Source organism: Lachnospiraceae bacterium KGMB03038, from assembly GCA_007361935.1.
Taxonomy (GTDB): domain Bacteria; phylum Bacillota; class Clostridia; order Lachnospirales; family Lachnospiraceae; genus Massilistercora.
Map to the genome: position 1 here is coordinate 2,984,480 of CP041667.1, position 230,686 is coordinate 3,215,165.

The 230,686-nt window shown below is 48.4% G+C and carries 215 protein-coding genes, 5 tRNA genes and 2 pseudogenes (2 of these 222 cut by a window edge); 43 read left to right on the plus strand and 179 right to left on the minus strand.

From position 1 onward, the window contains the following. The 5 genes from FND36_14720 to FND36_14740 all read right to left on the minus strand — a co-directional run. Window positions 1-716: the 5' portion of an energy-coupling factor transporter transmembrane protein EcfT gene (locus tag FND36_14720; protein QDW75179.1), read on the minus strand. The gene continues 79 nt to the left of window position 1, outside the view; 716 of the gene's 795 nt are visible here — the first part of the coding sequence; the start codon lies at window positions 714-716; the stop codon falls past the left edge of the window. A 63-nt stretch (window positions 717-779) separates the two neighbouring features. After that, window positions 780-1,370, minus strand: a complete 591-nt coding sequence (locus FND36_14725; protein QDW75180.1) for a hypothetical protein — start codon at window positions 1,368-1,370, stop codon at window positions 780-782. A gap of 310 nt (window positions 1,371-1,680) precedes the next feature. Then, window positions 1,681-3,765: a heavy metal translocating P-type ATPase gene (locus FND36_14730; GenBank protein ID QDW75181.1), complete on the minus strand. Its 2,085-nt coding sequence runs from the start codon at window positions 3,763-3,765 to the stop codon at window positions 1,681-1,683. Beyond that, window positions 3,766-4,029 carry a hypothetical protein gene (locus FND36_14735; protein QDW75182.1) on the minus strand — a complete coding sequence of 88 codons (264 nt, stop codon included), beginning with the start codon at window positions 4,027-4,029 and terminating at the stop codon, window positions 3,766-3,768. Between the two features lie 147 nt (window positions 4,030-4,176). Beyond that, the gene (locus tag FND36_14740) at window positions 4,177-4,998 is read right to left on the minus strand and encodes a protein-ADP-ribose hydrolase (GenBank protein QDW75183.1); all 822 of its coding nucleotides are present in this window, start codon (window positions 4,996-4,998) and stop codon (window positions 4,177-4,179) included. A gap of 309 nt (window positions 4,999-5,307) precedes the next feature. Between FND36_14740 and hydE the strand changes: the two genes are divergently transcribed. From hydE to FND36_14760, 4 genes are all read left to right on the plus strand, one after another. Then, a complete protein-coding gene (gene hydE / locus FND36_14745; protein ID QDW75184.1) occupies window positions 5,308-6,411 on the plus strand; it encodes a [FeFe] hydrogenase H-cluster radical SAM maturase HydE in 1,104 nt (367 codons plus the stop codon). A gap of 18 nt (window positions 6,412-6,429) precedes the next feature. Then, window positions 6,430-7,851: a [FeFe] hydrogenase H-cluster radical SAM maturase HydG gene (gene hydG, locus FND36_14750; protein ID QDW75185.1), complete on the plus strand. Its 1,422-nt coding sequence runs from the start codon at window positions 6,430-6,432 to the stop codon at window positions 7,849-7,851. Window positions 7,852-7,941: 90 nt separating this feature from the next. Continuing rightward, entirely contained in the window at window positions 7,942-9,156 is a 1,215-nt protein-coding gene (hydF, locus tag FND36_14755) for a [FeFe] hydrogenase H-cluster maturation GTPase HydF (GenBank protein QDW75186.1), read from the plus strand. A 155-nt stretch (window positions 9,157-9,311) separates the two neighbouring features. Next, complete coding sequence (locus FND36_14760; GenBank protein ID QDW75187.1) at window positions 9,312-9,911, plus strand: putative ABC transporter permease; 600 nt, start codon at window positions 9,312-9,314, stop codon at window positions 9,909-9,911. A 4-nt stretch (window positions 9,912-9,915) separates the two neighbouring features. Here FND36_14760 and FND36_14765 read toward each other — a convergent pair whose 3' ends face one another. Then, window positions 9,916-10,623, minus strand: a complete 708-nt coding sequence (locus FND36_14765; protein ID QDW75188.1) for a GntR family transcriptional regulator — start codon at window positions 10,621-10,623, stop codon at window positions 9,916-9,918. A 224-nt stretch (window positions 10,624-10,847) separates the two neighbouring features. Between FND36_14765 and FND36_14770 the strand changes: the two genes are divergently transcribed. Genes FND36_14770 through FND36_14780 form a run of 3 tightly spaced genes read left to right on the plus strand, consistent with a single transcriptional unit; the run spans window position 10,848 to window position 13,685 of the window. After that, window positions 10,848-11,951 (plus strand): beta-carotene 15,15'-monooxygenase, encoded by a 1,104-nt coding sequence (locus FND36_14770; GenBank protein QDW75189.1) that lies wholly within the window; start codon window positions 10,848-10,850, stop codon window positions 11,949-11,951. A gap of 2 nt (window positions 11,952-11,953) precedes the next feature. After that, a complete protein-coding gene (locus FND36_14775) occupies window positions 11,954-12,262 on the plus strand; it encodes a 2-amino-4-ketopentanoate thiolase (GenBank protein QDW75190.1) in 309 nt (102 codons plus the stop codon). 1 nt (window position 12,263) lies between these two features. Next, on the plus strand, window positions 12,264-13,685 hold the full coding sequence (locus tag FND36_14780) for a PLP-dependent lyase/thiolase (GenBank protein QDW75191.1): 1,422 nt from the start codon (window positions 12,264-12,266) through the stop codon (window positions 13,683-13,685). Window positions 13,686-13,748: 63 nt separating this feature from the next. Here the strand turns inward: FND36_14780 and FND36_14785 are convergent, their stop codons facing one another. The 18 genes from FND36_14785 to sdaAB all read right to left on the minus strand — a co-directional run bounded on the left by FND36_14785 (window position 13,749) and on the right by sdaAB (window position 31,674). Further along, window positions 13,749-14,474 (minus strand): NAD-dependent protein deacylase, encoded by a 726-nt coding sequence (locus tag FND36_14785; protein QDW75192.1) that lies wholly within the window; start codon window positions 14,472-14,474, stop codon window positions 13,749-13,751. A gap of 17 nt (window positions 14,475-14,491) precedes the next feature. Beyond that, entirely contained in the window at window positions 14,492-14,950 is a 459-nt protein-coding gene (locus FND36_14790) for a MarR family transcriptional regulator (GenBank protein ID QDW75193.1), read from the minus strand. A 44-nt stretch (window positions 14,951-14,994) separates the two neighbouring features. Then, a complete protein-coding gene (locus tag FND36_14795; GenBank protein ID QDW75194.1) occupies window positions 14,995-16,068 on the minus strand; it encodes a nitronate monooxygenase in 1,074 nt (357 codons plus the stop codon). A 14-nt stretch (window positions 16,069-16,082) separates the two neighbouring features. Beyond that, window positions 16,083-17,843, minus strand: a complete 1,761-nt coding sequence (locus FND36_14800; protein QDW75195.1) for an acetyl-CoA carboxylase carboxyltransferase subunit beta — start codon at window positions 17,841-17,843, stop codon at window positions 16,083-16,085. Between the two features lie 13 nt (window positions 17,844-17,856). Further along, window positions 17,857-19,191, minus strand: a complete 1,335-nt coding sequence (locus FND36_14805) for an acetyl-CoA carboxylase biotin carboxylase subunit (GenBank protein ID QDW75196.1) — start codon at window positions 19,189-19,191, stop codon at window positions 17,857-17,859. 9 nt (window positions 19,192-19,200) lie between these two features. Continuing rightward, entirely contained in the window at window positions 19,201-19,629 is a 429-nt protein-coding gene (gene fabZ, locus FND36_14810) for a 3-hydroxyacyl-ACP dehydratase FabZ (GenBank protein ID QDW75197.1), read from the minus strand. Window positions 19,630-19,732: 103 nt separating this feature from the next. Beyond that, window positions 19,733-20,218, minus strand: a complete 486-nt coding sequence (accB, locus tag FND36_14815; GenBank protein QDW75198.1) for an acetyl-CoA carboxylase biotin carboxyl carrier protein — start codon at window positions 20,216-20,218, stop codon at window positions 19,733-19,735. A 32-nt stretch (window positions 20,219-20,250) separates the two neighbouring features. Then, window positions 20,251-21,489: a beta-ketoacyl-ACP synthase II gene (gene fabF / locus FND36_14820; GenBank protein QDW75199.1), complete on the minus strand. Its 1,239-nt coding sequence runs from the start codon at window positions 21,487-21,489 to the stop codon at window positions 20,251-20,253. 76 nt (window positions 21,490-21,565) lie between these two features. Next, window positions 21,566-22,306: a 3-oxoacyl-[acyl-carrier-protein] reductase gene (gene fabG / locus FND36_14825; protein ID QDW75200.1), complete on the minus strand. Its 741-nt coding sequence runs from the start codon at window positions 22,304-22,306 to the stop codon at window positions 21,566-21,568. 66 nt (window positions 22,307-22,372) lie between these two features. Further along, complete coding sequence (gene fabD, locus FND36_14830; protein ID QDW75201.1) at window positions 22,373-23,299, minus strand: ACP S-malonyltransferase; 927 nt, start codon at window positions 23,297-23,299, stop codon at window positions 22,373-22,375. After that, window positions 23,292-24,230: an enoyl-[acyl-carrier-protein] reductase FabK gene (gene fabK, locus FND36_14835; GenBank protein ID QDW75202.1), complete on the minus strand. Its 939-nt coding sequence runs from the start codon at window positions 24,228-24,230 to the stop codon at window positions 23,292-23,294. The genes fabD and fabK overlap by 8 nt, the downstream gene beginning before the upstream one ends. Before the next feature lie 21 nt (window positions 24,231-24,251). Further along, window positions 24,252-24,479 (minus strand): acyl carrier protein, encoded by a 228-nt coding sequence (acpP, locus tag FND36_14840; GenBank protein ID QDW75203.1) that lies wholly within the window; start codon window positions 24,477-24,479, stop codon window positions 24,252-24,254. Window positions 24,480-24,573: 94 nt separating this feature from the next. Continuing rightward, window positions 24,574-25,572, minus strand: a complete 999-nt coding sequence (locus tag FND36_14845) for a ketoacyl-ACP synthase III (GenBank protein ID QDW75204.1) — start codon at window positions 25,570-25,572, stop codon at window positions 24,574-24,576. A 119-nt stretch (window positions 25,573-25,691) separates the two neighbouring features. After that, complete coding sequence (locus tag FND36_14850; protein ID QDW75205.1) at window positions 25,692-27,422, minus strand: ABC transporter ATP-binding protein; 1,731 nt, start codon at window positions 27,420-27,422, stop codon at window positions 25,692-25,694. Next, window positions 27,419-29,206 (minus strand): ABC transporter ATP-binding protein, encoded by a 1,788-nt coding sequence (locus tag FND36_14855; protein ID QDW75206.1) that lies wholly within the window; start codon window positions 29,204-29,206, stop codon window positions 27,419-27,421. The genes FND36_14850 and FND36_14855 overlap by 4 nt, the downstream gene beginning before the upstream one ends. 127 nt (window positions 29,207-29,333) lie before the next feature. Next, window positions 29,334-29,951 carry a TetR/AcrR family transcriptional regulator gene (locus FND36_14860; GenBank protein ID QDW75207.1) on the minus strand — a complete coding sequence of 206 codons (618 nt, stop codon included), beginning with the start codon at window positions 29,949-29,951 and terminating at the stop codon, window positions 29,334-29,336. Between the two features lie 156 nt (window positions 29,952-30,107). After that, on the minus strand, window positions 30,108-30,977 hold the full coding sequence (gene sdaAA, locus FND36_14865; protein QDW75208.1) for an L-serine ammonia-lyase, iron-sulfur-dependent, subunit alpha: 870 nt from the start codon (window positions 30,975-30,977) through the stop codon (window positions 30,108-30,110). A 31-nt stretch (window positions 30,978-31,008) separates the two neighbouring features. Beyond that, window positions 31,009-31,674 carry an L-serine ammonia-lyase, iron-sulfur-dependent, subunit beta gene (gene sdaAB / locus FND36_14870; GenBank protein QDW75209.1) on the minus strand — a complete coding sequence of 222 codons (666 nt, stop codon included), beginning with the start codon at window positions 31,672-31,674 and terminating at the stop codon, window positions 31,009-31,011. Between the two features lie 245 nt (window positions 31,675-31,919). Between sdaAB and FND36_14875 the strand changes: the two genes are divergently transcribed. From FND36_14875 to FND36_14890, 4 genes are all read left to right on the plus strand, one after another. Next, window positions 31,920-33,041 (plus strand): DUF4317 domain-containing protein, encoded by a 1,122-nt coding sequence (locus tag FND36_14875; protein QDW75210.1) that lies wholly within the window; start codon window positions 31,920-31,922, stop codon window positions 33,039-33,041. Window positions 33,042-33,140: 99 nt separating this feature from the next. Then, a tRNA-Leu gene (locus tag FND36_14880) sits at window positions 33,141-33,223 on the plus strand. Window positions 33,224-33,337: 114 nt separating this feature from the next. Beyond that, entirely contained in the window at window positions 33,338-34,663 is a 1,326-nt protein-coding gene (locus FND36_14885; GenBank protein QDW75211.1) for an MATE family efflux transporter, read from the plus strand. A gap of 126 nt (window positions 34,664-34,789) precedes the next feature. After that, window positions 34,790-35,182: a hypothetical protein gene (locus FND36_14890; GenBank protein ID QDW75212.1), complete on the plus strand. Its 393-nt coding sequence runs from the start codon at window positions 34,790-34,792 to the stop codon at window positions 35,180-35,182. Here the strand turns inward: FND36_14890 and FND36_14895 are convergent. The 5 genes from FND36_14895 to FND36_14915 all read right to left on the minus strand — a co-directional run bounded on the left by FND36_14895 (window position 35,179) and on the right by FND36_14915 (window position 39,398). Further along, the gene (locus tag FND36_14895) at window positions 35,179-36,054 is read right to left on the minus strand and encodes a hypothetical protein (protein QDW75653.1); all 876 of its coding nucleotides are present in this window, start codon (window positions 36,052-36,054) and stop codon (window positions 35,179-35,181) included. The two genes, FND36_14890 and FND36_14895, sit on opposite strands and share 4 nt — an antisense overlap. 40 nt (window positions 36,055-36,094) lie before the next feature. Further along, on the minus strand, window positions 36,095-37,021 hold the full coding sequence (locus FND36_14900) for a SufD family Fe-S cluster assembly protein (GenBank protein ID QDW75213.1): 927 nt from the start codon (window positions 37,019-37,021) through the stop codon (window positions 36,095-36,097). A gap of 42 nt (window positions 37,022-37,063) precedes the next feature. Beyond that, window positions 37,064-37,789, minus strand: coding sequence for an ATP-binding cassette domain-containing protein (locus tag FND36_14905; GenBank protein QDW75214.1), 726 nt, complete (start codon window positions 37,787-37,789; stop codon window positions 37,064-37,066). An 87-nt stretch (window positions 37,790-37,876) separates the two neighbouring features. Further along, entirely contained in the window at window positions 37,877-39,217 is a 1,341-nt protein-coding gene (locus FND36_14910; protein QDW75215.1) for a sodium-dependent transporter, read from the minus strand. A 101-nt stretch (window positions 39,218-39,318) separates the two neighbouring features. Next, a tRNA-Leu gene (locus FND36_14915) sits at window positions 39,319-39,398 on the minus strand. 205 nt (window positions 39,399-39,603) lie between these two features. Here FND36_14915 and FND36_14920 point away from each other — a divergent pair. Next, the gene (locus FND36_14920) at window positions 39,604-39,879 is read left to right on the plus strand and encodes a metal-sensing transcriptional repressor (protein ID QDW75216.1); all 276 of its coding nucleotides are present in this window, start codon (window positions 39,604-39,606) and stop codon (window positions 39,877-39,879) included. Between the two features lie 56 nt (window positions 39,880-39,935). Here FND36_14920 and FND36_14925 read toward each other — a convergent pair whose 3' ends face one another. Then, complete coding sequence (locus FND36_14925) at window positions 39,936-41,819, minus strand: cation-translocating P-type ATPase (protein ID QDW75217.1); 1,884 nt, start codon at window positions 41,817-41,819, stop codon at window positions 39,936-39,938. A gap of 210 nt (window positions 41,820-42,029) precedes the next feature. Between FND36_14925 and FND36_14930 the strand changes: the two genes are divergently transcribed. Continuing rightward, a complete protein-coding gene (locus tag FND36_14930) occupies window positions 42,030-44,258 on the plus strand; it encodes an alpha-galactosidase (GenBank protein QDW75218.1) in 2,229 nt (742 codons plus the stop codon). A 51-nt stretch (window positions 44,259-44,309) separates the two neighbouring features. Further along, complete coding sequence (locus tag FND36_14935; GenBank protein ID QDW75219.1) at window positions 44,310-46,115, plus strand: aminopeptidase P family protein; 1,806 nt, start codon at window positions 44,310-44,312, stop codon at window positions 46,113-46,115. Window positions 46,116-46,193: 78 nt separating this feature from the next. Here FND36_14935 and FND36_14940 read toward each other — a convergent pair whose 3' ends face one another. The 15 genes from FND36_14940 to FND36_15010 form a co-directional block, all read right to left on the minus strand. Beyond that, complete coding sequence (locus tag FND36_14940; GenBank protein ID QDW75220.1) at window positions 46,194-49,295, minus strand: mechanosensitive ion channel; 3,102 nt, start codon at window positions 49,293-49,295, stop codon at window positions 46,194-46,196. A 14-nt stretch (window positions 49,296-49,309) separates the two neighbouring features. After that, window positions 49,310-50,161, minus strand: a complete 852-nt coding sequence (locus FND36_14945) for a transporter substrate-binding domain-containing protein (protein QDW75221.1) — start codon at window positions 50,159-50,161, stop codon at window positions 49,310-49,312. 94 nt (window positions 50,162-50,255) lie between these two features. Next, the gene (gene xylB, locus FND36_14950; GenBank protein QDW75222.1) at window positions 50,256-51,725 is read right to left on the minus strand and encodes a xylulokinase; all 1,470 of its coding nucleotides are present in this window, start codon (window positions 51,723-51,725) and stop codon (window positions 50,256-50,258) included. Window positions 51,726-51,739: 14 nt separating this feature from the next. Further along, complete coding sequence (locus FND36_14955; GenBank protein ID QDW75223.1) at window positions 51,740-53,224, minus strand: fucose isomerase; 1,485 nt, start codon at window positions 53,222-53,224, stop codon at window positions 51,740-51,742. A gap of 50 nt (window positions 53,225-53,274) precedes the next feature. Next, on the minus strand, window positions 53,275-53,892 hold the full coding sequence (locus tag FND36_14960) for a DUF4867 family protein (protein QDW75224.1): 618 nt from the start codon (window positions 53,890-53,892) through the stop codon (window positions 53,275-53,277). A 142-nt stretch (window positions 53,893-54,034) separates the two neighbouring features. After that, the gene (locus tag FND36_14965) at window positions 54,035-54,871 is read right to left on the minus strand and encodes a helix-turn-helix domain-containing protein (GenBank protein ID QDW75225.1); all 837 of its coding nucleotides are present in this window, start codon (window positions 54,869-54,871) and stop codon (window positions 54,035-54,037) included. Window positions 54,872-54,888: 17 nt separating this feature from the next. Then, window positions 54,889-55,764, minus strand: coding sequence for a YitT family protein (locus FND36_14970; protein ID QDW75226.1), 876 nt, complete (start codon window positions 55,762-55,764; stop codon window positions 54,889-54,891). A 114-nt stretch (window positions 55,765-55,878) separates the two neighbouring features. Further along, complete coding sequence (locus FND36_14975) at window positions 55,879-56,772, minus strand: sugar kinase (protein ID QDW75227.1); 894 nt, start codon at window positions 56,770-56,772, stop codon at window positions 55,879-55,881. Window positions 56,773-56,848: 76 nt separating this feature from the next. Further along, window positions 56,849-57,661, minus strand: coding sequence for an HAD family phosphatase (locus tag FND36_14980; GenBank protein QDW75228.1), 813 nt, complete (start codon window positions 57,659-57,661; stop codon window positions 56,849-56,851). 84 nt (window positions 57,662-57,745) lie between these two features. Continuing rightward, window positions 57,746-58,939: an elongation factor Tu gene (gene tuf, locus FND36_14985; GenBank protein QDW75229.1), complete on the minus strand. Its 1,194-nt coding sequence runs from the start codon at window positions 58,937-58,939 to the stop codon at window positions 57,746-57,748. A 121-nt stretch (window positions 58,940-59,060) separates the two neighbouring features. Next, window positions 59,061-61,178 carry an elongation factor G gene (gene fusA / locus FND36_14990; GenBank protein ID QDW75230.1) on the minus strand — a complete coding sequence of 706 codons (2,118 nt, stop codon included), beginning with the start codon at window positions 61,176-61,178 and terminating at the stop codon, window positions 59,061-59,063. 9 nt (window positions 61,179-61,187) lie between these two features. Then, window positions 61,188-61,679 (minus strand): 30S ribosomal protein S7, encoded by a 492-nt coding sequence (gene rpsG, locus FND36_14995; GenBank protein QDW75231.1) that lies wholly within the window; start codon window positions 61,677-61,679, stop codon window positions 61,188-61,190. Between the two features lie 469 nt (window positions 61,680-62,148). Further along, entirely contained in the window at window positions 62,149-62,571 is a 423-nt protein-coding gene (locus FND36_15000) for a 30S ribosomal protein S12 (GenBank protein QDW75232.1), read from the minus strand. Window positions 62,572-62,713: 142 nt separating this feature from the next. Beyond that, window positions 62,714-63,277, minus strand: coding sequence for an HD domain-containing protein (locus tag FND36_15005; GenBank protein QDW75233.1), 564 nt, complete (start codon window positions 63,275-63,277; stop codon window positions 62,714-62,716). A 34-nt stretch (window positions 63,278-63,311) separates the two neighbouring features. Next, on the minus strand, window positions 63,312-64,517 hold the full coding sequence (locus FND36_15010; protein QDW75234.1) for a substrate-binding domain-containing protein: 1,206 nt from the start codon (window positions 64,515-64,517) through the stop codon (window positions 63,312-63,314). A gap of 97 nt (window positions 64,518-64,614) precedes the next feature. Here FND36_15010 and FND36_15015 point away from each other — a divergent pair, with 97 nt between their 5' ends. Next, window positions 64,615-64,911 (plus strand): 4Fe-4S dicluster domain-containing protein, encoded by a 297-nt coding sequence (locus FND36_15015; GenBank protein QDW75654.1) that lies wholly within the window; start codon window positions 64,615-64,617, stop codon window positions 64,909-64,911. 93 nt (window positions 64,912-65,004) lie between these two features. Here the strand turns inward: FND36_15015 and FND36_15020 are convergent, their stop codons facing one another. Beyond that, on the minus strand, window positions 65,005-65,874 hold the full coding sequence (locus tag FND36_15020; protein QDW75235.1) for an N-acetylmuramoyl-L-alanine amidase: 870 nt from the start codon (window positions 65,872-65,874) through the stop codon (window positions 65,005-65,007). Window positions 65,875-66,060: 186 nt separating this feature from the next. Between FND36_15020 and FND36_15025 the strand changes: the two genes are divergently transcribed. After that, window positions 66,061-66,417, plus strand: a complete 357-nt coding sequence (locus tag FND36_15025; protein QDW75236.1) for a hypothetical protein — start codon at window positions 66,061-66,063, stop codon at window positions 66,415-66,417. Here the strand turns inward: FND36_15025 and dnaB are convergent. The 9 genes from dnaB to FND36_15070 all read right to left on the minus strand — a co-directional run bounded on the left by dnaB (window position 66,400) and on the right by FND36_15070 (window position 76,751). Beyond that, a complete protein-coding gene (dnaB, locus tag FND36_15030) occupies window positions 66,400-67,740 on the minus strand; it encodes a replicative DNA helicase (GenBank protein ID QDW75237.1) in 1,341 nt (446 codons plus the stop codon). The genes FND36_15025 and dnaB overlap by 18 nt on opposite strands. 12 nt (window positions 67,741-67,752) lie before the next feature. After that, a complete protein-coding gene (locus FND36_15035) occupies window positions 67,753-68,202 on the minus strand; it encodes a 50S ribosomal protein L9 (protein ID QDW75238.1) in 450 nt (149 codons plus the stop codon). After that, the gene (locus tag FND36_15040; protein ID QDW75239.1) at window positions 68,202-70,268 is read right to left on the minus strand and encodes a DHH family phosphoesterase; all 2,067 of its coding nucleotides are present in this window, start codon (window positions 70,266-70,268) and stop codon (window positions 68,202-68,204) included. The genes FND36_15035 and FND36_15040 overlap by 1 nt, the downstream gene beginning before the upstream one ends. 163 nt (window positions 70,269-70,431) lie before the next feature. After that, entirely contained in the window at window positions 70,432-71,451 is a 1,020-nt protein-coding gene (galE, locus tag FND36_15045; GenBank protein QDW75240.1) for a UDP-glucose 4-epimerase GalE, read from the minus strand. A 13-nt stretch (window positions 71,452-71,464) separates the two neighbouring features. Continuing rightward, the gene (locus FND36_15050; GenBank protein QDW75241.1) at window positions 71,465-72,583 is read right to left on the minus strand and encodes an aminoglycoside phosphotransferase family protein; all 1,119 of its coding nucleotides are present in this window, start codon (window positions 72,581-72,583) and stop codon (window positions 71,465-71,467) included. Further along, a complete protein-coding gene (locus tag FND36_15055; GenBank protein ID QDW75242.1) occupies window positions 72,583-73,509 on the minus strand; it encodes a nucleotidyltransferase in 927 nt (308 codons plus the stop codon). The genes FND36_15050 and FND36_15055 overlap by 1 nt, the downstream gene beginning before the upstream one ends. A 42-nt stretch (window positions 73,510-73,551) precedes the next feature. Continuing rightward, on the minus strand, window positions 73,552-74,430 hold the full coding sequence (locus tag FND36_15060; GenBank protein QDW75243.1) for a carbohydrate ABC transporter permease: 879 nt from the start codon (window positions 74,428-74,430) through the stop codon (window positions 73,552-73,554). A gap of 15 nt (window positions 74,431-74,445) precedes the next feature. Beyond that, the gene (locus tag FND36_15065; GenBank protein ID QDW75244.1) at window positions 74,446-75,351 is read right to left on the minus strand and encodes a sugar ABC transporter permease; all 906 of its coding nucleotides are present in this window, start codon (window positions 75,349-75,351) and stop codon (window positions 74,446-74,448) included. A 98-nt stretch (window positions 75,352-75,449) separates the two neighbouring features. Further along, the gene (locus FND36_15070; protein QDW75245.1) at window positions 75,450-76,751 is read right to left on the minus strand and encodes a carbohydrate ABC transporter substrate-binding protein; all 1,302 of its coding nucleotides are present in this window, start codon (window positions 76,749-76,751) and stop codon (window positions 75,450-75,452) included. Between the two features lie 189 nt (window positions 76,752-76,940). Here FND36_15070 and FND36_15075 point away from each other — a divergent pair, with 189 nt between their 5' ends. Further along, complete coding sequence (locus tag FND36_15075) at window positions 76,941-77,858, plus strand: AraC family transcriptional regulator (GenBank protein ID QDW75246.1); 918 nt, start codon at window positions 76,941-76,943, stop codon at window positions 77,856-77,858. An 8-nt stretch (window positions 77,859-77,866) separates the two neighbouring features. On the opposite strand, the gene FND36_15080 is transcribed toward FND36_15075, so the two are convergent. After that, window positions 77,867-78,466, minus strand: a complete 600-nt coding sequence (locus FND36_15080; GenBank protein QDW75655.1) for a hypothetical protein — start codon at window positions 78,464-78,466, stop codon at window positions 77,867-77,869. A gap of 248 nt (window positions 78,467-78,714) precedes the next feature. On the opposite strand from FND36_15080, the gene gnpA reads away from it, so the two are divergent. Continuing rightward, window positions 78,715-80,871, plus strand: coding sequence for a 1,3-beta-galactosyl-N-acetylhexosamine phosphorylase (gene gnpA / locus FND36_15085; protein ID QDW75247.1), 2,157 nt, complete (start codon window positions 78,715-78,717; stop codon window positions 80,869-80,871). A 51-nt stretch (window positions 80,872-80,922) separates the two neighbouring features. Here gnpA and FND36_15090 read toward each other — a convergent pair whose 3' ends face one another. The 7 genes from FND36_15090 to FND36_15120 all read right to left on the minus strand — a co-directional run bounded on the left by FND36_15090 (window position 80,923) and on the right by FND36_15120 (window position 85,378). Continuing rightward, window positions 80,923-81,729 carry an MBL fold metallo-hydrolase gene (locus FND36_15090; GenBank protein ID QDW75248.1) on the minus strand — a complete coding sequence of 269 codons (807 nt, stop codon included), beginning with the start codon at window positions 81,727-81,729 and terminating at the stop codon, window positions 80,923-80,925. 177 nt (window positions 81,730-81,906) lie between these two features. Continuing rightward, a complete protein-coding gene (rpsR, locus tag FND36_15095) occupies window positions 81,907-82,173 on the minus strand; it encodes a 30S ribosomal protein S18 (GenBank protein QDW75249.1) in 267 nt (88 codons plus the stop codon). A 14-nt stretch (window positions 82,174-82,187) separates the two neighbouring features. Then, window positions 82,188-82,634: a single-stranded DNA-binding protein gene (locus tag FND36_15100; GenBank protein QDW75250.1), complete on the minus strand. Its 447-nt coding sequence runs from the start codon at window positions 82,632-82,634 to the stop codon at window positions 82,188-82,190. Between the two features lie 21 nt (window positions 82,635-82,655). Then, window positions 82,656-82,943: a 30S ribosomal protein S6 gene (locus FND36_15105; protein ID QDW75251.1), complete on the minus strand. Its 288-nt coding sequence runs from the start codon at window positions 82,941-82,943 to the stop codon at window positions 82,656-82,658. A 108-nt stretch (window positions 82,944-83,051) separates the two neighbouring features. Further along, window positions 83,052-83,240, minus strand: a complete 189-nt coding sequence (locus tag FND36_15110) for a DUF951 domain-containing protein (GenBank protein ID QDW75252.1) — start codon at window positions 83,238-83,240, stop codon at window positions 83,052-83,054. A 4-nt stretch (window positions 83,241-83,244) separates the two neighbouring features. Next, the gene (gene srtB, locus FND36_15115) at window positions 83,245-84,042 is read right to left on the minus strand and encodes a class B sortase (protein ID QDW75253.1); all 798 of its coding nucleotides are present in this window, start codon (window positions 84,040-84,042) and stop codon (window positions 83,245-83,247) included. 43 nt (window positions 84,043-84,085) lie between these two features. After that, a complete protein-coding gene (locus FND36_15120) occupies window positions 84,086-85,378 on the minus strand; it encodes a serine dehydratase subunit alpha family protein (protein QDW75254.1) in 1,293 nt (430 codons plus the stop codon). A 178-nt stretch (window positions 85,379-85,556) separates the two neighbouring features. Here FND36_15120 and FND36_15125 point away from each other — a divergent pair, with 178 nt between their 5' ends. From FND36_15125 to FND36_15140, 4 genes are read left to right on the plus strand one after another with little or no spacing between them, the layout of a single operon-like run. Then, on the plus strand, window positions 85,557-85,952 hold the full coding sequence (locus FND36_15125) for a hypothetical protein (protein QDW75255.1): 396 nt from the start codon (window positions 85,557-85,559) through the stop codon (window positions 85,950-85,952). A 17-nt stretch (window positions 85,953-85,969) separates the two neighbouring features. After that, entirely contained in the window at window positions 85,970-86,854 is an 885-nt protein-coding gene (locus FND36_15130; GenBank protein ID QDW75256.1) for a hypothetical protein, read from the plus strand. Next, window positions 86,847-87,554: a J domain-containing protein gene (locus tag FND36_15135; GenBank protein ID QDW75257.1), complete on the plus strand. Its 708-nt coding sequence runs from the start codon at window positions 86,847-86,849 to the stop codon at window positions 87,552-87,554. The genes FND36_15130 and FND36_15135 overlap by 8 nt, the downstream gene beginning before the upstream one ends. Next, on the plus strand, window positions 87,512-88,135 hold the full coding sequence (locus FND36_15140; GenBank protein QDW75258.1) for a flavodoxin: 624 nt from the start codon (window positions 87,512-87,514) through the stop codon (window positions 88,133-88,135). Before FND36_15135 ends, FND36_15140 begins: the two co-directional genes overlap by 43 nt. A gap of 38 nt (window positions 88,136-88,173) precedes the next feature. Here FND36_15140 and FND36_15145 read toward each other — a convergent pair whose 3' ends face one another. The 3 genes from FND36_15145 to FND36_15155 form a co-directional block, all read right to left on the minus strand. Continuing rightward, complete coding sequence (locus FND36_15145) at window positions 88,174-89,055, minus strand: DMT family transporter (GenBank protein QDW75259.1); 882 nt, start codon at window positions 89,053-89,055, stop codon at window positions 88,174-88,176. Between the two features lie 231 nt (window positions 89,056-89,286). Then, entirely contained in the window at window positions 89,287-89,970 is a 684-nt protein-coding gene (locus tag FND36_15150) for a carboxymuconolactone decarboxylase (protein QDW75260.1), read from the minus strand. Window positions 89,971-90,033: 63 nt separating this feature from the next. Next, window positions 90,034-90,456, minus strand: coding sequence for a cupin domain-containing protein (locus tag FND36_15155; protein QDW75261.1), 423 nt, complete (start codon window positions 90,454-90,456; stop codon window positions 90,034-90,036). Window positions 90,457-90,727: 271 nt separating this feature from the next. Here FND36_15155 and FND36_15160 point away from each other — a divergent pair, with 271 nt between their 5' ends. Further along, window positions 90,728-91,495, plus strand: coding sequence for a DUF134 domain-containing protein (locus FND36_15160; protein ID QDW75262.1), 768 nt, complete (start codon window positions 90,728-90,730; stop codon window positions 91,493-91,495). A gap of 208 nt (window positions 91,496-91,703) precedes the next feature. On the opposite strand, the gene FND36_15165 is transcribed toward FND36_15160, so the two are convergent. From FND36_15165 to FND36_15185, 5 genes are all read right to left on the minus strand, one after another. Next, window positions 91,704-92,012, minus strand: coding sequence for a hypothetical protein (locus tag FND36_15165; protein QDW75263.1), 309 nt, complete (start codon window positions 92,010-92,012; stop codon window positions 91,704-91,706). A gap of 66 nt (window positions 92,013-92,078) precedes the next feature. Then, window positions 92,079-93,143 (minus strand): NAD-dependent epimerase/dehydratase family protein, encoded by a 1,065-nt coding sequence (locus FND36_15170; GenBank protein QDW75264.1) that lies wholly within the window; start codon window positions 93,141-93,143, stop codon window positions 92,079-92,081. Between the two features lie 166 nt (window positions 93,144-93,309). Continuing rightward, the gene (locus FND36_15175; protein QDW75265.1) at window positions 93,310-93,678 is read right to left on the minus strand and encodes a hypothetical protein; all 369 of its coding nucleotides are present in this window, start codon (window positions 93,676-93,678) and stop codon (window positions 93,310-93,312) included. 3 nt (window positions 93,679-93,681) lie between these two features. Then, window positions 93,682-93,942 carry a hypothetical protein gene (locus tag FND36_15180; protein QDW75266.1) on the minus strand — a complete coding sequence of 87 codons (261 nt, stop codon included), beginning with the start codon at window positions 93,940-93,942 and terminating at the stop codon, window positions 93,682-93,684. Window positions 93,943-94,113: 171 nt separating this feature from the next. After that, complete coding sequence (locus FND36_15185; GenBank protein QDW75267.1) at window positions 94,114-95,013, minus strand: hypothetical protein; 900 nt, start codon at window positions 95,011-95,013, stop codon at window positions 94,114-94,116. Window positions 95,014-95,214: 201 nt separating this feature from the next. Between FND36_15185 and FND36_15190 the strand changes: the two genes are divergently transcribed. The 3 genes from FND36_15190 to FND36_15200 are packed head-to-tail and all read left to right on the plus strand — an operon-like array spanning window position 95,215 to window position 97,449. Then, window positions 95,215-95,763, plus strand: coding sequence for a flavin reductase family protein (locus FND36_15190; GenBank protein ID QDW75268.1), 549 nt, complete (start codon window positions 95,215-95,217; stop codon window positions 95,761-95,763). 32 nt (window positions 95,764-95,795) lie between these two features. Then, window positions 95,796-96,389 carry a TetR/AcrR family transcriptional regulator gene (locus FND36_15195; protein QDW75269.1) on the plus strand — a complete coding sequence of 198 codons (594 nt, stop codon included), beginning with the start codon at window positions 95,796-95,798 and terminating at the stop codon, window positions 96,387-96,389. A 55-nt stretch (window positions 96,390-96,444) separates the two neighbouring features. Continuing rightward, window positions 96,445-97,449: an aldo/keto reductase gene (locus FND36_15200; GenBank protein ID QDW75270.1), complete on the plus strand. Its 1,005-nt coding sequence runs from the start codon at window positions 96,445-96,447 to the stop codon at window positions 97,447-97,449. A 47-nt stretch (window positions 97,450-97,496) separates the two neighbouring features. Here the strand turns inward: FND36_15200 and FND36_15205 are convergent, their stop codons facing one another. From FND36_15205 to FND36_15265, 13 genes and pseudogenes are all read right to left on the minus strand, one after another. Next, on the minus strand, window positions 97,497-98,030 hold the full coding sequence (locus FND36_15205) for a hypothetical protein (protein QDW75271.1): 534 nt from the start codon (window positions 98,028-98,030) through the stop codon (window positions 97,497-97,499). A gap of 106 nt (window positions 98,031-98,136) precedes the next feature. After that, window positions 98,137-98,367, minus strand: a complete 231-nt coding sequence (locus tag FND36_15210) for a hypothetical protein (GenBank protein QDW75272.1) — start codon at window positions 98,365-98,367, stop codon at window positions 98,137-98,139. Next, on the minus strand, window positions 98,367-98,948 hold the full coding sequence (locus FND36_15215) for a hypothetical protein (protein QDW75273.1): 582 nt from the start codon (window positions 98,946-98,948) through the stop codon (window positions 98,367-98,369). The genes FND36_15210 and FND36_15215 overlap by 1 nt, the downstream gene beginning before the upstream one ends. Window positions 98,949-99,149: 201 nt before the next feature. Beyond that, complete coding sequence (locus FND36_15220; protein QDW75274.1) at window positions 99,150-99,518, minus strand: hypothetical protein; 369 nt, start codon at window positions 99,516-99,518, stop codon at window positions 99,150-99,152. A 97-nt stretch (window positions 99,519-99,615) separates the two neighbouring features. After that, window positions 99,616-100,078 (minus strand): annotated as a pseudogene (locus tag FND36_15225) (hypothetical protein). A gap of 322 nt (window positions 100,079-100,400) precedes the next feature. Continuing rightward, the gene (locus tag FND36_15230; protein ID QDW75275.1) at window positions 100,401-101,168 is read right to left on the minus strand and encodes a hypothetical protein; all 768 of its coding nucleotides are present in this window, start codon (window positions 101,166-101,168) and stop codon (window positions 100,401-100,403) included. A gap of 311 nt (window positions 101,169-101,479) precedes the next feature. Further along, window positions 101,480-101,701: a hypothetical protein gene (locus FND36_15235; protein QDW75276.1), complete on the minus strand. Its 222-nt coding sequence runs from the start codon at window positions 101,699-101,701 to the stop codon at window positions 101,480-101,482. 1 nt (window position 101,702) lies between these two features. Next, complete coding sequence (locus FND36_15240; GenBank protein QDW75277.1) at window positions 101,703-102,944, minus strand: MFS transporter; 1,242 nt, start codon at window positions 102,942-102,944, stop codon at window positions 101,703-101,705. Between the two features lie 107 nt (window positions 102,945-103,051). Continuing rightward, entirely contained in the window at window positions 103,052-103,690 is a 639-nt protein-coding gene (locus FND36_15245) for a TetR/AcrR family transcriptional regulator (protein QDW75278.1), read from the minus strand. A gap of 134 nt (window positions 103,691-103,824) precedes the next feature. Next, window positions 103,825-103,895: transfer RNA gene (locus tag FND36_15250), tRNA-Cys, on the minus strand. Window positions 103,896-103,945: 50 nt separating this feature from the next. Next, window positions 103,946-104,584, minus strand: coding sequence for a lactate utilization protein (locus FND36_15255; GenBank protein ID QDW75279.1), 639 nt, complete (start codon window positions 104,582-104,584; stop codon window positions 103,946-103,948). 106 nt (window positions 104,585-104,690) lie between these two features. Then, window positions 104,691-106,187, minus strand: a complete 1,497-nt coding sequence (locus FND36_15260) for an IS1182 family transposase (protein ID QDW75280.1) — start codon at window positions 106,185-106,187, stop codon at window positions 104,691-104,693. Between the two features lie 227 nt (window positions 106,188-106,414). Then, on the minus strand, window positions 106,415-106,969 hold the full coding sequence (locus tag FND36_15265; protein ID QDW75281.1) for a M48 family metallopeptidase: 555 nt from the start codon (window positions 106,967-106,969) through the stop codon (window positions 106,415-106,417). A gap of 237 nt (window positions 106,970-107,206) precedes the next feature. Here FND36_15265 and FND36_15270 point away from each other — a divergent pair, with 237 nt between their 5' ends. Then, window positions 107,207-108,787: an asparagine synthase B gene (locus FND36_15270; GenBank protein QDW75282.1), complete on the plus strand. Its 1,581-nt coding sequence runs from the start codon at window positions 107,207-107,209 to the stop codon at window positions 108,785-108,787. 56 nt (window positions 108,788-108,843) lie between these two features. Here FND36_15270 and FND36_15275 read toward each other — a convergent pair whose 3' ends face one another. Beyond that, complete coding sequence (locus tag FND36_15275) at window positions 108,844-109,428, minus strand: 50S ribosomal protein L25 (GenBank protein QDW75283.1); 585 nt, start codon at window positions 109,426-109,428, stop codon at window positions 108,844-108,846. Window positions 109,429-109,679: 251 nt separating this feature from the next. On the opposite strand from FND36_15275, the gene FND36_15280 reads away from it, so the two are divergent. The 4 genes from FND36_15280 to FND36_15295 all read left to right on the plus strand — a co-directional run bounded on the left by FND36_15280 (window position 109,680) and on the right by FND36_15295 (window position 112,584). After that, a complete protein-coding gene (locus FND36_15280) occupies window positions 109,680-110,057 on the plus strand; it encodes a TIGR03987 family protein (GenBank protein ID QDW75284.1) in 378 nt (125 codons plus the stop codon). A 33-nt stretch (window positions 110,058-110,090) separates the two neighbouring features. After that, window positions 110,091-111,059, plus strand: coding sequence for a hypothetical protein (locus tag FND36_15285; GenBank protein ID QDW75285.1), 969 nt, complete (start codon window positions 110,091-110,093; stop codon window positions 111,057-111,059). Window positions 111,060-111,147: 88 nt separating this feature from the next. Continuing rightward, window positions 111,148-111,837, plus strand: coding sequence for a noncanonical pyrimidine nucleotidase, YjjG family (locus tag FND36_15290; GenBank protein QDW75286.1), 690 nt, complete (start codon window positions 111,148-111,150; stop codon window positions 111,835-111,837). Between the two features lie 168 nt (window positions 111,838-112,005). Further along, window positions 112,006-112,584, plus strand: coding sequence for a DMT family transporter (locus tag FND36_15295; protein QDW75287.1), 579 nt, complete (start codon window positions 112,006-112,008; stop codon window positions 112,582-112,584). Here FND36_15295 and FND36_15300 read toward each other — a convergent pair. The 5 genes from FND36_15300 to purF form a co-directional block, all read right to left on the minus strand. Next, window positions 112,569-113,123: an ANTAR domain-containing protein gene (locus FND36_15300; GenBank protein QDW75288.1), complete on the minus strand. Its 555-nt coding sequence runs from the start codon at window positions 113,121-113,123 to the stop codon at window positions 112,569-112,571. The genes FND36_15295 and FND36_15300 overlap by 16 nt on opposite strands. 54 nt (window positions 113,124-113,177) lie before the next feature. After that, the gene (locus FND36_15305) at window positions 113,178-114,467 is read right to left on the minus strand and encodes a glutamine synthetase (GenBank protein QDW75289.1); all 1,290 of its coding nucleotides are present in this window, start codon (window positions 114,465-114,467) and stop codon (window positions 113,178-113,180) included. Between the two features lie 130 nt (window positions 114,468-114,597). Further along, window positions 114,598-116,079, minus strand: coding sequence for a glutamate synthase subunit beta (locus FND36_15310; GenBank protein QDW75290.1), 1,482 nt, complete (start codon window positions 116,077-116,079; stop codon window positions 114,598-114,600). Between the two features lie 3 nt (window positions 116,080-116,082). After that, entirely contained in the window at window positions 116,083-120,618 is a 4,536-nt protein-coding gene (gltB, locus tag FND36_15315; GenBank protein QDW75291.1) for a glutamate synthase large subunit, read from the minus strand. A 258-nt stretch (window positions 120,619-120,876) separates the two neighbouring features. Continuing rightward, window positions 120,877-122,292: an amidophosphoribosyltransferase gene (purF, locus tag FND36_15320; protein QDW75292.1), complete on the minus strand. Its 1,416-nt coding sequence runs from the start codon at window positions 122,290-122,292 to the stop codon at window positions 120,877-120,879. A gap of 353 nt (window positions 122,293-122,645) precedes the next feature. Here purF and FND36_15325 point away from each other — a divergent pair, with 353 nt between their 5' ends. After that, window positions 122,646-124,757: a glutamine synthetase type III gene (locus tag FND36_15325; protein ID QDW75293.1), complete on the plus strand. Its 2,112-nt coding sequence runs from the start codon at window positions 122,646-122,648 to the stop codon at window positions 124,755-124,757. An 82-nt stretch (window positions 124,758-124,839) separates the two neighbouring features. On the opposite strand, the pseudogene FND36_15330 reads toward FND36_15325, so the two are convergent. From FND36_15330 to FND36_15375, 10 genes and pseudogenes are all read right to left on the minus strand, one after another. Continuing rightward, a pseudogene (locus FND36_15330) lies at window positions 124,840-125,346 on the minus strand (hypothetical protein). A gap of 556 nt (window positions 125,347-125,902) precedes the next feature. Continuing rightward, a complete protein-coding gene (locus FND36_15335; GenBank protein QDW75294.1) occupies window positions 125,903-126,739 on the minus strand; it encodes a tyrosine-type recombinase/integrase in 837 nt (278 codons plus the stop codon). Window positions 126,740-126,839: 100 nt separating this feature from the next. Continuing rightward, the gene (locus tag FND36_15340; protein ID QDW75295.1) at window positions 126,840-127,865 is read right to left on the minus strand and encodes a hypothetical protein; all 1,026 of its coding nucleotides are present in this window, start codon (window positions 127,863-127,865) and stop codon (window positions 126,840-126,842) included. Window positions 127,866-127,961: 96 nt separating this feature from the next. Continuing rightward, a complete protein-coding gene (locus FND36_15345) occupies window positions 127,962-128,996 on the minus strand; it encodes a galactose ABC transporter substrate-binding protein (protein ID QDW75296.1) in 1,035 nt (344 codons plus the stop codon). A 31-nt stretch (window positions 128,997-129,027) separates the two neighbouring features. Next, window positions 129,028-129,999 (minus strand): sugar ABC transporter substrate-binding protein, encoded by a 972-nt coding sequence (locus FND36_15350; GenBank protein ID QDW75656.1) that lies wholly within the window; start codon window positions 129,997-129,999, stop codon window positions 129,028-129,030. After that, window positions 129,986-131,854 (minus strand): sensor histidine kinase, encoded by a 1,869-nt coding sequence (locus tag FND36_15355; protein ID QDW75297.1) that lies wholly within the window; start codon window positions 131,852-131,854, stop codon window positions 129,986-129,988. The genes FND36_15350 and FND36_15355 overlap by 14 nt, the downstream gene beginning before the upstream one ends. Further along, window positions 131,844-133,454 (minus strand): response regulator, encoded by a 1,611-nt coding sequence (locus tag FND36_15360; GenBank protein QDW75657.1) that lies wholly within the window; start codon window positions 133,452-133,454, stop codon window positions 131,844-131,846. Before FND36_15360 ends, FND36_15355 begins: the two co-directional genes overlap by 11 nt. 180 nt (window positions 133,455-133,634) lie before the next feature. Next, window positions 133,635-135,290 (minus strand): galactoside ABC transporter permease, encoded by a 1,656-nt coding sequence (locus tag FND36_15365; GenBank protein QDW75298.1) that lies wholly within the window; start codon window positions 135,288-135,290, stop codon window positions 133,635-133,637. Window positions 135,291-135,308: 18 nt separating this feature from the next. Then, a complete protein-coding gene (locus FND36_15370) occupies window positions 135,309-136,817 on the minus strand; it encodes a sugar ABC transporter ATP-binding protein (GenBank protein ID QDW75299.1) in 1,509 nt (502 codons plus the stop codon). Between the two features lie 114 nt (window positions 136,818-136,931). Then, a complete protein-coding gene (locus FND36_15375) occupies window positions 136,932-138,221 on the minus strand; it encodes a substrate-binding domain-containing protein (GenBank protein ID QDW75300.1) in 1,290 nt (429 codons plus the stop codon). A gap of 191 nt (window positions 138,222-138,412) precedes the next feature. Between FND36_15375 and FND36_15380 the strand changes: the two genes are divergently transcribed. Further along, a complete protein-coding gene (locus tag FND36_15380; protein ID QDW75301.1) occupies window positions 138,413-138,859 on the plus strand; it encodes a MarR family transcriptional regulator in 447 nt (148 codons plus the stop codon). Window positions 138,860-138,906: 47 nt separating this feature from the next. On the opposite strand, the gene FND36_15385 is transcribed toward FND36_15380, so the two are convergent. The 5 genes from FND36_15385 to FND36_15405 form a co-directional block, all read right to left on the minus strand. Next, window positions 138,907-141,408, minus strand: a complete 2,502-nt coding sequence (locus tag FND36_15385) for an ATP-dependent Clp protease ATP-binding subunit (protein ID QDW75302.1) — start codon at window positions 141,406-141,408, stop codon at window positions 138,907-138,909. Next, window positions 141,398-141,766 carry a hypothetical protein gene (locus FND36_15390; GenBank protein ID QDW75303.1) on the minus strand — a complete coding sequence of 123 codons (369 nt, stop codon included), beginning with the start codon at window positions 141,764-141,766 and terminating at the stop codon, window positions 141,398-141,400. Before FND36_15390 ends, FND36_15385 begins: the two co-directional genes overlap by 11 nt. A 232-nt stretch (window positions 141,767-141,998) precedes the next feature. Continuing rightward, entirely contained in the window at window positions 141,999-142,451 is a 453-nt protein-coding gene (locus FND36_15395; protein ID QDW75304.1) for a GNAT family N-acetyltransferase, read from the minus strand. A 68-nt stretch (window positions 142,452-142,519) separates the two neighbouring features. After that, window positions 142,520-142,590: transfer RNA gene (locus tag FND36_15400), tRNA-Cys, on the minus strand. Beyond that, window positions 142,591-142,665 (minus strand) — tRNA-Glu (locus FND36_15405). A gap of 178 nt (window positions 142,666-142,843) precedes the next feature. On the opposite strand from FND36_15405, the gene FND36_15410 reads away from it, so the two are divergent. After that, window positions 142,844-145,045 carry a DNA topoisomerase III gene (locus FND36_15410; GenBank protein ID QDW75305.1) on the plus strand — a complete coding sequence of 734 codons (2,202 nt, stop codon included), beginning with the start codon at window positions 142,844-142,846 and terminating at the stop codon, window positions 145,043-145,045. On the opposite strand, the gene ytvI is transcribed toward FND36_15410, so the two are convergent. Further along, window positions 145,029-146,111: a sporulation integral membrane protein YtvI gene (gene ytvI, locus FND36_15415; protein QDW75658.1), complete on the minus strand. Its 1,083-nt coding sequence runs from the start codon at window positions 146,109-146,111 to the stop codon at window positions 145,029-145,031. The genes FND36_15410 and ytvI overlap by 17 nt on opposite strands. A gap of 212 nt (window positions 146,112-146,323) precedes the next feature. Here ytvI and FND36_15420 point away from each other — a divergent pair, with 212 nt between their 5' ends. Further along, window positions 146,324-146,695: a regulator gene (locus FND36_15420; protein QDW75306.1), complete on the plus strand. Its 372-nt coding sequence runs from the start codon at window positions 146,324-146,326 to the stop codon at window positions 146,693-146,695. A gap of 55 nt (window positions 146,696-146,750) precedes the next feature. On the opposite strand, the gene FND36_15425 is transcribed toward FND36_15420, so the two are convergent. The 15 genes from FND36_15425 to FND36_15495 form a co-directional block, all read right to left on the minus strand. Next, on the minus strand, window positions 146,751-147,683 hold the full coding sequence (locus FND36_15425) for a phosphoglycerate dehydrogenase (GenBank protein QDW75307.1): 933 nt from the start codon (window positions 147,681-147,683) through the stop codon (window positions 146,751-146,753). Window positions 147,684-147,686: 3 nt separating this feature from the next. Next, window positions 147,687-148,643: a sugar phosphate isomerase/epimerase gene (locus FND36_15430; protein QDW75308.1), complete on the minus strand. Its 957-nt coding sequence runs from the start codon at window positions 148,641-148,643 to the stop codon at window positions 147,687-147,689. 28 nt (window positions 148,644-148,671) lie between these two features. Further along, complete coding sequence (locus FND36_15435; protein ID QDW75309.1) at window positions 148,672-149,406, minus strand: HAD family hydrolase; 735 nt, start codon at window positions 149,404-149,406, stop codon at window positions 148,672-148,674. Continuing rightward, entirely contained in the window at window positions 149,403-150,542 is a 1,140-nt protein-coding gene (locus FND36_15440; GenBank protein ID QDW75310.1) for an alkaline phosphatase family protein, read from the minus strand. Before FND36_15440 ends, FND36_15435 begins: the two co-directional genes overlap by 4 nt. A gap of 3 nt (window positions 150,543-150,545) precedes the next feature. Beyond that, window positions 150,546-151,862, minus strand: coding sequence for an ABC transporter substrate-binding protein (locus FND36_15445; GenBank protein QDW75311.1), 1,317 nt, complete (start codon window positions 151,860-151,862; stop codon window positions 150,546-150,548). Between the two features lie 166 nt (window positions 151,863-152,028). Then, window positions 152,029-152,886, minus strand: a complete 858-nt coding sequence (locus FND36_15450; GenBank protein QDW75312.1) for a MurR/RpiR family transcriptional regulator — start codon at window positions 152,884-152,886, stop codon at window positions 152,029-152,031. Window positions 152,887-153,124: 238 nt separating this feature from the next. After that, entirely contained in the window at window positions 153,125-154,210 is a 1,086-nt protein-coding gene (ugpC, locus tag FND36_15455; protein ID QDW75313.1) for a sn-glycerol-3-phosphate ABC transporter ATP-binding protein UgpC, read from the minus strand. Between the two features lie 12 nt (window positions 154,211-154,222). Further along, window positions 154,223-155,059 carry a carbohydrate ABC transporter permease gene (locus tag FND36_15460; protein QDW75314.1) on the minus strand — a complete coding sequence of 279 codons (837 nt, stop codon included), beginning with the start codon at window positions 155,057-155,059 and terminating at the stop codon, window positions 154,223-154,225. Window positions 155,060-155,073: 14 nt separating this feature from the next. Beyond that, entirely contained in the window at window positions 155,074-155,955 is an 882-nt protein-coding gene (locus FND36_15465; protein QDW75315.1) for a sugar ABC transporter permease, read from the minus strand. A gap of 351 nt (window positions 155,956-156,306) precedes the next feature. Further along, the gene (locus FND36_15470; GenBank protein ID QDW75316.1) at window positions 156,307-156,939 is read right to left on the minus strand and encodes a DUF1847 domain-containing protein; all 633 of its coding nucleotides are present in this window, start codon (window positions 156,937-156,939) and stop codon (window positions 156,307-156,309) included. A 9-nt stretch (window positions 156,940-156,948) separates the two neighbouring features. Next, window positions 156,949-157,440: a proline reductase gene (locus FND36_15475; GenBank protein ID QDW75317.1), complete on the minus strand. Its 492-nt coding sequence runs from the start codon at window positions 157,438-157,440 to the stop codon at window positions 156,949-156,951. 46 nt (window positions 157,441-157,486) lie between these two features. Next, entirely contained in the window at window positions 157,487-158,242 is a 756-nt protein-coding gene (gene prdD / locus FND36_15480; protein ID QDW75318.1) for a proline reductase cluster protein PrdD, read from the minus strand. 56 nt (window positions 158,243-158,298) lie between these two features. Next, window positions 158,299-159,399 carry a DUF3810 domain-containing protein gene (locus FND36_15485; protein QDW75319.1) on the minus strand — a complete coding sequence of 367 codons (1,101 nt, stop codon included), beginning with the start codon at window positions 159,397-159,399 and terminating at the stop codon, window positions 158,299-158,301. A gap of 65 nt (window positions 159,400-159,464) precedes the next feature. Continuing rightward, entirely contained in the window at window positions 159,465-160,373 is a 909-nt protein-coding gene (locus FND36_15490; protein QDW75320.1) for an LD-carboxypeptidase, read from the minus strand. A gap of 53 nt (window positions 160,374-160,426) precedes the next feature. Next, complete coding sequence (locus tag FND36_15495; GenBank protein ID QDW75321.1) at window positions 160,427-160,792, minus strand: hypothetical protein; 366 nt, start codon at window positions 160,790-160,792, stop codon at window positions 160,427-160,429. Window positions 160,793-160,904: 112 nt separating this feature from the next. On the opposite strand from FND36_15495, the gene FND36_15500 reads away from it, so the two are divergent. From FND36_15500 to FND36_15515, 4 genes are all read left to right on the plus strand, one after another. Then, entirely contained in the window at window positions 160,905-161,132 is a 228-nt protein-coding gene (locus FND36_15500; GenBank protein ID QDW75322.1) for a helix-turn-helix transcriptional regulator, read from the plus strand. A gap of 149 nt (window positions 161,133-161,281) precedes the next feature. Then, window positions 161,282-162,295, plus strand: coding sequence for a 3-deoxy-7-phosphoheptulonate synthase (gene aroF / locus FND36_15505; GenBank protein QDW75323.1), 1,014 nt, complete (start codon window positions 161,282-161,284; stop codon window positions 162,293-162,295). Window positions 162,296-162,318: 23 nt separating this feature from the next. Continuing rightward, window positions 162,319-163,380: a 3-dehydroquinate synthase gene (gene aroB / locus FND36_15510; GenBank protein ID QDW75324.1), complete on the plus strand. Its 1,062-nt coding sequence runs from the start codon at window positions 162,319-162,321 to the stop codon at window positions 163,378-163,380. A 50-nt stretch (window positions 163,381-163,430) separates the two neighbouring features. Beyond that, a complete protein-coding gene (locus FND36_15515; GenBank protein ID QDW75325.1) occupies window positions 163,431-164,201 on the plus strand; it encodes an SDR family oxidoreductase in 771 nt (256 codons plus the stop codon). A gap of 50 nt (window positions 164,202-164,251) precedes the next feature. Here the strand turns inward: FND36_15515 and FND36_15520 are convergent, their stop codons facing one another. The 20 genes from FND36_15520 to FND36_15615 all read right to left on the minus strand — a co-directional run bounded on the left by FND36_15520 (window position 164,252) and on the right by FND36_15615 (window position 184,739). After that, window positions 164,252-165,346 (minus strand): M24 family metallopeptidase, encoded by a 1,095-nt coding sequence (locus tag FND36_15520; GenBank protein ID QDW75326.1) that lies wholly within the window; start codon window positions 165,344-165,346, stop codon window positions 164,252-164,254. A 41-nt stretch (window positions 165,347-165,387) separates the two neighbouring features. Then, complete coding sequence (locus tag FND36_15525; protein ID QDW75327.1) at window positions 165,388-166,806, minus strand: fucose isomerase; 1,419 nt, start codon at window positions 166,804-166,806, stop codon at window positions 165,388-165,390. 2 nt (window positions 166,807-166,808) lie between these two features. Then, window positions 166,809-167,942, minus strand: coding sequence for an iron-containing alcohol dehydrogenase (locus FND36_15530; protein QDW75328.1), 1,134 nt, complete (start codon window positions 167,940-167,942; stop codon window positions 166,809-166,811). Further along, the gene (locus FND36_15535) at window positions 167,921-168,220 is read right to left on the minus strand and encodes an ethanolamine utilization protein EutN (GenBank protein ID QDW75329.1); all 300 of its coding nucleotides are present in this window, start codon (window positions 168,218-168,220) and stop codon (window positions 167,921-167,923) included. The genes FND36_15530 and FND36_15535 overlap by 22 nt, the downstream gene beginning before the upstream one ends. Window positions 168,221-168,233: 13 nt before the next feature. Further along, window positions 168,234-168,503 (minus strand): ethanolamine utilization protein EutN, encoded by a 270-nt coding sequence (locus FND36_15540; GenBank protein ID QDW75330.1) that lies wholly within the window; start codon window positions 168,501-168,503, stop codon window positions 168,234-168,236. Between the two features lie 15 nt (window positions 168,504-168,518). After that, window positions 168,519-169,118 carry a hypothetical protein gene (locus FND36_15545; GenBank protein ID QDW75331.1) on the minus strand — a complete coding sequence of 200 codons (600 nt, stop codon included), beginning with the start codon at window positions 169,116-169,118 and terminating at the stop codon, window positions 168,519-168,521. Window positions 169,119-169,123: 5 nt separating this feature from the next. Beyond that, entirely contained in the window at window positions 169,124-169,408 is a 285-nt protein-coding gene (locus FND36_15550; protein ID QDW75332.1) for a BMC domain-containing protein, read from the minus strand. Between the two features lie 12 nt (window positions 169,409-169,420). Beyond that, window positions 169,421-170,959, minus strand: a complete 1,539-nt coding sequence (locus FND36_15555) for a carbohydrate kinase (protein QDW75333.1) — start codon at window positions 170,957-170,959, stop codon at window positions 169,421-169,423. A gap of 3 nt (window positions 170,960-170,962) precedes the next feature. Further along, on the minus strand, window positions 170,963-171,610 hold the full coding sequence (locus FND36_15560; GenBank protein ID QDW75334.1) for a phosphate propanoyltransferase: 648 nt from the start codon (window positions 171,608-171,610) through the stop codon (window positions 170,963-170,965). Window positions 171,611-171,619: 9 nt separating this feature from the next. Further along, window positions 171,620-173,026: an aldehyde dehydrogenase EutE gene (locus FND36_15565; GenBank protein QDW75335.1), complete on the minus strand. Its 1,407-nt coding sequence runs from the start codon at window positions 173,024-173,026 to the stop codon at window positions 171,620-171,622. Beyond that, entirely contained in the window at window positions 173,023-173,328 is a 306-nt protein-coding gene (locus FND36_15570; protein QDW75336.1) for an ethanolamine utilization protein EutN, read from the minus strand. The genes FND36_15565 and FND36_15570 overlap by 4 nt, the downstream gene beginning before the upstream one ends. Window positions 173,329-173,331: 3 nt before the next feature. Then, the gene (locus FND36_15575; protein QDW75337.1) at window positions 173,332-174,117 is read right to left on the minus strand and encodes a class II aldolase/adducin family protein; all 786 of its coding nucleotides are present in this window, start codon (window positions 174,115-174,117) and stop codon (window positions 173,332-173,334) included. 165 nt (window positions 174,118-174,282) lie between these two features. Next, window positions 174,283-175,167: a MurR/RpiR family transcriptional regulator gene (locus tag FND36_15580; protein QDW75338.1), complete on the minus strand. Its 885-nt coding sequence runs from the start codon at window positions 175,165-175,167 to the stop codon at window positions 174,283-174,285. A gap of 4 nt (window positions 175,168-175,171) precedes the next feature. After that, window positions 175,172-176,752 carry a hypothetical protein gene (locus FND36_15585; GenBank protein QDW75339.1) on the minus strand — a complete coding sequence of 527 codons (1,581 nt, stop codon included), beginning with the start codon at window positions 176,750-176,752 and terminating at the stop codon, window positions 175,172-175,174. Then, entirely contained in the window at window positions 176,709-178,121 is a 1,413-nt protein-coding gene (locus FND36_15590; GenBank protein QDW75340.1) for a fucose isomerase, read from the minus strand. The genes FND36_15585 and FND36_15590 overlap by 44 nt, the downstream gene beginning before the upstream one ends. Window positions 178,122-178,160: 39 nt before the next feature. Then, the gene (locus FND36_15595; GenBank protein ID QDW75341.1) at window positions 178,161-179,459 is read right to left on the minus strand and encodes an NAD(P)-dependent oxidoreductase; all 1,299 of its coding nucleotides are present in this window, start codon (window positions 179,457-179,459) and stop codon (window positions 178,161-178,163) included. Between the two features lie 30 nt (window positions 179,460-179,489). Beyond that, the gene (locus FND36_15600; GenBank protein QDW75342.1) at window positions 179,490-180,539 is read right to left on the minus strand and encodes a zinc-binding dehydrogenase; all 1,050 of its coding nucleotides are present in this window, start codon (window positions 180,537-180,539) and stop codon (window positions 179,490-179,492) included. Window positions 180,540-180,541: 2 nt separating this feature from the next. Beyond that, window positions 180,542-181,150 carry an SIS domain-containing protein gene (locus FND36_15605; GenBank protein ID QDW75343.1) on the minus strand — a complete coding sequence of 203 codons (609 nt, stop codon included), beginning with the start codon at window positions 181,148-181,150 and terminating at the stop codon, window positions 180,542-180,544. 153 nt (window positions 181,151-181,303) lie between these two features. Continuing rightward, entirely contained in the window at window positions 181,304-182,920 is a 1,617-nt protein-coding gene (locus tag FND36_15610; protein ID QDW75344.1) for a response regulator, read from the minus strand. 10 nt (window positions 182,921-182,930) lie between these two features. Continuing rightward, window positions 182,931-184,739: a sensor histidine kinase gene (locus tag FND36_15615; GenBank protein ID QDW75345.1), complete on the minus strand. Its 1,809-nt coding sequence runs from the start codon at window positions 184,737-184,739 to the stop codon at window positions 182,931-182,933. Between the two features lie 115 nt (window positions 184,740-184,854). Between FND36_15615 and FND36_15620 the strand changes: the two genes are divergently transcribed. Continuing rightward, entirely contained in the window at window positions 184,855-186,102 is a 1,248-nt protein-coding gene (locus FND36_15620) for an extracellular solute-binding protein (GenBank protein ID QDW75346.1), read from the plus strand. Window positions 186,103-186,116: 14 nt separating this feature from the next. Further along, a complete protein-coding gene (locus FND36_15625) occupies window positions 186,117-187,130 on the plus strand; it encodes a sugar ABC transporter substrate-binding protein (protein QDW75347.1) in 1,014 nt (337 codons plus the stop codon). Window positions 187,131-187,196: 66 nt separating this feature from the next. On the opposite strand, the gene FND36_15630 is transcribed toward FND36_15625, so the two are convergent. The 5 genes from FND36_15630 to FND36_15650 form a co-directional block, all read right to left on the minus strand. Then, window positions 187,197-188,255, minus strand: a complete 1,059-nt coding sequence (locus FND36_15630; GenBank protein QDW75348.1) for an ABC transporter permease — start codon at window positions 188,253-188,255, stop codon at window positions 187,197-187,199. After that, the gene (locus FND36_15635; protein QDW75659.1) at window positions 188,191-189,729 is read right to left on the minus strand and encodes a sugar ABC transporter ATP-binding protein; all 1,539 of its coding nucleotides are present in this window, start codon (window positions 189,727-189,729) and stop codon (window positions 188,191-188,193) included. Before FND36_15635 ends, FND36_15630 begins: the two co-directional genes overlap by 65 nt. After that, window positions 189,713-190,813, minus strand: a complete 1,101-nt coding sequence (locus tag FND36_15640; protein ID QDW75349.1) for an ABC transporter permease — start codon at window positions 190,811-190,813, stop codon at window positions 189,713-189,715. Before FND36_15640 ends, FND36_15635 begins: the two co-directional genes overlap by 17 nt. Window positions 190,814-190,878: 65 nt before the next feature. Continuing rightward, on the minus strand, window positions 190,879-191,913 hold the full coding sequence (locus FND36_15645) for a sugar ABC transporter substrate-binding protein (GenBank protein QDW75350.1): 1,035 nt from the start codon (window positions 191,911-191,913) through the stop codon (window positions 190,879-190,881). A 173-nt stretch (window positions 191,914-192,086) separates the two neighbouring features. Continuing rightward, a complete protein-coding gene (locus tag FND36_15650) occupies window positions 192,087-193,118 on the minus strand; it encodes a YeiH family putative sulfate export transporter (protein QDW75351.1) in 1,032 nt (343 codons plus the stop codon). Window positions 193,119-193,299: 181 nt separating this feature from the next. Here FND36_15650 and FND36_15655 point away from each other — a divergent pair, with 181 nt between their 5' ends. Beyond that, on the plus strand, window positions 193,300-194,196 hold the full coding sequence (locus FND36_15655) for a LysR family transcriptional regulator (GenBank protein QDW75352.1): 897 nt from the start codon (window positions 193,300-193,302) through the stop codon (window positions 194,194-194,196). Window positions 194,197-194,434: 238 nt separating this feature from the next. Here the strand turns inward: FND36_15655 and FND36_15660 are convergent, their stop codons facing one another. The 25 genes from FND36_15660 to FND36_15780 all read right to left on the minus strand — a co-directional run bounded on the left by FND36_15660 (window position 194,435) and on the right by FND36_15780 (window position 221,827). After that, window positions 194,435-195,139, minus strand: coding sequence for an HAD family hydrolase (locus FND36_15660; protein ID QDW75353.1), 705 nt, complete (start codon window positions 195,137-195,139; stop codon window positions 194,435-194,437). 102 nt (window positions 195,140-195,241) lie between these two features. Beyond that, a complete protein-coding gene (locus FND36_15665) occupies window positions 195,242-196,231 on the minus strand; it encodes an asparaginase (GenBank protein ID QDW75354.1) in 990 nt (329 codons plus the stop codon). Window positions 196,232-196,347: 116 nt separating this feature from the next. Next, window positions 196,348-197,535 carry an MFS transporter gene (locus FND36_15670; protein QDW75355.1) on the minus strand — a complete coding sequence of 396 codons (1,188 nt, stop codon included), beginning with the start codon at window positions 197,533-197,535 and terminating at the stop codon, window positions 196,348-196,350. A gap of 16 nt (window positions 197,536-197,551) precedes the next feature. After that, complete coding sequence (locus tag FND36_15675) at window positions 197,552-199,552, minus strand: FAD-dependent oxidoreductase (protein QDW75356.1); 2,001 nt, start codon at window positions 199,550-199,552, stop codon at window positions 197,552-197,554. A gap of 48 nt (window positions 199,553-199,600) precedes the next feature. Then, window positions 199,601-200,101 (minus strand): PaaI family thioesterase, encoded by a 501-nt coding sequence (locus FND36_15680; protein ID QDW75357.1) that lies wholly within the window; start codon window positions 200,099-200,101, stop codon window positions 199,601-199,603. 48 nt (window positions 200,102-200,149) lie between these two features. Beyond that, on the minus strand, window positions 200,150-201,163 hold the full coding sequence (locus FND36_15685) for a GGGtGRT protein (protein QDW75358.1): 1,014 nt from the start codon (window positions 201,161-201,163) through the stop codon (window positions 200,150-200,152). 12 nt (window positions 201,164-201,175) lie between these two features. Next, on the minus strand, window positions 201,176-201,868 hold the full coding sequence (locus FND36_15690; GenBank protein ID QDW75359.1) for a hypothetical protein: 693 nt from the start codon (window positions 201,866-201,868) through the stop codon (window positions 201,176-201,178). After that, the gene (locus FND36_15695) at window positions 201,865-202,377 is read right to left on the minus strand and encodes a 3-isopropylmalate dehydratase (protein ID QDW75360.1); all 513 of its coding nucleotides are present in this window, start codon (window positions 202,375-202,377) and stop codon (window positions 201,865-201,867) included. Before FND36_15695 ends, FND36_15690 begins: the two co-directional genes overlap by 4 nt. After that, a complete protein-coding gene (locus FND36_15700; GenBank protein QDW75361.1) occupies window positions 202,374-203,633 on the minus strand; it encodes a 3-isopropylmalate dehydratase large subunit in 1,260 nt (419 codons plus the stop codon). Before FND36_15700 ends, FND36_15695 begins: the two co-directional genes overlap by 4 nt. 19 nt (window positions 203,634-203,652) lie before the next feature. Further along, window positions 203,653-204,816: a 3-methylitaconate isomerase gene (locus tag FND36_15705; GenBank protein QDW75362.1), complete on the minus strand. Its 1,164-nt coding sequence runs from the start codon at window positions 204,814-204,816 to the stop codon at window positions 203,653-203,655. A 48-nt stretch (window positions 204,817-204,864) separates the two neighbouring features. Continuing rightward, a complete protein-coding gene (locus FND36_15710; GenBank protein QDW75363.1) occupies window positions 204,865-206,259 on the minus strand; it encodes an aldehyde dehydrogenase family protein in 1,395 nt (464 codons plus the stop codon). A 16-nt stretch (window positions 206,260-206,275) separates the two neighbouring features. Next, window positions 206,276-207,178, minus strand: a complete 903-nt coding sequence (locus FND36_15715) for a hydroxymethylglutaryl-CoA lyase (GenBank protein ID QDW75364.1) — start codon at window positions 207,176-207,178, stop codon at window positions 206,276-206,278. Window positions 207,179-207,195: 17 nt separating this feature from the next. Then, entirely contained in the window at window positions 207,196-208,386 is a 1,191-nt protein-coding gene (locus FND36_15720) for a CoA transferase (GenBank protein ID QDW75365.1), read from the minus strand. Between the two features lie 19 nt (window positions 208,387-208,405). Then, window positions 208,406-209,518: a creatininase family protein gene (locus tag FND36_15725; protein ID QDW75366.1), complete on the minus strand. Its 1,113-nt coding sequence runs from the start codon at window positions 209,516-209,518 to the stop codon at window positions 208,406-208,408. A gap of 13 nt (window positions 209,519-209,531) precedes the next feature. After that, on the minus strand, window positions 209,532-210,599 hold the full coding sequence (locus tag FND36_15730) for a zinc-binding dehydrogenase (protein ID QDW75367.1): 1,068 nt from the start codon (window positions 210,597-210,599) through the stop codon (window positions 209,532-209,534). A gap of 25 nt (window positions 210,600-210,624) precedes the next feature. Beyond that, entirely contained in the window at window positions 210,625-211,575 is a 951-nt protein-coding gene (locus FND36_15735) for a transketolase family protein (GenBank protein ID QDW75368.1), read from the minus strand. A gap of 1 nt (window position 211,576) precedes the next feature. Further along, complete coding sequence (locus tag FND36_15740; GenBank protein QDW75369.1) at window positions 211,577-212,512, minus strand: transketolase; 936 nt, start codon at window positions 212,510-212,512, stop codon at window positions 211,577-211,579. A gap of 272 nt (window positions 212,513-212,784) precedes the next feature. Continuing rightward, on the minus strand, window positions 212,785-213,657 hold the full coding sequence (locus FND36_15745) for a hypothetical protein (GenBank protein ID QDW75370.1): 873 nt from the start codon (window positions 213,655-213,657) through the stop codon (window positions 212,785-212,787). A 615-nt stretch (window positions 213,658-214,272) separates the two neighbouring features. Further along, the gene (locus tag FND36_15750) at window positions 214,273-215,250 is read right to left on the minus strand and encodes a sugar phosphate isomerase/epimerase (GenBank protein QDW75371.1); all 978 of its coding nucleotides are present in this window, start codon (window positions 215,248-215,250) and stop codon (window positions 214,273-214,275) included. Window positions 215,251-215,269: 19 nt separating this feature from the next. Then, window positions 215,270-216,052 carry an SDR family oxidoreductase gene (locus tag FND36_15755; protein ID QDW75372.1) on the minus strand — a complete coding sequence of 261 codons (783 nt, stop codon included), beginning with the start codon at window positions 216,050-216,052 and terminating at the stop codon, window positions 215,270-215,272. Between the two features lie 162 nt (window positions 216,053-216,214). Beyond that, window positions 216,215-217,231: a sugar ABC transporter substrate-binding protein gene (locus tag FND36_15760; protein QDW75373.1), complete on the minus strand. Its 1,017-nt coding sequence runs from the start codon at window positions 217,229-217,231 to the stop codon at window positions 216,215-216,217. Between the two features lie 59 nt (window positions 217,232-217,290). Further along, window positions 217,291-218,286: an ABC transporter permease gene (locus FND36_15765; GenBank protein ID QDW75374.1), complete on the minus strand. Its 996-nt coding sequence runs from the start codon at window positions 218,284-218,286 to the stop codon at window positions 217,291-217,293. Next, complete coding sequence (locus tag FND36_15770; protein QDW75375.1) at window positions 218,261-219,772, minus strand: sugar ABC transporter ATP-binding protein; 1,512 nt, start codon at window positions 219,770-219,772, stop codon at window positions 218,261-218,263. The genes FND36_15765 and FND36_15770 overlap by 26 nt, the downstream gene beginning before the upstream one ends. Before the next feature lie 16 nt (window positions 219,773-219,788). After that, window positions 219,789-220,625 carry a sugar phosphate isomerase/epimerase gene (locus FND36_15775; protein QDW75376.1) on the minus strand — a complete coding sequence of 279 codons (837 nt, stop codon included), beginning with the start codon at window positions 220,623-220,625 and terminating at the stop codon, window positions 219,789-219,791. Between the two features lie 26 nt (window positions 220,626-220,651). Next, window positions 220,652-221,827: a zinc-binding dehydrogenase gene (locus tag FND36_15780; GenBank protein ID QDW75377.1), complete on the minus strand. Its 1,176-nt coding sequence runs from the start codon at window positions 221,825-221,827 to the stop codon at window positions 220,652-220,654. Between the two features lie 261 nt (window positions 221,828-222,088). On the opposite strand from FND36_15780, the gene FND36_15785 reads away from it, so the two are divergent. Further along, the gene (locus FND36_15785; protein QDW75378.1) at window positions 222,089-223,003 is read left to right on the plus strand and encodes an AraC family transcriptional regulator; all 915 of its coding nucleotides are present in this window, start codon (window positions 222,089-222,091) and stop codon (window positions 223,001-223,003) included. A gap of 135 nt (window positions 223,004-223,138) precedes the next feature. Here the strand turns inward: FND36_15785 and FND36_15790 are convergent, their stop codons facing one another. The 8 genes from FND36_15790 to nrdD form a co-directional block, all read right to left on the minus strand. Next, the gene (locus FND36_15790; protein QDW75379.1) at window positions 223,139-224,200 is read right to left on the minus strand and encodes a transposase; all 1,062 of its coding nucleotides are present in this window, start codon (window positions 224,198-224,200) and stop codon (window positions 223,139-223,141) included. Window positions 224,201-224,505: 305 nt separating this feature from the next. Then, entirely contained in the window at window positions 224,506-225,252 is a 747-nt protein-coding gene (locus FND36_15795) for a hypothetical protein (protein QDW75380.1), read from the minus strand. A gap of 70 nt (window positions 225,253-225,322) precedes the next feature. Beyond that, window positions 225,323-226,129 (minus strand): energy-coupling factor transporter transmembrane protein EcfT, encoded by an 807-nt coding sequence (locus FND36_15800; GenBank protein QDW75381.1) that lies wholly within the window; start codon window positions 226,127-226,129, stop codon window positions 225,323-225,325. Window positions 226,130-226,132: 3 nt separating this feature from the next. Further along, on the minus strand, window positions 226,133-227,677 hold the full coding sequence (locus tag FND36_15805) for an energy-coupling factor ABC transporter ATP-binding protein (protein ID QDW75382.1): 1,545 nt from the start codon (window positions 227,675-227,677) through the stop codon (window positions 226,133-226,135). Then, entirely contained in the window at window positions 227,662-228,225 is a 564-nt protein-coding gene (locus tag FND36_15810; GenBank protein ID QDW75383.1) for a hypothetical protein, read from the minus strand. Before FND36_15810 ends, FND36_15805 begins: the two co-directional genes overlap by 16 nt. A gap of 139 nt (window positions 228,226-228,364) precedes the next feature. Then, window positions 228,365-229,054 (minus strand): thiaminase II, encoded by a 690-nt coding sequence (gene tenA / locus FND36_15815; protein QDW75384.1) that lies wholly within the window; start codon window positions 229,052-229,054, stop codon window positions 228,365-228,367. A gap of 78 nt (window positions 229,055-229,132) precedes the next feature. After that, window positions 229,133-229,654 carry an anaerobic ribonucleoside-triphosphate reductase activating protein gene (gene nrdG, locus FND36_15820; protein QDW75385.1) on the minus strand — a complete coding sequence of 174 codons (522 nt, stop codon included), beginning with the start codon at window positions 229,652-229,654 and terminating at the stop codon, window positions 229,133-229,135. A gap of 10 nt (window positions 229,655-229,664) precedes the next feature. Beyond that, window positions 229,665-230,686, minus strand: partial view of an anaerobic ribonucleoside-triphosphate reductase gene (nrdD, locus tag FND36_15825; GenBank protein ID QDW75386.1) — the final stretch only. It continues 1,168 nt past the right edge of the window; only the last 1,022 of its 2,190 coding nucleotides appear in the window; its start codon lies beyond the right edge, outside the window — the gene reads right to left on this strand; the stop codon is at window positions 229,665-229,667.

Below are 230,686 nucleotides of genomic sequence, written 5' to 3' on the forward strand. Positions count from 1 at the left end.
TTCCCACTCACCTTAGGAAGCTCAGACAGAAATGTATGTTCCACTGGTGCGGAGAACGCTCTCGCATCCATGGCGATAGACTTTTCCTCCGTGCTGGAAATCGCATTTAAGACCAAAGGCCCCATCACCGGAATATACGCCTTGGCTCTCTGGAATACATTTCCTTCTGTCTCGATTCCTCTCGCCTTCTGTGATTCCATAATAATTTTCGCATTCTGTCCCAGATCTGTGATAGTCTGGAAAGAAGAAAGGATCACGAAGGAAACCATATGAGAAACCCCTTTTTGTTCCAGCATATAAGTTAGATCCTCCATCGGCGTCATCTTTACGAACAAAATGAAGGCGCCGCTGAATGCCAGTACCAAAGCAACGATATTTAAACCAGACTGGATACTTTCTGTAGTTATACAGATCCCCCAAATCTGATAGAGTACGTGTTCTCCCGGCGAGAACGCCGCTTTTACCAGGAACAGAAATACGCCAAACAGGAGCAGTACCTTCCAGTACAGGGAAAAGAAGGAACGGAAACAGCCTGCTGCCGCTGAAATCAATATGAAGATAATAACCATGGCAAATCCGTAGATAAAATTCTGTACAATAAATGGAGATAATCCCAAGACCAAAAGCAGATTCGCCTTACTCAAAGGATTCAGATCCCGGATAGGATTACCGGTTCTTTTAGGCTCCATATATTTTTTCGCAAAATCGTAATTCATAAAGTACCTCCCGCTTTAAAGAATTTGCAGCCATGCCGCTGTATCAGCATGACTGCCCCCTTCCTAGTCCTCTTTAATAAAATATTTTCCATTCGGAAGTTTTACAACAAATCTTGCCGGCATTGCCTTTAATACAAAGAAAATAATGATCAGGCAAATAATCTTGTCGGTTAATTCAGAAGTCAGTTCGCTGACAAATGTAGCCGGAACCACGTCCCATCCAGCAGCCATCAGAGTTGTCACGATCACACTGGCTCCCGTCCCTACAAATCCACCATAAAGGGTAGCCGTGATCGGCACTGCGATACAGGTACTGATGATTCCAATCATGATACCGTTCAAAGGCGCTTTCCAAAATGCAGAGAACATGCCTTTCTTAGCCATCAGATTAGCCAGAACACCAAACAGCATTCCAATCACGGTGTAAGGCAGCAATGTTGGCAGAGAAATTGCATTAATCAATCCGCAGCCAAGTCCTACTAATAGACCTGGTCCCCATCCGCAAAGAGCGCCGACCACAAAAGTTCCAATACTATCTAAGAATACCGGAAGTTTTAAAAGTACAGCCAGCTGGCCTCCTACTACATTTACCGCAATTCCGATTGGGATCAAAAAGATTGCCAGTTTATTCAGTTTTTGTTTCTGTGTACTCATTTTGTTTTCCTCCTTTTCTCTCTCGCGCGGTCTCACAACGCATTTTCGTTTGGTAAACCGTTTTTCCTTTTATCTATGTACAGATTATAACTTGATTTTTTATTGTTTTCAACTGGGAAAATTCACCGATTTGGTAGATTTATTTTATCCTATTTACACAAATAAAAGTTTTTTTATTGTAATTTTATACAAATTATTTCCTCGTTTTTGTTTATATTTACTTTTTGATAAATCGTTTTACTCATCTAACAAAAAAGACAGCCAAAAATACTTTGCTTTTTTGACTGTCATCTCTTTCTTTTATAAAATTTTATGCCTCTTCTTCCAGCAGATTGGTCATACTCTTCAGACCAATCCCGATTGTAGAAGCGTTATGCAGAAGCGCCGCCGTATTGGGCATAATTCCCCCTGCCGCTCCAAGTCCCAGGATTCCTGTGTTGATCCCTACGATCGAACGGTAGTTGGAATGAATCCGGTTCATCAGCTCCATGCTCAGCTTTCTGAGCCTGACCAGACTATAGAGGTCCTCTCCGGAAATGGTCACATCCGCGATCTCCCTGGCAATCTGAGCCCCCTCATTCATGGCGATACCCGCATCTGCCGCTGACAATGCCGGGGAATCGTTGATACCGTCTCCCACCATGATCACCTTTCGTCCCGCTTCCTTTTCCTTCTCCACAAATCTCGCTTTGTCTTCTGGGAGCACTTCCGCGTAGTATTGATCCACCCCAGTTTTTGCCGCAATGGAACGGGCCGTCTTCTCACTGTCCCCGGTCATCATCACAACTTTTTTGAGACCGCGGTCCTTTAGCTGGCGCACCACATCTGCCGCCTCTTCCCGCAGAGGGTCCGCAATCGTAATAACTGCCGCCAGCTCCCCTCCTTTCGCCAGATAAAGGTAGGAATATTCCTCTGGGAGATGCTCCAGCATTTCACGGTGTTCTTCTGGAAGGCGGACCTTCTCATCTTCAAAGATGAAATGAGCGCTTCCGATCAGGACTCTCTCCTCTCCTACATTGGTGGCAATACCATGAGCCACCACATATTCCACCCTACTATGAAGTTCATCGTGGCCCAGTCCCCTTTCTACCGCCTTTGCTACTACAGCGTTTGCGATAGAATGAGGAAAATGTTCCTCCAGGCAGGCTGCCAGACGCAGAAGCTCATCCGCGTTTTCCTGACAGGTGGATACCACATCGACCACGGTAGGCTGCGCCTTCGTCATGGTTCCTGTCTTATCAAACACGATGGTATCTGCCTCTGCCACCGCCTCCAGAAATTTCCCGCCTTTCACTACAATGCCATGATCGGAGCACTCCCGCATAGCGGAAAGCACAGACACCGGCATGGCCAGCTTCAAAGCGCAGGAGTAATCTACCATCAGCACAGACAGCGCCTTCGTCACATTACGAGTCAGAAAATAAGTAAGAAATGTTCCGGCAAATGTATAAGGCACCAGCTTGTCCGCCATATGCTCAGCCTTTGCCTCCACTGTTGATTTCAGCTTTTCGGATTCTTCGATCATATGGACAATCCGCTCATAACGGGTATTCCCTTTGGCTCCCTGCACGCTTAAGACCAGCTCTCCTTCTTCTACCACCGTTCCGGCATAGACTTGGCGTCCTTCCTTTTTCGCTACCGGTACCGACTCTCCGGTGAGAGAGGCTTGATTTACCATTGCCTCACCAGAAACTACTACCCCGTCCGCCGGAATGGTCTCGCTGACCCGTACCAGAAGCTCATCGCCATTTTTTATAGAGTCAAACGGGACTAAAATCTCATCCTCTCCCCGTTTCAGCCATACCTTATCCACCTTTAAAGCCATACTCCTTGCCAGATCATCCACAGACTTCTTATGCGTCCACTCTTCCAGCAGTTCCCCCAGGTTCAGCATGAACATAACAGAGCTTGCCGTATCAAAATCTCCCCGCAGGATAGACACCAGGATTGCCGTCCCATCCAGCACCGCCACTTTGATCTGCCCCTTCAGAAGACAGCGGATCCCGGCCGTCACATACCGCCAGGATCGGAAGATAGTCAGTATCACCCGCACAGGGCAGGGCAGAAATAGCCGTTCTATCCCTTTCCGCACCGCGCAGGCCATTATCTTCTCTTTATAATATTGGTTCAGCTCCCTCCCCGTATTTTCCGGCACAAGACTTTTGGCAGTTTCCTTCTCCAGATCCAGCTCCCCTATCGCCCGGATCAATGCCAGCCGGTCACTTTCATATGTTACCGCCACACTTCCAGTGCGTTCATAAACCTTCACATCCGCCACACCGGGGACCTGCGTTAAATAGCAGTACACGGCTTCCGCCTCATGTATGGCAAAAGAACCCGATTCGGCAACGAAACGGATTCTTCCCTGAATCTCATGAGCAATTCTGCATTTCATTTACTCAACCTCTCCCTGCTTCTGCTCTTCTTCCCTCTGGCGATTGATCTCTTTCGCCTCAGCCAGTACATCCTCCGCATTCTCCTGTACCCTGACAGTCGCTTTCATCACGCACTCCCTTCCTCTCAGTCCTGCGGCGACCACATTTGTGTAGACCTTCTTGGCATCCTGGCTGCCCAGAATCTTAAGTCCGGCAGTTCCAAATAGAACTCCCGCTCCAAATAATCCAAGGCCTTTCGTACATTTCATACAATCTTTCCACATATTCCATCATCCTTTCTCATATGTATCTTTCATATTCCCTATACTTTAGCACAGGAAATAGAGATTGGCATGCAAAAAATGCATTGTTGAGAAAAATTGATCGCATTAATTGGGGCCGGGGGATTTTTAAAAATCCCCCGGCCCCAATTAAAAATGCCCTGTCCCTTTTTGAATGATTTTCTGATATATATGAAAATCTTCTTCTTTAAAGACGTCAATGATTACTTTTTCCAATCGCAGATGGGTTAACGTCCGGTCTATCGTATCCAGAGCAATCTGAGCGGCTAATTTATTTGGAAAGTGAAATTCACCGGTAGAAATGCAGCAAAACGCTACTGTAGCAAGATTCTTTTTATCAGCCAGGCGCAAACAGCTTTGATAGCAATTTTTCAATTCTTCCTTCTGCTTCTCAGTTACATCCACGCCAACCATCGGCCCCACCGTATGGATCACATACCTGGCCGGCAGATTATAACCCGATGTGATCTTGGCTTTTCCGGGCTTTTCTTCCTGTCCCTGTTCCTCCATCAGTCTGGCACACTCGTTGCGAAGCTGAATTCCTGCGGCGGAATGAATCGTATTGTCAATACACCCATGGCAAGGGACAAAACAGCCCAGCATCTGGCTATTGGCCGCATTCACGATCGCGTCGGCCGCCAGGGTGGTAATGTCTCCTTTCCAGAGCGCGATCCGATTGGCGTTCCGCAATTCTGTCTGTGGATATATTTCTGCCGCCGTTGGTATATCTTCGGGATAGACAATTCCCTTCTCTTCCGCCTCTTCTTGCAGCAGTTCGTCCTGCAGCCGCAGGTATTCTTCTCCTGCCTCCCCCGGCCAGCGCACATTCATCAAGCTTCGCAGGAGTCTTCGCTTTTCCTGACAATTTCCCGGCTCCTGGATCACTCCATAGCCTGGGCACTCCTTTTTTAATAACCGGATCAATTTATCCACTTTTTCTTCTCTGGTCATAGAACTCTCCTTTTTTCTATTTCTCTTATTATAACACAGGATATTCCTGATCTTTCCGTGTTTTCTTTCTATTCCATTTACATTTTCAGTTGTGAAGCTAATTTTCTTATGTTATAATTTTTTAAATACGTACTGATCACAAAGGGTAACACCTGCGGGAAAAGGCGGCTGGATTCAACCATTTTAGGACAGGGAGATTCTCTGTTCTTTTCGGACCCGATGCCTAAGTGCGCGGGTCCTTTTTCTATGATCGCCGCCCATTTCCGCAAGGGAAAACCTGGGCTTTATTCTGACTGCGAGGTGATATATGTGGATGATCTGCGCTCCCTTCTCTATCGGCTGAAGGACCAGCGTTCTCTTACAAAAGAAGAATGGACGGCTCTCATCGCCGGACGGACTCCGGAATTGGCGGAAGAGCTCTTTTCCCTGGCACGCCAAGAGCGGCACACCTGGTACGGCCATGACATTTACATCCGGGGACTGATCGAATTTACCAATTACTGCAAAAACGACTGTTTCTACTGCGGCATACGCAGAAACAATAGAAACGCTTCCCGCTATCGGCTCTCCAAAGAAGACATCCTCTCCTGCTGCCAGCTCGGATATGAACTTGGCTTCCGCACTTTCGTCCTGCAGGGCGGGGAAGACGGATATTTCACAGACATCCGGATGACAGACTTGATTGAATCCATTAAGAAGCAGTATCCTGACTGCGCGCTGACTTTATCTATCGGCGAAAAATCTTACGAGTCCTATCAGGCTTATTACAACGCAGGCGCAGACCGCTATCTGCTGCGCCACGAAACCTTTGATTCCAAACATTATGCCAAACTGCACCCTCCATCTCTGACAGCCGGGAACCGGCAGGAATGTCTTTGGAACCTGAAACGCATCGGGTATCAGGTAGGAACAGGATTCATGGTGGGTTCTCCTTTTCAGACCCCGGAACTGCTGGCGGAAGATATGCTTTTTATCCAAAAACTGCAGCCTCAGATGGTAGGAATCGGCCCTTTCATCCCACACCACGACACTCCCTTTGCGAAAGAACCGGCAGGAACTCTGGAATTGACTCTTTTTCTGCTGGGGCTTCTTAGGCTTATGCTTCCCAAAGTGCTTCTTCCGGCTACCACCGCTCTTGGAACCATCCATCCCAAAGGCCGGGAACTGGGAATCCTGGCCGGGGCCAATGTAGTCATGCCCAATCTGTCGCCCGCCAAAGTACGGGGCGATTATCTTCTGTACGATAACAAAATCTGCACCAATGAAGAAGCCGCGGAATGCCGCGCCCTTTTGGAAAAGCAAATGGCAGCGATCGGCTACCAGGTAGTCACAGCGCGAGGCGATTCCAAAATGCAGACACATGTACTGACGTTTGAAGAAACAACGTCCGTCAATATATCACATCATTTTTAAAAAGGAGGAAACCACCCTATGTATGACGTAAACTCAAAACACGCGGATGATTTTATCAACCACGAGGAAATTCTGGAAACTTTGGCCTATGCTGACGCAAACAAAAACAATAAAGAACTGATCGAATCCCTGATCGAGAAAGCTTCTCTGCGCAAAGGTCTTTCCCACCGGGAGGCTTCTGTTCTTCTGGTCTGTCAAGATGAAGATCTAAACCAGAAGATCTACAAGCTGGCGGAACAGATCAAGAAAGATTTCTATGGGAACCGAATCGTGTTATTTGCGCCCCTTTATCTCTCTAACTACTGCATTAACGGCTGTACTTACTGCCCCTATCATATGAAAAATAAGCACATTGCCCGCAAGAAACTGTCCCAGGAGGAAATCCGCCGGGAAGTGATCGCTTTGCAGGATATGGGCCACAAACGGCTGGCGTTGGAGGCCGGTGAGGACCCGGTACATAACACCATGGAGTACTACCTGGATTCTATCAACACGATCTACAGCATCAAACATAAAAATGGAGCAATCCGCCGGGTAAATATTAATATCGCCGCAACCACCGTGGATAATTATCGGCTGCTCAAAGAGGCAGGCATCGGAACCTATATCTTATTCCAGGAGACCTATCACAAAGAAAGCTACCTGGAACTTCATCCTACCGGACCAAAGCATGACTATGATTACCATACAGAGGCAATGGACCGGGCAATGGAAGGCGGCATTGACGACGTAGGCATCGGCGTGCTCTTTGGTCTTGACAAATACCGCTATGAATTTGCCGGACTACTGATGCATGCGGAGCACCTGGAGGCCGCATTCGGCGTGGGACCTCATACCATCAGCGTTCCCCGTCTTCGAAACGCGGATGATATTGACGCCAGCACATTTACAAACGGCATCGATGACGATACCTTCGCCAAGCTGGTAGCCTGCATCCGCATCGCTGTACCTTACACTGGAATGATCATTTCCACAAGAGAGAGCCAGAAAGTCCGAGAGCGTGTCCTTCATCTTGGCATCTCCCAGATCAGCGGCGGCTCCCGTACCAGCGTGGGCGGATATGTGGATCCAGAGCCGGAAGAAGAAAATTCCGCTCAGTTTGATGTGATTGATAACCGGACCTTAGACGAAGTAGTCCGCTGGCTTATGGAAATGGACTACATTCCCAGCTTCTGCACCGCCTGCTATCGGGCCGGACGGACCGGCGACCGTTTCATGTCCCTGTGCAAGAGCGGGCAGATTCAGAACTGCTGCCATCCAAACGCACTTATGACGCTGGAAGAGTACCTGATGGATTACGCCTCCCCGGCGACAAAAGCCATTGGCGATAAACTAATCGATAAGGAAGTTCTCAACGTGCCGAACGAAAAAGTGCGGGCAACCGTAGAAGAAAATCTCCGGTTGATCCGGGAAAATAACCGGCGGGATTTCCGGTTTTAATCAATTGGGGACGTAGTAAACTTCAATTTTACTACGTCCCCAATTGACAAATGCCCTGTACCTTTTTGACAAAATGAAAGGAGTTTTCTTATGAGTTTAAATACCACACCTTCAGCGGAACGCACTCATATCGGGATTTTTGGCCGGCGCAATGCCGGTAAATCCAGTCTGATCAATGCTCTCACTGGTCAGAGTTTGGCTATCGTCTCGGAAGTTAAAGGCACCACCACCGATCCAGTCCTAAAGGCTATGGAGCTTCTGCCTCTTGGCCCTGTCGTTATGATCGATACCCCTGGTTTGGACGATGAGGGTAATCTAGGCGCCCTGCGTATACAAAAAGCCTATCAAATTTTAAACAAAACCGATATTGCCATTCTGGTGATCGACGGCACGTCCGCCCCCTCCCCAGAAGATCTGGATATCCTCTCCCTCATTCAAAAGAAGGGGATTCCATTTCTTGTGGTCTTAAATAAGGCGGATCTGATTTCCTCCTCAGAAACAACAGTCAAAAAGGCGGCGGATATTCTTCAGGTTCAGCCGGAAAAATTATTTTGGGCCAGCGCTTCCAGCGGTTCTCACATTCAGGAATTAAAGGAAGCTATTGCCTGTCTTGTCCCAGAAGAAGACCAAACCCGCAGGATTGCCGCCGACCTTGTACAACCTTTGGACTTTGTCATTCTTGTGGTTCCTATTGACAGCGCGGCTCCAAAAGGCCGGCTGATCCTGCCCCAGCAGCAGACTATCCGGGACCTTCTTGAAGCCGGCGCCGTCTCCATTGTTGTCCGTGAAAGCGAGCTTGCAAAAACTCTTGCGAAACTTGACCGCAGGCCAGACTTGGTCATTACTGATAGTCAGGCCTTCCAGGAAGTAGCTTCCATCGTTCCAAACGATATCCCACTGACTTCATTTTCCATTCTATTTGCCCGATATAAAGGGAATCTGGAACTTCTGGCCGCTGGCGCAAAAACCCTTGATTCTCTGGAAGACGGCGACCATATTTTGATTTCCGAGGGCTGTACCCACCACCGCCAGTGCGAAGACATTGGGACAGTCAAACTCCCTCGCTGGATCCGTACACATACCGGAAAGGAGCTAAGCTTTGATTTTACCAGCGGCACCGAATTCCCGCAGGATCTCCAGCGCTACCGCCTCATCATCCACTGCGGCGGCTGCACCCTTAATGAACGGGAGATGAAATACCGCTTGAAATGCGCGGAAGATGCCGGCATTCCTATAACCAACTACGGAACAGCCATTGCGTATATGAAAGGAATCCTGGCACGAAGTCTGGAAATCTTCTCCTGATTGTTCAAAAAGGTACAGGGCAAAAGTTAATTTGGGACGTAGTAAAATTAAAGTTTACTACGTCCCAAATTAAAGAATTCTTCAGATTTACTAAAAATCTTTTTCAGTTTTCTCCCCTATAATCGAATTATCAAATGATTCGAGGGGGATTTCTCATGAAAATGTACGCCAATGAAAAAAGCAGCGCTGTCCTTTCTATCTACCCATTCTCTGAGATTGGCTTTGAACGCGCTTACAGTCTTTCATCGTTATGTTTTATCTTTTTTTCTTTTTCTATGGCCGGATGGCTATGGGAAGTGTTTTTACATATCATCATCGATGGCAAATTTATCAACCGGGGCGTTTTATTCGGCCCTTGGCTGCCAATCTATGGATGCGGCAGTGTTCTGATCCTTTTAGTCCTGAAACGCTGGCGCGGCCAGCCCTTACGCACATTTGGCCTGATCCTTTTATTATGCGGCACTTTAGAATATTTCTCCGGACTATTTTTAGAGACGTTCTTCCATGCGAAATGGTGGGATTACTCAGACATGATCTTGAATCTCCACGGGCGTGTCTGCCTGGAAGGACTTATTATTTTTGGCATTGGCGGCTTGGTCTTGATCTATTTCGCCGCGCCCAGAATGGATAATTGGTTTCAGCGGCTCGCGCCAAGGGCAAGGCTTTGGTTTTGTTGTATCCTGACGTTCCTGTTTCTCTGTGACCTGGCCAGATCCATTCTGGCTCCAAATATGGGCTTTGGAATCACTGCCTGAAATCTCAGTTCAGTTCATCCCATACCATAAACGCCCCTACCATACTCCTGGCGTCTGCCTCCATCGCAGCCTTGGCCATCTCCGCAAATCCAAGCCGGAGCGCGTGATAAGTAGCCATATGCTGCCGCACCGCCCCTGTCAGGATCCTCTGCAGATCCTCATGTTTTAACGCATGATACAGCGAATTCCGATAATAGAAAATTCTTCCCTCGATTTTCTGATACATTTCCTGAATCAGCCGATTCCGGCTTGCCTGGATGATAAGAGCGTGGAAATGATGGTCGCAGATGGAGTGTTCCAAGATATCTGAAGTCTTCTTTCCCCGGCTGGCCTTCTGATATCTGGTAATCCAATGTTTCAATTCTTCCAATTCCTGGTCTGTGATCAGAGAGGCCGCCAGGTACGCAGCATGTCCTTCTATCGCCAGCCTGGCGTCCATGATCTGATAACATTCGTCTTTGGTCAATCTGGCCACGACCGATACCCTGTTGGCAGCCTTATAGATCAATCCTTCCTCCACCAGCCGGGCAAGCCCGTTCCGTACCGGAGTCCGGCTGACTCCCAGATCTTCCGCGATCTTGCTTTCATTCAGTTTTGAGCCAGGGGCGATACGAAGGCCAATGATCTCCATCCGCAAAGCCTGATAAATTATATCCTCCAAATGCAGGAACGGATTTTCTTTCATCTGTGTCTGCAGGCTCTTTTTATCCATACGCTCCCCTCGCTTTTTCCATTTTGCCTTAATCTTAAATCAAAAAGAAACATGTGTCTATCCAAAAACATTTCTTTCTCTATACCTCCTTTTTGTACATTTTCAAAAACAAAGTTTCCTTGCTGCAATCATAAATCGTCTGAAAATTGACACTATTTATGTATTTATGGTAAATTTTTCTAAATTTAATCGTTGTATTTATTATTTAGAAAGGAGATTACAGCATGGAAAATCAAACAAAAAGTAATGCCGGTATCTCAATCCTGCGCTATGCGGGAACTTATATCGGCGCCGTTATCGGTTCCGGCTTCGCCAGCGGGCAGGAGCCTCTTCAGTTCTTCGCCTCCTATGGATACTGGGGAATCCTGGGCGCGATCCTGGTGATCGTTCTTTTCGCCTGGTACGGCTATCTCTTCATGGCGGCAGGGTATAAGCTTCAGACATCCACTCACCAGCCTGTCCTCAATTATCTATGCGGAAATGTGGTCGGCCGAATTTTCGACTGGATCCTGACCTTCTTCCTCTTCGGAGTTCTGGCAATCATGATCTCCGGCGGGGGAGCGGCCTTGAATCAGTATTTTGGTCTTGACCTGATGATCGGAAAAGTAATCATTACCATTCTGGCAGTTGGAACCATCCTTTTCGGATTCCGTTCCGCCTTAAGCGCCCTTGGTTTTCTCTCCACAGTCATCATTGTTGTAACGCTTGCCATTTCTCTTGGAACGGTCTGCGCCAATATGCCTGGGATCGCCAAGGCCGGTGAGGCCATCCAGGGTCTGGAGCTTTCCCAGGCAACGCCATTTTGGCTTCTGTCTGTATTTACATACGTTTCTTACTGTGTCCTTCCCGTCTTATCCGCCTGCGCCACCATCGGCCACGGTGAGAAAGACCCGAAAATCATTAAGAAATCCGCCTTCATCGGAGGCGCGGCTCTGGGTGTGGCAGTGCTCTTCATGGTACTGGCGCTCCTCTCAAGGATTCAGGATGTGGCCGGATATGAGATTCCTTTCCTGGAAATCGCAAGACAGATGCATCCTGCCATTGGATTCCTCTTCACTTTAATCCTTCTGGCCGCCATTTACACCACCACCGTTCCGATCCTGTACGGATTCTCCATCCGGTTTGCCGAAGAAGGAACCACACGTTTTACCATTGTTACGGTAGTTGCTTCCGTCATTGCCTTCATTGCCGGAATGTTCCCCTTCAGCACTCTGGTGGGAACGGTCTATCCGCTTCTTGGATACATTGGCATGATCGTTATGATCGCCGGAGCTTATAAAATGTTTATCAAAAAAGATCTAAAGCTGACAAAAAAGGAGGAGGATTAATCATGAGCAATACTGCACACAAAGGCGACTGGGTACGCATTGAACAGATCATACTTACCCCTGACCAAAGGCTTGAGACCCTTCCAGAGGCAACCCGCAAAGTGCCGCTGAAATGCTGGACCAATGGGTTCCTGGAAGATGACGAGGCAAAGATTGGCGATACCGTCCAGATCAAGACCAATATCGGAAGGGTCATTACCGGTACTTTGTATGAACTCTGGCCCAAATACGATCATAGTTTTGGCCGTCAGCAGCCCACTCTGATCCACGTAGGGGAAGAATTGGAAGACATTTTGAAGGAGGAGGATTAACATGGGAAAACAACAGGCAGTTTCTGAAACCGTTGGAAGAAACAAAGAAATTTTATTTAAATCTGTTAACCTGAACTACGATGAATTCAAGAAGGAACGATTGGCCTGGGACTATGAAAAGCTGATGGATTCTGTAGGCTACAGCCTGGACGAGATCCGCAAGATCCAGCAGGAGGTCTATGTAGGAAACACTCCCCTTCTGGAACTGAAAAATATGACCCGGCTGATCCGTAAAATTTCAGAACCAGGCAAAGGCGCCCGCATCTTTTTGAAAGATGAAGCCAACAATCCTACCGGCAGTTTCAAGGACCGCCGGGCAGTCCTCCCTGTTTATGAGGCCAAGAAAAATGGATATCCGGGCGTGATCGTTTCCTCCAGCGGAAACTATGGCGCGGCCGTGGCTTCTCAGGCTGCCCGCCGGGGCATCAAATCCATCGTTGCTCAGGAAGTCTATGACGACGCCGGAAACGGCCAGCCTGAATCTCTGGAAAAAGGCCGTGCCTGCGAAGCGTACGGTTCCGAGATCCAGCAGTATACAGTAGGGCCTGAAGTATTTACATATGTCATCTTAAACTTGTTGGATGAGACCGGATATTTTAGTTCCTCCCTTTATCTGCCCCACAGCATCGCCGGCATTGAGACCATCGGCGCAGAGATTATGGAACAGACCCTTGCCCAGACCGGGCGGCAGCCGGACGTAGTCATGGTCACCCACGCAGGCGGCGGAAACTTTACCGGAACCGCCAGAGGCATGTTAAAATCCGGCTACACCGGGAAACTCTGCGGCGTATCCGTAGATCTGCGGGATCTGGATTCCCACGATGACAGCCAGTTTGCTAGGAAATCCTTCTCCACCGGACATACCGGCTATGGCTACACTTCCTTAAGGAATCCGGAAAGCGTGGACGTACCTCTGAACGCGGCCCGGCCATTAAGATACATGGACGCTTACTATACCGTGACCCAGGGAGATGTTTACTACATCACGGAGCTGCTGGACCGTATGGAAGGACTGCAGAGAGGCCCTGCCGGAAACACATCCCTGGCCGGAGCATTTGCCCTGGCCCGCCAGATGGACGAAGACCAGATCATCGTTGTTCAGGAATCCGAGTACACAGGCGCCGGAAAATCCCACACCGCCCAGCTTACCTTCGCGGAAGACCACGGTGTAAAAGTCTACCGGGGCGATACCAATGAGGAGCGGCCGGGAGAATCCATCGTCATTCCAGAATCGCCACAGGATATCCGCATCCGCGATATCGATCTGGATAAGATCCGCCAGCAGTATCTTGAGATCAACGTAAAAGAAAAAGGCTTCGATAATATTACGCCGGAAGAACTGGCCTTCCTGGCAGCCGAGACTCATCAAAGCGAAGAAAAGACAAAAGAAGAATTGACCGCAATGGGAATTCATATCGTATAATTCATCGGGGCCGGGGGATTTTTAAAAATCCCCCGGCCCAAATTAAAAATGCCCTGTCCCTTTTTACACTTTTATCTGTTCCATCACTTCCCCAATAGGCGCCGCGATAGTCAATTCTGCTCCCACTTCTCTTGCCGTAGCGCTCTTATTGATCACCACCAGGTGTTTTCCGCGGAAATAATCGATAAATCCCGCCGCGGGATAGACGACCAGGGAGGTGCCGCCGATGATCAATGTGTCCGCCTGGCTGATAGCTTCTATACTTTTGCGGATCAGCCCGGAATCCAAACTTTCTTCATAGAGCACCACATCTGGCTTGATCAAGCCTCCACATTCACAGTGCGGAACTCCTTCCGAATTCTTTACATAAGCCGCATCGTAGAATTTCCCGCATCTTTGACAATAATTTCGATGGATACTTCCGTGTATCTCATAGACTTTTTTACTTCCCGCCGCCTGATGGAGTCCATCGATATTCTGGGTGATGACTGCCAGAAGCTTCCCTGCCTGTTCGAGCTGGGCCAGCTTCATATGGGCCGGATTGGGCTTTGCGTCCAGAAACATCATTTTTGTTTTGTAGAATTCATAGAAGGCTTCTGTATCCCGCACAAAAAAGCTGTGGCTGACAATCTGCTCCGGAGAATACCTGTATTTCTGCCGATAGATCCCATCGGCGCTGCGAAAATCTGGAATCCCGCTTTCTGTGGAAACTCCCGCCCCGCCAAAAAACACGATCCGTTCACTGTCGTCCGCGATCTCCTGTAATCTTGCCGCTTCTTCCTCATACATGAGACATCCCTCCTATCTTACCCGCGATGGTCCTGTTTGCTGTAACCGGTGAAAAATTCCGTCAATGCATCCAGCGTTTTTACCAAAACGGGGAGTTCCTCTTTATCCAATTTCTCCAGGATTGCCTGGGTCATTTGCCGATGATAATCCTCATGATGCCGGTAAGCCCGTATCCCTTTTTCAGTCAGGCTGACGAAGACGACCCTGCGGTCTTCCTCGCTCCTATGGCGCTGCGCGTATTTCTTATTGACCAGACTGTTGACCGCTGTTGTAAGCGTCCCTACCGTAATATTTAATTTTTTCGCGATCGCAGACATGTTCCGCCCTTCTCCCAGTCCAATAGCCTCGATCACATGCATGTCATTATTGGTCAGATCCTTGAATTCTTCTGTGATAATGGCTTTTTCTTCCAGTTCCCAGATTTCATTGATCAGATTTACCAGTACGCCGTTGATCACCTTATACGCCTCGTCCATCCTTTGCCATCCTTCCAAATTGCCCGTCTTGGTCTACAGTTTCATTATACGCTTTCCGGTATCAGAGAAGCAATGACTTCTTTCACCGTTTCCAGCCGTTTTGCTCGCCAGGCGTCTGCCCCGCAGAATAGAAGCCCGTTTTCCACATCTCCCTCTGCCGCGTGGATCAGCGCGTCGGTGATACAATAAGGAATCCTCGCCGGATCGCATGTATGGAGACAGCCGTGGCATGGAGTATGAGGAATCTGCTCTCCGGCTCCGACCCGCTCCATCAGCGGATTTCGAATTGCCCTTCCCGGCATTCCCACTGGACTTTTTACAATCAAGATATCTTCTTTGTCCGCGGCCAAATACGCCTCCTTGTAACGAATATCCGCATCGCACTCAAAGGTGGTCACAAACCGGGTGGCTGCCTGGATCGCGTCCACCCCCAGAGAAAACGCGTGAGCCGCCGCTTCTTTGGTGGAAATCCCGCCAGCCAAAGCCACCGGGATCTTCTGCCCGGCTTCCGCCTCATATTCCCTGACCGACCGAAAAATCCGTTCTACTTCCCTATCGTAAACCGCGGTTCCATATCCATAAAGGGCAAGCTGTTCCTCTGCAAATCCTAAGTGCCCGCCTGCCGCCGGGCCTTCGATCACCAGAAGATCCGGGACTTTGCGGTATTTCCTCCACCAATATTTCAGGATCAAACGGGCCGATTTCTCTGTAGAAATGATCGGCGCCAGTTTTACTTCAGATCCCGCCGCGATCTTCGGCAGATCTGTGGGCACGCCCGCTCCGGAAACAATGAGATCCGCCCCTGCCTGGATCGCGGCTTTTACATATTCTTCATAATGCCGCATTGCCACCATGATATTAAATCCGATAATGCCTTTCGGAGCAAGAGCCCTGGCCTTTTCGTATTCTGTCCGGATCGCTCTTAGGTTTGCCCCTTTTGGATCTAAGTCAAAGTCCGGTTCCCGATAACCGATCTGGGCGGCAGAGATAATCCCTATGCCGCCCTCCTTCGCAACTGCCCCGGCCAAATTGCCGAGGCTGATCCCAACACCCATGCCCCCCTGGATGAGCGGGACTTTTGCCTCCATATTCCCAATTTTCAATGGTCTTATTTCCATATTCTTCTCCTATCTTACATCCTGCGGAACCTTTCATACCTTCTAGAAACCAGTTCTTCCGCCGAAACCTGCCTGGCCGCCTCCAAAAATCGCCCGATCTCCCGTTCCATAGGTCCGGTCACCTCCCGCAGATTCTGCACGGTATAATGGGCCGGCTCTGAAAATACGCGTTCCACGATCCCCATTTCATACAGATCCCGGGCCGTCAGACGCATGACCTCTGCCGCTTCTTTTGCCTTCCCGCTGTCCTTCCACAGAATACTGGCAAATCCTTCCGGTGACAGAATAGAATAGATAGAGTTTTCCAGCATCCAGACTTGATCTGCTGTCGCCATGGCAAGAGCGCCGCCACTTCCTCCTTCTCCAATGATGATAGATAGGATCGGGACGGTAAGCCCAGACATCTCGTAAATATTTCTTGCGATCGCCTCACCCTGTCCCCGCTCTTCCGCTTCCAGCCCGCAGAACGCTCCCGGTGTATCTACAAAACAGATCACCGGACGGCCAAATTTCTCCGCCTGTTTCATCAGGCGCAGGGCCTTGCGGTATCCGTCCGGAGAAGGCATTCCAAAATTACGCTCGATATTTTCCTTTGTATTGGTTCCTTTCGCCTGAGCGATCACTGTCACCGGCTTTCCGTGAAAGCGGGCAATTCCGCCTATGACAGCCTTATCATCGGCAAAATACCGGTCTCCGTGGAATTCTATAAAATCCGTAAACAGAGCGCCAATATAGTCGCTTCCCACCGGCCGGTCTTTCATCCGAGAGATCTGCACCCGGTCCCAGGCAGCCGCTTGATTATGGGTATGGGAATCTTCCATATTTGCCATACTGTCCCCGGATATCTCGCCCTCCTGGCTCTCCCTGTCAGATCCGCCGCTTTCCTCTGTTACGTCTTGCTTTCTTACATGCCCTTCCGTTTCATGAAGTTTCAAAATCTGGGAAAGCGTTTCTTTTAGCTGGGGACGCTCCACAATCCCGTCAATGAATCCGTGTTCCAGCAGAAATTCAGAGCGCTGGAATCCCTTAGGCAGCTTCTGTCCGATCGTCTGCTCAATCACCCTTGGCCCCGCAAATCCGATCAAAGCCTTTGGTTCTGCCAGGATCACATCGCCCAGCATGGCAAAGCTTGCCGTTACCCCGCCGGTGGTAGGATCTGTCAGCACACTGATATAAAGAAGCCCCGCATCACTGTGGCGTTTCAAGGCCGCTGAAGTCTTGGCCATCTGCATAAGAGAAGTGATTCCTTCCTGCATCCGGGCGCCGCCGGAGCAGGCAAATAAGATCACCGGAAGTTTTTCCTTGGTGGCCCGCCCTGCTGCCCGGGCAATCTTTTCGCCTACCACCTGACCCATACTTGCCATCAGGAAACGGCCGTCACATACGCCAATGACCACAGGAGTCCCATTGATACGGGCTTTCCCAGTAATGACCGCCTCATCCAGTTTTGTCTTTTCCCGGATAGTCTTAAGTTTTTCCTCATATCCCTTATAATGGAGAGGATTCCGGGTGGCCAATCCCTGGTCCCATTCTTCAAATGTCCCTTCATCCGCCACCATCTCAATGCGCCGATACGCATGGACGCGGAAATATCCGCCGCATTTAGGGCAGATATAATACCCCTGCTTCACATCTTCCGCAATGATCGCTCCCCCACATTTATTACATTTCCGAAGCAGTCCTTCCGGCACCTCAGGTCTTTTCCCGCCAATGGAGATATATGCCTTTCTAGCAGAAGAAAGTCTTGTTTTTTTGAACACATTATCTAATTTCATTTACCCGTCACCTTTACATTTTCTCAATGAATTCAATGTCAATGTCTCCAGAAATGAAGTCTGGATGGCTGACGATCTCATACTGATAGTCCACGTTCGTGTCGATTCCCTCGATAATGACCTCGCCCAAGGCGCTCTGCATTTTACGGATCGCTTCCTTTCGATTCTTTGCCCATACGATCAGCTTCGCCACCATAGAGTCATAATAGGGCGGAATTGTATAGCCGCTGTAAATCGCGGAATCGATGCGGATTCCCTTGCCCCCCGGAAGATACATATCCTGGATCGTTCCCGGCGAAGGACGAAACCCTTTCTTAGGATTCTCCGCATTGATCCGGCACTCGATGGCGTGGCCGCTCAGGTGAACTTCGTTCTGAGTATAGGAAAGCTTTTTCCCGGATGCGATACGGATCTGTTCTTTTACAAGATCAATTCCCGTTACCCACTCAGTTACCGGATGCTCCACCTGGATCCGAGTGTTCATTTCCATAAAATAGAAGTTCCCGTTTTTCTCCAAAAGAAATTCTATGGTCCCCGCGTTTTCATAGCCGGCCGCTTTGGCCGCCCGCACCGCCGCCTCGCCCATTTTCTCGCGCAATTCATCTGTCAGGGCGATGGAGGGCGCTTCCTCTATCATTTTCTGATGATTTCTCTGGACGGAGCAGTCCCGCTCCCCCAGATGGATCACATTTCCGTAGGAATCCGCCAGGATCTGGAACTCAATATGTCTGGGATGCTGCACAAAATGTTCGATATACATGGTATTGTCGCCAAACGCCATTTGTGTTTCCTTCTGGGCCGTCTGAAAACTGTTCTCGAATTCCTCCGGCCTCTGTGCCACTCTCATTCCTTTTCCGCCGCCTCCGAGAGCCGCCTTGATGATCACCGGATAACCAATCTCTTCCGCGATCTTTGCGCCTTCTTTGGCATCATAGACCGCCTCCCTGCTTCCCGGAATCACTGGAACGCCGGCGGCCATCATGGTATTTCTGGCCTCCTGCTTATTGCCAAGCTTAGCGATCACGCGGGACTTTGGTCCGATAAATGTAATATTGCACTGCTCACACAGCTCTGCAAATTTATTGTTTTCCGAAAGAAATCCAAATCCCGGATGGATGGCATCCGCCCCAGTAATAATAGTGGCGCTGATGATCCGGTCCATGCTCAGATAACTTTCGCTGGACGGCGCGGGGCCTATGCACACCGCCTCGTCCGCAAGTTTGGTATGGAGGGCTTCCCGGTCCGCCTCTGAGTAGACCGCTACCGTCTCGATGCCCATTTCCCGGCAGGCGCGGATGATCCGGACCGCGATTTCTCCCCGGTTAGCGATTAAAACTTTCTTGATCATGCCTCTCACCTATCCGATCATAAAGGTCAATTCCGCGCTGACCACCGTCTTTCCATCTACGCTGGCAATGGCTTCCCCCACGCCGACCGGTCCTTTCTGCTTGATGATCTTCGTCTCCAGCCGTACCTTGTCGCCAGGGACAATCTTTCCCTTGAACTTGCACTTATTAATGCCGCCAAAATAAGCAATCTTCCCCTTATTTTCTTCTACGCTTAAGATCGCCACCGCTCCCACTTGGGCCAGCGCCTCCACCGTCAGCACGCCCGGCATCACCGGTTCCTGAGGGAAATGTCCGGCAAAGAAATCCTCACGGAACGTCACACACTTGTAACCTACCGCAAACTGCCCCGGCTCATAATCTTCGATATAATCTACCAACAAAAACGGGTGCCGGTGCGGAATGATTTCCTTAATCTGGTTGATATCTAAATGCTTCATAAAATTTCCTCCTTTTCAATTTGGGACGTAGCCTTTTTGCAAAGGGCTACGTCCCAAATTAACTTTCAGGGTGTACCTTTTTGACGTTTGCCCTGTACCCAAACTAATTGATCCGAAATAATGGCTGGCCATATTCTACTGGCTGGCCATTTTCTACCAGGATCTCCGCTATGGTTCCATCGTAATCGCTTTCGATCTCGTTCATCAGTTTCATAGCTTCTACGATCGCAAGTGTCTGGCCTTTTTTTACCCGGCTTCCTACGGTCACGAAGGCTTCCGCGTCTTCTGCCGGCGCCGCGTAGAAAGTTCCTACCAGTGGTGATTCTACAATCTTTCCTGTTTTTTCTCCCTTCACGCTTTCGGTCCTGGAACTCGGCGCTTCCTCAGAAGGATTCCCTGCCGTCGGCGCTGCAAATGGAGCTGGCGGAACTGCCGGCGCAGCGGGGATGACCGCCGGGGCAGATACCACCTTCACCTCTCCATCCTGTTTGCTCATCTGTAGTTTCAAGCCCTTTTCTTCATATTTGAATCCGGTTAATTCTGACTCGGACACGGTCTTGATCAATGTGATCAGATTTTCAAATTCCATACATTCCATCCTCTCCGCAGGTTCCCTTTTTCCTAACCTTCATATTTCTTCAACAGTAATGTTGCGTTATGTCCGCCAAATCCCAGAGAATTCGTCAAAGCATAACGGATTTCTTTTTCTACTGGAGCGCCGATGGCATAATTCAGATCGCACTCCTCATCCGCTTCTCTGGTCCCCATAGTCTGATGGATAAATCCATCCTGGATGGCCTTGACGCAGGTAATGAATTCCACACCTCCGGCCGCTCCCAACAGATGGCCGACTATAGACTTGGTGGAATTGATGACGACTTTCTTGGCAGCTTCCCCTAAGGCTGCCTTGATAGCCCTGGTCTCATAAAGATCGTTATGGTGAGTGCTGGTCCCATGGGCATTGATATAATCTATTTCTTCCGGAGAGACGCCGCCTTCTTCCATGGCAAGAGTCATGGCTTTCGCCGCTCCGCTCCCATCTTCTGCCGGAGAAGTGATATGATAAGCATCGCCGGTCGCTCCATAACCCGCCAATTCCGCATAAATCTTAGCTCCCCGTTTCCTTGCGTGCTCCAGCTCTTCCAGGACAACGATGCCCGCTCCTTCTCCCAGAACAAAGCCATTCCGGTCCTTATCAAATGGAATAGACGCGCGCAGAGGGTCCGTACTGACAGACAGCGCCGTCAGACTGGTAAATCCCGCCACCCCTGTTGGACAGATGCAGCTTTCCGTCCCGCCGGCCAGCATGATATCCGCATCTCCATACTGGATTGCCCGCAGCGCATCTCCAATACAGTTGGTCCCAGAAGCGCAGGCTGTCACTACGCTGGTACATTTCCCTTTGAATCCAAGCTGGATGGAAATATTTCCGGCCGCCATATTGGAGATCATCAGAGGCACCATCAAAGGATTTACCCTGGAGGGACCTTTCGTTGTAATCTTTTCATACTCCCGCTCTACTTCCTGGAGGCTTCCGATACCTGACCCTACGATCACACCTGCCCGGAAAGGATCTTCCTTCTCAATCTCAATCCCAGCATCCTCGCAGGCTTCTATAGCCGCCGCCACCGCGTATTGGGAAAATGGCTCCATCCGGCGGGCCGCCTTAAAATCCATCCGCTCTTTTGCCTCGAACCCTTTTACTTCGGCCGCTAATTTTACTTTATAATCTGCAGTATCAAATTTGGTAATTTCTCCAATACCGACCTTTCCTTCCCGGATGCCGGTCCAGAACTCTTCCACCGTATTTCCGATCGGGGTCACTGCCCCAAGTCCTGTTACTACGACCCTTCTTTTCATATTCTCTGTCTCCTTATCCTCAAACTCACCTGAGTATTCCACCGCTTACACCATGTTTCCCATTTGCGCCGGCCGCTTACATCACCATACCGCCGTCCACATGCAATACCTGACCGGTAATATATCTTCCCTCTTCCGATGCAAGAAACGCCACAGCCGCCGCCACATCTTCCGGCTGTCCAAACGTTCCGAGCGGAATCTGAGCTGCCGCCCCTTCCTTCACCTTGTCGGATAAAACACTTGTCATATCTGTGTCGATAAATCCCGGCGCCACCGCGTTTACGGTAATCCCGCGGGAAGCAAGTTCTTTTGCCGCAGACTTAGTCAGACCAATGACTCCAGCCTTTGAAGCGGCATAGTTCGCCTGCCCGGCATTCCCCGCCACTCCTACTACAGAAGATAAATTGACGATCCTGCCGCTTTTTTGCCGAAGCATCTGGCGGGCCGCAAAACGGATCGTATGGAAAGTTCCTTTTAAGTTGGTTTCGATCACCTGATCAAAATCTGTTTCCGTCATCTTCATCAAAAGGCCGTCTCTTGTAACTCCCGCATTGTTTACCAGAATATCCAGCCGTCCATAGTCCTTGACCACCTTCTGGATAAACGCTTCGCACTGATCATAATCCGCCACATTGCACTGGTACACTGCCGCCTGTCCGCCGGCCGCCTCAATCTCTTTCTTTACCTCTTCCGCTTTTTCTTTGGATCCATTATAATTGATGATTACCGTCGCTCCCTCACTGGCCAGACGGATGGCGATCGCTCTGCCGATCCCTCTGGAAGCTCCTGTCACAACCGCGATCTTTTCTGCCGCCATAATACTCCTTTCCGAAATCTTCGCCTGTCAGGCTGATCCCCTTGCGCGCTTCTCTCTTAAGCGCTTCTATTTTAACTTTAGCACTTCTTTTACTTTTTCCACATCTTCCCATGCGCTGATGTTGCAGACCGTCACGTCCCGGCTGATCTTCTTCAGAAATCCCGCCAAAGTCCGACCCGGCCCGATCTCTATAAAAGTATCCGCGCCATCGGCGATCATAGTTTCCATACTCTGCATCCAGCGCACAGAAGAGCTGACCTGTTCCGCCAGCAGTTCTTTGGTCCGGGAAATATCTTCCACTTTTTCCGCCGTCACGTTCGTCACGTAAGGCACCTGGAGAGGATAGAGCTTCACGGTCTTCAGTTCCTGCGCCAGTTCTTCCCCAGCCCTTTTCAGCAAAGGGGAGTGAAATGGGCCGCTGACGTTCAGCATGATCGTCCTTTTTGCTCCCGCCTCTTTCAGCTTCTTCGCCGCCGATTCTACACACTCTGTCTTCCCAGTGATCACAATCTGCCCCGGACAATTGTAATTCGCGATGGACACATCCTCTAGTCCTTCTAAGACTTCCTCGATCTTCTGGGCATCCAGGGCCATTACCGCGCACATGGCTCCCACTCCCGCGGGAACCGTGTTCTGCATCAGAATCCCGCGTTTTCGCACCAAACGGATGGCATCCAAGGTATCCATCCCGCCAGCCGCCGCGATCGCCGCATATTCTCCCAGGCTCAAGCCTGCTGTGATATCCGGGCTGATTCCCTGTTCTTTCACCACTTCTGTCATAGCCAGACAGGTGGTGACCAGCGCCGCCTGTGTATATTCAGTAAGGTCGAGCTTATCATTTTCCGCGAAGCACAGCTCCTTCATATCCAAATCCAGCTTTTTCCCCGCCTCGTCATAGATCTTTCGCGCCAGAGGACTGTTCTCATAGAAATCCTGTCCCATGCCTGCCTTCTGGGCTCCCTGACCTGGATAGATAAAAGCAATCTTACTCATAGAATCCTGCCCCTCCTATCAACCCGTCAGTCTCTTTCACCAGCTTCTGGATCAGGTCTTTACAAGACATTCTCTCTTTCACCATGCCCGCGATCTGGCCAGCCATAACGCTTCCGGTCTTTACATCTCCATCGACCACAGCTCTCCTTAGGCCGCCCAGAGTCAGCTGTTCCAGTTCTTCAAAGCTCGCGCCGCTATTTTCCAATTCCAAGTATCTTTTGGTCATCTCATTGCGAAGCGCGCGCACCGGATGTCCGGTGGTCCTTCCCGTCACGCGGGAGTCGATATCCTTCGCTTTGATGATCCGTTCCTTATAATTCTCATGTACCTGTGACTCGTCTGTCACCACAAAATGAGTCCCCATCTGAACTCCTTTTGCTCCCAGCATAAATGCCGCCGCGATTCCTCTTCCGTCCGCGATCCCTCCAGCCGCGATGACTGGGATCTTTACCGCGTCCGCGATCTGAGGAACCAGCACCATCGTTGTATTCTCTCCAATATGGCCTCCGGCTTCACACCCTTCTGCCACAACTGCGTCCGCGCCGCAGCGCTCCATCCGTTTTGCGAGGGCGACAGAAGCGACCACCGGGATCACTTTGACACCGGCCTCTTTCCACATACTCATATATTTCTCTGGATTCCCCGCGCCCGTGGTCACAACCTTTACGCCTTCTTCCGCTACAACCTTCGCCACCTCATCCGCGTACGGACTCATCAACATGATATTGACGCCAAACGGTTTATCGGTAAGCTTCTTTGCTTCCCGGATCTGTTCTCTTACCCATTCTGCCGGCGCGCTGGCCGCTCCGATCAATCCAAGACCGCCGGCATTGGATACCCCTGCCGCCAGATGGTACTCTGCCACCCATGCCATTCCTCCCTGGATGATCGGATATTCGATTCCTAATAATCTGGTCACTTCTGTCTGCATATCTAAACCCCGCTTCTCTTCTTATTCTTTGTGTTCGTTGATATAGTTGATCACATCGCCCACCGTGACGATCTGTTCCAGGTCATCAGTAGGGATTTCGATACCAAATTCATCTTCCAACGCCATCACCAGCTCAAACAAGTCCAGAGAATCCGCTCCCAAATCCTCTTTAAAGGAAGACTCCTCTGTAATACTCTCCGCATCCACGCCAAGATTTTCTGCTGCTAATTCTTTGATCTTCTCTAACATTTTTTCTCTCCTTTGATCTTACTTCTTTTTTCATTATATATAAACCGGGAAAACGCTTGCTTAGCCCCGCCGGTTTATTCCTTCTTTTCCGCCGTTACACATCCGTCTGCCGCCAGTCGATGATGTTCGCTCCCCAGGTGAGACCGGCGCCAAATCCGGCCAGGACCAGTCTCTGCCCTTTTTGCAGACGGCCCTCCCGGTTTAGTTCATCCAAAAGGATTGGAATACTTGCGGAAGAAGTATTCCCATATTCCTGCAGATTCATCGGAAACTTTTCGATCGGCTCACCCAGCCGTTTTGCCACCGCCTCCACGATCCGTCTGTTTGCCTGGTGGACAATGTAGTAATCTACCTCTTTTTCTTCCAGGCCGTTTCGCTCCAGTACCTCCCGGATCACTTCCGGCACCCGTTTTACCGCAAACTTAAAGACTGCCTGCCCGTCCATCTGCATAAAATGTTCCTCGTCCAGCATGATCTTTGGATCCATCTCTCTCGTCAGTCCGTTGGCCTCATACCTGCTCCGGCAGGTTAACGCCCCTCCCTTCGCCCCATCTGTATGGGTCACCGGGAAATAGGTCTGCCCCTCTCCCCTGCGTACCAGGGCCGCGCCGGCCCCATCGCCAAATAAGATACAAGTGCCTCGGTCCTTCCAGTTAGTGAGGCAAGAAAGGGTCTCGCTTCCGATGATCAGCGCGGTATGATACATCCCGCTTTCCAGATAAGCCTCCGCTGTATTATATGCCAGCACAAATCCTGTACAGGCTGCTCCTCCAACGTCAAAACAAGTAGCATTTACAGCCCCCAGCTCTTTCTGTACCTGGCAGGCGGTTCCAGGCAGAATCACATTAGAAGAAATAGTCGCCACCAGCAGAAGGTCTACTTCTTCCGGGGAGGTCCCGGCGTTTTCCAAGGCCCGCCGCCCCGCCTCACATGCCATAGAAACGGTGGTCTCATCCCGGACAATGTGGCGTCTTGCGACACCTGTCCTCTCTCTGATCCACGCATCACTGGTTTCCACCAACTTGGCGATATCATCGTTATCCATTGTATACTCCGGCACATAAGCCCCGGTTCCGCATATGATTCCAGCCATTTTGCTTCTCCCTGTCATTTCCATTTTATTTTGGTTCTCAATTATTTTGACTTTCAAAGTATATATCCTAAGAAATGGATTGTCAAGTATCTTTTGACAATCCATTTCACACTTTGCTTTTAAATTTTCCACTCCTGCCCGCGCATTTGAAGTTCTACCATATGAGGATAGATCTTCCCTTCTCTCTGCAGTTGGTCCGGCGCTCCCTGTTCCGCCACCTTTCCATCCTTTAACACTACTACATGATCCGCCCCGCTTACTGTACGCATACGGTGAGCGATCACCAGCACCGTCTTATCCCGGATAAGTTCGGACAGCGCACTCTGTATCAGCGTCTCATTCTCCACGTCCAGGCTCGCCGTGGCCTCATCCAGCAGAATGATAGGCGCGTTTTTCAAGAAAGCGCGGGCGATGGAAATCCGCTGGCGCTCGCCGCCGGACAATTCACATCCATTTTCTCCGATCATACTGTGGTAACCTTCCGGGAGTTTTTCGGCAAACTCTTCGCAATTTGCCAATCTGGCCGCTTCTATCACTTCCTCATCTGTCGCGTCCTTTCTTCCGATCCGGATATTTTCCAAAATAGTGTTATTGAACAGAGTAACATCCTGAAATACGATAGAATACAGCGATAACAATGTCTCCGGCTCTATCTTGGAAATATCCATTCCTCCCACTGTGATCCTTCCCTTCTGGACATCCCAGAATCTGGCCGCAAGCCGGGATACCGTTGTCTTTCCGCCGCCAGACGGCCCCACCAAAGCCGTCACTTTCCCCTGCTTTGCGGTAAAAGACACCTCTTTTAAAACGGTTTCTTTGGTATTGTAAGCAAATCCCACATGATCAAATTCAATATCATATCCCTGATTGCTAAGCTGTCTGGCTCCTGTCTGGACCGGATGATCCAAGATCTCGTTCATACGGCGGATATTTGTTCTCGTGGAAATTACAGCGGCCAGATTCTGCAATGCTCCTTCCAAAGGCGCGTATAACCTGGAAGCTACCAGCAAGAACAGAAAGAACAAAGGAATATCAATTTCTCCCCGAATCAGCAGTACAGCTCCCGTAAGCGCCACCGTCGCGATCCCAAATTTCAGGATCAGTGTGGAGGAAACAACGAAGAGCGCTGTTCCCAGTTCTGTAATGATATGGCGTTTCTCCACATCATCAATTTTCTGATCCAGCCCTTTCAGATAGCGGGCTTCACCATTATTCGCCTTAAGATCCTGGAGACTTTCCAGACACTCCTGCACCCCTTCTTCTAACGCCACATTCGCCGCCATAGATCTGCGGTTAAAATACTCTTGTATCCGCGCCGAAAAAAATGTTACCGCAAATGCCACAGGCAACACCCACACTGCCGCCAGCGCCATACGCCAGTCGTAAACAAAAAGGGATAGCGAGATAAGCGCGGTTGAGATCAGAGACCCCGCCAGCGCCGGAACATAGTGCGAAAACGCGGTCTCCAGTGTCGCGCAGTCTCCCATGACCGCGTTCGTCAGATCCGCAAGGTCTTTTTTCCCAAAGAAGGAAAGCGGTATCTTGCGAAGTTGTTCCGCCAAGGAGATCCGCCTCACTCCGCTCTCCACATAAGTTGCCAGATACGTAGCGTTGTACTGGATATAAGTAACACCAAAGATCAGGGCAAGGCAGAGTAAAACTCCCAAAAGATAAAGAACAGCTCCTTCCCGATCCACACCTCCATTCATAAGGTCCATGACAAAAACGTATAAAAGGCCCACCGGGATCATAAAAGAGATGTCCTGAAGCATGCAGGCAAGGCAGCCTTTCACCAGATCTATCGCTCCCTGTCTTGATAACGCAAAACGTCTTTGCAATCCTTTGATCATACATTCCCCTCCAATCCAATTTTTTCTTTTGTGATCTTCCATTGCGCCGCTTCCGAATAATTCTTCCACATACGCGCGAAAAGTCCGTTTTCCGCAAGTAGCTGGCGAAAAGTTCCCTGTTCTTCTATATGCCCCTCCCGAAGGACATAGATGCGGTCCGCTTTAGTAATAGACGACAGCCTGTGGGCGATCATGACAACGGTTTTCCCTTTGGAAAGCTCCGACAGCGCCTGGCCTACCCGCACTTCATTATCAGGATCCGCAAATGCGGTAGCTTCATCAAGAATCAGGATCGGCGCGTTTTTCAAAATCCCTCTGGCAATAGCGATCCTTTGCTGCTCCCCGCCAGACAGATATACTCCGTCCGCTCCTACTACTGTATCCATGCCGTTCGGCAGTTTTTCAACAATATCCTGGCACTGCGCAGCGCGCAGAGCCTGCCGCACCTCTTCACGCGAAGCCCCCGGACGGCCCATCCGGACATTTTCCAAAATAGAGTCTTTCAGAAGGCGGCTGTTCTGAAACACAAAGGACACCTGCTCCATCAATGTTTCTTTTGGAATTTCGCGGATATCAATGCCGCCGATGCTTATCTTTCCTTTCTGAGGATCAAAAAATCGAGCCGCCAGATTGGCAAGCGTTGTCTTTCCGCCGCCGGAAGGGCCTACCAAGGCCACCGTCTGTCCTTCTTTGATCGACAAAGAAACATCTTCCAGCGCGTTTCCCTCGCCATAGCTGAAAGTTACCTGTTCTAAAGTGATGGAAGCTTCCAGCGGCACATACTTCTTTCCGCTCTCCGGCAAGGGGCGTTCTTTCAGCACTTCATCAATCCTTCCCAGCGCGTCGCCGACGATCATACCATCTTCACTCATAAACATGATCTTTGTCAGTGTCGTCCCGATCACAGGCGTGATGATGATATAAAAGATCAAATTCAACAGCAGTTCCTTTGTGACGCCTCCTCTGGAAAAAAAGATCCCTCCGGCGATCAGAAAGGCGAATACTCCATTGATCGCTGTAGTATAGAACAGCATAGGAAGGCGCAGCGCTTTTGTATAAGCAATGACCCATTTCTCATAATTATCGATCGATGCTTTAAATCGTTTGAATGAAAAAATCGTCTGTCCAAAGGTCTTGACCACAGGGATCCCCCTGACATACTCCACCGCTTCATTCGACATATCCGCCAGCGCGTTCTGGTATTCTTCCATCTTCCGCTCCATTCCCGATCCCGTCATTTTCATCATGATCAGGAACCCAAGGACTACCGGAATCAGACTCAAAAGTCCCAGCCGCCAGTCAAAAGCCAAAAGAAGGAACAGCAATCCTGCCGGAGTAGCGATCGCCCCAGCCTTGTCCGGCAGTCTATGGGCCAGATAATTCTCGGTAGCGCTGCTGGAAGTATTCACGATCCTACGCAGCTTCCCGCTTCCGTATTTCTCTATCACACCAAGGGGAAGCGATGCAATGTGGCGCATCAGATCCTTCCGAATATTCGCCGCCACTCGAAACGCGCTCAGATGCGAGCACATCAAAGCCGCGATATAGATAAGAATGGACAGCACCGCGAACCCCACAGCCGCCCATCCATATCCGGCCACCTGTCCCGCTCTCTCAAAGCGCGGTGAAACTTCCAAAACATCATGGATGATACGCCACAGATACCAGAACGGCACCAGCGCCAGCAGCGCGCTGGCCGCAGAGAGAGCCCAGGATAGATAGGTCAGTATCCTGTGTCTTCCGGCATAGCCCATCAATCTTGCTAAATTTGACTGTCTCCTCATGTAAAACCCTCCTTGAAAAAACGTTTATGATATTGGGATGTCTTTTCCATCCTCAAATATCCCTCTATTAGTCTTTCCGCCCAATAGTTAGTTATAGCTAACTATTGGTTAAAAATTATAGGGCGGTTTACTGCCCCATAATCTTCATCCATCCCGCGGTGTAAAACGCTCTCATCTCCCGCAGATAACGCAGCGCCTGCTCCAGCGGCATCTCATGTATGATCAGTTCAAAAAACGCGTTAAACATTCCTGTGATAAGAATATGCTCCAGCCGGCTGTCAATCGGCGGCGACGGTCTCCCCAGCTGTTCCAGCACCTTCAGATAATCATCGGTTCCTTTGGTCTCAATCTCCACCATTTCATCGATCATCCGGGAAAACCGCGTCCCCTCTGAATGACAGAGGATCAATTTAAATACTTCCAGATGTTCATAAGCATACAGAAGCATATCTTCCATACAAAGCCCGGAAATAGAACTTAAATTCTCCGGCTGCTCCTTAGGCGGCAGATCTGCAAATTCTTTCTGCGCCTTGCAGAAACAGTCCATAAAATGCTGATACTGCTCTCCCACCAGCGCTTCAAACAATGCTTCTTTACTGTCAAAATATCCATAAAACGCGCCTGTCGTAACTCCTGCCATCTTCACAATACTGCGCAGTGAAGCCGTCTGGAAATCCTTATCCAGGAATTCCCGCATTGCGGCTGACATGATCTCTTCCAATGTTTTTTGTTCTGTTTCTCCCATCCATCCTCCGGTTATAACAGCGTTATATAACACTGTTATATTGTATTCCTTTTTGTAAAATTTGTCAATGATTTTCTCTAAAACAAACGGCAATTCTTTCTGAATATAAGATGAACGGCAAAAGCCAGGACTTTTGCCGTTCGTTTGCCATTCTCTTTACATATCCAGCCGTTCCAGGACTTTCTTAGCCTCTTCCGTGGCCGCCACGCCTCCGTGCCCGGTCTCCTTAAGAGTAATATCCATCTTATCCCCGACTTCCTTCATCGCGTCGATGACCTGATCTACCGGGATCTTACTGGTGATCCCCGCCAGCGCCATATCTGCCGCGGCCATGGCATTGACCGCGCCGCCCACATTCCGCTTTACGCAGGGCACTTCCACAAGGCCGCCAACAGGATCACAGACCAGTCCCATCAGATTCTTGAGCGCCATTGCGCATGCATGGCCGATCTGTTCCGTACTGCCGCCTCTCACATAGCAGATCGCTCCGGCAGCCATTCCAGATCCAGATCCGACTTCCGCCTGGCAGCCGCCGGAAGCCCCGGCAAGATAAGCCCGGTTTGCTATGATCTGTCCGATCCCGGCCGCTACATACATGGCTTCGATCATCTTTTCTTCCGACACCTGATACTCCTGGAAATAAGTCACCAGCACCGCCGGCAGCACTCCGCATGCCCCGGCTGTAGGCGCTGCCACGATTCGCTTCATGCAGGCATTGTTGCACCCCATTTTCAGGGCATTTGCCATTACTTTTGCCATAAAATCTCCGCAGAGAGTATCCCCCGCCTTCTGATAAGCTTCCATCAGCCCGCCTTCTTTACCTACCAGACCACTTCTGGAAGTCAGATCCGGGTCATAGTTGTCAAGCCCGTCCAGCATAGCCTGCCACATACGCTTCATTTCCTTCCAGGAATCCTCCAAAGGCACATCTCGCTCCTGCGCGTCTTCCAGCTGTATCGCTTTCCAGAAGTCGATCCCCTCTTTTTTACATCTTTCATACGCCTCTTCCATTGACTGATACGACATACGATCTTATATCCTCCACTTCTTTCTTAAATTACCCGTTTACATTCAGAAATGTTACTTTAATGATTCCATCTTTACTTTCCAATTCTTCGATCGCTTCTTCCGGCACTACCTGATCTGTCTCCACTACCATGACCGCGAATCCGCCTCTCTTATCCCGGAACACCTGCATAGTCGCGATATTGATATCCTCCCTGCTCAGCGCGGCGGAAACCTCCGTGATCCTTCCCGGCCGGTCCTCGTTGCGAACGATCAGCGTATTGCTCTCACCGCTGAAATTCACGTCGATCCCATCCATCTTGCTGACCCGGATCCTGCCGCCGCCGATGGAAAACGCCTGGATCTTCATAGGTTTTACCCCTTCCGCCTCCATGATGATCTGCGCTGTATTAGGATGAGCGTCCCGAATATCTTTAGGCTCAATGGTAAATTCCATCCCTTCCTGCTTCGCGATCTCAAAGCTGTCCGGAATCCTTAAGTCGTCCGGCTTCATTCCCAGAAGTCCCGCGATCAGCGCCTTATCGGTTCCGTGTCCTTTTCCGGTCGCCGCAAAGGATCCGTGCAGATAGACGACTGCTTTATCCGGTCTCCTGCCAAAAAGCTGCCTGGCAATCAATCCAATCCGCGCGGCGCCCGCTGTGTGGGAGCTGGATGGCCCTACCATCACAGGTCCCAAAATGTCAAAAATGTTTCCCATGTTTTCTTCCTCTCTTTTCATATTTTGACAGGTATCTAAAACCATTATACCGGGATTCCCGATATATTACAACGAAAAAGCTGGGACTGGATGCATCTTCTCAGATGCATTTCCCTCTGACAGCCTGAGATAAATTCCCCATGTTGTCTCCCGGCTTTATTTTTGTTATACTTATCTCCTACACCCAGGAGACCTTCCGGCTCCGGGAAAATCTGCAACTGTTCTATGTTAGGAAAGGACCGATCATGAATAAAAAGGAAGTATTAGAGATCCGCAGGCAGTTTTCTCCAGACAACTGCGCGATCACCCGCATCTGCGGCTGTTATGTTGACCATGAAAAAGAGAAAAAAATGGAGTTCAAACAGGCTTTCCTGTCTCTTCCAGAGGAGGAGGCCTTTAAGTATTTCGATATTTTCAAGCATACTCTCTCCGGCACATTGGGTAAAAATCTGATCAATATGGAATTCCCTCTGGAGCAGGAGGCGCCCGGCGGCACTCAGGAATTTCTCCTGAAACTACGCGACAGTCGGCTGGAAGACGATCTTTTGACCGAAGAATTCTATGACAAGGTGATCGAACATTATGATCACGCTGAAAATTACTACATTATCCTGATCCATGCCGTATACGATGTACCTGGCAAAACCTCCGATGGCCTGGAGATGTTCGATGCCTCCGATACGGTCTACGAGCATATCTTGTGCAGTATCTGCCCGGTAAATCTAAGCAAAGCCGGGCTGAGCTACAACGCCCAGACCAACCACATCGAAGACCGCATCCGTGACTGGCTGGTGGAAGATCCGGTGAAGGGATTCCTGTTTCCCGCCTTCCAGGACCGGACTTCTAATATCCACAATGTCCTCTACTATTCCAAAAAACCGGAGAAATTGCAGCCTGATTTCATCACCAATGTCCTTGGCAGTACAGTCCCGCTGACAGCCAAAGATCAAAAGAGCACCTTCCAGTCCATCATCCAGGACACACTTGGAGAAGATTGCGAGTACGAGGTAGTCCGCAATATCCACGAGACCCTCAACGAGATGCTGGAAGAAGCCAAGGAAACACCCGAACCTCTGGAGTTGTCCAAACCAGACGTCAGACGCCTGCTGGCACAAAGCGGGACCCCGGAAGAAAAACTCCAAACCTTCGACCGGGAATTTGAAGAGGCAGTGGGAGAGAAACAGACACTGCTCGCCTCCAATATCGCCAGTATGCGTACCTTTCAGGTGGAGACTCCCGATGTGGTCGTCAAAGTCAATCCTGAACGGTCCGACTTGGTGGAAATCCGGGAAATTGATGGCCGGCGCTGTCTGGTGATCGCAGTGGATGACCACTTGGAGGTCAACGGAATAGAAGTACGAAAATGATCGTCACAGACCATCTTCTTTCCTGCGGCCAATAAATTTTAAAAAAATAAAAAAAGTATTTGCCAAACGTCTGCTTTTATGATATTATAGTCCTTGCGAGCGGAGATGGCGGAATGGCAGACGCGCTAGATTCAGGTTCTAGTGGGAGCAATCCTGTGAGGGTTCAAGTCCCTTTCTCCGCATTTTCTATTTCTGAAAAGCCCTTGGAAACATGTTGTTTTCAAGGGCTTTCTTATTCTTCTGATTAAAAAAGAGGCCATCTCGCGTACGTTTTTATTGAAGGAGTGAGTTTATTTATGACACGATCAAAAGGGCAGGAGCGTTTTCGGGATACAGCGGCGCAGCTGATCCGTTTTAGTCTTCCGCTGATCTTAAGCGGTGTCCTTCAGCAGCTTTATAATTGGGCGGATGCTTTTATCGTCGGAAATGTAGAGGGGGAACTGGCCTTGGCGGCTGTCGGTTCTACCACAACAACGATTAATTTCTATGTCATGGCGATCACGGGATTTACGCTGGGGCTCTCCATTTTATTTGCGCAGCGATTTGGCAGCGGTCAGACTCAGGATATTCCTAAGATTTTATCCAGCTTTTGTCTTCTTTTAGGCATTGTCTTCCTTGCATTGGCTGGCGCCGGAATCTTACTGACCAATCCGCTGCTGCGGCTGCTCCGCACTACGGAAGATACGTTCGCTCTTGCGGCTGATTATCTTCGGATCGTCCTGATGGGGATCCCCTTTCTCGCCGTGTATAATGTATACTCTGCCGCTCTGCGCGGCATCGGCGACAGTAAGGCTCCCTTCTATGCGGTCCTTGTCTCTTCCATCACCAACGTGGCGCTGGATATCCTTTTCGTAGCGCTGTTTAGATGGAATGTGGCTGGCGCCGCGCTGGCCACCGTTGTCTCCCAGGCTGCCATGACGCTCTTCCTCATCCTTTACAGCGTCCGGAAACACCCGCTCCTGCGTTTTTATCCGGGGCGGGCCACGATCTCCTGGTCTATCCTGCGGCAGGGCGTCCAATTTGGCCTCCCCCCTATGATCCAATCCAGTGTCAGTTCTCTGGGAAGCCTGATCCTCCAGAACTTTATGAATGGTTTTGGTACTCAAACGGTAGCCGCGATCACTACCGCCTACCGTATCGACACCATCGTTCTCCTCCCGATCATCAATCTGGGCTCAGGCATCTCTACGCTGGTTGCGCAGAGCTATGGCGCGGGAAATCACTGCCGTACACGCAGTATCTGTAAAGCCGGCACGGCAGTCATGGCTGTCATTTCTCTGCTCCTGACCCTCCTTGTCATCCCCACAGGCGGACATCTGATCGCGCTTTTTGGCGCCGGAGCTGAAGCTGTCCATATTGGATCAGATTTCTTCATAAGGATTGCCAGTTTCTATGTTATCTATGGCCTTGCCATGTCCGTCCGCGGCTACTTGGAGGGAATTGGAGATGTGACTTATTCCAGCGCTGCCGGGATTTTGGCTCTGCTCCTTCGCATCTTCCTGTCTTACAGCTTGGTTTCCATATTCGCGAATATGGTGATCGCTTACGCCGAAGCCTTTTCCTGGATCCTGCTTCTTGCGCTTTATGTTATCCGGGCTGTCTGGAAGACACGAAACATGTAAAAGATTTCTATTTCTTCAGAAAACCTTATTTCTTCGTGAACATTTTGTGTCCCCACTTGAGTGTTTGGGAAAAAACTACTAGAATAGACTGGTGTCAGGTAAGATATTATTAGGAGGATTTTAATCATGCGTATAGATATAGATAGAGATAAAGAAGATAAAGAAGACTTTTTCCCCGATGATTTTGAAGTGATCTACGAGGGCGACCTTCCCGAAATCAGTACAGAAGGACTTTCCGACGACTACAAAGACGTCCTGTCCCGTCTTTCAGAACTAGACGATGAAGAAACCATTGATTATGTAGAAGAAAACCGTACCGGTCACATTTCTGCTGATCGGATCGCCGCTCACGAGCAGGAGATCCAAAGACGGATGGCAGAAGAAGGTTTCCCCGCGGAGAAATCAGAACCTAAGAAGGGCAAAAAAAAGCACGCAGCAGCTCATCCCTCTTCCCCGACTGTCAAGAATGTTACCATCGGGGAGCGCATCATGAGCAAACTGCGCCGCTTTGTGCCTTAATCCGCTTCATTATCGCCAGGCTGTTTCTTGGAAACTGCGCCGGCTTCTTCTGCCTGGGCTTTTTTCAGAAAATCTGCGTCCCTGGACTTTAACCGCGGGATAAACCTGCGCGCAAAGGAACCTTTCCCGCGATTTTTCACGTAGAAATAGCCGATGACCGAAAATACCAACGCCCCCGCAAAATTTACCATCAGATCTTCCATTGTATCCAGGAGGCCAATGTCCAGATAACCGCCCAGCCCTAGCGCGGTCCCGTTCACGACCGTATCGTTGATCCCTTCAATCGCCACTACCTGGTTCGTCTTGGATGGATCCAGCGCCACAGAATAGATTGCGTGTACTACGGTATCTTTCTGCATGTCGAAATGGAAGATCTGATCCATTCCAAATTCAAAGAACTCCCAGATCACGCCGATCGTCATGGAAAAGCAGAAAGCAACGATTGCCACAAAGGCCGGCGAAAGCTGGATGGAAAACTTTTTATGGCGGTTCAGGATATCCACAAGAGCAATCCCTATGGCCGCCATCAGGAAACCGTTCAGTGTATGCAGCACAGTATCCCACACAGGAACCTTAACATAATAAGCCTGGATTTCTCCTAAGATCTCCGCCGCAAAGATAAAAAGCAGGATAATGATCTCCAGTGCTGTCGGCAGTTCGATCTTGAGATTGACCTGTATCAGACTTGGCATGACCAAAAGTACCAGTGTCAAGATACATAAGAATACATTTTCAAAATTGCGGTTGAAAATCTGCAAGATCATCATCAGGATTACCAGCGCCCTTAAAGTCACATAAACCATAAAAGAACTTTTATGCTCCCGCAGCTCCATCTTGAGGGCTTTTCCCATCACCCTCATCCTTTTTCTCATTTTTTTCATAAGCAAGTCTATCTCCGTATGTCTTAAACGTCTAATTCAGGAAATTCTCGATGATCACTCCTTCGGCTTCCTCTGCCGTCATACCCAGCGTCCGCAGCTTCGTCACCTGCTCGTCGTTGATCCTGCCGATGGCCGCTTCATGGATGATTCCGGCGTCCACGTGTTTTGCGTCAATCTCCGGGATCGAACATACCTCTGCCTGATCCATAATGATCGAATCACACTGAATATGAGCATGGCATTTGGCATTTCCTACAGCTTTGGGATGAAACACCTGTTTGGACGTGCCTTTTGCTACAGAACGGGAAATAATCTGGGCTGTACTGTCTTCTCCATTCATCTGGACTTCCATATTCGACTCTGCTGTCTGGGCATCATGAGTCATCAGCTTTTCAAGTACGTATAATTTTGCCCCCGCTCCCAGAACGACCTCAGTCTCCCGCTTAGTAGAATCAACTCCTTTGATCTGCACCGTGTCCAGCGTAAATACAGAATCCTCTTCCATATAGATCTTGGTCACCGGGTTCAGGATTCTCGCCCCAGTCCCTTCTCCCTCTCCATAATGTTTTTCTTCATAGCGGACATTGGCTCCTTTCGCCACATGGAACGCGTGGATTCCATCATGGCGGCTCTCATTGCAGCCGCTGTTGTGAATCCCGCATCCGGCTACGATCGTCACATCCGCTCCTTCCCCGATATAGAAATCATTGTACACAATATCCGTCATCCCAGACGCGTTTACAACAACCGGGATATGCACCTGTTCCCCTTTTGTATTTCCGTCAATATAAACGTCTATCCCCTGCTTGTCCGTTTTCCTTTTTATCTTGATATGCTCAGTATCTCCATGGCATAAGGCGGTTCCATTGTGACGGAGATTAAACGCGCCTTTCTGCTCAAATCCAACGCCGTCAATCTGCGCAAGGATCTGCTTTGTCACCTGATCTAATTCTGCCATAACCATACTCCTTTCTCTCGCCTTCGCTCTTACGGCTCTATCTTAGTCTTCCCGCTCCAAACATACACAGGAATCACTGCTGTCCAAAAGGGATGGAAGGATTTGGTCTCTGTCGCCAAGGGAAGCGATCTTCCCGTTCTCGATGACCATGATCCGGTCTGCCATCCGTATGATCCGCTCCTGGTGGGAGATCAGGATAAGACATTCTTCCTTTCTCTTATGGATCTTCTCAAACTGCTGGATCAGCATAGAAAAACTCCACAGGTCAATCCCTGCCTCCGGCTCGTCAAAGATACAAAGCTTGTGGGGCTTCGCCAGGACTGTGGCGATCTCCAGCCGCTTCATCTCTCCTCCGGAAAGAGTTCCGTCAATTTCCCTGGTGATATACTCTTTGGCGCACAGGCCCACGCTGCTCAACAGCTTGCAGCATTCCGGCTCTGTCAATTCCCGGCCTGCCGCCAGAGACAGCAGCTTGATCACCGTCATCCCTTTAAATCTGGGCGGCTGCTGAAAGGCAAATCCTATCCCGGCCTGGGCTCTGTGGTTGATATCATAATCTGTGATATCTTCCCCGTCCAGCAGGATCTGGCCCGCATCCGCCGCCTCGATTCCCATCAGGACTTTTGCGAGTGTTGATTTTCCGCCTCCATTCGGCCCGGTGATGACCAGCATCTCTCCGTCTTTTGCCTGGAAACTGATATCCTTTACGATACTTCTCTCTATTCCGTTTTCATTCACTTTGAATGTCAGATTCTTCACTTCAAGCATACGCTTTTCGCTCCTTTTTCTCTGTTGACTTATTTTCCGCCGCAACGCTATTATAGTGCAAATCTTCCGGGCCCGCAAGGTCGGCTCCTAGCCGATTCCTCCGAAAAAGATCCCCAAGATATAAACGATAAACGTGATCCCTACAAACAGATACTTTGTCACCGGCTCAAACCATTTCCCGAGAGGCTTATCTCTTCCGACCTCAACCTGGGCTTTGGCGTAGCCTTTCGGGCAGATCCAGAAAAACATGATCCCGGCGATCAATGCCCCCAGCGGAATGATATAAATGGAAACCGCGTCCATCCATGCGCCCACCGCATCGCCGCTTTCGATAAAAATTCCCACCAACGCGGCGATCAGGGCCACGATCCCTACCGCCGTTTTCCGGGAAAGCTTCAATTCGCCCTGCAGCGCCTCGATGGGTGTCTCAAATAGATTCATCAGCGAAGTCACAGCCGCGAATAGCGCCGCCACAAAGAAGATCACCGCAAATAAATTCCCCATAGGAAGCTGCTGGAATACCACCGGAAGAGTGATGAACATCAGCGGCGGGCCGCTTCCCACATCAAGGCCAAAAGCAAATACCGCGGGAATCACGACCATCCCTGCGAGAATAGCCGCGCAGGTATCAAAAAACGCCACATTTCTGGCACAGCCTACCACGTCAATATCTTTTTTCAGGTAACTGCCATAAACAATCGTCCCGGAGCCTGCCACGGAAAGAGAGAAAAATGCCTGCCCCAGCGCGTACACCCAGGTCTTGACATTTCCAAGCTGGTCCCATTTGGGAACAAACATATACCGGAATCCCTCGGTCGCTCCGGGAAGTGTGATCACACGGATAAATAATACCAGAAACAAGACAAAAAAAGCCGGCATCATTACCTTATTCATCTTCTCGATCCCTTTCGCCACTCCAAGGAGCATAATAAGGAACGTAAGCGCAAGCCCCAGCATCTGCCATCCGACACTTCCAAAATCTACTGCCAGTTCTCCAAAATAAGCCCCCATATCATTCACTTGAGTCAGGCTTCCGGTCACGGCGCTCCAAAGATATTTTAAGAACCATCCTACCACAACGGAATAACCGATGGCAATGCCCAAAGACCCCAAGACCGGTATCAGACCCACTAATTTCCCATACTTTCTCCCCTTCTGGCCAAACCGCAGTTCCATCGCCCCGGCAAAAGCGCCCATAGGGCCTGTCCCCATTCCCCGGCCAAACGCCATTTCCCCGATCACGCCAGAAAATCCAAGCAGGATCACAAAAATGAAATATGGGATCAGGAACGCGGCTCCGCCAAAAGTTCCCGCCCGATACGGGAACATCCAGATATTTCCCATACCGACCGCAGAGCCAATACAGGCTACGATAAATCCCAGCCGGCCGGTAAACTGGGCTCTTTCCTTTTTATTCTCACTGTTCATAACACACTCTCCATTCCAAATCAGATCAACGGCAGATCCTCTTCCTCATAAATCAAAAAGAAACCGCAACCCCCGATATGTCGAGAATCACGGCTTCCAAATGCGGATGACAGGAATCGAACCTGCACGGTCTCCCACCAGATCCTAAGTCTGGCGCGTCTGCCAGTTCCGCCACATCCGCACAGCGTAACGCAGATATACATTCTGCAGGCACTAGATAACTCTAATACCGAATATAGAAATGATAATATAAAAAGCGAGTATTGTCAACAATTTTCAATCGGGGCCGGGGGATTTTTAAAAATCCCCCGGCCCCGTTGACAAATCAAAAACTTTTCTGATAATATCTACTCATACCCGTAAGGGTATATTAAGGAGGAATCTATATGAAGCAATGTATGGATGCTGACAATCTGCACCGCCGTTTAAAAAAAATCATCGGACAGGTCCAGGCTATCGACCGTATGGTGGATGAGGATATCCCCTGCGAAGACGTTCTCTCTCAGATTAACGCCGCCAAGTCTGCCCTGCACAAAGTAGGCCAGATTGTACTGGAAGGACACATTAATCACTGTATCCGTGACGGCATTGAACATGGAGATGTCGACAAAACCCTGGCCAGCTTCACAAAGGCGGTGGAACGTTTTTCAAATATGGGATAAAGGGTAGAGGCGGTGAAAAAAGGGACAGGGCTTTTTCAATTGGGGCCGGGGGATTTTTAATTTTCCCCCGTCCCCAATAGTAAAGCGGAATTAAGGATCACCAATACAGACCCGGCGTTATGGACCAAGGCTCCTACAACTGGATTCAGGATTCCTGTGATCGCCAAGATGATAGCTATGAAATTCAAGGCCATGGAAAATGTCAGGTTGCATTTGATCGTAAACATCATACGTTTTGCCAGCCGCAGAAGATGCGGCAATTCCCGGATATCATCGTTCACGAGCGCGATGTCCGCGGCATCCACCGCGATATCGCTTCCTGTTCCTCCCATGGCGATTCCGACGAATGCTTTCTTAAGAGCAGGCGCATCGTTGATTCCATCTCCGATCATACATACTTGCTGTCCCTTCTCCTGAGTTTGGGCGATCCATTCCAATTTAGCCTCCGGCAGACACCCCGCGTATACTTCTTTGATCCCAATAGTCTCTGAAATTGTCTTGGCCGCCTCTTTGTGATCTCCGGTGAGAAGGACCGGGGTCACTCCGGCCTTTTTCACTCCTGCTATCGTCACACCAGCGTCTTCCCGGAGTGTATCAGAAAGTGCAAGGAAACCGATCAATCTCCCATCAGCTGCCACGAAGATCAGTGTACATCCTTTCCGTATATACTTCTCTGTCCTCTGCTCTGCTTCCCTCTCAACAGCTATCCCTGCCTCTTCTAACAATTCTCGATTCCCCGCTAAAATAACCTTTCCTTCTATTTTCCCCCGCACTCCACGTCCGGGGAGCATCCGGAACTCCTCAGCCTCTGGCTGTTCTGAACCCGATTCTTCCAAATGTCCGCTATTTTTATAGCAGCGCACCACCGCTTTCCCAAGCGGATGTTCTGACCGTGATTCCACCGCGGCCGCATATCCATATAATTTCTCAGGTTTTATCTTGGCATCCATACTTTCCACCGCGGCCACCTGCAGAACGCCATAAGTCAGTGTGCCGGTTTTATCAAACGCGATATCGGAAATTCCCGCCAGTCTTTCCAGGGCATCTCCTTCCCGAACCAGGAAGCCATGCTTTGTCGCATTGCCAATAGCCGCCATGATCGCCGTCGGCGTTGCCAGTACCAACGCGCAGGGGCAGAACACGACCAGGATCGTTACCGCCCGGATCGGCGCCCCTGTGACCAGTCCCGTCACCACCGCCGCGGTCAGCGCGATCACCACGATCCAGGTCGCCCATCGGTCCGCGATTCCTACGATCTTCGCCTTCCCCGCATCCGCGGACTGGACAAGCCGTATCATTCGCTGAATAGAACTATCCTCCCCTACCCTTGTGGCCTTCATATCAAAAGACCCAAACTGGTTGACCGTTCCGCTGGACACCTCATCTCCAATCCCTTTATCCACCGGAAGTGATTCCCCGGTCATGACTGCCTGGTCTACAGAAGTCTGACCGGCGCAGATCACTCCGTCCACCGGGATCGTTTCTCCCGGAAATACCCGCAAGATGTCTCCCACTCGGACTTCTTTTGCGTCCACGACCTCTTCCCGCGATCCTGTGATCCTTCTAGCCGTCCGCGGCGTCAGCCGGACCAGCTTCTCGATCCCGGCTCGGGCTTTTGCAACCGTCAGATCTTCCAGCAAAGCTCCAAGCTGCATGATAAACGCGACCTCTCCGGCGGCAAAATCCTCCCCGATGATCACAGAAGCGATCAGCGCGATGGATACCAGCACGTCCGCCTTGATATCAAATGCTGTCACCAGTCCAATGACCGCTTCCAAAATGATCGGTACCCCGCACAGGATGATCGCGATCCACGCCAAGTCAAAGGAAAACGGGGAAATCCCAAGGATACTGCCCGCCAAAGCTGTTCCGGCCGCGACAAGAAAAATAACATCTCTTTTTACTCCCCCATATTCTAGTATCTTTTCCAATTTTTCCATCTTATTCCTCCCATATCCTTGTTAATTCTACCTCAGACCAAAAGCCCATACCCCTATAGGTATATTACATTATACCTATAGGGGTATGGGCTTGTCAACGATGTCTGAAAAGAAAACCATAATTTTTGAAAAAAGCCTTTTGCTCTTTTCAAAATCTGCTACAATATCCGTAGCGCCAAAAATACTTAATATCGCGGAAAGGAGCACCCTATGGGAATTATCTTTTGCAGCCAGACCGGAGAATTCCATCTGTACAACAAAGAGATCAGCTATCTGATGAAAATCTTGAGAAACGGACAGATTGGCCAGCTTTACTTTGGAGGACGGCTTCCGAGAAAGGAAGATTACAGCTATCTTTTGGAGAACCGTTACCGTCCTGCCACTTCCTACCGATATGAGGGAGAGTATTCCTTCTCCTTGGAGCATCTCAAACAGGAATACCCCTCTTACGGGACCACGGACTATCGACTTCCCGCCTTTGAGATCCTTCAGCCCGACGGCAGCCGTATCACAGATTTTGTCTATGTATCCCACAGGATTTTCCCTGGGAAGCCCGGTCTTCCCGGACTTCCTTGCACATACACAGAAAAGGATGCGGAAGCGGAAACCCTGGAAATCCTTCTGCGGGATGAAAAAATACAGATGGAACTCCTACTCCGCTACACTATTTTTGAAAATGAAGCCGCCATCGCAAGAAGCGTACTTTTTTGCAATAAAGGAACAGAGACTCTGCGGCTTACTTCTGCCATGAGCCTTTGTCTGGACCTTCCTGATGATGATTATGAATGGATCCAGTTCTCCGGAGCCTGGGCAAGAGAACGATATCCCAGGAAGCGGAAACTGCAGCCTGGAATCCAGTCTGTAGGAAGCCTCCGCGGCGCTTCCAGCCATATGCACAATCCTTTTGTCATCCTGAAGCGCCCCTTGGCCGATGAATTCCAGGGAGAGGCGATCGGTTTTTCCCTGATCTACAGCGGTAATTTTCTAGTTCAGGCAGAGGTCGATACTTATAAGGTCACACGAATGACTCTTGGTATCCATCCTTTCCACTTTTCCTGGCAGCTTTCTCCCGGAGAGGAATTTCAGACTCCGGAGGCAATCCTCGTCTATACCAAGAATGGACTGAACGCGATGAGCCAGACCTTTCACCGGCTGTACCGCGCCCGGCTTGCCAGAGGATACTGGCGGGACAAAGCGCGGCCTGTCCTTATCAATAATTGGGAGGCGACCTATTTTGACTTTACAGAAGAGAAGCTGCTGGATATCGCCAGGACTGCCCAGAAAGCCGGGATCGAACTTTTCGTCCTGGACGATGGGTGGTTTAGTTCCAGACGCGGCGAGACCAGCGGCCTTGGAGATTGGTGGCCCAATCAGGAACTTCTCCCCGACGGCATCCGCGGACTCTCCCAGAAGATTGAGGCCATGGGGATGAAATTTGGCCTTTGGTTTGAACTGGAGATGGTAAATAAGGACAGCCGCCTCTTCCGGGAACACCCTGACTGGATCCTGCACACGCCTGGCCGGAATGTTTCCCACGGGAGGAACCAGTATGTCCTGGATTTCTCCAGACAAGAAGTAGTTGACGCCATCTATACAATGACGGCCAAAATCCTTAAGGATTCCCAGATATCCTATATCAAATGGGATATGAACCGATATATCACGGAATGTTTCTCCACTGCCTATCCTCCGCAGCAGCAGGGCGAGATCTTCCACCGCTATATCCTTGGCCTTTACCAGTTATATGAACGACTGACCAGCGCGTTTCCTCATGTCTTATTTGAGTCCTGCGCAAGCGGCGGCGGCCGGTTTGATCCGGGGATGCTGTATTATGCTCCCCAATGCTGGACCAGCGATGACACGGATGCCGTAGAACGTATGAAGATCCAATATGGCACTTCCTACTGTTACCCGTTAAGTTCCATGGGAGCCCATGTATCCATCTCCCCCAACCACCAGCTCTTCCGCTCGACTTCGCTGAAAACCCGCGCAGATGTTGCATACTTCGGTACTTTTGGCTATGAACTGGATCTGGGACGTCTGTCTCCTGAAGAACTGGAGCAGATACGAGCACAGACTGCTTTCTACAAAACCTACCGGACCCTCTTTGCCGCAGGCGACTTTTATCGTCTCCAAAGTCCGTTTGACAGTAATTTCTGCGCCTGGATGGTCGTCTCCCAAGATCAGCGCCAGGCAGTGGTCGCCTATTATAAAATCCTAAATGATGTCAACTGTGAGTTCCGTCGGCTTCCGCTGAAGGGACTCAAAGGTTCTTTCCTCTACCAGGTCTCCGGGGATACCGCCGCTTCCGGTCCTTTCTATGGAGATGAACTTTTACAGATTGGTCTCATCACCAGCGATCCCTCTGCCGGGGAGGCCCATACAGACTGCCACTGCACCGATTTCTGGTCCCGCCTCATTATCTTGAACGCCTGCTAAGTCTCTTTTGAATGCCTGACATATTGAAAGAAAAGAAAGGGGATTTTATCTATGGATTCAAAATCAAATATCCGCCGGCGGCTTGCCGCTTTGCGCCAGGCTATGGCGGAACAAAACTTATCTGCTTACTATATCGCTACGGAAGATGAGCATCTCTCCGAATATATAAGCGACCACTTTAAATTTCGCGCCTGGCTCTCTGGCTTTACCGGATCTGCCGGCACTCTGATCGTTCTTCTTGACCAGGCGGCGCTTTGGACTGATGGACGTTATTTTCTCCAAGCAGAAGAACAACTGGAAGGCACCGGCATCCAGCTTATGAAGCAGCAGATTCCCGGCGTTCCTTCCATTACCGAATTTTTGATCAGCCACCTCCATATGGGCCAGAGCGTAGGCGTGGATGGCCGCACCATTTCCGCCAAGGCGGGGAGGGACCTAAGCGAAGCACTGGGGAAAAACGGCATCCGGCTGGAGGCAGACGCAGATCTGGCAGAAACTGTCTGGAAAGACCGTCCGCCTCTTTCTCCTAAGAAAATCTGGCTCTATCCAAAGACCTATGCCGGCAGGTCCGCTTCTGCTAAATTAGCGGACCTGCGGAAGAAATTAAAAGAACTCCAGGCAGATGCCCATGTGATCTGCGCTCTGGATGAAATTGCCTGGCTCCTCAACTTACGCGGCCAGGATGTGGACTATAATCCCGTTTTCCTTTCCTACATGGTTCTTACCCCGGCTTCCCTCCATCTCTTCCTGCATCGGGAATGCCTTACCTCAGAAGCGGAAGACAGCCTTATGGAACTGGACGTTATCTTGCATCCTTATCGTGAAATCTATGATTTCGCGAAACAGGAACTTAGCGGAAAACGCATCCTTCTTTCCCCCAGCCGGACTAATTACCATCTGACCCGCCTCCTGGAAGACTCCGGCGCCCGGCTTGCCGCCGCCTCCGATCCGACCGTCTTTTTGAAATCTGTTAAAAATGAAACGGAGATAGCTTCTACAAAGCAGGCCCACATCAAAGACGGCTTAGTCATGGTGCGATTTATGAAGTGGCTGAAAGAAAACGTGCGGGAAGGAGGCCTTACTGAAGCCTCCGCCGCCGCTTACTTGGATCAGCTCAGACAGAACACCCCCGGCAGTCTGGGTCTTAGCTTTGAGACCATTGCCGGCTATGGCCCCCACGGCGCCATCGTCCATTACGCTGTCTCTCCTGATACAGACGTTTCTCTGGAACCTCATGGACTTTTCCTAGTAGACTCCGGCGGTCACTACCTGGAAGGGACCACAGACATCACCCGCACTTTTGCCTTGGGACCGCTGACTCCGGAAGAGAAAAAGCATTTCACTCTGGTCCTTCGCTGTATGCTGAACCTGATGTACGCGGTCTTCCCGGAAAATGTGTGCTGCCATAACTTGGACACGCTGGCCCGCGCCCCACTTTGGGAACACGGACTGGATTTTCTCCATGGAACCGGACATGGGGTAGGACACCTCCTCAACGTCCATGAAGGTCCAAACAATATTAACTGGAAGCTTAGACCCGGCTCTTCCCCTGTTCCCCTGATCCCCGGAATGATCACCACCGATGAACCAGGCGTCTATATCGAAGGAAAATACGGCATCCGCCTGGAAAATGAACTTCTCTGCCAAGAAAAAGAGACTACCTCTTATGGACGTTTCTTCCAATTTGAGTCCCTGACTCTGGCTCCCATTGATCTGGATGCGCTGGATGTGTCTCTCCTGTCTGCGCCGGACCGGGCCCGCCTGAACCAGTATCATCAAAATGTGTTTGAAATCCTTTCGCCGGAGCTTTCTCCCGGAGAAAGAGACTGGCTGGCGTATTATACCAGGAAAATCTGATCTCCTTGTCCTCCGCAGACTGCCAAAAGGGAGACGGCTAAACCGGCCGTCTCCCCTTTAAGTATCCACCCGCTTTTATCAGCGGATATCGTCATCCTCATTACCCAGATGCTTAGAAGCATTCTTTTGCTCCTCGTTAAATCTTTTTGCCTGTGCTTTTTCAAAGGCTGTCGCTTTCTTAAACTTGGCCGGCTCATTTACCACAATCTGCGGATAAGGAATACTGATTCCATGCTCATCGAAAACCAGCTTCAGTTCCCGCATAAGATCACGTTCTAACTGTACTCGGTCTTCTTCCGCACATTCCGCGATCACCCGGATATCCACGCTGTTCGCTCCAAGAGTCACGATTCCCTTATAGTATGGCCCGCCCAGGATTGCGGACAGTTCTCTTCTTATCCTTGGGAATTCTGTTTCCAGGATAGACTCCACCCGCTCCAGAGACTCCCCATACTCGATTCCGATATCACAGGAAGCATAGGATCCGCGCCTTGTCATATTGATCACATCGGTAACGTTGCTGTTGCGGATGATCTTGATATTATTTGAGCCATCTTCCACCTTAGTGGTCCGCACCCCGATCTCGATCACTGTTCCCCGCCAGTCACCGATCATAATGATGTCTCCTACCCGGAACTCTCCTTCAAAAATGATAAACAGTCCTGACAGAATATCCGATACCAGCTCCTTTGCTCCAAAACTGATCGCGATAGACAGGATTCCCGCGGATGCCAGCAGTGTCTGTGTATCTACTCCAAACATGGCAAAACAGTAATAAAGCAGTACAATAATAGATATATATTTGATAAAACTGCTTACCATCCTGCAGATTGTCTCCCCGCGGGCCCCAAATGCCTCCGCCAAAATTCTGAGAAGACTCCTTAGAAGCGCTGTTCCAGTCATAACCACACTGATCAGCATCACGCAGGCCGTTGCCGCAAATACATTCAGTCCTTTTGACCACTGCCCCTCCACGATATGTGTGAATACAGAATCTTCGTCGAAAAAAGTTTTCCTTCCCAGAACGCCAATACAGATCACTACTGCCAGTACTGTAAACAGCCACCGGATCACCGTCAGGATTTGCTGTTCCGGTGTCTTCTCGTCCCAGGCGATCGCAAGATTCATCCATCGGCTGGCCGCCGATTCTGTGGTTTTCTTCCTTCCATCTGGAAGAGAAATCTGGATCATCCGCTCTTCCTTATATGTTTCCGCCCCAGATGTCCCGCCTTGCTCTGTTTTATCCGCTCTGTCGTTCCTTTCTGCCTCCTTGCTTCCTTTCCGGTCAAAGGCCAAGATCAGGAATAATACCGCCAGGCAGATCAGGCTTAAGCCTCCCGCCGTCAGCGTGAGCGGAATCCTCTCCGCCATGATCTCCGAATCCGGGATCACCACATAGATATAATAGGCGTCCGTCTCCAGAGACGAAGCCAGATATTTCTCTGAACGGATGGTAATATAATCATTATATCCGTCCAGGAACTGATTCTCCTCCATCCCATATTCCGCCGCTCTGCGTCCGATCAGCTTTTCTTCCGGATAATAAGCAAAAGTCTGATCCTCTTTGTTTACCGCGAAAGCAAAACCATTCGCCCCTACTTTAACGCCGTCTAAGATGTTTTCAATCTCCATGCTGTTTTGGATCTCTTCCAGCCGCTCTGTCCTTAGACCAATCTGGACAAAACCATCCACATTTCCATCCTCATTATAGAGCGAAACTCCAATATACTGGTAAACCTCTCCAGAAACATCATCCGCCTGAGGATCCTGGATCAGATACTGCGCTCCTGTCAGCAGCTTATTAAATTCATAGGACTGGTCTTCCGGATCATCGCTGATCTGGAAACCAGTATAGGCCGCGTTGGTCGCTACCGTCCGGCCCTGGCTGTCGAATCGATACACATATTGGACTTCTAATACATCCGCCAATTCCTGAAGCGTTTCTTTCTCCTGGATCTCCGGCTTCCGCTCCAGAATATATGCGGCAACCTGACATTTATTAAGATACCGTTTATTATACTGTTCCTGGAGAAGATCTGCTTCCGATGCGTACTGGTCCAGCGTATTTTCCACATCCTCCACTCTCTGCCGATTGCTGATCGACTGAGAAGAGAGGGCAAACAGCGTCTGCATATAGTAAGAGATCAAGAGGATTCCTAAAAGCCCGATGACAGAAAGAATCGCGGCTTTCTTGCCTACCTGCTTATTGTAGGATATGCCTTCTTTTTTCTCTTTTGCTTCTTCTGAATCCTTTTTTTCATCCTCCCGCATGATAAAGATGCTGTATGTAACGACGATCGTCATAACCGCAAAGAAGATAAACAAGATGATTCCTATCGTAACATTCCTGGACTCTTCAATCTCTGCCTGCGGAATCGCCGCAATATAGTAGGTGTCCCCGATCCTGCTCACGCCGCAGTATAATTTCTCTCCATCCAATGTCATCCAGGCAAAATTCCCATCCTCCAGATCGCCCACTTCTATTCCGGAATCCAAGGCATCTGCCCCTGTCAATTTCTCATCGGGATGATATTCGATCAGATAATTCCGGGCGGAAACGGCAAATACATAGCCTTCCTTTCCAACACTGATCTGGCCAAGGACGCTCCCTTGAGAAGCAGTGTCCTCCAATAAAGTATGCAGTTCTTCCGGATCCTGCTCTATGACCGCCATCTTTTCATTGCTGATCCTGGCTCCATAATACCGAAAGCAAGTATCCCCGATATTTACCTCAAATGCCTCAGATGCCTCTCCAGTCTCAAACACCGTCCGAAGCTGGTTATACCTGGCACGTGTAAAATCAGCCTGAGTCTCCTGGGCTGCCGCAAGCTGTTCCCCTGTCTGATCAAGGATCAGTACGTTATTTACGTCCAGCAAAGATTGGTATTCTGTCATCTTTGCATCCGTCTCTTCATAATCTACGTCATTTTGCGCCATAAAGGCAACGCTCCGGGCTTTAGATTGATACACTGCGTCAAACGACTGAGTCGTCTCTAATTCTTCTTGGCTGGCAGTTTCCAGAACTTCTGATACTTGATCCAGCTCTTTCTCCATATCACTTCTGTGGCCCTCCAGCGCCAGACTGCTCTGCATAGTCGTCAGAAATACCCCCATCAGGATCAGACTGACGGCCACCAGCGCGGCAAGAATAACCGCCTTTTTCTTTAATCTTTTAGACACGATCCGTCCCCTCCCTAATTCCACTTATCGATCAATGTATCAATGGTGCCGTCATCCAGCATTTCCTGAATTGCCTGTTCCACCTGGCCGCTCAGTTCAGAGCCTTTTTGTGTCGCCACTCCGTAGTTTTGTTCCGCCAGCTGAATGTCCATAATCTCTCTATCCTCATTCATGTAGGTGGCTGTAATGCAGCCGTCCATACATACAGCATCTACCGTCCCCTCTTCCAGCGCCTCGGAAAGTTCCTGATACGTTGCCAGTTTTTTCACATGCAGACCTTCATACTCTGTTGCCTCATCTGTATTCGAAAGCACTTTATCCGTAATGATTCCCATCTCATACATACTGATCGCAAGCTGCGGACCCGCGTTTGATCCGGACACGATCCCAATTGTTTTATCCTTCAGATCCTCCACATCCTGGAACATCGTAGATTTCTCAATCATCATCTTTGCTTCATCTGTATAGTAAGGTGAAGAGAAATCGAAGTTTTCCTCTCTCGACTCCGAGATTGAGTAGCAGGCCACCAGACAGTCCACTTTTCCTTCCAGAAGCATATCCTTTCTTGTATCGGGATCAACCGTGACAAATTCCACATTTTCATAACCCATCCGCTCTGCCATTTCATTTGCGATATCAATCTCCAGGCCATAGTATTTCCCTGTTTTTTCATTGAGGTATCCAAAATCCACAATATCGTTTCGGACTCCAACAGTCAGTGTCCCAGAAGCCTGTTTCGCCCCTGCGCAGCCGCTGAGAAGTGACGCTGCCATGCAGGCCGCTCCCAAAACTAAATAGATTATCTTTTTCATCCTATATCTCCCTTCCAGACCAGTACCAATGGATGGATTCTCTGGGTAAAACATAATAAAGCACAGATATGCAATACTAACATTGTATATCTGTGCTTTATTGGATTCAAGCTACTAAACTAGTAATATTTTGCTGATTTTTGTAAAATTACTTCAGCTCTTTAAACAGTCCCTTTACCGTTGGATAGATCTTGCGGAACTTCTGGTACCGTTCTTCATATTTTGCCACCAGCTCCGGATCTGGTTCTACGGTATCCACCACTTTCACCATCTTGGCCGCGATGGTTTCCACATCCGGGTACTCGCCGCAGCCCACCGCCGCCAGCATAGCTCCGCCAAGGGCCGGTCCTTCTTCGCTCTCGATCACATCCACTTTCATATTCATCACATTGGCAATGATCTTCTTCCATAACGGACTTTTAGCGCCGCCGCCGCAGATCTTCGTCCTTTCGATCTGCAGTCCTAAGCTTCTTGCCACTTCCAGAGAATCTCTCAAACCAAAGGCTACACCTTCCAGAACTGCCTGTGTCATATCTTCTCTGGTGGTATCCATAGTCATTCCGATAAAAGTTGCTCTTGCATCCGGATCGTTGTGAGGGGAACGCTCTCCCATCAGATATGGCAGATAGAAGACCTGATTCTCTCCAAGCCTGGTAATTCCCGCCTGTTCCGCTCCAAAATCGCTGGTCTTTAAAATATCCTCATTCCACCACTTATTACAGGAAGCCGCGCTCAACATACACCCCATCAGATGATAGTTTCCATCCGCATGCGCAAAAGAATGAAGGGCATTATGCTCGTCCACCCCGAACTTTTTGCTGGAAATAAAAATGGTCCCTGATGTTCCAAGAGAGATGTTGCACATCCCGTCTCCTACCGTTCCGGTCCCTACAGCCGCAGCAGCATTGTCGCCAGCTCCCGCGATCACTTTTACCCGTTCAGACAGGCCAAGCTGTTCCGCGATCTCCGGCTTCAGTGTTCCCACCACTTCATAACTTTCATAGAGCTTAGGAAGCTGTTCTTCTGTGATGCCGCAGATCTCCATCATCTCTTTGGACCAGCGGCGGTTCTTCACATCCATCAAAAGCATGCCGGAAGCGTCTGATACATCACTGCAGAAAGAACCGGAAAGTTTGTACGCAAGATAATCTTTCGGCAGCATGATCTTGGAGATTTTCGCAAAATTCTCCGGCTCATTTTTCTTCATCCACAGGATTTTAGGGGCAGTAAATCCCGCGAACGCGATATTCGCTGTATACTGAGAGAGTTTGTCTTTTCCGATCACCTGGTTCAGATAATCTGTCTCCTCTCCGGTTCTTCCGTCATTCCAAAGGATCGCGGGACGAATCACCTGGTCTTCGCTATCCAGGGCCACGAGGCCGTGCATCTGGCCGCCAAAGCTGATCCCCGCCACTTGGTCTTTCTCACATTCTGCTGTCAGTTCTTTGATGCCTTCCATGGATTGTTCAAACCAGTCTTCCGGTTTCTGTTCCGACCAGCCTGGATGTGGGAAATATAAGGGGTACTCTCTGGACACGATCTTCTGGATTTTTCCTTCACTGTCCATCAGAAGTAATTTTACCGCCGATGTCCCAAGGTCAACACCAATATACAACATTTTTCTTTCCTCCTTTACGCAAACGGATTTTCCGTTTTATACCGTACTCCGGCCGGATGATTGTAACCGATCTCTTCTACCGGAACGCCGATATATTTAAATACTTCATATAACGCTTTCCCAAAATGTCCAAAAGCCACCGCTCCATGATGGGGATATCCGCCCTCGATCAGCACATGGCGGTAAAATCTTCCCATTTCCGGAATCGCAAATACTCCTACGCCGCCAAAGGACCGGGTCTTCACCGGAAGCACCTCGCCCTGAGCAATGTAAGCCCTCAGTTTATTGTCTGCTGTGCTCTGGAGACGATAGAATGTAATCTCTCCCGGAACGATATCTCCTTCCAAGGTTCCCTGAGTCACTTCTTCCGGTAATGTCCTGGCCATGATCATCTGATTCTTCATCTCGCAGAAAGCCAGCTTACTGGAAGCGGTATTTCCACAGTGGAATCCCATAAAGGTATCCTGGATCGTATAATCGTATTTCCCTTTGATGTCTGACTCATACATATCTTTTGGCACGGTATTATTGATATCAAGCAGTGTTACCGTGTCTTCGCTTACTACTGTTCCGATGAACTCGCTGAGCGCTCCATAGATATCCACCTCGCAGGAAACCGGAATTCCCTGATCTGTCAGACGGCTGTTCACGTAGCAGGGAACAAAACCAAACTGAGTCTGAAAGGCGGGCCAGCATTTTCCGGCGATCGCCACGTATTTGCGGTAGCCTCTGTGTTCTTCTACCCAGTCTTTCAAGGTCAGCTCGTACTGCGCCAATTTAGACAGGATCTCAGGTTTCTTATTTCCCGCCCCCAGCTCTTCTTCCATCTCTTTTACGAGAGCCGGTATCCGTTCATCTCCCGCATGCTTATGGAACGCTTCAAAAAGATCCAGTTCCGAGTTCTCTTCAATTTCCACGCCCAGGTTGTAAAGCTGTTTGATGGGAGCGTTACAAGCCAGGAAATTTAACGGCCTCGGTCCGAAGCTTATGATCTTTAATTCACTGAGCCCGATCACTGCCCGGGCGATCGGCACAAACTCATGAATCATATCCGCGCAGTCTTCCGCGTCGCCCACCGGGTATTCTGGAATATATGCCTGGATATTGCGCAGTTTCAGATTATAGCTGGCGTTTAACATCCCGCAGTAAGCATCACCTCTGCCCTGTACCAGATCATCTCCTGTTTCCTCTGCCGCCGCCACAAACATTTTGGGGCCGTCAAAATGTTTCGCAAGTAAGGTTTCGGAAATCTCCGGTCCAAAATTTCCAAGATAGACTACCAACGCGTTGCAGCCCGCCTTCTTCACGTCCTCCAGCGCCTGTACCATGTGGATCTCGCTCTCCACGATACATACCGGGCATTCGTAGATTCCTTCTGAGCCGTACTTCTGTGTGTATGCATTCATCAAGTTCTTTCTTCTGTTTACAGACAGGCTCTCCGGGAAACAGTCACGGCTGACTGCCACTACCCCAATCTTCACTTCTGGCATATTGTTCATTGCCAAATTCCCTCCTTTGCATGATATGTAAATTTTAAATTTGACAGATTTTAAATCTCGATATTATCGCCTCTCAGCCCGCAGAAAGCTCCTTCGATACCTGCTTCCTCATGGGCGATCAACCATTTGTTTCTTGCGGTGAGCAGCTTCCCCTCTCCCTTTTTGCACTGCTCTCCAGCAAGCGCCGTATTGGTTCCCCTGGGAAGGATCACCGTGCAGCGGAAGCCCTTTCCCCCTGTCATACACGGCGCATAGTGCAAAGTGGTAGCGTACATCTCCACCACCGTTCCAGCCGGGACCAGAAATGCCTCCACCTTCTCTGTATCATACAGATAGCCTTCTGTGATATCCTGCTGTTTGCCGACCAGCAGGATCATATCCGTCGCCGCTACATTAATCTCTGACGACCGATGGTATTCCAGAGCATTTAACTTATGATTATGTCCGTTGCAAAATCCAATCTCAATCGGCAGCCCGCCAAAAGCCCTGTCCCTAAATTCAGCCGCGACCGCAAGATCCTCCAACTCTTCCACCGAAGCCACATACATAACTTCTCCATCGGGAAGCGGAGTATGGCTCATAGATCTCAGAAGCGCCTCCACAGAGTAGCCTTCAAGCACACGCCCATAAGGCGCAAAACACGCATCTGTCACATTTTTAATCTTCACTTCATCCTGCCTCCTCCCTGATTACTATTATTATAGCAATTCCTCTAGATTCTTACGACCAAATACTTAGCCCTTTTATGGCGTTTTTTTGCCTTTCTTTCATTTGGGTACAGGGCAAAAGCCAATTTGGGACGTAGCCTTTTCACAAAAGGCTACGTCCCAAATTGGCTTTTCGGAACTTGCTTGGCAGTTCTTTATACTTTTTCTGAAACACCTTGGCAAATGCCTTGCTGTTTGGAAATCCATTTTGGCTTGCGATTGCGCTGATAGACAACTCTGTGTTCATCAAATCTTTATATGCGTGCTCAAGCCGCAGATTGTCCAGATATGTTTTATAGTTGGTCTTCGCGTATTTCTGGAACATCCTGGACAGGTAGGTTGGCGAGTATCCAAAGGTCTGAGCCAAGGATTCCAGCGAAAGGTCTTTGTTATAGTTATTCTTCATATAGTCTGTAATGGTCGACAGTTTCATTAATTTTTTATTGCTTTTGACCATTTCCGCATCTACATTGGTCTTCCGATACTTGGTGACCAGAAGATAGATCAGTGTATAAAATCGGCTCTGCACCTGAAGTTCGTAACCAAATTCTTTTTCTGCATAGATCTGATACATGGATTGGATCACTTTCATGACCTCTTCATCCTGCAGCCGGCTGCTGTGAGAGAAGTAGATAAATTTCTCATCGGTATAGTATTTTTCAAAGGTGGATAGCGGGATCTGCAAAACCACCGTCAGGTTTTTCTTTGGAGAATGAATTGAATGTATCTCATTAGAATTCACAAGCATAAACTCTCCTGGCCGCAATGGATACCGGACTTCGTTCACATAGAATTCCAACTCCCCCTCAAAAAGAGCAAAAATCTCGATCGAGCGGTGCCAGTGTTTTTCACGAATGTAATTACCGTCTCTTCCTTCAAAAATAAACATTTTAAAAGGGATGTCATCATTAGGCATAATGATCTCATGTGAATATTCCATCCGCACTCTCCTTTCTTTTATTCAATATTTTCGTCATCTAGCTTATGGAAATCCTTATTCTGTCCAAATACATGGACCAGCGGAATGACCTTGATAAAGCAGTCGAACATTCCCTCCTTGATAAATTCACGAAGCTGGACATATTCCTTTGAATTGCACACGCAGCTCATCTGAATCTTAGCTTCCCGGGAATAGCCCCCCATGGCGTCATGGTAGATGGTCACACTTTTCCGGATCGTATTTATGATAAAATCCTCGATCCGTTCCATATCTCTTCCAATAATATGCACATCGTACAGTTTGGGGCCCAGGTTAAAGATCACGTAGTTCATGCAGTTCACATAGATCAGCTGACCTACAAATGCATAGGCCAGAATGTTTAAGTCAAACACTGTTGCCATGAACAAGATGACCAGCGCTTCTTCAAAGTACATGATCTTCTTCAATTCAACCGATTTCCACACGCATTTCTTCAAGATCTTTGCCACCGTATCGTCTCCTCCATAGGAAAAGCCAATCCGGTAAGGAATTCCGATTCCCGTTCCATAAAGCACTCCAAAAGCCGCGATCGCAATCAGTTTATCTTCAAAAATAATCTGTACATCCACAAAACTCAGAACCCACAAAACCATAGGATACAAAAGCGAAAGGATAACAATATTCGAAGCATCCCTTTTTCCCAATGTAAAATAGGTCAAAACCAGGATCAAGATTGTAATAGCATAATAGATCAGCGCGTAATTAATTCCTGTAAAGTATTCTAATGTCATAGAAATACCTGTAATCCCTGGCGTTGACAATCCATTTGGGATCAAGATCCAGTTGGTCGCGATACTGCAGCACAGGCATCCCAGAATCAAAAGAAACGCACATTTGATTTGAGCCTTCTTCATCTTTTGTACCCCTCCTCATGACATAGTACCGGTCTACTAAAGCCGCCTGTATATTATGATATTATGGACGTCCGGGGGTTGTCAATATTTCTCTCCAAAATCCCTCTAAACGCCTCAAAGCCAGGCTGTCGCCCCTACGGCTTCAACTGCCCGCGCGCCGCATTGATTGGCAAAATCCGCACACTCCCGAATTGTTTTCCCTTCTGAAAGAGCCGCCAGAAAGCCGCCCGCAAAACTGTCGCCAGCGCCGGTAGTGTCCACACAGCGAACTTGTCCTACTGCCGGCGCCCAAAATGTTTCTGTTTGCGTCGCCGCATAACAGCCCCTCTTCCCGCATTTGATCACCACGTGGGAAACTCCCGCCTTCTGAAGCTCTTCCGCCGCTTCTTCCACAGAATCCTTCCTGGTCAGCAGTTTGGCCTCCTCTTCATTTGGGAAAAGATAGTCTACATACCGCAAAGCCGGCGCCATATCCCTAGCCGTTTCATGATTCTTGCATCTCGTCATATCCGCGCAGACCGTGATCCCCTGTTCCTTAGCCGCCCGAAAGATCTGCTCCAGTTCATTTACAGTAAGCAGCGGTGAAACAAACATACTGGCAAGGCAAAGAATTTTCGTATCTTCAGCAAAAGGCAAATGGATGTGTTCTATTCCCAGCTTTCTAAGACTTCCATTTGGATTTGTCAAGAAAGAACGCTCTCCATTCTTTTGTATCAACACCGTATTGATTCCGGTCACCATATCTTCTGTGACGCACGAGTCATCCACAGAAACGCCTTTCTCTCGAAGATATTCCAGGATCATCCTTCCTGCCATATCCTTTCCCAGTACTGTCCAAAGCTGAACCTCTTTTCCAAGTCCCGCCAAAACCAAAGCCTCATTCGCCGCGTCCCCGCCAATATTCATCCGCATATCCTGCACTGGCATCGAACCCTTCTCAAACATATCCCGATCAACGGGTCTGGCCAGAATATCAATAATAGCCGCCCCAATAATAGTAATCTTCATCTGCTGTACCTTCTCCTAAATTGTGAAAATTCTGTGAACAAGGACGTAGTAAAGTTTAAAAAGGCTACGTCCCAAATTACGATAAAATATACCGATATATGCCCTCCGCGGCTCCGTTTTTATCATTTGCCGGCAATATATACTCTGCTTTCTTTTTTAGCTCCGGAACCGCATTTCCCATAGCCATGCGCAGTCCGGCCGCCTCAAACATGGGCAGGTCGTTTTCTCCGTCTCCAATGCATGCCACTTCTTCTTCCCGGATTCCAAGATAACCGGCCAGTTCTTTTAACGCGTCTCCCTTGGATGTTTGTTTTGCGAAGATCTCCGCATAGATTTTTGTATACGCGCCGGACAACTGGGGAAATTCTTCTAAGATACGTTTTGTTTTTTCACGTGAACCAGGTTTCAGGAAATAAAATTGAATTTCTTCTATCGCATCTGCCGCTTTCTGGACTGCACTCCTCATTTCCGCGACATGCCGGATCGCTTGCGCATCTTTCCCAAACATAACACGCCCCGCCGCGGACAGCGCCTTCCCCTGCACGAAGTATTCATGGTCTATATGGGCGGTTATGCCTACCCCTACTCTTTTACTTCTTTCCAGCAGCGTCAGGGCGGTCTCCTTATCGATCAGCTTTTCAGAAAGGAGTTTTTGTCCCAGACAGTCTATGATTCTGGCTCCATTCGATGTGATCACATATCGGTAAATATCCTTCCGTTCTCTCAGACGATGGGGCAGGCAGGAAAGGCACCGGCCTGTCGCCGGCACGACTATCACCCCTGCTTTGGCCGACTCTTCTAATGCGCGCAATGTCCGATCGGTCATCCGGCTTCTGCGGTCCAGGCAGGTCCCATCCATATCAACCGCAAGCATCTTAATCTTTCTCATTCTATCGCTTCCACTCTTTAGTAAAACAAAATCAGGGAAGAGCACAAACACTCTTCCCTGTACTTTGTTTTTCGTCTTTCAGAATTACTCGATGATTGTAGCAACTCTTCCTGATCCTACAGTACGTCCGCCTTCACGGATAGCGAAACGAAGTCCCTGCTCCATAGCTACTGGATGGATCAGCTCAATGCTCATCTCTACGTTATCTCCAGGCATGCACATCTCTGTTCCTTCTGGCAGGTTGCAGACACCTGTAACGTCTGTTGTTCTGAAGTAGAACTGAGGACGATAGTTATTGAAGAAAGGAGTATGACGTCCACCTTCATCTTTGGTCAGAACGTATACCTGAGCGGTAAATTTGTGATGGCAGGTTACAGAACCTGGTTTACACAGAACCTGACCTCTTTCGATCTCGTCTCTCTGAACACCACGAAGAAGCGCTCCGATGTTGTCACCAGCCTGAGCCTCGTCAAGCAGTTTACGGAACATCTCAACACCTGTTACAACAGTCTTCTTGGTCTCTTCTTTGATACCAACGATCTCTACTTCATCAGATACATGAAGAGTTCCACGCTCTACTCTACCAGTAGCAACTGTTCCACGTCCTGTGATAGAGAATACGTCCTCTACAGGCATCAGGAATGGCTTATCTGTATCACGCTCTGGATCTGGGATATAGCTGTCAACAGCATCCATCAGTTCCATGATCTTGTCTCCCCACTCTCCGTCTGGATCTTCCAGAGCTTTCAGAGCGGATCCCTGGATGATCGGAGTGTCATCGCCTGGGAACTCATACTCGTCAAGGAGTTCGCGGATTTCCATCTCAACCAGCTCAAGCAGCTCCTCATCGTCTACCATATCACATTTGTTCATGAATACAACGATGTAAGGAACGCCTACCTGACGAGAAAGCAGGATGTGCTCTCTTGTCTGAGCCATAACACCATCGGTAGCAGCTACTACCAAGATCGCGCCGTCCATCTGAGCGGCACCAGTGATCATGTTTTTAACATAGTCCGCATGTCCCGGGCAGTCAACGTGAGCATAGTGACGTTTGTCAGTCTCATACTCTACGTGAGCGGTAGAAATCGTGATTCCACGTTCTCTCTCTTCCGGAGCCTTGTCGATGTTATCGAATGCAACCTCTGCGTTACCAGCTACTCTCTTGGAAAGTACCTTTGTGATCGCAGCTGTCAGAGTAGTTTTACCATGGTCAACGTGACCGATGGTACCGATATTACAATGCGGTTTTGTTCTTTCAAATTTAGCTTTTGCCATTTTGAATATCCTCCTTATAATAGCGCCTGCAAGGGCATTTTCATAAAATTTTACGTTTTTGCTCGGCTAAGATTGATTATATTTCAAATCCTACAGTTTTTCAAGCCTTTTTCATATTTAATTACTCATTTTTCCCAGATAATACTTTTTCCTGTACAGATTTCGGTACCGGTTCGTATTTCTCAAAGAACATTGAGTAGTTTCCGCGTCCCTGTGTCCTGGAACGAAGATCTGTGGAGTATCCAAACATCTCAGACAACGGCACATATCCGCGAACGATCTTGCCGCCGCCCAGGTCATCCATACCCTCGATCCGTCCACGACGGGAGTTGATATCGCCGATGACGTCGCCCATGTATTCTTCCGGCATGGTGACTTCCACCTTCATGATCGGCTCAAGAAGTACTGGCGCCGCTTTCTTCATAGCGTCTTTGAACGCCAGAGAACCTGCGATGTGGAACGCCATCTCACTGGAGTCTACCTCGTGGTAAGATCCATCGTATACGTTAGCGTGGATACCTACTACCGGGAATCCTCCCAGGATACCGGACTGCATAGCTTCCTCGATACCTTCTCCAACAGCCGGGATGTATTCCTTCGGAATCGCTCCTCCGACTACAGTAGATTCAAACTTGTAAGTTTCCTCACCATTGACATCCATTGGCTCGAATTTAACTTTACAGTGTCCGTACTGTCCACGTCCGCCAGACTGTTTTGCGTACTTGCTGTCTACGTCAACAGCTTTGGTAAATGCTTCTTTGTAAGCAACCTGAGGCGCTCCTACATTAGCCTCCACCTTAAATTCACGCAGAAGTCTGTCTACGATGATCTCCAAATGAAGTTCTCCCATTCCGGCGATGATGGTCTGACCGGTCTCATGGTCAGTATGCGCACGGAAAGTCGGGTCTTCTTCCGCCAGCTTCGCAAGAGACTCGCCAAGCTTGCCCTGGGAAGCCTTTGTCTTTGGCTCGATGGCCAGCTCGATAACCGGCTCTGGGAACTCCATGGACTCCAGGATTACCGGATGCTGCTCGTCACAGATGGTATCACCTGTGGTTGAGAACTTGAATCCGATCGCCGCAGCGATGTCTCCGGAGTAAACCTTGTCAAGTTCCTGTCTCTTATTGGCGTGCATCTGAAGGATACGGCCTACACGCTCTTTCTTTCCTTTTGTCGCGTTCAGGACATAAGAACCGGAATTCACCGTTCCTGAATAAGCGCGGAAATAAGCAAGTTTTCCAACAAACGGGTCTGTCATGATCTTGAATACAAGAGCGGAAAACGGCTCTTCATCAGAAGAGTGTCTTACAATCTCGTTTCCATCCATGTCTACGCCCTGAATCGGCGGGATGTCTGTCGGCGCCGGCATATATTCCAGAACCGCATCCAGGAGTTTCTGCACTCCCTTATTTCTGTAAGCAGATCCGCAGCATACCGGGATTGCTTTGCACTCGCAGGTCGCTTTTCTCAGTACCCGCTTCAGATCATCGATAGAAGGTTCATTTCCCTCCAGATATTCCATCATCAGATCATCGTCCAGATCACAGATCTTCTCTACCAGTTCTGTCCGGTAAAGTTCCGCGTCATCCTTCATATCCTCTGGAATCTCTCCGATGGTGATGTCATCGCCCTTCTCATCATTATAAATGTAGGACTGCATCTCCATCAGATCGATGATTCCCTTGAAATCATCTTCTTTGCCGATCGGAAGCTGCAGGCAGATCGCGTTTTTCCCAAGTCTGGTACGTATCTGCTCTACCGCGTTATAAAAATCGGCGCCGAGAATGTCCATCTTATTGATGAACGCCATTCTCGGAACGTTGTATGTGTCAGCCTGACGCCATACATTTTCTGACTGAGGCTCAACGCCGCCTTTGGCGCAGAATACGCCTACCGCACCGTCCAGTACACGCAGAGAACGTTCTACCTCTACCGTAAAGTCAACGTGCCCCGGGGTATCAATGATATTGATCCTGTGTTCCGGCGCTCCCGGCTTTGGCTTCCCATTCTCTTCCAATGTCCAGTGACAGGTGGTAGCAGCGGAAGTGATCGTGATACCTCTTTCCTGCTCCTGCTCCATCCAGTCCATTGTCGCAGTACCTTCATGAGTATCACCAATCTTATAGTTTACGCCGGTATAATAGAGAATACGCTCTGTCAGCGTAGTCTTGCCGGCATCGATATGAGCCATGATACCAATATTTCTGGTTCTCTCTAATGGATATTCTCTTCCAGCCATTGTTGCCTCCTAGAATCTGTAGTGAGCAAATGCTTTATTTGCTTCAGCCATCTTGTGCATATCTTCTTTTCTCTTCACGGCTGCGCCTGTGTTGTTGGCCGCATCCATGATCTCATTCGCCAGTCTTTCTTCCATCGTCTTCTCGCCTCTTGCGCGGGAGAAGTTGGTCAGCCAGCGAAGAGCCAGCGCCTGTCTTCTGTCGGCTCTTACCTCGATCGGCACCTGATAGGTTGCTCCACCGATACGTCTTGCCTTTACTTCCAATACAGGCATAATGTTGTTCATTGCCTCTTCGAATACTTCGATCGCCGGTTTTCCGGTCTTATCGGCAACTCTTTCAAACGCTCCATATACAATCTTCTGAGCGATACCCTTCTTACCGTCTAACATAATGTTATTGATAAGCTTCGTTACCACTTTGTTATTGTACAATGGATCCGCTAATACGTCTCTTTTCTGAGTATGTCCTTTACGTGGCACGGTCCTTCCCTCCTTAAACATTGTGTTCTATCAAGAACAGCAGAGAAACATAAAAAATGTTTTTAGAAAGCTCGCTTGCTAAAGACATTTTTCATGTTTCTCTATTGGGTGCTTAGCCCAAGCGAGAATTGTCTTTAGACAATTCGAGCCTGCTGTTCAAAACAGCGCTGCTCTCGATAAATTGATTAATTCATCGGTACTCACATGTGTCGTTCTAATGATACTGTGTAGTGCAAAAGGACATATCTATCTATATCCCTGCAACTTACTTTATCATAGTTCTGTTCGTGACTACATAAAATGTGGTAGTTCGAGGCCAGGCTCGAAAATCCAGACTGCTTCGCAGTCTTCCGCGCTACGCGCTTCTGATTTTCTAACAAGGCAGTCCTTCGACACTAGGCTCGAAAACACCTCGCCAAGTTTCGAAGAACAATCCTCGCACTAACCTCCTGCTTCGTCTTACGACTTGCACTCGCTAAGTGCTCTGGATTTACTTTTTCGCGTCTTTTGGTCTCTTAGCGCCGTACTTGGAACGTGCCTGTCTTCTCTTGGCAACGCCCGCTGTATCAAGCGTACCTCTGACGATGTGGTATCTGGTACCTGGAAGGTCCTTTACCCTTCCTCCACGGATCAGGACAACGCTGTGCTCCTGAAGGTTGTGGCCTTCTCCCGGAATATAGCTTGTCACTTCGATTCCGTTGGAAAGACGAACTCTGGCGATCTTACGAAGCGCTGAGTTAGGCTTCTTCGGTGTAGCTGTCTTAACCGCGGTACACACGCCTCTTTTCTGAGGAGCGGATTCATTGGTCGCTCTCTTTCTCAAAGAGTTGTAGCCTTTCTGAAGAGCCGGAGCTCCAGACTTCTTTACAGATGTCTGGCGTCCCTTCTTTACTAACTGGTTAAATGTTGGCATTCTCTTTCACCTCCTACGATAATAATAAGCTGCATTCATTTCTGTTTCGTGAAATGAGCGCGCAAAAAGATAACGCATCTTCTTGCACGCCCAATTAGTTTATTACGTTTTTCCTGTATTGTCAAGGCTTTACACGTACTTTTTACAATCCCAGCTGATCCGCGATGGCTCCCATCTCTTCCAGAGCCACGTCGATCAGATCATCCAGGCTCAAGCCTGTAAACTCGATGGCTTCCATGTAGTCCCGGTTGGCGCCTTTGGCGAACCGAAGCTCGTTGAACCGTTTCATCACAGATTTATGCTTCACGCTGGCAATCTTTTTATCCGGGTAGATCTGCGCTACCGCTTTTACAAATCCGCTCATAGGATCTGCCGCCAGCACCGCGTACTGAAGGTTTGTCTTAGCCTTTACGCCGCTCTTTGGATTATGGGCGCAGATCGCGTCAAAAAGGACTTTATCCTCAATCCCTTCTTTCTTTAAAATCTCTACGGATGTGGGACCATGGACACTCATATCATGAGCCCAGTCGCACTGTTCTTCATCCAGATCGTGGAGCAGGCCCACGATCCCCCAGTATTCCACTTCATCCGGCGCAAGACGTTTTGCCAGTCCCCTCATGATGGCTTCCACCGCGTAAGAATGAGTAATATAGTTCTCTCCTTCCATATATTTCATCAAAATCTCATGCGCTTGTTCTCTGTTCATCTTTTTCCTCCTGATAACCTTTTCTTCTAAATTATTAATATAACATTTTCTGCACTTCTTCACTATCCATATTCTCCGCCGTCATCCACACATATCCTGTATCCACATAGGCTTCGTTATTCAGCCCGCAGGCGGCTCTGGCTGAGGCGATCACCGCCGCGTATCCCATTCCGAATGGATTCTGCACCGCAAGGCCGTCAACCTTCCCTTCCTCCAGGGCTGTTATTTCTTCTTCATCCGCGTCAAATCCGACTACCGTCATGTCCTCTTTGCCCAGACGATCCATATTCTCTGTGATCAGCCGCACCGCCTCTCCGCTGGTTCCATAACAGCCTTTGATGTCTGGATACTTTGTAAAAATATAATCCATAACATCTTCTTCTGTAATATCTTCTGCCGCTATATCCTGATCTGCCTGTTCGTCCATTTCCGGTCTCTGATAAGTTCCCGCCTGAATCTCATCCGCGATTGTCTGCTGCATGGTTTCCAACTGATCCATATAGTATACAGAAACAATCTGGATCTCCGGATATTTCGCCTCGATCTGCGCCGTAAAACTATTTACCCGCTGCAGGGCAGACTGGGATTTGGAATCCTGGGCGAATATTGCAACCTGACCGCTGCCGCCCAATAGTTCCGCCATCTGATCGGACGCATATACCGCTGCCGCCGCGTTATCCGTTGAGACTGTCGCCATCAGTCCCTGATAATCACTTCCAGAATCAAAAGCTACCACTGGGATATCACTTTCCGCCGCCAGATCGAACTGCACATCACAGGCCTGGGCATCTGTCAGCGCGATTCCAAGCGCCACCGGATACCGGTCCAGTTCCTCATCCAAGATTCCCACCTGCTCGTCCACATCATCCGCATCCGCAGGGCCGCTGTATGTGATCTTTACCTGATCCTCTCCCTCATATCCCAGTTCCTGATTAATGTCTTCACAAGCCTGCTGGGCGCCTTCTTTTACAGCCTCCCAATACTGGCCTCCTTCTCCCTTTCCGATGATCGAGATATAGGCTCCTTTCTCAAGGGACAGGCCTTTTGCGTTGCCATAAGCGAATGGATCGATGGCATCAAGCTTTGCCTGATATTCCGGCGTACTCGATTCTTCTGTTTCTTCTGTACCCTCGGAAGCTTCCGCTTTCTCCGGCCGCGCCTTCCCGCTGTCAGCCGCGCATGCGCAAAGCGCCAGTGAGAAGCATAGGATCAAAGCCGTCATGCTCCACTTCTTTTTCATAATATCAACTCTCCCAACGATTTCAAATCATTCTCTATAGTATAAACCAACAAATACTATACACCAATTCCGTGAAAAATTGTTGAAAAAAATCTTAATTTTTCCCTACTGTTTTTTTTCGTGTGCACTTTTAAACTCCCTTGTATATTTTACTTTTTTGTATTATGATAGGAATAGACAAAAAAGAGACATGTCTAACAATCAAAAAAGGAGGTACATACCAATGGCACACGTAATTAGCGATGAATGTGTAAGCTGTGGAGCATGCGAGGCTGAATGTCCAGTAGGCGCTATCTCTCAGGGCGCAGATCACTATGAGATCGATGCTGACACCTGCGTTGACTGTGGCGCATGTGCTGCTCAGTGTCCTACAGGAGCTATCTCTGAGGGTTAATCAAATATATTTTGAATTTGTATCAGGGAACCCTGTGTTTACAGAAATAGAGAGGAACACATTTTATGCGTTCCTCTTTATTTTTTTGCATAATCATATGCCAAAGTAGGCGTCGATCCCTTCCGCGATCCCTTCCGCCATCTGATCCTGGAATGAAACATCTGCCATCTTCGTATCATCATGTTCATTGGTCATAAATCCCATTTCCAAAATCATCACCGGTATCTCACTCCAGTTCAGACCTGTCATCGTATCATTGGTCACTACTCCCTGATCCGCAAACCCCGTCGCCTGGCAATAGGAGTGCAGGACATTTTCCGCCAGCTTATTGCTTTCCTCATAAAGCTGTCCTACATACGGGTTGTCGGGAGACATGACCAGGCAAAGAGCCCCCTGACTAGAGGCATCTTCGCTTCCATTGGCATGTATCCTGACGCAGACATCCGCCCCCGCTTCATTGGCAAGCTGCGCTCTTTCTTTATTGCTGATGGCTGTATCGTTGTCTTCCCTGGCCATGACTACCTGATATCCCCGTTCCACAAGAAGATCCCGGACTTTCAGAGATACATCCAAATTTAACTGATATTCCGGCATGCCTGTATACGTTCCGGTTGTCCCGCCTGTAGCCTTTGCTTTCATCTCCCCGGACCCCGGGGCGTTCTCTTCTTTTGCGCTCATATCTATGTGAGCCCCCTGATGCCCTGGATCAATAGCAACGATCAAGACGTTTAACTGAGGCTTTTCTTCTGCCGCTTTCGTTTCTTCTTCCTCCAGAGCCTCTTCCTTTTCATCGAAAAATCGGACTGCAGACGCCAAAAGCCCCGGCCTCCCCTTTTCACTGTTCAAGGTCCCTTCCGTTTTGCTTTCCCTCCCCAGGTATGTTTTATAAAAAATCCCGCCCGCCGCCAGAAGTTCCGCGATCAAGACCAGCGCCAAGACAAGGATCAGCCCTTTCCGTTTCATGTAAAAGCCCCCCCGCTTTTAAAGATATTTGAAATTATTATATCACAAAAAGAAGTCGTTTTCGCTCTGATTTCGTAAGAAAATTTCCCGTTCTCGGCGACTGGTTGCGACTCCTTTCGCTTTCTTTCCATGCTATCCTGTGCATACCTGGAAAGGGGACAAGTTAATAAATAAGGGGGTTTTTCTATGGGAAACGCATTAGAACAGCTAAAACGCGAGACAAAAGATGACGCCAAACTTTATGGATGTATCCAGGAGTTATACGAACAAGGGGTTCCCTTCGACGAACTGAAAGCCCTGATCCCGGATCTTAGAAGAACACGGGAGCAGCTCCGCATGAAACGGATGCTGGAAAATAATAACGAAGTACTTCTGTCTATGTTCAGCAAAGAAATGTCCTTCCTTCTGGACGCCAAAGAACGGCAGGAGGAAGAACAATTCAAAAAACTGGACCAGCTCATCCGACAGCAGCAGTCCTTTCGGAAATCTGCCGCCGAGAGCGGTCCAGTAGAAAAATTAAAACGGCTATTCCTGCCGACTTAGATTGGCAAACTTTGTATAGTCCGCAAGCCAGGCAAGATGAACGGTCCCCACAGGGCCGTTTCTCTGTTTTGCGATAATGATCTCGGCCTGCTTCTTGAACTCGGAGTCTTTATTATAATACTCATCCCGGTATATAAACATGACCACGTCCGCATCCTGCTCGATGGCTCCAGATTCACGGAGATCCGAAAGCATAGGCCGCTTATCGGGTCTGGATTCCACAGCACGGCTCAGCTGAGACAGGGCCACTACAGGCACATTCAGCTCTCTGGCCAGCGCTTTCAGAGATCGAGAAATATCTGAGATTTCCTGCTGGCGCGACTCAGAATGTCTGCCTACACTTCCTGTCATCAATTGCAGATAGTCGATGATGATCAGCTGGATGTCATGTTCCAGCTTATATTTTCTGCATTTTGAGCGAAGCTCCGACACAGAGATGCCAGGAGTATCATCGATGATCAGATTAGATTTCCCAATGATCCCTGCTCCCTCGATCAGCTTCTCCCAATCCGAATCCTTCAAATTCCCAGTCCTAAGAGCCTGGGAATCCACCTGAGACTCCAAGGAAAACAGACGATTGACCAACTGCTCTTTGGACATTTCCAAGCTGAAGACCGCCACGCCCTTCTCCCGCTTAAACGCTACATACTGAGCAATATTCAGCACAAACGCCGTCTTTCCCATAGAAGGCCTGGCCGCCACCAGGATCAAGTCGGAAGGCTGCAGTCCTGACAGTTTATAATCCAGATCGTTGAAGCCTGTTGGAATCCCCGTTACATTCCCTTTATTTTTGGACGCTTTTTCAATCCGATCCAGCGCGTTCAGCACAACCTGCTTAATAGGCGTATAATCCCCAAGATTCCGCTTTTGGAGCAATTCAAAAACAGATCTCTCCGTCATCTCCAGGATTGCCGGCAAAGGTTCATTTCCTACATAGCAGGCGTTTGATATCTCATCATTTAACTTGATCAGCCGGCGCATCATGGATTTATCGGCTACGATCTGGGCATAATATTTCACATTTGCAGAAGTAGGCACTGCCGTTACAAGATCCCTGACAAACTCCAGACTGGTGATCTCCGGCGGCACATCTTTCTCTTTCAGCCGGTCCTGCAAGGTCACCAGGTCAACTGGTTTTCCTTCATTGAATAATTCCACCATAGAATCAAAGATCACCCCATAGGCGCTCTGGTAGAAATCCTGCCCGCTGATCAGTTCAGAAGCCGTCAGAATCGCATCCTTGTCCATCAGCATAGCGCCGACCACCGACTGTTCCGCCTCAATACTGTGAGGCATGACCCGTTTGATGAGCGCTTCTTCCATTGCTTGGTCCTCCTATGCTTCTTCTGTCACGACCACCTTCAGTTCCACGGTCACTTTCGGATGAAGTTTAATAGGAACATTGTGGGTTCCCAGAGTCTTGATCGTCTCCTTGAGCTGGATCTTCTTTTTGTCAATCTCCAGGCCAAGCTGCGCTTTCGTCTCTTCCGCGATCTCCTTAGATGAAATAGAGCCAAAGGCTTTTCCGCCCTCACCCGTTTTGATGGAAACCTGGATCTGCCCTGCCTCTACTTTCTTTCCAAGCTCCTTTGCCGCCTCAAACTGCTCCTGGGCCACCTTATCCTGATTGGCCTTCTGCAGCTTCAGATCATTCAAGTTCTTTGAGTTCGCCTCTACTCCTTTGCCCTTTTTCAAGATAAAGTTTCTGGCATAGCCGTCGCTTACTTCTACTACCTGGCCTTTTTTCCCAAGGGATTTCACGTCTTCTTTTAAGATTACCTTCATCAGATATCTCCTCCTTCGATCATTTCATCAATCACCGCTTTCAGGGTGGCCACCGCTTGATCCATATCTGTATAATCAAACTGGGCGCCCGATGCGTTCATATGGCCGCCGCCGCCCAAACGCTCCATGATGATCTGTACATTGACCTCGTCAATGGAGCGGGCGCTGATATAGATTCTTCCGTTATATTCTGTAAGGACAAACGAGGCTTTGATCTCATTAATGTCCAATAATTCGTTAGCCGCCTGAGCCCCAACGATGGTAGGACTCTCAATGGTAAGACCGGCTCCCACAGCGATAGCAAAACGGTCTCTGTATACTTCCGTACTGCTGAGGATCTCCGCCTTTGCCCGGTACGACTCCATATCATCCCGGAACATCTTGCGCACCAGCGTAATATCCGCTCCATGCCGCCTCAGAAACGCCGCCGCTTCAAAGGTGCGTACGCCTGTCCGATTTACAAAATTGCTGGTATCGATCATGATCCCGGCGTAAAGACTGCTTGCCTCCAGCTTTGGAATCCGGATATCGTCCACAATGTACTGCAGAATTTCGGAGACCATCTCACAGGACGAAGAAGCGTACGGCTCAATATAAGATAACAGCGCGTTATCAATATTATCGCTGCTCTGCCGGTGATGATCCAGCACAACGATGGTCTTCGCAATATGCAGCAGTTCTTCACATTCTGTCATTCCCGGCCGGTTTGTATCTACCACAACCACCATAGAATTTTCATCCGCCATGCCAATAGCCTGGGAAGGCTGCAAAAACAGATCTTCCGGATAATCCGGATTGTCTATATATGAATTATACAAAGGGCGCAGAGATGCGGACACTTCATTCAAGACGATGTGCGCCTTCTTCTCCAGCGCCGCGGCCGCCCGGTAGATTCCGACCGCCGCTCCCAGCGCATCCGCGTCACTTAGCTTGTGTCCCATAACAAAAATCTTATCTTTCACTGTCAGGAATTCTCGGAGCGCCTCAGCCTTAACCCGCGCCTTAACTCTGGTATTCCTGGACGTCTGTTCCCGTTTTCCTCCAAAATAGGTGATGCCGTGGGAATCTTTGATGACCGCTTGGTCTCCGCCTCTGGCAAGGGCAAGATCGATGGCTACTCTGGCGTAATTATAACTTTGGGAGTAAGATTCGGTACTTAATCCCAGCCCAATACTAAGCGTCACCGGAACTCCATTTCCGATATTGACAGACTTTACCTCTTCCAGCAAAGAGAATTTATCTTCTTCCAATTCCTTGAAATACTGCTTTTGAATGGCGATAAAATATTTATCGTTCTCCATTTTTTTCACAATCCCGTCCGCTTTCGCGATATACTGATTGATCTTACGGTCCACCAGCGCTACCAGCAGAGACTGCCTTACCTCTTCTACGCTGTTGATCACCTCATCGTAATTATCAATATAAATCAGGCCGGCCACCAGGCGCTGCTCCTCATTCGCTTTGATATAGTGGCTCAGCTCCGTCACGTCCTGCAGATACACCGCGATGAAATATTCTTCTTCTTCCGGCATTTCCATCAGACGTTCCGTCTCGCTGAACCCTTTCACAGATACCTTCCTAAGCTCCGCCTTATATTCCCTGGCTCCATAATAGACATCCATGTGAACGACGTCATCTTCCTCTTTGGGGAAAATACTCTTATTCAGTTCCGGAATATATTTGCTGATATAGACGTCTCTCTTAGGTTTCCCTCCCAGCACCTCCTCGAACTGACTGTTCATCCATACCGCTTTTCCGTCTTCCAGGAAAATAGCATAGGGTACTGCAAGTTCCTTCAAAAGCGTATTCTGTACCACTCCGTATTGAGCCGCAAATTCTACCAGGTCTTTTACGATCAGCGACTTGCTGTACAAGTATAAAATCCCCGTCATCACGATATAGATCAATACAAAGATAAACATCAGCGTACCCGCCCGCCGATCGATCTTATAGGTCCATATATTTACGAACACCAGCAGGACCGCCATGACCGCGGGCCACTGCATATACAGCCTGAGTTGTCCTTTCAGACGTATGCTTTGATTGTCCTTTTTCTTTTTTCCCATTGCCGCATCCTCTAAAATCCACAAATATTTACTATAGATTTTTAACGATATACATCAGTATTATATCACTTTCCCGCCGAAAATAAAAGACGGAAATTGCCCCTGCAATTTCCGCCAAAAATCCAATCATGCGGCTATGATACTCCCGCTTTGCAGCGTCTGTTTATCCGCGGTACCCGTTAGGATTCTGAGACTGCCATCTCCAGGTGTCCTCACACATTTCCTCCAGATCCCGCTCCGCTTTCCAGCCAAGCACCCGTTCTGCTTTGGACGGATCCGCGTAGCACATGTCAATATCCCCGGCTCTCCTGGGTTTGATCTCATATGGAATCTCTTTCCCACAAGCTTTTGAAAAGGCTTTTACCATATCCAGTACCGAGTATCCAGTTCCAGTTCCCAGGTTGATGACATCCAGCCCCGGATCCGTAAAGATATAATCAATGGCCTTCACATGCCCCAGCGCCAGATCGACTACATGGATATAGTCCCGCACTCCCGTTCCGTCCGGCGTATTATAGTCATCGCCAAAGACGCCCAGCTTCGGAAGTTTTCCCACAGCCACCTGCGAGATATACGGCATCAGATTGTTAGGGATTCCCTTCGGGTCTTCCCCGATCCTTCCGCTCTTATGGGCTCCTACCGGGTTAAAGTAACGCAGCAGGATCACGTTCCAATCCGGCTTTGCCTTCTGTACGTCTGTCATGATCTGTTCCATCATAGACTTGGTCCATCCATAAGGGTTGGTGCATTGTCCCTTCGGGCAGTCTTCCGTGATCGGAATCACCTCCGGGTCTCCATAGACCGTAGCAGAGGAACTGAATACGATATTTTTCACTCCCACCTTATCCATCACACCCATCAGGGTCAGAGTTCCGGTAATATTATTATGATAGTATTCCAGTGGTTTCTGCACAGATTCGCCTACTGCTTTCAAAGCCGCGCAGTGGATCACCGCGTCAATTCCTTCCGCTCGGAACATCGCTTCCAACGCTTCCGCATCCAGCACATCTCCTTCGTAGAATTGAATGGTCTTTCCCGTCAGCTCTTCTACTCTGCGGATGGATTCTTTAGATGAATTACTCAGATTATCATAGACAACAACCTGATATCCTTTGTTCAAAAGTTCCAGCGCCGTATGACTCCCGATATAGCCGGCGCCGCCTGTGATCAATATCTTCGCCATGCTTTTTTGCCTCCTAGATATTGCTGTATTTATTAACGATTTCCTGCATAGTGTACCACTTTTCTTCCATATCCGCAACCAGCTTGAACTGAGTCCGGCAACGGTCCAGATTCTGCCCTTCCCGGTGGGTTTTAAAATATACGTCTCCTTGAAGATAGTCCGTCAGAAACCGCATCCCGCACTCAAAAGTCATAATCTTCGCGCCCATAGGCATAAGCTGGATTTCTTTCTCTGTAAGTTTTCCTCCGCAGCCTTCCACAAAGCCTTTGGTATACAGCTCAAACAATTCCATACTGCAGGAAACCTTGCTCAGATCCTTCTCGTCCTCCGCGGCCGTGCTGGCCCCAAAACGGATAGAGTCGCCAAAATCATTCATGGCAAGCCCCGGCATTACCGTATCCAGGTCGATCACGCAGATTCCTTTCCCTGTTTTATTATCGATCATGATATTGTTCAGCTTTGTATCATTGTGAGTTACCCGCACCGGAATCTCTTTTTTATCCAGCAGTTCACAGAAATAATTGGCTACGTCTTCCCGATCCAGGACAAACTGGATCTCTTCCCGGACAGAATCCGCCCTTCCCATCACATCTTCTTCCACCGCTTTCTGAAAAACAGCAAGCCTGGCCCTGGTATCATGGAAACCTTTGATGGTCTCATGAAGAGTCTCGGCCGGATAATCCGCCAGAAGCCGCTGAAAGTTTCCAAACGCCACCGCGCTCTGATAAAAATGCTCCGGTTTCTCCACCTGGTCATAACTGGTGGCATCGGTAATAAACTGATAGGAACGCCAGTAGTCTCCCAGGGAATCTACATAATAGGGCTTTCCATCCTTCGCCGGGATCACATTCAATGTCTCCCGCTCCGGATCGCCCCCATTTTCAATGATCCGCTCTCTTAAATATGAGGTAACTCCCATAATATTTTCCATCAACTCTACCGGCTTCTCAAATACCTCTCTATTCATCCGCTGAAGGATCACCTTGATCCTCCCCATCTCAGCAATCTCAAAAGTCAGCAGATAGGTATCGTTGATGTGTCCGCTTCCATATGGACCTTCCTCTACTAAAGTGCCCTCGTACTGAAAGTTCTTGATCACTTCCTCTTTCTGTTTCTGTGTCACCTCTGCCATTATGATTCCTCCCAGATATGCGCCGGATACAGTCCCTTTTCTTTCATTTCCTTAAGGGCCGCGACTACAACCGGTTTATCCTCTTTATAGGTTACGCCATACCATTTGTCTGAAGATTTGAGAACCGCTACGGAAGCCCTGCCTTCCCCAAGCAGACGGCTTACTACCGCAGGCAGAAAATATTCACATTTCATCGGATTTGCCTGAAGGCCTTCTTCTAAAAAGGCCGGAAATCCATCCCTGATCTCCCGCAGGATGCTCTCTGTAAATCCCCACATATTCATAGACACCGTTGTCTCCGCCGGAACAAAAGTCCAGCTTTCCCCATCGTCTTCGGTAAACGCGATTCCCCCATCGCGCTTCTCGATCCTGGTTCTTTCATTGATAGCGACCAATTCGCCCCGCTCGTTCATCTCGCAGATCCCGCGGGCCACATGTCCGTTGTCTGTTACCGTTTTTCCCAGCTCATACCCAACCATTGTATAACGGTACTTGTCATCATCCTGGTGAACGGCAAGGTAATCATAGATCAGCCGGAAAGCCTCTTGTCCATAATAGTCATCCGCGTTGATCACCGCAAATGGGCCGTCGATCTGGTCAATACAGCTTAAGACCGCATGCGCCGTCCCCCACGGCTTCACGCGCCCCTCAGGCACCTGGTACCCTTCCGGAATATTGGACAGTTCCTGATAAGCGTAAGACACTTCCATATATTTTGCCATCCGGTTTCCTACCGCTTCTTTGAAATCCGCCTCATTCTCTTTTTTAATGATGAAGATCACCTTTTCAAATCCCGCCTGCTTTGCGTCATACATGGAAAAGTCCATGATGATATGGCCGTCTTCATCCACCGGGTCGATCTGTTTCAATCCGCCATATCGGCTGCCCATTCCGGCTGCCATAATGACTAATACTGGTTTGTTCATTGTCTTTCCTCCAAGCTCTTATCTATATCTACGTTATGTCAATTATCCTTTGATTCCGCCAGTAACTCCTCCAATGATCTTCTCTGACAGGAAGATATACAGGATAAAGGTCGGAAGGAATACGATTACTACGGCCGCAAACATTCCCGCCCAGTTTCCTGTGTACTGCATGGACTGGAGCATTCCGTAAAGACCTACCGCCACCGGACGGAGCGTATCGTTGTTCGCAAAGATCAATGACAGGAAGTACTCATTCCAGATATTGATAAAGTTAAAAATCGTAACGGTTATGATTCCTGACTGCGCCATCGGGAACATGATCTTCCAGAAAGTCTTGGCCGGCGGACATCCATCAATCGCCGCCGCTTCTTCGTATGTCCTGGACAAATTTGAGAAGAAAGTCAGCAGGAAGATTGTGGTATACGGAATATTGATCCCTGTATACAGGAATATCAAAGTCGCCTTGCTGGCCGCCACACTGTTCAGGATACCCATATTGGCCACCATACAGAACAAAGGCAGTACGATCATGGTGATCGGCACTCCCATGGCGGATACGAAACTGGTCTGGATGATCTTATTCCCAAGGAAGGTAAATCTAGCCAGCACATAGGCCGCCGGCGCGCAGATCACGATCAGCAGCGCGCAGGACACTAAGGAATACAGAAGAGAGTTCATGAAAAAGGTTGCCACACCGCCAGATCCCCATGCCTGGATATAATTCTCAAAATGCAGTCCTGTCGGAAATTGCAGAGCCTTTCCGGCAAAAATATCCTGCGTTGTGGAAAAGCTGGCCGCAATGATCCATCCTAGGAGTACCAGTGTGAAAAGGACCCAGAGCAGTATAATGATATAACCCGGAGCCAGTTTCAGTTCTCTTTTCAGATTAAATTTATCTTTTTGTTTCTTTTCTTTCGCCATCACTGCCCCTCCTTCCTAAAATTCCAGATCGTCGTCTTTAACCAATGCGTTGCAGATGGTAAATACAAGCACGACACAAACGCACAGGATAATACCGATCGCGGCGCCATAGCCCGCGTTCCGTTCTGTTACCGCATTTCCAGCGCCAAAGATATTCATATACATATACTGCACTGGAACGATCGTGGCGTTGTTTGCCGTAACAGAGGAAAAAAGCTGGGACCATACGAAGAACGCCGCTGTACTTACCGTCCACATCGTCACATTTGTCTTAAACACGCCCTTTAACAGAGGCAGCGTCATATATCGAAACTGCTGGATCCGGTTTGCGCCGTCAATAGTCGCAGATTCATAGAGTTCTGGATTGATTCTCTCAATCCCGCTCATCCAGATCAGCATGTGATATCCGATCATACCAAAACAATAAGCAAACAACAGCGCCCAGAACACATTTTCCGGCGCCGTCCACTGAGTTTGCGCCAGTTCATCCATTCCCAGAAACTCAAAAAAGCTTTTCAAAAGACCAAACTGCGGGCTGTATACATACTGCAGCCACATAGTCGCCAACGCTACCGCGCTTACGATATTCGGAAGATAGATGATCGCCCGGAAAATCTTTTTCCCTTTGATCCCGCTTGTCAGGATCACACCGAACAGCAGCGAAACAAGCATGACGATGATTCCGCCGAGCAGCCAGATCTTTCCGATATTTTTCATCGCAGAAACAAAGATATCTGTTGTAAATAATCTTGTATAATTCTCAATTCCCACAAACTGCCAGGTATCCATGGTAGCCGTCACGGAATCGATCTTAAAAAGGCTCATTACAACTGTTCTAACGATCGGATATAAGAATACCATCAAGAAGATGATGACGGCCGGCGCAAGGAAAGCAACAATCATTCCTCTATTCTTTTTCATCAGAGCCCCTCCTTCTTCAAAAAATATGGTGGCGGCGCGGACGCCTATGCCACCATATTTTCCCCTAGCTCAATTTCTATGTTTAAAATCTGTCGTTTTTATTCTCCCGCTGAGGATGCGCAGGTTGCGATAAATTCATCTGCTGTAATGCTTCCTGCCATCAATTTAACCATGTTCTCATTCAGAACCGGTGTCAGGTCTCCGTTGTTCTCAGCGCCTACCGCCCAGTCATAGTAGGTTGTTGTTCCATCAAACGCAGGCTTCACTTCCGCCAGTTCTGCCGGCCAAGCATCTGCGTTTGCTGTATCAGTCGGGATGCAAAGAGCTTCTTCTGTCATCTGCTGGTCAAATTCGCCAGTAGTGATGTAAGTGATCAGCTCAAATGCTTCTTCTGCCATCTCAGAATCTTTATTGATCGCGAATACCTGGTTTGCGATATTGTTCGCAGTACTGTCATCAGTTCCGCCTTCTACAGATGGGTAGTTGAAGTATCCCCACTCAAAATCTTCAGCTACTGTGTTCTTTAATTCGTTCGGCAGCCAGGAACCGCAGAAGATCATTGCCGCATTTCCAGGCGCAAACTCCTGATTCTGTCCAGCAGGATAGATATTGGAAGCGATATTGGAAGAATAGTATCCTTTGCTCGCGAAATCCTCAATATCCGCAATAGCCTGGGCAACTCTTGGATCATCCCAGTTTACCGCTTCCGGATCCGCACAGTTTGGATCATTTACCAGAGCTTTCACTCCATCCTGTCCCAGGTAACGTCCCAGATGATATCCTAAGTATGCGGTCTGGTAAGTAGTGTCGCCTGTGATCGGAGTGATCCCTGCTTCAACCAGTTTCGCGCAGGCTGCATCCAACTCTTCTAACGTTGTTGGAACGGCCTCGATACCTGCCTGCTCAAACAATGCCTTGTTGTAGAAGAATCCGAAGATGGATGGCTGGAACGGAATTGAATGAAGCGTCTGATCTCCATCATGAGCCTGTGCGTACGCGTTTCTCGCGATCGTAAACAGGGTTGCGTTTCCATGCTCCGCCTCATAGTCAGCCGCCAGCTCTTCCAGGTCCATTGTATAGTCGCCCCAAGAGCCATTTACACGGTTTACATCCTCGTCAAACAGGTCGATCTGCTGTTTTGCGTCCAGCGCCGGCTGAAGTCCTTCCCTCTGTCCATTACGTCCTTTGAACTGAACATCAACTTCAACGCCGGTATCTTCCGTATACTTTTCAACCGCCGCCTGGATAACCTTTGCCTGTGGTTCTTCCTCACTCCACATCGCCCAGTATACCAGTTTGTCTCCGCCGCCGCTGCCGCTGTCGGATCCGCCGCCGCAGCCTACTGCCAGGCCGGCTACCATAGCCGCGCACAGCAGAACGCTTACGAGTTTCTTTTTCATAACTTTTACCTCCTAACAAAAACTTTGTTTAGTTGTTAAGTTCCATTATATTACAATGATGCACAAAAAGCTTTGTCTGATATTTCCCTTAATTTGTACTATCTGTGCTTTTTGTTTTGATTTTTACCTCCCAGTCATGTATAATATTGTTGTAATTAAACAAAAACAACATTTGATCCAGGAGGAATCATGGCATATTATGGCGTTGAGCTGAAAAATTCCATATCTGTAGATAAGATTTACAGCATCCATTATTTCGAGTATATGAGCGACTTTTCCTTTGCGGGGGAGGCGCATAATTTCTGGGAATTCATCTGCGTGGATAAAGGTGAAGTAAGCGTCACAGCCGGCAAAACCTTTTATATTTTAAAAAAAGGAGAGATCTTGTTCCATCCCCCCAATGAATTCCACAACGTCAAAGCGACCGGCGGCATCGCCCCCAACCTGGTGGTCATCTCCTTTCACTGCGGCGATGAAGCTATGCGCTTTTTCAAAAAGCGGCTTTTTAAAGTAGATGAGATCGAACGAAATTTATTGGCCAATATTATCATGGAAGCCAGGCGCTGCTTTGACTGCCGTCTGGACGACCCCTATCTGGAAAATATGCCGCAGAAAGAACCGGACAAATTCGGCAGCGAACAGTTGATCCGCCTGTACCTGGAAGAGTTTTTGATTCATTTGATCCGACGATATGTCAATCCTTCCGCCCCCCAAGATCGGCTTCCCAAGAATATCTCTTCCACCAAATCAACCCGCGCCAAAAGCGACACTGAAATCTTTACCCGCGTGGTGGATTATCTGGAGGCAAATCTGGCCAATCATATCACCATCGACCAGATCTGCCGGGACAACCTGATCGGACGCTCCCAGCTCCAGAAACTGTTTAAGAAAAAGACTTCTCTTGGGATCATCGAATATTTTTCCCATATGAAGATCAACACCGCCAAAGAACTGATCCGTACCGGGCAGATGAATTTTACACAGATCTCCGAACATCTGGGCTATACATCTATCCACTATTTTTCTCGACAGTTCAAGAAGGTGACCGGCATGACTCCATCTGAATATGCCTCTTCTATCAAGGCAATGGCAGACGGCAGTTTTTAAGCTGCCGTTTATTTTATGATCACCGCCTCCGCGAAAAATTCCGGGAGGTGGAAACTTGGCGTCTCCGTCTCAAGAGGCGCGTAAGACGCATAGTGTTCAATCTCTCTTGTCTCAGAAATCTTATAAAAGTTGCAGGTAAAGCGGCTTCCCTCTCTCAGCTCCAACGGACCGTAAATTTCTTCCAGAATATCCACGGGGATTTCCATTTCAAATTCCCATTTTGTTTCTCCCACTTTTGCCCTGCAGCCAAATTTCTCACATTCATCCTGGGAAAAATAAGTACGGTACATTCTCCCCTCTCCATATCCCGCAAGCAGGGCGCCGTTTCCGTTTGCCTCAAAATTCAGATAAATGGGCGGAGCCTCCCTGCGCTTAGCGCTTTCAAATAGAAAGAACGCCTCCATCGCGCTGTCCCGATAAACCGGATCCATATTTTCCTTGTAGGTACGAAGCGGATTCTGTTCTTCGCAAACCATCTTCAGGCAGAACCTGTCGCCAGGGATAAACCCAAGATATCCATAAGTACGGGGGATTCCTTTCGTTCCCCACAAAAGCCGGTCCACATAGAACGGAGCCAAACTCTCCAATTCCTCTCTCCTTTTGATCATCTTAACTTCTAACAATGATCCACCACCCCTTTCCTGCTGACCTTAATATATCAAACTTCCTCTATAAACACAAGTTTTAGTAAGTCGGCAAAAAGATCAAAATGTACAAAAAAATCGGCGGATTGTGCTATTGAAATAGAAGGCATTATCCCATATACTCATAATAGCAAAAAGGGACAGGGCATTTTTAATTTGGGCCGGGGGCTTTTTAAAAATCCCCCGGCCCAAATTAAAAAAAGGAGGATATTATGTCAAAGACAAAAGGGCGGGTTACTCTGCCAAGCGAATCGAATTTTCTGGAACAGACGAAAGAGATGCTGGACCGCTGGGGCGCGGATGCGCTGCGCGACAGTGACGGCACAAAACTGGATGATGAGATCAAAGCACTGGATGCTAAAATATACACCACTTACTTTGTGGCGAGAGGACACAATGAATTTGCCGAAAAACACATGGACGAATGTCAGCAGATGCTGCTGATGTCCAAACATAATCTGGCGGTTTCCGATGAGTTGTCCATCGACTTCCTGGATGGCTACTACCGCCAGCAGGTAATCGCCGACTATATCCACGATCCTAAGAAATGGTGGGAAGTGATCGACCGTACTACAGGAGACGTTGTAGCTCCTGAAAACTGGTCTGTAGATCAGAAAAACGACCGGGTAGTCGTGACCGGATGTACGCCATTCCACGAATACACGGTATCTTTCTTTGTTTTTGCCATCTGGGATCCGACCCAGATGTACAATCATATCACCAATAATTGGGGAGACAAGCCTCACGAAATTCCATTTGACGTGCGCCAGGCTAATTCCGGCGCTTTCGCCAAGGATTATCTGAAGCAGTGGCTGATCGACAACCCAGACACAGACGTGGTCCGCTTTACCACATTTTTCTATCATTTCACCTTGGTATTCAACGCCGATGCCAAGGAAAAATATGTAGACTGGTTTGGCTATGGGGCCACTATTTCCATCAAAGCTCTGGAGGAATTTGAAAAAGAATATGGTTATGCCCTGCGCCCGGAGGATATCGTAGACAACGGCTATTATAATACCACTTTCCGCGTTCCCACCAAAGCTTACCGCGATTACATGGATTTCATCCAGCGGTTTGTCGCAGCCAAAGCAAAGGAACTTGTGGACCTTGTCCACGATGCCGGCAGAGAGGCCATGATGTTTCTGGGCGACAACTGGATCGGCACGGAGCCTTACGGCCCCTATTTTGAAAGCATTGGTCTGGACGCGGTCGTGGGAAGTGTGGGCGGCGGCGCCACTTTGCGTCTGATCTCCGACATTCCCGGCGTGAAATATACGGAAGGCCGTTTCCTTCCTTATTTCTTCCCGGATACTTTTTATGAAGGAAATGATCCCTGCATTGAAGCCATCGATAACTGGCTCAGCGCAAGGCGCGCCCTTATGCGTAATCCGGTAGACCGGATCGGCTACGGCGGCTATTTGAGCCTGGCTTACAAATTCCCCAAATTCGTGGACTACATTGAAAATGTTACCGACGAATTCCGGGAAATCTACGATAATGTAAAAGGCAAGAAACCTTACTGCGGACTGAAAGTGGGCATCTTGAATTCCTGGGGCCGCCTTCGTTCCTGGCAGCCTTATATGGTAGCCCACGCTCTCTGGTATAAGCAGACTTACTCTTACTTTGGTATTCTGGAATCCTTAAGCGGCGCGGCTGTAGACGTTGTATTCTTAAGCTTTGACGACATCCGCGAAAACGGCGTTCCAAAAGACATCGATGTGATCATCAACGCAGGCGATGCCGGAACCGCATTTTCCGGCGGCGAAGAATGGGCAGACGAAAAGCTGGTGACCGCCATCCGCAGATGGGTCTACGAGGGAGGCGGTCTGATCGGTGTCGGCGAACCTTCCGCATTCCATCACGGAGGCCGTTTCTTCCAGCTTGCGGATATCTTTGGCGTGGATAAAGAACTTGGTTTCACCCTCTCCACAGACAAGTATTTCACCAAGGCTCTGGATAACCATTTCATTACCGAAGACAGAACCAGCGCTTTCGACTTTGGAGAAAGCAAACACGACATTTACGCTTTATCAGAAAAAACAGAAATTATTGAATATTCCAACAACGAAGTACACTTAGCAGCCAGCACCTACGGAAAGGGCCGGGGCGTCTATATCGCAGGTCTTCCTTACAGCTACGAAAACACTCGGCTGCTGGTGAGAGCCATGTATTACGCCGCTCATAAAGAAGACCGCTACCACATCTGGTATGCGGACAACTTAAACTGCGAAGTAAACGCTTATCCAGAAAGCGGAAAATACGCAATCTTAAACAATTCAAACGAAACACAGACCACGAAATTCTATGATGGAAATGGAAATTGCGAGACAATTACATTAAAACCATGTGAAATATTGTGGAGATAATCAATTAGGGCCGGGGGATTTTTAAAAATCCCCCGGCCCCGTCTACAATTGCTACAATTCCAATTCCTCCAGATCATCCGGCACATACAGCCGGCCGTGATAGTATTTCTCCCCTTCTGCCTGATACAGCTGTTTCCGCTCTCCGCCATGGGTTTCTTCTGTATGATACAGAAGGAGATTGGGTATCCCAAAGGTTTCCGCCAGTTCGCAGGCTTCTTTGACCGTACTGTGGTGTTTCTCATAGGGTTTGAAAAGTTCAGCCTCTTGATACAGGCAGAAAGCCTCATGCAGCAGCCAGTCGCTGCCTTCTACATACTGCCGCTCTTCCTCCCGGTAAGGTTCGTCGCCGGTGCAGGTCAGTTTTCTTCCATCGGGAAGCCTCATGGTAAATCCAAATTGTTTTGCCTTGGTGGAGGCAATGTCAAAAAAGGTCACCGGGCATCCCAGGATCTGGCGGGTTTCCCCGGATTCCACTACTTCAAACAGAATTTTCTCTCCAAAGTTCCGGCATACTTTCTTCTGGATTGTCATTTCCGCGATCGCCCGGAGCTTTTCCTCCAGCTCTTTGTGGCAGTAGATCCGAAGTTTCCCTTTATACTGTCCTTTATTCATCTTCTGCCCGATCATACGGATCAGCCAGATCACCCCCAAAATATGGTCGATATGCTCATGGGTGACAAAAAGATCATGGATATCTTCCAACCTTATTCCTGCGTCTTTTAAAACTTTAAGGATCCGGTTTCCGCCTCCCCCATCTATAAGGAAATGCGCTCCCATCTGTTTCTCCGAAAGCACAAAACAAGTATTATAGTAATCCAGTACATTTGCGTTCCCCGTTCCCAGCATGGTCAATCTCATTGGTCGTCCTCCTTCTTCCGCCGCGGTCATTCTCTTTCACGATACATCGTTTTTCACTTCTTCTAAAATACTGAATCTTTACAGGATTTGCAAGAGATGAAGCCAAAAAAAACAGGTACAAACGAATTTTACGTCTGTACCTGTCTGTTCACTTTTTTTTCGACCTGCTTTCCAGGATTAGTCCTGTACGTATGGCATCAGAGCGATGTGACGGGCTCTTTTGATGGCAACCGTAAGCGCTCTCTGATGTTTTGCGCAGTTTCCAGTAATTCTCCTTGGAAGGATCTTTCCTCTCTCAGAGATATACTTCCTCAGCTTTGCTACATCTTTGTAATCGATCTCGTTGTTCTCTTTTCCACAGAACACGCAAACTTTTTTTCTTCTGCGTCCGCCGCCTCTTCTCTTGAAGCCGCCTTCTGGACGATTCGCTTTATCAAAAGCCATTTTGCTTTACCTCCTTAATTGAATGGTAATTCCTCATCAATTCCATCCGGAATATTCATGAACCCGTCCCCGGCATCTGCCGCAGGTGCCGGCGCAGGCGCGGGCGCTGACTGGAAATGTCCTGCGTTCGCTTCGCTTGCCGCTTTGCTTTCCGCAAATTCCTGTTCGTCTACAACCACCTCTGTAGTATAGACTTTCACACCGTCTCTGTTGGTGTAGCTTCCGGTCTGGATCCGGCCGCTGACTACCACCTTCAGGCCCTGGCGGTAATATCTCTCCACATGCTCCGCCTGTCTTCCAAAAGCCACGCAGTTGATAAAATCTGCCGTTGGCTCTCCGTCCCGCTTAAATCTACGGTCCACAGCCAGTGTGTATCTGGCGATCGCCAGGGAATTCTCTCCCTGCGAATACCGGATTTCCGGGTCTCTGGTCAGTCGTCCCATCAAAATTACTTTATTCATAAATTTACCTCTTCTTCCCGCTTATGCTTCCTGTCTAACGCATAAATACCTGATCACGTTGTCCATGATACGGATTCTCTGCTCGATCTCGTCTGGAACATCGCTCTTGGCCTCGAAGTGGATGAAATAATAATACGCTTCTTTCATCTTCTGAATTTCGTAAGCAAGCTTTTTCTTACCCCATTCATCGACGTCAGAGATCTGGCCCCCAAAACGCTCAACCAGCGCTTTTACTTTCTCGACTACCTGAGCTCTTTCGTCATCTTCGATTTTTGCACTGACAACAACAGCTAATTCGTATTTGTTCATGTCGCCTTTGCACCTCCTTCTGGTCTTTTGGCCCCCGCTTTCTATCTCCCGCGGGAGCAAGGACTAATGTATCACGGTTTTACATGATATCATAAAAGGTGCCCGGTTTCAAGCCTTTTTCTTCAAATCTCTCGTGTTTTTTTCCACCAGTTTGCGGCTGATCATGATCTGGTGTCCGCAGCCGGCGCATTTCAGCCGAAAATCCGCCCCAACCCGCAGGATCTCCCATTCTTTACTTCCGCAGGGGTGGGGTTTCTTCAAAGTAACAATGTCTCCCACTTCATATTGATACGCCATATTCTCACTCCTTAAGTTCTACTTCCTTTTCTTTCACGCCCCGCACCACGATCCGGTTCTCGTCACTGGCGCTGGTACAGGTTGACAGAGTAACGATAGTGTCCTCCGCGTCAACTTCCACTCCCGTATCATATTCCGAGGTTTCCATCGTCATATCCAGGAATTCCTGGTACGACTCATCATCCCCAAATTCCGTCAGATATGTATCAGAAACCGCGTTTACCACCGCATAAGAGTAGATATGATACGTGATCTCTTTCCCGTCCGGCGTATAGATATAGAAGTAAGGATTGTCTTTCCAAAAGGATTCGTCCTCATAATCCTGCAGATGCCGGAACATGGACCCATCCCGCATCCGGTGCCCGTAAATGATGGTGTTTTTGTCAGAGTAATCCGCGCTGTTGTCCACATTCAGGAAAATCGCTCCCAGCGTATTCTCATTTGCGGAAAATGTCTCATGGAGATATCGCTCATTATCCTCGCCCTGAACAATGGGGTAGCTAATCTGGGAAGGTTCCGGATAAAAACGGATCCATCCCACTGTGTCTGGATTGCTCTTCATCAATTCCTCAAAATCCACCCGGAAGCCCTCCTGCTCATCCGGATTGGTCAGCGCCACATCCCGCACCTTTTCATACTCGCTCCGGCCGTCCAAGTATCCTTTTCCAATCCGGATCAACTGGAACCCCGATACGCAGAACACCACAATGGCAACTGCCAGAATGAGATTCGACAAAACTCCTCCCTTTCGCTTCCGCCTCCTGCCTCTGCGATGCCTTTTCTTTCTATTTGCCTCTGCCATAATTGCATTTTCCTCCCGCGCCGCGTTTTTCCACAGCTTTCTGTTATTTATTCTCCATGATCTCCACGATCGTCTTTTCCGTTTCTTCCATTCCCGGCGAAGCGATCAGCCCCATATTGCGCATGGTATCCTCCGGCATCTTCCCGTTGATTCCGTGGATATTTTCGATACAGATCCCTTCCATAGCCAGATCCACCGCCCGGAAGGCCGCGTCCACCGCGGTGATCCCTTTCATGACGCAGCCATGGTTGCCCCCGTCGCAGATCATTCCCGTCAGACCGCTGGCCATATTCTGGATTACTTTAGTCAATTCCTCTTCCCCGCCGCCTCTTAAGTACGCAAGCCCGCAGGCCATCCCGGTTCCCGCGGCGATCCCGCAGCCGCAGAAAGCGGATAATTTTCCAGAGTATTCCTTGATGTACATAGTGATCAGATAACTGAGCGCTGTCGCCCGCAGCAGAAGATCATCATCCACCACCTCATAGTTCACCTCATAATAGGCGAACAGCGGCATCGCAGCAATGATTCCGTGAGCTCCGCTTCCAGTGATGCTCATTGCCGGCCTGCTTAATCCTAAAACTCTCGCCTCGATCGCTCCATTGCAGAGGAGCTGGGCGCTCTTCCTGGCGTCCTCCGATATGATCTGGCCTCCATTCTCCTTGAGGAGCTGGCCGGCGATCACAGCCCGCCCAGAATGGATCCCCTCTTCCAGAAGATCCATATTCATAGAAAACGCTTCTCGGATGAAACTGATCTCTTCCTCCGGAACCGTTCTGATATAGGTAAGGATATCTGACAGCCGATAACGATGGATAGCCGGCATCTCTTCCTCTGACGGCTTCATTTCTGCCTCCGGCGCCGGTTCTTCCGTTTCCTTAAACACGCGCTCTCCGTTTTTCTCGATGCTTACGATATGAGTATGGCTGTCCCGAATCCGCACGGTACAGACGTCTTGGGATGAGCGCACAGAAGCGTCGATGGAAATCCGGGAATCCACCCGATCCATCCAGACCTTTATTTTCCCTTCCTCTACCATCCGGGCCGCCTTTTCGTCGTCTTCCGGCGTAATGTCTGCAAGGGATTCCAGGCCTTTTTCCGCCTTTGCCGCCACCGCCCCCAAAGCCGCGGCATAGAGATTGCCATAGCGGCTGGAATTAGGGATCCCGCAGGTAAACGCATTTTTATACATCCCGGAATTCAGCGCCACCGAAACTTCTTCCGCCGCTCCATCCAGATAGCTCCTGGCAGTCGCCACAGCAAAAGCAATCGCGCCCGGCTCCGTTACGCCCAGGGCTGGTTTCATATCTTCTTTGATCAGTCTTGTCAATTCCTGCATATTATCCCTCTCTTTCTTCTTATCCCTAAGTCTTTTTCCCCGCCGTCCGCATGTCTATAATAGTATATCACAAATACTCCCTAATTTTAATTTTTATATATTTTTAATCGCCAGTTTATTGACTTTGCTTCCTAAGGCGGTATCATAAATTTATACTCAGACAGGAGGAGGATTCATTTTGAGAGAGAAATTGATACGGTTTATGCAGGGAAGATACGGAATGGATTACCTGGGACGGTTTACCATCATCCTTGGGCTTGCCGCCATCATCCTTTCCATGTTTATCGACAGCGCCATTCTTTCTATTTTGGCCTGGGCGTGTATTATTTTCGCATATTTCCGGATGTTTTCCCGGAATATCTATAAGCGTTCCTCAGAAAATCAAGCCTTCTTGACAAAAACTTATAAGATCCGCTGTTTCTTCGCCCGGCAGAAAAATATGATGGCCCAGCGCAAAACCCATCATATCTACAAATGCCCTACCTGCAAGCAGAAGATCCGTGTCCCCAGGGGCAAGGGACGCATCGAGATCCGCTGTCCCAAATGCAACACTACTTTTATTAAGAAAAGCTGATTAGGGAGCCTGCCTTTATGTTTGGATATATTGCGATCAACAAAGCAGAAATGAAATTTAAAGATTATGATGTGTATCATTCTTATTACTGCGGGCTCTGCCAGCGGCTGAAGGAATGTTATGGCCGCCGGGGCCAGATGACGCTGTCTTTTGATATGACCTTTCTGATCCTTCTGCTGACCGGCTTGTACGAGCCGGAAACAGAAGTAAAGACGGTAAACTGCATCGCCCACCCGCTGGAAAAGCACACTGCCAGGATCAATGAGTTTACAGATTACGCGGCGGCAGTCAATCTGCTTCTTACCTATTATAAACTGATGGACGACTGGACCGATGAACGGAAGCGGAAAAGCCTGGCGGCCGCCAGGCTTTTAAGGCCTCAGATCAAAACGATCCAGAATATCTATCCCGCCAAATCCGCCGCCATCGCATCTAACCTTTCCACCTTGACCGCCCTGGAACGGACCGGAGAGCAAAGTCTGGATAAAATGGCTGGACTATTTGGCCAGATTATGGCAGAATTATTTACATACCGCAAAGACGAATGGGAAGATTCCCTTCAAAAGATCGGCTTCTTCCTGGGAAAATTTATCTATCTGATGGATGCCTATGAAGATGTGGAGCAGGATCTAAAGACCGGAAGCTATAATCCTTTAAAGGAAGATTTCCAGAAGAATCCGGATTTTGCCCAGGACTGCCGCCAGCTTCTGACACTGATGATGGCGGAATGTTCCAGAGAATTCGAGACCCTCCCCATTCTTCTCCACGCCGATATCCTCCGCAATATTCTTTACTCCGGAGTGTGGTGCCGTTACACATCTGTTACGGCCAAACGGCAGGAAGCTGGTACAGGACAGACGTCTTTGCAGAATACTCATACAGGAGACAACAATCATGACTGACCCATACAGCGTCCTTGGCGTATCAAGAAACGCTTCCGACGAGGAGATCAAAAAAGCTTACCGGTCTCTGAGCCGCAAATACCATCCTGACGCCAATATCAACAACCCCAATAAGGATCAGGCGGAAGCTCGTTTCAAAGAAGTCCAGCAGGCTTATCAGCAGATCATGCATGAACGGGAATACGGTTCTTCCTCCCAGAGCGGCGGAGATTATGATTTTGGCGGATTTGGGGATTTTGGTTCCTTCCGTGGATTCAGCGGCCAGTACCGACAGGCAGGAAGCAGTTCCGCCCAGACAGAGGACGAGTTACATATGCAGGCTGCCGCCAACTTTATCAACAGCCGCCATTATCAGGAGGCCCTTAATCTTTTGAACGGCATGAAGACACGGAATGCCCAGTGGTATTTTTACAGCGCCGCCGCCAACTCCGGCGTGGGCAATAATGTAATCGCCCTGGAACACGCGAAAGAAGCCCTGCGTCAGGATCCCGGCAATCTTCAATATCAGATGCTGGTCCGCCAGCTGGAAAGCGGAGGCATGTGGTATGAACAGCGGCAGGGCCCTTACCAGACCACATTTTCCGGCGGCAGCAGCTGGTGCATGAAACTTTGTCTGGCTAATCTGGTCTGTAATCTGTGCTGCGGCGGCAGCGGATTATGCTGCGGCAGCGGCCCTTACTCAGGCGGCCGATACATCTAGCCCATTTTTTTAGAAAATACTCTTTCTCGCGAAAGGAGGTTTTTATATTGTTAGAATATCTGGTTTTATACGACAGTGAGTCCGGAAACACCAAGAAGATAGCGGCCGCTATTTTCTCCCGGCTTCCCGGCAACTCCAAGGATCTGATCGATATCACGACCGATAAAACGATTCCAGAGGCGAAAGTATATTTCGTAGGATTCTGCGTTCACCGGGGTACCTGCAGCCTGGCTGTCAGTGATTTCTTAGGTGACTTAAGCGGAAAAGAAATTGCTCTTTTCGGCACTTGCGGGATGGGGGATTCCCCGGATTACTATAAACGGATCGAACACAGCGTCAGCGCATGGATCGAAAGCGATAACGAGTACCTGGGCGCTTTTATCTGCCAAGGGAAAATGCCCCAGAAAGTACGGCAGAAATACGAAGCTATGCGTAATGAGGAAAACTCCGCCCAGATGGATCTTTTTATCCGCAACTTCGATGAAGCGCTTCCCCATCCCGACAGCCTGGATGAGGAACACGCAAAAGTCTTTGTAGATAAGGTTCTTAAAAAACTTCAAATAGGGCCGGGGGATTTTTAAAAATCCCCCGGCCCTATTTGAAAATGCCCTGTCCCTTTTTAGCTTTTCCCCCGATATTCCGAGATTCCCAGTCCTGCCAGTGTAAGCAGGATTCCCGCCCATCCAGGGCCTGATATCTTCTCATGAAGCACCAGCACGGAACTGATCACAGTGATCACCGGCACAAGGTAAATATACACACTGGTCTTTACTGCTCCCAATACTTTCACCGCAAAATTCCAGGTCGCAAAACACATGGCCGAAGCCCCCACTCCTAAGAACAGGATATTGAGAAGGTTCTCCGGTTTTGTAAACCGGGAGAGTCCCAACTGAAAATCAAAGAAAAATAGGGTTGGCAGCATAAAAATAATGCCGTAAGCAAATATTCTTCTCGTCGTCTGCACCGTTGGATATCCAAATTTGCTGATCTTCCTGGTCAAAATGGAGTAGCAGGCCCACACCACTGCCGCTGCCAGCGAAAGCAGATCCCCAATGGGACTTACTTCTACTTTGGTCCCCCAGAAACTGATCAGTCCGATTCCCGCCATGGCAACCGCAAATCCTAGAAAAAATCTGGCTTTCAGTCGTTCTTTTTCTCCAAAAATTCGGTTGAAGATTGCTGTAAAAAACGGAGATACTGATACAATGACTCCCACATTAGAGGCCAGGGTATAAGTCAAAGCGATATTTTCCAAGAGATAATACAGACAGACGCCGCACAGTCCTGCCGCCGCAAAAATGAACTCCTGCCTCCGGTCCGTCCCTTTCATCCGTCCGGGGTATACCAGCAGCAGAATCACAAACCCCAGAACAAACCGAAACAAAAGAATCTCCACAGGTTCAAATTCTTTCAAAAGAATCTTAGTAAAAATAAATGTGGTCCCCCAGATCACGATGGTAAGAATCGCGGCCAGATGGCCCGCTCCCTGTCTATGCTCCATTTTCTGTCTTTCTCTCTTTCTTGTCTTTTTATATGAAGCGGTATCTCAAAAAGCCTTTCCTCCGCTTTTTATTAAACCAAGCCCTGAACATCCGCAGAAATAACTTAGAAAAAGTCCCGCAGTTTACATTGTAACATGTCTGGCGCAAAAAAGCCGGGATGGATAGGAAATATTTCTTTCTATCCATCCCGGCTTTCTCTCTAAATCTGAGTCTCTGATCTGTAATCTACATTATTCCGCCGCCTTATTGATACAGGCAATAGCATTTAAACTTCTGGGATAACCGATATACGGCAGACATTGGGACACTACCTTGATCAGAAATTCTTTGTCATTTCCCATATTCATATTTCCCTTTGCGTGGGATGTAAGCTGAGGTTCGCAGCCTCCCTGGGCCGCCAGGAAACAGAATGTGATCATCTCCCGCTGAGCCAGTTCCAATCCTTTTCTCGTATAATAATCTCCAAAACAATTGGCTGCAAGCCAGCGGTTGATATGCCCGTTCTTCCAGGCTTCTTTCATCTGATCGCCAAACATGGTCACCTGAGCCTGGGCCCCTTTTTCCAGACGGTCCGCGTAAGTCGTCGTGGCCTGCCCTTCCAGGGGGAGCTTTACGCCTCTGTCCTCCAGGATTTCATTGGCAAGTGTCAGGAAAGGACGAACTCTTCCCATTCCCAGATAAGCAGTCGCCTGATAAATGATTTCTTTTACCTCCACCGGAGTCACTCCCGCATCCAGGGCTTTTGGAAGAATCTTCTGGAACTCTGCCGTTCCCTGGCAGCCAAGCAGCGTGGCCAGGATGGCCATATACCGAGTCCTGTCATCTAACTGCTGGCCTTCTTCGCCAGGAACTTCCTTTTCCGCAAAATGTTCAAATCTCTCCATAAATTCCGGATCTGTCTCATACAAATTCATTCTTGTCACACTCCCGTCATTTTTGTCTCCGTTTTTCTGCTTCTTTTTCTTCTGTACAGCAATCTATTTTAATTTCCCGTACTCCTCGTCAGATACCGGTTCACACCACTCATTAGAAGCGCCCTCCGCCGGGACTTCGATGGCAAGATGCTGGAACCAGGAATCCGCGGCCGCCCCGTGCCAGTGTTTCACCTCCGGCGGAATATTTACCACATCGCCGGCCTTCAGCTCCTGAGCTTCTTTGCCCCATTCCTGATACCAGCCTCTCCCTCCGGTCACAAGCAGAATCTGGCCGCCTTTATGATGAATGTGCCAGTTATTGCGGCAGCCCGGCTCGAAGGTAACATTGCCAACGCCGACTCTCTCCATGGTCAGCATTTTAAGATAACTCTGCCCGATAAAATACTGCCCAAAAGCTGTATTCGGATCTCCAATCTCAAATACGGCTCCGCCTCCTAAATCCCGTTTCATTTTCTCTGTATCCATATATAACGCCTCCTAATTCATTAAGTACAAGACTTTCCATCCGCTTTGTCTGTGTATATTGTAAAACGCTTTAAACCAATAGGCAAATACTTGGTTTACATAATACTTCATGCCTTTTAGGTATAATTTCAGTTTGATGATATAGGGCTTTATTATTGACATATGTCAGAAATAGGTGTAAACTTTCAATTAGGGCCGGGGGATTTTTAAAAATCCCCCGGCCCCGATGAAAAATGCCCTGTCCCAAATTAACATCTTGGAGGTGATCATTTTGCCAAGGCCGCGAAAATGCAGGCGTGTCTGCTCTATGCCTTCTATCCATGGATTTACTCCGATTCCGGATCAGCCCGACTGTTCTCCGGTGATCCTGACGGTGGATGAATATGAGGCGGTCCGCCTGATCGATAAGGAAGGGTTTTCCCAAGAGGAATGCAGTTCTTATATGGCGGTGGCCCGGACCACAGTTCAGCAGATCTACGCTTCTGCCCGGCACAAGCTTGCCCTGGCTCTGGTAGACGGCCTCCCCTTAAAGATCGAAGGCGGGGACTACCGTCTCTGCGACGGCGCGGAAAAGGCGTGCAACTGCGGCGGATGCCGCAGACATAGAATACAGAATAATATCCAGGAGGAACAAGAAATGAAAATTGCAGTAACTTATGAAAATGGAGAAGTTTTTCAGCATTTTGGACACACGGAACAGTTCAAGCTCTATACCGTGTCTGATCGGAAGATCACCGACTCTTCTGTTGTGGACACCAACGGAAGCGGCCACGGCGCGCTGGCTGATTTCCTGAAGGAATACGGCGTTGATACCTTGATCTGCGGCGGCATCGGCGGCGGCGCCCGCACAGCTCTAGCCGAGGCCGGTATCCATCTGTATCCCGGCGTGACCGGCGCGGCGGACCAGGCTGTAGAAGCGCTTCTGGAAGACCGTCTGGAATACGATCCCGACACCCTCTGCAGCCATCACGGGGAACATCACCATGAGGGACATGACTGTGGTTCCCACGGCTGCGGCGGACATTCCTGCCACGAGTAGATGAGCGGAAGTTTATCTGATAAATGGCCTGTCTGAGTTCAGACAGGCCGTTTCTTCTATAAATAATGTTTTTCTTTTTCTGTAAGTTTGCCGAGCAGCGTCTTAATTCCAAGGATTGCCGCTCCAACAAGGGATACGATCGCTGCCGCTTTCAAAAATATTCTCATACTTATCCTCTCTTTCTCCCCATTTTTAGACGATGGGGACGTCAACTCTTTACTTCTTCAGCCTTCCTGTAGGAAATTTCTCCTCTCACTGCCAAAAGGCGAAGTCCCTGATACGGCTCTCTTTGGCAGCAAAAGATTGTTCCATCGGTGATCTCCACCGTGATTTTATTCTCCCAGTCCTGGGGAATGTAAAGCTTCTTACAGATTCGATAGTCCTTGGCCTCTTTCCTAGACATCACAAAGCTTGTCACCGGCTGTGTCTCCTTTTCTAATATCCAGCTCATAAATTTTGCTGACATGATTTCTATCCTCCGGATTCCTGTAGTCCACATATCATACACCGTTTCCATCTTCTTCCTCCTGGCAGTCCCTATTTCATCAGTTATCTATCCGCGGCATACAATGCTGCCTCATTTTTAGCTTTGAGAGAACACAACATTTCTGCCGCTTTCTCCATAACTCTTGCAGAATCCTTCTTCCATCAGCCACTTTGCCTCATCCCTTAGGGTCTCCTCATAGGGCCTGGTGTGATATCCCAGTTCCCGCTCCGCCTTAGAAGAGTCAAACTGATTATTTCTGGCCAGATTATACACGGCAAACTTCGTCATCATAGGCTTTTCTCCCGTCTTTTCCGCCTTTTTCTCCATCCACTGAGCCAGTTTATAAGCCATACCGATCGGCACATACAGATACGGCTTCTTACAGCCGCTGGCTTTGTGGAGCATCTGGCACATTTCCTTTAACGTTACTTCCTTATTCCCAAGGATATAACATTCACCAATCCTTCCCTTATCCGCCGCGCTTACACAGCCATGAGCCAAGTCCCGCACATCACAGAGGTTAAACGAACCGCCCATGCCTATTGGCATCTCGCCGTTCATGATCTTGATGACCGTCCCTGTGGTCTCGCCCACCGCATGATCTTCCGGTCCCAGGATCCCGCTTGGGTGAACGACGCAGGCTTTCAATCCTCTTTCCGCGCAGGCATCCAGCACCGCCTGGGTAGCCAAGGCTTTTGATTGACTGTAACATCCCACCTGCCTGCTTTCATCGATGGGTGTAAACTGGTCCGTCTCCCGGATCAAAGTTCCCTTGGGCTGCTCTTTGATCGCCCCTGTAGAACTGACATATACCATCTTCTGACATTCGGGATGTTTCAGACATTGGTCGATCATATTCTCTGTCCCGCCCACGTTAACATCCATTAATTTCTGATTAAAGGCCGCGTTTGTCGTTACCATGCTGGCGCAGTGGATAACGATCGACGTTTGTCCCTCTGGGATGGTGAAAAACCGTTCCAGGGAATCCACATCACAAAGGTCTCCCTTCACAATCTCCACTTCCTTTGGAACATATTGGGCGGCCCGGTCGCCCGCAAGCACCAGCGCTCTTACCTTGCTTCCCCGTTCCAGCAGTTCATGGCAGATATGGCTTCCCAGGAAACCTGCCGCCCCTGTTACCAGATACACTATGTTTTCCATAAAAAAGACCTCGCTTTCTCAATCTTATTGCCATCTGACGAGATCAAATATAAACGAAGTCTATTGCCCTTTTATTTCTGTATAATTTCTATTTTGTTAATTCCGTTTTTCCGCAGAAATAGAAAAAAGGCAGCGTCTCTTTGACTGACTGCCTTGAACATTCCTCCTATTTCAAGCCTTTGGTCAGCGGGATCAGGCATAAAAGAAGTACGATCCCCACAATTCCAACCAGGATTCCCATGATTATACTGCTCCATACCATCGTCAGGCACATTCCCACGCCAAGGATCAAGGCTCCGGCAATACCAAGCAGAACGGTTCCAATAATTTTCCCTGACAGGCGGACCGGACTTTTCTTTTCCATTCTCCGCCACACCAGCACCATGACCAGCAGTACAGCCGCTCCGATCACGCCCATAATAATCCCCTGATCAAAAGCGTTCCACTCCGGGATCAATGTCATACACATTCCCAGCGCAAACAGGATTCCTCCGATGGTTGACAAGATCATTGCTACAAAACTACTCTTCTTCATTTTTTACCTCTCCCTTCTTCTTTGTTCTTCCTTTTCCCTCTGCTGTTTTTCTTCTGCCAGCCTTGCCTTGGCTTCTTCCACAGTTTCTCCGTCTCTGGTCAAAAACTCGTCCACAAATGCATCTGACATTTTGATAAATCCATTTACGGCGTCTTCTTCGATTTTCTTATAGCCGCCTACTACCCCTTCTTCGATCTTCTTATAGCCGCCCACCACTTTCTCGGCTATTTTCTCATTTTTCTCTGCCAGTTTTGACTTAGCCACGATTCATTTCCTCCTTTTGATATCTTCTTTTGACTCTGTAAGAATATCCCGTTTCTGTTGCAAAATCGTTTCTGTTTTGTTTCTGAAATATGAATCCTGCCGAATTTTTCAAAATACCATCTATCTTCCGCCATGAAATCCTTCTTAAGAAACGCCCCGCGGCTCTTTCAGTTATAACCCCGGAGATTCTTTCCTTTTATGGGCATAACAGATCATACTGATGCCCAATGCGGCAATAAGTACACATACCGCCATTCCGGTCATGCCATTCATCCGATCCGCATCCAGGCTTCCTGTTTCCTGAAAGGAAGCCAGCATGGTCATCTGCAGCGTCAGCATGGATACCAGCGCGTCAGCCACCCCTATATTGCGGATCGTGATCAGGATGGGTGACTGCATTTTTCTCACTTTTACCATATTGATCACAGCCATTGTGATCTTATAAAACGTATATGCCGCTATAGATATGGCGATGATATCGGGATAACTGCGGGCTCTCCCTTTCGCTATCGTCAGCAGGACAACTCCGCTCAGCGCCAGATTTAACACCAAAAGCAGGAGGCCATCTATTTTTATAACTGCCAGCTCCGCTTCTCTGATCCTCTTTTGATCTTCCATCTTGGATATTTTTCTTTCTGTATTCACCGCCTGATAGCGCATGAGCCCCAGCAGACTGTAGTAGACGGCCATCGCAATGAACCAGGACGACTGATTCAAAACGCCGATCACACCGTTATATATGGTATAAACCACATTGATCACAAAGCTTGGCAGGGTGGTCAAAACCGTTCGAAACCTGTAGTCTTCCAGGAAATGAGCTCCAAAAACCGTCTTCTTTCCCAGCATCAGCACTCTCCCTGCCGCTCCTTTTATCACATCTTTATATAAGCATATACCGGCCATCGTCAGCGAAATGGCCGCAAGAATATATACGACGATCCCTATAAAATCCGGCAGCAAATTTTTCTGCGACTGGACCACAGACAGGACAGAAACTACTGCCGCCGCCAGGTAAATGATCCAATGCGCGATCTTGTTTCTCTTCATCTTTTTCAGCAGTGTTGCTGGCACTGCTCTTCCCTCCTTTTCCCATTATCCGACTGATCTCTTATTTACTTTACTTATGGATTTTCCTTTTGTGCGGCAACACTATATCACAGTTTTGTTTCATTTTTGTTTCTATTTTTTATAATTGTATTGACACAGTGTCAGCATCGATATACAATAGCACTGTTGACACGATGTCAGTATCAGAAAGTGAGGAAATGACCTATGAAGAAAAATATTGGTTCTACATTAGCTTTATATCCTACTCCGCTTGTTGTCGTTGGCGCCATGGCCGGCGAAAAGCCAACCTGGACATTAGTAGGACATGTGGGCATCATTGGGCACGACCGAATTTTAGTAAGTCTTGCGTCCAATCATTACATTAACAGCTTTATTAACGAAGGGAAAAAGCTGTCTTTAAATATCGTTGACAGTTCCTGTCTTCCGGAGGCTGACTATGTAGGCAGCGTAAGCGGGGCCAAAACAGACAAATCCAACGTATTCGACTATGAAGTCGGAGCGGCCGGGACTCCCATCATCCAAAAGGTACCGTTGGCAATGGAATGTACCGTTGTTGATGTTTACAATTCCAAAGGTTTTGAAAATTTCATCTGTACCATCGACAGTACTCTGGTCGAAGAAACTTGCCTGAATGAAGAAGGACGTATTGATTACCACAAGCTAAAGCCAGTACTTTTTGAGTTCCCGACTTACGAATACATACAGACCGGCGAAGTCTTGGGGAAATGTCTGTCCTTCAAAAATAACCTGTAACAGCCGCAAAACGGATTGGAGAAATACATTGGATGGAAGCCATGACAAAGGAATCAAATCAATTGACCGCCCTGCGGCAAAACGAAATCATCGAAGCCTGCAAGTCCCTTTACCAGACAAAAGGGTTCCGGGAAGTAACGATCAAAGAGATCAGCAAGAAAACCAGTTTTTCCAGGCCTTCCATTTATAATTACTTTGAAACAAAAGAAGAAATATTTCTCGCACTTTTAACAAGAGAATATGACCGTTGGACGGACAAACTGGAAACTGTCTCAGAGTCCAATGATAATTGGGACCAGGAAGCGTTTGCAAAGGCGCTGGCCCACACACTGGAAGACCAGGAAATCATGCTGAAGATCCAGACCATGAACTTATATGAAATCGAGGAAAACAGCCGGGAGGAACGGCTCGCGGAATATAAACGCTCCTTCTACCGCACTATGACTGTCATTGACGACTGTCTGGTCTCCTATAAACCTGATATAACAGAATTAGAAAAACAGGATTTCCGCTATGCTTTTTTCCCGTTTATGTATGGAATTTACGCATATGCGCACCCTACCGAGAAACAGCTTACTGTCATGAAACAAGTGGGAATCCCGCCATACAGAACTGACAGTGTTTGAACTGGCATTGCATTGTATCCGGCGTCTTCTGCCGGAAAGATAAGGAGAGATCGAAATGGAATACACAACACTTGGAAACACAAATATAGAAGTATCAAAACTCTGCGTAGGCTGTATGAGTTTCGGAAAACCCGGAACACTCCACGACTGGACGGTGGACGAGGCCGCGACAGAGAACATTGTAAAGCACGCTCTGGACCTGGGAATCAATTTTTTCGATACCGCAAATGGCTATTCGGAGGGCACCAGCGAAGAGTATCTGGGCAGAGCTCTTAAGAAAAATGCCGCAAGAGATAAAGTCGTCATCGCTTCAAAGGTCTACTTCAATCCGGGAAGACTTTCTTCCGAAGCCATCCACCGGGAGATCGATGGGAGCCTGAAGCGTCTCGGCACAGATTATCTCGACCTGTATATCATTCACAGGTTTGATTATGGGACGCCGATCGAGGAGACAATGGAAGCGCTGAACGATCTTGTAGTATCCGGGAAGGTGCGTGCCATCGGAGCTTCAGCCATGTACGGATACCAGTTCTATAATATGCAGTTAGCCGCCAGAGACAATGGCTGGGCACAATTTTCAGCTATGGAAAATCATTACAATCTGCTCTACAGGGAAGACGAACACGAACTGATACCAATCTGCCGTCAGATGAATGTATCTCTTATGCCTTACAGCCCTCTTGCAGCCGGGCATCTGACCAGACCAGAATGGAATTCGGACTCTATCCGGAGCAAGACCGACCGTGCGGCGATGGGAAAATACGACCGCACCCAGGAGCAGGATATGGAAATCGTCCGCAGAGTCCATTCTCTTTCAGAAAGATATGGCGTGAAAATGCAGCAGATCGCCCTGGCATGGGAATGGGCCAAAGGTGTGGCCTCACCGATCATCGGAGCCACAAAAGCGACTCATTTTGACGATGCCGCCGGAGCATTTGCTGTAAAACTTACAGCGGAAGATATCGCCTACTTGGAAGAGCCCTATATGCCCCACAGAATCGTGGGCGCTATCGACCAAAATCCTGCCGATGGAGTTAAGCTGCTGGATGAAAAAAAATAATTGTTTCATAGTAAAATCCCGGAGGTTCAGTCCTCCGGGATTTTAATTCACCTTTTCAATGCTGCATTTAGAATTTCAACTAACCTAACAGCATCACTTTCTCCCGTAAGCAGTGATTCATTTGCTTCCAATGTACCTTCTGCTACGATCGCGTCATTGCAGATCTGATTCCCGCTTTCCAGCACCACCAGATCATCCTCTACGATCTCTTCCAGATCGACCGTTCTTTCCTGACCTTCTCGCCGTACGCATACGCGGGGACGATTTAAAATCGACAGCTCATCTACTAATTTTTTTGCTTTCAGTTCCTGGGTGATTCCAATGATGATATTTAAAATAATGATGGCGATAAACAACATGTTTGAATAAGCGCCTACCGCAAAAAGAAGACCCGCGATCAAAAAGTTCAAAAAATTAAAAAGTGTAAACAAATTCTCAGAAATGATCTTCCCCCTGCTTTTTGTGATCTGTTCCTGCCGTGTTTCTCCTTTCCCGGCTTCCCTGCGTTCATTCACCTCAAAAGCAGACAAGCCTGATAGGATCTCTTTTTTCTGCCGATCTATATTTTGCTGTTTTTCCATGCTTTCTTCCTCCCTGTTATCTTTTCTACAACAAAGGATAGCAGGGAGGGCTAAATATTCCGGTAGGATTTCTTAAACAATTCATAAACAATTCCGTCTCTTGCGTTCATCTTCTGAAAGGTTTCCCGCCCTGCTTAACAGACGGCCGACGTAAATAGACTTCACAGATACCGAGAAAAACAGAGGCCGCGCACAAAGCGTTTAAAAGAAACATGGAGTTTCCCATAAAATTCATCAGCGGATTGAACCAGTCCAAAATCTGTATGACCACTAATGAAATACTGCAAATAATACATATATGTCCCGCAAGTGTTTTTAAGATATTTATCGTTCTCATTACAATCCCTCCGTAATAAATATTCCGTCTTCGACTTTATGCCCCGCTCTGTATGGATGATTCACTACCCGATCCTTTAATGTCATAAAGGAGCAGTGCCCTCCATCCAGATTATACGCGGCCTTGCAGCCAAGCTTTTCAAACAATCCTGCCATTTCATCCAAAAACATTCCTCTGGAATTATCCTGCCTGCCGTCCACGACTAACAGACAATAATGTCCCGGCTCATAATAACCAATGGCGGTCCTTGGGTGCGATTCCCGGATATAGGACCATGTTTGGAATGTTGTTTTAGCTTTCCCATTATCATCCAGAAGGCTGGGTCCAAAAATCCAGCTCTGATATGCGCCGCTGTCAATTAACTGCTGCGTATTCATTTCTTCCGGCGCGTATATCTTCATTGTTCCGTCCCAATTCAGCACACAGGTCTCCATATCTGTCTGCTTTGCCCGGTAGATCACCCCATTCCGGATGATCGTTCCGTTATTTTGATGCCTGCTGTTGCTGTAAGAATCTCCGTTCACGGCAAGAACAGATTTTAAACGTGCCGACATGTCAGACAATTTTTCATCATATCCCACTCCATAGACATTCTGCGCAAAACAGGTCTGCAGACATGTAATATCACTGATATAGATATCAGCAAGTACGTAGGAAATATTCGTTCCATATTGTAAATGTTTGCCTCCCTGCGTCTTATCAAGCCTGCTCGTATCGTATGTATTATAGGAAAGCTGTACAGATACGTTGGGACTTGTATATGAAGTATCTGTAGAAACGACTTAATCGGTAAACTTGTCCGCGAATTTCTGATGCCAGTCCTGTGTATCCAGAGATACTTTTGTTGTCGGAAGACCGTTGGAATAACTGCTCGTCAGCGACTGTAATTCTTCTTCCCTCGCTTGGGGATCCTCGGTCTGGTTCTCGCCTTGGGACGTGTTTCCCTTATTCTGCGAAGAGCCTGAATTATCCGGTAACTTTTCCTTATCCTGACCGGAAGAATGATTTGCGGCCTGCGCGACCATTGTCCGCGCGGAGATGCCTTTCTGCGGAAGCAGATAATTTACGCCATAAATCCCGCATAACAAAAGCGCCGCGATCACCAGGTCAGCCGCAAAAGCAATTATTTTCCCTCTTACTCTTTTTTTCATCTTATCCCTTCTTTCGTCTTATGCTCAAATGTAGTCTATCGGATATATCTAATAACTTCGTATAAATTTGTTAAACAACTTTTAAACAATTTCTTATCTATAGCCACTGTCCCGCCATCTCCTCCATCTGTTCATCTGCCCGGCTGACAATTTCAGCGCACTGTTTCAGCTGCTCCTGCATTTCTAATGTAAACTGCCTGCTCTTTTTATATCGAAGCTGATGTTCCAAACTCGCCCAGAACTCCATCGCAATCGTTCTCAGCTGTATTTCCACATTTTTTTATATCTCCCTGCTTCAAAAGCAGTCCCGCTATATGATAGACATCGGAAATAAACGGACATACCACTCTTACGCCCGCGATATCCATGATGTTTTCAATCATTCCGCTGATCGTAAGCGGTACGTTCTGACGTATCATTTTTTCTTTTATGCTTTCCGGCGATTTCACCCGGCTGTTAATTGATTCAATAGGATTCCTGTCATTGCACGCCTGAAATTCACGATTTAAAATTTCTAATTTTGCCGTAATCTGGCGAATACCCGCTTCATAAAAAAACATAATCTGATTATATTGTTCTGTAATATTTAACGCGTCGCTGGCTATGGGAAGAAACAGATGTCTTTCTTCTTCTGGCTGAATCTGCGCGACCTCAACGATCGTCTGGTTCCCTTTTTTCCTGTTATACATATTTCTAAAAATGTTCTGCATATATTTACTCACCTCGGAAATAGAATACTCAGGAAATCTAAAAGGACAGAATGGATTTTTTAAATAAATTCTAAAATTAAGTCTCGTTTCATATGCGGGAGCAGTATTCTTCTAAACAACAAATCATGCGCGGAAATGACTCAGAGCCGCCCATACGGACGGCTCCTGCATATTATAGATCCGATATCCATTTCACTGTTTTACGGAATGCATCTTCACGGCTTTTCCGGCAGTCTCCCGGATATTGTCTCTCAATTTTAAACATTTTCAGCTTAGGCGGATTTAAAGGGACAAGAATGTGGCTTGCTTTTTCATATTCCAGGATATCTACCCGGATGTTTTCCACACGGATGGCTGTATTCTCATCGAAATGTTTCAGCGGTTCTTCGTAGATATAGGATAATTCGAACTGCCGGTGGAGGATCAGATTCCGGATTGCCGGGCCATATTTCAGATGCGCGGCCATACATGGAAAATCTTTTCCCCTGTATGTGAATTCGGATGCGGTTGTGAAAGTTTTGGACGCCATACTTTTATTCCCACGCATGCCTCCCCATACGCAGTGCAGCGGGGAAATCGCCGCGACACCGCAGATATCCGGCATGAGGGAAGCGCAGAGCAACGCCAGGACCGCGCCTTTCGAAACCCCATACATGATAATCTTTTCATGGCCCTTGTTTTTCAGCCACAGGATCGCTTTTTCAAATGGATCGACCGGCACCCGGACCAGTTCTTTTGGCAGCCCGTCTACGTTCCAGTAACAAACGCCCAACGCGGCGATACCACACCGGGCAAACATAGCGCCGACATGCATTGGAATATTTTCATTTCCTTCACTGCCGCCTACTACGATGACCGCTTTTTTATGATCCTGTTCTTCAGCAGGGACGTGATAAAATCCATAGACCCCTTCCCGCGCAACCGTTGTATACTCCTTCAAAACATACTCATAAATGAGGGAATGATTGCCGGAGCCGTCTTGAAATGGAATTTCCGCGGTCTTTATAAATCCGCGTTTTTCGTAAAATTCCCATGAAGCAAGCGTGTTTGTAAACAGTCGTACGTTTCCTGCCCATCGGCTTTTGCCCGACTCAAAAACTGTGTGACTAATGCGGTCCCCAGGCCTTTTCTGTAATCTCTTTTGGACGAAAGGGCAACAAGCTCAAGATCACATCTCCCAAAGGTTTTCTTGTCCCTTCCCTCAGCTGACGAAAAAAAGCGTCAAACTGTTTCTGAAACGTTTCCGACATTTTATATCTTTTCAAGTAAAACAACCTGACGATCCTCCGTTTCAGCCACATAGGTAAAGTTGCATTTTTCAATCAGGATCTGCGCATAATCACACAATAGTATCCTGTCATTCTGATCCGCAGGACATGTAAAAAAGCCCTCATAGAAACATTCCCCGCAGGCCGCCGCAACTAAATGGCTGAGCAAAGCCGTTGACCATATTCCGTTTAATCCGAATCCCATTTCAGACAGCTCCTAGTTTCCTAAAAACACTCCTTGAATACCAAGTAATAAGTATGGAGGCAATCGATGCAATGAGCATTACCGCCCAAGCTCTTTCAGCGCATATGTCAAATAAAACCCCATAAATCATTTGTCCCAGCGGTTGTCCGCACATAGCAACGGAAACTAATGCAGCCATAATTTTCCCGACCAACTCTGGCGGCGTCTGCGTCTGGGCCACAGTATAGATCTGCACGACAAATACTGTGGATACTCCCATAGCGGCAAAACACATAGTAGTAATTATCCAGTAAGAAATCATTTCCGGCAGTCCAAGCATCAGTGAAATTCCCATTAAAAATACTGAAACCGCGCAAATCAACAGCAATACATATAAATTCCCCAGTTTTATTCTTTTTGTCACTATTCCAGCGAAAAAACCTCCGCATAATCCTCCTAAAGAAAGTGCCGCCTGGGAAAAGCCATACCATATATCAGACATATTCAAAACTTCTGAAATCAATATTGGCACCCCTACAATAAGTACCGCGCTTAATACCAGATTAAAAATACATACCAGAATAATTACACAGATAAATATCGGCTGATCCTGTTTCAAAAAGCGGAAACTTTCTTTCAAATCATTGATCACGGCTGCGGCAGCCCCTGTTTCGCAGCTGCGTTTTTGATATGGTATATGTATAAAAATTTCCATAACCGCTGATAAAGCAAAGCAAACGATACTCGCGGCCAGGATTGGCCAAATTCCATAAAATTGGAGAATAACTCCGCCAATTGCAGGTCCTGCGAAATTAGCCAAAGTATTTACCTGGTTGATTACCGCGTTTCCCATAGAAAGTTTCTCCATCGGAACAAGCAGGGGTACGCTTGCCTGCACGGAAGGCTGATAAGCCCCGGAAATTCCATACATCAGCATTAAAAACACAATAAATAAAGGAACCATTGGAACTTTGTCAAACAAAAAATAGAATACGGTAATGATAATCGCTGTGCTAAAATCCAAGCCGACCATAATATTTCGCTTATTTATCCTGTCCGCAAGAATCCCGCCTGCCATTGATAAAACAACCATAGGAAGAAAAGAGCAGGCTGTTACGAGCCCGAACAGGGTAGATGAACCAGTTTCTTTCAGCAAATAGTAGGGCAGCGCAAAACGCAGAATCGCGTTGCCAAATAGGGAAATAACCTGCCCAATTACCACAAGAGTAAAATCTCGATTAAAAAGTTTATTCTTCATTTCCAAAACCTTTTTCCTCCTTAAAAAAATTTATAAACCGACCGTCGGTTTTTATAATTGATAAAAATAAACCGCACTTGCTTGGCGCAGTTTATTTTTATCATCTTCATCCATTACTTATTACAGAGTCGAAGAAAAGCAGAAATCGTATTATCGTCTAACAAACTATCAATACCTAAACCGTTTAAAAGCATATTAAACGTGTCGCATCTTTTTTTCATTCCGTCTATATCTGTCATTTTAACCAAAGGATTCAACCATACATTTGTCAGTATCATGATCGCTTCCGCGATCTCATGCGGATTTTCAATCTCAATCGAACCATCCTTCATACCTTCCGTCAAGATCGGTTCTACGAAATGCGGAGCTGCAAAGTCGTATATCTGTTCTATCTGCATTGCCAGAAAGCGCGGATTGTTCAACAGACATGGGGACACTGTGAGCAATACACTTTGATTGGAATGAAGCACCGCTGTCTGGAATATTTTTCTCAATTTTTCAATAGCGTTTAAATTATGATCATCCCTTATTTCTGCAAATATTTCTGCATTTTCATTTCCAAGGCGGTGAAAGATTGCTTTTAATATATCTTCCTTGGAATCAAAGTGATGGTAGATTGCTCCTTTAGATAGTTTCGTTTCATTGATAATATCCTGTAATGAAGTATTGTCATACCCCTTTTCAGAAAACAGTCCGGCAGATACATCCAAAATTAATTTCATTGTTTCTTCCGGATATTTATTCCGTGCCATATTTCACCTCCGCATACAAACCATCGGTCTGTATATAGTATAGATTCCATCGGGAGCTCTGTCAAGGAATTTTTCAGCATAATTTTCCAGCAATAAAAAAGAGCCCGAAAACCTTAGTTTTCCGGGCTTTTGAAAGGCGCCAACCAGATTTGAACTGGTGATGAAGGTGTTGCAGACCTCTGCCTTACCACTTGGCTATGGCGCCTTATCGGGCACTCGTTTATTATAGCAAATGCCCGCATTGAAGTCAATATTTTAAAAGCCTAATTCTTCATTTACCAGGATCACTTTAATCCGTCCCGGCACCTTAGAATATCGAGTCACCAAAAATTGACAACAGATCGTATCTGGATTTTTACAGTCAAAACAGGCTCCTGTCTTACAGCACGGTGTATCCAGATCAAATCTCTGGGCGTTGATGGGCGCCGCTTCATTCCTTGCTCTGGATACCGCGTTTTCCACATCCCTGACAACCTTATTCATCCCTACGATCATCAGCACGTTTCTGGGACCTGCGCAGATTGCCGAAACACGGTTTCCATAGCCATCGATATTGACCAGCACGCCATCCTCTGATACCGCGTTTGCGCTGGACAGGAAAAAGTCACAGTCATAGGCGGCCAGTTCCCGCTCCCGTTTCTCCTGCGGTGTCTTTGCCTCATCCCGGTTATATACCGTATAACCGCCTTGACAGACCGCATCTTTTAACCCGATCTCCGCGATCGACATCGAACCGCCCCAGCCAATAGAACTTCCCTCCGGGATCAGCTCCAGCGCTTTTTTCAGCGCTTCTTCCTTTGTCTCCGCGTAAAATCCCTCCACATTTCGAGATTCTAAAGCTTTGATAACCTTCTCTCCTAATAGTTTATTCCGTTTGATCCGATTTTTATTCATCCGGTCCACCTCCTTGGGTTATTATAACATATTTCAATTGGGGCCGGGGGATTTTTAAAAATCCCCCGGCCCCAATTCAGACTGTAGACAAAGTTGGTGCTGGAGCCTAGCTCCAGCACCACTCTTTTTGCCAAAATGCCAACTCCCATATTTTTTTATAAAAGATAAAAAAGAATCCTGATTTTTTGTCCTGCCTTTCCCTTACATCCAGAATCTTTGCCAGCTTTTTCAGATTCATGCACGCAAAGGTCAGCCCCGCTTTCATTCTCATTCGGGCGTTGCCGATGTATTGTGTGTATCGAAATCCATGCTGTTCTTTTGCACTTCCGAACAATCTCTCAATGGTTTCTTTTCTCAACATATAGATCTCTTTGTTCCCGAGAGTATAGCGGATATCCTCACTGGTTTCCAGATACTCTTCCCAAATGTGGCGGGAGATCGTTTTTTCATGCTCTTTGCTTTCTGTACAGTTGCAAAGGTAAGGGCAGGTTTTACAGATGCTTTTATCGCTCTTGTATTCTTTGTACCCCTCCCGGTTCGTTGTCCGATAAGTAAGGATCTGATCCGCCGGACAGATATAGCAGTCATTGTACTCATCGTAGACATACTCATATTTCTTGAAGAATCCATCTTTTGTCATGGGCCTTTTATACGGAAACAGAGGCTGTATCCCGTCTTTTAACAATTCTCGGGCGATTGCTGGAGTCTTAGATCCGGCATCCAATACCATCATCTCCATATCCAGGTCTTTCAACTTGTCGTACAAAGGCTTCCATGTCCTGCTGTCATGTTCATTCCCTGGATGCACAGTATAACCTAAGATCCACCCGTGCTTGTCACATGCAGTCTCTATGTTGTATGCAAAAACATGTTTATGTTCGCCTTTTCGGAACCACCCGCTTTCCGGATCTGAAGTACTGCATTTTTGCGTTTTGGCTCCTTCCGGGATCTCGTCTGAAGAACCGCTTTCACCAGAAGTGCCGCTACCCGCTGCAGGCGGTGTAGTTGAATCATCCTTTTTTTCTTTTAAAGGTTTCTTTCCATGATTTTTGCGGTCTTCATTGATTTCTTTTTTTAACTCCTCCTCATACCATAGAGCTTCTTGAGATGCAATCCTCTTTCGCCTCTTTTTGCTGTTCGCACAGGCTTTTACATGGGTAGAATCCACAAACACGGTAGACGTATCTACCAGATGAAACTTCATACATTGTTCGAGGATATGGGAAAAGATCTGTTCAAACAGTTCCGTATCCTTAAAACGCCGGGTATAGTTTTTCCCAAAAGTAGAAAAGTGAGGAACTGGATCCAGCATATCCAGACCGAGAAACCAACGATACGCTACATTCACTTCGATTTCTTTGATCGTCTGGCGCATACTTTTAATCCCATAGAGATACTGGATAAAAGGGATTTTGATCAGCATCACCGGATCCATGCTCGGCCTTCCGTTATCTGCACAATACTTGTCTTCTACAAGATCGTAAATAAAGTTCCAGTCAATTGCCCGGTCAATCTTTCGGAGCATGTGATCCTTTGGCACCATGTCATCCATGCTGAACAGCATCATTTGTTCTCTTTTTTTATCGGCATCTCTTGTCATCATAAGCGGGCCCTCCTTATAGGATAATTATACCATGTGCAGAGAACGCACCGCTTAACTTTCGAGTTGATAAGTAGGGGATTTTTCTTGATAAAAACCGGAAGAATCATTAAAATGTTGATAACTACAATAGAAAAGCCCCGGTGTAAACCGGGGACTTTGTCTACAGTCTGAATTGGGGCCGGGGGATTTTTAAAAATCCCCCGGCCCCAATTGAAAATGCCCTGTCCCTAATTAAAATCTCGCTCCCGCATCCGCCTTCTCCGTTCCTTCCAATCTGGCAGGAACCGAGTCATATACGCCTGAAACCGTTGATTATGACTGGGTTCGATCAAATGGCACAACTCATGGACAACGATGTATTCCAAAATTTCTTCCGGAAAGTAGTAGAGCCTGGTATTGATCCGGATCTTTCCCGTATTTACAGTACAGCTCCCCCAACGGGTCTTCATCCTCCGCAAAGTCCATCCGGAAGCGTGGACTTTCATCTGCGGTTCCCACTTTTTTGCGTAATACATCACTTTCTTTCTCAGAATTTCCTTTTGCGCTTTGCCAAGATCCGGTTCTATTTCCTTTCTGGCCGCCGCTTCACGCATAGCAAGCTGATGATTCTTGATCCAGGTTTCTTTGCTCTTTACAAAGTCTCGGATTCGTTTTTCCGGGACCTGTTTGGGCGCTGTTACCAGCACCTGTCCATCAGGCGGTTTCAGGTAAAGATTTATGTTTTTTACTCTTCGATATTCAATTGTAACTGGAATTTGATTGATATAAATTATTTTCGCCATGGGTTTATCATACCAGATTTTATTTAATTGGGGACAGGGTATTTTTCATCGGGGCCGGGGGATTTTTAAAAATCCCCCGGCCCCGATGAAAAATAGTTGTAACTTTCTCCCTTTTCTGTTATACTTTTCTCCAGACAAAGGCGTCTGAATACAGAATCTAGTCTGTATTCAGACGCCTTTTTTGCTTTCGATGAGCAAATGTATTTTATATATTATATTGTTACGGAGGGTGATTTTATGTGTTCTATCATGGGATACTGTTCTGACAGTGCAGACTTGGAATTATTTAAAAAAGGATTTGACCGGACCATCTCCCGCGGACCAGACGATACGCGGATCATGGATACAGGCCATGGTCTTCTTGGCTTCCATCGGCTGGCGATCATGGGGTTAACAGATGAGGGTATGCAGCCTTTCTCTCTGGATAAGGATGTGCTGGTCTGCAATGGCGAGATCTATGGTTTCCGTCCGATCAAGAAAAATCTGGAAACAAAGGGATACGTTTTCCAAAGCGACAGCGACTGTGAAATTCTGCTGCCGCTCTATCGGGAATATGGAGCGGACATGTTTGCCATGCTGGATGCGGAATTTGCCCTGATCCTCTACGACGGCCAAACCCAAGAATATCTGGCAGCCCGGGATCCCATCGGCATCCGTCCTCTTTATTATGGATATGACAAAGAGGGCGCCATCATTTTTGCCAGTGAAGCGAAAAATCTGGTGGACCTATGTGACCGGATCATGCCTTTCCCGCCCGGCCATTATTACAAAAACGGAGAATTCATCTGCTACCGGGATATCACAAAGGTGGCCAAAGTCTGTACTGATGATCTGGAAACAATCTGCCGGAACATTCATAACAAACTCTGTGCCGGCATTGAAAAGCGCCTGGATTCCGATGCGCCCCTTGGCTTTCTCTTAAGCGGCGGGCTGGATTCTTCTTTAGTCTGCGCTGTATCTGCCAAACTTCTGGATCGGCCGATCCGTACCTTTGCCATCGGTATGAGCGAAGATGCCATCGATCTGAAATATGCCAAAGAGGTGGCCGATTATATCGGGAGCGACCACACCGAGGTCATCATCACCAGGGATCAGGTGATCGGAGCCCTTCCCGATGTGATCCAGGCTCTTGGGACCTACGATATCACTACCATCCGGGCTTCCATCGGCATGTACCTGATCTGCAAGGCTATCCATGAGACTACGGATGTACGGGTCCTTATGACAGGAGAAATCTCCGATGAATTATTCGGCTATAAATATACAGATTTTGCGCCATCGCCTGAAGAATTCCAGAAGGAATCTGTAAAACGGATCCATGAGATCCACATGTATGACGTACTTCGGGCGGACCGCTGTATCAGCGTCCACTCTATGGAAGCCAGAGTTCCTTTTGGAGATCTGGACTTTGCCTCCTATGTCATGTCCATTGATCCCGCCAAGAAGATGAACACCTACAACAAGGGAAAATATCTCCTGCGCCGCGCTTTTGAAGGGGATTACCTGCCCCAAGATATCCTGATGCGGGAGAAGGCGGCCTTCTCCGATGCGGTAGGTCATTCTATGGTAGATTACCTAAAGGAATACGCCCAGCAGAAATACAGTGACGCTGAATTTGAAGAAAAGCGCGAGGCTTACACCCACGCCGCTCCGTTCACCAAGGAATCCCTCCTGTACCGGGAAATCTTTGAACAATTTTATCCAGGACAGTCCCAAATGGTGACGGACTTCTGGATGCCGAACAAAGAGTGGGAAGGCTGCGATGTGGACGACCCGTCGGCCAGAGTACTGTCCAACTACGGAGACAGCGGGAAATAATCAATCGGGGCCGGGGGATTTTTAAAAATCCCCCGGCCCCGATTGATAAATTCTATTTACTCTGCTGTCTCTTCTCCTTCCGCCTCTTCCGCTGCCGCAGCCCGGATCTCTGTTACCGTCACGACCGCCGTCTCTGGATCTGTCGTTAGGTCTATATCTGGATTGGAGGCAATCGCAAGATCGCCAACCTTGATCGTGTCACCCAGTTTCATATCTCCCACATCGACTTTCACTTTGTCTACCAATGCTGACGGATAAGCTTTGTACGCGACTTCATGCAAGAGCTGCTCCACCAGCCCGGTATTGACTTTCTCGTGGTTCAGCAGGATGATCTCTGCCACAGAGTGTACTTTCTCGTTGCTTACCAGGGCTTGAAAGTCAATTTCATCTACGCGCCCTTTCATTGTGTTAAAATCCACTTCTTTGATCAGCACATTCATAGTCTGCCCTTCGATATCCAGCATGATCTGGCTTCCTTTGCCGCTGGTCTTCAGCAGACGCTCAACTGCCGGCTTCTCCATCTTGACCGGGATCGATCCTTCCATGTCTCTCCCGAATACATTGCCGGTGACAAACCCTTCCCTTCTTAATTTCTTTGCCTTGATGTCCATGCTCCGTTTTTCAGCTTTTAAAGTATCCATTTGTCTCTTCCTCCAAAAATCTGATCACTTAGCAGCCTTCACATTTGAATGTTCCAAAATCGAATCTCAAACAGGCAGGTCGTTAAGTAGGTTATCTTGCTACATTTGTATTATAACACCTATGTCAAGGGGGGGTAAAAGAAAATTTCTGCTTTGATTGACGTTTCCCGCAAGATACGGTAGAATATCATGAAATGTTTGTAAATAATGATTGTGCATACGAATTAAAAAATTGGAGGAAAAGAACAATTATGTCTGCTTTGCTGATCGCCGCGATCATCTGTATGACGCTGGCTCTTACCTTTTATACCATCGGCGTTTTCTCCGAACGCCGCAGAGGCACCCTTCTTAAATGGCATGCCCTGGTCTTTTGGATCGGATTTCTCTTTGATACGACCGGAACAACCGTTATGGGCCGGATCGCGGGGGATGGTTTTCACTTCAACCTGCATGGGATCACTGGACTGATCGCCCTTCTGCTGATGGCATTTCACGCAGTCTGGGCTACTGTCATCCTGATCGCCAAAAAAGAACACGCAAAACAAACGTTCCACAAATTCAGCATTATGGTCTGGGCCATTTGGCTGATCCCGTATGTGCTTGGGATGTTTATTGGAATGAAGGGATGATCGGATCCCTATTGTTGATACGGAGGATTCAGCATGACGGCTTTTAAAAAATTTTTCAAAAAATATATCCCTCTCGGACTTCTCCTTTTTGCTCTGCTCCTTCCATCCGGCTGTGATTCTTTCAGGGAAGAAGCGGCGATTCCTTCCTCTCCCAGCGCCGAATCTCTTGAACAGATCCCGGCCTACCAGGGGGAACCTTACGTGGAAATCAATAACAACCAACCAGATTTTACCGATGAGGAATTGGAGCCTGACTCTTACGAATTTTACAGTGAACTGGATGATCTGGGGCGCTGCGGAACTGCCCAGGCCTGCATTGGAGAAGATCTGATGCCCACGGAAGACCGGGAAGCCATTGGACAGATCAAGCCCTCCGGCTGGCACACTGTAAAATACGCAGGCGTTGACGGCAATTATCTCTACAACCGCTGCCATCTCATCGGATTTCAGCTGACTGCCGAAAATGCCAATCCAAAGAATCTCATCACCGGGACCCGTTCCATGAATGTAGACGGTATGCTTCCTTTTGAAAATCAGGTGGCCGAGTATATCCACAAAACGGATAATCATGTCCTCTATCGAGTCACGCCTATTTTTGAAGGAGATAATCTGGTTGCCTGCGGTGTTCAGATGGAGGCCGAATCCGTGGAAGACGAGGGAGAGGGCGTTTCATTTAATGTCTATGTCTACAATGTACAAAAAGGGGTAGTCATTGACTACTCTAACGGCAGCAGCGAAGAGGGGAATCCTGCTGGAGATCCTCAGACCACTCCCGCTTCCGGCAGCGCGGCGGCTGGCGATACCGATTCTGAAGATTCCGCCTCCGACAGCCAGACTGCCAAAGGAGACACTTACATTTTGAACAAAAACACTCAGAAATTCCACCTTCCCGATTGCTCCAGCGTTCCTGATATCAAAGCACGGAATAAAGAAAACTATACAGGGACCCGCGAAGAACTGTTGGAACGGGGATACTCCCCCTGCGGGAACTGCAATCCCTAATCCGCCAACAAAAGCCTTCACATCCAAGCCGCGGAGCTGATGCGCGGCTTTCAAACGATTATTCTCTATAAAGAAAGAAGGAACCAGCATGATCCACAACGTTTTATTCGATCTGGACAACACTTTATTTGATTTTGATAAGGCGGAATCCCGTGCCGTAAGCTACACTCTACGGGAGCTTGGAATCGATCCAACCCCCGCGGTGGTTAAGCGTTACAGCGAATTAAACCTGGAACAGTGGAAACTCTTAGAACTTGGGAAACTGACCCGCAGAGAAGTAAAACTGCGCCGTTATCAGCTTTTGTTTGAGGAGCTTCATGTTGACTGTTCCGCCGCCAGGGCCGCAAAAATCTACGAGACCCAGCTTGGCATCGGACACTATTTTATAGAAGGAGCGCCGGAACTGCTGGAGACATTATATGGAAACTATTTGCTCTTCCTTGTCACCAACGGCACGGCCAGCGTGCAGAAAAGCCGGCTTAAGAGCGCCGGCATCGAGCGGTATTTTGAAGCTGTTTTCATTTCTGAGGAAATGGGCGCGGACAAGCCCAGCAGCGCTTATTTTGACGCCTGCTTCTCCCGGATTCCGAATTTTCAGAAAGGAGAGGCTGTCATCATCGGAGACAGCCTGACTTCTGATATAAAAGGCGGCATCAATGCCGGCATCCGGACGATCTGGTTTAATCCCAGCGGCACAGAGAATCCCGCAGACATCCGGCCGGATTTTGAGATCCGGTCTCTGAACCAGATCCCAGCGCTTTTGGAACGGCTTAGATGATCACAGAAACCTGTTTCCTCTGTCCGCGGAGAGAAAGGGAATGTTTATGAAGAAAGCAAACAGCTCGGAGAAAAAAATCCTCTATATCTCATTTATCCTGATCCAGAGTCTGGTCTACGGCATCGGAAATCCTTTGACTAAGGTAGCTTATCACAGTATTTCACCGCTGTGGCTGCTGGCCGCCCGGTACTGTTTGCTCCGATCCTTTTTTCTCTTGTCTTTCACAGGCCCTATTCCTACAAACGTCTCCCCCTCCAGCTTATCACCATCCTGGGGCTGTTTTTCCTGTGCTGCAATACAGGAACATTTTCCTTTGGGCCGGGGGAGGCTTTGGCTCTTCTGGACGCTCTCTGCCTGGCCGGCGTTCTGGTCTTTGGCGAGAAGGCCCTTGCACAGATGGATGTATTATCCGTCACCGGACTCCAGATTGGCGTTACTATGGTCTTAAGCCTGGCGGGCGCCCTGCTGTTTGACGATGTCTCCAGGCTTCCGTCTGTGGAACCGGAAGCCTGGCTGGTGGTACTCTACCTTGCGGCTGTCTGCACCATTGCCGCCTATCTTCTGCAAAATAAAGCGGTGGCGCATCTCAATGCCTCCACCGTTTCTATGCTCCAATGCACCCAGCCCATCCTGACATCCCTGGTAGCTTATTTTCTTCTGGGAGAGACTCTGAATGGCCTGGGATTGACCGGCGCTGTACTGATCATCCTCTGCCTTTTGGCAGACAGCCGCTACAGCTCGTTATAGATCAATGTCAGGATCATCTGGGCGGTCTCTACCATATTCCGCCCAGAATCCATACTGCTTTTCTGGATATAGCGGAACGCCTCTTCCTCTGTCATATGGTTGCGTTCCATCAACACATACTTGGCGTTCTTGATATAATTTTCTTCCCGCTCTGTCCTCTTGGGACGTTTCGCCTTCTTTCCGCCCAGCCTCTGATCCAGATTTTCCAGCATCATTCGGACGGTGTCGATAAATTCTGCCGCTTTCAAAGGCATGGTAACCGCTACCAGACCTTCTTCCCTGCGGCTGCTGACATTCTGCCTGGTATCTAGGAGAAGGACCTCAAAAAAACGGGGCAGACAATTTACCAGGTCTGTATAATACATATCCGGCAGACGTACCTTTGTGATCACAATCCCATGGGAGAGACGTCCCGCCTCCTGGAGAGCCGCGGAAGCCGTACTGACGATCCTGGCGTCGCTGTATCCATAGCGAAGAAGTATCTCTTTAATTTTTCTGGCTTCCTCCGCTTTCGCAAACGCAAGAATAATGCTTCCCATCTGTCTCCCTCCACTGTCTGCTGCCTCACATAGATATCTCCTGTCTGGATCGTCTTAGAATTTATGAAGATATTCCCTCATTTCCCAATCTGTTACTTCTTTGGCATAACGTTCCCATTCTTTCTGCTTCTCCTTAATATACATCGATGCATATCCCTCGCCCAATGTGTTTCTTAAAAAAGCATCCTCCGCGAAAGCAGCAACCGCTTCCTTCAAGGTACCTGGCAGAGCTCCCGCTTTTTCTTCTACTGGCGGAAGTTCTTTGTCCTGTCTCATTCCATCCATGCCTGCGGCCACTGCCGCGGCAATCGTCAGATACGGGTTTGCCGCTCCATCCGGCAGTTTCCATTCTACGCAGATCTCCCGGTTTTCCCCTTCTGTCACCAGGATCGGCGCGTGATAGTCTTCCTTGGACCAGAAACGTTCCGTAGGCGCGTAGAACCGGGCTTTCATCCTTTTGTAAGAGTTGACTACCGGATTAGAAATCGCCGTGATCCCATTCATATGTTCCAGAAGCCCGGCAATAAACCCATGCGCTTCCCGGCTCATTCCATCCGCCGCGGCTGGATCGGTGAAAATATTTTTCCCATCCCGGAAAACCGCAATATTCAAAGACATGGCAGATCCTGGAAGGTCCGTTCTCGGTTTCGGCATGAAGGTAGCATGCAGACCGTGTCTTTGGGCAACTGTTCTGACGGTAGAGCGGAAGGTCACCACCTGATCCGCCACCTTGACTCCACGGGATGGTTTGAAATCCACCTCGTGCTGGGCCGGCGCGTTTTCATGATGAGAAGATTTGATCTCAAAGCCCATTTCTTCCAAGGTCAAAATCATATCCCGGCGGGCGTTCTCTCCTCCATCTAACGGCGCCACATCCAGGTATCCGGCCATTTCTCCCGTCTCTGTCGTCGGCCTGCCCTCTTCGTCCGTCTGGAACAAGAAGAATTCACATTCCGGATAAAGGTCAATATGGTATCCCTCTTTCTTTGCTTCCTCCAGCACCCGCCGCAGAATACAGCGAGGACTTTCTTCCAAAAGATTTCCCTGACGGTCCGTCAAGTCGCATAGAAACCTCGCCACCTTTCCCTGTTGGGGCCGCCAAGGAAGAATCGCAAAGGTATCCAGATCCGGTTTCAAAAAAATCTGTCTGTGTCCCAATTCATTCATCCCTGTAATGTGGAAGCCTTCCACCCGGCAGCGTCCCGCAAGCGCTTTCTCCATCTGTCCGGCAGTCACCGCAATGTTTTTCAACATTCCAAATAAATCTACAAACTGAAGCCTGATAAACTTAACGTCCTCATCCTCGATCATTTCCAGGATCTCCCGCTCTGTAAACTTCGCCATTTTTTACCCTCCATTATTTTAAGGATTTTCTTTTATTATAACATTTTTCGTTGGGGCCGGGGGATTTTTAAAAATCCCCCGGCCCCGATTGAAAATGCCCTGTCCCTTTTTGACTTTTCCATCGGTTGGTCTATGACAGATTACTATATCCCATAAGAGAAGCATCTACCGCCTTCGCGACTTCCCGCCCTTCATGAATGGCCCATACTACCAAGGATTGTCCTCTTCGCATATCTCCAGCGGCGAATACTCTCTGCACGGAGGTTTCATATTGTTTCTCTGCCACGGTGCCTCTGCTGGTCTTCTCCACCTGAAAGGCTTTCAGGATCTCGTCCTGAGCTCCGGTAAATCCGGCGGCGATCAGGACAAGGTCGGCCGGGATTTCTTTCTCGCTTCCCGACACCGGGACCATGTCCAGCCGCCCTGTCTTCTCGTTTTTCTTTGCTTCCAGCCCTACGGTGCGGATCTTACAGAGCTGTCCCTTTTCATTTCCAATGAATTCCCGGACGGTGGTCTGGTAGATCCGTGGATCTCGGCCAAATACCGCGATTGATTCCTCCTGGCCGTAATCGGTCTTTAAGACTCTTGGCCACTCCGGCCAAGGATTTGATTCTGTCCGCATTTTTGAAGGCTTTGGCATCATTTCTAACTGTGTCACAGATTTGGCTCCCAAACGGATAGCCGTTCCCACGCAGTCGTTTCCCGTATCTCCGCCTCCAATGACGATCACATGTTTCCCCTTTGCCAGGGAATAAGGCACACTCTGAAAATCTGAATCCAGCAGGGTCTTGGTCACTTCTGAGAGAAAATCCACAGCAAATCGGATTCCTTTAAGTTCCCTCCCCGGCGCCTGAATATCCCTTGCCTTAGCCGCTCCACAGGCCAGGATCACCCTGTCGTATTCCTTGAGAAGGTCTTTTGCTTTCTTATCTTTCCCGATCTCTACGCCTGTGACAAATGTGACTCCTTCTTCTTCCATCAGCTTCCGCCGCCGCGCGATCACCCATTTCTCCAGCTTCATATTGGGGATTCCATACATCAAAAGTCCTCCCACGCGGTCGCTGCGCTCGAACACCGTCACTTCGTGTCCCCGCCTGTTTAGCTGAAACGCCGCCGCCAAACCGGAAGGTCCGCTCCCTACCACAGCCACGCGGTAGCCTGTACGCGCCTTTGGCGGACCAACCCTTACCAGATCATGGGCAAAGGCGTACTCAATGATCGCCCGCTCATTTTCTTTGGTGGAAACCGGCTCTGTATTTACGTTGCAGGTACACGCCGCCTCACACAAAGCGGGACATACCCGTGAGGTAAATTCCGGGAAACAATTGGTCTTCTGCAGCCGCTGATAAGCGCCCTCCAGATTATCCCGATACACCAGATCATTAAACTCTGGCACCAGATTATGCAGAGGACAGCCGGAAGCCATTCCGGCCAGCATATTGCCAAACTGGCAGAACGGAACCCCGCACTCCATACATCTTGCCCCCTGGACCTGCTGTTCCTTTGGAGGCAGGCTTTCATGGAATTCATGGAAATCCCGGATTCTTTCTTCCGGTTCCCGCACAGGCCCTGTTTTTCGCTCATATTCTAAAAATCCTGTCGCTTTTCCCATTTCCTAGTTCCCTCCTGTCCGTTTCTGACCCGTGCTTTCATAGAAGGCTTCCACCTGTGCCTGCTGCGGATCCATTCCCAATTCTTCATAATGCAGACTTAATTTCAGGATCTTCTTATAATCATCCGGTATGATCTTCTTAAACTTAGGAAGGTAAGTATCAAAATCTTCCAAAATCTTTTGGCCTTTTGGGGATCCTGTCTTCTCTACATGCTGCCGGATCAGGTTTTTCAGCTCTTTTTTGTCCGCCTTCTGGCTGACTTCTTCCATGGACACCATTTCCTTGTTGATGTTCCGGTACAGCGCGTTCTTCTCATCCAGCACATAAGCGATTCCTCCGCTCATTCCCGCGGCAAAATTCTTTCCCGTAGGCCCAAGGATCACTGCTTTCCCGCCAGTCATATATTCACAGCCGTGATCTCCTACTCCTTCAACCACTACCTGGGCTCCTGAATTTCGAACACAGAACCGTTCTCCCGCCATTCCGTTGATAAATGCTTTCCCGGAAGTGGCTCCGTAAAAAGCCACATTTCCAATGATCATATTTTCTTCTGCCGGATAAGCCGCCTCTTTTGGCGGCGCAATGATCAACTGTCCTCCGGAAAGTCCTTTCCCAAAGTAATCGTTGCTGTCGCCTCTTAGCTCAATGGTCAGCCCTTTCGGGATAAACGCGCCAAAACTCTGGCCCCCCGTTCCCCGGCAGTGGATACAGTAAGTATCATCCGCCAGCCCTTCCGGATACCTCCGGGTGATCTCCGACCCGAAGATCGTACCGAAGGCTCTGTTTACATTCTTTACCTGGACATCCATTTCCCCTGGCTCTCCTGTTTCCAGTTTTTTCCCAAGCTTCTTTACCAGAACCTTTTCATCCAGCGTCTTCTCCAGTTCGAAGTCGTAAGTCCCTTGAACATTATTTTCCGCCGTATACGGATGGTTCAGCACCGCGCTCAGATCAATCCGGCCGCCTCTCGGATTTTCCATCGCTCTTCTGGGCTTTAGGAATTCGCTCCTTCCCACCAGCTCATCTACCGTGCGCACTCCTAAGCGCGCCATGTATTCCCGCAGTTCCTGGGCAATAAATTTCATAAAATGTACCACATACTCCGGCTTTCCCTTGAAGCATCTGCGCAGCTTTGGATTTTGGGTGGCGACCCCCATCGGACAGGTGTCTTTGTTGCATACCCGCATCATCACGCAGCCGATGGCTACCAACGGAGCCGTGGCAAATCCAAACTCTTCCGCTCCCAGCATAGCCGCGATGGCCACGTCCCGGCCGCTCATCAGCTTGCCGTCCGTCTCCACCCGTACTCTCCCCCGCAATCCGTTCTTCAGCAAGGTCTGGTGGGTTTCCGCAAGTCCCAGCTCCCAGGGCAGCCCCGCATTGTGGATGGAGCTTCCCGGCGCCGCTCCCGTTCCGCCGTCATAACCGGAGATCAGTACTACCTGAGCCCCGGCCTTTGCCACGCCTGAGGCGATGGTCCCCACCCCCGCCTCGGATACCAGCTTCACAGAGATTCTGGCATCTTTGTTGGCGTTTTTCAGATCGTAAATAAGCTGAGCCAGGTCCTCAATGGAGTATATGTCATGGTGAGGAGGCGGCGAGATCAAACTGACGCCCGGCGTGGAATACCGGGTCTTTGCGATCCAGGGATAAACCTTCTTTCCCGGCAGATGCCCTCCTTCTCCTGGTTTCGCCCCCTGGGCCATCTTGATCTGGATTTCATCCGCGCTGACCAGATACCGGCTGGTCACGCCAAAACGGCCGCTGGCCACTTGCTTGATAGCAGAGCAGCGATTTTCTTTCGTCCCTTTAGACTCCAGCCGCTCCGGCGATTCGCCTCCCTCGCCGCTGTTGGATTTCCCATGGATGGAATTCATGGCCAACGCCAGCGTTTCATGGGCCTCCTGGGAAATAGAGCCGTAGGACATGGCTCCAGTCTTGAACCGCCGGACAATGGAATCCACGCTCTCTACCTCCGACAGCGGAATCCCTTCTTCCGGATACTCAAATTCCAAAAGGCTCCTTAAGTATCCTGTCTCTTCCTGATCCACCAGGCTGGTGTACTGTTTGAACGTCTGATAATCATTGTTCCACACCGACTGCTGCAGCAGGTGGATGGTCTGCGGGTTATAACGGTGATGCTCACCCTGGCTGCGGAAATTATGGCGTCCCACGCTCTCCAGCGACAAATCTGTCTTAAGCCCCAGCGGATCAAAGGCCGTCCGATGCAGTTTCTCTACATCCTCCTGGATATCTTCCATGGTGATGCCTCCTACCCGACTGATGGTATTGGTGAAATATTCGTCGATCACTTTCTGAGAAATTCCGATGGCCTCGAAAATCTGTGCTCCCTGGTAGGATTGGATTGTAGAGATTCCCATTTTGGAAGCGATCTTAACGATACCGCTAAGTACCGCATGGTCATAATCCTGGACAGCCGCGTAATAATCCTTTTCTAAGAGTCCTTTCTCAATCATTTCCCGAATAGTCTCATGGGCCAGATAAGGATTGACCGCGCAGGCGCCGTAACCCAGGAGAGTAGCGAAATGGTGCACTTCCCTTGGTTCCCCTGATTCCAGGATCAAGGACAGCGAAGTACTCTTCTTGGTTCGCACCAGGTAGTGATGGACTGCGGAAACCGCCAACAGAGAAGGGATGGCTACATGGGTCTCATCCACACCCCTGTCCGTTAGGATCACGATCGTCGCCCCTTCTTTGTAGGCTTTATCAACTTCCAGGAAAATCCGCTCCAGCGCCTTGTCAAAAGGCGTATTCTTATAGCAGATGATAGGGACTTCAGCAACAGAAAACCCCGGCACATCCATGGCCTTGATCTTCAGAAGGTCTGTATCAGAAAGGATGGGATTGACCACTTTTAATACCTGACAGTTCTCCGGCCGCTCCTCCAGCAGATTTCCCTCTTTTCCGATATATACGCTGGTATTGGTAACAATCTCTTCCCGCACCGCGTCAATCGGCGGATTTGTCACTTGAGCAAACCGCTGTTTAAAATAATAAAACAGCGGTTGGTGTTCTTTCGAAAGGGCTGCCAAAGGAGTGTCCACTCCCATAGCCGTGATACCCTCGGAACCATTTAACGCCATTCCATAGATGGAATCATGATATTCTTCATAAGCATACCCAAAAGATTTCCGCAGTCTGGCACAGGTCTCATCGGTATACTGCTCCACCTTCTGGTTGGGAATCTTCAAGTCTTTCAGTTCGATCATATGCTGATCCAGCCACTCTCCATAAGGCTGCTTCTTGGCATAATATTCCTTCAGTTCCGCATCGCGCTCCAGCCGATGGTTCACTGTATCCGCCACCAGCAGTTTGCCCGGATGGATCCTGCCTTTTTCTTGGATATCTTCCTCCCGGATCCCTTCCAACGCGCCTGTCTCAGAAGACAAATAAAGCCAATTGTCCTTGGTCAGATAATAGCGGGAAGGGCGCAGGCCATTCCGGTCCAATACCGCTCCCATAATCTCCCCGTCACTAAACAAGATAGAAGCCGGCCCGTCCCAGGGCTCCATCATGGTCGCGTAATACTGGTGAAAGTCTTTTTCTTCCTGGGAAATAGTATCGTTATTGGCCCAAGGCTCCGGAATCGTTACCATTACCGCCAGAGGCAGATCCATTCCATTCATCATCAGAAACTCTAAAGCGTTGTCCAGCATAGCGGAATCCGATCCGTCCCGCTCAGCCACCGGAAGAATCTTGGAAAATTTCCCTTCAAAATAAGGCGATGACATATTTTCCTCCCTGGCCAGCATTTTGTCCGCGTTCCCCTGGATCGTATTGATCTCTCCGTTGTGCACGATCAAGCGGTTCGGGTGGGCCCTTTCCCAACTCGGTTCTGTGTTGGTGCTGAAGCGGGAATGGACCATGGCAATGGCTGACGTGTAATCTGCGCTCTGCAGATCTTGATAGAAAGTCCGAAGCTGTCCCACCAGGAACATCCCTTTATAAACGATAGTCCTGCTGGACAGCGAGACCACATAAGTTCCGGCGCTGCTCTGTTCAAACTCTCTGCGGACTATATAAAGACGCCGGTCAAAATCCAATCCCGCCTCGGTGTCTTTGGGCTTTGCGATAAACGCCTGCTGGATGTCCGGCATACAGGCTTTCGCCTTGCTTCCCAGTACCTCCGGTTTCGTAGGCACTTTCCTCCATCCCAGGAACTCTAATCCTTCCCCTTTGACAATCGTTTCAAACATCTTGCGGGATTCATTTTTCTTCAGCTCATTCTGGGGCAGGAAAAACATCCCGATTCCATATTCCCCTTCACTGCCGATGGTAATTCCTTCCTTCTTACATGCCTTTTGAAAAAAAGTGTCGGAGATTTGCAAAAGGATTCCCACGCCGTCTCCCGTCTTTCCTTCCGCGTCTTTCCCAGCTCGGTGTTCCAAATTTTCCACAATTTCCAGCGCTTGGCTGACTACCTTGTGGCTTTTTTCCCCGTTCAGATTCACAACCGCGCCAACGCCACAGTTTTCATGCTCAAGCATAGGACAATACAGTCCTTGATTTCCGATCATATGCCTCACCCTTTCCCTTTTTCTATCCCAGCCATGGAAATAAAAAAAGACAAAGAAGCGAAAGACCGTCCTATCTCTGGTCTTTCATGACTTCCTTGTCATTTTCTGATCTCTGTTCTGTTTTCACCCTCAGCTGTGGGTGCCTACTATTTTTTATACTCCTTTCTTGGGAATTTGTCAATCATTTCTAATTGGGGCCGGGGGATTTTTAAAAATCCCCCGGCCCCAACTAAAAATACCCTGTCCCTTTTTCATCTTCTACCGACAAGGATACTGACTGTCAAAGCATGCTTTGCAGATCTCCAGGTCTCCTACCATCTTCTGAAGTCCGTCTATCTTTAGATACCCAAGGGAATCGGCGCCTACTAGTTTCCGGATTTCTTCTTCTGTATGATCGGATGCGATCAGCAATTCATTGGAGGGTACATCTGTCCCATAATAGCAGGGATAAAGAAATGGCGGCGCGCTGATCCGCACATGGACTTCCAGGGCCCCCGCCTGTTTCAGCATCCGGATCAAATTCGCCATGGTGGTACCTCGTACGATAGAATCATCCACCAGAACGATCCGCTTTCCACGGACCACGGAGCTTAACACATTCAGCTTCAGCTTAACGCTGGACTCCCGCTCTTTCTGGGTGGGTTTGATAAAGGTCCGGCCAATGTAACTATTTTTATAAAACGCCAGTTCAAAGGGAATCTTCGATTTCTTCGCGTATCCTCTGGCCGCCGTGATTCCCGATTCCGGCACTCCAGTCACCAGGTCCGCCTCCACGGGATAGGTCTGGGCCAGTATTTCTCCCGCCCGGATTCTGGCGTCATACACTTTAATCCCATCGATCACACTGTCCAGCCGGGCAAAATAAATGTATTCAAAAACGCAGTGCGCGCATGCTCCAACCTTGTCCGCATGTTCTGCCTGGAGTTCTTTGTTAGAATCAATCCCCTCCGGGGTAATCGTCACCACCTCTCCCGGCTCCACATCCCGGATAAATTCCGCTCCTACGGAAGACAGCGCGCAGCTCTCCGAAGCAATCACATAGGCCTCCTCCCGCTTCCCAATGCATAAAGGCTTCAGGCCAAATGGGTCCCGGACCGCGATCAGCTTCCTGGGACTTGTGACTACCAGCGCATATGCTCCTTTCAATTTCCTTGCCGTACGCAGGACTGCCTCCTCCACGCTTTTGCTGTGTACCCGCTCTCTTGCGATATAGTAAGCGATCATCTCAGAATCCGTTGTCGTATGGAAGACCGCCCCTCCATAGACCAGCTCCTTTTTTAATTCTTCCGCATTTACCAGATTCCCATTATGGGCCAGCGCCAGAGTTCCTTTGATATAATTGAGTACCAGCGGCTGCGCATTCTCCCGCACCGATGCTCCTGTAGTAGAGTACCGTACATGGCCGATCCCCAGATTTCCATGGAGCTTTTCCAGCGTCTCTTCCTTAAACACTTCGCTGACAAGCCCCAAATTCTTGTGATAGGCAATATTCCCCTGAGGTCCGTTTGTATCGGATACTGCAATCCCGCAGGACTCCTGCCCCCGATGCTGCAGCGAACATAAGCCATAGTAGATCGAGGCCGCTACATCCTGGCCGCTTTTGTCGTAGATCCCGAATACCCCGCACTCCTCTTTTACACCTGTTTCTATGATAGTCTGAATATCTGTGCTCATAGTTCTTCCTCCGCTTAAAAATAAAAAAAGACAAAAAAGCCAGAACCTTTCCCTAAGGTTGCTAAATGACTTCTTTGTCACTATTTCTTATACTCCTTTTCAAAAGATTTGTCAATTTGGGCCGGGGGATTTTTAAAAATCCCCCGGCCCAAATGAAATATTTGTGAAATTTTTTTCAAAAATCAGATTGACTTTTTTTGATTTTGGTGTATACTACATGGCATAAAGCAAGGGCGCTTTGGATTTTCCAAAGTGCCTTTTTTCGATGCTGATTTTCAGAATCGAATCTCTTTGCTATATCCATGAAGAATTATAACGCTGCCAGAAATAGGGCTGAGAAAGGAGCTGCTTTTATGAGTGACACACCCAAAATGATACCGGAATTATATGGAAGTCTTGTCTTTAATGATAAGGTAATGCGGGAACGGCTTCCCAAGGATATTTACAAGGCTCTCCATAAAACCATACAAAACGGCACCCATCTGGAGCTGGACGTTGCCGATGTGGTAGCATCCGCCATGAAAGAATGGGCCGTAGAAAACGGGGCCACCCACTTTACCCACTGGTTCCAGCCAATGACCGGATTTACCGCGGAGAAGCACGACAGTTTCATTTCTCCTGACCAGGACGGCCAGGTTATCATGGAATTCTCCGGGAAAGAGCTGATCAAAGGCGAACCTGATGCCTCCAGTTTTCCTTCCGGCGGACTTCGGGCCACCTTTGAAGCCAGGGGATATACCGCGTGGGACCCTTCCTCTCCGGCCTTTATCAAGGACGGCTCTTTGTACATCCCTACCGCTTTTTGTTCCTACAGCGGCGAAGCGCTCGACAAGAAAACGCCTCTTCTTCGTTCCATGGATGCCCTGAATGAAGCGGCAGTAAGGGTGCTCCACCTTCTTGGAAGAGATGATGTCAGCAGAGTGGATACTACCATCGGTTCCGAACAAGAGTATTTTTTGATCGACAAAGATCTGTATAAGAAGCGCAAGGATCTGCTTTTCTGTGGGAGGACGCTGTTGGGCGCTCCCGCTCCCAAGGGTCAGGAAATGGAGGATCACTACTTTGGCGTTCTGAAGCCCAAAGTATCCGCTTACATGCACGATCTGGATGAAGAGCTCTGGAAACTAGGGGTGCCCGCCAAGACCAAGCACAACGAAGTAGCCCCTTCCCAGCATGAGCTGGCGCCTGTTTACAGTACGGCAAATGTAGCGGCGGATCATAACCAGCTTACCATGGAGATTATGAAGAAAGTGGCGGACAAACACCATTTCGCCTGTCTTCTCCACGAAAAACCCTTTGAAGGGATCAACGGAAGCGGCAAGCACAATAACTGGTCTCTCATCACAGATACCGGCGAAAACCTTTTGAATCCTGGGAAAACCCCTGCACAGAACCAGCAGTTTCTGCTCTTCCTGCTTGCCGTGATCAAAGCGGTAGATGAATATGCGGATCTTATGCGGATTTCTGTGGCCAGCGCGGGAAACGACCACCGGCTTGGAGGAAATGAAGCGCCTCCTGCTATTGTCTCTATCTTCCTTGGTGATGAACTGACAAAAGTCCTTCACTCTGTAGAAGAAGGGACAGACTTTGAGAAAGAGAGTCAGACTCTGATGGAGATCGGCGCCCATGTCCTTCCTCATTTTGCTAAAGATACCACTGACCGGAACCGGACTTCCCCCTTTGCCTTCACCGGAAATAAATTTGAGTTCCGTATGCCGGGAAGTTCCCTTTCTGTGGCAGAGCCAAATATCGTATTGAATACCGCGGTGGCAGAAGCGCTGAGACAAATTTATGAAGAACTGAAAGACGTGCCAAAAGAAGACCTGAAAAAAGAAGTCCAGGCCCTTCTCAAAAAGCTGATCCAAAATCACAAACGAATTCTGTTCAATGGCAACGGCTATACTCAGGAGTGGGTAGACGAGGCGGAAAAAAGAGGGCTTTACAACCTGGTATCTCTGCCAGATGCCATGCCTCATTTCATTGACGGAAAAAATATTGATCTATATACCAGGCATCACATATTCAGCAAAGAGGAGATTTATTCCCGATATGAAATCCTGCTGGAAAACTATGTAAAGACCATCCATATCGAGTCACTGGCCCTTCAGGATATGGTCAAAAAAGATTTCACACCGGCTCTGATCTCCTATGTAAGCGACATCAGCCAGGAGGTGCTGCGCAAAAAGGAATTGCTTCCCTCTCTGCCGTCCACTTATGAAGAAACCCTCATTACTACTCTCACTCACGCTTCAGAAGAAATCCTAACCGCATTGAAACGGCTGGAAAAAAGTACGGATAAGGCGGAAGGAACCGAAGATGCACTGACGACTGCCAGGTATTATCACGATAAAGTATTGGAAGATATGAACACCCTGAGGGCCGCCGTAGACCAGGCGGAAGCTCTGATCCCAGGAAGTTACCTTCCATATCCAACTTACGATGAACTATTGTTTTCACTGCGCTAAAATTGGGGCCGGGGGATTTTTAAAAATCCCCCGGCCCAGATTGAAAATGCCCTGTCCCTAATTGAAAGTCTTCTGGGAAAAAGGGATTCTTTTCCCCCCATTCTGGATCTTCTTTCGCCCTCTGTTCCCACTTCCTGTAAGGCTTTAAAAATTTTTCTTCAATGATCTCCTCGGCTTCCAGCCGCGCCTGCACCGCTTCTTCAAAATCATGGAAAGTCCCCAGATAATACCGTTTCTGCTGAAGCCCTATAGAAACTTTATAACTGCCCGGTTCTTTCACGTACACGCCTCTGAAACCGCTGGTATTATCACTTCGGTGTTTCCGCCGCTCCAGCATCTCAATACAAGTTCCGTCTACAAAATGCAGCTTCTCTCTTGTCTCTCCAATCCTGTCTCTTGTCTGCTGCTGCAGGCAGCCGCAGCTCCGCACGTTGCCATGTTCTAGTTTATCTTCTGTGATATCTTTCTCCCGGCCGCAGTCGCATTTGCAATGCCAGTATACGGAACCTTTCTTATCTCGTTTCTCTGTCGGATACAGCGCCGTAAGCCTTCCATACCGGTTGCCCCGGATATCTTTGCGGTGTCTCATACGTATCTGACAGCCGCAGCTTGTCACAGTCCCTCTTAACAACTTCTTGCGGCTTACCTTCACTTCCCGCCCACAGTCACACCGGCAGCGCCACACAATATATCCATTTTCTCTTTGGTCCGTTGCTTCTATCGCCGTCAGATTTCCAAATTTCTCTCCGGCAAGATCTACTCTGCTGCTCTTGGAGCTGCCTTTCATAAATATATACCTCCATTTCCTGTCTATGCGACAGAAAACCGCCTGATTTACAGACACACCACAGAATGTTCCTTCTGTGGTATAGTTCTTTTAAATGCAACTGAAAATCTATCTAAAATCATATTTATTATAGTCTAAGATTGTTCCATTTTCAATCTAAAATATAGTTGGAAAATTATAACACCTGGGACGACAAGATGAGACTTACAATTTGCCAATAAGAAACCTGAATTTCTTCATTTAAGAAAATAGCAGGTTTATTAAATCATGCCTTTTTCTTTGGATTAGCCGCAAAGAAAGGCTTTTTTTATGTATGTATTTTGAATCCCCTACCACAGAAGGAACATTCTGTGGTTTTTTATATGACCAACCCCATTTTTTCCAGCGTCCTCTCATGGGCGCTGGCGCTTACAGCCACATAGATCCGGGTTGTCTCGATCTTGCTGTGCCCCAGCACATCGGCCAGATGGGCCAGATTTTTCTCCACCTCATAGAAGGTCCTGGCAAACAGATGGCGCAGATTATGGGGAAATACTTTCCTTGGATCCACCTGGCCCATCTGGCACAGCTTCTTCATATCATGGCAGATATTCGACCGGTCCACCATATTCCCGCTTCTGGTCCGGAAAATATGTCCGCTCTCGATTTCCTTCTCCTTCGCGTACCGCAGAAGTTTCACCCGCAGTTCCCTAGGGATCAGGACGATCCGGTTCTTTCCTTTCAGTTGGATCCTTGCCCTCCCGGTCCGGGCCGCCTCCACAGTGATATACCTTAGCTCACTGATGCGGATTCCCGTGGAACATAAGGTCATCAAGATCAGATAGAGACGCTGATCCTTTCGTTTCCTGGCTTCACGCAGCAGCCGTTTGTACTCTTCCTCGGACAGCTCCTTCGTCTCGTCCAGGAATGCCTGCCTCTGTACCTTCAGAAGCTTCACCTTACATTCCGAAAGCCCCCGGAAATCCAGATAAGCGTTGATGGCGGAAAGATTGCCATTAACTGTCTGGGCCTGAAACGTTTCCGTAAGGCAGCTCCGATATTCCAGGAGCCTCTCCTTCGTGATCTCCCGGCCCGCCAGGTACTCCCCAAACCGTTCCGCCGCCTTTCGGTACTTCACGATTGTTGAAGCCGCTTTTTCCTTCTCCCGAAGATCGGCCGCAAACTCCACAATACTCTCTTTCGACAACATGTTCATGGTCGTTCCCTCCTTTTCCTATAGTTATACCCCAATTTCATTGCTTTTTTCCATGTGCAACATGTTGTTTACAGTTTTATTGGGAAAAGGAGGAAACATTCTACTGCCAGATCCAGCACAATCCATTATAGAAGTATTCCATAGCATAGTCTCCGTTGTGGGTACCGCCTTCCTGTTCCAGGAAATACAGATTGCCTTCTCTTTCATTATCCGCATAGCGGAAGGTTCCATCGCCCACATCTGCCATTGCCTCGATCTGATCCTTAAAAGAACCGTAGGCAAAATCATCCGTTCCAGAAGCGGCAAAGATATAGAAATCATTCCATGCATGGCCGGAATCCCTTACGATCGAAGCCATGTACTCGCCATCTGACGTCAGGTTCCCGCTGGAAGGCATAAAATAGCGGAATTCGTCCAGGCAGTACTCAAAGGTCCTCCATGTGGCCACCGACCCCATGGAAAATCCGCAGAACGCCCGGTGGTCTCTGGACGAGCGTATCCCCTCCGCGGTCGTCTCCTTGGCATAGGTGCTGTAAGTTCCTTCCACCGCCGGTATCAGATCATTGACCAGTTCATTATGGTAGTTCTCTGTCAGCCTGAGAGCCAGTGAATAATCGGAACTGTCAGACTCGCTTTCATTATTATATGTAGGACATACCACGATCATCGGCTGGATCCTGCCATCGGCGATCCCATTGTCCAAAACATTTTTAAACACATTTGGCCTCTCCGGCGTTCCAAGATAGGTCGTCTCATTGCTCCATCCGCCGTGCATCAGATAAAACACGTTATACTGCTCATCCTCAGAATAGCCGTAGGGAAGATACACGATCGCCCTTTTGCGCAGCACCTGGTCCTGTTCCTCGTAGCTCATAGACTCGTAGGTATCATAGGTAAGTTCTGTCAAGGTTCCCGGCTGATCTGAATCCGCAAAATATGCTTGGGGGATCTGGGATAATTCTTCCGGCAGTGAAGCCTTTGTCACCGTCTCTCCCGCCGCTGTCGTCTCCGTCTCCTCTTCTTTTTCCTTTCGTTCCGTCCGGCTTTGTCCACATCCAGCCACAAGGACTGACACAGCCATAAGCGCTGTCAGCAGAAAGGCCGCCGGAATTCTGGTATTTCTCACAGTATCACCTCCCTGTACATCCTAATTATAATCCAGGAAGGTATGCGGCAGAATCCACGTCTTGGTTGTGGAATATATACCCAAAGGTTTTCACCTTTATTCCGACAGAAATTCTCGGACATTTTCTCTGGTTACTTTCTCATAAGGCAGATAGATGTATCTCTCGTTCTCAAATTGGATCTCCTCCATCCCGCTGCCCGTCACTGCCGCTACCGCCAGTTCCGCCATAGCCTCTGCCTGGCCTTCTTTATCGTTATATACCGTTCCGTCCAGCTTTAAGTCCACCACAGCCTTTAGTCCCACATCCGTTCCGTCAATTCCGAAAAAGGCCGGCATACTGGCCTCTGTGCGGTTGAGCTTCTCGTAGGCCTCGATGGCGCCAAGGGCCATGTCGTCATTATTGGCTAAGACAAGTTCGATCTGGTTCTGATGCTGGCCGATCATCTGGAGCATCCGGTTTTGGGCCTGCGCCCGGTTCCAATTGGCGATCCCGTAACTTAGTTTTTCCAGGCTCACCCCTCTGCCCTTCAGGGTATCTACCGCATTTTCCGTCCGTATGATGGCATCCTGGTGGCCCGGCTCTCCTTCCAGCACCACATACTGGATCTGCCCGTCCTTATTCCGGTCAATGCTGGCATCCTCCTGTATCAGATCCGCCGCCAGCTCACCCTGCATGATCCCCGACTCTTTCGCATCCGCTCCTACATAATAGAGGCGGTCCCACTGCTGCAGGTCCTCCGCCACAGGTTCCCTGTTGAAAAATATGATCGGCACGTCATTTTCCCTGGCAAGATCAATGATCTCCGATGGGTCCGCCCGGTCCACCAGATTGACGCAAAGCACATTGCATCCGGCATCCAGCATCTCTTTTACCTGGTCGTCCTGTTTCCGCTGCTGCCCGGCCGCATCCCGGATGGTCACCACCGTCCGCAGATCCGCCCTCTCATATTGGTTCATCTGTTCCTCGAAACAATCTACCAGCTCACTGATAAAGGTGTCGCTTTGATTATAGCAGGCCACTCCCACATAGATTTTATCGATCTCGTCCGTCTGCCGCTTCCCGCAGGCAGACATTGCCAAGACGCTAAAACAGCATAAAACCACTGCTGCCAAAAATCTTTTTCTCTTCATACGTTTCTTCCTCTGCCATTTAGCCAGGCTTCTACTGGCTCATTGTATAAATGATCTCCTGATTTTCCTCCGTAAACAGGTTCTCTTTTCTGATCACCGTGTGGGTGACGGTACTGCTTTCTGTCTTTTGGAAGAAATGCCTCAGGTTCTCCGAAAGCTGTGTCAAGCTTTGATATCCCACGCCAAACTCGTCCGGCACTACCAGACACTCTGCCACGCCGGTATCCAGATAATAGATGGCTTCTGGCGAATTCCCAATGCCATATACCAGCGCTCCGTGAAGGTCGTTTCCTGCCGCCGCCTCTCCTGCTGCCGTCAGGCTGCGGTCATCGAGGGCCGCGATCAGATCCACCGTTGGCTGGGCTTCCAAACTCTTCTTCCCCTGGCCCACGGCGCCTGCCACCGACCAGCGGATATTGGCGCCCGATCCTTCCAGGCCGTCCAGGAATCCTTCCCTCCGGCTTTCTGCCGCCTCTGTCGCCTCTGCCTCCACCGCGATGCCTATGGTCTTTCCTTCCAGATTCCCATTGTATTCCTCCAGCAGTTCCTCTGCCAGTGCTTTCCCCATGCTGTAGTTATCCGGCTGCACCACCGGAAGGCCAGAGGATTCTTCGCCATTCAGGGTCCCGGATTCTACCAGCAGCACCGGAAGGCGCCTGGATACCTTCTCCAGCATTTCCGCCGTGTCCTCTCCGGAAACAGGCTGTATAATAAGCCCATCCGCCCCGTTATCAATCTCCTGCTGGATCACATTTTGCTCATCTTCCGCAGTCATAATCCCCTCGGTGTCTACCACGAACATTTCAATGCCCTGATCTGCCGCCGCCATCTTAAGGCCATATTTGAAGGCCGCCCACTGGCTGTCGTCAGAATTCTGCACAATCACAGACACCCGTTCTCTGTCATTGACGCTGTTCCCAAGAAACATAAAGACTGCCAATATGATCACTGCCAGCGCCAGGGATGCTTCCAAGAGGACAAACATTTTTTTACTGTGTTTCATCTTCCCTATCCGGTGTCTTATTCTCATCCGCTTCCTCCCCAAAAATGGTCCGTCCCTGCTCAAGGGTGGTCCGGTTTTTTTCCGTATACGGAACCGCCGGAATATGGATCGAAACTGTGGTTCCTTCATCCGGTTCGCTATCGATGACCAGCCCGTACTCTTTTCCAAACAGGATCTGGATCCGGTTGTTCACATTTACCAGGCCCACTCCCGATCCGTGCTTCTTCACTCTCTGGCTGTCCGTAAGCAGAAGATCCGCTTCCTCTTTCGCCATTCCAATGCCATTATCTTCTACAGCCAGAATGACCCGATCTCCTTCCAGCTTGCCTGTGATCTTGATCTCGCCCGCGTCGTCCATGCCGCTCACGCCATAGTTGATGGCATTTTCCAGAATCGGCTGCAGGATCAGCTTCACCGTACAGTAGGAATATACCGCCGGATCCACGTCAAAGGTAACGGAAAAAGAATTTTTATACCGGATCTTCTGGATATTCATATAGCTTTCCGCATGTTGGAGCTCATCCCTTACCGAGATCACCGTCCGCCCTTTTGACAGACTGATCCGGAAGAGTTTGGCAAGCTGGGAGATCATAAATACAGCCTCGTCGTTTTTCTCTCCCTCCACCATCCATGTGATGGATTCCAGGGCGTTATACAGGAAATGCGGATTGATCTGGCTCTGAAGCGCTTCCAGCTCACTTTTTCTTCTCTCGTTCTGTTCCCAGACAATCTCTTTCATAAGAAGGTCGATCTGCTCGTAGGACTTTTGGATCGAATAGCCCAGATGCCGGATCTCCTGTGAACCGCCGATATAGATACTGGGTTTTTCTCCCGCCTCATACTCTACCACCGAATCGTTGAGTTTTAAGATGGGCCTGGAGATCCTCACGGAAATCACCCGGTTGATCACCAGGAGCATCATGACCATCAAAAGGATCAGGATGATGATAAAATACCTAAGGTCCGCCATTCCATGGGTAAACGTGGAGTAGGGGATCACCCCCACCAGTTTCCATCCCGTATAGCTGACCGTATTGACGATAACCTTTCGGTTCTCTCCCTCAAAGTGTTCGTCATAAACACCGTCGTCCCGCCGGGCAGCGGCCTTGTTATTTTCACTGACGATCCCGTCGCTGACCTGGATCTGCTTGGGATGGTATATGACCTTCCCATTGCTGTCGCACAGATAATAGTACTGCCCGCTGCCGGTGGAATTGATCTGCGTCATCACCCGCGAGATCCCGCTGTAGTCCATGTCTACCAGCAGCACTCCAAGCTGTGATTCTCCCTGGTTCGTCAGCTCTACCACCCGGCTTAGGGAGATCACCCAGTAATACCGCTGGGTTCCGTCGTCAAACAGGTTCTGGATATGAGGCGTGGAAAAATGCATATTCTCCATTTCATCCATCGCTTGTATGAACCATTCCTGTTTCGTAACATCCGGGTCCTCTTTCTGGGAGACAACCGGTTCCGCCGCCAGAAGACTTCCGTAATTATTATAGATCGCAATGCTCCTTAGGTTGTCCCGATTGGCTTCATACAGCAGGTTCATTCCCTCCTGAATCTTCTCCGACTGGTCGGAGAAATCATTCTCCTTTACCACATTGTAGTAAGCCACATCTGAGATCTGGCGCATACGGATCAGGTAATCCTCCAGATTCTCCCCCGTCTGCTCCATCATTGTCTGGGAAGTCCGCACGACCTCCTGTCGGGCTGACATGGAGAACCACATGTACATAACGATCCCAAGGACCAGCATAATGGAGATGGAAATCACAGAAAACGCCAGCATAAGCGTTGACTGGATCCCTTTGGGTCTGAACTTTTCTAACCGGGCAATATACTTATCTTTCACTTCCTACATACTCCGTCCTGTACTTTGAAGGTGATACGCCATACTGTCTCTTAAATACATAACTGAAATAATTCGGGTCTGTATATCCTACGCTTTTGGCAATGGCATAACTCTTATCATTGGTTTCCAGCAGAAGCCGCAGAGCCTGTTCCATGCGGTATTCTGTCAGATATCCGATGAAAGATTTCCCCACTTCCTTCTTAAAGACTGTGGAGAAATAAGAATTCGACACTCCCAGCTCCCTGCATACCGTATCCAGCGAAAGCTCCGCCTCAAAGTAGTGGGCCTGCACATATTCCTTTGCCTTTGTGACGAAAGACTGGGTGGACATGCTTCTTGCGCGGATCATCTGCTCGTGCAGAGAAAGACAGATGTCTATAAGTCTTTCTCTCAGCGCTTCCGGCTCCAGGTCAAGAAACGTTCTATAAAGATCATCAATTCTCTTCCCAAATGCCTCCATCGAAATGTCGTGATTAGCGGAGAAGCGGTACAGCCCGCTCACCAGCTCCATGATCGCGATCTGATGTCCCTGAAGGGATTGGGCTGGAAAAGAATTCTGGGCCAGGTATCTGTCCGCCGCCTCCCTCACTTCTTGTTCAGACCCCAGACAGATCCGCTTAAACAGTTCCCCCAGCCTGGAATCATCCGCCGGATTGCCGCCCGCTGTCTCCTGGGGATCGATCTCCCGAATATTGATGGCCCGCGAAGCCCCGTAGATCGCCCGGTAGGAAACGGCCTCCCTGGCTCCGGCATAGGATTTGGCCAGTTCCAGAATATGTTTGGACACCTTTCCGACTCCCACGGTGACCACCGCCCCGATCATACGGCGGGCATATCTGCAGAATCTGTCACATTCATCTGTCAGATCCGCTACCTGCCGCTCTTCCTCAAGCTGGGCGATCATAACCGTATTCCCAAGATAAGAGAAGGTCTTTGCCCTCCACTTCTCCCCCAGCCGTTCCTCTGCCTGCTTCCGCACAGACGTGTCCAGCAGAAGCGGGTTCATCCCCTCCGGCACCTGCCTGGAAGATGTGTGGATCACCAGACAGCAGAACAAAGGCCCCGCAAATGTGATCTGATAATCCTGAAGAAATTTCTGAAGTTCGTTTTCCTGGATCCTGCCTTCGATCAGGGTGGAATAAAAGTTTGCCCGCAGGACCGGAAGGGATTCCATATAATATCTCTCCAGGACCTCCACGCTTCTTTTTTCACTGATCTCCTGATCCAGCTTGTTCTTTACCTGGGTAAACACTTCTTTGAGCTCCGCCGAATTGACCGGCTTGAGGATATACTCTTCCACTTCCAGATGGACCGCTTCCTTGGCGTACTCAAATTCATCAAAACCGGTAAAGATCAAGATCTTTGTCGCCGGAAACTCCCTCTTGATCTGCTGAGACAGCTCCATTCCGTCCATGTAGGGCATCTTAATGTCCGTCATTACAATGTCCGGCTGGTATTCTTCCACCATTTCCAGGGCCTTGACCCCATTGCTGGCATAGCCGATCACAGAAAGTCCCAGCTCTTCCCAGTTTATTTTCTTCATAATAACTTGAATGACTTCTTCTTCGTCATCTACCAACAGTACCGTATATTTATCCATATTTCTCATTCCTTCTGCGTCCAGTTTCTTTCTGATCATCCTTTTTCCATTATACCAAATGCGCAAATCGGTGTCAGCATTTTCTTTCTCTCCGGCAGACACAGCAAAAAAAACCAGATCCGCATCCATGGATACGGATCTGGTTTTTCTGAATGTATATTACATTCCCCAGCTTGTCTATTATTTTTTCTGAACGTATTTCAGGCAGTCCAGCGTTACCGCTACAAGAATGATGATACCTGAGAATACAAACTGCAGATTGGTGTCGATACCAAGGATCGTAAGAGAGTAGGTAAGGGCTGTGAAGATCAGCACACCGACTACTACACCAGAGATCTTACCGATACCACCTGTAAAGGACACACCGCCTACTACACAGGCTGCGATGGCGTCAGTCTCCCATCCTTGTCCATAAGCAGCGGAACCGGAACCAACCATTCTCGCACATTCCAGCCAGGAACCAAAACCATAGAGGATTCCGGCAAGTACGAATGCTCCCACCGTTACAGCGAATACAGAGATTCCTGATACTGCCGCCGCCTCTGCGTTTCCGCCGACTGCGTACAGGTTCTTTCCAAAGGTGGTTTTATTCCAGATAAACCAAACGATCACGATGGCCGCCACTGCCCACAGGATAATGGTAGGGAATCCGTTTACCTTTGGAATGATGATCGCCGGGATCGAAGGCTCGATAGCTCCAAAGGAAACTCCCTTGGTCGCGTAAGTTACAAGTCCGAAGATCATCAGCATGTTTGCCATGGTAGAAATAAACGGATGCATTTTAAATTTGGCGGTAAAGAATCCCGCAAGGGTGGTAAAAAATGTACACAAAAGGATACACATTACCAGCGCCAGGATCATTCTTCCCCCGATAGACATACCCGTAAAATCGAAGATATGCCCAAATACGCCTCCTGTGTTGACGCCCTGATGCATGATGATGGTAGCCGTCGTCATTCCCATACCTACCATACGTCCCACAGAAAGGTCGGTTCCTGCCAGAAGAATCAGTCCTGCTACTCCCAGCGCCAGGAACATTCTCGGCGAAGCCTGCTGCAGAATATTCAGCACGTTGTTATAGGTAAGAAGCGGTGATCCTTTGACCATCGGAGTAATGATACACAGAGCGACGAAGATCAGGATGATCGCAATATACAATCCATTTTGCAGAAGGAATGCCCTCCGGTTGAATGTATATTTGTAGTTCTCCCATTTCTGCGCGCTTGTCTCCAGGAATGTGAATTTGGACATCCGCAGCATATCGATCAGATGATATTTATAGCTATACGCGGCATGTCTGCGGTCTTTGATCTGCTGAAGGTTCTGCTCCAGCTCTACTTTCGCGTCAAACTGACGGTTTTTATAAACATAGTTTTCATCTTTGATCTCCTGGTGGTCAGAAAGCTTTGCAACCGTCTCTTTATGCTCTTTTTCCAGCTCTGCCAGCCGCTTCTGATATGCCGCTTTGGCTTCTGCCTTCTCGGCTTCACAACTGGCCTTTACCGGCTCATAATAATCTTTGTCAAAATGTTCTTTGAGATACGCCTCCGCCTTGGAGATCAATTTGGATATCTCGTCTTTATTCTTTGCTTCTACCGCTTTCGCCGTCTCCAATTCTTTCTGGATCTTTGCGATCGCGCTTTCTCTCTCACTCTTTGTCCGGCTCTTGTCTCTCTTGATCCCGTCGATCTTATTCTGAAGAGACACAACCTGGTCTGTACCGTCTTCTCTCAGGCTGTTGATCTTCGCCTGAATCTCTCCCACATGTTCATCGATCGGCTGGCGAAGCTTCAATTCCTGCTCAGCCGTTAGAACTTTACTATTTCCATTTGCCATATCTATCCATCTCCCTCACTATAGGTATTTCGCACTGAGTCTCAAAAGCTCCTCCTGATCCGTCTCTTTGGTGTTGACGATCCCGGACAGATGACCGTTGGACATTACGCCGATACGGTTTGTGATTCCCAGGATCTCCGGCATCTCTGAGGAAACAACGATGATCGTCTTCCCCTGTTTTGCCATATTGATGATCAGTTCATAGATTTCATATTTTGCACCTACGTCAATTCCTCTGGTCGGTTCGTCCATCATAAATACCTGGGGTTCCCGCTCCAGCCATTTCCCGAAGATCACTTTCTGCTGATTACCGCCGGAAAGACTTGTGATCATGTCCGTCGGCCCCATGCACTTGGTGCGCATGACTTTGATCTCCTTCATCGTTGCTTTTTCCATCTTGGCGTCAGAGAGAGCTGGTCCCGTCTTGTAACTGTCCAGATTCGCGATCGTCGTATTAAAGGTCAGGTCCCCTTTCAGGAACAGACCGTTGGCCTTTCTCTCCTCTGTGATCATGGCAAATCCATGATCCATCGCTTCCTTCGCGCTGTTGAAATTCATCAGGCGGTTGTTAAAATACACACGCCCCGCCGCCCTGGTACGCACGCCGAAGATGGTTTCCAAAAGCTCTGTACGTCCCGCTCCTACCAAGCCGTACAGGCCAAAGATCTCTCCTTCTCTTACATCAAAAGAAATATCCTTCAAATATGGTTCAAATTTGGTAGACAGATGCTGAACAGACAGGATCACGTCTTTCGGCGTATTGTCTACCGGCGGGAAACGGTTCTCTAAAGAACGTCCCACCATTGCCGCGATCAGTTCGTTCATATCCGTATCTTTGGAATCTTTGGTCATAACAAGATTTCCGTCCCGGAGCACAGAAATCTCATCACAGATCTCAAAAATCTCATCCATTTTATGAGAAATATAGATCAGCGCAATGCCCTGTTCTTTCAACATCCTCATCATTTCAAAAAGCTTTTCTACTTCCTGTACCGTCAGTGAAGATGTAGGCTCGTCAAGAACGATCACCTTGGCGTTGTAAGAGATCGCTTTGGCAATCTCGCACATCTGTCTCTGGGATACAGACATATTCCGCATGGGCTGGGTAAGGTTGACCGTCATGCCCAGCTTTCGGAAGAGTTCGGAAGCTTCCTTCTTCATCCTGCCTTCATCTATGACTCCCAGAGAATTGACCGGATAACGTCCCAGGAACAGATTGTCCATTACGTTTCTTTCCAAACACTGGTTCAATTCCTGATGGACCATCGCGATCCCATTTTCAAGAGCGTCCTTAGGCCCGGAAAAGCTTACTTCCTTTCCGTCCAGAAAGATCTTTCCCTCATCTTTCTGATAAGTACCGAACAGGCACTTCATCATTGTCGACTTACCGGCGCCGTTTTCCCCCATCAGCCCCATGACTGTTCCCCGTTTTACATCCAGATTGATGTGATCCAGAACCCGGTTGCGGCCAAAAGACTTACACATGCCACGGATCGATAAGACGATATCATCTTTCTTATCTGCCATTCTTTTTACTCCTGTTCCTATTTTGGTATGCTGATTTTCAGTAACGTTTCTTAATAAATTATTAGGGAGAATTTCTTCTCCCTAATAACCCCTTCGTTCTTGTTTCAATAGCTCTTATTGACTAAGTATAGATGTGTAGGAAGACGCATTATCTGTCTTAACCATGTTAATGGCAAATGCATCATACTGGCTTGGATTTCCAAGACGGTTTGTAATGTTGGACTCTGTCTGTCCGTCGCCGCCGATGTACTCAACTTCCAGATTCAAAAGATCATCATAGTTCTGAAGCAGTGGCTGATAGGTAGAGCTTAAGAAGTTATCAGAAGCATTGTAGATGTTCAGCCATACTTTCTTGGTCGGAGATGTGCTCTCGTCAAGCTGTTTGGAAACAGGCTCGTAAACCTTCGTGGAGTCTGTGAAGTCCTTATAGTTTTCTGCGGTAACCGCAACGTTCAACGCATAGTAGGAACGCTCTTCTTCGCTGTATCTGTATACATCTTCACTCAGAACGTTTCCAGCGTCATCTGCTGTGCCGATACCAGTATCAATGTCTACGCCGTCCAGAGCGTTGCGCAGAACACGAAGTGTCAGGTAAGCCTGTACGTCTGCATGCTGGCTGATCGTTCCGCCATAGCCTTCTGCAATAGCTGCTACCGCGTCGTTGTTGGCGTCATATCCAAAGGTAGGAACTTTATTATCTTTGGACCATGCGTTGAACATAGACATTCCCATTCCGTCATTGTTAGAAACAACAACATCGATGTCATCTCCAAAAGAAGAAGACCATGTTCCGATAGCGTTTCCTGCTGTCGCGGCATCCCAGGTAGCTCCTGCGGAGTTCTTCATCTCCTGAGAAGCAAGCTCACGAACTACATAAGAAGTACCGTCTACTTCAAGGGTTCCATCCTGTACAGCAGATGCGGAACCATCTGTGTTTGTTCCGATTGGCTCACTGTTGATGTTGCCGTCCTTCTCAACGCCAGTTCCCAGAGCCTTGCGGACACCTCTTGTACGAGCGATAGAATCGTTATGTCCGATATCTCCGATTGCCAGAACATATCCGATCACTCCGTCTCCGTTCCGGTCGATGGTATCAATGTTGGCCTCAATGTAATCTTTCACCATGGTTCCCTGGAGTTCCGCACCCTGATTTGCGTCGAAACCTACATAGTATGTATTTTCGTTAAAGTTCAGAGCTGTCATATCCAGTTCTCCAGTTGAACTGTTGGAAGGCTGACGGTTGAACCAAACCAGAGGCTTGTCCTTGTTCGCCACTTCCCCGCTGGAACTGGAGCTTTCTCCTGAGCCAGAATCTCCGCTGTCTGAGGATCCGCCGGAACCACATGCAGCAATGGAAAGACTGAGCATAGCCATCATTGTCAATAAAGCCATCTTTCTTTTCATATACTTTTTCTCCCTTCTTTAAAGACTTTTTACGTCTTTTGTTGATATTGTCAGTATATCGGAAGCCTCCAAAAGAAAACATAGAATATTTTTGGGTCTACCTTCAAATTTTTCAGGTCCTACAATTTCCTTGAAATAAGAAGGCGGGTGATGTATAATTTATTAAAGATTTACTAATTAAGGAGTTAACCATGGATTATGAATTGAGAGAACAGTTTTTCACCTCCATCATCCATTTCCGGAAGCTGGAATCTTCCCTTTCTTCCGAATGTGAAATGCAGATGAATGAAATGATGATCCTTCAGAGCATTGCGGCCGGATGCTGCAGCGAATGTCCCTGCATGAATCTTGACGTGCCTAAGATGCAGAACAAACTGCACATCTCAAAACCCGCCATTTCCTATATCCTGAACACACTGGAGAAAAAAGATTACATTACGCGGGAGATCGACCCCAAGGACAGGCGCAAGGTTTCCATCAGCGCCACAGACAAAGGACGGGCGGCGGCAGAGCAGTCTTTAAAAAAATACGATCAGATCTGGGACGCGCTTCTTGACCGCTTTGGCGAAGATAACATGCGCCAGCTCATAGACTTGATCCATACGCTGGATGAACTTTATCTGTCCCTGGACAAATAACCTTTTTAAGAACCACATTTCTAAGAACCAAAACAGGACCGGCAATCCTAAGATCTGCCGGTCCTGATCTGAATCTTCTCCCCCTCCGCATAGGCCACCAGTTCATCCCTGCCGGATAGGTTCCCATCCAGCAGCCGGTCCGCCACCGCGTTTTGCAGCATGGATTGGATCGTCCGCTTCAGCGGCCGCGCCCCATACACAGGATCATATCCTCTCTGCGCCAGTTCTTCCACCGCGCTTTCTTCCACACGAAGGGCAATCCCCTGCTTTTTCATCCTTCCTTCTAGTTTTTTCACCTGGATATGCGCGATCTTACGTACATCCTCCCGCCTCAGCGGATGGAACACGATCACTTCATCCAGACGGTTGATAAATTCCGGCCGGAATGTCATCTTCACGGCTTCCATCACCCGTTCCTGAATCTCTTCTTCCCGCCGCTGATCCTCCCTGCCTTCATCTCTGGAGAATCCAAGCGAACTTTTCCCGGTGATCTCTCTGGCTCCAATGTTGGAGGTCATGACAATAATTGTATTTTTAAAGCTTACAGTACGTCCCTGGGCATCTGTAAGCCTTCCGTCATCCAAAACCTGCAGCAGAGTGTTCCACACATCCGGATGGGCTTTCTCAATCTCATCCAGGAGCAGGATACTGTATGGACGTTTCCTCACCATCTCTGTAAGCTGTCCTCCCTCATCGTATCCTACATATCCCGGAGGCGAACCGATCAGTTTGGATACGGTGTAAGCTTCCATATATTCTGACATATCCAGCCGGATCATAGCATTCTCATCATGGAACAATACTTCTGCCAGCGCCCGGCACAGTTCTGTTTTCCCCACACCTGTAGGTCCAAGGAAAAGAAAAGAGCCAATCGGCTTCTCTGGATCTGCCACTCCTGTGCGGCCCCGCCGTATAGCCCTCGCCACGGCGGACACTCCTTCATCTTGGCCGATCACCCGCTCGTGCAGCGTATATTCCAATGTCCGGAGCCGTTCTGTCTCATCCTCTGTCAGCATAGTAACGGGGATTCCGGTCCAGGCAGAAACCACGCCCGCGATATCCTGAGCCGTCACCTGTCCGCACTGCTCTTTCTGCCATGCGTCCTGCCGCTGGTCCAGCTCTTCTGCCAACGCTTTCTGCTGGTCCCTGAGCTGGGCGGCTCTCTCGTATTCCTGCGCATCCGCGGCGGCCTTTTTCTCTCGGTCAGTCCTGCGGATCTCTTCTTCCAGCTCCAGAAGATTGGGCGGCGTAGTAAGACCCTTGGTCTTGATCTGGGAAGCGGCCTCATCCATAACATCTACCGCCTTATCCGGGAGAAACCGGTCCTGGATATACCGGCTGGACAGCTCTACCGCCGCCCGGACCGCCTCTTCTGTGATCGTAAGCCCATGATAGACTTCGTATTTTTCTTTCAATCCCATCAGGATTTTTACCGCGTCTTCCTCATTCGGCTCTTCTACCGCGACTGGCTGGAATCTACGCTCAAAAGCCGCGTCTTTCTCAATATGCTGACGGTACTCTTTCAAAGTCGTCGCTCCTATGACCTGAAGACTTCCTCTTGCCAATACGGGTTTCAAGATATTTGCGGCATCCATAGTCTCGCTGGCGCCGGCTCCCGCTCCCATGATCATATGCAGTTCATCAATAAAAAGGATTACGTTGCCGTCCGCTTCTGTCTCTTTCAAGAACAGCTTCATCCGTTCCTCAAAATCTCCCCGGAATCTGGCGCCGGAGAGCATCCCCACCAAATCCATGGCAATGATTCTCTTTTGCCTCAGATTAGACGGCACTCTGCCTTCCGCGATCCGCTGGGCCAGCCCTTCTACCACCGCTGTCTTGCCGACTCCCGGTTCCCCAGTCAGTACCGGGTTATTCTTGGTCCTCCTGGACAGCACCTGAATCAGCCGCTGGATCACATCTTCCCGGCCGATCATGGGATCATATTCCCCTTCTTCCGCCTTCTTTGTGACATCCATTCCAAATTTCTCTACTATACTTTCCTGCTGATCCTCTTCTTGCTCCCCTTCTGCCTCATCTTCCTCACCTGGCTGGAGCTTGCTCCCTTCTTCCATGGCCTTTTCTAGTCCCGGTTTTCCCGCCATTGAAACCGGCAGATCAGCTTTCCCCAATTCTCCCCGCAAGGCTTCCATATCTACCTCCAGCGAAGCCATAAGCTGGGCGGCGGCACATTCTCCCGCGTCCAGGATTGCCCGCAGAAGATCTGCAGGTTCTATCTGCGAGCGCCCGCGGACTTCTCCACGGGTTTGGGCAAGACGGATCACCTGGGCTGCCTCATCGGATATCTGTACAGCGTAAAAATTACCGCCTGCCTTTGCATCGATATCATATTGATGGAGATACTCTTCGATCAGTTTCTGATCCAATCCATTTCTCCGCAGGACCTGGCCCGCTTTTCCTTCCTCCTGAGCCAGCGCCCACAGAAGATGTTCGCTTCCTATAAACTTATGTCCCATATGTGTGACAAACTGCAGCGCAGCCTGAAACACCTTCACCATCCGGGAACTAAAAAGATTCAGATTAATTTCCATGTTTACACACCCCCTGTTCGATCTTCGCTATGTCATCCCGCAGTTTCGCGGCTTCTTCGTAATTCTCTAGTTTTGCGGCTTCACTCAGGCGGCAGCGCAGTTCTGCCAGTTTCCGCCTTCTTACTAAGCCCTCCACTGCCATATCCGGGAACGCCTTGTCTCCCAGATGTCTGGGATCTGGCTGGCCCGGCCACCAGCCTGTATAATTCTTGAACTCTTCTGTCTTCCCGGCCGCGGCCGCCTGGCTCCACATCTTCCGCAGACAGTCCTCGCATACCGGTACCTGGTAGATATTCCCCATCCAGTTGATATAGAAGACACGGCTTACATTCACCTTATTGCAGAATTGGCATTTCATTTAAAGTCACCCCTTTATTCACCTTATGCTCTATTTCTATGTTCTAACATTATTCAAATACTTAATAGTTAAGTTTTTAATAATATAGTACATAATTTTTAAATTGTCAATAAACTGGGGATAAAAAAATAAGCCGACTCATTATAAGCGGCTCATTTAATGTTTATAGACTCCTTTTTTATGTCTTGATAGAATTCTAATTTATTCCGTTTTGGATGTTTTTAATTCCCATTCATCTATGAATATACATTCTTGTCATATCAGGTTCATCATCCCCTTGAACCATGCATAAAAATTCCCAGCCATATCTTTCATAAAAACCCGTATGGTCTGTGATCAGATAGATTGGCGTTATTCCTTTGGACTTCGTATCCTTCACGACCATATCAAGTAATTGTCCCGCAATTCCTTGACAGCGATATTCCTTTTCAGTATATACCGCGCATACATTGGGCGTAAGGTCTTTCCTGCTGTGAAAATCATTTTCGATCACTCCAAGGCCGCCTACGATGCGGCCGCTGTCTAAGCAGAGATACCAGCCAAATTCCGTTTCATTATTAAGATAGGCTTCCATACATTCAAGATAAGCCTCTTTTGGTACTTTCCATTTATCATGAAACCATGCAGCGGCAGCTTCTTTCATTTCTGGCTTTTGTCTTAACGTCACATAGATATATTCCTTCATAATTTGCTTCCTCAGATCAGAATATAAACAAAAAACTCGGAAAACGAGTGTTTCCCGAGTTCTCCAAGAGGCGCCAACCAGATTTGAACTGGTGATGAAGGTGTTGCAGACCTCTGCCTTACCACTTGGCTATGGCGCCTGGTGACTCCAACGGGAATCGAACCCGTGTTACCGCCGTGAAAGGGCGATGTCTTAACCGCTTGACCATGGAGCCATATCACGTCTTATGTGGCGTGACCGGGATTTATAATATCATATCCTCTCCGAATTTGCAACGGTTTTTTTATTTTTCTTTGAATTTCACGTCCGTTGACAAACCAGCCCAAATCCGCTATCTTGAATGGAGAAAATAGATTGCCTGTAAATCAATGAAAATAGAAGGAGACATCTCTATGAAATCATTAGTGTTAGCTGAAAAACCTTCGGTGGCCAGAGACATTGCCAGAGTCCTTGGCTGCCGCAAGAATCTGCCCGGCGCTATCGAGGGCAGCAAATATATCGTTACCTGGGCCTTGGGCCATCTGGTCACTTTGGCGGATCCGGAAGCCTACGACCCGAAGTTCAAAGAATGGAAGATGGATTATCTTCCTATGATGCCAGGAAAATGGGACCTGGTGGTCATCAAGCAGACCGCCAAACAGTATAGCCACGTGAAAGCCCAGCTTTTCCGCAAGGATGTGGACACCGTCATCATTGCTACAGACGCCGGCCGGGAAGGAGAACTGGTAGCCCGCTGGATCCTGGATCGATCCGGCTGCCGCAAGCCTATCAAGAGGCTCTGGATCTCTTCTGTCACAGACAAAGCCATCCGGGAAGGCTTTTCCCATTTAAAAGACGGCCGGCAGTATGATCCGCTCTATCACGCGGCCAGAAGCCGGGCGGAAGCAGACTGGCTGGTGGGCATCAACGCTACCCGCGCCCTGACCTGCAAGTACAACGCCCAGCTCTCCTGCGGACGGGTACAGACTCCCACCCTTGCCATCATCGCAAGCCGAGAAGAAGAGATCCGCGCTTTCCGCCCAGAAGAATACTACGGATTGACCTGCATGGCCGGCGGCGTTGCCTGGACCTGGAAACATAAGAAAAGCGGCAGCTCCCGTTCTTTCCAGAAAGCCTTCATCCAGGATCTGGAAACTTCTCTGAAGGGACAGACGCTTGCCATAAGCCACATACAGAAACAGCAGAAGAAAACCTTTTCTCCAGGTCTTTACGACCTGACAGAACTGCAAAGAGACGCCAACAAACGCTTTGGCTTCTCCGCCAAGGAAACCCTGAATATCATGCAGCGGCTCTACGAGCACCACAAGGTCCTGACCTATCCCAGAACGGATTCCCGATACATCGGCACAGATATTGTACCTACGCTGAAAGAAAGGCTGGCCGCCTGCAATATCGGCCCCTACCGGAAATATATCCCAGCCCTTTTGAAAGGGCAGATCAAGACCAGCAAATCTTTCGTAGACGATAAGAAGGTCAGCGACCATCACGCCATCATCCCTACGGAAGAATTTGTCCAGTTGGAACATATGAGCAGCGAGGAGCGCAAGATCTATGACTTGGTGGTCCGCCGCTTCATCAGTGTGCTTTATCCGGCTTATGAATATGAGGAGACCACACTTTCTGCCGAAGCTTCGGGCGAGACTTTTGCCGCCAGGGGCCGCCGGGTTCTTTCACCAGGATGGAAAGCAGTCTATGAGGACGGTTTTACTCTGGAAGAGGGGGACGAGGAAGACCTGGAAAATCACGGAAACGCGTTAAACCAAAAACTTCCGGCTCTCAGTCAGGGGGACTGCCTCTCCATTGACCGGATTGCCATTACCACTGGAAAGACCAAGCCGCCGGCAAGATTTACAGAAGCCACCCTTTTATCCGCCATGGAGAATCCAGTCAAATATATGGAATCCAAAGACGCCAAAGCCCGTAAGACTCTGGGGGAGACCGGCGGACTGGGAACAGTGGCCACCCGGGCGGATATCATTGAAAAGTTGTTCCACTCCTTCCTGATCGAGAAGAAGGGACAGGAGATCCTGATCACTTCCAAGGGCAGACAGCTTCTTTCACTGGTCCCGGAGGATTTAAAGAAACCGGAGCTTACCGCCGACTGGGAAATGCAGCTTGCCAGGATCGCCAAGGGCGAATACAAAGAGTCTGTATTTCTCCACGACATTGAGGGCTATACCAGAGAATTGATCCAGGAGATCAAAACCTCTGACGGAACTTTCCGCCACGATAATCTGACCAACAGCAAATGCCCCCGCTGCGGCAAGCGTATGCTGGCCGTCAACGGCAAGAACGCCCGCCTGTTGGTATGCCAGGACCGGGAATGCGGCTACCGGGAGACGGTTGCCCGCCTGAGCAACGCCCGCTGCCCCAACTGCCATAAGAAGATGGAATTGATCAAAAAAGGAGAAGAAGAGACCTTTGTATGTTCCTGCGGATACAAAGAAAAACTCTCCGCCTTTAAAAAGAGGCGGGAGAAAGAAGGTGCCGGAGTCTCGAAAAAAGACGTTCAGAAGTATCTGAAGAACCAAAAAACAGAGTCGGTCGGCAATTCTTTTGCCGCCGCTCTGTCTAAGATCAATCTGGACGCTTAAAAATATCGATCGTCCCTGTATTATTCAAATGTTTCAGAAGAGATAAACCGATGGGGAAGCCAAAGAGTCCGACCACTCCCGCAAGCTGGACACCGGCAAACATGCTGGCCAGCGTCACGACCGGATGGAGGCCCAGCTGGCTTCCTACAATTTTCGGCTCGATGATATTCCGGATGATCGTAATCACAATGTACAGTATGAATAATTTGAGCGCCATTGTATAATCTCCAAGAAGCGCAGTGATCACCGCCCACGGGATCATGATGCCTCCCGTTCCCAAAACCGGTAGAATATCAAAGATCGCGATGCACAGCGCCAGGATCAGCGCCGGGTCTATGTCAAGAATCGTAAAGCCGATCAGCAGTTCTCCAAAGGTAATCGACATGATCAGCGCGTAAGAACGGATACAGACAAACAAGGTCCCCACAATATATTGTTTTACCTGCTGGAAAAGCTCCGTTCCTTTGGCATCTAACTGACGCATGCAAAAATCCGTCAAACGGTCAAAGTCCATAGCGATAAAGAATGTGGAGATCACCATCAGGAGCAGTTTCAAAAACAGCATTGGAAGGGACGAGGCGAAACCGGAGATAAGCTCCATACTTCCCATGGATATTCTGGAAACCAGCTCTCCCAGCATCTGCATTAATTGATCCTGCAGATAATTGACAGCCTCTAAAAGTGTCGGGTCCATCCTCGTCACCGTCTGTTCCAGTTCCTGGAACAACTGGGTGACCACAGGCTGCACATAGAGACGCACCAGGGACGGCAGCTCACCGATCAACTGCGTCACTCCGGAGAATGCCTTCACACTCGCCAAAGCCAGAAGCACGCCTACCGTTCCATAGAACACCAATACCAAAAGGACCGCCATCAGTTTCCTTGGGACTTTTGTTTTCCTTGCCAGAAACTTTGTCGGCCTCTGCAGGGCATAAGCAATCAAAAGGCCCAGCACAAAAGGTGCAAGCAAAGGGAGCAGAAATTTCACAAAAAGGAAAACCACTCCCAAAATAATCGCAAAGTATAAAAAATTAATAATAAATCTTCTTCGTTTTTCCATATCTATTCTATTATAGGAAGAGAAAATTCCAGTGTCAATAAGGTTGACAGAAAATATACAGCTTTTTAACTTGAATATCGAGGCAAATCTCTTAAGTTTCCCGCTCGTCTCCTTCATTGCTATTCTATTCGATCCATGTTACTTTAATACTAAACAAGCGGAGCCAAAATCATCATCTCCGCCATCAAAAATCAGGACCAAGAAAGGGGACATCTATTATGGAAAAAATCACAACAGATAAAATCGCGAAATCAAACGGACCGTATTCACAGGGATATACCCACAACGGGTTCTTCTTCTGCGCCGGACAGATCGGAGTCGAACCTTCCACCGGCGAGCTCCATGTACACACGATCGAGGAACAGACCGACCGGGCCTGCCGCAATGTAGGCATCATGCTGGAAGCGGCCGGAACATCTTTCGAAAAAGTCATCAAAGCCAATTGCTTTATCGCAGATATGGACGATTTCGACGCATTCAACCAGGTCTACGCCCGCTACTTTGTGTCCAAACCAGCCAGGACCTGCGTGGCGGTCAAAACCCTTCCCAAACACGCGCTCTGTGAGATCGAAGTCATTGCGGCCGTTTAATTAGGGCCGGGGGATTTTTAAAAATCCCCCGGCCCCGTCTACAATTTGGACACAATTAATTCAATTTGCTTTTAACTTCTTTCCCCGCCATTACAGCCTCGATATTCCTGCGGAAGAATTCATATCTTGTCTTATGGAATTTTAATCCATCCGGCATCCCGGCTGTATGAGGCGTCAGGATTACGTTTGGCAGTTTCCGCAGTTCGCTGTCCAAGGGCAGAGGTTCTTCCTCAAACACATCCAGGCAGGCGCCGCCGATCTGTCCTGTCTTCAGCGCTTCGATCAGATCCGGCTGGCAGATGATGCCGCCTCTGGCTGTATTGACCAGAAGAGCCGTATCTTTCATCTTCTTAAAACTCTCTTTCCGGAACATATGCCGGGTCTCGTCATTCAGATAGACATGCACCGTAATGATGTCGGACTCTCGGATAAGTTCTTCCAGCTTCACCGGGCGCACATACTCCGCGCACTCTTTTACGAATGGATCATATCCCAGCACGTGAATGCCCATTGCGCTGCAGTAGGCCGCCACTCTTTTCCCGATGGCGCCAAGACCGATGATACCAATGGTTTTCCCCCGCAGCTCCGCTCCGTTATAGTAGAGTTGTTTCTCGTCCTCTCCCTGCTTCATAAACGCGTCAAGGAAAGGCAGATTCTTGTAATACCCTAAGATCATGGCAAATGTGTGCTCTGCCACAGCGTCCGCGTTGACGCCGGCGGCGTTAGCCGCCTTGACCCCATGTCTGGTACAGGCTTCGATATCCACATTGTCATACCCTGCTCCGGTCTGCACCAGCTTCAGCTTGGACGCTTTCTCAAGCAGAGCCTCATTTACCTGGATATGCTCCGGGATCAGTACGTCCGCATCCGCCACGTGTTCCCCTTCCTCTCCCGGCTGTACCGCCGTGATCTCCCAGTCTTCCGGGAATACCTGCCGGATCCGGGAAACGGTATCTTCTGTATAATATCCTACGATCAGTATTTTCATCTTCTATTCTTGCTCCTTCCAGGTCATTTTCTCCCAGGCCTCAAAAAATACCCGTTTGATGTTGGCGATCACCAGTTCCTCCGGCTCATCGCCAAAGGGACCGACTTCAAAGGAAACCAATGGTTTCCTGGTAGCCCCAGGTCTGGAAAAGAATCCGGTCTTCCCAAGGGTGGTCAAAAATCTTGCCAGTTCTTCTGCGTCCACCTCAGAATCCGGCACCCCAAAGGGCAGGTGTTTATCTCCAAAGTATGGTTTCTCCATGTCTTTCACATAAGAATTGCCAATGTGGACATGGCTCAGATAGTCCTTTGCCTGCCACAGCGCTTTGTGAGAATCCTCCCGCATCACCGGGAAATGGCTCTGGTCCAGCAGGATTCCTACATTTTCATATTTTTCTTTCACTCTTCTTACAATGGCCACGGCTTCATTGGTAGGGCCAAGGAGATAATGACGGTCAAAGTACCGGTCTCCCGTCTCTACAGAAACTACCAGAGTATACTCCTGATCCGCGGCGGCCTGCCGGGCGTACTCGCAAAGCTCCATAAGCGAGCGCTCAAAGGCCTCCAGCATAGCGTCCTTTTCTTCTTCCGTGGTGTATTTTCCTGTCACCACATGCATGATCCGGGCATTCTCCTGATAACACTGGTCGATCAGCCGTTTCCCGGATTCCACAGAAGCCTTGCGCTTCTCTTCATCCAGGCTGCTCAGGTCCATTCCAAGACGCCTTACCGCGTCCCCTCCATTGAATACAACCTGAGCGCCTGCCAGACGGGCATACTCTCTCGTCATTTCGACGATCTCATCCTCCGGTGTATAGGAGACTTCCACCACTGTGAAGAAGGGGTCCGCAAGAATCGTCATCAGTCCCTCAAAAAACCGATCCTTATCATCTGCGATCCCAGAGAATAATTTGGGAAGTACGATGCCCACATCAATGTATGATTCCCAGCTTTTCTGCATGGTCTTATTTCCTCCTTAAACGGTCGTTTTATACGATATACCCTTCTTCGATAAGAGCCGGCAGATCCCGGACGCTCTCGATCACATGAGTATGCCAGTATTTTCCCCAGGCGCTGATCGGGGTAGAGCCGGATGTCACGCCAATGACCGCGCGGCAGCCTGCGTTATAGCCTTCCAGCATATCCGCGGGAGTGTCTCCGATCTTGATGACGCTTCTCACGTTCTGGATATTCAGCTCCTGCATCGCGTGATACAGCATGAAGGGAGCCGGGCGTCCTTTTCCTTCCGGAACCATATCTAAGTCCACCGCGCAGTCAACCAGACCGTCTCTTACCCATCCCAGGCAGTCGAAGATCGCCTGATTGACATCGGAATGAAAACCTGTATCTGTAGCAACTTTAATACCATTTTTATGGCACCATTCAAATACTTTTGAAGATCCCTCGATTTCCTGACAGTCATGCCGGTAGTAGTCGATCATGATCTCTACATAACAGTCATAGATCTTCTTTGCCAGCTCATAGGTATCTTCAAAAATGTCTTCCTCAAATCCTCGGAAATCCATGATCCTTCCCTGGCTCTTCGCGATCAGGAACTGATACAGGTGGATCTTGTTGGTTCCCATCAGATTGGCGATCTCGTCCGGTGTCGCCTTAAGATCATATTGTACCGCCGCTTTATACAAGCAGTCCCTGACTGCGTTATCGTCCTTTACTGTTGTTCCTGCCAGGTCAAATACTGCCAGTTTGATCTGTTGATTCATACGTTTGTCCTTCCTTCCATTACTAAAGTTCTTATCATCGCCGGGATATCTGTGATCTTTCGTTTCCCGCCGTCTAATGAAAGCCGCTTCCCCGGATCGTAGGCCAGGAAAAAGCCGTTCATTTCTCTTACATGCTCCGGATCATACCCATGGAGCCCTTTCATATCATGGTACTTTTCTTCCGCGCGCTCCATAATGTCCTCAGAGCAGGAGCCAGCCGCCATCTCCAGGATAGCCCTGGGGCGCTGTAAGCTTCCCTTTTTATTTTCCTCAGCATCCAGGCTTTCTTTGTCAAGCCAATGGATCTTCTCGATCTTTCCGCTCTTTTCCAGACAAGCTGCCACAGCCTTATTTCTTTCTTCCGGAAGCTGGCTGAAAAACTGCATGCAGCCGCTGCCGTCGCTTAGGAAATGGATCTTGCCCTCATCGATCTCCGTCTCATATCCGTGATCTCTCGCGTAGATATTGGGGAAGAAATTTTCCTTCTTATCCAGCATTCCATGGTCTGAGAAAAAGATCAGCTTCTCAATGCCGCAGGTCTTGGCCGTCCGGATCAGCTCTTCTACATAGGCGATCATGTGATCGCAGGCTTGGGCGGTCCGCTCATTTTCTACACCATAAATATGGGCCGCTCCATCATACTCTTCAAAATGGGCCGCGATAAAATCCTTATCTCCCTGCTCCATCTCCTGCTTTAACAATTCCAGAGCCCGCATATCTTTCTCATACGCGGCTTGGACGCCGGAAGCCTCTTCGTGGGTCGTCAGGTCTTCACTGTGATTTACTCCCGGAAGCCCGTCTCCCAAAGGCCAGTTGATACTTCCGCATTTTAATCCTTCCGCGTCAAATTCATGGACGATCGTATCTTCCGGCATGATCCGCTTTGCCTCTTCTACTGTAGGATGATAAAGAGATACCTGCTGGAATCCCGGTCCCTCCATTACCAGATTCTCCATGATCCCGTGTTCTTCTGGAGTTTTTCCGGTCAATATACTCACATGTGCAGGAACTGTGATGGACGGATATACCGTCCAAAGCTCCTGCACATGGATGTCAGAACCGTGATATTTCCAGGCATTCTCAAAAACCTTTGCCGGCATCCCGTCCAGGGATACCAATATCACTTGATTTTTCATAGACTAATTCCCATTCACTTCATCAAGAGCCGCCTGGGCTGTCGCCTGGGCCTCATCCAACGCTTCCTGAGCCGGTACGTTTTCAATCTCTACCTGGTCGCAGGCAACAGAGAGCGCGTCATAGATCTTTCCGCCTGTTGGGTCTTCCGGCAGGATAGAAGCGTGTGTGGACTGCTGGAACGGTACCAGCGCCTGTGGATTCTCTTCGGTATATGCCTTAAACTCTTCTACATCCTGAGTAGAAAGACGAACTGCTACATAGCCGGTCTCCATGGACCATTTTGCCTGGTTCTCCGGTGTGGTCATAAATTTCATAAATTCATAGACACCCTGTTTCTCTTCATCGGTAGAACCTTCCAGCATAACGTTCTGGAGAACTTCCGCGGTCGGATAAGAAGGATTCTCGCCCCAGCCCGGCTGCTCAAGCGCCGCTACAACACTAAAGTCAAGGTCTGCCTGGTCTCCGGAAGAACCGGTATAGCCGCCTGCCTTATCCTGCAGAACATCATCAATGGTATTGTACCAGTACTCCCAACCCTGTCCGCCGGAATGGATCTTCATAATTCCGTCGTCGTGGATCCACTGACGGAAGCTTTCCCATACTTCTACCCACTCCTCAGAGTTGATCATAACTTCTGTTCCATCTTCATTAAGAAGGGTTCCTCCGTTGCTGAACACCGCGTCTACCAGATTTTTATATCCCCACATCGGCTCCCAGCCTACCATGCTTCCGCCTGTAGTCTCTGTGATCTTCTGGGCTGCCGCTTCCAGATCCTGCCAGGTCTTGATAGTCGTTGGATCAATTCCAGCTTCTTCAAACGCGGCAATATTATAATAAAGTACCTGAGTTGTTCCATATGCCGGGAAGGCGAACAATTTGCCCTCTTCATCGATACCCTGGTCATAGAACACATCCATATAATCTTCTCTGTCAAACTCTTCGTCTGCTTCCACATAAGGATTGATGTCCGCGATCAGATCCTTGTCCGACAGATTTCTCGCCTTATCCACATCGATCAGAGCTACGTCCGGCGCATTGTCGCCGGCGATTCCTGCCTGCAGTTTTTCATAAGTCTCTGTATAATCTGCCTGTGTAGATCCTACGATCTCATATTCATCCTGAGAAGCGTTAAACTCTTCGATCATATCAGTCAGTACGTTGACGGCTGTCTTTCCGCCTGAGTACCAGTATTCAATCTGGATCTTACCATCCTCTGTGGTGGTTGTCTCACCGGAATTATCGGATCCGCCGCAGCCTGCCAGCATTGACATAGCCATGATTCCGATCAGTCCACAGGAAATCAGTCTTTTAAATTTCATAACTTTTAAACTCCTTTCACATATCACTTGTGTTTTTTCTTTTCTATGTCTCGCTTTCGTGTTCCATCTTACATGGGACTCATTAAATCATCTTCAAGCCTCTTTAAAAACTTTGTAAAAGGAGGAATGTAAAGTTTTTCTTTGGAGCGTTGCTCCGCTTTCCTTTTTAAACAAACTTTTCCTTAGATTTCAGGATATTTTCTTTAAATCTCTTCTCATCGCTCTGGAAGAGCCCTTCGCATAAAAGGTCGATCAAACCGATCTGAGCGATCCTGGAGGCCGCCTTCTCCCCTCCCTCAAAGGATACCGCGGGAGTGACGAACACATGATCACAGCAGGCGGCGATAGGGCAGTCTTTCGTTCCCAGGATTCCCACCGTCTTTGCCCCGCTCTCGCTGGCAAGCCTCATGGCGTCCAGCACCATCTCCGTCGTCCCCGACTGGGAAATGGCGATGGCAACGTTTCGCCCGTCCAGATACTCGGCGCTGACCTTCTGCAGAAAAAGATCCGAATAGGTCCGGCAGGAAACTCCCATGTGAAGCAGCCGGCCTGCCAGTTCTCCCGCCACAAAAGCCGACCTCTCCGCCCCGAAGATCTCTACTGATCTGGCTTTCTTCAGAAGCTGGATCACATCCTGGAATTCCTTCTCCTGGATCTTAAGCGTCATCTCCTCCAGCAGTTCCATATCCTGTCGGATCACTTGAGTAGGAATTCCTTTCCTTCTATTTGTTGAAACGCCGTCAGGCTCTTCTCCTGCTATGCCTCTATTTTCCCGCCCGCGCTCTTCCTGGCCAGACTGTTTCAGCACACCATTGCGGAACTGCTGCCAGCCGCCATACCCCAGCCGCTGTACCGTCCGCACTACGGTTGGCTGTCCGGTCCCGGCTCCCGCCGCGCACTGGCGCAGAGTCATCTCTTCTATCTCCTCTTCCTTAGCCAGCAGATATTCCGCGACCTTTTTCTCTCCCTTCGTCAGATTTCCAAACTCTAACCGCAGATCCTGCTTCCACCTTTTTTCATTCATGTATCATCGCTCCGTTTTTTCTTATTTCTTTCTTCTGGATCTTTGGCCTCTTTACAAACTTTTGACAAAAGACCAGTCAAATCCCCCGCATTTCCGCCCTAAACTTCTGTTTTTAAGCCTCCGGGTTTATCTTTTCTTAACATTTCTTTACCTGTTCTTTTCTTTCCCTCTTTCTCCCGGAAACGCAGACAGGCTGAACCAGGGATTTCCCTGTTCAGCCTTTTCTTTCTATAACTTGTTAGACTCTTTGCTGCGTATAGGCGTCAAAGATATGTACCTTATCCATCCGGAAAGAGAAATTCGCATTGTCTCCTCTGCCGATGGTGCTGTCTGCCGGCACACGCACCGCCACATCCTTCTTCCCATACGCCAGATACAGATAAGTCGCAGCCCCAAGCTTCTCACATACCCGCACGCTGCTGGCGATCCCATCCGGATCCAGAACCATATCCTCCGGCCTAACGCCAACGATCACTTCCTCCCCAATGTGGTTCTTCTCATCCATCCGTTTTGCCGTTTCCGCGGATAAGGGGAACAGCCGGTCCTCGATCTTCAGACATACCTGTCTTCCTTCGTCCACCACACATTTCCCGTGGAAGAAATTCATCTGGGGCATCCCGATGAATCCAGCTACAAATACATTGGCAGGCTCATCATAGAGTTCTCTTGGCGGGGCTACCTGCTGGATCTCCCCGTCTTTGAGGACTACGATCTTCGTTCCCAAAGTCATGGCCTCTGTCTGATCATGGGTCACATAGATAAATGTGGCGTCTAACTGCCGGTACAGTTTCAAGATCTCGCCCCGCATCTGGGTCCGCAGTTTGGCATCCAGATTGGACAAGGGCTCGTCCATCAGGAATACTCGGGGTCTGCGGATGATCGCCCTGCCGATGGCCACTCTCTGCTTCTGTCCTCCGGACAGTTCGCCCGGTTTCCGGTCCAGTACCTGAGATAAATCCAGAATCTTTGCCACTTCCTCCGCTTTCTTTCTTCTCTCCGCTTTGGGCACCCGCTGGATCTTCAGGCTGTAAGCCATATTTTCCCAGACAGACATATGGGGATACAGCGCGTAGTTCTGGAACACCATCGCCATATTCCGGTCGCAGGGCTGCACCTGATTGATGATCTTCCCATCCATGACGATCTCTCCCTGGGAGACGTCTTCCAATCCCGCGATCATGCGGAGTGTGGTAGACTTCCCGCAGCCTGACGGCCCCACAAAGATCACAAATTCCTTTTCTTCTATTTCCAGCTGAAAGTCCTTTACTGCCTTAAATCCATTTTCATATTCTTTATATACATGCTTTAATTGTATGCCGTTCACAGTGATTCCTCCTTATCCCTTCATTCCTGTATCGCCGCCGATTCCGCTGATGAACCATTTCTGTGTGAACGCAAACAGGATCAGAAGCGGCAGCACGATCACTGTACTTCCCGCCATGACCATCGCCCACTCTGTCCCATAGGCTCCGCCTTCGATAAAGAACTTGCGCAAGCCCTGGGATACCAGCATCTTGGAATCAGAATCTGTGATCAAGGATGGCCACATATAATTGTTGTAACAGGTGATAAAGTTCATCAGTCCAAACGTAATAAAAGAAGACTTCGTAATCGGACATACCACTTTCCACAGGATCTTCCAATGACTTGCCCCGTCGATCCTGGCCGCCTCGATCAGGCCTTTGGGCACCTGCATGAATGCCTGCCGCAGCAGGAAGATTCCGAATATGCTGACACAGTTGGAGATGATCAGACCTGTAAAGGTATCCAGCAGCTGCATGTCAGATAGAATAATATAGCTGGGTATGTATGTAGCCGCTGTCGGAACCATATAGGTACACATGATGATCCCAAACAGGATTGCACGTCCCTTAAAGGTAAGAAATACGATGGCGTAAGCGATCATCGCTCCCGTCACGATCTGGATCACCAGCGTAAACACGGACACAAACAAACTGTTTCCCACATACCGCATCAAAGGTGAATCCGTAAATACGCTCACAAAGTTCTGCCACTGGAAAGTCTCTGGGAAAAAGTGGCTCACATCCATGATCTCCTGTTTGGTCTTCAGCGCGCTTATGATCATCCAGATAAAAGGGAAAATGGTGAACACACTGAAGATAAAAAGGATCACTGCCTTCCCGCTGCCTCTTAACGCTTTTCCTATACTCATCACGATCCTCCTTCCTAATAGTGCACCCATTTCTTGGATGCGGTAAACTGCACTGCTGAGAGCACTATCGTGATCAGGATCAGCACGATGGCCACTGCTGTTGCCTGTCCCATGCTGAATTCTTCAAACCCAAGCTGATAGTACATATAAAGAAGCGTTCTGGTGCTTCCAGACGGTCCTCCCTGTGTCAGGATCTGAATCTGATCGTATGCCTGCAGAGAATTGACCATTGTAATAATAGACAGAAAGAATGTGGTAGGAGATACTCCCGGCAATGTTACATCCCGGAATCTCTGCCATCCTTTCGCCCCGTCCAGAGAACTGGCCTCATACAGTTCTTTTGGCACCTTCTCCAGCGCGGACAGATAGAAGATCATGGCATATCCAAGGCTTTTCCAGATGGTCACGATGATCACCGCCAGCATTGCGGTATCGGAGCTGTTGATCCACTCCAGCGAAGGGAGATGGAGGAAATTCAAGATTGCGTTGGCGATTCCGGTATCCGGGTCATAGATCCACACCCACACGATAGAAATCGCTACCGTTGGTGTGATCCAAGGAGAGAATAAGATAAACTTCACGATCCCGCTTCCTTTAAACGCCTTCTGCATGAGAAGGGCCAGCATAAGTCCCAGCACGATCGTTGGGATCAGAGTGCCCAGACAGAAGACCACCGTATTCCACAGAGCATCGTAGAACCGGCTGTCCTGGAACAGATCGAGAAAGTTCTGAAAACCTACGAAATTATAATCCGGCGTCATATAGTCCCAGTCGGTAAAGCTGATGTATACCGTTCTGAGAATAGGGTAAATCCAGAATACGATCAGCGGGATCATCGCCGGAAGTACAAACGCGCTGACCGTACCTATTTTCTTCAATCGGATTTTCTTTGTCATGATATCAATCCTTCCTTTTCACTTAAGCTTTGGCAAGACTGGATATATCATAACAACCGACTTTTAATAAAAGTTCAAGGCAATATTAAATGTTTGTAAACCAGGAGGGCTTGGAAACAGGGCCTCTGGAGCGTTGCTCCGGATTTTTGCCCCATTGGATTCCCACAGTTTCTCACTTTGGGCAACCACGGGGATTCGCGGAAGAAAAAACGGAGTTTTGCTCCTTTTTCAGCGCAGGATTATTAAAGACGTCCCGCAGATCAACAAAAGAATTTCTTTATTGTTAAAAAGAAAAGCAGCCTGTTTTTAAAACCAGACTGCCTATTTCTCTCTTTCTTTAAATTTTGCTCTTTACTCTTCTTCCATCAGCTTCTTATAATAGCCATCCGCCATATACAGCGCTGCTGCCGGATTATGTCCCAATACCCGGTCTTTCGTCACTCCTGTAGTGGTCAGCGCTTCTGAATACTTATAAAAGAGACTGTCATGTCCCACGCAAAGTCCCATGACCACATTCAGATCTGTCTTGGCCGCATTTAAGAGCTTTGCCTGCAAGATCGGGTTGCACATGTGGTTTCCGATCTGACAGCATTCTTCCGGGATGCCTACTTCCGTTTTGGGCACCGCTCCCACTTTACATGCCGCGCCATATACCTCAAAGCCATGCTTCCGCAAAATCGCCGCCAAAGTCCGGCTCTCTTTCAGAAGCCCCACGCAGGTGGCGATACCGATCTTCTTCGCCCCGATCTTTTTGGCAAAGGCCATGATCTCTTCCACCCGCGTATACTTGCAGTAGTGTTCATACTCCACTTCCGCCGCGGCAACCATCACGGCATGGTTTTCTTCTTCTGCGTAACACGCCAGGGCATCCTGCAGGATTTCCTGATCCATGTGGGTGGTCAGGCAGAACGCCGGGTAGGTCTTATCTCCTTTGTCGCAGTTTTTGACCGTACAGTCGATACAGGACATTTCTTCTGGTTTCATCGTTTCTTTTTACTCCTTTTCCTCATTCTTTCGCATCTTTAATTTCAGCCGGGCCAGCGCCTTCCTGGCGTCCAGCTCATTTACCGTATTCTCCGCCAGCACCGTAGTCTCGTCTCCTGCCGCCCCTGTCTTTTCCATGGCTTTGTAGTAACATACCACATCCTCCGCAAGATGACTATTTTGTACCACAAAGTCTTTGGCCGGCACCATGCTGAGGGCCACCACCGGCACCCCTCTTTCTTCTGCCGCCTCAATGGCATGAGCGTAGTCTACATGATTATTCCCCAGCCCGTTGCAGGAGAAAATCGCTCCGTCCGCCCTGGCGCACTCCAGGCTCACGCCGACTCGTTCTGCCGACAGATATTTATCCTCATTATCGTCAGGAGACCCTACGATGATGATCCCCCGAAGATTCACATCCCCGTCCTCGGATACTGCTTCCACCAGAGGATCTCTATAATAATGCAGGGATGTTTCCTTCATACTTGTTCCGATTCCCACAGCATTTCCCTCCTTTTTTGACGCCGCTCTCTCGCTTCATCCATAGTTAATCCATAGCCCGCATGACTCCGTCCCGGAACTCATTAGGGGTCACCAGCGCCGGCATGCAGCCCATGTCGATCACAGAGCGTCCTCCTTCAAACCCGCAGGGTTCATGGCCAAACATCCGGGTATCATAAACCGCCCCCTGGCCAGACACCTCTTTCACAATGTAAACGTCCTTGCGCCATGGCTCATAAGTCTCCTGGAACACATGCTTTTCCGTACATTTATAACCGTTAAATTTCTTCATCTGCTCCCGGAAGATCTGGCAAAAACGGTCGCAGGCCCGGTGAGCCGCATCCGGTCCCGGACGGTCCGCCCAGGTACCTTCTCTTAGCACTACATCAAAAGAGATCAAAAGATCGCTCTCCAAAGGTGTTCCTGCCCGTCCCCAGGCCACCTTCTCTCTTAAGATCCCGTCGCTTCCCCCAAAGTTGCAGACCTGTCTGCCGCTTTCGTCGATGCCTGTCAGCAGTACATAAACTCCCGTCAGGGTGTGGGTGATCCCCTCCCCCACTTTGCCCAGTACTTTTGTCGAAATAGGGATCACATCCATGATGGTGTTGGTATGCTGCTCATGCTCGTCCGGCCGGATGATCCGGATCTTGATCTCTTTGATCAGCGGCTCTTCCGCCAGGATCCGCCGCGCCGTCTCCTGGCACACCGTCATACGGCCGTCCACCGTTACCCTGTTTTCCTCCCCGTAACTGACATCCGTCACGTGATAAGCACGCACCGTAAGTCTTGAGCCCGTTTCCATATTCCTGCGCCTCCTTTTTTCGCTTTCTTGTCTTCTATCCACTCTAACCCGTACTCTTATTTCGCTTCATGGTCCAGGTACCAGGCCACGATCAGATCCGCCATCCGGTCATAGCTCTGCACCCCTTCCTCCTGACCGTTGGCCTTCAGATAATTGTCGTTGACCTGATCCGCCACTTCCGCCACCCGTCCGTCATACTGATCCCAGAACTCATTATTAGCCTGCAGATCCGCCTTTACTTGGGGCAAGATCTGACTGTGGATCTCTTCCCAGGTATCATAATCCGCCTCATAGAGCACGTTCATACAGTTGATCCATCCCAGCATACTGCCGCTGTATTGAAATTGGGGGTCTTCCGACTTGCGGCAGGCCAGAAACGCAATAAAATTGGCCTCTTCCTCCTGCATAAATCCTCTGAGGTGGGACAGCTCATGGCAGGCGGTAAAGGGAATATTATAGTCTGTCATCTCCGTGTTATAATTTGCTTCTATTGTGAAGGGAGAATAGATGCCCGTCAGCTTCTGCACCGACAAGATCCAGGGATTCAAAAGTCCTTTGGGCCTGGGATAATATCCCCGAAGCTGTGGATACTCTTCGCCCAGAGCTTCCATCGCCTCCACCGCCTTTGCATCCGTCAGATCTTCCATCTCCATCAGCCCCTGGTCATCCCGTTCTACCCCTCCGGCATATTGGTTCACTTCCTGAGTCAGCCAGGCGCACACTTCGGCCAGCTCCTGGACGGTATATGTATCTGCCTGGATTCCCGCGCTCTCCGCGAAAGAATCCCGGTAATAATTGACGCCGCAGTTCATCATATAAAGGAAAAACAGAAGCGCCCCCGCCAAGACCACGCTGCGTACCCAACGCAGACCAGCCCCCGGCGCGCCACTTCCCCGCATCTTGCAAAACACCAGCCTCGCCAAGCTTCCCAACAGCAAAAGAAGTACTATGTACAGCAGAATTTCCGAGACAGAAAAGGGGGCCAGACCTGCCGCCCGGCCGATCACTCCCACTAAAATAGGATAAATATGCGTACTGTACCATTGGCCGAATCCCGGTACCATTCTTGCCGCTGCTCCCAGCAGGATTCCCAGCCCAAGAAATACTCCGGTCAAGATAAGTTTTATCCGCTTTTTCTCCGCTGTCTGATTCTTCATCTGCTTTCCTTATCCGTTTCTTCTTCTATTTTCCCCGTCTTGTCTTATATTTTTATTCTAGCATATCAGGAAATGGTTTGAAAGCAGATATCATTTCCAGTCACCGTCAATTTTGCCTCTGTATTGATAGGGATTGTAAGCGCATCTCCTATATGTCCGGCGTTTACTCCGCAGGCTACCGGACCTCTCGCTGCTTCCAGCGCTTCCCGCGCAAGCTGGAGAGCGCTTCCCGGCCGCCCCGGCGTATCACAGTCTGTCAAGGCTCCTACCACGACTCCCGCAGCCTCCTGTAATTTCCCCGCCATGGCAAGCTGGGTAAGTATCCCGTGGATACGGTAAGGCCGTTCTCCTACTTCTTCGATAAACAGGATCTTTCCCTTGGTGTCAATCTCCCAGGGCGTTCCCATCAGGCGGCTGATCAGGGTCAGATTGCCTCCCGTGATCCGCCCCTGGCCGCAGCCCTCCCGGAGCGCCTTCATACCCGACCCATCCAGATTGGCAAAAATCCTCGGACGCTCCGGCTCCGCCGCCATTTCCAGAAAAAGTTCCATCGCTTCTGGAGTTGCCGGCCGCTTAACGCTATAGAGAGTGGGCCCATGAAACGTAACCAGATTTGTTTTTTGACTGATCGCCATATGCAGCGCTGTATTATCGCTGAATCCGGAGAATACCGGCCTGTTTGCTTCCAGCGTCTCATAATCCAGATACTCCAGCAGAGTCATGGTTCCATACCCGCCCCACATACAGAAAATTCCTCTGTTTTCCTCATCCCGGATCACCTGGTTAAATATGGACGCTCGTTCTTTCGGGGATCCATGACGGAAGGCCATATCTTTGGAGAATGTTACTTCAAATCCTTTCTTCTCCAAATATTCACGCGCTCCCTCCATACCTTCTTCCGTAAACGCGTTTGCCGGATCTATAACGCAGATCCGATCCCCCGGCCGCAGCGGTTTCGGATAAATACTCTTCATACTTGCAATTTCCTTCCCGTATTTAATTTATACAGATTTCTGGCTTTATTGTATCACTCTCCAGACTCCCGCGCAAACGGAGGCGGAAGAATCTTGCCTTTGGAATCGCAGTAGATCACATCCCAGATCAGATAATGTCTGTAATGAAAATCTGTCCGGTAGATTTCCAATTCATAGACCGCCTCCGGCCTAGGGCCGTTGATACGGATATTTTCTTCGACCACCTCTTCCGCCACCTGTTTCCGGTCAATTGGAAGAAGAGAGTTTACCACCACGCAGAGTCGGATGCTGGCGCTTCCCTGGCTGGTGAAAATAGAAGAACTATACACCTGGATGGGCCTGCTCTCACAAATGCAGAAGCCTCCCAAAAGCACCGCCAGCACAATAACTGCCGCTTTTATTTTTCCCCGCTTTTTCAATGCTTTCTCCCTGTTTTAATTTATACTATATTTATTTACAGTGTAATTTAATACATCTACTTTTTCAATCACAATCTGGGTATACTGATGAAAAGGCGGTGTGGGGTTGAAAATGAGCAAGATTATCATCAATATAGAAGCTGTCCTGGCAGAAAAAGGCGTCAGCAAGACTCAGCTTTGTTACGCGTGCAGACTTCAGCGTACCCAATTGAATAATTACTGCAAAAACAAGGTATCACGGATCGATCTGAACACGCTTGCTAAAATCTGTGATTTTCTGCAGTGTGACGTGGGCGAGATCCTGCGGCTTGAAAAAGAGGATGAACAAGAAGAGACATAATAAGGAAGGCGGCTTCCATCTGACGCCTTCTTTTTATGTCTTTTTTCATACAAAACTGTTGACAAACTCTATCGCCGGCGTTAAGATATCCTTAGTTTTCGCACTTTAAACAGATAAAATTTTACAGTGCGAATATGGAGGATATTCTTATGATCATCGTATTAAAGCCAAATTCAACAAATGAACAGGTAGCCCGTGTAGAACAGCTTGTGAAAATGCGTGGACTGGACACCCATATCGTTGTAGGTACAGGTCAGACGATCATCGGCTGTATCGGCGATACTTCTCGCATCGATCCTCGCTTATTCGAGGTCAACCCCTATGTAGATAAAGTTATGCATGTCCAGGAGCCCTATAAGCTGGCAAACCGGGCATTCCATCCAGATAATTCTATAGTAGACGTGTCCGGCGTCAAGATCGGAGACGGCCATCTTGGACTGATCGCGGGACCCTGCTCTGTAGAATCAATCGACCAGGTGATGGAGATCGCCAAGTCCGTGAAAGCCGCTGGGGCCAATCTCCTGCGGGGCGGCGCGTTCAAGCCGCGGACCAGTCCTTATTCTTTCCAGGGACTCGGTCTGGAAGGGCTGGATATTTTATGCCAGGTCAAAGAGGAGGTTGGACTTCCCATTGTAACGGAACTGATGTCTCCAGAGTATCTGGACATTTTCAATGAAAAGGTAGATCTGATCCAGATCGGCGCCCGCAACATGCAGAATTTTGACCTTCTCAAACAGTTGGGACAGGTAGACCGGCCGATCCTCCTGAAGCGAGGCTTAAACGCCACCTATGACGAATGGATCATGTCTGCGGAATATATTATGGCTTCCGGAAATGAAAATGTCATCCTGTGCGAACGGGGGATCCGTACCTTTGAAAGCTATACCCGCAATACCCTGGATCTGCAGAGCATCCCGGTACTGCACAAACTGACTCACCTTCCAGTGATCGTAGATCCAAGCCATGCCGGCGGGAAGTGGTGGCTGGTGGATTCCATGTCCAAAGCTTCCATTGCGGCAGGGGCGGACGGACTGATGGTAGAAGTCCACAACAATCCCGAGTGCGCCCTATGCGATGGAGCCCAGTCTCTGAAACCGGAGAAATACGAGCATCTGATCCAGGACGTAACACAGATCGCAAAGGTCGTTGGGAAACAAGTATAGGATTAAGGAAACGGAGATTTACTATGGAACTGACTGTTGATCTTGGAGAAAAAAGCTACCCTATTTATATTGAAAATGGGATATTATCCCAGGCGCTTCCTTATATTAAGAATGTTTTCCCAGGGAAACGGATCATGATCCTCTCGGACGACAATGTTTACCCGCTCTATGGACAGCAGCTTTTCAATCAGCTTTCCGGCGCTTACGACTGCCGCACCCTGGTTCTCCCCCACGGGGAGACCGCGAAAAATTTCCAGTCTCTGCCCCGGATCTATGAGGCGCTCCTTCAGGCGGGTATTTCCAGAAGTGACCTTGTGATCGCCCTTGGAGGGGGCGTGATCGGGGATCTGGCCGGATTTGCCGCGGCCAGCTTTCTCCGGGGCGTGAAGCTCATACAGATCCCTACCTCCCTGCTGGCCCAGGTGGACTCCTCAGTTGGCGGGAAAGTGGCCGTGGATCTGCCTCAGGGCAAGAATCTGGTGGGCGCTTTCTTCCAGCCCTCCCTGGTCCTGATCGATCCTTCCGTGCTTGACACACTGCCGGAACGTTTCCAGAAAGACGGCATGGGCGAGGTGATCAAGTACGGCTGTATCAAGGACGCCCGCTTATTCCAGATATTAGGCAGCCATTCCTCTTTTGCGGATTTAAAACCGGATCTTTCCCATATCATTTACCGCTGTGTAGACATCAAACGCCAGGTGGTAGAACAGGACCAGTTTGACACCGGCGAACGAATGCTCCTAAATTTCGGTCATACCCTGGCCCATACCATCGAACAGCATTTCCATTATGAACGGGAAAGCCACGGGGAGGCGGTTGCCATCGGCATGTATCAGATCAGTAAGATCGCGGAAGAAAAGGGGCTGACCTCTCCCGGCACGGCCGCTTCGATCCTTTCCCTTCTTGAGACTTATGGACTGCCCCACACCTGCGGTCTTTCCATGGGAGATCTGATGGGCGCGATTTCATTGGATAAGAAAAATCTGGGAAATCATTTGAATGTGATCCTGCTCCACGAGATCGGAGACAGCTATATTTATCCTACGGATGCGGGATTCTTCGCCGACAAAACTCGAAAGGTTTAAGCAGAACAATCCAGCGCGGATATTTCGTCTAACTCTATAAACAATCAGAAATGGAGGATCCTTTGATGAATACAGAGAAAAAATTAGAAGGAAAGATCGCCGTCATCACCGGCGCCGGAAAAGGTATTGGCCGGGAAGCCGCTCTTGCCGTGGCCGCGGAGGGCGCCACAGTCGTAGCCGTCGCCCGGACTCAGACAGATCTGGATAAAACTGTAGAACTGATCCAAGAGGCAGGCGGAACCGCCATTTCCCTCTCCAGAGACTTGACTGATGCAGTTCAGGTACAGTCCATGGTGGACACTGTGGTAGAAAAGTATGGACGCATCGATATCCTGGTCAACAACGCAGGCGGGTATCCCTCTGAGATCTACGACAAAGTAAAACAGCAGGCCATCAAAATCTGGGAATGGTCAGAAACACAGTGGGATCAGATTATCAAAACCAATCTGAAAATTCCCTTCTTATGCATCAATAAAGTTGTTCCCGTCATGATCCGTCAGAGAAAGGGCGACATCGTCAGCGTATCCTCCCGTATGGGACGTATCGCTTCCCAGATGGGCGCTTACGCCGTGGCCAAGGGCGGCATTGTTACTCTGACAAAGACAACCGCCATCCAAACACAGGAATACGGCATCCGGGCCAACGCTGTGGCTCCCGGCATGGTAGATACGCCGGGTCAGCGGGTATATAACCATAACGTAGGCCAGGATAATGCCAAGATGGGCAGCGCCGCAGACGTGGCAAAAGCGATCCGGTATCTCCTTTGTGATGCTCCAGATGTCATGACCGGACAGGTGCTGGATCTATTTCCGACGGTATAGTTAATCGGGGCCGGGGGATTTTTAAAAATCCCCCGGCCCCAATTAACTATTTATACCTCCAACACTTCCGGCAGCTCAATTCTTCCGCCGCTCTTCGTCTCGTATTTTTTTACCGGCCACTTTCCGGCAACAGACAAGATTTCCTGCGTCCCCTCCACGTTCATCACTAATTCTGCTGACTTTGCGCCAGTTACCGTCACGTACCATTCGTACGCTTGATTTTTCTTCATTTTTCGTTCCTGATGATACAGCACTCCGCCGTCAGACAGCATATATCCTACCGGTGCTCCGTGTGCATGAACCATCCACTCATTTTCATATCCCAATTCCCGGTACATCTGCTCCTGCAGGCTGAAGATCTCCCTGAAAGGAATTCCTTCTACGCTGGCCGCAATGATCTCTGCCTGGATCTGATTTACAATGTCGTAGGTTTCCCTCAGCTTTTCCGGCGCTTTCCCCAGGCAGAACATTCTTGCTGTGTTGGAGTGGAGTCCGTACTTCCGCAATACAGGTGACAAGAGCACTGTCTTCTCAATCCTCTTATCTGTAGGAGTACAATGGCGATACGACTTGATTCGTTCATCACTTCCAAGAAGCAGCACATCCACTTCTGCTCCATATTCAGCGCATAGCTTCAGGAACTCTTTCTTCAGCTGGTTCTCTGTCATTCCTGGTCTTAATTTCTGCGCTGCCTTCGATAAGATGATTTCTGTAAGTTCTCCCAGTTCCCGGTAGCGCTCCACTTCCCGATCGGTCATGGGATATTCCAGCTCATAGATGGCCTCCAGGTCAAATGTCCCTCCTTTCAAGGGGATATCTGAAACAAATTTACTCCCTTCCAGGAGTGTTTCAATATAGCTTTCTTTCCCTGGAGATTTCCAGTCTAGTTCCACCAAACGGAAATCCATTCCTTCTAACAGCTCTCCTGCTGCCTTTTTCCCATCGGCCCGCATGGATACCGCAATCTTTTCTCTCTCTGTGATCACCAGATACACGAAACTCTGTTCCTGGCAGAGCACTACGCCGCCCTCACGGCCTCCTGTCAGCCAAGAGAAATCGTCCCGCCGGCCAAGTACCATGGCCTCATATGTTTCCTCCTTTAAAAACCGCCGGATTCTTCCAATCTTTTTTTCAAAATCTGTCATATTCTCACTTTCTATTCCAAAAGATCTCTTTCTGGGACATTCTAATCAACTTCAATATGATGATAGACCTCTACGCCCAGGTATTTGCCCAGCGCTTCTTCTAAAACATCCGCATTCCAGCCCCGGTTCATAGCTACATGATGTTCATAGCCGTTAGCGCAGATATAATGCATCATAGATTGGAGTCCTGGCGCGCGGATAATGGCCACACCTCCCAGAGTATCGATCGCATCCTCCACAAACTCGCCCTCTCCCACATACATCTTTACAACACCTTTACCGTCATCGGTAGAAATCTTCCCATAAGTCATCCTGCCTGGAGCGATCACTCCCTTACAGGCGCCGAAACAATTTTCCTTCCCAAGGCTATTACCAAGGATATCCAGACTTCCGATGGTGAAATCAGCATTGATAAAAGATTTAGGAAAATTAGAGCAATGGATTCCGATACACATATTTCGATCCTCTCCAAAGCTGTTGTTCCAGTCCAAATAGCCGGACGGTGACAGGCTTGCCAGATACATTGCGTACATGGTTACAGCGCCCATTACATCTCCCTCACAGGACATAGGGATTCCTTCCTCGCCTAACATACTCATGGTCAGACAAGTGGCGCATCCATAATTCTTTTGAACCGCATCCCAACACTGGAGCGATCCTGCCTGGCAGTCATTTTCCTTCATCCATTTCTTGATTGTTACGTATAATTTGGCTTGTTTGATCACATTTTCATCTGCTACTCCGTCCTCCAGTGTCCCGTAAGCTCGTATACGGCCAGCTACCTCTCTTACCTCTTCGTTTTCCTCCTGGCTTAACGCGGCGAAGATAATCTCAGCCATATCTACCGGAATTACCTGTACACCAATCTTCTGCAGCAATTTCTCAGAATAGCGAACTGTCTGGAAGGCTGCTGGCCTAGTTCCTATCTGCGCCACGCGAAGTCCTTTCAGCCCGCTTACGATGCGGCAGATTTTTGCGAAATTCTCAATATCTTTTGTAAACACATCACTGTTAATGGCGCAGGTATGATAGGTGGTATCTGTAAATGGAATTCCGTACTGATATAAATTATTACACACTGACAATTTCCCGCAGAAAGCATCTCTTCTTCCCGCCAGATCCATCTTATCCTTTTCATCATCGCATGCCTGCACCAGCACCGGTACGCCAAGATCCGCCTGATCAATGGCACTTACTACGCCGACTTCATCCCCGAAATTCGGCAGACACACGATGATTCCTTGGATCTCTTCTTCCTTTTCCCGGAACAATCTGGCACATTTCTTCGCATCTTCCTTCGTCTCCACTAATCCGTACCGGGTAGTCTCCTCGTCCAGACATACCGTGCTATACCCTAAGTTCTCCAGCTTTTGCAGCAGCTCTTTACGTCCCGCCGATGCCAGCAGCGGATTAAAAAAACCGCGAGTTGACACGATTACTCCAAATCCTACTTTTTTCATACTCATGACCTCCATTTTAAAATATTTATATAGATTTCTTTCAATTCTTTCATCCCAGGCTGTCTAGGATTGCATTTCATAGAAGGATCCTCCTGCGCCATCCTGATCAGGATTTCCAAATCCTCATTTTTCCCAGACACCTCCAACACTTCCGGGATACCCAGCTTCTGATTCAGACGCCTCAAATACTGGACTAGCCTCCTGCTCCTCACAGCAGTCCCTCCAAATTCTCCCGGTGCGATTAATTCCATAATCTGTGCGTATTCCTCTCCACATACTGAAAGATTGTATGTGATCACATGGGGCAGAAGTACCGCATTGCACAAGCCGTGCGGCAGATTATAAAGCCCTCCCAGCTGATGCGCCATAGCATGTACCATTCCAAGCCCTGAATTAGAAAACGCCAATCCCGCAAGATATTCAGCATATGCCATTGCATCCCTGGCTTCCAGATTTTTCCCATCTTCATAAGCTTTGGGAAGCCAAGCCGCGATCAGCCGGACCGCTTCTTTGGCATTTGCGCGGGTAAATGGATTTGCGCCCGCAGACACATAAGATTCCAACGCATGGGTCAGAGCATCCATCCCGGTCTGGGCTGTCAATCGCTTTGGCATGTCCATCATTAAAAGAGGGTCGTTGACAGCGACATCCGGCACTACCAGACTGTCGATCAAGGACAATTTCCTGTGCTTCGCCTCATCAGTAATGATCGCAAACTTGGTGACCTCACTTCCAGTCCCAGCCGTTGTGTTGACCGCGATCAGGAAATATGGTCCGCCCTCTTTTCCTCCCTGGCGCGCGGCTACCAGCCGCATTGCCTTCGCACAGTCATGGGCGCTTCCGCCGCCTAGAGAAAGGATCAGATCCGCTCTAGCCTGAAGCAGTAACTCGACCCCCTTTGTCACTGTTTCCAGAGTTGGATTAGGGCACACCCCATCATAGACAACTGCCTGCGCTCCGGACTTTTCAATTACTTCTTTCACTCTTGTCCCCGCATTAGACGCCGCAAGAAAAGCATCTGTCACGATCAGACAGCTTCTCCCGCGCCACCGCCTGATATCGTCAGCAATCTTATCCAGGCATCCCGGGCCAAGGTATGTCCTCTGCGGCATCTCTATTTCGTATGTTTTCTGCATGCCTGTTTTCCCTCCAGATACATCTCCGGATGATCAACAATTCCGATAACTGCGTTATTGATAGGCGCATCTTTCACCCCTGCCGCCATCCGGGCCGCCCCGCCATCAATCGTGACCAGCACGCAGTCTCCTACGCCTGCTCCGGCGGCATCCACAGCAATCTCCGATTTATCCGGGTCCTTCTCAAATAAATTTCTTACGATCAGAAGCTTCAGCCCTTTCAGGTTCTGTTCCTTACAGGTCGAAACTACCGTTCCGATCACCTTTCCAATATACATTCCATTTGCTCCTTCAGGGAATCACCGTTGTATGATCAATAATCCCTACAATCCCCGCATCAATAGGCGCATTACGCTCCGGCACTGGGAATCCGGCGTCTTTACTCTTTGCCAGATAGACAAAATCTCCTCGTCCTGCCTGTACATAGTCCACCGCCACTAACATATCCCCTTGAGGATTTCCTTGGTTATCCGTCCTCTGTACGATCAGGAGTTTCCTTCCCTCCAGATGGATATCTTTTCGAGTGGCTACAATAGTTCCCACGACTTTTCCAAAAAACATCTGTCCGCCTCCCCTTTATCTCCGAATCACCTGGATCTTTCTGATTCGAATCAGGTCTTGGGCTAAAGGTGTAAGGACCGCCTCTTTCCTTATCTGCAATACCTGGCTCCCCGAAAGCTCCGACACTTTCTCTTCCGTAATGAGAAGATCACGGATCTGGCTTACCTCTTTGGGGCCTCCTGCCGGCGTACGGATAATCTGTACTCCCATTTCCTGAAGCTCCTCCAGAATATCTCCGGCCTTTTTCCGCAGTCCTGCCGGCAGCCCCCAAAGAGAAGGGTTGTCTTGGATACAAGGGAAAAACAAAGGCTCTTCACACACCAGGAACTCATACAGTACTTCCATACGTCTGTCGTCAATGATTACATGAGCTAATTTTGATAAAGTCTTAAGCCCTGGATTGAGAAAAATCCCTGCCTGATACAGCCAGACATCTTCTGGCTTAAGGCTGCTCCTCACCGAGCAGCCCGGATATGTTTCCATATCTTCTAAAATCCCGGAAGTATCAAAAAGCGCAAGATCTGCCTCCAGCCCTTTTGCCGCCCGCAGGATCATCTGAGGGGGCAGGCTTTGTTCTCTTGTTGTCTCCGCCAAAAGCAGCGTTTTTGTCTGCAAAGGTATCACTCCGTTTTTTCTCTCAAGTCATTAAGGATTTTCTCTACATCTGAATGAGGCCTTGGAATCACATGTACGGAAACCAATTCCCCTACCTTCTCTGCCGCGGAAGCCCCTGCTTCTGTAGCTGCTTTTACTGCTCCCACATCTCCCCGGATCATCACTGTTACCAGCCCGGCGCCTACTGTTTTGTAGTTGATCAGACTGACATTGGCCGCTTTTACCATGGCATCTGCCGCCTCAACAGCTCCTACAAATCCTCTTGTCTCGATCATTCCCAATGCTTCCATTTCCTTTTCCTCCTACTTTCTTAATTCTCTTAGGGTTTTAAAATCTTCTTTCACATGCTTATAAAGATCTTTATAAAGAGCAAAATATTTCATATAGATCTCATGATTTTCTGATATCGGCTCCATAGGATCTACGTACTCCGCTTTTTCTTTGGCAATACCAAAATCTTTAAGATATCCCGTAGCTACTGCTGCCAGAAGCGCATCTCCGTAGGGCGCTCCAACCCGGTTTTTTACAAACACCGTCGGCACATTCAGAACATCTGTAATGATCCTTCTCCACAATTTGCTCTTTGCCCCGCCTTCATTCATGACCAGCGGGTAATTTATCTTTATGCCACTTTCTTTTAAAATGACAAAAGAATCATACAGGGCATAAGCAACCCCTTCCATCATAGCCCGGACCACATGGGCCTTAGTATGGTAAAGAGACAATCCGAAGATTACTCCCCTGGCATCATTGTCCCAGATTGGAGTCCGCTCGCCCATCAAATAGGGAAGCGCTACCAGACCCTCGCTTCCCGGCGGAATCTGTTCTGCCTCCATATTCAAATAATCAAATGCGTCATACCCTTTGATCAGCCCTTCCATAGCCGTCTCCACTTGGGAAAAATTTTCTTTCAGATACCGTAAAGACTGTCCGCCTGTCTGGGTAGTCGTCACAGTAATATAAGTATTCAGACAATCTGTGGTATACTGAAAGTTAAACATATCTTTGAACTTTTCTTTTGTATTACGGATGATACCAATATTTCCGCAAGTTCCCAGATTCATCTGCACATCGCCTACTTCTATGGCTCCTGCTCCAATCCACCCGGCATTGCAGTCCACTTGGCCTCCGGCCACCTCGATGCCGGGTACCAGACCTGATTCTTTTGCCGCCTTCTCGGTCACTTCTCCCACCACGTCTTCACAGCGGTAAAAATCTGGCAGTATGTCTTTTGATATTCCCAGACGGTTCAGCATAGTTTCATCAAAACGATTTTCCAAAAGATCATACGCCACGCCGTAAAAGGTTCCAGCGGAATGATGTGCGGTCATCTTTCCAGTCAGCTTCATTCGAATATAGCCATCGATAGTAAGTGCTTTATAAATCCTCTTATAATCCTCCGGCCGATTTTCTTTCTCCCAAAGCAGATTGACCAGGATTGGATGATCCTCTATCTGATTACCAGTCAAGTCAAAAATCTTATCTGCCCCTATCGTCTGTTTCAGCCAGTCCTCCTGCTTTTTTGCCCTGCGGTCCATCAGATTATAGGCGTTATGTACAGGCTCCCCTTCCTGATCTACCATCACTAAAGAAGGTAAAGCGGAAGACGTCCCGATCCCGCGTATTTCATCCGCCTGGATTCCCGCTTTCTTAATACATTCTTTGATCATACTGCAGGTGGCCGGCCAGTAGTCCTGCACATTGTGTTCCGAATAATCCTCCTGATTGGTAATGATCTCGTACTGTCGGTAGGCATAGGCCATCACATCCGCATTCTCATCAATGATGCAGACTTTGCATCCGCCTGTTCCGTAATCCATTCCCATAAAATAATTTCCCATGTGTTATCTCCTTCCAAACTCTGTCAATATTTCCGCTATCATCCCATTCTTCGCCTCACAGGAATTCGCTTCGTCAATATCGATGTGAAGTTCTGTCTGAAATTCCGGACTTACTCTTACTACCGTTTCTTCCAAGACTACCGCCCGCTCCCTGCCAAGCCGTACCCGGACTCTATCCTTATCTTTCAGCCCTCTTCCGCGCGCTTCCTCTGGAGTCATATGGATGTGACGCTTCGCTACGATTGCCCCTTCTTCCAAAAAGACAAACCCCTTAGGCCCTGCGATATAAATACTCTCACTCCCAGCCAGGTTCCCCGATTCCCGAACCACCGCGCGAATACCAAGGGCATATGTATCGCTCATCAGAAGTTCCACTTGAGACCGTTCCCGCTCCGGTCCCAAAATACGTACATTCTGAATCGTACTCTTCTGTCCGATCAATGTGACACATTCTTTGGCCGCAAACTGTCCTGGCTGAGAAAGATCTTTAAGCTTTTGCAGCTGATATCCCTTTCCAAATAGGATTTCCAGATGCTCCCGGCTCAGGTGCACATGCCGGTTGGAAACTCCTACCGGTACCGTTCCCTGCGCCAGGACTTGTTTTACAATCTTCTCAACCTCTCTTCTGTCTATCTGTTCTGTCTCCCTCATAAGTCTGCCTCACACAATCCGAAACTGGTCCTTTAACACACAGCGTCTTTGTCTGGTAAAACTAATCGGCGAAGTCAGTCCTTCACCCGTTGGCGAAGCAATCGTAAAAGTCGCATGGCCTTCGCCCTCCATGCCAAGTCCTGCGTAGGACGGCGCATTTTTTACAAAAATACTGGTGTTAGCCGCTTTGGCCATCTTAGAAAGATGCTCCACATTCATGGAGTGCATCATAGCCGTATGATAACAGCCCGCCTCCGCCTCGCAGGCATACATGATCGCCTCTTCCACATCCCGGACAGGCACTACAGGAAGCACGGGCATTAGCTGTTCAAGATACACCAGCGGATGTTCCGGACCTGTCACCGCAACAGCCAGCCGACACCGGTCATCCACTTTCAGCCCAATAGCCTCTAAGATCTTCCCGGCATCTTTTCCTACATATCGGCGGTTTACCGCCAGACGTCCGTTCTTCTCCTGAGCAATCTTTGGCATCAAACGTTCCAGTTCTTCTTCTTTCAAGAGATAAGCTCCCTGTTTTATCATCTCCGTTACCAATTCCCGCGCCTTCTCCCGGACTACGAACACCTCTTTCTCCGCAATACACAGCACATTATTGTCAAAAGAAGCTCCGTCCACAATGTCCTTCGCCGCCTTGGGAATATCCGCCGTCTCGTCCACCACTACCGGAGGATTCCCTGGGCCGGCGCCGATCACCTTTTTCCCCGAATTCATAGCCGCCTTTACGATGCCTGGTCCTCCCGTTACTACCAGAATACGGACTCCTGGATGATGCATAAGCTGATCTCCCGTCTCTATAGTGGGATTCTCCACTCCGCAAAGAAGATTAGGAGGGCCTCCCGCTCCCCGAATGGCCCGGTTCAAAAGTTCAATTGTCAAGCGGGTCACCTTTTTTGCTCCCGGATGGCTGTTAAACACCACCGCGTTTCCTGCCGCGATCATTCCAATGCCATTGCAGATTACCGTCTCACTGGGATTGGTAGAGGGCGTGATCGAACCGATTACTCCATAAGGCGCCCGCTCCTCCAAGGTAAATCCATAATCTCCGGTACAGGCTCTGGGACAGATATCTTCTGTCCCGGGCGTCTTCCGGGCCGCCAAAAGATTCTTCTTCACCTTATCTTCATACCTTCCTAGTCCTGTTTCCTCTACAGCTGTCTTTGCGATCAATTCTACATTTTCTTCTACAGCCTGGCGCATAGCTCGAATTATCTTCTCTCGCTCTTCCAGCTTAAGTTCTGTCAATGCCTTCTGCGCTTTGCTCGCTGCCGACACTGCCGCATCTACTTCGTCGAAGATTCCCTCCTGCGTTTCTATATCCTGAATCCCCATGTCTGGCCCGGTCTGCAGCCGGGCCATGACCTGTGCCACCATTTGTTCAATCTCCTGCTGGTTCATACGGATCCTCTCCTTTCTTCAACTACCATTTTTCCATTGACTTCAATAGAATCCACAATCCCAATAATGCAGTAGTCCACCGGCGTGGATGAATATCCTTCCGCCATTCTCGCGGAACTTCCTCCAACTACGACTACCAATTCTCCTTCCCCCGCTCCCACTGAATCCAGCGCCACCATCTTGCCGCCGCTGCTTTTCAAATTCTCTATATTCACCGGCTGAACTACCAGCATTTTCTGCCCCTGCAGTCCTTTATCCTTCTGTGTGCAAACCACAGTTCCCGTCACTTTTCCAACGATCATCTCTTACCACCTGTCACTTTTCAGCCGATGGAGAACCTCTGACACCACAGCTTCTACCACATCGGTTCCTACTGTTCCCCGCATTTCTTCCGGCTCGCTCGGATCAATCACTGAGTCTGGCGCTTCCCCTTTGATCAGACGATTGACTTTTTCCATCTGGCTGGCATTCAGATAACGGGTATGTCCTATTAAACGGGACACCAAGTTGGCCTTTGTAAACATTTCCAAAGTTTCCATCTTATAAAAAGCATCATATACATCCGTACTCATGGTCAGCGCCCCGTGATTGGCAAGAAGAATGGTCCTGCTGTCCGGATTCTCCTTCAGGACGCGAGCCACTTCCCGCGGCACTTCAATCGTAGTGGGTGTCGTATAACCGGTCACGGCAATCCCCTGAAGAGCAAAGAGCACCTCCGGCAGCGCCACCTTGTCAAAAGAAATCTCTGACATAGCATAACCCGTGGTAACCGGAGGATGCGCATGGACCACCGCCTTGATCTCTGGTTTTTCCCGATAGACTGCCAGATGCATTCGAATATCTCTCGCAGGCTTCATGCCGCTTAATACCTTCCCTTCAAGATCCACTTTCGTAATATGCTTTGTCTCCAGTTTCCCCTTACAGAATCCAGAGGCCGTGATCAGTATCTCGTTTTCTCCCACACGGATACTGATATTTCCATCTGTTCCCACCAGAAGCCCCTTTTCATAGAGAAGCTTTCCTACTTCTACAATGTCTCTTTTATATTGTTCCTGTGTCTGATACATCCTTCCGCCCCATTTCTGTCTCATTCTATAGAAATCTCCAAGGAATTTCTTCCAGGTTTTCTATCAAAAAAATGCTAAAACACGAGCATAAAAATTTCTTTTTGCTTTTACACTCACATTTTAGCATTTTCATTTTCTCTTCTAAGCCGGTTTTTTTTTAGAAAAATCACAGACTTTTTTTAGAAGATCTCATCGTTTATTTCGTTCTAATTCTCGGTTGGCTTGCTCCAGACATCTTCCATAAGGGCCATCCTCCTTCTGGAGCAAACTGATATAGAGAGCCTCTACAATACACAACTGGGGAATCCTTTTTGCCATTGTTTCATTATAGGGGTTCTTTAAGAATGCCGCTGTCAGAAGCACTTCATCAGCAATCTTGGCAAGAGGCGACAGAGGATAATTAGTTATTATTATAAGAAATGCCTGCCGTTCCCTGGCAATCTGTGCTGTTTCATAAAGCGTCCGGGTATCTCCTGAATGGGAAATCAAAAGAAGCACATCCCCTTCTTTTAACTTAGAAGCTTCCAGGAGCTGGACATCATAGTCTGCCGGACAATTTACATTCAGTCCGATCCTGGAAAACTTCAGACAAGCAGAGTATGCTGTAATATAAGCGTCGCCGGCTCCCAGCACCAAGATCTTTCCGGCTGTCTCCAGCTGTCTCACGCTCCTTTCAAAAGGTTCCCCCATACCGTTCAGATCTCGGGTATCCTCCAGCGCCTGAATGGCGGCCTGGAATACTTTCTGAATCACTGTCCGACTGTCATCCCGGCTCTTGATCGACTCATACTCCAAAAGCTGGCCGCTTCCTCCAGTCTTTCCCCAATATACCGCTCCACAGTCTTCCTTTAGATCCTGATAACCCTGATAGCCTAATTTCTTAGCCAAACGCACAAAGGTTGCCATGCTGCTCCCCGCTTTCCCGGAAATTTCCCGCAAAGTCTCTTGGGCCGCCGTCTCTGGGTGCGCCAGAAGATAGTCTGCCGCTCTCCGTTCAGCGCTCTTTAATGTGTCATAGACAGCTTCAATCTTAATTTGTATCCGATGCGGCAATTTGCTCTTCTCACTCATCATTCTCTTATGTCAGGTCATACATCGCCTGGCGCAGACTGTCATACAATTCCCGGTAAAGATGGTATCGGCTTTCATATGCTTTGTGTCGCGGCAGGCAGGGTTCAAATATCTCTTTGACCTGGACCAATCCTCCAACTTCTTTTATCCCGCGATAAATTTCTAATCCTTTTCCAGCCAGAATCGCAGCCCCAAAACAGGCTGCCTCTCGGATTTTTAAGGATGCAACAGGGACTCCCATAATATCTGCTTTCAGCTGCAGGCCCTCAGACGATCTGGCGCCCCCTCCTACACAGCGGATATCTGTGATCTGTACTCCCGCTTTCCTCATTTCCGCCAAATTCCAACGCATCTCAAAAGCCAGAGCTTCTAATATTCCTTTCCCGATATCAAAACGGTCTGTTGCCATAGTAAGTCCCAGAATCCCGCCCTTCATCTCCAGATCACAGGCTGGCGTTCCGCTTCCATTCAGATAAGGAAGTACCACCACGGGAGCAACTCCCTCCGGCATCCGCGAGATCAGATAGTCATAGACTTCTCCTCCTCCTTTCTCTGCCAGTTCACGGTCCTTCTGACAGAATCCCTCCACAAACCATTTCAGCAGCGCTCCGCCAGTATGGTTCAACGCAAATGTGAAATATTGTCCCGGAAGCCCATGGATATAGCATGGATAATACCCCTTGAACATTACATCGTTTAACTTAGGCTCTTCAAGAACTGTGGAAAGGACTTCCGCAGTCCCATGGGAATCAAGCGCCATTCCCTTGTAAGTGATGCCCGCCCCGATGGCGGCGCAGACCTGATCGTGGCCACCCGCCACCAGCAGCGCATCTTGGCTGATTCCCAGTTCTTCCGCCAACTCCCGGCGGATCTTTCCTACTACTGTTCCTGAGGGAACCGGCCTACCCAGCTTTTCCTCGGAAATCCCATAAGCGCCAAGGATCTCCTTAGACCATACTTTTTCTTTTAATTCAAACGCCTGGGTCCGGCTCGCCATGGTATAATCAACGACAATGTCATCACTTCCCAGCTTTCCCAGCAAAAAATCCGCATAAGTAACAAATTTCCAGGTTCTCTCATATAGATTCGGATCATGCTTTTGGATCCACAGGATTTTAATAAAGAAATTCATAGGATGGGGTCTCATTCCGGTCTTTTGGAAGATCCATTTCTCGCCTAGATCTTCCCCGCATTGGCGAGCTTCCTCCTGCCCTCGATAGTCCATTCCTAAATGGGCGCTGCTGATTGCATGACGGTTTCGGTCGACAGCAATCACCGCATCGCCCTGAACAGACAGCGAGACAGCCTTTATCGGCATGGCCGCTTCCTTGACCGCCTTTTGTATCACCCGCTTCGTGATTTCCCAGACCTTCTCGGCGTCCTGTTGGGCGTATCCTTCTTTCGTATACTGGATTCCATATTCCTGGAAAGCGTATCCTAACGCCTTCCCGTCCGGCGCGAAAAGCATCGCCTTAGCTCCCGTTGTCCCTACGTCAATTCCCAGCAGCATCCTGCCACCTCTTCTTTCTTTGTCCTTCTTTTTATTAATAATAAAAGTCCTTCGTTGCTTTCTCTTGTTCTTCATCATAGAAATCCGCCCGGATTCCCGGTATATAGTTCAAGGCTTCATAAATAACCGGAAGTACGTTCCCGTGGATTCCCACGCCATGATGTACATAAGGACCTTTTACGATCATTGTCTCTACTTTCGGCCAGTTTGGGATTTCTACCCAAGCATAAGTCCCCACCGTAGCCGGCCCTTTGATCGTCTTTGCCTGTCCCATCAACATTCCGTACTCTCCGTTATCTCCGTCAAACCGCAGAATAGAAATCTCACCCGGCTTCATCTCTGCCACTACTGATCCGGGGCAATGCTCCGGGAAGGCAAAAGGTCTGGCCAGCTTCGGTGTTTCCTTCGCCAGGGACAAGGGCCAAGGGCCGCAATGCTGCAAAAGTTCTCCATTCTCATTCTCCGGATGTCTTACAGACCAGTCCACGAAAAAGCTTGGCGTCTTTCCCATGCCGGCTGCTTGTACCATGATCGCTGTAATAGCTCCATGGATATCGGTCTCACATACCACCGGAAGGCCTTCATCGGTCAGAAGGGCGTTAGCGCAGCAAGGCATCACCTGAAGCGCCTGCTGAAGCGCGTCCCAGCACTGGATCGCAATGGCATTGCACTGATTTATATCCGCAAAGTACCTCATAGCCACCTTCAGGCACGCCACCCGGCGCACGGATTCTTCCGGGATACAAACTTCCATATGCTCATGGATATAGGCGATGGTCTTCTCTACGTCCTTAGAATCTGATGCTTCTAGTTCTTTTACCTTATCAGCAAATTCTACCATTGTGATCGGGAATATCTGTATGCCAAATTTCTCCAAGAGCTCTCCTTCATTGACCATCATGGTCCAGAAATCCGCAGGCCGGGTATCAATCTGCAGTATTCGTCCTCTCCGGAATTCTTTGACTACATTTGCCGCGGCCACAAAATTTTTGAATCCTCGCTCAAACTGCTCATCCTCTACCCGGCAGTTTGGAATATAAGTAAACGGCACCTGCATCCGGCGCAAAACTTTGCCCGTTGCGAACAGACCGCACTGGGTGTCCCTCAAGCGGCTTCCGTCCGCTTCCGGCGCTTCATCCCTCGGCCCCCAGAGAAGGACCGGCACATTCAAGGCTCTGGCCACTTTCCCACAGCTATGCTCAGACCCGAAATTACAATGGGGAATAAATAACGCATCCACCTTGGCCGCTTTAAACTTGTCGATCACAGGCTCCACATCCTCCGCGCAGCGCAGCAGTCCCTCTTCATTGACATCCTCGATGTCGATAAAGTCCACATCCCATTCTTTCAGTTTTTCAGCAATCAGCTTCTTATACTTCAGCGCATCCTCCACACTGAAGATTCGTCTTCTAGTCGGCGCGTACCCGATCAATACTTTGTTATTCATATACATTCTCCCTTCTTCATATACTGTTTTTTATCTCCCTTATTTCCCCAGGAGCTGATCCTGCATCCGCCGCAGCTGCAGCAGGACAGAATTCTCATTCAACTCCACCATTTCGTAGGTGATCACCTGATCCTTTTTGACATCCACTTTCAGTCTTGCCCCTTTGGCCAATCCTACCGGAAGCATGTTTCCCTCGCTTGCCACATCTGCCAGTTCAATAGAAGCCCGGTAGCAGTATTCGCCAATCGCGTCCAGAATTTCCCCCGCTTTCAAATCTTTCTTCGCGACAGTGATACATTCGGAAGTCAGATGATCCATCGGGTAGGCCGTTGATTCCCCATAGACTGCTGCCTGCACCGCGGTGATCGGAGTCTCAATGGAACACAAGTGATAGGGACGGTACAGCAGATAGTTTGGTCCCTCTCCCATATCTCTTTGTACCAGTCCGTCTATGATTCGCTGGTTATCTGTGGTCACGATCACAAAAACGCCGGGATTGATATCCCCGATACCAAAATCCACCACCCCCGTATGGTCCAGAATCCCCCCTTGATCCTTGCGGGAAAAGACCTTCGCCAAATCCTTCACATTACATTTCGGCCCATGCATTCCTCGAATATCCGGCCTTAATCCAGTCGCGTTAGACACTGCGCACATCTCGATCATCGTCTTAGAGCCGTCCACGAACTCAATCAGCATCCGAGGATTCATCTCCCGCTTTTCTGCCTTTTCCTTCCACTCCGCCATCCCTGGATTCGCATAAATATCCAGAGGGTTATTCTTTCCCTTTCCAGCGGCTACCACCTCAAATCCCAGAGCTTTAGCAAACCGATATACTTCTATGATAGATCCCGGCTCGTCTCCCGCCGTCAAAGAATAGACAATTCCTGCCTGCTCGCACATCTTACGCAGCAGCGGCCCAATGGTGATATCGCACTCCACATTCATCATGACAATATGCTTTTTCTGGAAGATACATTCCATCGTAATCCTTGCGCCCATCTCCGGAGAACCTGTCGCATCGATCACATTCGTGATTTTTGAAGCGCGCACCGCAATTCGATAGTCGGTGGCCACCACCTTTTTCCCAGCCGCAAGCGCCTCCTCCACCTCTTCCTGACTGGCTGCTTCCGCCACCTCTTCCGCACACCTGGCTTGGATATAGGCGTCTCTTGCGATCTCTGTCTCCACATCTACCACAATGTCGCAAGTAATCCCTTTCATCCCCTCAATCTGAGCCACAATATCCTTGCCCATCTGCCCGGCGCCGATCAGCGCTATACGGATGGGCGTCCCGGCCTTCTCCAACTCTTCCAGTTTTGTGTCAATCTCATACATTTTCTTTTCCCTTCTTTCTTAATGAATGATCTATGCCCAGGGATCTACCAGCACCTTTAGCGCTTCTCCCCGTGTTACCATGTCCATTCCCTCCACGATCCGATCCAGCGGGACCTTGGCACTTAAATATTTTTCCGTATGGATATCCCTTCTGTGCATCGCCTTTAACGCGTTCTCAATGCCGACAGATGGATAGGAAAAGGATCCCGTAATCACGATCTCATCATAATGGATCTTATTGGAATCCAGTGTTGTCATGGGACTGTTCTTTGGCACCCCTCCGTAGATAATGATCTGTCCTCGTTTTTTCACCAATTCCAGAGCCTGCTGCTGAGCCGCCGCATTGGGCACCGCACAGATTACAACGTCCGCCCCAGGTCCCGTCAGCTCTTTTACCTTTCTTGTTGCTTCCTCTGGATCCTTATTATAGATCAGATGCTCAAATCCAAACTTTCGCGCCTGCTCGATCCGTCCTCTTGCCAGCATAATGATAAGAGACGCGCCTCTTGCCTTCGCCGCCTCCATATGCAGACAGCCTACCGGTCCATCTCCGATGACCACCACTGTATCCCCGTAAGAAATGCCCGCCCTTTCCTGGCATGCCAGCACACCAGATACCGGCTCCGCAAACGCCGCGTGGTCATAACTCATCCCTTCCGGGATCGGTTCCACAAATCCCCGCTCCAGCACAAATCTTGGCAAGGCAATATACTGGGCAAAACCGCCCGGAAAGTGTGTTCCCAGCATTCGATGGTCATTGCACAGATTTACCATGCCTTTCCTGCAGTAGTAGCATTTCCCGCAGCTTACATCCGGTCCAACCGCCACCCGGTCGCCTACCTTCCGTCCGGTATCTTCGCCGGATACCTCCACCACTTCTCCGCCAATCTCGTGTCCCATAATCTGGTCCGTTGCTCCATTGCGCAGTCCATTGCGGAAGTTGCGGATGTCGCCTCCACAGATTCCACAGGCGATCACCTTCACCAGAATTCCGCCTTTCGGGCATTGGGGAATCTCTTTCTCCTCAATCTCCATTTTCCCGATTCCTTTAAATACTGCCGCCTTCATCATTTTTCCCATTGTCAGTTCTCCTTCTTCAGCAGCCGTTCTCCCACCGCCCCTTTTGGATGGATCACAGCAAACTGCTCTTTCGTATAATTGGTGTACGTCATAAGCGCAATACAGATGGCATCGAAGACAGATACCACTGCCATGGTACTGGCGGTAGCCAGCATATTAAAACGGCATGGTTCCCGCTCCACTTTAATCTTCAGGCACAGATCCGCCTCTTGGCCGATCAGCGAGTCCTCCTGCTCTGTTACGCCAATCAGATAAGCCCCCTTCGTCCGGCAGGCTGGAATCAGCTGCGTCAGTTCTCCTGTATTCCCTCCCTTACTGATAAGAATCAGGATATCATCCTTCTGCAAAACCCCAAGTCCTCCATGTACTGCATCAGATGGTGTGAGAAACACTGCCGGACGCTCGATACAGTTCAGTGAGTGTACAATCTTCTTTGCCCCCATTGCGGAAGTACCGCAGCCTGCGGCCACCACCTTTCCTTTCATTGTTCCGATCTTCTCTGCCACTATTGCGGCTTTTTCCATGTCTACGGTATCCAAAAGGGTTTTCACCGCATTGGCTTCCATTTGAATAGTCCTTCTTATTTCCTGAATGATTTCCCTCTGCTCCATCGCCAAGAGACACCTCCTTTTTTTCATTTTTTCTTTCAAAAAACGAAACATATTTTGCAAAAAAATTGGCAGACATATTTCTATGTCCACCAATTTACCACAGCAAATGCTTTTTTTAAGCGGGAGGTTTTTTAGGACTTCCGAATAATTTTTTTAGCTTTCCCCTGTCTTTCTATACTGAGAAGGAGTCTTTCCCATATGCTTGACAAAAATCTCCCGAAAGTACCTGGCATCTTTATATCCTACCGCCTCCGCAATCTCATTAACAGTCAGGCTCGTGTCTTTGAGCAGCTCGATCGCTTTTTCAAGACGAATCTTTGTAATGTAGTCAATAAATTTAATATTCATCTCCTTTTTGAAGAGTTGACTTAAATAACTGGCATTAATATAGAACTTGCCCGCAATACTTCCCAAGCTGATGTCCTTGCTGTAATGACTGTCTACATATTCGCGGATTTCTTCTATCAACGCCTTGCCGCTGCTCTTCTTATGAGTGTCAAACTGACCGCTCACCTCTATCAGATTGTCGGTCAGGAATTTCTCTACATCCCGCAGGTTTACTCCCTTCTCGATCTTCTCTTCCATTTCATCGAACATACCCATAGCCCATTCCGCGTGCAGCCCCTTTTCCTGCAGCATCTTGACCACCAACATATAGATATCAAAACAGAGGATGCGGATGTTAGCATATCCGACCCCTTCCTTTTTACAATCTTCCAGAAGTCTCTGGATAAACTCAGCGATTCCTTTTTGATTCTGTGACTTCAGATAACCTTCCAAGATATTCTTCTCAAATTCATTTAAAAACTGGAGCTTAGTGTTTCTGCCTGTTCTCTTCTGGTGGATCCCCACCGTCTGGTCTGCCAGGACCAGGCCTTGAAGCGCGCTTTCCTGGGCCTGGGTGTAGCTGACACAGATATCTTCCGGACAGTCTACCTCCCCTCCAATTCCGGCAAATACCTGCATCCCATAAATATTCTTCAGAACTTCTACCAAATACTTCGTCTTCTCCAAAAGGAAGTGACTGGCAAGAGATGTCTCGGTATTTAAAATAGCGATAAACTGGTTCTCCTTCTTCTCGTGAGCAAAAATCCGGCAGCCACAGTTCATAAATATCTCATTCATAATATTGCAGACCGCGAACTGAAGAATATATTGTCCGGATACATCTTCAAATTCCGGCACTGTCCGGATATTCTGCACCAAAATGACTACCGTCCGGAAATGGGAGTAGGGAAAATGAATATCCAGACCCTCCAGGTCTTTTAAAAGCTCTACTGTATCCATAGTGGAATCCACCCGGATCAACTCTGTCAGATAACGGTTCTTTTTCTGAAATCTCCCCTCTTCCGCCTGGGCCTTCACCTGGTTTTCATTTTTCAAGTTGGATTCTTTTTGCTCTAATTCTCCAATGATCCGATGTACTACACCCTGAAATTCCTGATTATCGATGGGCTTCAGAAGATAATCCTTTACTCCCAGATGGATGGCCTCTTTTGCATACTCAAAGCTGGTATATCCGCTTACAATAACGAATTGAAGTGTGGAGCAGTGCTGTCTTGCCCGCTTGATAAATTCCAGTCCATCCAGCATGGGCATCCGAATGTCTACAAATACGATATCCACTGGATGTGTCTGGATATAATGCAGCGCCTCGATAGCATTTTCCTGTGCCGGCGCCGTCTCAATATCCGGGAAAAACCGTTCCAGCTTCCGTACGATTCCCCTGCGTATAATCTCTTCATCATCAATCACTAATGCTGTATACATACTTTCCCTCCTATACTTCACTCTTTGCCGGAAGTTTTACCTTGACAAGAGTTCCTTCTCCTTCCGTACTTTCAATCTTAATCCCATACTCAGGGCCAAAATAAAGTTTGATCCTGGCATTGGTATTTTCCAGACCAATACTTCCCTTGGCCGCCCGTCTGGTTTCATGTATCATATTTTTCCCTGAGCTCTTCTCCAACTGTTCATTCAACTGCGCTAATTTTTCTTCTCCGATCCCATTTCCATTATCCTGAACTTCTGTATACAGGCAGTCTTCTTTTCGGAACACTCGGATTACTACCTTACATTTACCAAGCACGTTTTCAATCCCATGAACTACCGCATTCTCTACAAGCGGCTGGATCAACAGTTTTACAATATATAATCTTTCACAATCCTTCTCTATCTCGTAGCGCACTTCCAGCTTATCGCCAAACCTCAATTTCTGGACCAGCATATAGTTTTTGATATGAATGATCTCTTCTTCTACCTGGACAAATTCTTTCCCCTTATTAATAGAATATCGAAAGATTTTAGAAAGAGCCTGGCAGGCATCACTGATTTCCTGTACCCCTTCTTCCTCCGCCATCATATCAATCGTCTGCAGCGTATTATAAAGGAAATGAGGATTAATCTGAGCTTGCAGGGCGTTAAGCTCCGCTTCTTTCTGATAGATCTCCGACTGGTATACGTTTTGGATCAGCCGCTTTGTACGCTTGACCATCTGATCAAAAGCCCGGGTCAGCCGTCCGATCTCATCCTCGCTCTCCGCTTGGACTTCGATATCGAAATCCCCTTGTTCCACCCGATGCATCTGTTCCTGGAGACGCGCGACCGGTCCGCTGACCGCTTTGCTGATATAACGCGCGAAATACACGGAAAAAGCCAGGCAGACCACTGCCACAATGGCAAGAAACAACCGCAGACGATTGGCGCTGTCCAGCATATAGGCATTGTCTACCACACACAAAACACTCCAGCCTGTAATCTCAGAAGTACTGAAAACCAGATAGCTGTTTTCTTCCGGCGACTCGATCGCTCCATTCTGCTGAGAAAGCACCTGGCTTACCTGCCTTCCGCGATACTGTGTTCCGATATAATCAGAGTCTGGATGGAAGACGATCTTTTTGTTGTCATCAATGATCAGCGCCTGCTGGTAGCTATTACTATTGATGCTCTGCAGAACATTCCCCAGGATATCGCTGTTCATATCGATGATCATGCAGCCCAGTTCCTTTTTTGTCCCAGGCGCATAGATTTTTTTCACAATAGAAAACATCTTTTGAGCTTCTCCTGTGCTGATGTATGCCTCTCCATCATAGGAAGAAAGAATTTTTGTGTTTTCCCTGGTGGCCTTCATCTCTTCAAACCAGCCAGTCCTGGTAAAATCATAGTCCCCTGTCAGACTCAGCTTATTCTTATCTGCTGTGTAAATGCTCCCATTATAAGAGCAGACAAACACATCCTCTACAGAAAAAGAAGTCGAAAAGGCAGTATTCAGGATTTCCTTCATTGTTCTGTCATTTTGATAAAACTGGTCCGGCGACTCTGTCTTTTCCTCCTGCAGGATCTCACAAAGCGTCTCATTAGAACTTACCTGGGTGGAGATATCCAGGACCTTTTGGATTTCCGTATCAATGTTCCCGCTCATTTGACTGGTCGTTTCCTGAATGGAGGTGAGCATTTGCGTCTTGATGGAATTCTCGCTGACGGTCATACTGAAATAAGCCAGCAGCAATACGATCAGCACAATGATCAGCAGAAATCCCAGAAATAATTTTGTCTGCATTTTCCAATTTCGAAACCGGAATCTTTTCATATTTTTCCCCCCACATTTCTAAATAAAATCATCCTTGCAAATCGGATGCAGTTAAGATATTATTATACTAAGTTTTCTGAAAATTAGCTCTACTTTTAAGTGAGGTTTTTCTTCGATGCATCAAAAAACAGTTTTTAAAATTTTATCTTGTTTTCTGATCGCAGGACTTCTTCTGCTTCTTATCCTTGCCTACACTCATTTTTTGCCGCAGGCAGAGACTAAGGAAGAGGGGAATTCCATCACAATACTGACTTATAAAAATATTCCGCTTTCTACTCTGGATGGATTCCATGACCAATACCCCAATTATAAGATCAATATCGAGCGTTACCCCAAATTGAACTATCTGTCCTTTTTAGATACCAAACTCATTCAGGAAGATTCCGTAGATATCATCGAGCTTCCCACAGAGGCTTATCTTGAATTTATCCAAGAGGGCCGGCTTCTTCCGCTTACTTCTATGGATCTTTTTACCCGCATCCGTTCAGAAGCCTTAGATTATCTCCAACAGCTTACAGGAAGCAGCATGTATTTCGGAATTCCCTATCAGTCCGATTATCTGAGCATCTGGTACAATGTATCTCTGTTTGAAAAATATAATCTGGAGCCTCCTGATGATCTTGAACATTTTCTTACCGCCTGCACAGTCTTTGCGCAGGAGGGCATTTCTCCACTGGCAGCAGGCCTTTCTGACGATGAATCCGCCAATGACCTGCTCACTTTGCTCACTGCGGAGGCCTTTGCTTCCTCAGAACAGCCAGTAAGCGCGGCCAATGGTTTCTCCGGTATTGACAGCCCTTCCTATCTTCAGGCTTTCCAGACCTGTTACGACTTGCTTGGACAGGGGTACCTTCCGGAATCTTGCTTTTATATGACCGATGAGCAGGCATTTGAGGCATTCCTAAACTCTTCCTACGCAATGGCGGTCTCTCCGGAATCCAGCATCGCTATGATCAATGACTCTGTCCTTCAGCAAATTGACATTGACGTCTGCGGCTTCCACGTTTCTTCCGGCCAGATGTCAGCCCCTGTTGTAGGCAGTCCCGTGGATTCTCTTTTATGTATCAGCCAATCCAGCGAAAATGCCAAGATCTGCCGTCTGTTTTTGGATTACTATACACAATATGACACAGTTCTCCAATATGTCAGCGACACTCGGACTATGACAAATATCCAAAGTTATACCGTCGATTCCGAACTAGCCGTCTCCTGGATGAAGATCAAAGAGGAAGAATGCTATATACCAGAGGAACATTTCTATATCTCCCCGTTTACCTGTGACGCTGAGACTTACGCTCTCCCAAGGAAACTATTTTATAATCTGATAACCCCGCAGGAATTTGCTGCCGGGTTGTCCACATAAAAAGGAGCTTAACTATGCGAAAAAATAAACTTTTTATTCCCTTTATCGTTTCCCTCTGCCTGGTTCTTATCTTGGCTCTTTTGCTGATTTTCCCACATCTGTCCAAGGAAACGGATTCTTTGCCTCAAACTTCCTCCGAGGGGGAAGAATATATCTGGGTCGCCACCATGACCGGCCATAGTATGTTTCAAGAAAACGATATTGCCGCTTTTGAAAAATTTGGGCGGGATAAACATGTGACCGCCACAGTCATGGGACCTGAAGAATATGATATTCCCGGACAGATCCAGGCTTTAAACGAGGCGATCGCCAAAGAGCCGGACGGAATTCTGGTCCTGGGCATGGAACAGAGCCTGGCCCCTTCCATCGATGAAGCAATTCGCCAGGGAATTCCCGTAATCACTGTAGACTCTGATGTATCGAACTCCGACCGAATTGCCTATGTAGGCTCCGACTGGTATGAGATTGGCGTCACCCAGGCAGAAGCCATGGTAAAACTAATCGGAGGTAAGGGTGAAGTTGCGATTATGGGGATCGGAGGGGCGGATACCACAGATGCCGCTTTTAAAGGTTACCACTCAGTCATTGATAACTACCCGGACATCACCATTGTTGGAGAGTATGACGATATGGCCAGTTATGACGAAGCAGAACGAATTACAAAAATGATCGTTGAAACTTATCCTGATATTGCCGGCATCTCTGGTTTTAACTCCAACAGTGCCATTGGCATTACCAATGGATTGAAAGATTTCCAAGGCGATCAGGATATCAAAGTAACCGCCATGGATATTGAGCCAGACAATCTTGCTCTTGTAGAGGATGGTTCAGTTGATGTCATCATCGGCCAAAAACGAGCCGTTTTTACCTATTATGCCGCTTCCCTGCTCTACGATATCAATCACTCCTCTCTAAAGATCAATAATCTTGCGGATGGCCTGACCTCTGTAATACCCGATACTGTCTCCACAGGTGTTATTTCTGTCACCAAAGAAAATCTTTATACATATTTCCCGGACATGAGATGACCCCAAGATCTTTTAATCCTGAAATCACCAAGAGGCCGCGATATAACGCGGCCTCTGATCTTTTTTCTATTCTCTCACCAGATTCTCATTTCTGATATTTCTTGCTTCTGCTTTTCGAACATAACGTCCCCTTATGCTGTCCAGAAATACTGCGATAAAAATAATCGCGGCGGAGATCAAAGGCTGAATATACATATCCACCTGCATATACACTAAACCGGATTGGATCATCTGGATCATTACCGCCCCCAAGATAGTTCCCTGAACTTTACCGCTTCCTCCTGCCAGGCTTGTACCGCCAAGCACCGCAGCGGCAATCGCGTTAAATTCTTCCCCTTTTCCAAACGCGGCGTTTACGATTCCGATCTGCGCTACCGATATAATCCCGCCGATGCCTGCCAGCAGGGCGCAAAGCATATAAACCGTAAAAAGCGCTTTCTTATTGCTGATTCCCGCTTTCCTTGCTTCTTCCGGATCATTTCCCACTGCGTAGATCTGTCTCCCGAGCTGTGTCTTAGCAAGGAAGATCGCCGCGATCAGAGCGATCAGCAGAAAGAGCAGGATTGCCGCCGGAATCCCCAATACTTTTTGAGATCCCAGGGAAGTAATCGCCTTGGGCAGATTCACCGATTCGGACTGGGTCATCCATGTCCCCACCGCTCTTCCTGCCGTCATTGTTCCCAATGTTGTGATAAAAGGAAGAATATCCAGCTTGATGATACAGAAGGCGTTGATCAGTCCAACCAGCAGCGCTACGCAGATTCCGCCCAGCACACCTAGCGCTGTCGGAACATGCATCTCCGAGATCAGAAGCCCTGTGGAGGCTGCGGCAAGATACATGACTGAACCTACCGACAGATCGATGCCTGCTGTTAAGAGGACAAACATAATCCCAATTCCGATAATCCCCACATAAGAGGAGTTCAAAATAATATTGCTGAAAGAAGCCACGCTTAAAAACTTTGGAGAAAAAATGCCAAATATCACGAATACCAGAACAAACAGTAGTATTGGTATGTTTTTTAACACCAGCTTACCTATATTTTCTTTGGATCCCATGCTATTTTTCCTCCTTTCCCATCTGATTGAATGCCGCTGCCATGATGCGCTCTTTATCAAACTCATTTCTGGTCAATTCGCCTCGAATCTCACCATTCCCCATGACTATAATGCGGTCGCAGATTCCCATTAATTCTTCCAGTTCCGATGAGATCACCCAGATTGCTTTCCCTTGAGCTGCCAGATCATTTATAATAGAGTAAACTTCGTATTTTGCCCCTACGTCAATTCCCCTGGTAGGTTCATCTACAATCAGAAGATCCGGGTCTGACAACAGCCATTTCCCAATAACTACTTTCTGCTGGTTTCCACCGCTCATGCTCTTTGCCGGATTTTTCTCTATAGGCGGACATTTAATCTTTAAGGTATCCACCATCCCCTGTGTCTCCGCTTTGACAGAAGAGTTATTGACCATTTTCAGTTTGCTTTTTGCCTTCTCTGGAATTGATACCAGCGAAAGATTGTCCATGATCGTAAATTCCATAAACAACCCTTCTTCCCGCCGATTTTCCGTCACAAACGCAATTTTGTTCCGGATCGCTTTCTTTGGCGTGATCTTATGTATCTCTTTGCCTCGGACCTTGATCTCGCCTGTCTCGTATGGGTCCAATCCGTAGACAATCCTTGCCAGTTCGCTCCTTCCTGACCCCATTAGGCCAAACATTCCAACCACCTCGCCGGCGCAGACTTTCATGTTGATCTTATGAACAATCCCCCTCTGGGAAATATCTTTCAGTTCTAATACCGATTGTTCTGTGGGACGATTGGTTTTCTCCGGATACAACTGATCGATCTCTCTTCCGATCATAGAGCTGATCATCCTCTGAATCGTAAACTCTTCCTTTTTTCCACTGTCTGTAATCTCGCCATCCCGAAGCACGATGATCTGGTCTGATAATTTCTGTACATCTGCCAGGATATGAGAAATATAAATAATAGATCTTCCCTCTGCTTTTAATCTTTCTATGATCCCAAAGAGCTTCTCTGTCTCTCTGGCGGTCAGCGAAGTCGTTGGTTCATCAAAAATCAAAATCTGTGGATCCGCAGACAATGCTTTCGCAATTTCTACCAACTGTCGCTCTCCCGGAGAAAGCTTCTCTACGATAGTCTCCGGAGAAACATTTAAGTCCACCGCTTGCAGCACTTCTTTAACTTTCGCCGTCATCGCGCTTTTTTTAATGATCGGCGTTCCCGGTATCTTCGGAAAAGAATTAATATATACATTATCCAAAATACTTAGGTTGGTAAATAGATTCAGCTCCTGATGTATAAAGGCAATCCCTGCCTTTGTGGCATCCGAAGGTTTCTGGGGCTGGTAGGCGTTTCCTTCCAGATACAGTTTCCCGGCATCTGGCTTCAACACGCCGCAGACAATATTCATAAGGGTAGATTTTCCGGCCCCGTTTTCTCCGATCAAACTTAGCAGTTCTCCTTTTTGCAATTCAAAGTTAACGTCTTTAAGCGCTGAAATTCCAAAGAAACTTTTTGCTATATGTTCTACCTTTAATATACTTTCGCCCATATCAAACACCTGCCTCATTTTCACTTGAAATCTTCACCGCTAATTTTGTCCTGACAACATCCAGGAATGCCGCCACTAAAATAACACAACCTTTGACAATATTGATCGTATAGTAGGAAAGATTGAACAAATTCAGCACATTAAACAAAATCGTATAGAATAATACGCCAAACACTGTCCAAGTCACTTTTCCTTTTCCTCCCAGGAGGCTGGTACCTCCTAGGACAGCCGCCCCAACAATATCCATAGTCAGGTCTTCCCCTAACGTAGGTCTTCCCATATTCAGACGGGCTGAATAGATCACAGATCCCGCCGCCGCACAGAAGCCGCTGAAAGCATAACAGAAAACGGTCACTTTTTTTGTAGGAACACCAGACACAACGCTCGCCGTAATATTTGCTCCGGTGGCATAGATCCACTTTCCTAGTACCAGTTTCGCCAGAATAAACCATCCGATTACCGTCACGGTTACCGTCAGAATCGCCGCATAAGGAATAATCCCTCCAAGAGATCCTTTCCCTATTTCTTTAAATCCTTCTGGCAGCCCCATAACATTTCTGGACTGGGTGAGGAAAATCGCAAAATTTAAGAAAAACATCTGTGTAACCAAAGTTACCATAAACGGCGGCATCTTAAATTCCGCCACAAAATATCCATTAAACAGACCAATCAGTGTCCCTACCAGAAGCATCACCAGAATACATACTGGAATCGCCATGGCCGACCCTGCCAGCGGCCCTCCATCTGCGCCGATCAGCCATCCCCACAGAGGAGTGGATGCGAAAGTCCCTTCGTTAAAAGAATCACTGATCAAAACTGTTCCCATTACACTGGTCACACCAATGATCGATACCTGCGAAAGATCAATGCCTCCCAACAGGAGTACAAAAGTCTGCCCTACTGCCACTACCAATAGCGGCCACAAGTTGGACATAACATTCAGCAAGTTACTTTGTGTAATGATCTTGGGAACGAACGGGATGACACAGACAAAACATAAAATCGTCAGGTATAAAATGAAGTATTCCGATAAAAATAGTTTCTGGATGATTTGTCCGGGGCTTTTTTTCTTGGTCTGCGCTTTTTTGGTAGAAACACCCATATCATAACCTCCTCGTACAGGGACGGGGTGTTATTAAATACCCCGTCCCCAGCTTACATTTGTCTCTATTCTTCTTCAGCGTTTAACGCATTGCCCCACATATCCATTCTCTTCTCTTCCAGATTTGCCTGGGTCAGAGCAAAGCCTGGGTCTGTGATCACTTCGTCCGGCTGGGTATCGCCTGATTCGATAGCTTCTTCCAACGCCTTGATCGCTTCATCTGTTTCAAAGAACAGATCCTGTGCTCCAGTGCCGTCCACATAGCCTTCATCAATCAGTTTTCCTGCGGTTCCATCTCCATCAAGCCCACCAAGGATTATATGGTTGGGATCTCCAATCTTCTGCCATTTTCCAAGCGGCTCTACAACTGACTGAACCGTCGGGAATAAGAAGTCTGAACAAGCATAGATAAAATCAATATCCGGGTTGGCTTGTACCGCGCTCTGCAAATTTGCAAGACAGGTAGCCGCATCCCACTCGGTCGGGACTTCAATAACATCGTTAAATATCTCCGGAGCCTTCTCGATGGCCGCGTAGAATCCATCCTTACGCTCGATGGCATTCGGGTCGCCAAGGTCGCCTACCAGGATACAGGGTGTCAGTTTCTTTCCAGTCTCATCGTATTTCTTCTGAGCTTCAGAAACCATGTAGTCTACAGTTGCCTCTGCCGCTGCTCTGTTATCACATACGATAGTGATATTATTGCCTTCGTCAGATGTTGGCGGACGATTGAAGATAACAATCGGAACTTCTGCTTCATTGGCAGAAGCTGTAACCGTTACGGCAGTATCTCCGTCAACCGGGATCATAATGATTCCGTCAATGTCCTGGGTCAATGCATCATTAACCTGCTCCAACTGTTTGTTAGCATCGCCCTGGCAATTCAGCTCGATCACTTTATAGCCTTTTTCAGCCAGAGACTCTGTAATGATCTCGTGAGATGCTACCCAGAACTCTGTTTCCAGATCTTCAAAACTGAATGCGATAGTCAGCTCCTTAGATCCGCCTCCTTCGTCGGAAGCCACGTCTTCATCAGCGCAGCCGATCAGCATAGACATCATCATGGCCGCAACTAATAAAACGCTTACCAATTTCTTCATAACTTTTACCTCCTTTGGGTTTATTTTGTTGTGGTAAGTATAAAAAAAGAGACCTCTTTTTAAAAGACGTCTCTTTTTAGATTCTGTATCGGAATTTTTTTATTGGGGCCGGGGGATTTTTAAAAATCCCCCGGCCCCAATTAAAAATGCCCTGTCCCTTTTTACTTTCTCTTCTACCAAATTCCCAGCACATGCTGCATTCCCAGACTTACCAATGTAATTCCAACCCAGCAGGCCATTCCCATAACAATCGGTTTGCCGCCTGTTTTCACCAGTTTGATGATATTAGTATTGAGTCCTATTGCCGCCATAGCCATAACAATAAAGAACTTAGACAATTCTTTCAGTGGCGAAAACACGTCTGCGGAAATCCCAGCGGCAACCGCAATTGTCGTAATTACAGAAGCTCCAATGAAAAACAAGATAAAAAATGGAAATACCTGTTTCAAGGACACATTTCCGCCCTCCTTCTTCTCCGCGTTTCTGGTACGGATAAACGCCAGTACCAACGTGATCGGGATGATCGCTAAAGTCCTGGTCAGCTTTACCGTTACGGCCTTATCCAGTGTGGCGCTTCCCAGATGATACATACTATCCCAGGTAGAAGCCGCGGCAGTAACGGAAGAAGTATCGTTGACTGCCGTCCCCGCGAAAATCCCAAAGGCCTCCCCGGAAGTCTGGGAAAATCCCAGAAAAGATCCTAATGTAGGAAATAAAACTGCCGCCAGCACATTAAAAAAGAAAATCACAGAAATAGCCTGTGCCACTTCCTCATCATCCGCCTCGATCACCGGCGCTGTCGCCGCAATGGCAGAGCCCCCGCAAATGGATGATCCCACGCCTACCAATGTGGAAATCTTCCCAGGAATGTGCATCACCTTGTGGAGCACATAAGCAATGATCAAAGATGTGCTGATCGTTGTTATAATAATCGGCAGAGACTGCTTTCCCGTCTGCAGGATCACTTGGAGATTCAGCCCAAACCCAAGCAGGACCACCGCGTACTGCAGCACCTTCTTTGAGGTATATTTAATCCCGCCCTCCAGCTGCGTTTTATCTTTTAAAAATAATGTAAGAATCATTCCTGCAATGATCGCGATCACCGGGCCGCCAATAATCGGAAACTGTTTTCCCAAGAACCAGGATGGTAAGGCAATACACAGACACAGCAGAATCCCTTTCCCATTTTTCTTTATAAAATCCATCTCATTCCTCCACAAAACCGTTCTTTTCCCTGTCGTAACTTACCGTATAGTATAATAACACGCAGAAATCATCATGTGAAATTATTAGTATTTATTTTTTGATAAGAATATGTTATGATTTATTTAGTTGGGGCCGGGGGATTTTAAAAAATCCCCCGGCCCCAACTAGAAAGGAGTACCTATGTTAGACCACCGAGCCCTTACTTTTTTGACTGTTTGTAAGGAATTGAATTTTACCCGTGCCGCCGAGAAACTGCATATTTCTCAGCCTGCGGTTTCTCAGCATATTCAATATATTGAGAATTTTTACGGCGTAAAATTATTCCGCTTTATTGGGAAAAGCATAATTTTGACGGAGGCTGGGAAGCTTTTACAGCGCTCCCTCACTTCGCTGCACAATAACGAAATCTATCTGAAAGAGCAGCTTGCTTTTATCACGGACAAGAAAAAAGTCCTTCATTTTGGTGTTACACTTACGGTTGGAGAATTCATGATCGCTCGGCCTTTAGCCAGATTTTTAAACGGGCACAAGGATGCCGACATCTCCATGACGGTAGCAAACACAAAGGAATTGCTGGAAAAACTAGACGATGGTGAGATCGATTTTGCCATTTTGGAAGGAGATTATTCCAAAGCAGCTTATGAACATATTCCCTTTCTGGTAGATCATTTTATCCCCATTTGCAGTCCCTCCCATCCCCTGGTCCGTGGCTCAGCCTCCAGAGAACAAAATCTTGCCGCTCTCACTGGCGAGTGTCTCCTGATACGGGAAACAGGCTCTGGAACTCGCTCTATCTTAGAACAAGCATTAAATTCCCACAATCTGTCACCCGAAGATTTTGCAAATGTTGTCACGATCGGAAATATGAACGCCATCAAGGATATGGTAGCCGCTGGGGCTGGAATCAGCTTTCTATATGAGACTGCTGTAAAGACCGAACTGAAAAATGGAATTATTCGAAAAATACCATTAAAAGGCTTTGAAATCCAGCATGAAATTTCTATTGTCTGGAAAAAGGACAATTTATTTCAAGAATTTTTCCTGGATAACTTTGCGGAGTTACAAATGGGGACGTAGTAAAATGCAAAAAGGCTACGTCCTTGTTTACAATTGTTAACAATTAATTCTTATTTTCATCACACTTTCATCACAGTTTCTGCCTATACTATAATTGTTCGTAAGAAACGAACACTTATAATTCTTTTTCATAACTTTTTCCTCAGGACTGCACACCTCCCAATATGCAGTCCTTTTTAATTGTCTAATCCCACAAATCCCATATTCCGCAAATGCCTTCGCATCAAAAAAGAGCCGGCTACACCAGCTCTTTCAAATCGCTGTACAGCTGTTCCAGATTCGCCCCTTGATAATCCGGTTTTTGCGGAGCATCTCCATGCTCCAGGCAGTCTGTCACAAGGTAGGTTTTGATCCCAAGGCTTCCCGCCGTCAGATCTTCTCTCGCATCATTCCCCACCATCAGGCAGTCCTGGGGCCGCAGGCCATGCCGGCTTAATATCTCCCGGAAGTATTCCGGATTCGGTTTGCTGTACCGGTAATCCTCATACGTGGTGATCTCTTCAAAATCTTCCGCGCAAAGCCCAGCCCACCGGATCCGGTTCAGAGTCGCGCAGCGGGGAAAGATCGGATTGGTCGCCAAATATACCTTTTTCCCTTTTTGCTTTAAAAACTTGATGATCCGATCTGCCGCAGGCACAGGCCGGGTGGACTGAATCGCCTGATTAAATTCATTTCCATAAAAATCTAAGACTTCTTCCTCTACTTCTTCCCGACGAATGGAAAGCCGTTTTTCAAAGCAATCCCAGAAAACCGCTTCATTGGTGCGGCTTCCATCGTTGAAAGCCATAGCCTCCACCCCTTTCCATACCGCCGCGATCAACTCTTCCTGAGGCACGCCTCTGCCCTTGAAACGAGCCGCCAAAAGCGGCATATAAAATTCCACGAATCTCCTCTGGTCCATAGGGAGCAGCGTCCCATCCAGATCAAATAAAAAATGCTCCATTACAGGCCATCCTTCCTAAACTTACTTGGACTTGCCGCAGTCCTTTTTCTGCCAACCAATTATAGCAAAAAAAGACTGTCTTCTCAAGACAGCCTTTCTTCTCTACCGATCATGGTTCACCGTCCGATAGAACAGCCGATGAATCTCACTTGTGTCTTTCGTCTCTCCCAATATCCACATCAGCTTAGCCAGCACAGCTTCAGTGGTCATATTTCCCGCCTGCAGAATCCGTTCATCTTCACTGAACCGCTTTCCCACCTGGTAAACTCCCAGATCGCAGCCTTCTTCCATAACTTGGGTGGTGACCGCCAGGGTTTTCCCTCCCTCCACCCAGTCAAACAGCGCCGCCTCAAAGGCCCCGTCCTCTCCACACGGAATCCCCCCAATCCCAAAGGTTTCCAGGATCACCGCATCATAACTTTCTGTCAGCGCTCGGAAAATATCCGGATGGATCCCCGGCGTCAGCTTCAGCAGGAACACCCGATCATCTATCTGCCTGGACACACGCAGTTTCCCGGAAAACGGCTTGGCAGGATAGGTCCGCTCTACTTTGCTGCCGTAGATCGACGCAAGCGGCGGAAAATTAATACTGTCAAACGCGTGAAAGCTCCGGGTCCTCTGCTTCTTGCCCCGTGTCCCGGCGATCGCCTTCCCGTTAAATACAATAGAAACCTCATGGGAGTCTTCATCCAGCGCATAGATCACACTCTGGTAAATATTGATCTTCGCGTCTGTATAAGAATGATCCATAGGCATCTGTGATCCGGTCAGCACGATCGGTTTCTCACTTCCCTGGATCAGATACGACAAGATCGCCGCCGTATACGCCAGCGTATCCGTGCCGTGAAGGATCACAAATCCATCATACTCCTGGTACTTCTCCAGAATCGTATCCCGGATCTTCTCCCACTGCCTTTTGCACATATTAGTACTGTCAATATTCATAAGCTGGAGTGTGTCCAGACGGCAGCCTTCCGGAAGATCCGGGACGCCGGCCAGCAGCTCTTCTCCGGTAGCCTCCGGCTCCAGCCCATTTCCTTTTTCCTTAGAAGCGATCGTCCCTCCTGTGGCGATCACAAGAATCTTCTTCATAGATCTCTCCCCTTTATCCCTGCAGTACAGCGGTCCTATCGCAATTACATCCAGTCCGCTGTCTTCTATCATAGGATACCGGAAGAAATCCTGTCAACCTCCCGGAAAGACTTTTCTCATGCCATTTTTCTGTATTCTACTAAAAAGGCGATCACCGCCGCGCCCGCAAGGCTTACTCCATCCAAAACCATACTCGCGAAAAGACCTCCCGCCTCTACGCACAGTCCCATCAGCCAGGGAAGCGCCACCGCCCCTCCCGCAATGCACAAAAAGAGTAAGGTAGAGATCTTCCCCACTTTTCCCGGAAACCACCCGTAGCCGATGGTCAAAGTCAGCGGAATCGCCGCCCCCGCAAATAATCCCGATGCTCCAACTCCCGCCATCGTCAGCAGAAAATTCCGACTCAAAATCCCGATCAGCAGTCCGGCCGCTCCCAGAAGCAGACCTCTGCTTAAAATCTTCACTTCTGGGAAACGCCTGGTAAGGACGGCGCTGACAAGACGGCTTAAGATCAGCCCGATCCAGAAGGCAGAGACGCTAAGATTCGCCATAGCCGCCCCTGTTCCCATCTCTTCCTGCATATAGGCTGGAAGCCAGCTGTTAATGCCAATCTGGTGGCCGCAGTAACATAAAAGCAATGCCATCAGGCAAAAAACCCTTCCCTGAAAAACAGATCCTTCCGCCGCCGGACTGTCTGCCCGCGGCCGCTCCCGCAAAGGCGCATACCCCTTCTGCACCCATCCGTAGACGACGCACATCAGTACCGCCGCCATTCCAAGCAGAAGATAACTCTGTCTCCATTCCATTCCCATATCCGTCAGCGCCGTGGTAAATACCGGGCCCGCAAAAGCTCCGATCCCAAAACTGCAGTGGAGAAGATTCATGTAAAATCCGCTGTTCTTTGGGTTTAGCCCAGACACACACGCGTTTACGGAAGAGTCGAAAAATTTCATTCCCGCTCCCGCAAGGACCAAAAGCATCAAAAATCCAAAATAGCTTTCCGACACCCCTATTCCGACCAGCATCCCTCCAAACAGCAGATAAGATCCCAGTACCAGATATTTCTTATCATAACGGTCCAGGAAGAAAACAGAGGCCGCGATCCCAAGGATACAGCCTCCGTTTACTGCCACCGTGAAAACACCGCCCTCAGACAGCGCCAGACCGAATTCTCCAGTCAGGACCAGCAGCTGAGTTCCTGGCATTGTGGTAAAAACCGCGTAGAAAAACATCAGGATATATAATACAACTGTGATCGGAAGGGTATTTTTCTCGTTTTGTTTCATAACTCCTTTCCTCCACATCCTTGCTTATCCGCGCTTACAATCGCGCCGCCTCCGCATACGCTGTATAGACCGCATCCTTGATCTTGCCCGGCCAGATCGCGTCCCCAAGCCGGATCACCGGACAGTCTGTCTCCTGGAACTCTTCCAGCCCGTTGGATTTTAAACCTCCCGCAAGGATTACTGTATCTACTGGGAGTACTGCTTCCTCCCGACTCTCAAGATCAAAGACCCGCACTGCCTGCTCCGTGATCTCCTCTACCCGGCAGCCAGCCCGGAACTGTACCCCGTTTTGACGCAGGGTAAAAAGCACAGTCTCCTTGCAGAACACGTCCATATCACTGCAGATTTCATCCAGCATCTCCACGATCGTAATGTTCCGCTTCACCGTTCCTTCTTTTTTCTTCACAGCAAACCGCAGATTTCCTCCAATACCGTCCGCTCCCAGACATTCCACTTCCGCCAGCGCCCCTGAGAAATACTCCGCGGCCTCTGCTCCGGAAGCGCCGCCGCCTACGATGACCACCCGCTCTCCGACCCGCTCCGGCTGAGTCAGCGCCTCATAAGCATTGATCACATTAGGGCCGTCACTTCCTTTGATTCGTTTGATATAATGAGAACCGCAGGCTAAGAACAATACATCCGGTTTTCTCTCCCGGACCATTTCCTCTGTCACTTCCGTTCCCAGGCATACTTTCACGCCAAGCTCCTTCAATTCCCTCTCATACCATTCAACCAGACACCCGATCATTTCTTTATTGGGCGGAAGCTTTGCCGCGTTCAGCGTCCCTCCAAGAGCGTTCCTTTTCTCCATCAAAGTCACGGAATGTCCCCTGAGAGCAGAAATTCTGGCCGCTTCCATCCCCGCCGGTCCTCCGCCGATGACCAGGACCTCTTTTTTATTCTCCGCGGGAGCGATCCCATCAAATTCAGTCTCCCTCCCGGTCTCTGGATTCACCGCGCACCGGATCTGGCGGTCGTCATCCAGAGTATCCAGGCAAAATTCACAAGAAAGGCAATGGCGAATCTTCTCAGGCTCTCCTCTAGATACTTTATACGCATAATCCGGGTCCGCCAGCTGAGGGCGTCCCAACGCGATCAGGTCTGCTTTTCCCTCCCGGATCAGTTCTTCCGCGAATTCCGAATCCCTAATGCCGATGGCCGTAAAGACCGGAATCTCTACCGCTTTCTTGATCGCTTCCGAATAGGGCGCCAAAAGTCCTTTCGTGTGGGGCAGACAGTAAGGCGGCGTAGTCATCAGATATGCCGACGGCTGGGAGGCGGAAATATCAATAGCCGCCACTCCTGCCGATTCCAGCACTTTCGCCAGCGCCACAGATTCCTCCAGACCTCTTCCTCCTTCTACATACTCATTGGCGCTGTAGCGTACCATGATCGGAAACTTGGGTCCCAGCGCCTTGCGGCATTTTTCAATGATCTCCAGCAAGAAACGGCAGCGGTTTTCGAAACTGCCTCCATATTCATCCCTGCGCTGATTAAATACCGGGGAAAGGAATTCCGCGATCAAATATCCGTGACATCCGTGGAGCGTAACCGCGTCAATCCCCGCTTGTTTTGCAAAAACCGCCGCATCCACAAACTGCTCCTGAATATGATGGATCTCTTCCACCGTCAGGACTTTTCCCGGGTTCTCTTTATACTTGGAAATTCCCGATGGAGAGACCCTCGGCGGAATCGAGGCTTCGCTTCCATAGTGTACCAGCTCGATTGATAATTTTGTATGATACCGATGCAGCTTTTCCGCCAATTTTGCCCAGGATGCGGTATATTTCCGGTCACAGATCATAGGCTGCCTTGGGTGATTCCTGGAGTCTTTCGACACGCTTGCCGCTTCCAGGATGATAAGCCCCGCGCCGCCCCTTGCCCTCCTTAAATAGTACTCCTCCAGATCCGGTGTCACACAGCCGTCCTCTGACGTTAGATTCGTGTTCATCGGCGGAAATACAATACGGTTCTTCACCGTCATTGTACCAATCCGGATCGGCTCCATTAAATACTGAAATCTCTTCTCTTCCATAGATGTACCCCCATTATTGAATTTTATTTCCGCCGCCAGGGCAGGATTTTATACAAACGTGCCAGATGCGGTAGCTGCCGTCCGACCGTCTTTTTTCAAGAACACCTCTGCCGTCAGAAACGCGATCCGACGGCCGGATTTATTCAGCTTTGCCCGCACGATAAAGGTCTCTCCGCACTTGATCGGCCTTAAGAAATCCACAGAGAGATGGACCGTGGAAACCGCTTTCGTCTGCCTGTAAAACCGGGTCAGGATCCCGCATGCCATGTCCACTGCCGTCACCAGGATCCCCCCGTGAAGATTGCCCATGGGATTCAATTCCCACTGCCGTACAACAAATTCCATATCCAGCGTGCGCTCCTGGAAACTGCAGGAAACAAACCGACTGCGCATCAGTTCGTAAACATGCTCCGTGATCTGCTCCCCGTCCTCTTCCTGCGAAGAGCCAAAAACCCGGCGGAACACCCGCTCCATATAAGCCTGCCCTTCTTCCGCTTCCTGCTGGGCAAACCGGGAGTCCCCCAGCATCTCAAATACTTGATAATCCACCGTTCTTCCCCCTTTTTGTGATTTTCCTCCTCCCGCTCGTCTGCCGGCCTAACTGTTTCTTCGGCGCTTCAGCGCCTCATCCACTGCTACAGCCGTCTTTACGGTAGCTCCCACCATAGGGTTATTTCCCATTCCAATGAATCCCATCATCGCCACATGGGCCGGAACCGAAGAGGAACCTGCGAACGTAGTATCCCCATACATCCGGCTCATAGAATCTGTCAGTCCGTAGGATGCAGGTCCCGCAGACGTTTCATCCGGCCCCAGAGTCCTTCCGATGCCTCCCCCGGAAGCACAGGCAAAGTAATGCTTTCCCTTTTCCAGACACTTCTTCTTGTAAGCGCCTGCCACCAAATGAGTAAAACGCACCATATTGGTCCCATTTCCAGAAATAGAGACGTCCACATCTTCCAGTTCCATAACAGCCACACCCTCCCGCACTTCATGGGCGCCATAGCAGCGGATCTTGGCCCGCTCCCCGTCAGAATAAGCCTTCTCCCCGATCACCTGGATCTGATCCTCTTTATAATCATACCTGGTCCTTATATAGGTAAATCCATTCATCCGGGCGATCATCTTTGCCGCGTCTTTCCCCAGACCATTTAAGATTACCCGCAGGGGTGTTTTCCGCACCCGATTGGCAGACTGGACAATGCCGATGGCCCCCTCCGCCGCGGCGAAAGACTCATGTCCGGCCAGAAAAGCAAAACAGCGTACTTCTTCTGACAATACCATGGCCGCCAGTTTTCCGTGTCCGATTCCTACTTTACGTTCTTCCGCCACCGATCCCGGCACGCAAAATGCCTGCAGGGCTTCCCCGATCATCAGAGCCGCCTCCGCCGCAGTTCCTGCGCCTGCGGCGATAGCCACGGCGGCTCCCGCGATGTACGCCCAGGGGGCGTCCGAAAAACAGATCGGCTGTGTTCCTTTCACAAGCCCCGCCGGATCGACTCCATGCTCCAGACAGATATCTTCTGCTTCTTCCAGGGAGGAAATCCCATATCTGCCGAGCAATCCTTCGATCCGATCTATTTTTCTATCCATGTTTGGAAATCTTGCCATCTTTTTCTCCCTCTACTCTCTGCGGGGATCTATATAGAAGACCCCCTCCTCATATCTTCCGCTGATGCCTCTGGCATGTTCCAGCGCTTCCTGGGCCGGCACTCCCGCCTGGATCTCTTCCAGCATCTGGCCCGTCTTGATGTAAGCAAATCCTATGATCTCCCGCTCTTCATCCAGCGCCAGTTCTGTCACATACCCTTCCGTCATCTCCAGATACCTGGGGCCTTTCAAGCGGGTAGAATAGCAAGTGCCCACTTGGCTTCTCATTCCATGCCCCAAATCTTCCATGGCGGCTCCCACATCCAGACCGCCTTCCGAATAAGCGGTCTGCGTCCGTCCATAGGCAAGCGCAAGAAAAATCTCTCTCATAGCCACGTTAATGGCATCACAGACCAAATCCGTATTCAGCGCTTCCAGAATCGTTTTGCCTGGAAGCACCTCGGAAGCCATAGCCGCGGAATGGGTCATTCCTGTACACCCCAGCACTTCTACAAGCGCTTCCTCAATAACGCCTGCTTTAATATTCAAAGACAGCTTACAAGCTCCCTGCTTTAACCCGCAGGTCCCTACGCCATGGCTGAATCCGGAAATTTCTGTAATCTGACAAACTTTCGTAAACGTTCCCTCCTGCGGGATTGGAGAAACACCTTCATCTGCCCCGCACTTTACACACTGACGGTCCAGCAAATCCTTCGTATACTTCATACTTCTCCCCCCGCTCCAGACTTTCCTTCTCCGATCTCCTTTTTCAAATATGGGAAAAGACCGCCCGCTTCAATGATCTTCATCATATGCTCCGGCAGTTTCTGGCAGCGGTAGCGTTCTTTCCTTGTCCGATTCCAGATGATTCCTTTATCCATATCCACATCTAATTCATCCCCTTCCCGGATCTTGCCCGCATCCTTGCACTGAAGAGCCGGGATTCCTACATTGATCAGATTCCGGTAGAAAATCCGAGCGAAAGACCTTGCCACTACCGCGCTTATCCCTAAGTATTTTAAAGTCAGCGGGGAGGTCTCCCGGCTGGATCCGGAGCCTAAGTTTTCCTCCGCCACAAAGATATCCCCCTTTTGTACCTTTCTGTAGAAATCCGGATCCACCGCGCTCATAGAATACCGGGACGCTTCTTCGATAGAAAGATCCATATACTGAGGCGGAGAAATAATATCTGTATTGATGTTGTCGCCATATTTTAACGCTTTCCCTTTCATCATTTTTCTCCCTCCTGGATCCTGCCTGCCACCGCGCTGGCCGCCACCGTCAGAGGCGAGGCAAGATAAATCTGTCCTTCTTTGCTTCCCATCCTTCCAAGGAAATTCCGGTTGCTGGAAGAGATACAGTTCTCCCCTCCGGCGATCAGGCCGCTGTGCAGCCCTACACACACACCGCAGGTAGGGGCCATGATCACGCCGCCAGCCTCCGCGATCGTTCCAAGATATCCTTTTTCATCTGCCTCTTTCCAGATTTTCCGGGAAGCTGGGGATACCAAAAGCCGAACACCTTTTGCCACTTTCTTTCCTTTCAGATATTCTGCCGCTGTCTTTAGGTCATTTAGCCTTCCTCCGGTACAGGAGCCCAGGTATGCCTGATGGATGGGGACATTGTGAAGCTCCTCCGCGGCTGTCACATGATCCACCTCATGGGGACAGGCTACCTGGGGTTTTAACTCCTCCGCCCGGAAATTGTAAGTATGCTGATATACTGCGTCTTCATCGCTAAAACAGGGCTCATAGGTCTCGGCGTCCACCTCGATATGATCCAAAAAATTTTTTGTTTTTTCATCAAATGGCATGATTCCTGCCTTAGCGCCCATTTCCACCGCCATATTAGATATGGCCATACGCTCGTCCATCGACATTTCGCCAATGGTATTCCCCTGATATTCTACAGACAGATATGTCGCGCCTGAATGGCCGATCTGGCCGATCGTCTTCAGGGAAACATCCTTCGCCATCACATTCTCAGACAGGGTCCCTTCCCAAACTACCCGGATCGTCTCGGGCACTTTCAGCCAAGTCTTTCCAGTGGCCAGGATTCCCAGCATCTCTGTGGATCCCACACCGCTGGCAAAAGCATTCAAAGCCCCGCCCATACAGGTATGGGAATCCGTCCCCAGTATAATCATGCCCGGCCGTACATTCCCAGTCTCCGCCATAATCTGATGGCAAGGGCCCTCAAATTCATAATAGTTCTGTATCCCATGCGTTCTGGCCCAATCCCGGGTAAACTTCACGATTTCCGCCTGTTGGATCGTAGCAGGCGGGGTATAATGATCCGAGATGATCACCACTTTCTCCGGATCCCATACTGGTACGCCCAATTCTTCTAACTGCTTCGCGATCTGGATCCGAGGCCCCAGGATATCATCCATCATAGCCCGGTCAATCTGGACCCAGACAATATCTCCCGGCTGTACTTCTTCTGCTCCCGCTGCCCGCGCGATAATCTTTTCCGCAATGGTTTTCCCCATATTCTCACCTCTCTCCAGTCTATCCTTTCCCTATGTCTATTCCTTCCGGCAGATACACCCTGCCGTCCATGATTCTCCTGGCGGTACGATAGACCCCGATCTTCTTAAGCTGGATCCTGCCGTCCTCCACAGAAACTATGGACTCTGCCGGAAGTTTTCCTGAAGGATGGCCGATGCAGATCGTCTCCCGGTTTTTCGCTTCTTCCCGCAGCACCTCCCAGGCCACACTCCCCGGAATCCGGACCGCCGCCGCGGTAGCTGCCGTCCCAGTGATCGGATAAGCTTTATGCATCCGCAGCATGAACAGAAGGCGGGCTGTAATGTCTATCTCCTGCTCTCGGATTTCTTTCCCATTGATAGCCCGATAACTCTGAGGCTTAGATACAATAGCAAAAAATGGATTATAAGGTGTAACTCTGGCAGCTTCTTCCGGCCGTTCACACAAGCCTATCCGGGCCGCCGCCCATCCCCGGATTTTCTCTATGGTACGCATAAGTTCCGCGTTATTTTCAATTTCATCCGGGCTTTCTGTGCCCGTCATACCAAGTGCTTCTGCCCGGATAAATACCAGCGGATTCCCGGCATCCACCAGGCTGACTTCATAGTTCTTTCCTTCTATACACACCTGATCCTTTACATTCCCTGTAGGAAGCAGTTTCCCAGTCACACCTCCGGCGGTGTCGGACCAGTCCAGCGTAATCCTGGCGCCTGTTCCCGGCACTCCATCAATGGCAAAATCCCCCGTCTCCACTGCTCTTCCATCTCTGGTCGGTACTTCTGCACGAAGGATTCTCCCTGTATTTTTCATATGGATCCGCACGAAGGCCGCTTCCCCATCGGCCCGCACCATTCCTTCGTCAATGGCATAAGGCCCTACCGCGGAAGAGATATTTCCGCAGTTTCCGCTGTAATCAATCTTATCCGTCTCAAAGCTGACCTGCCCAAAGGTATAGTCCACATCCGCATCCGGTCTGGAGGGCGGTCCGATAATGGCCAGCTTGCTGGTCAGCACATCCGCGCCTCCCAGCCCGTCAATCTGCCGGATATCAGGACTGCCAAACACAGCCCTGATCACAGCATCTCTTGCGGCAGGATCGTCCGGAAGCTCATTTTCCTTGATAAAAATCCCTTTGCTGGTTCCCCCTCTTATGATCGAACACCTCAGGCTCTTTCTCTCATCCATCTAACGCCGCTCCTTTCTTTCCCGCCGCTTTTCGGTTCTTCAGATCTATTATTCCGTCATTGCTTCCCGAAAGATTTCCTCATCGCTGGGGATCGTTCCTTTGATCGGCACGCTCAGCCAGGTATTGTTAAGAAAATGCTTCAGGGTAATATTTTCAGAAACGATATTGCCTCCCCAGGTTCCGCAGCCTAAGGAACCGGTAAATGGCATCCCATTGTTCCAGTCACCGCTGTTTCCTACGCTCTGCGGCTGTCTCACCATCACGCGGGTCGTCTTGGTATTCAGAGCAAGCTCCAGGATATGCTCCTCATTGTTAGACTGGATCCCGCAGGAATGTCCGGCTCCCTGGTAGCTGTGTATCTCATTGACAATCCGCACTGCCTCTGAGAAATCTTTATACTTGTATACAGTCAATACTACACAAAGCTTTTCACCGGAGAAGGGATATTCCTCTCCTCTTCCTGTCTCTTCCACCAAGATCATTGCGGCATCTTCCGGCACTTCTACTCCCGCGATCTGCCCGATCCTGGACGCCGGCTGGGTCACGATATCCCGGTTCAGCACATGGCCCCCATCCGGCCAGATCGCTTTCTGGAATTTATCCTTTTCTTCCGCCGAGGCCAAATAAGCCCCCTCTGCTTTCAGGCACTCCAGAAATTCATCGTAGATCTGCTCACTGACCACGATAGAATTCTCACAGGAACAGCCAGAGGCATAGTCAAACGTCTTACTGACACGCACGTTGGCCGCCGCCTCTTTTAAATCCGCCGTCTCGTCAATGACTACCACGGCGTTTCCAACACCCACGCCATAGGCTGGGGTTCCAGAGCTGTATGCTGCCTTCACCATACCCGCCCCTCCGGTAGCGATCACAAGATCGGACTGAGCCATGATCTGACGGCTCATCTCCATGGTTGGATGCTCCGCGCAGATCAAAAGATCTTCCGGCGCCCCATGCTTCCTTAACACCTCTCTCATAATCTCTGTGACCATATAGGTCGTTCTCTGACTCCTGGGATGGGGCGAGAATACAATGGCGTTTCGGCTCTTTACTGCCAGGATTCCCTGGGTAGCCGGACAAAGTTCCGGCTGCGTGGTAGGAATCAGTGAGCCAATCACTCCTACCGGTTTCGCCAGCCTGCGGATTCCGGTTTCTTGGTTTTCTTCTACTACGCCCACCGTTTTCTGCGGATTGATGTCGCTTAAAACGCCCCTCACTTTTTTATATAATTTGTTCTGTTTCGATTCCTCGTTGCCCATACGAGTCTCTTCCTGGCAGAACGCGGCAATTTTTTCTACCGTATCTTTCTGTACCAGCGCCCAGCCGATAGCTCTTGAGAGTTTGTCCACCTGCTCCTGGGTGTAGCCGTCCGCGATTTTCTGCGCCTTTCTGGCCCGTTCCATCAAATCGGCAACGTATACTTCTTCATTTCGCTTTTCCATGTTCAAGCCTTCTTTCTCATATATGATCATACTTGCAAGCCCGCAGCATATTTCCTGTCAGATCCGCATGAACCTTTGCCTTTACATATGCCACCGCTTTCAGATATTCTTCTCCCGCGATCCCGCTCTCAACGCCCATATAGTCCAGCATGTTCAGGAAATCTTCCGTCGCCGCGTTCCCTGCCGCCCCCGGCGCGAACGGGCAGCCGCCCAGTCCGCCCACCGAGGTCTCAAAGGAGGTTATCCCATTCTGCATGGCGGCCAGGATATTGGCTAAGCCCTGGCCCCTGGTGTTATGCAGATGCATGGTATATATAAATTCCGGATACCGCTTTTTTACCGCTTCCGCAAGCCCCGCGACCCGTACCGGATCAGCGATCCCAATAGTATCGCATAAAACGATCTCCTGGATTCCAAAATCTTTGGCTTCTTCCATCAAGGCAAACACCTGCTCTTGAGAGATTTTCCCCGCATAGGGACATCCAAAGGCGGTGGCGATGTCCAGACGCACTTTTAACTCTGGTACCGCTTGACGGATTTTTCCCAGCTCTTCCAGGGACTCCTTGACGGTCCGCCGGACATTTGCCTGGTTGTGGGCTTCGCTTGCTGAGATCACATAGCTGACTTCTTTTATGCCGCACTCCCAGGCGTTTTTTGCGCCCCGCTCGTTGGGTACCAGGGCAATGGCTCTAAGATCAGGGAATTTTTCGCGGACCTTTTCTGCCACTTCTTTTGCGTCCGCCATCTGAGGCACTGCTTTCGGATGTACAAATGAGGTCACTTCTACGGCAGTTACCCCTGCGTTTCGCAGCAGTTCAATAATACGGATCTTATCCTCTGTGGCAATAAAATCCTTGACATTCTGGAATCCGTCTCTTGGCCCAACTTCGATTACTGTCACTTTCTCTGGCAGTTTCATAAGAAACCTTCCTTTCTCTAGATCACGCCCTCTTCTTTCAGCGTTTCCAGTTCCTGTCCCTCGATCCCCAGAAGATCCCTGTAGATTTCTTCGTTGTGTTCGCCAAGGAGCGGAGAATGTCTTTCTACTTCCGGATTTGTCTCACTCATCTTAAATTGGGAGCCCGTCAGTACTGTATCACCCGCCACCGGATGTTCTACATGGACAAACATTTCTCTTGCCTTTGCGTGGGGATCCGCCGCCACTTGGGCCAGGTTGTTGATGGGTGAGGCTGGAACGCCTCCATTCAACAGTTTCTCCATTACTTCTTCACTGGTATATTCTCTGGTCCACGCCTCAATGACCGGCTTGATCTCTTGATATCGTTCCACTCTCTTTGGGTTCTTGTCATACCGCTCATCTGCGGAAAGCTCTGGTTTTCCCATCACTTCGCACAGCTTCTGCCACAATTTGTCGTTAGCCGCTCCAATAACGATCATGCCGTCCTTTGTCGCAAAAGTATCTGTAGGATAATTGGACTCATACCGGTTTCCAATGCGCTCGGGGATGCGCCCGCCCATGGTATAGATCGGATAAATGATCTGCATACTCGCGATACAGGAATCCATCATACCGATGTCTACCTTTTGTCCAACTCCTGTCTGATTCCGGTATTGAAGCGCCGCCAAAAGCCCGATCGCCAAAGAGTAACCTGCCAGGCTGTCTGCCATGGCAGTCCCGATCCGTGTGGGGCTGCCGTCCGGCCAGCCCGTCACACTCATCAGGCCGCTGCTGGCCTGGCCGATCACATCATAGCCAGGCCGCAGGGTATAGGGTCCATAATGTCCAAAACCAGACACGGCGCCATAGATGATCGCTGGATTGACCTTTTTTAATTCTTCGTAGCCAAGTCCCAGCTTTTCCATCACTCCCGGCCGATAATTTTCTACTACCATATCAGCCTCTTTCACCATCTGAAGAAACAGGTCTTTCCCTTTTCCTTTCAGGTTCAAAGTGATTCCTTTTTTATTCCGGTTGACGTTCATATAATAGCCGCTTTCGCCGTTTACGAAAGGCCCAAAATTTCTGCTGTCGTCTCCTTTTCCGGGAATTTCGATTTTAATGACCTCCGCTCCCATATCCGCCAGCATCATGGTGCAGAACGGGCCGGCCAGCACACGGCTTAAATCCAGCACACGGATTCCACTTAACGCACCTTTCTGTGCCATTTCCTCGTCACCTCTTTTTCTACATGCCTACCTTGGGAAGTCCAAATACAGAGCGCCATCCTTCACTTCCAGGTTCTTTCAGATACGGAGCCATTTCTTCCGCGGTGCGGTGGGTTACTTCCTCTGTCGGCGGAACTTCTCCCGGCGGAAAGCTTCCCAGAATCTCATCTACACAGTAAGTCAGGTATTCGCAGGCGGCCAGGATCGGACGCTTCGCCTTTCTCGCTTCTGCGATAGCAGGCGTACCTACCACTCCTTCCGGAGTCCCTTTAAATGTGATCGGGCAGGTCATCTCCGTCTCACTCCAGCGCTGCGGACGATGGAACGAATCAGTAGAATTATCAAACCGTCCCGGTTCAAAATATGCCTTGTTATGAGCTTCTTCCACATGATCCATATCTACCATTCCCTCCGGGAAGCACAGCCGGGCTACAGAAGTCTCACATTCGTCCGCGTGTACAAATGGCGTCTGTACCATGTCGTCTTTCGCGCATGGGAAGAAGAATTCCCGGATTGCCCGATGCCAGTCCATGACCTGGATGATGCAGGGAAGCTGATACCGATAAAGGAATTCATGAAGCGCCGTCTCCAATACCCACAGCTGCCCGTGGTTATTGATATAAATCTGTTTGCGGAACCCGTCATTCCAAAGTCCCAGCATGACCGCTACCAGATTTTCTACCGCTACGCTCTGCGGCAGCATGACGGTCCCCGGCATTCCCAGGTGATGGTATGGATGGGCTCCATATGGGAGCGGATTATAGGCAAGGCTGACTTCTCTGCCGTCCTTTGCTGTCGCGCGCCGCACGCCTTCTACGATAGACTGGCACTGGAACGTATCCAGTCCGGAAACGGTATGCATGCCGTGGCATTCTGTACATCCTACCGGCACCAGGACGACATCATTTTTCTTCCTCTTTTCTACCACTTTATATCTTGGCGTTGTCTGGATATAGGTATTGGGCAGTCCAATCTCGGAAGGTGATGGAATCTCATAACGCTCTTTTAAAAGTTTATCTACTTCTTCCTCTGACATATCCCAGATTTTCTTTTTTAACTGTCCTACCTTTGTATTCTCAAATACAATGGCTGGATTCTCTGTAGTCAGCCACATGCTGTTCTCGTATGCCATATCTTTGTCCTCCTTACTCTTCTTCGTTCATGGTAAGCATCACTTTGACCGCCCGGTCTTTATGCTCGATGGCCATGTCAAACGCATCCTGGATATCTTCCAGCTTATAATATGCTGTAATAAATTTTGTAAAATCAATCTGGTCTTTCACCCGGCTCATAAACTTGATCGTCTTGGTAAAGAACCATGGCTGTCCCGCGCTTCCCTGGAGGTTCAGTCCTTTCCAGATGGCCTTGCCGATCTCGATCGGGATCCTGCGGCCGATAGAATGTCCGATGAAGCGGATCCTTGCGTGAGCTTTTGCGATATCAACCGTTGTAGAAACGCCGAAATCTGTTCCGGTACATTCTACGATAAGCGATGCGCCCTGCCCGTCTGTGTTGGCAAATACCGTCTCCACCACATCCTCATTCATCGGGTCAATGGTCAGGTCTACACCGATGATGTCTTCCGCCATTTTCCTCCGGAACTCAATCGGTTCTACCACGATGACCTTCGCGCCTGCCGCCTTGCAGATAGTCGCTGCAAATAAGCCGATGGCGCCGGCGCCAAAGATCACACAATCGTCGGTCCTGGCCACGAAACCGTCTCTCCCATAAAGGCTGTAATAAGCCACCGAGCAAGGTTCCACCAGCGCTCCTTCGATATAAGTCATATTGTCCGGCAGTTTGTAGCAGAACTGTTCCTCTCCGATGAGATATTCTCCCATTCCGCCGGGAGCGCTTGGCATAAAGCCCACTTCATTCCAGTTTGTACAATAAGAGTTGTTGATCCCTTCTTTGCAGATATCGCAGCGGTTGCAGGAGTTGGCGCATTCTCCTGTCACGCGGTCGCCTACTTTCAAAGAAATCACGTCTGAACCGACGGCGACTACTTCCCCTGCCCACTCATGTCCCGGCGTGTAAGGCCCCAGGTCGTAACGGCCCTCTTTGGAATGTCCCAGATAACACTCTACGTCAGATCCGCAGATTCCGCAGGCATGGAGTTTCACCAGGATCTGGGTTGGTTTCAGATCGGCCACTTCTACTTCTTCCAGTCTTAGATCCTTTGGGCCGTGCAAAAATGCATCTAATGATTTCATAAACGTTCCTCCTTTATTCCTTCTTCTATTTGCCAAGCAGCAGGCGCGCTTCTGCCGCTATCGCTTCTTTTGTCAGTTGGTTTTTCTCAAGCTGGTAAGCAAGAGAAGCAGTCACGCCGAACACATCCGAAAGGCCCATCCGTCTGAGTTTTACCTTGCTCCCTTTTTCTGCCAGCACCTCTGCCGCAGCGCTTCCTAAACCTCCGATGACACTGTGGTTTTCACAGGTAATAACCGCCCCAGTCTCTCTAGCCGCCTTACGGATCACTTCTCCATCCAGCGGCTTAAGGCTGGGCATGTTGATGATTCTTGCGGAAATCCCTTCCGCCTTCAAAAGCTCTGCCGCATCCAGGGCAATCCCTGTCATAATGCCGCAGGCGATGATCGCGATATCTGAGCCGTCTGTCAGAGTCACACCTTTCCCAAGCTGAAACTCTGGCATATGGTCATATACATTCCTCAAGTACATCTTCGGCTGCCGGAAATACACCGGCCCTTCATATTCCGCCAAAAAACGTACGGCCGCTTCCAACTCCCAAGTATCTGCCGGCTCTATTACGCACATATTGGGGATACTGCGCATAAGGGCCACGTCCTCCACACCAATGTGGGTCCCTCCATTTTTCTCCGCCGTCAGCCCCGCATAGAGTCCGCACACCTTTACATTGGCCTCGTTGTAGGCGATGGATATACTCACCTGGTCGCAGGCCCGCTTCGTAGCGAAATTCGCAAAAGAGCTGGCAAATACATTTTTCCCTGCCAGGGCGATCCCCGCCGCTGCCGCCATACAGTTTTGTTCCGCGATTCCAAAGTTGATATGGCGCCGCGGATACCTCTGGGAGAATGCTTTGGTCCCAAAACACCGCATAAGATCCGTGTCGCAGACCACGATTCTTTCATCTTGTTCCGCCAGTTCTACGATCACTTTTCCAAACACTTCTTTACTGATCAGCGTCCGCTCTGTCATTTCTGCCATATTACTTCCCTCCTTCTCCCTTCAAGGCTTCCAGTTCCTCCGCGTTTAAGAACAAGATGGAATCATCAATATTTTCATTAAAGAGTTCTTCATATGTCTGCCGGACCTCTTTTAATGCCTGAGCTCCTTCTTCTTTCGTCATCTTCCGGCTGTGCCAGTCCGCCTCATCTTCCATAAAAGAAACTCCTTTTCCTTTGGTTGTATTAGCGATCAACACTTGTGGAAACGCCCCTTTTTCTGCCTCTTCGTCCATTCTCCGGAATGCTTCTTTCAGCGCTTTCAGATCGTGGCCGTCACACTCATCCACATACCAGCCAAAGGCCTCCCATTTTGCCTTCAAGTCTCCAAGGGGCATCACGTCCTCCGTAAACCCGTCAATCTGAAGCCGGTTGTTATCCACGATCACTTTGAGATTATCCAGTCCATATTTAGCCGCCGCCATGGCCGCCTCCCACACTTCTCCAGACTGACATTCCCCATCTCCAAGGATGCAGTATACATTATACTTGTTTATATCATCCATCTTCTGAGCAAGAGCCATGCCAAGCGCCATAGAAAATCCCTGTCCCAATGCTCCTGTAGATGCCTCTACCCCCGGCGTTTTCAGCCGATTACAGTGTTTGGGAAGCATACTGTCATTGGCATCAAACTCCTTTAATTTTTCCGCCGGGAAATATCCCAGATCAGCCAGAATCACATATAAAGCGGGGCTGGCATGTCCCTTTGACAGCACGAACCGATCCCGGTCCGGCGCTTTTGGATGCGCTGCGTCATATTTCATAACGCCTCCGTAGTACAGCATTGTCATAATCTCTAAAACCGAAAGAGACCCTCCCGGATGTCCGCTCCCCGCATAGTCCATCATTGCCACCAGATTAAATCTGGTCTCTTCCGTCTTTTTCCTCAGCATTTTAAAATCCTGCATCACTTCGCTCATTCTTCCATCTCCTTTCCTATGGATCCGTTATAACAGAATTTGCACAAACTATAACAATATTCTTATGTTTGCTAAAATCTTGATTTTCCCGATCTGCTTCTTTTGTTGTATTTATGTTATCAATTTATCGATGTTACTTCTATAAATTTATTGCTATATAAAATAACAATATTCTTTGATATTTTGCGGAAGGTGATAAAAACAGCCGTCCATTTCACTTTCCCGCAAAAGTGAAATGAACGGCTGTTACCGCCTCGGCAGGCCAATAAAGGCTACTTTTTCCTCTCCTCCATCTCCAAGATCAGTCTTCGAATTTCATTTTCTTCCTCTTCTAATGCTTCCGCAATTTCTGGAACAGACTTCCCTTTGGCTAATTTCTTCTGAATCAGTTCCTCCAATTTATTCTCCCTGCCCCATTCTTGGCCTTCTTCCCAGGCCGCTTCCCTCTCCTGACGCAGATGCTTTTCCTGGTCGTATTCATATATACTCATGTTTTTTGCCTCCCTGCGATTTCCTTCCAAAAATTCCTTCAAGATTCCTTCCTGGATACACTCTGTGATCGCCCGTTCTACCGCTTCCTCTATAGGCAGTTCTTTTGTATATTGTCTTACTCTTTCTGTATATTCTGCATACTCCCATAACGTATGGCTGGCTTCCATCAGTTCCAGGTTATGTCCCTGGTTGATATTCAACATAAGCACTTCCAATTCCAGCTTGTGTTCCTCTTCCTCTACCGTATAAAGTTCGGAGAGTTTTAGGATTTTTTTATCCGGCTGGTCTTCCTCCCCATTATAGAAGACCACAAATCTCGGCGGCGGAATCTGTACTTTCCGTCTTCCATACAGATTTTCTTCTGCCGTCATTCCTGACAGCAGATCCGCAAGATAAAAGAGAAATCGCAGCGGAAGATTTGGGCTGTAGGTTGACTGGTGCTCATACAAGGACAGTCTGGTGTCGATGAGAAACGAAAGATCATTGCGCAGCGACATATAGATTGCGTTCTCCAGAGTATTGATCTCCAAAAGATCCGGATCCTCATATCGTTTCCCGCTGACCGCATTATACAGTTCCAATAGCTTTCTTTTGTCCTCAAAAATCATCACGAACAGCCTCGACTTATAGAGACGATTTGGTTTCCTCTCCATCCAGCTTCCTCCTTTAAAAATGTGTTCTGCAGGAGGACTCTGTTTTTTAAAAACCTCTCTGCATTGTTTGATCAAGATACAAAGCATTGAGATTTCCTTCGATGAATAAGTCAGAATGTCCGATACGGCAGATGCCGCGTAGAAATGTACGGTCAGAAATGAAAATGCTTTTATGTGATAAATATATCTCTTTTCTATTTATCTGTCAACTATATTTTTAAAAACATCTCTTTTCTAGAGGATAAAACGGGAAGGCTATCGTGCTTTCCCGTTTTAATGATTTACATTTTCATATTGCTCCTAAATATCGAATCCAAGTCCCTTGATATCTAGCAATTCAGGCGCAAAGTTTCTTGTAAAATCTCTTGGCATCGCGTCTTTTAAAGCTTCCCATAAAATACTGCTTTCATAAACCTCGCAACACAAAGATCCGTTCTTTTAGAAAAACTCTATTTCCGTCTGCCATACTACTTATAGCTTTTCATAAAGCTAAGATTATCTTTATACAAAATTCAACCAAGTTCTTACTTTTTTAGCTCTCTTTGAATAAGTCTAAGTTTCCTTGCACATTGTATTTCGTTTCAATTATAATAGGTTTTAAAAATTTTACTCATATCAAAATCTAAAATTCAAGTCACTACGGCCTTCGAACGGGGCTTCAATAAGTAATGGTTTTAAAAAATCAGCTGTTTTTTTCATACCATCTTTTCTACTCATTGTGATATCTTCATGTTCAAAAGTAAGAGAGCCAAAATATCCTACCATAGCTAATTCTGTGATTACATCTTCCCAATTAACATTTCCCCAGCCAGGAATACGGAATCTGAAACCTCTATCAATTCTTCGATAATTTCCGTATGGATTTAATCCGGATTTTCTTACATTATGTTTCACAATTTGAGCATCTTTTGCATGGACACCAAAAATTCTGTCCCCAAACAAATCGACAAATAACTCAACATCTATCCCATACATCATCATATTAGCCGGATCAAAATTAAATCCCCACGATTTATGATTCCCCAATAGCTCTATACTTCTTTGTGCGGTTTCAATGTCATACACCATTTGATTAGGATGTGGTTCATGCGCAAATTTCACTCCATATTCATCAAATTTATCAAGAATTTTTCCCCATCGTTCTGCAAAAATTTCTTCTTCTCTTTCCCACGCCTTCGCATCCGGCCACTGGCATACTCTACCAAAATTTTCGCATCCTGTAAATCCTACAACAACCGGAACCTCCATCTCATTTGCCACTTGAGCCGCTTTGATAATCGCCTCTGTACCGTATCGAATTTTTTCTTCTTTGGTTCCGCTATATATATCATCAGTATCTCTTCCATACGGGCCCATTACCAATTGGCTTTCTGGATGATCTCCAAGAGATGAAATCTCTAAACCATACTCTTTAATCTTTTCTTTGTATTTCTTGACATTTCCTTCTATTAAAATAGTATGAATATCTAAATGAAGATTACCTTTTTCAAACGTTTCAATCTCCAGTGTTTCGTATCCATATTCAACTGCCATTCGGCATACTTCGTCTAATGATAAGTCAGCATATGTTCCTGTACACAATCCAAGTTTCATACAATTCGCCTCGCATCTCTTAAATCAAAGTTTGTCCACCCGCAACAGTAATAGTCTGCCCTGTAATATAACTCGACATATCACTTGCCAAAAAAAGCACACAATCAGCCACTTCTTCAGGTGTTCCAAAGCGCTTTACTGGAACAGAATCAGCCACTTCCTGAACAAACTGCTCTGGTGTAATGTTCCTCTTTTCTGCCCACCATTTTGCCGCTCCCTGAGTCTGTTCTGTCATAATTTTTCCTGGCGCTACTGCATTGACAGTAATATTATATGGCGCCATTTCAAGTGCTAACCCCTGTGTAAAAAGCGAGACCGCTCCCTTTGATGCAGAGTACGCAACATTGTATCCCTCCCCAATTTTCCCAGCAATAGAAGAAAAATTAATAACTTTCCCGTATTTTCTTTCCTTCATTAATTCTGTCATTTTATAGTTCACAAAGTACGTTCCATCCAAATTAACCGACATTGTTTTATTCCAACCTTTTTTATCTACTTCATGAAGTAAGCCTAAAATAACTATTCCTGCCGCATGGACTAAAATATCAATCCCGCCGAACTCATTCCATGCCTTTAGAATTATATCATTTACCATATTTTCATTTGATACATCTAATATATATTTTTTTACCTTTGTTTGGTATTTTTGCAGCAACTCTTGTTTTACTTTTTCCAGATTATCTTCCGCAATATCTGCCAACGCAACATTAGCACCATTTTCCGCGAATTTTACCGCACAAGCTCTCCCCATTCCACTCGCCGCTCCAGTTATAAAGACATTTTTATTTTTTAAATTTAACACTATTTATTACCCTCCAAATAATAAGCCACTTTTTTACATAACCGCCTTTCGTAAGCACATGACGAAAGGCGGTTATAAACTTTTGGATTTTTCACCAAAACTCCTCGTTATCTCAATATTACCACGTATTTAATTTTACTGGGAAACTCTCTTCACTTCAAATTACTGATATTGTTCTAAGTTTTTAATGGCTTCTTCGGCTCCTTCTTTTGTAACAATTTCAAAACCACTATCTGTTACCATTTCCGGATTGCCGCCTTCAATAACTTCAAGTAGAACATTTATTGCTTCTTTCCCCGCCACATCGGGTGCCTGCGCAGTATTTGCGATTTCACTTCCGTCTTTTACCAGATTCAATCCATCTATTGTCCCATCAAAACCGATTACATCGACTTCATCAAGTACACCAGCCTCTTCTAATGCTCTTACACACCCAATACCAATTGCATCACAAGCACACCAAAAAACTTCTACATCTGGATTTGCTGTCAAAATGTTCTGTGTTGCTGTATATCCTTGATCAACAGACCAATCTGTCGACTGTTCCGCAACAATATCACACCAATCATCTAACCCATCGTCAATTCCTGCTTTCCGCTTGTTCCCGTTATCATTGCCTTCTTCTCCGTTAATTTTAGCCAGCTTAGTTCCTTCGGGATAATTTTCTCTTATCCATTCTCCTGTTGCTACGGCGGCGCTATAATTATCAGTTCCTACAAACGGAATTCTTTCATAACCATCTGCTTCTAACGCATCTTGATCACAGTTGTTGTCCATCATAACAACCGGAAGGCCAGCATCTTGACATGCCTTAACTGAAACATTTGCTCCCTCTGCTGACATGGCTACCATAACAAGGCCATCAAAAGTTCCATTTGAAATAATATTTTCAATCAGTTCTGTTTGTCCTGCCACATCTGTAAGTCCTTCTCCACTCGTAGCTTGGACAACTCCTTCATGCCCTAATGCTTCGCACTGCATCTTAGCCGCATTCGAAAGAATAATCATATAAGGATCACTCAAACCATTTGGAACTATTGCTAATTTGTAACTATCTTTTTTCTCTGTTTCCTGCTCCTCTCCACTTCCACTATCATCAACTGTTCCACATCCAATCAACGTAACGGCCAGGATAATTGCTATACATTCAGCTATGATTTTCCTTTTTTTCCTTTTCATAAATTTTCCTCCTTTACTTTTTTATAACGTGGTAATATTGCAAGACAATATTATTTCTATTATTCCGCCTTTCGTTCTTCTGATTTATCCACCAGGACTGCTCCAACAATAACAAGCCCCGTAATAATCTGCTGATAGTATACGGATACATCCAACATCTGTAATCCATTTTTTAAAATTGTAAGAAGCAATGCTCCCACTAATGTATTCCTCAGCTTTCCTTGTCCGCCTGAAAGTGCAATTCCGCCAATTACACAAGAGGCAATCGCATCCATCTCATATCCTTTACCAGATGTTGGAGACGCATAAGCCAACCTAGCAAGTAACATCAATGCGGCAATCGCTGAAAATAATCCTGCTAATGTATATACTAAAATCTCAACCATTTTAGTATTGATTCCGGATAGTCGTGCCGCCTGTACATTTCCTCCCAACGCATATACATGTCTCCCAAATTTAGTTTTCCCCATTACAAATATCATAATTATATATAGGATAATCAAACAGTAGACAAACGTCGGAATTCCTAAAATTGTCAGTTTTGCAAATGCATTCAGTTCTCCTGGTAATCCTGAGATTGGTTGTCCCCCATTCAGTGCAAGTGCACCACCTTCTGCCATCTCCATAATTCCAAGTGTCATTATAAAAGCCGGCAATTTTCCATAACTAATTCCTATTCCGGTTACAGCCCCAACCAAGCACCCTGCTACTACTGTCAAAACTAATGCTATCCCTAAGGGCAGTCCTCCTTTTACGATCAATAAAGCACAAATCATTCCATTAAATCCCAACATACTTCCACTAGACAAATCGATACCACCTGTCAAAATAACAATAGAAGCCCCTATCGCCATAACACCTACAATGGAGGACTGCACAACAATATTGGTTATATTATTCCAACTAAGATAATCAATTCCCCTAACTTTACATAAAAGTGTAAATACTAAGATAATGGCTATGACACCTATGTAAAGAGCAATTTCCGAAAGCCACTTTCTTTTATTTTGAGCTAGTTCTACAACTTTTTTATTTTCCACTTTGCTCACCTCCATATAGTGCATATTCCAAAATTTGTTTTTGAGTCAATTTTTTTGTATTTTCCAAAATTGTTGCTATTTCTCCAGCATGCATTACCATAATACGATCACTCATTTTCATAATCTCCACTAAATCGGAGGAAATCATAATAACGGAACCTCCTTTTTGGGATAATTCCTTAATAATATTATAAATTTCTTCTCTTGCCCCAACGTCTATCCCTCTTGTAGGCTCATCGATAATATATACATCCGCATTATTGGCCACCCATTTTGCTATTACAACCTTTTGCTGATTTCCCCCTGACAAACGTCGAACTTCTTGTTGATAGCTTGTCGCTTTTACATTCAATCTTTTCATGTACTCTTTCACATAAGAAGGGATTTTTTTTGTTTTCAAAATATACTTTCCAAACTGCGACAAATTTGGCAAAATAATATTATCCGCTACTGAATGATTTAAGATTAGCCCCTCGTCTTTTCGATCTTCGCTAAGATAAACAATCCCCTTTTTTATTGCATCGTTTATGTTGTTTTTCTTTAATTCCTTAGTATCATTCTGACAAGTAATTTTTCCACCATCTTTTCGATATGCTCCAATAATACATTTCGCCATTTCTGTCCGACCAGACCCTACCAATCCAGCAACTCCCAGTACCTCTCCTTTATACAAATGAAAAGAAATATTTTTTAGCAATGACTTATAAAATAAATTTTCCACCCGAAGAGCACAATATTCTTTGTTAATATAAGGATTCTTTTCTTTCTCAAACTGAACCTCTCTGTTTACCATCAATTTTGTCAACTCTTCTGTATTGGTATTTACTAGATCCAATGTTGCTATATACTTTCCGTCCCTCAAAACCGTACATCTATCACCTATTTCAAATAGTTCAGACATTCTGTGAGAAATATAAATAATCCCTATATTTTCTTCTTTTAATTTACGAATCACTTCAAATAAACGCTCGGTTTCCTTATCTGTGATTGCTGCTGTGGGTTCATCTAAAACTAAAATTTTTAACTCTGTTGAAAGCGCCTTAGCAATCTCGACCATTTGCTTTTGTGCTACACTTAGGTTTTTTACAAGCGCCTTTGGATTGATTTCAACCCCCAGACGTTTTAGAACTTTCTCTGATTCTGAAATCATTTTTTTACGGTCTATCACAATTCCATTATGAAATTCTTTTCCCAAAAAAATATTCTCATAGACACTTGTATAGGGATTCAAATTGAATTCTTGATAAATTACACTAATTCCCGCATCAATTGCCGCTTTAGTTGAAAGACCATCTAGTTTTTCTCCAGACAGAAAAATTTCTCCCTTTTCCTTTTTATAGGCTGCCGACAATATTTTAATAAGTGTAGATTTTCCCGCTCCATTTTCTCCTAAAAGTACATGTACTTCTCCCTTTCTCACATCCAGACTTACATTATCTAACACCTGCACGCCTGAAAAGCTTTTACAAATTCCTTTCATTTGAAGTGCTAGTTCTTCCACATTTCCCCCTCCTTCCCTAAATACTTCCGTTGTAACCTCTAAAAGATTTCTTTAGGATATCAATATCTTGCCTCATTAATTCAATCGCATCTTTATCACAGTGATTCATTGGTGGCTGGTCATAATAATTTTCCAAATGCACAAATCCTTGATATCCAATCTCACATAATGCCTTTACCGATTCATAATACGAGGTCGCTCCTTCTCCTAGAAGGGCGGCGCTAAGTTCTCCTTCTTTTCCATCTTTTACGTGCACTTCACAAATTCTGTCACCCAATTCCCGTATCATATCCGGTGCGAAATACCCTTTGTTCAAATATGGATTTTGCGTATCCATATAAATTTTTAGGTTTGGATATCCAACTTCCTCTATGAGCCGGATATCCTCTTTTACAGATAATGCATTTTCCGTTGCCACTTGGATTCCTGCCTCTCCCGCCAGTTGACATGCTCTGCGCAAAAAAATCACAAGTTCCTGGAAATCTTTCTCCGTTTCTATCCGACTTTCTCCAAATGCCGGAAACTGTATCAAAGGAAGTTTCATTCTCTTTGCAATTTCTACTGATTTTTCTAACGCCAGCAACGCCACTTTTTTCTCGGGAGAATCCACCGGTTTCGTAATTCCATAATAGTCCAAACAATTAACTGCAACCGCGGAGAACTCAATTCCATATTTAACTTTTTCTTCCAAATAAGCATCTTGGATATATGGATTAGATAAGGGGAAACTATGTTCATAGTCTCCCTGAAAAAGTTCTACTCCATCTAGGCCCATATCTTTTAAAAATTTGCAAATGTATGGCCCCTGGATAGGAGACGCCCACTCACATATGCCAAACTTTATCTTCCCCATGTTCCATCCCCCAATCTATCTTTCCATTACCAGTTCGGTGTCACCACAAATTTTCCGCCTTCCAGACTAGCCGCTGCCTCGATCGCCTCGATTGCTTGTTCCAGGGAATAACACCTGGTCAAAAACTTACTGGGATCAATTCTTCGGTTTGCGATCAATCGAATCACATGCGGCCAGATATCATGTCCAGAACTTCCAATGGAACAATGATAATTCACTCCTTTCTTTTGCAGATATGTGGACATAATCGGTGTCCTTGTGGCCGAAATCCCGATTTGCGCAATCGTTCCGCCTACACTCATCATTTTTTCAATCTCTGGAATCGTTTCTGCCTGATGATGTGTCGCTTCTACAGCCATCTCTACCCCAATACCATTCGTAAGTTCCATTACCTTCTCGCTTGGACTGCTTCCTTCCTGGAACAATTTATCTGGATCAAACACATAGTCTGCACCTACATCCTTTGCCAGTTTCATCCTTAGAGGATTTTTATCAAAAGAAATAATTTTTGCAGCCCCTGCCGCCTTTGCCAGCGACAACGCAGACAGGCCTATCGGTCCGGCGCCGAACACCGCCACGTTTCCCCCTGGCCGGAATCCTCCGCCTCTGGTGAACATCCCGTTATAAGCAACTGCTGTCGGCTCTACCATAGACGCCACTTCCAATGCTCTTTCTTTACTTCCATATACAGGTACAAGGTCTTCTACATGAAAACAAAATTTTTCTTTTGCCACCAGATATTCCGCAAAAGCTCCATCCAGTGAAAAGCCGATTTCTTCCAAATTTTCACACTGATTAAACAGACCCGCCCGACATGCAGAGCATTCGCCGCACCAGTTCATTGTTTCTGCAACTACCAGATCCCCCTCCTTAAATCCTTTAACATTCTTTCCTACCTGGACAATCTCTCCGGAAAATTCATGTCCAATCACAACGGGTAGTTTGCAATGACCGCAGTAATAGGTATAATCATTTTCATCGGCCCCCAGAAACATGGTATCGGAACCACATACCGCGGCACCTCCCACTTTCAGCAGCACTTCATCATCCCTGGGAACCGGTACTGGTTTTTCTACCAACTCCAGCTTCGGATGACAAAACAGATCGCTTCCCATGATCGCCCGTTTATCCCGTTTCTCCCTTTCCGTAGGCTGATACCCTTTTCTGGGCTTCCATTCCGCACTTACCTGTAATGCTTTCATAAAACCTTTTCCTCCTTTTCCCCCAAATAATCTTTCAAAATGACCTTTATAACAAAACTGCTCATTTTATAACAATCTTCTTGACGATATTTTTTATCCAAAATTTCTCAGAGCATAAATATAGCCATATTTTTGTATATATTTCCCATTTTGTTTGCATTATTGTGTTTTTGATGGTATAATTGTAACAACAATTTTGCCATTGTTCTATAATTATATTCCTGTTTAAAATAACAATATTCTTTATTTGGAGGTGTCAATATGCCAGCAAATATGCCGCGTGAGATCAAAGTCGACAAAAATATGAGAGAACTAAATCCCCATGGCAACTATGGTTTTCCGATCTATCTTCTCCATATTACTTTATCTGCTTATCCATTTGGCCGACTCAACTGCCACTGGCATCCAGAGATTGAGATTATGCTTGTTCAAGATGGATCCATGGTCTATCAGGTAAACCAGACCACTTATCATCTCACGGAAGGGGATTGTCTTTTTGTAAATTCCAACGCCCTCCATTCCGCTTCTATGTTTGAAGGCAGCGACTGCCATTATCTCGTCGCTACTTTTAATTCCAATCTAGTATATGGGTACGAAAAAAGTGACATTGATACCAACTACACTTTTCCTCTTCTGAATGCGGATTCTTTTCCTTCTTTCATTTTCCGCGCCGGCACTGAAGAAGCTCTTTTATTCAGCAAATACTTAGAGGAAATCGCTACTTTTTATGAATCAAGATCTTCCTGCTATGAACTCCATATCAAGAGCCGCCTCTGCGAATTATGGACCATTGTTTTTGAATCCTTCCAGCAGCGCCAGTCCTCGTCCGGCTCTGGTTTGACTGAAATCAAACAGATTTCTCGTTTAAAAAACGCTCTTTTATTCATTCATGCCCACTATACGGAGCCCATCACCCTGGATCAGATGGCAGAATCGTGCCACACCAGCAAAAGCGAGTTCTGCCGCATCTTCAAGAAAACACTGCATCAGACACCTTTTGAATACCTGCTCCGTTACCGGATACAAAAAAGCCTCTCACTTCTGGTCTCCGATTCTCTCAATATCACGGAAATCGCCCAGCAGGTAGGCTTTTCTGGCCCCAGCTATTATTCTGAAGTCTTTCGCAAATATATGAATTGTTCCCCGAGGGAATATAAAAAACGTCTCGTTGTATAAATTATACCATGCGGGAAATCTTATATTATTTCCAATATTTTCCAACTATTTCCAGACACAAAAAGAAAGCAGCAGGAACTCTTGAAACCATAGTTCCTGCTGCTTTCTTTTCCCATTTTATCTTTAAAATCTTAATTACTTCCCCAGACTCTTCCGGGCCGTCTCGATCTCCTGTCCAGAGATCCCGGTGTATTTCTCAATATCACCAGCAGAAAATCCGTTGTTCAGCATATTTTTCACTACCAAAAGGATCTCTGCCTGCCTTCCTGTTTTTTCGCCTTCCTTTATTCCGTTCTCTCTTCCTTCTTCCATCCCACGCTCTCTTCCTTCCCGCAGCGCATCTGCATACCATTCCTCCATCGCCTGACACATATCGATCTTTCCCTCCTTCTCCAAGCCTTTTATTTCTTCTATATCTTTTAACAGTTTTTCTGAATGCAGAAACGCCCGCAGCGCTTGATACGTCTCTACATCAATTTCCCGGAAATATTCCTCATTTTCCCACAGATATTTCTGCAGTTCCTCCCTTTTTCCCCTACATTTTAACATGCCGAATACTTGCTGTAAATCTGTATGAAACCTCCCCAATTCTCCCATATTCCCCGCATCCACCAGGTTGATATGATAATTGGGAAGATACTGGCGCAGCGTTTCCGTATCTCCTGTAATCCCATCTATCTGAAATAGATCATAAAGCTCCCAAGCGCCGTCCCACTTCTTCAGATCATAGTAGAAGACCAGCGTGATCACCGGCTGAATCTTATCCCCTTTGCGGAATCTGGATAAATACTCTTCTCCGGTCATGCGCCCGCCGGTTTCCCACGGGTATCGCCAATTTCCCTCTTCCCTTTCTCTTTTTGTCTGTTTCCACCGCTGTCGGATCTGGTCCGTATAAGTCAGGCTGTCATAGAGCATGTTCCTTACAGGCATAGCGTAATGTACCTTCTCCTGAGTCTCACAGGCTAAAATCGTAAGAGTAGCTCCCTTTTCCCACCGCTTTACGATATCTCTGTACCGCTGAATACTTTTCTCTTTCTTTTCCCTTCCAGCGATCAGCACATCTGTTTCCCGATCCAGGCATTCCAACTCTTCCGGACGGATTACTTCTCTGCCGCCAAACAATAGGCCGTTAAACAGATCCGCAAATCTCCTGTCGTCACTCAGCCATTGATTTACTGCCACATTTGCTTTCCCCATAAAAAACCTCCTCTTCAATTGTATTTTCATCAAAACTTGAAATCTCCGGCCGAAAAGCCCTGAACCTTGGAGACTGTGCCGCTTTCTCTTGCGGCATACTGATCCGGACACTGAATTTCCTGAATTGGAGTGGTCCGGGATTTTGATGTGACAATATTGTAACACAAAAAGGACTAGAACCGCAACCCCTATATCACACTCGCAAAAGCTTCTATCAATAGTCAAAAAGGAATCGCCCGCCTCCTTCACAGAACCAGCGATTCCTTTATATATTCAATATCTGCCCGCGGCAGGCAGGCTGCGTTCTAGTAATTCGGCTGTGTCGCCACAACTCCCTCTGTGATCTGCTCAAACAGCTCAAACGGGATCCCCACGCCCATATCGTGCTCGCTCCACTTGCACAGCATACGGGTGCTTGGGCACAGTACGCTCACATTCAGCTCTCCTGTCAGATAAGGCGACACTGTCAATTCGGAACACATCCCCTGCATAGCTCCCATATCGATGGCCGGCTTCTTTCCAGTATTGTATTCATACCCCTGCACGATACGCATGGACTGGTACGCATTGGTCATAACGATCACAACATCCGGCGTCTGTACGCACTGCTTCAGAGGAACTACCGCCACCCCGTAAGTAGATACCTGCAGCCTATGCAGACTTTTGATCGATCTGCGCAGACGTCCTGCCGTTGCCACAGAAGAATACAGCTGATAAGAAAAATATTCCTGCCCGCTTTCGATGCGTTCCGTACTGGGCTCCAAGGCCAAAGCAGTTGTCGCCCCATCGCACTTATGATGCTCTAATCTGCTCTTGATCGCCGTCTCCCGCATCGCCGCCTGTTTGACCATCACGCAATAGGGCATTGCCGACTTTGTCTCCTCCACCGGATACTGGTCATAATCCTCTTTCGTGAACAGCAGGGTGATTCCCACCGGTTCCGCTTCCAGGCCCAATACCCCCTTCAATGTTTCAAGACTTTCCTCCACCCGCTCCTTTGGATAACATTCATGGGGCAGCCCATATTCAATATTTTTATGTTTATATGGCATACGCTTCCTCCTTTAAAATTACATTCATTTCCATCTCTTTGATCACATCCCGCCCCCGCCGGCTCCATGTTTACTGGATCGATGCGAAGCTGAACCGGAATAGATCATATCTCACCAGAACCGCCACAAGCACCCCATAGAGCAGAAGAGAAACAATCAGGAATCCCCAGTCCGCCCGGTCCGTTTTCATAGTCCGGTAAAAGGTCCGTTTCCCTTCTCTGCCAAGCCCTCTGCTTTCCATTGCGCAGGCCACCCGCTCTCCTCGTCTGGCCGCCACGCAGAACAAAGGCAGCATCACTCTGAACGGCGAGGTAAACCTGGAAAATATCCCTTTATTCCAGGGAAGTCCGCGAATCTCCTGCGCCAAATGGATCGCGTCTACCTGAGACTGCAGTTCCGGCAGAAAACGATAAGTTGCCATTGTAGCATATCCATGAACGATGGACAGCCGGCACTGGGTGATCAGGCTCAGCACCAGATCACTGGGCCTTGTAGTCAGCACAAATCCCATAGACATTGTCACCAAAGCCAGAATCCGGAATCCAAGAGAAAATCCATGGACCAGATCCCGCTGGGTCCACTGGAAGATCCACAGCCGGAACACAATTCCCGGCTCTGCGTTCAATCCCCGCAGCGCAAGCATAGAAATCATAAATAAAAAGCTCACCACCAAGAACAGCAGAAGCCGGCGCAGAAGATTCTGGAAGGGAATCTTTCCGCCTGCCCACGTCCCAAGGAAAAAAATCACAAACGTCAGAAATGGCAGGACCGGGAAATACGAAAGACAGACAATGATCGTTACCGCGACGATCAGAAGCAGTTTTATGATCGGATTTCTTCGGTGAAGAAAAGAATCTTTCTCTATGTACGCGAACATACGCTACCTTCCCCCTTTCCGGTTTCTCTCGCCCGCTTCTCTCCAGGCAAAATATTCCTCTGTCGGCAAAGCTTTCTTCACGCTCCCCTCTTCCAGCTCCACCACACGGGTGGCGTACTGCCTTACCAGGGATAAGTCATGGGTGATCATAACGATGGTGATCCCTTCTTCCACCAGTTTCTCCATATCCTTCATCAATTCCTGCCGATTCTCAAAATCCTGCCCATAGGTAGGCTCATCCAAAAACAAGATCTTCTGATGGGTCAAAAGCATATCCGCCACACTGAGCCGCCGTTTCTGGCCCTGACTCAGCACAAAGGGGCTTTTATCTTTCTCTTGCGCAAGATGGAACTTCTCCAACATTTCCTGGACCCGCTTCTCTTTTTCCTCGGCGCTTATCCGCACTCTTTTCAGGCTGAACATCAATTCTTCATAAACTGTATTTTTAATAAACTGATTCTCTGGGTTCTGGAACACCAATCCGATCAGATGATACAACTCCTTCTTGCGGTAGCTCTCTACGGGCCTGCCAAACAGCCGGATCGTTCCGGCGTCCTGGGTATTGATCCGGAAGATCAGCCGCATAAGCGTCGTCTTCCCTACGCCATTCTCCCCAACGATCGCCAGAAATTCTTGCTTTCTCACAGACAGATTCAGACCTTTTATGATCTGTTTTCCATTTTCTTTGTCTTTCTTCCGTTTTCCGGGGATCGGATAAGCAAATTCCAAGCCTTCGATCCTCAGAACTTCTTCCTCAGAAGACAGATCCTTTCCCCGGCGCTTTATCTGTTCTTCTGCCTGGACACGCCAGCCCTGGCGGATCACCTCTTCCCTTGCGCCGCTGGCCGTTGGAGTTCCATTCCGATCCAGCGCCAGGACATAATCCACCTGGTCAATGATCTCCGCGATATTATGTTCCACCAGCAGGATCGTAATTCCTTCTTCTCTGGACAGACGGAGGATCAGGTCAAAGATCTGCCGGCGGCTTTCCGGATCCAGATTGGCTGTCGGCTCGTCCAACAGCAGGATTTCCGGCTCTGTCACCAGCAGAGAAGCGATCGCGATCTTCTGCTTCTGGCCCCCTGACAGATTATTTAGATCCATCTTCTCATATCCTTCCATTCCCACGAAGGCAAGCGCTTTCTGAATCCTTTCCCCCATCACAGATGGATCAAATCCCAGATTTTCCATTCCAAACGCCAATTCCTCTTCTACGGTGAAAGTACAAAACTGGCTCTCTGGATTCTGCATGACAAATCCGATCCTGTCACACCGTTCTCTTGGAAGTACAGACGTAATATCTTCCTTTTCAAGGAACACCTTTCCCTCCAGCTTCCCTTCATACATATGGGGGATCAATCCATTCAGCAGATAAAGAATAGAGCTCTTCCCGCAGCCGCTCGGGCCGCTGATCGCATGGATCTTGCCTTTATAAAAACAGCAAGAGAGATGCTTCCATACCGGAAGCGTCTCTCCTTCATAACAATATGTTACATCCCGCATTTCCAGGATGACCGGTTCCTCTGACTTTTTTATGCCTTTACACATTTGAATCCTTTCAGCACTCCGGTTTTTGCCAGAGCTGCGGTAATAACCTTGACAAGAATGATGCTGATCACGATAGCGCTAAAGAAACGGACGATTATCACGCCAGCCGCTACTGCTCCTCCATAGCTCCAGGGAGTTCCCCAGAAGAATCCATCTCTGCACAGCACAAAGATCGGTCCCAGGATTCCTGACAGCAGCAGGTTCTTCATGCTTCCCTGATATTTGTCTACAACCCCGTATCCAATCTCAACAGCAAGTCCTTCCAGGAACCCTGCCAGCACAAGCTGCAGACCATAAGGGCTTCCCAAAAGCAGGTTCACTCCCGCGGTCACCAGCGCGCCAAAGATGGCGAATCCCGGCTTGCGCACCAGATACATCGGCATCATCGCCGACAGCATATAGATTCCAAAAGTCAGTTCCATAAATACAGTACCCAGCACTGCTGACAACGGCATATATGCCCAATCCAGCAATGTGTAGATTACTCCGATCACCGCAGCAACCATTGCCACTACTACAACTTCTTTTGTTGTGAATTTTTTCTCCATGTTCTCTCTCCTTTTTCCTTTGCGGCGGCCGCTAATGCCGCTTTTCGCTTGAGGTTTTCAAAAACAGAGTCATTATACCATGGAGTTCTTTAACTATTCCAATCGATTATTCAAATAAATCTTTATTTATAGATTGTATCTATATGCTTTCCGGCTGCAGACGGTAATCCATATCGCCCTTTGTCCAGGCCATATCCCAGAATTGATACTCGTATTTGCTGCAGTTGATCAGGATATGCTCCAGATTCTGGATCTGCTCTTCCGTATATCCTTCTGTCAGACGATCCAGAAGGTCGATCACCGTCTGGTTTCCTCCCCGGAACGCATCGCTGACATAAGTGCTGGCCCACCTTCCATAGAACGGCTGCTCCATAGCCCCTGGTACCGTCTCAAGATAATCGCCGATCAGTTTGTAGCTCCAGAAACAAGCCAAGACTGCCGTAGTCAATTCCGCAAGTCCTTCTTTCATCGCTACCGCGATCATATAATTCGTATAAGAATCATTGTTCAGGCACATAGGAGTCTGCTCGATCACCTCCTGGGTGATTCCGAGCTCCTTCAAATAAAACTGATGTACCGCATTTTCTGTATTCAAAGTGTCCGCGATAAAGGCGCTGAATAAGCGCATATCTTTTTCGTCCCTGGATTTTACAACTCCGAGGGCAAATACTTTCGCGTACTCCATCAAATACTTATGATCCTGGATCATATAGAACTGAAACTTGTCTTTCTCTAATGTCCCGTCTGCCATTCCCTGGATAAAAGGATGGGTAAAATAGCTTTCCCAAATGGGGAGCGCTTTCTCATACAAACGCTGTGATACTTTCATGCTCTTTTCCTCCCGATAGATTTTTCATATATAATATCATACTCTTGCCTTTCCCGCACTTCCAAAAAGCCAAAATAATCAGGCCATAAAAGCCCCGTCCTCTTTCCAGTTTCCCTCTCCATCCTTATATAGGATCCTTTGGTTCCCACTGCCCCGGAATTTTAAGGTCACATCCTTCTTGGCTTCTACAAACTCTCCGTCCACCAGCCGGTCAATATAGGAAAGCATTTCTTCCGTCACATCCGTATGCGCCTTTCCGCCGGGGATCAGATCTACATCACAGGTATAGCCGGTATAGCACCAGATATCTTTCCGCGGATATGTCTCCCTGACCCTGCGCAGAAGATGTACCAATTCTTTCTGGTTCTCCGGCTCGAAAGGTTCTCCTCCCAGCAGTGTAAACCCCTGGATATAAGAAGGAGACAAAAGCGTTATGATCTCCTCTTCCGTCTCCTTGGTATACGGCTGTCCATAAGAGAAATCCCAGGTCTCCGCGTTAAAACAGCCTTTACAGTGATGGCGGCAGCCCGAAACGAACAGGCTCACCCGCACGCCCGGACCATCCGCGATATCATATGGTTTTATATTTCCGTAATACATTCCCTGTCTCCTACAAATGCAGTACCCGGTCTTTGATCTCCTGGGTACGTCCCTGATTCCAGAACTGTGTCCCGATATAACCGCAGGTCCGGCGGGCTACAAACATTTTATCCTGATCCTGGTTCCCGCAGTTTGGGCACTCCCAGATCAGCTTGCCGGACTCATCTTCTTTGATCTGGATCTCTCCATCATAGCCGCAGCACTCACAGTAATCACTCTTGGTATTCAGTTCCGCGTACATAATGTTATCATAGATAAACTGCATCACCGACAGCACCGCGGGGATGTTATCCTGCATATTCGGAACCTCCACATAACTGATAGCGCCGCCTGGAGACAATCTCTGGAAATCCGACTCGAATTTCAGCTTGTGGAACGCATCGATTTCTTCCGATACGTGCACATGATAACTGTTGGTAATATAATTCTTATCCGTCACACCCTCAATGATCCCAAATCGTTTCTGCAGACACTTGGCAAATTTATAAGTAGTGGATTCCATAGGCGTTCCATAGACAGAATAACTGATGTGCTCCGCCTCTTTCCACTCGGTACACTTGTCGTTAAGTCTCTGCATAACTTTCATAGCAAATGGCTGCGCTTCCGGGTCTGTGTGGGTCTTCCCCAGCATCCGCACGCACATTTCATACAGTCCCGCATACCCCAGGGATATGGTGGAGTATCCATTATAAAGAAGCCTGTCGATCTTCTCTCCCTTCTTCAAACGGGCAAGCGCTCCATACTGCCACAGGATCGGCGCCACATCAGAAACGGTTCCAAGAAGACGCTCATGCCGGCAGCGCAGCGCCCGGTGGCAAAGTTCCAGCCGCTCATCTAAGATCTCCCAAAACCGGTCCATATCTCCTTCAGAAGAGCAGGCGACATCTACCAGATTGATGGTCACTACTCCCTGGTTGAATCTGCCGTAGAATTTATGGCTGCCGTCCGCGTTTCTCTGAGAATCCTCTACCGTCAGGAAAGAACGGCATCCCATACACGGATATACTTCGCCCTGCTTCAATTCCTTCATGA

Bases quoted from the DNA above. Each gene is read 5' to 3' on its own strand.
- FND36_15220 (QDW75274.1), bottom strand. From the start codon at position 99,518: ATGAAAAAAAGAGTAAGAGGGAAAATAATTGCTTTTGCGGCTGACCTG.
- FND36_15420 (QDW75306.1), top strand. From the start codon at position 146,324: ATGGAAAAAATCACAACAGATAAAATCGCGAAATCAAACGGACCGTAT.
- aroF (QDW75323.1), top strand. From the start codon at position 161,282: ATGATCATCGTATTAAAGCCAAATTCAACAAATGAACAGGTAGCCCGT.
- FND36_15760 (QDW75373.1), bottom strand. From the start codon at position 217,231: ATGAAAAGGAAAAAAAGGAAAATCATAGCTGAATGTATAGCAATTATC.
- dnaB (QDW75237.1), bottom strand. From the start codon at position 67,740: ATGGAAGAAGCGCTCATCAAACGGGTCATGCCTCACAGTATTGAGGCG.
- FND36_15610 (QDW75344.1), bottom strand. From the start codon at position 182,920: ATGTATACAGCATTAGTGATTGATGATGAAGAGATTATACGCAGGGGA.
- FND36_15020 (QDW75235.1), bottom strand. From the start codon at position 65,874: ATGAAACGGAAAGGGCTGATCCTTGTCTTGGCGCTGGTCTTGATCGCG.
- FND36_14900 (QDW75213.1), bottom strand. From the start codon at position 37,021: ATGGCAGAATTAGATCAGGTGACAAAGCAGATCCTTGCGCAGATTGAC.
- FND36_15645 (QDW75350.1), bottom strand. From the start codon at position 191,913: ATGAAGAAATTGGTAAGCGTTTTATTAGTTGCGGCCATGATGATGTCT.
- FND36_15725 (QDW75366.1), bottom strand. From the start codon at position 209,518: ATGGCATACGAGAACAGCATGTGGCTGACTACAGAGAATCCAGCCATT.
- FND36_15625 (QDW75347.1), top strand. From the start codon at position 186,117: ATGCGAAAAAATAAACTTTTTATTCCCTTTATCGTTTCCCTCTGCCTG.
- FND36_15310 (QDW75290.1), bottom strand. From the start codon at position 116,079: ATGGGAAAAGCGACAGGATTTTTAGAATATGAGCGAAAAACAGGGCCT.
- FND36_15485 (QDW75319.1), bottom strand. From the start codon at position 159,399: ATGAAGAATCAGACAGCGGAGAAAAAGCGGATAAAACTTATCTTGACC.
- FND36_14790 (QDW75193.1), bottom strand. From the start codon at position 14,950: ATGGACGAGGCGTATAAGGTGATCAACGGCGTACTGGTAAATCTGATC.
- FND36_15145 (QDW75259.1), bottom strand. From the start codon at position 89,055: ATGGAGCATAGACAGGGAGCGGGCCATCTGGCCGCGATTCTTACCATC.
- FND36_15285 (QDW75285.1), top strand. From the start codon at position 110,091: ATGACGGCTTTTAAAAAATTTTTCAAAAAATATATCCCTCTCGGACTT.
- FND36_14740 (QDW75183.1), bottom strand. From the start codon at position 4,998: ATGACCAGAGAAGAAAAAGTGGATAAATTGATCCGGTTATTAAAAAAG.
- FND36_14935 (QDW75219.1), top strand. From the start codon at position 44,310: ATGGATTCAAAATCAAATATCCGCCGGCGGCTTGCCGCTTTGCGCCAG.
- FND36_15430 (QDW75308.1), bottom strand. From the start codon at position 148,643: ATGCAGAAAAGCTGGGAATCATACATTGATGTGGGCATCGTACTTCCC.
- FND36_14735 (QDW75182.1), bottom strand. From the start codon at position 4,029: ATGTGGAAAGATTGTATGAAATGTACGAAAGGCCTTGGATTATTTGGA.
- FND36_15780 (QDW75377.1), bottom strand. From the start codon at position 221,827: ATGAAAGCATTACAGGTAAGTGCGGAATGGAAGCCCAGAAAAGGGTAT.
- tenA (QDW75384.1), bottom strand. From the start codon at position 229,054: ATGAAAGTATCACAGCGTTTGTATGAGAAAGCGCTCCCCATTTGGGAA.
- FND36_15260 (QDW75280.1), bottom strand. From the start codon at position 106,187: ATGATGACAAGAGATGCCGATAAAAAAAGAGAACAAATGATGCTGTTC.
- fabF (QDW75199.1), bottom strand. From the start codon at position 21,489: ATGAAAAGAAGGGTCGTAGTAACAGGACTTGGGGCAGTGACCCCGATC.
- FND36_15275 (QDW75283.1), bottom strand. From the start codon at position 109,428: ATGGATACTTTAAAAGCTGAAAAACGGAGCATGGACATCAAGGCAAAG.
- FND36_15650 (QDW75351.1), bottom strand. From the start codon at position 193,118: ATGGATTTTATAAAGAAAAATGGGAAAGGGATTCTGCTGTGTCTGTGT.
- FND36_15620 (QDW75346.1), top strand. From the start codon at position 184,855: ATGCATCAAAAAACAGTTTTTAAAATTTTATCTTGTTTTCTGATCGCA.
- FND36_14850 (QDW75205.1), bottom strand. From the start codon at position 27,422: ATGATCAAAGGATTGCAAAGACGTTTTGCGTTATCAAGACAGGGAGCG.
- prdD (QDW75318.1), bottom strand. From the start codon at position 158,242: ATGGAAACGGGCTCAAGACTTACGGTGCGTGCTTATCACGTGACGGAT.
- FND36_15170 (QDW75264.1), bottom strand. From the start codon at position 93,143: ATGGAAAACATAGTGTATCTGGTAACAGGGGCGGCAGGTTTCCTGGGA.
- FND36_15445 (QDW75311.1), bottom strand. From the start codon at position 151,862: ATGAAATTTAAAAGACTGATTTCCTGTGGACTGATCGGAATCATGGCT.
- FND36_15570 (QDW75336.1), bottom strand. From the start codon at position 173,328: ATGATCGTTGGAAAAGTGACGGGAACTGTGGTTTGCACACAGAAGGAT.
- FND36_15580 (QDW75338.1), bottom strand. From the start codon at position 175,167: ATGATGAGTGAGAAGAGCAAATTGCCGCATCGGATACAAATTAAGATT.
- galE (QDW75240.1), bottom strand. From the start codon at position 71,451: ATGGCGAAGATATTGATCACAGGCGGCGCCGGCTATATCGGGAGTCAT.
- FND36_15635 (QDW75659.1), bottom strand. From the start codon at position 189,729: ATGAGGCAGGTGTTTGATATGGGCGAAAGTATATTAAAGGTAGAACAT.
- FND36_15375 (QDW75300.1), bottom strand. From the start codon at position 138,221: ATGAAAAGAAAGATGGCTTTATTGACAATGATGGCTATGCTCAGTCTT.
- FND36_15300 (QDW75288.1), bottom strand. From the start codon at position 113,123: ATGGGAAGCATTATTCTTGCGTTTGCGAAAGCGGAGGAAGCCAGAAAA.
- FND36_15740 (QDW75369.1), bottom strand. From the start codon at position 212,512: ATGAGCGAAGTGATGCAGGATTTTAAAATGCTGAGGAAAAAGACGGAA.
- FND36_15135 (QDW75257.1), top strand. From the start codon at position 86,847: ATGACTGACCCATACAGCGTCCTTGGCGTATCAAGAAACGCTTCCGAC.
- FND36_15140 (QDW75258.1), top strand. From the start codon at position 87,512: ATGCTGCGGCAGCGGCCCTTACTCAGGCGGCCGATACATCTAGCCCAT.
- FND36_14895 (QDW75653.1), bottom strand. From the start codon at position 36,054: ATGAGAAAAAGGATGAGGGTGATGGGAAAAGCCCTCAAGATGGAGCTG.
- FND36_15060 (QDW75243.1), bottom strand. From the start codon at position 74,430: ATGGCGAAAGAAAAGAAACAAAAAGATAAATTTAATCTGAAAAGAGAA.
- nrdG (QDW75385.1), bottom strand. From the start codon at position 229,654: ATGTATTACGGAAATATAAAACCATATGATATCGCGGATGGTCCGGGC.
- fabG (QDW75200.1), bottom strand. From the start codon at position 22,306: ATGGCGGCAGAAAAGATCGCGGTTGTGACAGGAGCTTCCAGAGGGATC.
- FND36_15345 (QDW75296.1), bottom strand. From the start codon at position 128,996: ATGAAGAGAAAAAGATTTTTGGCAGCAGTGGTTTTATGCTGTTTTAGC.
- FND36_15540 (QDW75330.1), bottom strand. From the start codon at position 168,503: ATGTTTTTTGGAAAAGTCGTGGGAACTATTGTAGCCACTCGAAAAGAT.
- FND36_15695 (QDW75360.1), bottom strand. From the start codon at position 202,377: ATGATGAAAGGGAAAGCGTTAAAATATGGCGACAACATCAATACAGAT.
- xylB (QDW75222.1), bottom strand. From the start codon at position 51,725: ATGTTGTATATTGGTGTTGACCTTGGGACATCGGCGGTAAAATTACTT.
- FND36_15690 (QDW75359.1), bottom strand. From the start codon at position 201,868: ATGAAGTATACGAAGGATTTGCTGGACCGTCAGTGTGTAAAGTGCGGG.
- hydF (QDW75186.1), top strand. From the start codon at position 7,942: ATGAGTTTAAATACCACACCTTCAGCGGAACGCACTCATATCGGGATT.
- FND36_15465 (QDW75315.1), bottom strand. From the start codon at position 155,955: ATGACAAAGAAAATCCGATTGAAGAAAATAGGTACGGTCAGCGCGTTT.
- FND36_15590 (QDW75340.1), bottom strand. From the start codon at position 178,121: ATGAATAACAAAGTATTGATCGGGTACGCGCCGACTAGAAGACGAATC.
- FND36_15305 (QDW75289.1), bottom strand. From the start codon at position 114,467: ATGGCGAAGTTTACAGAGCGGGAGATCCTGGAAATGATCGAGGATGAG.
- hydG (QDW75185.1), top strand. From the start codon at position 6,430: ATGTATGACGTAAACTCAAAACACGCGGATGATTTTATCAACCACGAG.
- FND36_14860 (QDW75207.1), bottom strand. From the start codon at position 29,951: ATGGGAGAAACAGAACAAAAAACATTGGAAGAGATCATGTCAGCCGCA.
- FND36_15370 (QDW75299.1), bottom strand. From the start codon at position 136,817: ATGGCAGATAAGAAAGATGATATCGTCTTATCGATCCGTGGCATGTGT.
- sdaAB (QDW75209.1), bottom strand. From the start codon at position 31,674: ATGGGAAACATTTTTGACATTTTGGGACCTGTGATGGTAGGGCCATCC.
- FND36_15210 (QDW75272.1), bottom strand. From the start codon at position 98,367: ATGAGAACGATAAATATCTTAAAAACACTTGCGGGACATATATGTATT.
- FND36_14925 (QDW75217.1), bottom strand. From the start codon at position 41,819: ATGGAAAAATTGGAAAAGATACTAGAATATGGGGGAGTAAAAAGAGAT.
- FND36_15090 (QDW75248.1), bottom strand. From the start codon at position 81,729: ATGAGATTGACCATGCTGGGAACGGGGAACGCAAATGTACTGGATTAC.
- FND36_15605 (QDW75343.1), bottom strand. From the start codon at position 181,150: ATGGAGCAGAGGGAAATCATTCAGGAAATAAGAAGGACTATTCAAATG.
- FND36_15490 (QDW75320.1), bottom strand. From the start codon at position 160,373: ATGAAGAGTATTTATCCGAAACCGCTGCGGCCGGGGGATCGGATCTGC.
- FND36_15205 (QDW75271.1), bottom strand. From the start codon at position 98,030: ATGGAAAAACAGCAAAATATAGATCGGCAGAAAAAAGAGATCCTATCA.
- FND36_15745 (QDW75370.1), bottom strand. From the start codon at position 213,657: ATGGAGAGGAAACCAAATCGTCTCTATAAGTCGAGGCTGTTCGTGATG.
- FND36_15130 (QDW75256.1), top strand. From the start codon at position 85,970: ATGTTTGGATATATTGCGATCAACAAAGCAGAAATGAAATTTAAAGAT.
- FND36_15050 (QDW75241.1), bottom strand. From the start codon at position 72,583: ATGGCAGAGGTGACACAGAAACAGAAAGAGGAAGTGATCAAGAACTTT.
- FND36_15560 (QDW75334.1), bottom strand. From the start codon at position 171,610: ATGAGGGAGACAGAACAGATAGACAGAAGAGAGGTTGAGAAGATTGTA.
- FND36_15040 (QDW75239.1), bottom strand. From the start codon at position 70,268: ATGGGAAAAAAGAAAAAGGACAATCAAAGCATACGTCTGAAAGGACAA.
- fusA (QDW75230.1), bottom strand. From the start codon at position 61,178: ATGGCTGGAAGAGAATATCCATTAGAGAGAACCAGAAATATTGGTATC.
- FND36_14725 (QDW75180.1), bottom strand. From the start codon at position 1,370: ATGAGTACACAGAAACAAAAACTGAATAAACTGGCAATCTTTTTGATC.
- FND36_15800 (QDW75381.1), bottom strand. From the start codon at position 226,129: ATGTTCGCGTACATAGAGAAAGATTCTTTTCTTCACCGAAGAAATCCG.
- FND36_15080 (QDW75655.1), bottom strand. From the start codon at position 78,466: ATGATCAAAAGGAGAGAGGAATTGGAGAGTTTGGCTCCGTTCTATGTG.
- FND36_15165 (QDW75263.1), bottom strand. From the start codon at position 92,012: ATGGAAACGGTGTATGATATGTGGACTACAGGAATCCGGAGGATAGAA.
- FND36_14765 (QDW75188.1), bottom strand. From the start codon at position 10,623: ATGGATAAAAAGAGCCTGCAGACACAGATGAAAGAAAATCCGTTCCTG.
- FND36_15470 (QDW75316.1), bottom strand. From the start codon at position 156,939: ATGAAACCAGAAGAAATGTCCTGTATCGACTGTACGGTCAAAAACTGC.
- FND36_15335 (QDW75294.1), bottom strand. From the start codon at position 126,739: ATGAACATGTTGTCGAAAGAGAGTATTGTGGAGTTTGCGGCCGATCTT.
- FND36_15435 (QDW75309.1), bottom strand. From the start codon at position 149,406: ATGAATCAACAGATCAAACTGGCAGTATTTGACCTGGCAGGAACAACA.
- FND36_15730 (QDW75367.1), bottom strand. From the start codon at position 210,599: ATGAAATCATTAGATGCATTTTTGCACGGCCCAAAGGATCTAAGACTG.
- fabK (QDW75202.1), bottom strand. From the start codon at position 24,230: ATGCAGACAGAAGTGACCAGATTATTAGGAATCGAATATCCGATCATC.
- FND36_14775 (QDW75190.1), top strand. From the start codon at position 11,954: ATGAGCAATACTGCACACAAAGGCGACTGGGTACGCATTGAACAGATC.
- FND36_15350 (QDW75656.1), bottom strand. From the start codon at position 129,999: ATGAAACACAGTAAAAAAATGTTTGTCCTCTTGGAAGCATCCCTGGCG.
- FND36_15385 (QDW75302.1), bottom strand. From the start codon at position 141,408: ATGGAAATTAATCTGAATCTTTTTAGTTCCCGGATGGTGAAGGTGTTT.
- FND36_15500 (QDW75322.1), top strand. From the start codon at position 160,905: ATGAGCAAGATTATCATCAATATAGAAGCTGTCCTGGCAGAAAAAGGC.
- FND36_15710 (QDW75363.1), bottom strand. From the start codon at position 206,259: ATGGAAAAGCGAAATGAAGAAGTATACGTTGCCGATTTGATGGAACGG.
- FND36_14760 (QDW75187.1), top strand. From the start codon at position 9,312: ATGAAAATGTACGCCAATGAAAAAAGCAGCGCTGTCCTTTCTATCTAC.
- FND36_14905 (QDW75214.1), bottom strand. From the start codon at position 37,789: ATGCTTGAAGTGAAGAATCTGACATTCAAAGTGAATGAAAACGGAATA.
- FND36_15100 (QDW75250.1), bottom strand. From the start codon at position 82,634: ATGAATAAAGTAATTTTGATGGGACGACTGACCAGAGACCCGGAAATC.
- FND36_14730 (QDW75181.1), bottom strand. From the start codon at position 3,765: ATGAAATGCAGAATTGCTCATGAGATTCAGGGAAGAATCCGTTTCGTT.
- FND36_15425 (QDW75307.1), bottom strand. From the start codon at position 147,683: ATGAAAATACTGATCGTAGGATATTATACAGAAGATACCGTTTCCCGG.
- FND36_15265 (QDW75281.1), bottom strand. From the start codon at position 106,969: ATGGCGAAAATAATTTATATCAATCAAATTCCAGTTACAATTGAATAT.
- FND36_14785 (QDW75192.1), bottom strand. From the start codon at position 14,474: ATGTATGAGGAAGAAGCGGCAAGATTACAGGAGATCGCGGACGACAGT.
- FND36_15675 (QDW75356.1), bottom strand. From the start codon at position 199,552: ATGGAAGAGAAGAGATTTCAGTATTTAATGGAGCCGATCCGGATTGGT.
- FND36_15575 (QDW75337.1), bottom strand. From the start codon at position 174,117: ATGAGACAGAAATGGGGCGGAAGGATGTATCAGACACAGGAACAATAT.
- gltB (QDW75291.1), bottom strand. From the start codon at position 120,618: ATGATCGGAAATCAAGGACTGTATTGTCCTATGCTTGAGCATGAAAAC.
- acpP (QDW75203.1), bottom strand. From the start codon at position 24,479: ATGTTAGAGAAGATCAAAGAATTAGCAGCAGAAAATCTTGGCGTGGAT.
- FND36_15270 (QDW75282.1), top strand. From the start codon at position 107,207: ATGTGTTCTATCATGGGATACTGTTCTGACAGTGCAGACTTGGAATTA.
- FND36_14920 (QDW75216.1), top strand. From the start codon at position 39,604: ATGAAGCAATGTATGGATGCTGACAATCTGCACCGCCGTTTAAAAAAA.
- FND36_14910 (QDW75215.1), bottom strand. From the start codon at position 39,217: ATGAACAGTGAGAATAAAAAGGAAAGAGCCCAGTTTACCGGCCGGCTG.
- FND36_15530 (QDW75328.1), bottom strand. From the start codon at position 167,942: ATGCAGAAAACATACGAAATAGAGATGCCGCAGAGGACATACCTTGGC.
- FND36_15200 (QDW75270.1), top strand. From the start codon at position 96,445: ATGGAATACACAACACTTGGAAACACAAATATAGAAGTATCAAAACTC.
- FND36_15110 (QDW75252.1), bottom strand. From the start codon at position 83,240: ATGGCGTATCAATATGAAGTGGGAGACATTGTTACTTTGAAGAAACCC.
- FND36_14955 (QDW75223.1), bottom strand. From the start codon at position 53,224: ATGAACAATATGCCAGAAGTGAAGATTGGGGTAGTGGCAGTCAGCCGT.
- FND36_15705 (QDW75362.1), bottom strand. From the start codon at position 204,816: ATGGATGAGAGAAAGAGCCTGAGGTGTTCGATCATAAGAGGGGGAACC.
- FND36_15525 (QDW75327.1), bottom strand. From the start codon at position 166,806: ATGAAAAAAGTAGGATTTGGAGTAATCGTGTCAACTCGCGGTTTTTTT.
- FND36_15585 (QDW75339.1), bottom strand. From the start codon at position 176,752: ATGATGAAGAACAAGAGAAAGCAACGAAGGACTTTTATTATTAATAAA.
- FND36_15715 (QDW75364.1), bottom strand. From the start codon at position 207,178: ATGAAACTGCCAGAGAAAGTGACAGTAATCGAAGTTGGGCCAAGAGAC.
- FND36_14800 (QDW75195.1), bottom strand. From the start codon at position 17,843: ATGAAATTAGATAATGTGTTCAAAAAAACAAGACTTTCTTCTGCTAGA.
- FND36_15410 (QDW75305.1), top strand. From the start codon at position 142,844: ATGAAATCATTAGTGTTAGCTGAAAAACCTTCGGTGGCCAGAGACATT.
- FND36_15065 (QDW75244.1), bottom strand. From the start codon at position 75,351: ATGAAAAAGAATAGAGGAATGATTGTTGCTTTCCTTGCGCCGGCCGTC.
- FND36_15365 (QDW75298.1), bottom strand. From the start codon at position 135,290: ATGGCAAATGGAAATAGTAAAGTTCTAACGGCTGAGCAGGAATTGAAG.
- FND36_15235 (QDW75276.1), bottom strand. From the start codon at position 101,701: ATGGGATTCGGATTAAACGGAATATGGTCAACGGCTTTGCTCAGCCAT.
- tuf (QDW75229.1), bottom strand. From the start codon at position 58,939: ATGGCAAAAGCTAAATTTGAAAGAACAAAACCGCATTGTAATATCGGT.
- FND36_15640 (QDW75349.1), bottom strand. From the start codon at position 190,813: ATGGGTGTTTCTACCAAAAAAGCGCAGACCAAGAAAAAAAGCCCCGGA.
- FND36_15520 (QDW75326.1), bottom strand. From the start codon at position 165,346: ATGACAGATTTTGAAAAAAAGATTGGAAGAATCCGGCGGTTTTTAAAG.
- FND36_14930 (QDW75218.1), top strand. From the start codon at position 42,030: ATGGGAATTATCTTTTGCAGCCAGACCGGAGAATTCCATCTGTACAAC.
- FND36_15120 (QDW75254.1), bottom strand. From the start codon at position 85,378: ATGCAGGAATTGACAAGACTGATCAAAGAAGATATGAAACCAGCCCTG.
- fabZ (QDW75197.1), bottom strand. From the start codon at position 19,629: ATGAAGCATTTAGATATCAACCAGATTAAGGAAATCATTCCGCACCGG.
- FND36_15010 (QDW75234.1), bottom strand. From the start codon at position 64,517: ATGAAAAAGAAGTGGAGCATGACGGCTTTGATCCTATGCTTCTCACTG.
- FND36_14805 (QDW75196.1), bottom strand. From the start codon at position 19,191: ATGATCAAGAAAGTTTTAATCGCTAACCGGGGAGAAATCGCGGTCCGG.
- FND36_15765 (QDW75374.1), bottom strand. From the start codon at position 218,286: ATGGAGGTGAGCAAAGTGGAAAATAAAAAAGTTGTAGAACTAGCTCAA.
- FND36_15025 (QDW75236.1), top strand. From the start codon at position 66,061: ATGGGAAACGCATTAGAACAGCTAAAACGCGAGACAAAAGATGACGCC.
- rpsG (QDW75231.1), bottom strand. From the start codon at position 61,679: ATGTTTAAGGAGGGAAGGACCGTGCCACGTAAAGGACATACTCAGAAA.
- FND36_15700 (QDW75361.1), bottom strand. From the start codon at position 203,633: ATGGGGAAAACCATTGCGGAAAAGATTATCGCGCGGGCAGCGGGAGCA.
- FND36_14780 (QDW75191.1), top strand. From the start codon at position 12,264: ATGGGAAAACAACAGGCAGTTTCTGAAACCGTTGGAAGAAACAAAGAA.
- FND36_15665 (QDW75354.1), bottom strand. From the start codon at position 196,231: ATGAAGAAGATTCTTGTGATCGCCACAGGAGGGACGATCGCTTCTAAG.
- FND36_15000 (QDW75232.1), bottom strand. From the start codon at position 62,571: ATGCCAACATTTAACCAGTTAGTAAAGAAGGGACGCCAGACATCTGTA.
- FND36_15035 (QDW75238.1), bottom strand. From the start codon at position 68,202: ATGAAGGTAATCTTAAAAGAAGACGTGAAATCCCTTGGGAAAAAAGGC.
- FND36_14795 (QDW75194.1), bottom strand. From the start codon at position 16,068: ATGGAAATAAGACCATTGAAAATTGGGAATATGGAGGCAAAAGTCCCG.
- FND36_15290 (QDW75286.1), top strand. From the start codon at position 111,148: ATGATCCACAACGTTTTATTCGATCTGGACAACACTTTATTTGATTTT.
- FND36_15600 (QDW75342.1), bottom strand. From the start codon at position 180,539: ATGGGAAAAATGATGAAGGCGGCAGTATTTAAAGGAATCGGGAAAATG.
- FND36_15105 (QDW75251.1), bottom strand. From the start codon at position 82,943: ATGAACAAATACGAATTAGCTGTTGTTGTCAGTGCAAAAATCGAAGAT.
- FND36_14875 (QDW75210.1), top strand. From the start codon at position 31,920: ATGAATAAAAAGGAAGTATTAGAGATCCGCAGGCAGTTTTCTCCAGAC.
- FND36_14890 (QDW75212.1), top strand. From the start codon at position 34,790: ATGCGTATAGATATAGATAGAGATAAAGAAGATAAAGAAGACTTTTTC.
- FND36_15795 (QDW75380.1), bottom strand. From the start codon at position 225,252: ATGCCATATAAACATAAAAATATTGAATATGGGCTGCCCCATGAATGT.
- FND36_14770 (QDW75189.1), top strand. From the start codon at position 10,848: ATGGAAAATCAAACAAAAAGTAATGCCGGTATCTCAATCCTGCGCTAT.
- FND36_15660 (QDW75353.1), bottom strand. From the start codon at position 195,139: ATGGAGCATTTTTTATTTGATCTGGATGGGACGCTGCTCCCTATGGAC.
- FND36_15460 (QDW75314.1), bottom strand. From the start codon at position 155,059: ATGAGTATAGGAAAAGCGTTAAGAGGCAGCGGGAAGGCAGTGATCCTT.
- FND36_15450 (QDW75312.1), bottom strand. From the start codon at position 152,886: ATGAATGAAAAAAGGTGGAAGCAGGATCTGCGGTTAGAGTTTGGAAAT.
- FND36_15550 (QDW75332.1), bottom strand. From the start codon at position 169,408: ATGGAAGCATTGGGAATGATCGAGACAAGAGGATTTGTAGGAGCTGTT.
- FND36_15720 (QDW75365.1), bottom strand. From the start codon at position 208,386: ATGGCACAGAAAGGTGCGTTAAGTGGAATCCGTGTGCTGGATTTAAGC.
- FND36_15070 (QDW75245.1), bottom strand. From the start codon at position 76,751: ATGAAAAAGAAACTCGTAAGCGTTCTGCTGTGCGCGGCTATGGTAGCC.
- FND36_15055 (QDW75242.1), bottom strand. From the start codon at position 73,509: ATGAACAAACCAGTATTAGTCATTATGGCAGCCGGAATGGGCAGCCGA.
- FND36_15655 (QDW75352.1), top strand. From the start codon at position 193,300: ATGTTAGACCACCGAGCCCTTACTTTTTTGACTGTTTGTAAGGAATTG.
- FND36_14855 (QDW75206.1), bottom strand. From the start codon at position 29,206: ATGAGGAGACAGTCAAATTTAGCAAGATTGATGGGCTATGCCGGAAGA.
- FND36_14975 (QDW75227.1), bottom strand. From the start codon at position 56,772: ATGAAGATTACTATTATTGGGGCGGCTATTATTGATATTCTGGCCAGA.
- FND36_15005 (QDW75233.1), bottom strand. From the start codon at position 63,277: ATGAACAGAGAACAAGCGCATGAGATTTTGATGAAATATATGGAAGGA.
- FND36_15395 (QDW75304.1), bottom strand. From the start codon at position 142,451: ATGAAGGAATATATCTATGTGACGTTAAGACAAAAGCCAGAAATGAAA.
- FND36_15075 (QDW75246.1), top strand. From the start codon at position 76,941: ATGGCATATTATGGCGTTGAGCTGAAAAATTCCATATCTGTAGATAAG.
- FND36_15360 (QDW75657.1), bottom strand. From the start codon at position 133,454: ATGGATAAATATACGGTACTGTTGGTAGATGACGAAGAAGAAGTCATT.
- FND36_15555 (QDW75333.1), bottom strand. From the start codon at position 170,959: ATGGGAAATTATTTTATGGGAATGGATTACGGAACAGGCGGATGCAAA.
- FND36_15515 (QDW75325.1), top strand. From the start codon at position 163,431: ATGGAGGATCCTTTGATGAATACAGAGAAAAAATTAGAAGGAAAGATC.
- srtB (QDW75253.1), bottom strand. From the start codon at position 84,042: ATGGCAGAGGCAAATAGAAAGAAAAGGCATCGCAGAGGCAGGAGGCGG.
- FND36_15155 (QDW75261.1), bottom strand. From the start codon at position 90,456: ATGGATACAGAGAAAATGAAACGGGATTTAGGAGGCGGAGCCGTATTT.
- FND36_15775 (QDW75376.1), bottom strand. From the start codon at position 220,625: ATGGGGAAGATAAAGTTTGGCATATGTGAGTGGGCGTCTCCTATCCAG.
- fabD (QDW75201.1), bottom strand. From the start codon at position 23,299: ATGAGTAAGATTGCTTTTATCTATCCAGGTCAGGGAGCCCAGAAGGCA.
- FND36_15805 (QDW75382.1), bottom strand. From the start codon at position 227,677: ATGTGTAAAGGCATAAAAAAGTCAGAGGAACCGGTCATCCTGGAAATG.
- FND36_15440 (QDW75310.1), bottom strand. From the start codon at position 150,542: ATGAAAAATCAAGTGATATTGGTATCCCTGGACGGGATGCCGGCAAAG.
- purF (QDW75292.1), bottom strand. From the start codon at position 122,292: ATGAGCACAGATATTCAGACTATCATAGAAACAGGTGTAAAAGAGGAG.
- FND36_15325 (QDW75293.1), top strand. From the start codon at position 122,646: ATGAGTGACACACCCAAAATGATACCGGAATTATATGGAAGTCTTGTC.
- FND36_15565 (QDW75335.1), bottom strand. From the start codon at position 173,026: ATGAACCAGCAGGAGATTGAACAAATGGTGGCACAGGTCATGGCCCGG.
- FND36_15190 (QDW75268.1), top strand. From the start codon at position 95,215: ATGAAGAAAAATATTGGTTCTACATTAGCTTTATATCCTACTCCGCTT.
- FND36_15785 (QDW75378.1), top strand. From the start codon at position 222,089: ATGCCAGCAAATATGCCGCGTGAGATCAAAGTCGACAAAAATATGAGA.
- FND36_15630 (QDW75348.1), bottom strand. From the start codon at position 188,255: ATGAGTTTGATAAAGAGCGCATCATGGCAGCGGCATTCAATCAGATGG.
- FND36_15685 (QDW75358.1), bottom strand. From the start codon at position 201,163: ATGGCAAGATTTCCAAACATGGATAGAAAAATAGATCGGATCGAAGGA.
- FND36_15280 (QDW75284.1), top strand. From the start codon at position 109,680: ATGTCTGCTTTGCTGATCGCCGCGATCATCTGTATGACGCTGGCTCTT.
- FND36_15245 (QDW75278.1), bottom strand. From the start codon at position 103,690: ATGGCACGGAATAAATATCCGGAAGAAACAATGAAATTAATTTTGGAT.
- FND36_15175 (QDW75265.1), bottom strand. From the start codon at position 93,678: ATGAAGAAGAGTAGTTTTGTAGCAATGATCTTGTCAACCATCGGAGGA.
- FND36_15810 (QDW75383.1), bottom strand. From the start codon at position 228,225: ATGGAGAAAAAATTCACAACAAAAGAAGTTGTAGTAGTGGCAATGGTT.
- FND36_14980 (QDW75228.1), bottom strand. From the start codon at position 57,661: ATGAGAAAGATTAAGATGCTTGCGGTTGATATGGATGGGACCTGCCTG.
- aroB (QDW75324.1), top strand. From the start codon at position 162,319: ATGGAACTGACTGTTGATCTTGGAGAAAAAAGCTACCCTATTTATATT.
- FND36_15595 (QDW75341.1), bottom strand. From the start codon at position 179,459: ATGTATGAGATTGACACAAAACTGGAAGAGTTGGAGAAGGCCGGGACG.
- sdaAA (QDW75208.1), bottom strand. From the start codon at position 30,977: ATGTCGTATCAGTCAATGGAAGAGGCGTATGAAAGATGTAAAAAAGAG.
- FND36_14885 (QDW75211.1), top strand. From the start codon at position 33,338: ATGACACGATCAAAAGGGCAGGAGCGTTTTCGGGATACAGCGGCGCAG.
- FND36_15380 (QDW75301.1), top strand. From the start codon at position 138,413: ATGGATTATGAATTGAGAGAACAGTTTTTCACCTCCATCATCCATTTC.
- FND36_14965 (QDW75225.1), bottom strand. From the start codon at position 54,871: ATGGAATATTCACATGAGATCATTATGCCTAATGATGACATCCCTTTT.
- FND36_15535 (QDW75329.1), bottom strand. From the start codon at position 168,220: ATGTATATTGGAAAGGTGATCGGAACGGTAGTTTCGACCTGTAAGGAA.
- FND36_15670 (QDW75355.1), bottom strand. From the start codon at position 197,535: ATGTGGAGGAAAGGAGTTATGAAACAAAACGAGAAAAATACCCTTCCG.
- FND36_14845 (QDW75204.1), bottom strand. From the start codon at position 25,572: ATGGCTGGAATCATATGCGGAACCGGGGCTTATGTGCCGGAGTATACA.
- FND36_15750 (QDW75371.1), bottom strand. From the start codon at position 215,250: ATGAAACTTGGATTGTGTACAGGAACATATGCTGACTTATCATTAGAC.
- FND36_14970 (QDW75226.1), bottom strand. From the start codon at position 55,764: ATGAAGAAGGCTCAAATCAAATGTGCGTTTCTTTTGATTCTGGGATGC.
- gnpA (QDW75247.1), top strand. From the start codon at position 78,715: ATGTCAAAGACAAAAGGGCGGGTTACTCTGCCAAGCGAATCGAATTTT.
- FND36_15255 (QDW75279.1), bottom strand. From the start codon at position 104,584: ATGAATAAAAATCGGATCAAACGGAATAAACTATTAGGAGAGAAGGTT.
- FND36_15390 (QDW75303.1), bottom strand. From the start codon at position 141,766: ATGAAATGCCAATTCTGCAATAAGGTGAATGTAAGCCGTGTCTTCTAT.
- FND36_14945 (QDW75221.1), bottom strand. From the start codon at position 50,161: ATGTTTTACCCAGAGAATCCATCCATTGGTACTGGTCTGGAAGGGAGA.
- FND36_15735 (QDW75368.1), bottom strand. From the start codon at position 211,575: ATGGCAGAAATGACAGAGCGGACGCTGATCAGTAAAGAAGTGTTTGGA.
- FND36_15150 (QDW75260.1), bottom strand. From the start codon at position 89,970: ATGAATTTGTATGAGACAGATCCGGAATTTATGGAGAGATTTGAACAT.
- accB (QDW75198.1), bottom strand. From the start codon at position 20,218: ATGGAATTTGAAAATCTGATCACATTGATCAAGACCGTGTCCGAGTCA.
- FND36_15195 (QDW75269.1), top strand. From the start codon at position 95,796: ATGGAAGCCATGACAAAGGAATCAAATCAATTGACCGCCCTGCGGCAA.
- FND36_15790 (QDW75379.1), bottom strand. From the start codon at position 224,200: ATGGGGAAAGCAAATGTGGCAGTAAATCAATGGCTGAGTGACGACAGG.
- rpsR (QDW75249.1), bottom strand. From the start codon at position 82,173: ATGGCTTTTGATAAAGCGAATCGTCCAGAAGGCGGCTTCAAGAGAAGA.
- FND36_15615 (QDW75345.1), bottom strand. From the start codon at position 184,739: ATGAAAAGATTCCGGTTTCGAAATTGGAAAATGCAGACAAAATTATTT.